The sequence below is a fragment of the Acinetobacter sp. BZX-2 genome, from assembly GCF_055179795.1.
Genome location: NZ_CM143686.1, coordinates 57672 through 288357 on the forward strand (window position 1 = coordinate 57672; position 230686 = coordinate 288357).

Consider the following 230686-nt stretch of genomic DNA (forward strand, 5'->3'; position numbering starts at 1 on the left):
ATTATTCTAAATCTTTATAATTTTAGACAGGATTTTGCTAAGAATAAATTCTATTTTCCTATAGAGATAACGAATATTCTTAGCAAAAAATAAGATAACACATCGGTTGTTTTCAGATGTTTAAATCCGTTTTTTAAACACCATTGAATTACGTTGATAATTATATAAAGCTTGGCGAGCTTCTGGTAAATCATCCACATTGGCCGTAATAAAGCCATGTTCTATGAACCAATGCGCAGTACGTGTGGTCAATACAAAGAGTTGTTGAATCTCCAGTTGTTGCGCTTTCTCTTCTAAGAAATTCAGAATTTGACTACCACGATTGGATTTACGATAACTTGGATGTACTGCGACACAAGCAATCTCTGCCGATTTAATCTCATTGCCCGTGACAGGAATTGGATATAAAGCAGCGCAAGCGAGAATCGTTCCGTCACGTTCAATCACAGCGAATTGATCGATTTCATTCTCCAAACGTTCACGTGAACGATAAACCAGAATGCCATCTTCTTCGAGCGGACGGAGTAGGTTAATGAGACCACCGACATCGCCAATATTCGCCATACGCACATCTTCATAATGTGCATCGGTAATCATGGTGCCATGCCCATCACGTGTGAACAATTCTTCGATCAACGCACCATCATAGGCATAAGACAGCAAATGTACGCGATGTACGCCTTTTAAAGAGGCTTCTTTGGCATTTTGTAAATGTAAGGCAATTTCAAAATTTGAATCTTGGTATTTTTCAATATGTTGGTCTAATTGCAATGGGGTAATTTCGCGTAACAATTGACCATATTCATCCATTAGACCTTGCTGATTACCCAAGAAAATCAGTTTATCGGCTTGAATATGGATTGCTGTTTTAGTGGCAACTTCTTCTGCAAGCAGGTTAAATACTTCGCCTGTGGTGGAATAACCTGTTGGCCCAAGCAAGACAATATTTTGACTGTCTAAATGTCGTTGAATCGCTTCGGTATCGATCGTACGAACTTCTCCAGTCAATTGAAAATCGACACCATCACGAATGCCATAGGGTTTTGCAGTGACAAAATTACCCGATACGACATCTATACGCGCACCAAACATCGGTGAATTTGCCAATCCCATCGATAGCAGTGCCTCGATTTGGAGACGGATCGAACCAACAGCATTCATGACACAGGGCAAAGACTCGCGAGTTGTGACACGACGATTAATATGGATTGGGCTTTGAATAGCTTTTTCTTTTAAATTCTCATTAATTTGTGGACGAGCGCCGTGAACCAATATCAAGCGAATGCCCAAAGAATGCAATAAAGCAATGTCATGGATAATATGTTGAAAATTTTCATGCTGTACAGCTTCACCACCAAACATGAGGACAAATGTTTTACCACGATGCGCATTGATATAAGGTGCAGAATGACGAAACCAATGCACATATTGTTGAGTTGTGCTTTGTGAAGTTTCTAAAATGTCAGTTTGCATGCCAATCTCAAAATTGATGATTTATGAAAGAGAGTTTAAACAAAAAATAGGGATGAAGAATAGAAAAAATAAAAAAAGCACTAGAACGTGGGAGAACTAGTGCAAAGAGGGTATTCGATTTTCAGTTTGTGTTATCGCAAAGTCACTTATAGACCAAGTACTTTTAGAATGACATAAGTGGTGGTATCGACCAGTACATATTGATTATCGGCTTTGTACCATTGTTGGTTTTTGCCTGGCTTACTCAGTTTTTTATTGTGCTGATAATTCACTTTATAGCCCGCACCACGATATTCATTTGGAAATTTATTGCCCGTATTCCAGTTATGATGCGGTTTGTTTTGAGTTGCAACACGCTTAACGTCAGCACCATGATTGTCAGGGTGTTGTTGAGTGTTTTTATGTTGCTGTGTTGGCGTCGCCTTGTCATGATGATTTGCATGATCTTGAGGCGCAGCTATAGCTGTCGAAGCAGCCATCATTACACTGATAGAAACCGCAAGTGCAGAAAATATTTTTTTCATCACATCACCTAAAACTTTATCTTGTTGTGTTTTGATAAGATCAATTTAATTGAAAATAATAGAGAAATGATGGAGGTTAAAATACAAATTGTTTTAACTTCAGATCATGAAGGTTTATTTTTAACTTAGATGTGTATGTAAAAAGCCCAATCGAAATTGGGCTTGAGTTTTTGAAGATAAATCGATTGATACAAGAATTGTCGCTATTCAATGAATCAACACTTAACCAATAATACGGATAATGCGGTTATTACGTTCATTGACCAAAACATAGTCACCATTTACTTTATACCATTGTTGATATCTACCTGGTTTTGGCAATTGGCGGTAGTTTTTATAATTGACATGGTAACGTGACGAGTTAAATTGGTTCGGTAAATATTGTCCAGAACGCCATTCACGGCTTGGGTTCACTCGATAGCTATATCGGTTGTTGTGGTCATAACGATCATTATTATTCCAACGATTGTCATGTTTATGATCCCAATGATTTTGCTGGTAGCGCTCATTGTCATTTCGATGATCATCATGCGCCATTGCAGATGTTGCAACAAGAGCACTTAAAGATAATGTAATTGCTGTTAATACTTTTTTCATTTGATTCACCTGAATTGAACTTTTGTCCTTTGATGAAATCAATTTACTCAACAATTTTAGATAAACGGTGAGGGGGATTTAGTTGAATTGTGAAATGTATGAAGACTTGATGAAGGAATGTAACGGTCTTTAAAATTCTCAAGATCAATGAAAAACCATGCCTAATAAAAAAAGCTCAAACTAAGTTTGAGCTTTTACGATTTCGGTCAATCAATGATTACATTCCGCGAATGCTCACAATATTATTACTGTCAGAATCGACTAAGATATAGTCGTTGTTGATTTTGTACCATTGTTGATTACGAGAAGGTTTGGGAAGATTACTGTCTTTATAATCGACTTTATAGCTATTGCCACGATAGTGCTGTGGCATCACATAACCTGTTTGCCAGCGATGTTGTTGTAAGCGTTTTACACCGCGTTCTTCTCGTTCACGACGCTGTTCTTGAATGTCGTCTTCGTCATCATTATCGCGGAACTGACGTCCACGATCACCACGATCATGTTTATTACCACGGTCACTACGGTCGAAGCCACGACCATTGTCAAAATGAGGGCCTGCACTGCTGATCTGAGTTGTCATCAGTGTTGATAAAGAGATTGCGATGATCGCTAAAATCTTTTTCATAAGAGCCCTCGCTTTTCGATGTGTAGATTTTTCACACCACTACTGTACTGCTTAATTGCAGAGAAACTGTGAAGAAAGTTCAGTTTTTCATTTAAAAATACAGACATAATAAGAACATATTTCTTTATTTGAATAAAGATCTATTCCAAAGACTTATATGATAAGGCATGATGCTGAATTATAAAATTGTGATTCAGTTCAAAAAAATGTAAGAAATTATAAAAACTATAAAAATAAGTCAGATCAATTATCCAACTTATTTTTAATTTTTGCTTTAAGTTTAGTGCCATTGATTGGACATATGTTTTAAGCAATTGATCGCTTTAACAACGTTTTCAGCAAGTTGAGCATCATCCAAAGCTTGAATCAGTTGATTTGAAAGTTGTAGTTGTTCAATGGAACGAATCATTTCAACTTTACGTTTTTGATCTTTCATGAAGAGTTCCTCAAAGTGATGATTTATCTTGGGTCTGACTATAGGCTGAATTTATAAATTTGAAAAACTGAATAAAATTGTTATTTTAATTGGTTTAAACGATTTATGGGGGTGGCATTTGAATAACATTAACTTCGTTATCGTTTAAATTTTTGCTATTCACAACATAAAGTGTGAATAGCAATTTGAGTCAATAAAATTAAAAATCTGCTTTCAAGACAATTCGATAACGGGCCTTGCCTGAATGTAAACGTTCTAAAGCATCATTAATTTGCGACATTGGATAAAGCTCAATTTGCGGGGCAATGTTTTTACGTGCAGCAAATTGCAAAAGCTGACGCAATGCAAAAGGTGAACCTGTTGGAGAGCCTGTGACAGATTTTGCTCCACTAATTAAATTCCCTGCTGGAATCGCCATCGGTTCAATAACCATGCCGAGCATATGGATTGAGCCATTTGGTGCTAGGGTATTGAGGTAAAGTTTCCAGTCTAAAGTGACGTTCACGGTACACAAGAGTAAATCAAACTTTCCACGTTGGGCTTTGAGTGCATTGGCATCACGGCTATTGACCACGTGATCAGCCCCCATGGCTTTCAACTCATCTGTTTTATCGAGACTCGAAGTAAATGCAGTGATTTCACAGCCCCATGCTTTGAGCAATTTGATCGCCATGTGACCTAAACCGCCAATACCAATCACACCAACATGGTGAACGGCTTGAATTTGATGTTTTAAAATCGGGTCAAAGACGGTTATGCCACCACACAATAATGGGCCAGCACTTTCTGGATCTAAATCTTCAGGAAGAGGGATAATCCACTGCCAACCTGCACGAACCTTATCTGCAAAGCCACCTGCATGTCCTACGATGGTCGCCTGTTTTTGCCCCGTACAAAGCACTTGTTGTCCACTGATACATGGGTCGCAGTATTGACAACTTTCAGCTGTCCAACCGATACCTACGCGTTGTCCGACTTTTAAGCCTTTGGCTTCAGAACCTAGCTGGGTAATTGTACCAATAATTTCATGTCCACCAATGACTGGAAAGACCGCATTGCCCCATTCATTATTGATCACAGAAACATCAGAGTGACATAGCCCACAATATTCGACTTTGACTTCGACTTGATGTGCTTGTAATTCACCTGCATCAAATTGATAGGGTACAAGTTCTGCACCTGCCTCTAAGGCAGCATAGGCTTGGATGGTATTTTCAGACATTTGAATCCTTCCTATTCTTTTCCAATTTAAAGTTTAACGAGATGAGCAATCATTTTCATGGTCATTGACCATACCAACCGCCTGCATAAAGGCGTAAATCGTGGTTGGGCCAACAAATTTAAAACCATTCTTTTTCAATGTTTTTGAAAGTTTTTGACTGATTTCAGTTTGGGCAGGTGCTTGTTTATAATCAGGGACATCATTGATTTGTACTTGTTTGTCGACAAAATCCCACAACCAATTTGCCATGTCGATGTTTTGAGTTTTCATATTTTGCCATGCGATGGCATTGTCACGAATTGCCGTTAGTTTTCCTATATGTCGAATTAAACCTGCATCTTTACATTTTTCAGCTAAGTCATCATCGCTCAACGCTGCAATGCTTTGAATAGGATGATTAAAGAAGTGTGCTCGATAGCTTTCACGTTTTTTTAATACAGTAATCCAAGAGAGACCTGCTTGTTGACCTTCTAAGCACAGCATTTCAAATAAGTGCTTTTCATCTCGGCTCGGCTTTCCCCATTCATGGTCATGGTATTCAATATAAAGCGGGTCATCTGAGCACCAACCACAGCGTTTATTTGACATGAATGATGCTCCTTTTTATTTAATCATTGATTAGATTTGAAAATGGGTCCATTGATCTGTTTGGGTATCCCAATAGGACAGTTCGGCTTGAGGCAAATCTGTAAATTTGATCCAAAAATCCTTTCCTGTTTTATCTGCAAATCCTGTACTGATCAAGAGGGCATCTTCAGTAATTTCCATGATCCAACCTTGATGAGTTTGTCCATTGAGCACAATTTTTTGCTGATTGCCTGATTCTGCAAACTTAACTAAACGCTCGATCAAAGCTTCTGACATGAAATATTCCTAAAATTTAACTTAATTCATCGTAAATATGGGTATGGATTGACTGCACCACGACCTTTACCACTTAAGTATAGTCCATAGTGCAAATGTGGGGCAGTGTGGCGTGCATTTCCTGTGTTACCTACATAGCCAATCAGCTGGCCTTTTTTCACATAATCGCCTTCTTGTAAACCACGTTTATGATCATTCAAATGCGCATAATAGTGATATGCACCACTTGGCCCAATCAGCCAAATCACTTTACCACCCAAGTTGTTATTTTTTAAACTGGCAATCACACCTTCAGTGGTACTGTACACTTTTGTACCTCGTGAAGCCATGATGTCTATGCCTTCATGTGGACGTCCTTGGCTACGCGAAGCACCCCATGTGTCTTTTAAATTTTGGGCTTTTACGCCATCTACAGGAATAGGCAATTGGTCAGGCAAGGGCATTGCCTTGAGCTGCAAAATGGTTCTTTGCGGTAAAGGTGTTGATTTTTTAGGTGTTGTTGTACATGCCGTTAAAAAAAATATAAATAAGCAAATCAAGCTGAAATGGATACTACGAGACACGGTGAATCCTTGTTTTATAAATTTTGCGCTTTGAATGAATGGAATTTTAGACATTTCCATTCTAGTTTGACTATGTCATATCTCTACCGCAGAGATCAATTTTTTCATTGCTGTTGGAATGCCCATTTGTGTAGCTTTTTGTGGCGTTAGCCATTCTCCACCGAGTTCAGCCTGTAGATATTCTGTTTGATCTGCTTCGACTTGGAAAATGTGCGCATTCAATATCCACGTAAAGTGAGTAAAACTATGTGAAATTTGAACAGGCTCAGCAGTGGAAACCAGTTTCAATCTTTGGCAAAGTTGACTAAATTCCGCATCATCTTCAATGATTGGTAAGCTCCATAAACCACCCCATAAGCCACTATTTGGACGTTGTTGCCATAACCATTGTTCATCGGATGGATCTGATAAGCGTGTATTTGAACGTAGTAACAAAACCTTCGCCGTTTTTACTGGAACAGGTTTTTTTGGTTTTTTATAAGGGAGTTCAGTTTCTAAACCTTGTTGATGCGCCAGACAATGTTGTTGCATTGGGCAGTATAAGCAGAGCGGCTTTTTCGGCGTACAGATGGTGGCTCCCAAGTCCATAATGGCTTGAGTATAGTCATGATTTCGCTCGACTGGGCAAAGACTTTCAGCCAGTTGCCACATTGCCCGTTCATGGATAGGTTTAGTCAGATCGTCTTCTATGGCAAAAAATCGTGCTAAAACCCGCTTTACATTGCCATCCATAATGACACCATATTGACGTAAACCCAACGACATCAACGCACCACCTGTCGAAGACCCTATACCAGGAAGTTCAATCCATTCTGCCAAAGTTTTTGGGAATTGACCTTGTTGGCTGACGATCGTTGCTGCCTTATGTAAGTTACGAGCGCGTGCGTAATAACCCAGCCCCGCCCAATAGGGTGCAACATCATCCCATGACGCTTTGCCTAAATCATGGACGGTAGGAAAGCGCTGCATAAAACGGTCAAAATATTGCAGTACCGTTTTAACCTGAGTTTGTTGCAACATAATTTCAGAGACCCATACTTTATATGGATCATCTGCGACCTGCCAAGGTAAGTCATGGCGGCCATGTTGATCGAACCACGTCAGTAGAGCATCCGAAAAAGAAAATTGCGACATATGGATTAACAGTTGCTGCGTATAAAACTGGGTGTTTAGTATAGCGAATCGCAGTGAGCTTTCGGGTGTATTTTAAAGTAAAAAAGACGCCGAAGCGTCTTTTTAGATAGATGTATAGGAATAGCTTAGTCTTCGCTAATCACACCCCAACGTTTATCCAGTTTAAGCGGTTCATTTTTATAACGTGGAATAATGTGCATGTGGAAATGCTCAGCGTGTTCATCACCAAATACATGACCATCATTAAATGCGATATGAAAACCTTCTGGTTGATGGCGAATTTTTAACTCATTGCGTGCAAGTTCTAGCAAGGTTGACAGGCTTTTGCGTTCTTTTTCAGTTAAATCAAAAAAAGAATCGGCATGGCGTAGAGGAATGATGACGGTATGCCCTTTAGACAACGGGTTAGGTTCAGGTAAAATTGCACCAAAATCATTTTTATCAATAATATCAAATTCGTCAAATTCACAATATGGGCATTTTTTTTCAGTCATTTTACATTCCTCTTTCAATATTATTTAAATCCATAGACTCAGTCATTGCATGATGCAATTAGGCGAGTACACGATCTAATAAACCATACATTGCTGCTAAACCTTTTTTCTCTGCTTCAGCGTTATAGCCTAAATCTACATTGTTGGCTTTGGCACGCTCGTCCGCAAGTGGGTTACTAAAGCCATGCTTAGCATCTTTTAGCACAATCACTTCATTTGTTATATGGGCATTGCTCATTTCTTGTTTAAATGATTCAACATCTGCTAAAGATACCATGCTGTCGAGTTCGCCATGCAGAACCAAGACTTCAGCTTTGAATGTATCTTGTTGAGCGACTTGCTGAGCAGATAAATTCGCATGGAAAGTCACAGCAGCTTTTAAGTCAGCACCTGAACGTGCTAAATCCAAAATAACTTTACCACCATAACAGAAACCGATTGCAGCAAGACGAGTCGCATCAACTTCAGGTTGTGCTGCCAACGTTGTTAAACCTGCATTGGCACGCGCAACGATGCTATTTTCCTGAAAAGTTTGCATCATCCATTCACTGGCTTGAGGTACTTGAGTGGTTGCTTTTTTATCACCATACATATCAATCGCTAGAGCAGCGAAACCGTGTTCAGCAAGTTCACGAGCACGTTGCTCCGTATATTCATTACGACCCCACCATTCAGGTGCCACGATGATGCCTGCAACAGGTTCTACAGATTCAGGTGCGGCAAAATAACCAATCAGTGTTGAACCATCAGCAGAAGTATAGGTTATTTCACGCGTTTTGATTGCAGCAACCATCTGTTCAATCCTTATATGAATGAGAATGAACTTGATTAAAGCATAAATAGATCAGATTCAAATGAATAATTTTTAAAAATGAGGATTGAAATGTGAGAATTTATGAATGTCCAAAAAGCAAAAAGAAGGATCTAAATCCTTCTTTAAGTATCGTTGTTTCAATGCACATTATGTGAGTTTAAGTTGACTAAACTTTCCCTCTGGAGATAAAGCCCACAATTGCCAAAATCACAGCAACAACTAAGAGGATCACCGCAAAGTCTTTAGACATACCTGCAACGCCACCGAAGCCAAACAAACTTGCAACCAGTGCAATCACTGCAAAGATAATCGCCCAACGAAACATGATTTAATCTCCATATTGTTTTTATCGAATTTCAGTATATGCATATTTTTTGAGCGGAAATGTGTTGTTATGTGGCCTAAGTGTGAATAAATCAATGATATGTAGTTGATCTGTTATGTTTTTAGGTTACTGATGTCACGGTGGACGTTCTTAAAACTGTTATAATCATTCAAATCTTTGATGAACAATTTTGAATGGTATGACTCAAAACTTACGTCCACAATTTTGGAAAGAATATTCTCTTGATGAAATGAATCAAGCGGAATGGGAAGCATTGTGTGATGGTTGCGGGTTGTGCTGCTTGGTTAAATTGGAAGATGACGAAACCAATGAAGTTGCTTATACCAAAGTGTCATGCAAATTATTAGATTGTAAAACGGCACGTTGTTCAGACTATCCAAATCGTTTAGCACACGTGCCTGATTGTATTCAGCTGACGCTTGAGAAATTACAAAATATCCATTGGTTACCATCAAGTTGCGCATACCGTCGTTTAAATGAGGGGAAGTCTTTACCGACTTGGCATTATCTCAACACGGGTTCGAGAGACAGCGTGATCCAAGCGCGAAAATCTGCGGCAGGGCGTTGTATTTCTGAAGTAGATGTCGATGAAGAAGAGATCGAAGATTATATTGTGCGTTGGGTAAGATAATATTGAATTCTTTTTATGAATCAGCATTTTCAACAATAAAAACAATACTTTCACAGTAATTTCTCTATTCACGTTCATACTAGGAGTATTGATAGATAAGCCTTGTTGTAGAAGGCTTTCAGGTTGCTTGAGTGAAATGAGTTTGGGAAATATACATATGACCACATCCAGAAAGCTTTTTTTAATTGTAGGGCTTTTATCTTGTCATTCTTCTGTTTGGGCGCAGCCGCTCAGCGAGCAACAAGTCAAGGACATTGTAGATCAGCAATTTAAACCTTTATTAGAGCAATATAAAATTCCTGGACTAGCGGTCGCAGTTACATTGAATGGCAAACATTATTTTGTCAATTACGGGCGAGCATCAAAGCAAAGCCAGCAAGCAGTCAGTAACAGTATCTTATTTGAACTTGGTTCAGTGAGTAAGACCTTTAATGCCACTTTGGCAGCCTATGCGCAGGCGCAAGGGCAGTTATCATTGTCTGATCATCCTGCTAAGTATTTCCCTAAATTAAAAAATACCGCAGTGAATAAAGCCACAATCCTGAATTTAGGTACGTATACCGCAGGTGGTTTTCCACTTCAATTTCCTGATGAGATTATCCAACAACAGGATATGATTGAATATTTCCAGACTTGGCAGCCAAAAACCAAAGTTGGCACTGCTCGCCAATATTCCAACCCAAGTATTGGTTTGATGGGCTATGTCACGGCACTCGCCATGAAAAAGCCATATGCAGAATTGCTTGAAAAAACGTTGTTTCCACAGCTTGGCCTGACGCAGAGTGCTATTCATGTGCCTGAGCGGCAGATGTCGCAATATGCATGGGGTTATAAAAATGACCAAGCGATCCGTGTTTCCGCAGGCATGTTTGATGCTGAAGCGTATGGGGTAAAAAGTAGCAGTTCCGATATGCTGAAATTTTTAGATGCTCAAATTTACTCACAAAAATTAAAACAACCAATGCGTACAGCGATTGAAAGTACACATGTGGGATATTTTAAAGTTGGTGTGATGATGCAAGGTTTAGGTTGGGAGCAATACGCTTATCCTGTTCAGTTAGAGACTTTATTGCAGGGAAACTCCAGTAAAATGGCTTTAGAAAGTCATCTCGTCACGCCAATCGAGCAGCCTAAAATAGCGCCAGCCGCAACGTTGTTTAATAAAACGGGTGCGACCAATGGTTTTGGTGCTTATGTAGCCTTTATTCCACAACAAAAAATTGGCATTGTGATGCTCGCTAATACAAACTTCCCAAATGCTGCACGAATCACCGCAAGCTACCGTGTCATAGAGCAGTTACTTCAAACAAATACTGCGCAATAGAATGTCGCATGATTACAGATTCAAATTGTAGATTTGAGTCAGACACAATAGACTAGGACAAAACAGCATAAAGCCAATAATGATGTCAGATACGCATATTCCTTTACCTGAACGTTTACGCCCTCGTGATTTGTCAGAAATCATCGGACAAGATCACTTGCTTGGTGAAAATGCACCGTTACGTCAAATGATCGATCAAGGTCATTTACCTTCAATTATTTTTTGGGGACCGCCAGGAGTTGGGAAAACTACAATCGCATTGCTTTTGGCACAAGCGGTAGATCGTCCTTTTGTGAGTTTATCTGCGCTAAATACCGGTGTTAAAGAGCTGCGTGAAATCATTGCTGAAAGTGGTGATTTGCTAACACCTGTAGTTTTTATTGATGAAATTCATCGCTTTAATAAGTCGCAGCAAGACGCTTTATTAAATGCTGTTGAAAAAGGCAAAATTACCTTAATTGGTGCGACCACAGAAAACCCATCTTTTGAAGTGAATAGTGCATTATTGTCACGTTGTCAGGTTTATACCTTACATGCACTGAGCAATGAAGCCATTCAAGATTTAATACTTCGTGCAATTCAACAAGATAAATTTTTAAAAGACCGTTATATTCAAATTGAAGAGTTTGATGCATTGGTGCAGTTTGCCGCTGGTGATGCACGTAAAGCGTTAAATTTAATTGATTTAATTGCCAGTACTTTTGAAGCAGATGTTGAAAATATTGTCACCAATGCGATTGTGGTTAAAGTTGCACAGCAGAATATTGCGCGTTATGACAAATCGGGCGAGCAACATTACGATCTTGTTTCTGCTTTTATCAAATCAATCCGTGGAAGTGATCCTGACGCGACTTTATATTGGATGGCGCGGATGTTAAAAGGCGGTGAAGATCCTGTCTTTATCGCCCGCCGTATGTTGATTGCAGCGTCAGAAGATATTGGAAATTCAAACCCAAATGCTTTGCTTCTCGCAGGTGAATGTTTCCGTTCGGTACAAGCGATTGGTATGCCTGAATGTCGAATTATTCTTGGGCAGTGTGCAGTCTATCTCGCAACCAGTGCTAAAAGTAACAGCACTTATTTGGCGATTAATAAAGCATTAGAACTGGCTGAAAGAACGGCAAATCTGCCAGTACCGTTACATTTACGCAATGCACCAACCAAGCTGATGAAAGAACAAGGTTACGGCGTAGATTATCTCTATCCGCATAATTACCCTGAGCATTTTGTACTTCAAGAATATTTACCACCTGAACTTAAAGGCACGAAATTATACGAGTCTGCACGTAATAAGCGTGAAGTTGAGGGGGAACGTTTACAGCAACGTCGTTGGCAACAAGAGCAGCAACAACAATAAAGTGAGGTTGATGCATAGCTTTGGCTAGGTTATGCATCAATTGAAAAATACATTTGCAATGATTCAGAATTGATTATGAAATTATCTTTTTTATCGCTCGTGATCGTTACGCTTCTTCCAACCCTAAGTTACGCAGAAATTTCCACTAAAATTACGACCAAACAACAAACTCAAAATGGTTCAGTGTCTCAATTAAAAGTGCTTTATCAACAAGATTTCACACGGCAAAAAAGCATTCCTCAAGGTTGGCGTATCCCTGGAAATAATGCAGGCAATGTCTATGTGGAAAATGGCGTCTTGAATATTGATGGTCGGGCAAATGCGATACAGACCACTTCAATTTTGTTACCACAGAATTTAGAAAAACAGCAAAATTATCGAATTGATTTAGAATTGAGTTTAGATCAACCTGTCAACCAATCACGTTGGGGTAGTGTGATTTATGATGTGACAGAGGCACAAGGTGTGATTCCAAGTCGTTATTATCAGTTTACATTGCGCGCAGATACAACAGCGAAAAATGGCACAGAGTTTGGTCGCCGTCAAACCAATGGTCAATGGGAGCTGTTTGAAACCAAAGCATTTTCTGAAAATATCAGACCGAATCAGTGGTATAAAGCCAGTATCGTAGTGTCAGGGCAACGCGTACAGCATTATTTAAATGACCAGCTGATGCAAGATGTTGAGTTGGAACAGCTTTCAGCCAAAGGTGGTATCGGTTTATCAGCAGCAGGTGTTATTTTAAAAGTTAAAAATATTCAAGTATCTGAACAATTAGCAGCCTTGCCTAATCTGCAAAATAAAGTCACTCAAGTTCAGGAAATTCAAAGTAATGTTGCTTTAGCACCGACGATTATCCAAAAGATTGAAAATAGTAGTTCACCATTAAATTCGGCCAATCAGTTGTATTATCAACTCGATGCTCAGCTCAATTTATTCAATCAAAATGGGCAAAATATAGGGACTTTGACGCAATACTTAGCACAGCCTCAGCGTAATACGATTCCCGTACTTGGAATTAAAGAGCCGAAAACACTAGAAGCTTTGAAATTATTGGCGAATACTCAAGATATCAGCGATATCACCTTATTGTCGAAAAGCGATGCTTTGCTTAAAACAGCACATCAAATGATACCTACAGTACGGACAGCTTTAGATTTAAGCGCTGAAAAATTAAAGGATAACCGTCAAAGTCTTACTGAAATTATACGCCGTAGTAATCAGGCCTATGCCCGAGTTGTGGTCTTACCACAGACTTTGGCCAATAAAGACAGTATCCGCTTTATTCAACAGCATTTAATGACGGTTTGGATGGACACTTCCGCGACGCAACCACAACAGGTAGCGCAAATTTTAACTGCGGGTGTCAATGGCGTTATTACAACGCAAAGTACATTATTCAGCAGCGTTTTAAAGCAATTTCCTAAAAATACTTTATTGCGTAAACCCTTCATTATTGGACATCGTGGTGTGCCAAGTCTTGAAGATGAAAATACTTTAGAAAGTGCGAAACATGCTGTAGCTTTAGGAGCAGATATTGTTGAAAATGATATTTATCTAACGAAAGATCAACAACTTGTGGTGATGCATGATGCAACTGTTGGTCGTACTACAACGTCAACAGGTAAAATTGAGGAGATGACACTTGCTCAAGTTCAACAACTCAAATCAAAGCATAAAGGATATAAAATTCCGACACTTGCAGAATATTTTTCAACGTTTAAAAATAATCCGAATTTTGTATTAATGATAGAAATGAAGAGTGCTGATCCACAGTTGGTACCAAAGATGCAGGATGAAATTAAAAAGTACCAAGTTGAAAATCAGGTAGTCACGACCTCTTTTAACATCGATCAAGTTGCTCGTGCCCAAACATTTTTGCCCCATATTCCACGGGGATTATTGGTAGGCACAATGCCGAAAAACCACAATAACTTGGTGAATGCCAAGCAAATTAATGCAGATGTGCAAAAGTATCATTCATCCTATAACCCCGCTTATCGTGCTGATTTAATTGAGTTGTTAGAAATAACAAAACATCGCGGTATTAGTTTTTGGCCGTGGGCATTGAATGATGAAACATTTAAAAAATTATATCTTGTAGGTAGTTATAGCATAACAACGAATTCTGCACAGCTTTATTCAGCTTATGTGGTTGATGTTCAAGTACCTCAAACGCTCAAGATTCAAGTGAATCAACCAGTACAAGTGACGGCACAATTAACCCAACAAGATCAAACTCAATCTCGCCAAGAAATTCGTGATTTTCTAGTTTTATCAGGCTCACCAAAGTATGAGTTTAAAAATGGTCAATTGCATTTTTTTGAAAAAGGCACAGCTTATGTTTTAGCAGGTTATAAATATCAGATTGATCCACAAAATTTTTACCAGATATTTTCAGCACCAATGAAAATAGTCGTAAAATAATGGTTCACTTTGATTTGCTAGACTGTATTCAAATATAAAGCGTAAAGAACTCATTTTGTAAAAAGCGAATACCTTGATTTGAAAATAAAAAAACCGAGCTATTCAGCTCGGTTTTTTAAAAATTTGCTATCTAAAATTAGATATCAGAAAGGTCTACACCAATACGCGTAGCCACTTCTTCATAAGCTTCAACAACACCACCTAAACCTTGACGGAAACGGTCTTTGTCGAGTTTTTTCTTAGTGTCTTTGTCCCATAAACGGCAACCGTCTGGAGAGAATTCATCACCAAGAACAATACGGTCATGGAATACACCAAATTCAAGTTTAAAATCAACAAGTAACATATTGCCTTCAGAGAATAAATCCTTCAGTACAACGTTTACTTTTTGAGTCAATTCTTTCATTTGCACTAATTGTTCAGCAGTCGCCCAACCTAAGGCAATCGCTTGAGATTCGTTGACCATTGGATCGCCCAAAGCGTCATCTTTGAAGAACAATTCAAAAGTTGGTGGAACAAGTTCTAAACCTTCTTCTACACCTAAACGACGGCATAATGAACCTGCAGCGTAGTTACGCATAACACATTCAACAGGAATCATTTTTAGTTTTTTAACTAAAACTTCAGTCGGTGAAAGCAATTCTTCAAAGTGAGTTTCAATACCAGCAGCAGCCAATTTTTCCATGATAAAGGCATTAAAACGGTTATTCACCTTACCTTTGCGATCTAGTTGCTCTATTTTTTCGCCATTAAATGCTGATGCATCATCACGGAAAACGAGAATTAGATGATCTGCGCTATCTGTTTCATAAACGGATTTCGCTTTACCAGTATAGAGCAAGGTTTGTTTTAACATGGGGGAACCTTTTGCAAGTAAAAATTGCCTAGAACGACTAGGCTGGCCAGTTTTGGTAAATCTGGGATAACAATTCTGCAGCTTTTTCTTTGTCTGCAAAACTATTGTCAGCATTGAGCAGAGCAAGCGTGTTGCTTGATCCTACTGAGTTGAGTTTTAAAATATAAGTTTGATTGTCGACCTTCAAAGTTGTTTCAAAACCACTTTTACTTTGACTATTGGCTTTAATATTTAAACTGCTCAGTGTGGCAAGTGCGTACTGCCAAATTGTAGCAGAATTTCCATCAATTTTAATCAATGGATTGCCGTTTCCATCAGTTAAAAGTTGCGGACGACCTACACTTTCGTTCGGCGCTGAGCTTTCATCTGTTGAGATATTCACTTGAGCACTTTCAGGACGCGGTACTTCGTAACGATTACCACGTTTATTTTCAAACTTAGGCGCATGTTGAATCGCTTGAGGGTCAACAATAGGTGCTGGATACAAAGGCGCAGCAGGTCTAACCATTGTACCTTCAGGATAATTAAGCGGCTCTACTGTGGTCGTATTTTTATAATCTAAAGAACCATTGCTGATCCCAAGTGAACTACAACCCGCCAAACTTAAAGCTGAAAGGGCAAGAGTTAAACCTAAACGTAATTGCATAATACTAAGCTCTTATTAAATGATACCCACTGCTTTAAGTTCTTCACGCAGTGGCGTACGGTATTGTTCTGCAAGTGGCGTTAATGGTAAGCGAATGCCTGTACCAATTAATTCCATTTCATGGAGTGCCCATTTGACTGGAATTGGGTTGGATTCACAAAATAGAATATTGTTTAATTTTGCAACTTGACTGTCTTTGGCTTGAGCAATATCAGTTTGGCCAGCCAAAGCAGCGGCACAAAGTTCGCTCATAATTTTTGGTGCAATATTGGCGGTTACAGAGATATTGCCTTGCGCGCCTAAAGCGATCAATTGGCATGCAGTTTCATCATCACCTGAATAAACCGCCATGTTTTTGCCTTTTAGGCCATCGATCAGTTCTTTACCACGTGGAACATCACCAGTCGCATCTTTAATACCCACAATATTTGGAATATCTGCTAGACGGATTGCTGTGTCGTTGTGCATATCTACACCAGTACGACCCGGTACATTGTAAAGAATGATTGGCAATTCTACGGCTTCAGCGACAGCTTTATAATGTTGAAATAAGCCTTCTTGTGTTGGTTTGTTATAGTAAGGCGTAACCAACAGTGCAGCATCTGCACCAAGTTGTTTTGCTTCTTTAGTGAGCTCAATCGCTTCGTGTGTTGAGTTTGCACCAGTACCAGCAATAATTGGAATACGTTTATTGGCTACACGGATAATTTCTTTAATGACTTGTGTGTGTTCTGCCAAAGTAAGTGTCGATGCTTCGCCAGTTGTTCCGACAGCAACAATACTATTAGTGCCTTGTTCTATGTGCCACTCAACGAGCTTCTCGAGACCCTTCCAATCTACGCTGCCATCTTCGAACATAGGGGTGACGATTGCGACAATTGAGCCTTGAATGATCTGTGCTTGCTGAGTCATTTTGAAAAAATATCCTATTTTTCCATCTACAGTTTACGTTGTGTAAAAATAATATGTAGGTGGTTGCAGTATTTTGATTTGAGCGAGAAACAATCATTTTAGAGATTGAGTAATGCTTATGCAAATTATGACTGATTCAGCGAGTGAGAACAATACGATTTATTCAAAGCTGGAGAAATCTTTATAAAAAGAAACAAATAGATTTTAACGCATTTGAATATGGCGTGATCCATTCCAATATTTTCTTACTGAATGAAGATTTAGAAAGGATTTTTAGGATCGAAAAGGCAGCTATGATTATGCTGTCTAAGTATGTCATAACGGCTTAATTCTTTTGATTATGTTAGCTGTATCAGTACTTGTAATTTTACTGTGATGCCATTCAAAACACTGAAAAGTGATTCAGTGCTTTGATTATGTGTAGGAGCTCGCAATTTTAGGCATTTTTATTGTATGTTGGGTCATATAGGATTTTTATTTTCAACATTAAGATCTTTATATAGGGTTCAATTTAAAAGGGAATCGGGGAAATGTTGCAATCTGAGCGTAGTGTTTTAATTGTTGTTGATGTACAAAATGGTTTTACATCAGGTGGAAATTTAGCAGTTGCAAATGCTGAGCAGATTATTCCAACCATTAACCAATTAGCACAGCATTTTGAAAATATTATCCTGACTCAAGATTGGCATCCTGCAAACCATATTTCTTTTGCTGAAAATCATCCCAATAAAAAACCATATGACACGATTCGATTAAATTACGGTACACAAATATTGTGGCCTTCGCATTGTGTGCAAGGTTCAAAAGATGCTGAATTTCACCCCGATTTAAATATTCCAACAGCGCAAATGATTATTCGTAAAGGCTTTCATTCTCAAATAGATAGCTATTCGGCATTTATGGAAGCGGATCATCAAACCACTACAGGTTTAGCGGGTTATCTCAAGGAACGTGGCATAGATACCGTCTTTATCGTTGGAATTGCAACAGATTTCTGTGTGGCTTGGACAGCGATGGATGCAGCAAAATTAGGCTTTAAAACTTTTGTGATTTCAGATGCGACTAAAGCCATTGATCTACAAGGTTCGTTACAACATGCATGGCAAGACATGCTCGCAGTTGGTGTGAAGCGAGTGGTTGCAAATCAAATTTTAAATGCGGTTGGTACTGAAAAATAGTGCTACGCGAGAAAAATAAGGTATTCACTTGATGCTTCTATTAACATAAGTCAGATCGACAATGCTCAAAATGTTTATCTAGGTAGCAATCATAATGTCTGCAATGTTACGGTTTAGTCAGTTCGTACAAAAAACGTTTGCCTTTTGGGTGGTATTTTTTGCTTTTATTGCATTGTGTTTTCCGCCTGCATTTGTTTGGATGAAAGCTTATATTCCATGGGTTTTGGGGATTATCATGCTTGGAATGGGCATGACTATGACCGTGGATGACTTTAAAGGTGTGCTGCAAAATCCGAAAGCTGTTGTGATAGGTGTGGTTGCCCAATTTGTGATTATGCCCGGGCTGGCTTATTTACTCTGTCAACTTTTTCAGTTACCTGCTGAAATTGCGATTGGTGTGATTCTCGTGGGATGTTGTCCTGGTGGAACAGCGTCCAATGTGATTGCTTATATGGCCAAAGCAAATACGGCTTTATCGGTTGCATGTACCACGGTTTCTACTTTTTTAGCACCGATTTTAACACCTGCTATTTTTTATGTGCTTGCCAGTCAATGGATCCCAATCGATGCTGGATCGATGTTTATCAACATTCTGAAAGTGGTTATTTTCCCGATCATCATTGGTGTTGTGCTCAGAAGTTTGTTTAAGCAAAAAACAGAACAGTATATTCAGATTATGCCGCTGATCTCAGTGATTGCCATCGTTGCGATTGTTGCTGCAATTATTGCAGCCAGTAAGGCTGCTATTCTGCAGTCGGGTCTGCTGATTCTCGTTGTAGTGATGCTTCACAATGGTTTAGGTTTTTTCTTAGGATATTGGGCAAGCCGATTATTTAATTTGTCTTATCCAGATGCCAAGGCGGTGTCGATAGAAGTTGGCATGCAAAACTCAGGTTTAGGTGTGACGTTAGCTGCCATTCATTTTTCAGTATCACCAATAACTGCCGTTCCAAGTGCAATTTTTAGTTTATGGCACAATATTTCTGGGCCAGCTTTGGCCACATATTGGGCAGCAAAAGCGGATAAAATGTCTAAAGATAAACAGTAAAATAGGTTATTTATCGAACCGATATTTTTTAGAGCGCTTAGGCGCTCTTTTTATTTCGGCATGATGGGTAAAAGCTGTAATTGTTGTAAGAACGCCTCTTCAGTCATTACTTTAAATCCATGTTGTTCAAGTAAAGCTGCTGTCACACCTTTTCCTGCAATTTTCTGATCTGAGAAAGTACCGTCATAGATCATTTGTGAACCACAAGACGGGCTATTGGCCTTGAGAATGACATGTGTGACTTGATGTTGTTGGGTAAGTTTTAAGGTTTTTTCTGCACCTAAAATAAATTCATTTGTTACATCAAGCCCTTGGCTATCCATGACCTTTGCCAGTCCTTGTAAAACTACAAAACCATCACCATTAATGATTTCAGCAGGCTGTCGTGGAATGGATAACCCTCCTGCAATTTCAGGGCAAATGACCACTGCCTGATGTGTATCAAGTGACTGCTTCAGTTTGAGCTGTAAGCTGTTTTTTGCATCATAACGGACATTTTGCCCAACAAGACAGGCGCTAATTAAGTACTTATTCATAGGGTTTGGAAACAAAGGCTGAATATTTTCAAATCATAAGCCCCTAGTTATATATTGGATCTTAAGGTGTTTTCTATGGCAATTTATGTGGATCGAGCAAAAGTTCCATTTAAGGGTAAACAGTGGTGCCATCTGATGGCAGATAGCCTTGAGGAGTTACATGCTTTTGCAAAAGCTGTGGGGATTGATTCGAGATTATTTCACCATTCGGCCTCTTATCCACATTATGATATTACCTTAGAAATGCGTATTTTAGTGATTGCTTATGGTGCTATCGATGCAGATCGCAGAACAATTATTATGTGTGGTAGAAAGTTGAAAATGCAGTTGATTGCATTAGAGCAAAATCAGTAAATAGTTTATTGATGCGAATAAGCTGTGCTTTATGATATATAAAACAACATATTTATAAATGATGTGTAGCAAATAATACTCTTGAATAGGGACAAAAAAATAAGATGACCAGACTCAGTATTAATGTGAATAAGATTGCGCTCATTCGAAATTCTAGAGGGACTAATTTCCCAAATTTAGAAGACTTTGTAGAAAATTTATTGAGGCTGGGTGTTAAAGGGATAACGATTCACCCAAGAACTGACCAACGTCATATTCGGTATGATGATGTTTATCAAATTTCTAAGATAATCAAACAGTATCCTGATGTAGAACTGAATATTGAAGGATATCCAGATCGGAAATTTATTGATCTCATTAAAGAAGTCGTACCTGAGCAATGCACTTTAGTCCCAGATTCACCGACACAGTTAACTTCAGATCACGGGTGGGATTTGAAAGATCCGACGTTTTTGCAATCTGTGATACAAGAGCTCAGAAATGTCCCTTCAAGATTGGCATTATTTATTGAGCCCAATAAAGAAGATGTGATTTTGGCAAAACAGCTTGGAGTTGATGCTGTTGAAATATATACAGAATACTATGCAAGTCGTACTCAACAAGATGAAATATATTTGGCGATCCAATCGATTTCAGAGGCTTGTATTGCTGCTGAAAATGCAGGATTGGTCGTTAATGCAGGTCATGATTTGAATTTAGATAACTTAGAAAGATTATTAAACCACTGCAATATCAGTGAAGTATCGATCGGGCATGCATTTACAGTGGAATGTATACACCACGGCATAAATGAAGTGATTCAGCGTTATCATGCCATGTGTGAAAAACGTGAGGCGACGATCCGCAATAGTGTTTAGGATCAGTATGAAATGAGCCAAAGTTTGAATGATTTAGTGGTTCGTCGTCTTACTGTTGAAGAGGATTGGGAAGTTCTTAAAGCTGTTCGCTTAGTATCCCTATTCGATTGTCCAGATGCTTTCTCAGCTACGTATGACACGGCTGAGAAATATTGTGAGTCACAATAGCATGGTCGTGCGTCACATAAGACGCAATATCAATATATTTTAGCAATTCAAGAGACTCGGGCGGTGGGTATATTGGTGCAACACTGAACGCTACACTTGAGTTTAATTTGGTCGCGCTGAGGGTGAATCCTGAGTTTCGTGGCAGTGGTGGTGCAGATTTTTTAATTTCTGCGATTAAAGACTAAGCAATTTCAAAAGGGCATTCTAGGATTGTATTGAGTGTGTCTCCAAATAATTCGCGAGCAGTGAGTCTTTATTTTCGATATGGTTTTATTTTTGTACCCGAATGGGAGTCTTTAGCGCTGAGTTCAGGTCAAAGAAATCAAAAAATGGAATGTTCGACATTATTTTATTTAGGATCGGATTCTGAATAGTGAGTCATGACCTCTCGTGTTTTTATACCTTAATTATTTGCTCTAGATACGAAAAACCCAGCGTGCTTTTTAATCGGCATCGCTGGGTTTATTTGTTGAGTACTAGTATAAGTGCTCTTAAAAATGTGTTTGAACAATAAAGTTGTAAACTTATAACTAAATAAAATCAATAGTTTAAGAATTTAATATATTCCAATTTTTACATTAAAGTCTTAAACTTGGTTTAAGACTTTATTTTTTGATTTAACAATATAGTTGTAAACTAACTTTTTTCCAAAAATTAAAAAATGACTTATGAAAGAAGCCTAATATACAAGCAAAAAACTGAGCATTACGTTCAGTTTTTTTAGAAGTCAGTCGTTTTTGGTGCCTTGGCTTATATCGCTATACTGGTACTTTTCTGCAAGATATTCAGAGCCCTAGCTCGTAAATTAGCTAATTCTGTAGCTGGAATCTTAGCCGAGATCAGTAATTCAAGCTGATGGTTTATATCATCATCAAGGTTTATTACTCTACTACTAATGAATCTAAATCCACCCTCCTGACGTATATCACATACAGAGGCGACAAAGTCAAAATCACGGTCAGGTTTCTCTGCATACATAAAACTATGATTGTTACCCTGATAGTAATATCGGCTAAACATCGTCCGCCTACCCCCTCGATTTACAGTGATAAGAGGGATATGACCACCACAATAACTGTATGTTGCATGAAATGGTATCCCATGTTTAAGGATATTTTGCCCATTTTTTTGTGGGTCATAACATGCCATATCACTGATACTGCACAGGTTTTCGGCTCCAATCACCTTGTCTTTTAGTAGTTTGCCATAAGCCTTACTACCAAATGTGGCTTTATAGACACAACGGAGAACATCATTTAAGTCCGTTGGGTAACTAAAAGTCTGAACTGGGCTAACGAGAAATTTATCTAAAAGAAAGCACCTGTTTTGCAGAAAATCTTGTTTATAAGTTTCCCTGTTGGCAGATGCTGGTATCAGACCTTCAGCTAGCCGTTCAATAAAAGCTTTGCGGTCTAAACCATGAAACTTTACTTTCGCATTGATACGTTTTAACAACTCATCATTTTCAGTATAGATTTGCATAAATCACCTAATTATTAATACGATTTAAGGCAATCAAATGTGATTGAATAACTCAGTTACATGTATTGCCCATAGATTTAATCTACTTAACAATTTAGAAGGCAGTTGCAGTTATCTTTACTGATTAGAATAATGGTAGCATATTCTCGAAAAAATCAAAATTTAAGCTTACGTATAGATTGTTTGATTGATGAAAGTATTCTTCAGCCGAAGTTCCTTTTACAAAGGCTTCGCTTTTGATGCCTATTCATATTGCCATCCTAAAATGAATCTTTAGTAATGTACGTGATATCTTGATACAAAATTTAAGGAAATATAGAAAAATAAAAAGAGTAAAGAAATATATATTTCACCATGTTTACATCTAAATTATTGAATTCTTTTACAGTATAATGGGCATACAACATGTCTCGTATATCTTCAATGCAGGATTTCCTTGACATATTTAAAGGAAACCGCTATTGTTAACTTAACAACGCCCACACGGTGTTTTGTAAGCTAGCAATAGTTTTTACGGATGCACTGTGTGGGCTTTTCAATTTCTAAAGATAAAAAAATTATTCTAACTTTTGATTTTACCAAACTTGTAAAATTAACTGATCGATATATGCCAGTAATATCAAATTGGCAGCAGCAGTCAAGATGGCGTGAATTTCATCGCCAATACCCCACTCTAATTGAGCATACTAAACCATATAAAGCTCCACCTGATTTGGTGAATAAGTTAATTCAGGAGGGGGTTGTAGTTCATGACCGAGAACAGACAGAACGGATCATTTATAGCCATAACTACTTTCGCCTTAAAGCATATTTTATACCTTTTATGGTTCATGGTTCCAGCGTATTTGTGCCTGGTACCACTTTTAGTGCAATTTATGAATTGTATCAGGCGGATCAAAAGATCCGGGACTTCCTGTTCCCAATCATTGCCGAGTTAGAAATCCGAATTCGGGCTGTTATTGATAATGAAGTTACCAGAACTACCAATGATCCTTTTTGGCATCTTAACCCAAGTAATTTCAAAGATTATGAGCAAGTAAAAACTGTTCTGAATAAAGCTGGTCAACGATTCAAGGCGGGTAAACAGGAATTTGCTCTGCACCACTTGAGTCGATACTACACTGCAAGATCATTTGATTATTGCAGGATTCCACCTTTTTGGGTTATTTCAGAAATATTCACTTTTGAGCAACTAAATTCAGTAGCGAAAGCATTAGACAAAACTAAATTTGCCGTTGGTAATGGCAACAATAAGTTACACGAATGCGCCATTAAATTTGGTTTTACAAGTTATGATTCACTCTTGACCAATCTTAAGTGCATCCAAGCTTTAAGGAATATTGCAGCACACCATTCACGTTTATGGAACAGAAACCTCCAAGCTCCAAATGCAGTCAATAAGAAAGTTACTATTAGCCCAATTCAGAACAATCGGTTATACAGCAATCTGATACTGTTACGAGTTATGTGTAAGAGTCAAAATATTCCTGATGGGATTGCACCATTCTTTTCAAACTTAATCAACGTTAATCCGACTTTGGCTGCTCAAATGGATTCAATGGGTTTCCCCCCACATTGGGAAACAGATCCACTTTGGAGTAGTACTTAAATGTATGCAGCTTTATTTCACAGAAAATATACTGGACCGCTTACATTTAGGGGATGTTCTCAATAGAGTATGTGGATATATTTCTTAAATGCTTGGTTATGACTGACCTGTAAAGTTATAAACTAATAATCAAGTGGAATAAATGAGTTAGAGTTTTTATATAATATCAATTTTTTTATTAAAGTCTTAAAATTAATTTAAGACTTTAATAAAATAGTTACTGAAGAATATTATTTTATTACAGTCCGATATTCTTGCTCACTTTCTCAAAAAGTCTCTGCTGTGTGAAGTTACGGAAAGATTTTTGTTCTTCAAGTAGCCTTTCCCATACTATTATGTCTGATTGTAGGCTAGCAAAAATCCAAGCGTTAGGGTCTAAATGGTCTTTTCGCATGATTGAAAAACCCATATGAATAGCAGCACAAATAAATGCCCCATTGGATACATACGCATCCTTGAATTGATTTAGCTGCCGATGATATCTTTCGACGCTATGTTTTAATCCATAACTACCCAAATGGTAACGAACAGACTTTAATTTTTTTAAATGCTGTAAGTACATACAACATCGTTGGCACTCATCGAGTGAATTTCTTAGTATCTCTCGACTTTCTTGAAAGTGCTGAATATATTCTGCTTTTGAATCATGGAAAGTGCGTCTTTTATAAAAAGATTCATGGTAAGTGTCAGCGTGACCAAAGCCATTCGCTGTTAATAAAGGTTCTTGCTCTAAAACTCTTGCAATATCAACAAGTGTAATTAAATAATTTGATGGGCCTGAATTTTGTTGAAGTTGAGCCATTGCCAAAGCCCATGGTTTATTCACTTCTTTGAAAGAAATTACATCAAGTGCATCAGTTTGCGTTTTTGCTTGTTCACTTTTAACAAGTTCTTTGGCACGTTTCTTTGCTCTTTGAACAGACAGTCCTGATGGGAAAACTAAGTTTTGCATAAGTGCTAACCTTATAGCTCGCCATTTTCATTGTGCAGTCCACATCACCCTTATGGCATACAATAAGGATAAGAAGATTCATCTCAAGACGAGAAATATACATTATCACAAGGGGATATTCGCCAACTCAACTAAAATTGAGCGGTGGACTGACCAGCATAGTATTGATGCTTGATACTAAATTAATAATCAAAAATGCAAATGTCAAAATGTTTTTGTGTGGAGTAAAAGAAAGAGCTTTTTAGACTCCTTCTAAAACATGCCAGATTTTCCTATAAATTTGGCCATTTTCCCCAAGAGCTTGATTCCAATCAGTATCGGTTAGATTTTTTAAACGATTGCGTAAAGCGGGTAATGACTCATTAGTATTAGTTTTGCAGTAGTCTGCTAAAGGCTTGGCAGCAGTACGAGGAATACCTAGTAAGCGCATGACAATTGCATCATCACTATTGACGCCATAAAATACTTGAGATGGTAAGTTGCTCAATTTTTTTAACTCATCTTCTGGAAGGTCACTAGCCGTAATAGCCAATAAAGCACCTAATCCCCAAGAGGTAGTTTGAGTGACTTTACCAAACAATTTTTGCCCACATCGAGTAATAGAATCTACAAATTCTTCATTTACTTTACTAAAATGGCTTTCAGCAATTTCAGGGATACTTTTACCATTCACCCAATCTTTGATAATTGAAGCTAATTTATCTGTTTCCTCATTACCTTGGCCAATTACTTCTTTAAAATTATCTCTTAATTCAGGAACGTGTAATAAAATTCCCATCATGTCCTTTAGTACTGGGCTTTGTTCAGAAAATAATGTTTCATGATTCCAGGAATTTTTATTGATGTCGCCTTTATGGGTAAAAACAGACCTAATCCCTTGTATAGAGAAACCTGTACTATCTACTAATTTAAGAGGTGCTCTCGGATCTGATAAGTATGTATCAGTATAGTGGCGAATACCCTGTAACAACTGGCGAGCAATATTACTATTCTCTAGTCGTAGCTTTTCAAAACCTAATGTACCCCGGAGCACTTGTTCAATTTGATCAATAAAACCTTCTGGTTTATTCATCTGCCGGTAGGTATGAGCTAAATATTGTAGAAAACTAGACCATTCTGGGTATTTGTAAACAATTCTGCCTAAATCATTAAGTTCATTATTAGCAGTGATTGCCATTTGAATTAATGCAGAGTTGAGATCCCCAGTATTATTATGGATAAAGTTTTTTAGTACTGTTGCACGTTCATCATCTTTTGCAGCTAGAGCAATAACACCTAATTGTCCTTGTGACACTCTACCAGCTCTACCAGCAATATTCCAAAAGTCTTCTGGCGGCATATTAATAGGAGCTTTAGTTTTAGATGGATATTGATGTGAGGCTAAAACAACTCCACTCACGGGGAAATTAATACCTTGAGCAATTGTCGTGGTCGCTACAAGATAATTTAATCTTTCGTTTTCAAATAACCATTCAATTAATTGGCGAACTTCTTCTGGTAATCCAGAATGGTGAATACCTATTCCATATTCTAATAAGTCAATAAGTGGAAAATCTGCACCCAATTCTAATAATAGATATTTTTGAACAAGGGCAATATCTTCATGAATAGTACTTAACTTAACTTCACCCTTTTTGATTTTTTTTGCTAAAGACCATACATTTGTTGGAGATGAATGCATAACAATAACAGGGCCACGTTTTTTTAGATAAGATGCGGTCATTGCGGCAACATGACCTTGATCGCTTGCTTTGCTATACGAATTAGCGACTTTATGATTACTAGGAAATGAAAAAGACTCATTTAGTGCAAGGGTATCTCTGCTAGTATGAATCATTTCGAAATTTAAGGAATAATCAAAGCTTCGTCTATTTAATTGTTGCCCCTGAACCGGTTTAACAACTCCAATAACACGATCATTGGGCTGCCAGTCTAGTCCAAGGCTTACATCTTCGGAATTACTACCACCTAACCAACGTGCAACTTCTTTGGCATTGTTAATAAATGGTGTTAACAATAAGAACTGAGCATACTTACTTTCATTATTAATAGTTGCTAATAACAACTCTAGTTTTAATCCTCGATAATCAGAATTAATGTTATGTGCTTCATCTACAACAACTAAAGTTAATGGACGACCTATCTTCTCTTCCCAGCCTTGCTTTAACATTAAGTCAAGTTTTTCTGGTGTCGTAACCAATACACGGAACTTCGCATCTTGTTGATTTTCTTTTAAAAGCTCAATCTCAATATTATCAAACTCTAGGGCGGGACTAAGCTGCTCAACAACAATATTAAGCGGGCTGAAATCTTTACGTAATTGACGGGTAACTTGGTTTACTAATGCTCTCGTAGGAGCAATATAAGCAACCCATCCTTCTTGATCATCAAATTGATTCAGTGCCTGCAATATTCGGAATTGAGCAATGAGAGTTTTACCACTCGAAGTAGGTAAACTAACGACTACTGCACGACGACTAGAACCTAACAAACCTTTTTCAGCAAGAGTACGTCTTTGAGGTGGAAGCACATCGAAAATAGCTTTATCACCTCTACCTCGATCTACTAAACTTTTAACAAACTTAGTTACTCTAGAGTTAACAGCACGAGTTACTGTCCAGATTGAATTATTAACCATTTGAGCGGCTGCAATTGAAAGCAAACGTATTAAGGGCTCTAATTCAATAAGTTGAGTGTGTTCACAAGCTTGGATTGCTCGATCAAAATGCATATCAAGTAGATGTTGAATTTGGTGGTTGCCTTCAACTACACCATCTGTCATAAACCGAGCAAAAACATCTGCCGCTTTGGACAAATGATAGAGCGCAATAAGCTCTAAGGCTGCCGCTTTAACTGATTGTTTATCAATACTTTCTAGATATTCTTTTTCAAAGCTTTCTTGAGATGTGCGTAATTTTGCAACTCTTTCTAATATCAGATCACGATCATTCCATCCCTTTTTACGAATTAGCCTTAACCAAATATCAATAATAGTAGCCCAAGTTCTTTTACCCCAATTGTTTGATTCGAGTTCTAATGCTGGCCATCCATTTTCATCATTGAGTGAGCGTAACCAACGAGCTGTATCTGCACCACGATCAGCAATAACGCCAAGTGTTGCGGTTCTTAAAAGGTGAATACCTGCCATTTGAGGATCAGATGGAATTTGCAATGCACGATATAACCTAAAGGCATCTTGAGCAGTTCTCTTTAATAACCGCTCTTTATCTTCATCCACTTCAAATCTAGAGCAAATGAGGTCTAAGACTGCTAATTCAAGAGAGCTTGCGGTTTGCTCAATGTGGTGGAAATCTACATCAATATTCGTAAATAAAATTTCTTTATTTAATTGCAGTTTATTCGCCAAATTTAAGGCAGATGCACGATGTTCTTGAACCGAGTCTAAGAGCCAGTGGTTCATGCTATACCTCCACTATTAACTCGTTTGACAAGATCCTCAATAGTAAATGGTAAATGCAGCGCAATTAAATGACATTGAGTTGGCGGTCTTAAAGTATTTCGTAATTTTTGTCCTCGACTAGCTAGGTCATTTGGATTTGGAGATGTATCACGAATTAATATTCCAAACAAAGTTATGGCTTTGAATTGTGAGCTAAAAAACGCTCCACACGCTTTGTTATATGCTTCTACAAAAATGCCTGATGTTTTAATACGTGGAAGCAACCATAGTAAAAGTTGACGTATTTTTGTAAGGTCATGCGCTAAGCCATCAAGCTGATGATATAAACCTGATCGTCCAGTAATAACTTGAGGAGGGAATTTAATCTCAGAGGAAGTTTTTACTTCGCCGAAAACTAATGAGAAATTACCATCTTTTTCTACAAAGCCAACAAGGTCTGCTCCAGCAGTCGAGGCGTGAACATTTCTTTTCTCTCTCTCCATATTCCAAGGAAAAATGATATTATGTTTCTTGATTAAATAAGCTTCTGCAAGAGCCTCACCCACAGCCCAATCTAGAGGCTCTACCTCTCCAATGGAAAGAAAGGACTCTAGACAATCGTTTGCCATTCCTGTCAGAGCTAAGCCTCTTAGATGATCTGCAAATTCTTCTTTTCCTTCAGTATCTTCTAACCGTTGTTTAACGTCATTTAAGAAAAAATCTACACACAGTTCTCCATCTAATAAACCAATGCCTTGCCATGAAACAGAAGTATCAGAATCTTCGTAATGTTGATGGAGAAAGTCGAGGTTCATTAATTAGATATTCCCGTTAAAAAGTGAATAACTCTTTATGAAGAAAGAATATTCGCAAGTATATTAAATATTTCTTGTTTCTTTTGGAAATTCAAATTTCCTATATTAATGATAATATCATTAAATTTATTTTCATTGTGATCATTTTTTAGCATGGGATCACCAGTACCAGTAATCAGCCAGTGCAGATTAACTTTACGACCATACTTATCAGTTAATTTTTCATGATTATGAGCCAACCTTAAAAAATCTGGCAGACTTTTTCCTTTTTTTACAGCATGTAAGGTACTAGCATTGGCATATCCGAGCCTTCTGGATAGTTCAGAATAATTAGTCCTCAAATGATCAATAACTAATGTGTTAAATCTCATTGAAATGGCATGGACCTGTTCAATGGAATGATTTTGTCTAGGCATCTTATGATATTATCATAAATTAAAAAGCATAAATATTCTTTAAATAGAAAGTAGTTGTATTTCTTGAAGGTTTAGACAGCATTGTAACTTTTACTTTCATTGTTTGAATTGATTTACCCAACAAAACAATTAGTATAAGTGTAAGAAATTTATAAACTTTTAAAGTAATCTTATGATGCTATACAGTGAACGTATTAATGGTTCAAAACCAAGGACAAAAGAAGATATCTGTCCATCAATGTGGAAGGGTATTGTAACTATTCTAGAGACATTAGAAAGTCAAAATTATTTTGCAGAAGCTTTCCCCGAAACATGTCCTGATTCAGGCGAAAACTGTGGAACGGATTCTCATAAACTTAATAATACTTTAAATGCATATTTGGAAATGGAATGGCCATTAGCCACGACTGAGCCTAAAGAGAACCATTGGGAAGAGGATAAACCATGGACACCTGATATATATAAGGTTTTTGATATACTTGAGTTCTTATATTTAAAAGTGTCAGAACCTGTCCAGTATCATTTCCATAAATTTTTTGGACATCATCATTTAGATTTTAAGCAAGAGACTGGTAGAGACAAATTTAAAGATGAGATTAATACTTTATTTAGAATAAGAGGTATGGTTTATGAAATGAATTCAGTAGGGCAAATAGAGAAAATTATTTCTGATGAAGCAAAGACACTAATACAACATGTGCTTTTAAGAAAGTCTAACGATCTTGAATTAAATCAGATGATTCTTGATGCGTGTAGTAAAATTAAGTCATATAACTTTAATGATAGATATCATGCTTTAGAAAAATTATGGGATGCTTGGGAGAGATTGAAGAACTTATTTGATCTTGATAAAAGAAAATCGATCGGGATCATACTTAGTTTTTTTGATGACAATCTTTCTTTTAAGTCATTAATTGAGCAAGAAATGAGAGAATTAACAGAGATTGGAAATACATATCGGATTCGTCACTCTGAACCTAAACAAGCAACATTACAGAGTCATGATCAAATTGATTATTTATTCCATAGATGTTTGGCAATGATTGATTTAATTATTTATAGCACACATAAGTAATTTTCTCTAATCCATATTAATGAAAAGGTTAAATGATAAAACATACTGTTGATGAGGCTGATATTATTGTAATTAATGCTATTAAATCCAGAGCATTAAAAAGATTCAGATACCAAAGTAGAGAAACTTTAATACGTGAGGCAAAAGAGGCTCTGATGACCAGCTATCGCTGGTCAGATGATCTGTGTGTTGATGTGGCAATTTCTGATAAGAAGTCTTTGAGTAGCATATTAAAAGTAAGTAGTAATAAAACGCACAGATTAGTGAATGGTATTACATCACCACGTTTTTGGGGCATATCAACATACCCATATTGTAAAATGGCGGCACTTGATATTATTTATTTTTTTACTTCAATTGAAGAGGCTAAAGAGGTTCTAAAGCATTGTATACCAGACTTTAAAGGATATTCAGAGGAAGAATTTAAAATGTGGCTTATGAACTTTTCTCCTCGAATTTTTCAAAAAGATTTAGTAGAAGCTTTATATGATGATGCAATTGAATCATCAAAATTTTTGTTCAAATTGAGACCGCCCAATGATTACAGTTTTTTATATAACTTAATAGCAATGGATGTGATAGCAATTGACTGTATGGGATGGAAAAGAGGTTTCAAAAGTATAAACTTGGCAAAAGCTGCTATGGTCTGGCGTCCAATTCATCGTGTACATAAGAGATAGTAATTAAATTTCTAAAACTGTTAATGTTCCCCCAAAAACAGCTCCCGTATCGATGAAGAAGCAGTTCTCATGCTGGATAGGTTCTTTAACTATGGTGTGACCAAAATAGATCTCGTCGACACCTGTCACAGTTTTATAGGCAGGATTATATTTACTAAATCGAACACGTCCTCGGTGCCACAGCGCAATTTGTATAGCTGACTGTTCACCTTTAATGAAGTAGTTATTTTTGAGAACCTCTCGTTTGAATTCCTCCCAGTCATTGATATGTATATCAGCATGCACAAAGCCATAAATTTTTTGGTTATGCTGGATTTCAAGAATGATTGGTAAATTACGGCATTGCTCAACAATGGTTTGTTGTTGATGAATTGGCAATTCATATAACCAAGCCCCACCATGATAAGAATGCATATCTTTCATTTCTGTATCAATGGTTGCTTCAATACACATTTGCTCATGATTGCCACGGATTGCTTTAAACCAAGGCTCATTAATAAGGTTCAGGCATTCAAGATTTTCTTGGCCACGATCTACCAAATCTCCTACGGAAACCAATAAATCATGCTGATAAATTATTACCTAAGTTAATTTCTTCCATATTTATAAACTGAGTGTAGGCTTCTCTGAAAAACCAAGGTATGAAATCTGGAGAATTGAATCAAAGAAAATCTTACTTATTTGGGACTGTGGCAGGTCTTTAATCCTTGAGTAAGCTGTAAGGTTCCAGTTGTTAGCGATAGCTCTTTCACCTTGACCTTCACATGATGAGATAACCATGTTCTGAGCATGATTTTTTGTAATTTTCCCTGACTGATATTGCTCTGTACTATTTGCAATAGCTCTATAAATAATATTGTAAATTTGTCCTACAGAGAAATTATTGACTAAGTTTTGGAAAACGGTAGTTGTTTTGGGGCCAGGAGAAAAGTCATAACGAACACTTTTCATCTTAAACATGAGATATTGCATACTTTCATAAAATGCTATCTTCTTCCAGAGCTCATAACAGAAATTTGGATTTTCTAAAAATTCATCTGAGCGAGGGTACATTAGTCGATGTAACATCATCTGGTAATCTCCATCCTTGGGTTGGATGTTGATCTGATAATTAATATAGTAAATATAATAACTTATATTGCCATCCTCTTCCTCTATAAACTGATCAAGATCATTTATAAGATAAGGAATAATAAGCTTTCTAGATAACAAGTGCTGTAAAAGTTCACTTGTGAAATCTAGGTACGGAGTAATGGTTATATCTTTTTGATTAATCTTTTCAATATATTCAGCTTCTTCATGTAGGCATTCTCGTAACAGGCTTGCTAAGTAAATTTTATCGGTTAAAGATAAATCTTCTTCTACTACGAAAGGTGTATCTTGTAATTGCTCTAGAAAAGTAATTTTTTTCTTATTCAAACTATCTTGTTTATGTTTTTTTTCTAGTTCTTTTAATTTTGATTTTTCTTTACATTTTGAGCAGTTACATAGCCTGCTTTGTAGGTGCTGACATTCTGGACAAATAATATCTTTTTGACTTAGCTGTTCGTATGAACTCTTTGAATTCAATTTTGTGATCATTGGAACATCACAAAATTCACATTTGATATTGAGCTTTACTAAAGGAAATACTGAAACAAGCTTAGAAGCAAGGATATCTATATTGTATTGTTCAATGAGCTCCTTTACTTTTACTCCAGTATAGTATTGATTGACCAATTCTGTAACTTCATCTTCAGTCAAATGCGATATAGCCGAATTAAGTTCACCAAAAATAAAATTTTCTTTATAAAACATCATAGTAGTCTATATCATTAAGCTTTTAATATTCTAATAGATACATATAATTTTTCAAAGTTTATAGAACTATAAATTGATTTATATCGCATTTTATACCTGTAAAACTTTCTAGCTGAGGCATTCACTTTTTTGCGCTGATATATGAAAAATAGAACACTCAGCTAGAAAACTAGGAATAATGTAGTGGAATAATCCTTTATTTCTCCCACCACGCTGAAAACTCATTTCTTTGACCATCTAGCCAAATTGGTTGCCCAATCTTAGGTGTATATATTGGCAACTTCGCTTTCTCACTGGTTTTAACTACACGTTTAAAAGGTTCATCCCAGGCATGTGGTGAAAGAGAAAACCGCCCAATATGCATTGGCATCATGGCTTTAGCCTTTAAATCTACTGCTGCCTGCACGGCCTCTTCTGGGTTCATAGGGTATCAAACCTGTCATTTTCATGGATTTTTGATAAAGGATAACCCCAGTATTCAAAATGTGAACCAATCCCAAGCGGTACAACGACATTTTTAACCTTGTCCTTAAGCTGGGTTACCGTCGCATAGTCTAGATGGTCATAGTGATCGTAGGAAATGAGTAGGTAGTCATTAGTCATTGAAACTTTAAGATTTAATTGAGAAAGATTCTTTTGGAGCTAGATAAAAAAGCAAGTTTTTATTGAAGACTAATTAATCGATTGTAAATTCGATTTGCCCAACTATCTAAATCCTCAATGGCAACTTGTTGTCCCTCATCAATACGTGGATGATTGAATCTAACCTGTTGAATTGCTATTTTTTTGATAAAACCAAGCGGCCAATTGAGTGTTTTTTGAACCACAAATTTACGAATTTTTTCATAATCTTCTTCCCAGCAATTCATATCTTTTATTCTTAATAATTGCGTCGAAAGACGTGTCGCATTATCGGATGTATCAACTTCAAGTAAAATGAAATGCTGACCTTGATGCAGAAAATGCACTTCAGCGATACAACGTGGATTATCATCTGCTTTTAGGTGTTTGGTAAATCCTTCTACTTCAGGCAAAACTTTTAAAGTTAGTGAATACTGTATCCCATGCTTCTCCTCAAGTTTATAAAGCATCTGTATAAAAGCAGAGAATCGGTCTAGATATAAATGGGCATCATCAGTTTGATCCTTTGCTCCCTCAAAATCCCCCGCTTTAACTGAACCACCAATTCCTGGTTCATCTGCATTCACATCGCCAATCAATTCATCAATATACTCTTGGGCATCATCCACGATAACAGCGTTTTTTGAACCAGTTTTATCTGCGACTTTCCCAGTTTCAAATGGATCATCAAAATCAAGCAAAGTGGTTGGACCATCTACAATTGTAGGCTTATTGCTAGGTGTTGCTTCTTCCTCATCATTAAGTTTGGGTTCTGCATGATTCGGTTTTGGTGGTATGGTACTGGTATTACCCGATTTTTTTGAGGCTTTAGAAAATTTATCGTGATGAAAATAAACAGGCTTATCAATATGGGTGGAGATCCCAGAAAAGCCAATGATTTCATCTATCTTAAATGTATTGGTTAACCTGTCATAGTAACCATGCGCCTCAATGTTTACGTCTGTTAAATTTGGTGGGATGAAACTAAAATTCCATGTTTTTACCGTATTATTAATGCTTTCAAAAGCTTGACACTGTTGAGCGATGCTTTCGTATGAAGCTCTTATGTTTTTATTTAGGAGTAAATATGCAAGAAATCGACGAAACCCAGGTTTATTGAAATGAGAAAGTGCAAGTGAACCCTCGCATGAGGGCAGAACATTAATTAGGTAATGATCCGTCTTATTCTGAATATCAAAGTCTTCTGCCAGCACATTCAACTCAAGTGCAGATCGAGTGAGGTAAGCATTCTGAAAGAAGAAAGCTCTGGCTAACTCAAGCTGTGGCAATTGAATATGGACTTGCTTAACGGTTTGAGCATCATTTGAAAACGTTGCTAGAGCATCAAATCCAAAAAAATGAAATTGTGATTTAGATTGAGCAAAAGACATCCACTCTGCGGGTAAAGGGCATCTAAATTTTAGGTGAAATCCAGACTTTCGATGCTCATTTTTAGTTGAGTTGATAATTCGACGTTTAGCCAACAAATGCATATGGGAAAAAGAGGTATAATATCCATTTTTAGTTTCTTCAGATTCTCCCCACAGATTAATAAACCAAGGTTTATTTTCATATTTAAATAGTCGTCCTATACTTGTAATCAATGTATCTAAAGGAAAGCTTTTAATATGCATAAATCTTCTTCTCACAAATCATATTTAGGAAAATTTGGGCTTCTTGAGTAATCCTTTCTTTACTTAATCCTGCAAGTCGCAATATCCGCCATTTATCTTTAGTACTGGATTCGGTATAACCAAGCCTGATCATGGCATGGGTAATTCTTCGTATTTGATAAGTCATTGTATCTTCAGAATAAGTTGAAAGAAATTTGGAGCTTAGAGGCAAGTGGTACAAATTTTTGGAAATGGAATTTCCTTTGGATAACTGATTGAGAAACCAACTTTTTGACATTCTTGGACAAGCTAAGTCATCATTTGACCGATATAAAACTTTGAATAATTCTTTGGTTATTGAAAAATCACGTATAGACCAATTTACTTTATTTTTTCGGGCTTGAGGTTGTGATAAATGTCTCGAATTAAATGTCAGTAGCCAATTTTGATCATTTCTATATAGCCACATATAAATTGCCGAACCTGGCTTAATGTTACGGCCAGCTTTTACACTATGACGTTGCACAATATCTTGCCATTTGTGTCTCATCTCCTCTATTTTTATAAGAGGAATATTTTCAGTAGAAATAGGTCGTTTTACAAAATATGGGTTTGCTGAAATAGAGCTGACATATTGCAGAATGTCTTTAGGTGTCATTTCAGGTACGAACGAAGACCAGACTATACAATGTTCTAAAAAACTAAAGGCTTTGCGATGCTTTCTAAAAATAGTTTTGAGCCATGAAGTATCCAGATCAGGATCAATCCCTAAATTCTTAGAGTTGAGATATACATATTTAAATTTATTAATCACTTGCTCATAAGTTTGTTGATGGCGAACCTGATTGCCCCTACGGAAATTCTTTGCATCAGCAATTTCCAGATAAAACCTAGTCCATTGTTCATAGCTTGGTGATGGTTGAGGTTCAAGTTGCAATAACTCTACAGCCATTTGCCCTAATATGAAGTTTTCCTTAAAGTAGGGAGTAGGCATGTCCTGAATTTGATTTGGTAATAAGGGTAAGAAAAGATGCCGATGCTGTTGTTGAATATAATCTTGAGACAGAAGTGAACAACCATGTTTTAGACAGATTGAAAGGTTAGGTACAAACCAAGCCTTATTCCAGAAATACTCCCCATACATTTCTCGTTGCTGTTGTATGCAAATTGGGCAGTAATGGAGTTTGGTGTTGTTAGGGACTCTGGAAGCATTCAGACCAAGCATAAGATGAATAGAACCAGATGCCTGCTGAGCCATTAAAGCGATTGCCTGTTGTCGATGGGATTCCTGAACAAAGGGTGCATATAAGCCAAACATAGTATGTTTGTAAATCAGGTCTAGTAAACTAAAACGACCAGTTCGCTGTAATAAATGTACGATAGTATTTAAATGACTGGGTAAGTCTAAGGTAGCAATGACTTTTCGATTTTGGAAAACCTCATCAAGTAGCTGTTTAGGACTTTGAATGCCATGCTGTAATCCAGCACGGGCGATGGTACTGTAAATCAGCTCATCAGGAAGCGGTGTTGGAAAATTCCACATGGCTATTATCCCAATACTATGACAACAATTCTGACATTTGCAGAATTAAACCGTGATGGTCTAATTGGGTATAAATACTTTCTGGGCTCGTTGGATTCATTGAAAAAATATGACGAAGATCGGTATTCTCCAGCTCACTCCATTGTTTTAAGTTGATCCGTTGGTTTCTCTTTTTAGTGGCTGGAACTTGAGACGTTGTATTGTCTGTCCCCATTGCCTGAACAATAGCAGCCAAGAGCTGCTGTCTAGATATTTCGGGTTTTAACGCTACAATTTGTTGAATAGCAAAGATGATGGAGTCTGATGGGAACTCATCTTTTAGTATCAGATATACACGACGTTGATCATCATTACTCAATTGTTTTAAGGCTCGGTCTTCTTCGGATTCGATGGCAGAAGCGGAGATTTTCTGAATAAGATGGATGATTTTCTTATCCATATCAGGTACAGCCAAATCTGAGAATTGAGCGATTCGTTCAGGTACACCTGAACGTAATGCACTGAGCATCGGATGGACAAGTTTCAGTTCATCCTCATAAACACGTTTCAGTAGCTCTACAGTAATCGTTTCTGCTCCTGTTGCGAGGGCACGTAACTGGGCCAAAATAAAAAGTTTCACTACAATATCGAGAATACCTTGGCTCAAATCAAACCAGATATCTCGAATCTCATTACTTAAGATAGGGTCTCTTTTCTGCAAGTACTGCAATTTCCAAAGCGTATTGGTAAATGCTATCCACTCAGGATTTTGACTCTTTTGATCAGGTAGGTATTGCGGGATTGGGTTCCAAAAGATAGACCCTAAACCAGCAGCACGTCGACTAGAACGTAGATCAAGATCAAAGATGTTTCTTGCTTTAGGTGTACCCACAAAAAGTACAGGAATACCAATGGTATTGCTCATGGTGACAAAGAAATTGAGCATTTTCTCTGAACCACCAGACTTTGCCCGACTCAAATGTTGAATTTCATCAATGACTAAAAGGCCTAAAGCAAACATATTGGCTGTTTGAGCCATGAGTGCAAGCATAGTTTCTACACCATGCTTTCTCATACCATACTTTTTCTCATAATTTGAACCAATGATTTTATCAATCGCTCGGAAAAAATTGAGACAGAGTTCTTTAAGTGAACCATCATGTGAGCAATCTATTTTTAAGTAGACGATCTGATGGCGATTTAATATTGGATGAAAAATGACTTGAGGATATGCCCCTAGTATTCTTCGTAAAGAGGTCGTCTTGCCACTACCTGAACAGCCAATGATAGCCATGCTATGGGCAGTTGACTCAGTTTCATCAAAGCGTTTGGCATCCAGGTCACCTGTTTGCAATCTTTCATAACCGTTTTGCAGGTGTTGTTGCAACTTTCCTGTATTTGGATTACGACCAACATATCCTCCACGAATCATGAGAGAAATTCGCTCACTCAATAACATATGTATTGCCAAAGGCTGGAAAAATGAACCTGTGATCTGGTGGATATTATGGGCTCGAATAACTCTTTTTTGCTTTAGATCATCAAGAGTAGGCGTTACTTTTGAGATAAGATTTTTTGTATCTTCAAAAGGTTCTTGAATGGGTGGTAGGGCCTCAATGAAAGGGTTATCTTTATAAGCATGAACACCAGTGTCCTGATATTCTGCATTTCTTATTATATGATTTGTCATGACTGATCATCCTCATCATCAAAAAGACCTGGAACGAACTGCGGATAGCTTGATTCATCTTGTTTTGGCTTAAATGAAATAATGGTTCCCTGATCTTTGGGGTGTTTATCAGTTTTTAAGGAAGTATTTGATAATTTTTCATTTTCACGAACAGACTTTTTATTCGATTTAATTTCAGATAAACGCTGGCGATTTGACACACCAGAGTTGGTCGCCATTTTTTTTGATTCAGCAATGGTGTCACGAATAAATTGATCCAACTCTCTACGGGCAGTTTTACTGTTATCTTTTTCAATTGCATGTAGATTCTTTTCTTGATCTTGTATCTCCCACACTTGCCAAAATGACATACCCGCAAATTGACGACTTTTGGTTGATAAAGAACATTCCCAATAGATCGTACTATCATGTTTTGGGAATAAATATATCTTATCTACACAGCTTGGATCGTAGGCCGCTTGGAGATCCTGTGGGCGAGCGACTTCTTTACTACGATGTAACCAGCCTTCTCTGAGTATCTCTGATCCAATGTAATACAGGCCCCATAAATTGACGCCAGAAGTGGAAATGGAAACTTTCTTGCGAGGTAGTATCATGATTCGTAAAGTATCTGGATCTACAGTACGAAGATGGCCTGTACGGTTTTGGATTCCCCAGTTCCATATATGTAATGGAATTGAGGGTAAGTCTGGAGGGAAATCTGCATCTCTGTCATAAGTATCCAATACATGATACTGATTACGATAAAGTATGGTCTTTATGATTATCCTGGCAAAGGCTGAAATAGGTACAACCGCCTCAAGACGGTAATCTTTTTCACCATGTTTTTGAATACGATTCCCTTTAACTACGCCAGGGGCATAAGGTTTGAATTCTGCCTGTAATGTTCCAAAATAGCGTTCAACAATACCTTTTGCATCCCCTCGATAAGCAGGTGCATTTTCAATACGAACATTATAACCATGGACTAAGCGTTCGACCTGATGACTCATCATTTCACCACGGTCAGCAAGAATGGCATCAGGTAAACCTAGGGTTGGCCATTGTTCTGGCTGGATATCAATTCCAAGCAATTTGCATAAACTGACTTTATCACTGCAAGCATTTACAATCGCCTGCATGGCAACAACATAGGATGGATTATGAAACCCGATATAGAACCCCACAACCATTCTGCTAAAAACGTCAACCACTACATATAGGATAGGACGACCTAGAATCTTACTCCGATCATCATCAGCAACTAAATAGATATCGGCAATAGTCGCATCAATTTCATAACGACTACCAGGTCCAATCGTATTCGCTGTAGCAGTTCCACTTAATGGCCGTACATCTTTTTGGAAACTCAAGACAGGAGTTCTGGCTTCTATTCTTTGTGGAAGTTCGTATTCACGTTTGTAGAAATGGTCAAACTGTCTACGTGTAGGAATATCAGCCTGTTTTATATGTGGGTAATGTTGAACAAAGAGTTCTTCAAATTGTCGATGAGCAGATGTGATATTAATTTTCTTGTCATTTAATAATTCAGATTCAACGATTAACCGAAAGAGTCTTTCAATTTCTGGCGTAATTTTAATACCAGTTCCATCGCCAAATTTACGCTTTGCTCCCGATTTTTTAGAACCTGCCAAGGTTCTTGGCTTACCTGGTGCACCAGCATTTCTATAATCTGGTAATAAGGCATTTGGAGTTTGGCCTCTCTGCCAATAGCGGCGTAGGTATTTGTATATCGTCGCCTTAGTTGCGATATTTGTCTGCTCTACTAAACGAACCCGTTTAGCTCTAATCTCTTCATTGAAACAGCCTGTGTCATATACGATTGGTTCAATAATTCGGTAAGCCTGAGCACGTTTTTCAAAAGCAACTGAGTTTACGGGTGGCTCTATAGACTTAAGATATTCAAAAGGGTCCGAACTTCTAAATAAGCGTTTTTCATCAATCCATTGTGAAAGTTGTTCTGCAAGAACTAAAGATGGAACTCCTTTGGCTTCCTCCATATGAATCCATATGATTTCACCAAATTGAAAGAATAAAATCCGATAGTGGCTTTCATCAAATTTAACGACCTCATTGATTTGCCACATAAGACACCTCTAAATCAAACACCAGGTCAGACCCTTTTAATTTCTGGAATGGCTGTTGGATATCAAATTTAATTAAACGATTTGCTATAAGTGTTCTTAAATATTGTAGGGTTGTTCCAGAGGTAGTTTTTTCCTGTGCATCTACTTCTGTACAGAGTTTAATGATAGAAATCCCTGGTTTTTTTGAAAAATAATAAGAAATTGTATGTAGGCTATCCCAGATATCAGGCTCTAAATGTTCAGTAATAAAAGGGCTCAACCATTCAAGATTTTTTCGGGCAGTTGTGGGAATATTTTGTTCCGTCACAATACTCCATGGGATTTCTTTAACCTCCCAGTATCGACGTTCAATTTCGAGTTTTTCAATTGTTCTTTCTTTGATGAGTTCTTTTAATGGCTTTACCTGAATAACGAATTGAGGTTTTTTCTTATCATTTGTATCAATCAGAAAATCGGAAGTCATGACCTGTTCCGAGCCTTGTATGCTGGGATGTCTCAAACCATGCTTTAAACAGATTTCTTTTGTGTCATCTATATTCAAAGGAAATTGTTCCCGAATGTCCTGAACAGAACTAGACCAATCTAAAATCAAAAAAACATACAGTTCCAAATTAGAAAGTAAATGATGAACTCTTTGTGTTTTATGAGAGTAGATACGATGAGAGACCCCACGAGAGGGTACATCCTGAATGGTCAGCCATGGTTGGTAATCTTTTCCCATACCTTGTCCACGACCATCTTTTATTCTTTTGCTAATTTGTTCTTGTGTGAAGAATCTCGGTGCTCTACTCATAGAAAAACCCAGCCTACTTTTTAATCAGTATAGCTGGGTTTATCTGGTTTACAACTTTAATGTCTAGTTTAGAACTATATTGTTACAGTTTAGAACTTTAATGTTTGGTTTAAAACTATATTGTCCAAACACAAAATGTCGACGGACAATAAAGTATCATACCAACCCTCTTCATAAGTTATTGATGTTTCTTTCATCCTAAAACAATAAAGTTTCATACTGTTTTTTGTTTTAGGATATTCAAGATGGGAAAGAAGACAATAAAGTTTCATACTAACTAAGATGTGGAAATCAGCTGAGCTTTTTCTGCATCGTAGTAAACGGTCTCAATAGAGCCATTTTTAATATGATCAATAATGTCATTAATGGTGTTAAGAGAAACTAAGAACCACTCTTTGGGTTTGACAGGGTTTCCAAATCTATCTTCGATGACAATATCGAGTTGCGCTGAATGTAAGGCTTTATGAATAAGCTTTTCTAATTTGTGAGGTACAATATTTTCAGGAAGTGAATAAGTTGCGACAAGTTCCACATCAGCAAGTAAATAAGTTGGGTCTTTTCTTGCTTCTGTAATACGTTTATTTACGCTACCAGTAGTTACCCCAATTTTATGCAGTACATGTTTATTTGCTTTAATAAAATCGTTATCAGACAGACTTCGTAATACGTATATAGAACCACTTTTGACTTCAATATCAGTATCTTGTTCTGATAAATTAGCTGAGCTGAACAGGGGACCTGTGTTTTTTGCAACTAAAATACGTCGACCAGCTTCGTCTGTATTCAATGCTTTTTTTAACGATCGCATTAACAAATTACTTTCAGTTCCATTTGAATAGATTGCTCTTAATCGTGCATCATTTTCGCCATTAGGTGCCTTAAAATATTCACCTATTTCTGCAACGTAGACAATTTGTCCATCTACAATAAACCAATCATGTAATTCGATACTTGCATCTTTACCAAATGGCTTTGTGATCCGTAGTCCATCTTCTAGCTCTTTAGAGATTTGATCAAATATCCCTTTGAATACATCAAAGTCTGCACATGCTTTTCGAGTCGCTGTTAGTTCATTTGCTTCACGTTCTTTTTGTGATCTAACATGTTGTAGTACCAGAATATTATCTTCACTTTCAACTTCAATCCCTAATTCAGAAAGTAAGTCATCATCCTCTAATTCAGATATATCAGAAGCTTCGGAGGTAGTACTATTTAACAGATTATGTTGATCAAAGTCTTCTAGAAGAGATATGGATTCAGGCAATTTTCTAAGCTGATTAAGCCTAACAGCATAAAGGCGTTCAAAAATATCAGTATCATTTGAGTTGGATGGAACTCTATGATTTTTTTCGTAGAATTGAACAATTTCTTCAAATCCAGAGATCAAACGCTCTTCTTTGGCCGTATAGGTCACCTGTTTTACTGGTGCTAAATCTATACCTAATTCTGATAGCAAATCATCATCAGAAATATTAGCCATAAAATTTACCTTGTTTAACCTAATAGTTCGAATTTATCGAGATGGATTACAACAGAACTCATTGCAGAGTTCTGTTTAATTTTGTCAAGACGAGATGCACATAATTTTTCAAAGATATCTGCATCATCATTAAGGCATGGAACTCGTTGATGAGTTTCATAGAAGACATTAATCTCCTCAAACCCAGAAATTAGACGCTCTTCTAACGGGGTTAAAACCTTAGTAGATTTTAACTCAAGTTCGATTTCTAGTTCATCTAGAATCTCTTCATCTGAAAGACGTTTCATTACTTATTGTCCACTATCAAATATCAGATTTCGCTTTTTCTTGTGCTTTGAATCTTGCAAAAGCTGCAACACCTTCTGCCATCCTTTTTTCCCAAGCATCTTGAGAATTTATATCTGGTAAACGACCACGTTCTTTTTTAAATTGTACTGCACGAATTGCTAAGTCCTTTGCCTCTTCAGGGCTTAGATTGATACGTTTAGCTGAAATATGAGCTTGGACTTGTCTTAGTGTTGCTTCATCCATTGCTTTAGACAGTACAGCATACGCTGATTCGAATGGATTGATGTGATCAATCAAATCTATATCTAAATCACGTACATTCATAAAACGTTTAACACCCTGAATAAATGCTATGTTCGATTCAGGTTTACCATCTGGATTTCCAGTTCCACTAGAGCCAGCGGTTGTGCCTCCAAGTGTTTGCTGGGCTTGTTCAAGCTCTTTTTTCGCCTGCTGAATTAAGTTGAATGCTGCAATGGCATGCTGACGTACAGCTTCTTGATCTTCAAGCTCTAATTCTGGATATTTTTCCTGAACAATTTTACCCAGTGCTAACTGCGTTAATTCTTCAGGTACGATATTTTCTTGGTCAAAGAGGCCACGTTCAATAGCAGATTTATTTTGAACAAAAGCCGTAATAATTTCGTTCAAATCTTCTTTACAAATACGATTAGCTTCTTCAGATTCTGGTTTTTTTAAGCCATTAATCTCGACATGGACTTGTCCTGTCTTACCATTAATCCCAACATTCGTTTTACCTTTCTGATAGCCATCTTCACCATAATCAAAGCCATTTAATGCACCCTGATCTTTAGGCGTGAACTCAAAACGAGGGGCGAGTACTTGTTCCATCAATAGGCTTGCAGCAATCGCTTTTAGCATGTCATTGACAGCTTCAACTACCAGTTTTTCTGAGGCATCTGGTTCAGCGATTAAATTGGTAAATTTAGCACGATATTTACCTTCGGCATCACGTGTAGCACGACCAATAATTTGCACAATCTCAGTCAAACTACTGCGGTAACCAATAGTAAGAGCATGTTCACACCAGATCCAGTCAAATCCTTCTTTAGCCATACCTAAGGCAATAATGATATCAACATGGTCACGATTAAAACGTTGCTTTGGATCTTTGAGTGCTGTTAATACTTTGGAACGCTTAGCTACATCACTATCATCTACAAGATCTGCAACTTTTAAAGTACTTTTGTTTCCAAATTCGGTTGTAATTTCGACTAAATGAAATCCTGTCTCATCATCTACCCCTTTCCACGTGCCTAGCTCATCCATGATATGTTCAACTTCAAGATGTTTACCAATTTTGGTACTTTCTTTGGAGTTGACGTTTGGGATATGGATAATTGTTTTTAGGCTAGGGTCTAATACTCTCATTACAGCATCTGTATATTTTCCTGTATAGAAGAAATAACCAATATCCAGTGCCTTTAAATAGCTATAACCATTTAATTGCTCATAGTAAGTATAGGTAACAGTCTCAAATTTATTTTCATCAGTTGGAGAAAGTACAGCCTCTGAATCTCCACGAAAATATGAACCTGTCATTGCTACAATATGAGCTTTATCACGCTCAATAAATTGGCTTAATTGATTACCCAATTTATTATCAGGATTGCTGCTTACATGGTGGAACTCATCAATTGCTATAAGTCGATTGTCAAAAATCTCGATTCCAAGTTCTTCTACTGCAAAACGAAATGTTGCATGTGTACAAACTAATACTTTGTCATCACTGGATAAGAACTCACCGACAGCCTTTACTTTTGATTTAGCAACTTTTTCATCGTCGGCATTTGGAGCATTGCACAAGTTCCAGTGGGGTTGTACTTTCCAATCTGCCCAGAAACCGTACTTAGTCAATTCTTCATCTGCGAAGCTACTGCCAATAGAACGTTCAGGAACAATAATTAAAGCCTGTTGAATACCTTGATTTGCTAACTTGTCTAGGGCAATGAACATCAAAGCACGTGACTTACCCGACGCTGGTGGAGACTTAATTAAAAGATATTGTTCACCACGTTTTTCAAAGGCACGTTCCTGCATTGGACGCATGCCTAGTTCATTCGCTTTGTTGGATGCGCCTGTGCAAGCAGTTTTGATAGAAACAGCAGGAACAGTCCGTTTATTTGTTGGATTTTCTGAAGTTGTCATGCTTATTTTTTCCCTACTCGTTTTGCAGTCATTTCGGTATACATTGAAAATAGTTTCTCAAGACGTTCCGTATCATTCTTAAAGCGACGGCCAATATAAATACGTTCTAGAACTTCATCATTTTGCTCATGAGCAGCACGTAAGTTTTCGGGCATTTTTTCTGGATCGTAAAGGTCTGCAATCGTTGCAGGGAAATGTGCTTCCCGTGCCAACAAAATATTTTCAGCACAATTAGTTAAATCTGCTTTATTTTTCTCTGTTAGCTTTGGGACAGGGAAAGTATTCCAGCCTAAGGTTGGTGTAAATCTAAAATCTGTTCTCATTCTAATACAAACGGTTCCGACCCAAATTTGCATAAGTCTTGAAGCAGTTATAGATAAATTCCATAAAGGTGCATCATAAGCGGCACAAGCTGTATTCAAAACAATTTCATTACTTTGAATTAATCCAACAGGTAAATATTCTCTGTTTTCAGAAGAAGTTACTGGAGCAATTATTGTATGTTTATTAGATGTATACATTTCTCTAAATTGATGAGACTTACTGGCCATTTCGTTAGCGCTCATATCAGGGCTAGCTAAACGCATTTGTTTTACCTTTTCTATCCTTTCGAAAATTGGAGCTATCTGTAAAGCTTCATTCAAATTTTCATCTTTAATCCACAAACAATATCTTTGTATCCCTCTAATAAATTCGGCAGATCCATAAACTTTTCTAATAAATTTGTTTTTTTGTTCTTTTGTTAAATTCAGATGATGTACTTCATCTGAAGTAAGCAATAAATTTCCACCATCAACAGGTTTATTACCAGAGGCCATAAAAGTTAATGATGATAGAGGCTTAGATTTTTTGGTAACAATAATATTTTCACCTGAAACAAGGTAAGCATTAATATTATTGACTTTTTTTTCAAAAATTTCGTTATCTTTATTAGTACTATACAATGATTTCAGACCACCGTGAGCCTTAGCTAAACCCACAATAATTACTGTAACCCCTGCATTGTGAGATGCTAAATTGGCCCATGTAAAACTTGTATATGCAAAATTAATATTAATATTATTTTCGAAGATTAATGGCCATAAAATACCAACTTGTTGTCCTTGGCAAATAGAATTTGTAGATACTAAAGCTGACTTGGACTTCTCATCTACGGCATTATACAAAGCAGCTTTAAAGAACCAACCAGAAACATAGTCTAGTAATTTCCAATTTTTGACTTTCCTAAAAAGATTTTCTAAGTCTGATTTTTGTTCATCAGTTTGCCAAGTAGAGCCAAGATAAGGAGGATTACCACAAATATAGGTCTCTCCACCTTCATTTTCAAAGTCAATTTCTGTCTGTTCTAGGGGTGTTTGAAATAAATCATCAGCAACAACTTTTACTGAGCTGCCTGCTGGAGGACAAATGCTTAACCAATCCAAACGTAAAGCATTACCACAAATAATCCAGTTCTCTTTAGAAAGTGGCAATACGGTTTGCAATGCTTCAATCTGGCCACAGTACTGAACATTAGACTGATATTCCGCAATCACAAGTGCTAATCGAGCAATTTCAGCTGGGAAACTATTAATTTCAATTCCTCGGAAGTTAGTCAGAGGAATATCTGTAGCACGTCCTTTCTCATTTCTTAATTCATTAATTTGAGCTTCAATTTTACGGAGCTGCTTATAAGCAATAACAAGAAAATTTCCAGAGCCGCATGCTGGATCAAATACACGTATACGTGCAATTCGTTTACGTAAATTTAAGAGTTTTAGAGGGCTTTTTTTAGCAGCTTCTAATTGTTCATTTAAATCATCAAGGAATAAAGGCTTTAAAACCTTTAAGATGTTGGGCACACTAGTATAGTGCATCCCCAATGAACCACGTTCATCATCATTGGTAACAGCTTGAATCATTGAGCCAAAAATATCAGGATTGATTTCTTGCCAATTTAACTTTCCAGCATGTAATAAATAAGTACGGGCAATCTTTGAAAATTTTGGTACTTCTGTACTACCAGAGAATAGGCCACCATTCACATAAGGGAATTTTCTCGCCCAAACAGGAAGCTTTTTTTCTTCACGTTGAGGATGATCCACATTCATCGCATGGAATAATGTACCAATGACTTCATGGGTGTTGCTTGAATCACGTTCAGACATTTGTTCTATTGTCTGAGTAAAAATTCCACTTGGTTGGAAAATTTCAGTATCTTCTGCAAAGAAGCAAAAGATTAAACGTGCCATGAAATGGTTCATATCTTGGCGACGTTCCTCAGTAGCCCAATCTGGATTTTCTTTTAGTAATTCGATGTAGAGTTTATTTAAACGCCCAGTTGCACGTACATCAATCGGGTTATCTTTAATTTCCCGAATAGTGGATATGCCAGCAAGTGGTAAGAAAAAACCAAAATGTTCTGCAAACTTGGAAAACTCAGAACTAATGGTTTCCCCAGAAATAAGGTCTTCAGCTTGTAAGCTGAGGCCATCAGTAGCCAGAATGAATTTGGCTTTTGCCTTCTCTGTAGCTTTACTTTCTCGTAATGCATTTAAAGTTTGAGTGACTGAGTCCTGATCACATACAGCTATGTGAATATAATTTCTTTGCAGAACCCCGTTCTCAATGTCTGAAGAATTACTTTGACCAACACGTAGTTTTTTTATTGTTGTTTCTTTATTACCAAAAGCTCTTAAAAAGTCATAAGCAAACTCTTGAGCATCGAACGGTTTTTCAGCAAGTTCGGAGACAGCTGCTTCAATTTCAACGGCATTCATAGGCTTTAAGTTATATGTGATTCATCTTTGGGAATATTTTAGCAAATAAAAGAATATACATCCTCTTCTTAGGGCAATATTTGTCTGAGGCTGTGACCATATTTTATATTTCTTAATATATGGCGATTCTACATAAATTTATGTAGAATCGCCATATAGATATGATATTATAAAACAATGACCTATACTGAATTTAATAGGCTTGTTCGGAAAGCAAATCTAACGTTGAAAGCTTTTGCTGAACTGCTAAAAATGAATCCAGCTTCTCTTAGTAACTATGCAAAAAAAGGAGAGGTGCCAATGCATCTAGCAATTATTGCAACACTTCTATCTGAAATGCATGAACAAGGTATTGATTATTCTTCTATTTTAGATAGAGTTGAAATTTCTACTAAAAAACCCCGTGGTTCAGCAAAAGCTGGGAAATTCGGAGGAGATAAAAAAATTGATCTTGAGCTAGGGGATGATTGAGAATGGATGATTCTATGAAACACTCTCTTCTACAAGATCCTACTAAGTATGGTATATCAGAAAATATGCTCATTCAGTTTTCTGAGAAAGAGCCATTGTATGTGCATTTATCATATTTAGATTTGTTTACGAATGAGATTGATAAGCGGCCAGATGCCGTTGTTGAAATTAATGGTAGAGCTGCCTTATATTTAGTATCAGAAAATATATTTACAATTGATGAGTTAAGGCAATTAAAAGAAATCTTAGCCTCTCGTGCTGATGCACGCTTTTTAGGTGTCTTGAGAGCTGGTGTTATTGATATTTATCCTTTAGGGATTTTTTCTGAAAATGATGATCAGCCTATAGTTAAAAAAATTGATTTATCAGAGAGTAGTATTAATCTTCATGATTTTTTAATAGGTAATTTAACTGATAAACTTTATAAAAAAAATAATCAACGTAAAGTTGAACAGAGCTGGCTTGAAAATTATTTATTTCGTCTTTTACAAACGACTGCTCGTAATTTAAGAGAAAATATATCTGCAAATAAACTAACAGATAATCAAATTTTATCGTTAGTTGGTCGAGCACTATTTACACGATTTCTAATTGACAGAAAAATAATAGTAGATTCTGATGTTGGTAATATTTCTAATAAAACATCTAAATTAAATAACTTATTTAATAGCGTTAGCTCTATATCTGATACTTTCGCATGGTTGGATAAAACATTTAATGGTAACTTGTTGCCTTTAGGTAATTTTTATTATAATTCAGAGGATTATAATGAATTTTTCTCACAGATTGGAGATGAGTCAGAACATATTTGTTTTGAGCTACAAGATATACTTTTAGCAACGATTAATAGACAAATGTCTTTAGATTGGGGGCGAATCCAATTTCAACACGTTCCTGCGGATATGTTAAGTCAAGTTTATGAGCACTTTGCTCATGCTTACCAAAATGAATTCGCTAGGAAAACGAGTATCCACTATACACCTAGTCACATCGCTAAAATATTAGTAGATTCAGCGTTTGATGGGTTAGAAATAGAAGACAAAAGCTCGGCTCAAATACTAGATCCTTCTGCTGGAGCAGGTGTTTTTTTAGTACTTGCGTTTAAACGTCTAGTATTAGAAAAATGGAAAATTACTGGGGAAAGACCTACACGTAATCAAATTAGAGGAATTTTAAACCACCAGTTGGTTGGTTTAGATATCAATTCAGAATCACTCAAATTTGCTGCACTAAGTTTATATCTCACAGCCTTAGAGCTAGACCCTAATCCTACGCCTTTATCTGAGCTTAAGTTTGACGGTTTGAATACTAAAACGCTTATAAATGTCTCTTTTGGAGAAGATCTACAAGAAACTTTAGGTAGTCTTTCTGAAAGACTACCAGTAGAACTGAATGAACGATTTGATATAGTAGTTGGTAACCCGCCTTGGACTAAGCAAAGAGGCCGAGGTGTTGGTAAGAAATTCAATGAATTAATTGAAAGAATAGCGATTTCAAGAGGCATCGATTCTAAAGTTGCATCTCAATTCAATGTTGGATGTGATCCAGATATTCCTTTTATCTGGAGAGCAATTGAATGGTGTAAGCCAAATGGGATGATTGCTTATGCATTACATGCCCAACATACACTATTTAATTATGGAAATAGTTTTATATTGCGTTCAGCTTTACTTGACTGTATTGAGCTTACTGGTATTTTTAATGGCAGTGCATTACGACAAGAAAAAGCTATCTGGGAAAATAATGATGCACCTTTCTGTTTTTTAATAGCTAAAAATAAAAGACCTTCTTCATTTAGTTCATTTTATTATTTGAGTCCATATGTAGAAAAATCACTAAATGAGCAAGGTGGATTCCGAATGGATCCTCATATGGCTATACCTGTTGAACAATCTCAAGTTCAGGCTAATCCTCATCTATTGAAAACTTTATTTAGAGGATCTTGGTTGGATCATGAAATTATTGAGAAAATTCGTACAAACAGTGAAATGATAACATTACAAGAGTTTTGTGATAAATGGAAACTTATCTGCGGTAGTGGTTTTCAGTTAGGTAGCCAAAAAGTAGATGCATCTCTTTTCAAGGGGAAGTATTTATTTGATTCTAAAGAAAAAAACAAACATCAATATATAATTAATACCAGTAGACTACATTATTTTTATCATGATCGAATATATGGGAACAGAAATCCACAATTATTTAAAGCCCCATTAGTTTTATTTCTTGAATCTCCTCCACCGTTTAGGAATCAACGAGGCGCACTGCTCTCGATAGAGGAAGTAATATATTCAGAATCTTATGTTGGGGTATCAACTGCTAAACATTCATCACCATTATTACTGGCTAAATATTTGCAGCTAATTTCATACAGTAATTTATTTCTTTATTATTTTCTTATGACTAGTGCGAAATTTGGTGTGGAAAGAGATGCAATACTTACAAAAGAAATATTCACTTTTCCTTTAATAGACTTTGGCTCTTTTAATGAGGAACAGCTTACTCTCATAGAAAGTTTGAGTGAAAAATTAATCAACAGAGAAGAACCTTGGAATGAAATAGACCAATTTATGGCATCAATTTATGGCCTTAACAAGAATGAAATGCAAGTAATTGAAGATAGTCTAAAGATGTCTTTACCATACGCAGAAAATAAAAAAGTTGCACAGAATAATCCTGAAAATGAAACTTTGGAATGTTTTCAGAATGAACTTTGTCGTGTGATTAGTCCATTTACAAAGAGATTAAATCTAAAGTTATGGACTTCTATTGAAAAAAATCTCAATGGAAATCAATCTGGTTGGAAGTTTATTAGAATAGGCTTCAGTGAAGCTAAAAACATAAAAAATAATTTAAGCCATAAGTTTTTATCAGAATTAGCAGATCAATTCTGGGTATCCCAAGTAAAAATTCATATCGATGAAACTGGTTGTGAACTGCTTATAGGACAGTTGGCACAAAATCGATATTGGACAAAAACAAAAGCTCGATTACTAGCTTTAGATATTCTAAACACTGATTTGGAAAGAGCATATAATTATTGCGAGGGAATTCAATAATGAGTATGTTTGCTAGTTTAGGTAAGAAACCAACAGATACTAATTACCCATTTCCTGCATGGCCAGCACATATTATTTTAGTGATCGAAGATGCTTTAAGGTTAGCTTCTAAATCAGCAGAGAGTTTATTGGGTGGTAAAGCTAAATTATTAGTTGCAACAGAAGAGCAAATAACAGCATCAATTCAAAATACTCTTCATGAAATATTAAGTGATGGAACCATTGTTGAAGGTTTTACGTCAGATATTTTTCAAAGTATTTCTAGAAATGAGTCTGTTGAAGACTATACAGGGGCATATTTAGACAAACAGCCTGACTTAACGTTTAAACTAGTAGGTCAATGTAAGCCACACCAAGGGCTTTACTGTGAATGTAAAATCTTAGATAAAACTCATCCTGTTAGAAATTATTTATATGATGGATTATCTCGTTTTGTTACAGGTAAATACGCATGGGCTATGCAACACGCTCATATGATAGGTTATGTAAGAGATCAAAATCTATCTCCATCAAAATTAACAACATATTTAACTCAGAATAATAAGCCTGAAGGAAAAACTCACAGTGACTGCTTACAGATACAAGGAGTGCCTGTAATTAGGCCAAATGATTTAGTTTTTACCAATCATGATAGAAAATTTAAGTTAATCAGATTATCAACTAAGCCCGATGCTACTCCTATAGCTATTAGGCATTTATGGTTGAATATATAAATATTAATTTAAATTTAACATTCTTTCTAATCTCTGTAACCATCCACTAAATTCCTCATCAGATTCAGTTAACTCTACTAAATGTTTGGGATGATTCAATGTATAAGGAATCCCTAGATCTTGTAGGCTTTCAACAGATGGCCATCGAAGAGAATTTTTAACAATCTTTTTGGCAATATCTTTAAAATTATGATTCCATTTATTGAGATCATGGATTTGTACAACTAATGTTGAGAGTGGTTTTGCGTTATCACTGGTATCAATTTCTAATATTGCATACCATTGATTATAGATAAATAATCTAACCTCAAGTAGGCATCGATTATTTCCGTCTAGTGTACGATGCAAACGAGAACGTCCAACTTTTTGCAGGTAGTGGAGTTTCTCTTCATATTTTATATGATGTTTTAGGGCAAGCAGTTTTATAAGAAGTTTAAAAGCATCAAAACGTTGCATATAGAGAGCGATTACGTCGCTGTCATCCTCTAATCCGTTAAATTCACCTTGGGGCCCATTTCCATTCATGGTTGGTTCACCTGTTCCAACACCAACTTCTTCATATTCAGTCACATCATGATGTCCACCTGATCCGCCTTTCGTTTTTTTCTTCACGACTTTTCTCGTTTCACTAGGATTCGAAAAACTTAAGGATGTTTGAGGGATCTCTATTTGTACTAATTTCGAATTTGAGTCACCTTCAATATCATCATCTACCGAAGAATCATCTCCCCCTTGATTAGAGCCAGAAGAGCCTCCTCCAGAGCCTGTTGATTTGCCTGATTTGAATTCAGGGCTTTCATAAAGAACGCTTGGAGGCAGAGAGGTCTTAATATTATGTAGATCGGTAACTTCAAAGACCAAATATTCATTGGTGGTAGAATCAAATCGACCAAGCATTTTGAGTGAGATATTTATTAGTTGCGGTGGCGTGAAGTGAAATTGCCATGATGTTTTTTCTTCAAATTGTTTAGCTTCTAATTTGAAGTAATGAGCAATACTTTCATAGGATTGCCTAGCATTTTCATCTAATAATATCCATGAGAGTAATCTGCGAATGCCCTCATTATTGAATTGACCTAAAGGAAATGTGCGGTGTGGTAGCACATGAATAACGGTCGTTGTCTGATCTATAGGATCAACAAAAAACTCTCTTGCTAAGATACCTTGATCAATACAGTTCCTAGCTAAATAGGCATTGTGAAAGAAAAGAACGCGTGCTAATTCAATCTGGGGTATACGGATATGCAGAAGATCTGGGTTTTGTTCGCTACCTCTATTAAAATCAAATTCAAAATAATACCCTCTATTCTTTGGATCAACTTTAACTTTCCAATCTTCGTTTGATTGAATATTGATATTAATTTTATACCCACCTTTACGACATTGACTGTCACTTGGATTCAGACATCGACCTCGTGCAAAAGCTGGTAAATTAGATAGCCGTGAGTGCTTGACGGATAGTTCAGAATCAGCATGGATTCCTAATTTAATATTCCAAGATTTTAAGTGATTAAATTTAAATATTTCACCTAAGAATGTAATTTTTGCATCTTCTGGGAAATTCTTAATTTTCATTAATTTAACCTTAAATATTGTAATGCCATATTTAGAAATTTTGTCGTTTCAGAGGTCATACGCTCGTCACTCAAACCTGCTTTGCGTAAAATTCTCCAACGAGGTAAGTCTTGGCTTTGCATTTTTATTTCAATAAAAACTTGAGTTAACCGTCTAATTTGGTAGCTACTAATATCTTCGTTATAGCGTTTCAAAAATGATTGAGTAATGGGTAAACGATATAAATTTTTTTCAATAGTCGAAACATGGGTGATTTGTGTAAGCCACCATTTTGCAGAGCGTCGAGGACTATCTACATCCCAAATGAGCTCATTGTAGAGCCGAATAAGTTGTCTTACATAAACAAGATCACGCTTACGCCAATCAACTTTAGCTCCCTGTGGAATAAAGCCCTGATGGAAGGTTTGATTTATTTTCAATAGCCAGTCTTTATCATTACGGTATAGCCAAGCATATAAGGCTTGATCTATAGAACGAGCGGGTTTAATACCTAATTCTTTGACCAGTTTTAGCCATTTTTCTCTATATTCAAAGTGGTTGGGGTGCACACATATATTTAAATTTTGACTATTATTGTCTTTCGAGTCTTCATTTAAATTTTTAACTTGTTCTAGAGTCGCTGAAAAAGTCCATTCTTTATTACTTAATGCTTCAATCACAACGAGATGTTCCAGATAACTAAAACTTTTTCGGTGTTTCCTGAAGATACTTCGTAACCAACTTGTTTCAGATTTTAAGCCGCCTAAATTGTATTGTCCTAAAAATTTGGAAGGCCATCGAGCAATGATTTTGTCTAAGATTTTGTCGTGACTAATGTGGTTTCGACCACGTATACAATGATTTTTTTGAGCAAGCTGATGGTAGAACCTTGTCCATTGCTCATAATGAGGTGACTCAGAAGGCGGAAGAGACAATAATTCTAATAATTTCTTTGTAATAAATAGGCTATCTGATGTCGCTTTCGACTGAATTTGCTCAGGGCACGTTTGGTATGTTGGTGTGATGAAATCATGTCGATGTAATGATCTTAGTTCAATGGTTGAGTCAATAAGTTCACCATGTATTGGACAACAAGCACCTTGTATTTGCCATAAGCGTGACCAATAAAGTTCACTATATAATTCTAACTGTTCTTTAAAACAGGCTGGGCAGTAGCGGAGTTTATGGATGGGTTTAAGTCGTGACGCATTAACACCCAGAGCAAGATGAATTGAGCCTTGGGATACTTCAGCCATCCATTGTAAACACTGTTGCCGTCTATCCTCAGGTACAAAGGGGGCATAGATAGGGAAGAGCGTATGTTGATATGCAATATCCTCTAGGCTTAACTGATTGCTAGGAAATTGGTTGATAATAGCGTTTAAGTGACAAGGGAGATCAACTGTAGCAATGACTTTACGGTTCTGAAAAATTTCATCCAATAATTGTTTTGGACTGCTTAAAGCAAGACGGATTCCAGCCCTAGCCACAGTACTGTAAATGAGTTCATTTTGATATGGCAGAGGGAAATTTAGCATCTAACTCACCTGCTCAAACCAGCGTTCCATATTAAAAATAAGCTGAGTATGTTCTTTAAGATGTTGATAGAAATTTTGTTTCTCATCTTTTTGTGAGAATTGGAATCGTAAATCCTCAGTATCTAAAGTATGCCATTGATCTTGTTTAACCCTTTTACTTTTATTTTTAGGCTTTGGTTTAGTCTGAATATTTTTGCCTATATCATTCAGCCATATCATGACAACTGGCATAAGTTCTTGCATTGAGAGATGGGGATGTTGCTGAAAGGCTCGTTTAATAGTTGGTACTAAAAGTTCAGATTTAAAGTCTAGCCCAAGTAAAAGGTGATGTAAGCGTATAGCCTCTTTATTACCATTGTATTCACTCAAATCATCATACTCAGTAGATTCAGTATGCTTATCTACAATCATTTGTAATTTAAGAATTTGCTGATCGACTTCAGGAATAATTAGATCAGAAAATTGTATAATTTTTTCTGGATCTTTAGATCTAAGAGCATTGACCATCGGGTGGATGGGCTTAAGTTCATCATGGTAAGTCTTTTTTAATAATTTAACGGTAATACGTTCTAGGCCAGAAGTAATGGCATTAATTTGTGCAAGTACAAATAATTTGACAGCAATATCAAGAATGCCTTGGCTAAGATCATAAAGACATTCACGAATCTCATCAGAGAGATGCATATCTGCTTTGTTTAACCACTGATATTTCCATAAAGCATCGGTAAAAGCATTCCATTCAGATTTATATATGCGATTATTTAACTCAAGGTTTGGTTCATTTTTTATAGGTTCCCATAATACAGATCCAAATCCAGCAGCCCTACGGTTACCACGAAGATCATTAAAAATATACCTTGCCTTTGGTGTACCTACCATGATGACGGGCAAGCTAATCACATTAACGAGTGTGACAAAGAAATTTAACATTTTATCAGCACCGCCAGAGTTTTTGATATTAAGGTGCTGTATTTCATCAATAATAAGCAAGCCAATTGCATGAAAATTTGCAATCTGACGCATTAAATTGAGTAACGTTTCAACACCATGACGCTTTAAAGCGTATTTAGCTTCATAGTTGGTATCAAGAGCAATATCAACGGCTCTAAAGAAATGTAAGCACAAGCTTTTTAAGGAACCGTCATGAGGACAGTCAATTTTTAAGTATACAATTTGGGTGAAGTTATACTTTTCGTGATAAATAACTTGTGGGTATACACTAAGAATATTATTGATCGTTGTGGTTTTACCGATTCCAGAACATCCGATAATACTCATACTTTGAGCTGTTGAACGAGCAGGCTCATACCTAAAAGCTGAAATATCACCTTTCATTGTTCGCTCATAACCATTCTGAATATGTTTGTTCAATTCTCCATTTGATATATTTCGACCGACATACCCTTGTCTTAACATAATTGAAAATTTTGTCCAAAGTTCAATATGTCGTTCAATTGGATGGAAAAAAATATTCAGTAATTGAGGAATAAGGTGTATACGCTGTGATGCTGGTAGAGATTGGTCTGTAATATCGAAATTTACTTTCCCTCTCAGTGCTTTAATAATATCAGGCGTATCCAGAATAGGAGGTAATGCTTCAATGAATGGATTGCCAGCATAATGCCCAATACTAGGTTGATATTCCTTAACAATGACTTTATTACTCATTCTATTCATCCTTATTCGTGAATAAAGTTATGGCTCATCATCTTCACTGAGTAAATCGTGGTATAGAGGGAAACGTAACTTTAAATCCTCATCAAGTTCGTCAGATGACTTCTTCCGCTTTGGCATAGGAATGACATTGCTCTGAGCATCTTGTGTGATTTCGGGCTTTATAACCCTTGTAGCAGTGTCATTAATACTGGAAGTCGTACCTTTCAATTTAGAACGTTCAAGCTCTTTTTCATGGCTTCGATTACTTCTGATTTCAGAGATTCGACTTTTCTGGCTTTGAGTAGACAATGGTGTTTCGCTACTAGCTTGTTGAATAATATCCATGATTTTTTGTTCTAGCTCAGATTGAGCTAAGTTGTTTTTTATGTCTTGTTTTTCAAAAGTTTTTTTCTGAACACTATTAATTTGCCAAACTTCCCAAAAACTATAGCCTCTAAATTCACGGGAATAGTCGGAAATCGTTGCCTCCCAATATTTCAGACTACTTTGTTCATAGAAAACATAAATTTTTTCTGCATTACTTGGATCATAGGCAGCATATAAAAACTTGGGTCGATTTATTGTATTTTGGCGGTGTAGCCAACCCTTTTCATATAATTCTGGGCAGGTATAAGTCACACCAAAAAGTTTCAAACCTCGATTCGACAAGGTTACCTTTTCTCTAGGCAATAATGCGACATAAACAGCCTGATCGGAAGCTGTTCGTAGTTTCCCCGTACGATGCTGTATTCCCCAGTTCCATAACGCCATTGGGACGGCTGGTAGGTCATGTGGTAAATCGATATCACGATCATAATTGTTGATTTGATGAAATTGGTTATATTTCAGAACTGATAAAAGAATAATTTTAGTGAATTCATCTAGATTAAGTGTTGCATCTAAACGGTAGTCCTTTCCACCTCGTTTCTTTGTGATCACATCTTGAACCACTCCTTTTGCAAAGGGTTTAAATTCAGCTTGTATTAATTTGAATCTGCTTTCAACAATTGGTTTTAGATCACCACGATAGGGGGGGGCATTCTCAAGCCTGATCGAAAAACTTTTTTCTAAATTTTCAACTTGATGACCAAATAACTCGGCTCGGTCAGCCAAAATCGCATCAGGCAAGCCGATACAAGGCCAGTTTTCATAAGTAATATCTATTCCATACTTTTTGCATAAAGCGACTTTATCTGTAAAAGCGCAATAAAGAGCTTGTATACTTGTTTTATAAGAAGCATTTTCTAAGCCAATATATAAGCCAGTAACCATACGACTAAAGACATCAATGACGAAGTAAATTGTTGGTCGGCCAATTATTCGGCTTCGATCAAGATTAGAAACTAAATAGATATCAGCAATCGTGGCATCTATTTCATACCGTGAACCAGGACCAAGAACTTGTGTATTTACAGTAGAATGGAGCTGGCGTAAGTCTTTAGAGTACTCAATGTCGTTTGATCGCTTCTGTAAACGAGTTACTTGATTGTATTCTCGGTGATAAAAATACTGAAATTGGCGTAGTGTAGGATATTCATTTTCAGGGATATCTGGGTAAAGTGTGCGATATAGCTTTTGAAATTCTCGATTGGCATATTTTAAAGAATGCTTCTTATTTGATAATAAATATTTGCTAATCGTGAGATGAAACAGACGTTCAATCTCTTGTGTAATAATAGCTCCAGTACCTTCTTTGTAGAGGCGTTTTCTTCCTAATTTTTGACTTGCAACTTTTTTGCTTCCTTTTGCACCAGAGTTTTGGTAGTTAGGGATTAAGGCATTTGGTGTCTGTCCTCTTTGCCAGTATTGTCTAAGCAAGCGGTATATTGTCTGTTTAGTAGATTTTTTATTATTTATAATTTCATTAATTAGTGAAGATCGGATACTGGGAATATAAAACTGTTCATTGTCCACTATAGCTTTGATTAAATTATAATTTTCATCTCTTTTTAGCTGAGAAATAGAATCTTTTTCGGGCTGGATGAGGGCAATTTCTTGGAATGGATCTTCAATTCGAAATACCTCAAAAGATTCAATGGCATGAAATAATTCCGTTTTGCTGATGATTTCAGGAAGTGCTTTCACATCATTGATATCAATCCAAATAATATGTTCAGATAAAATTTTGAGGATTCTGATCGAGAGATCCTGATACTGATATACATCATTGATTCGCAGCATAACGAACCTCCTCCCAAGTCGTTAGATTGCCTAATTGAATATTGGGTGGGACTAAATCTTTGTAATTTAATTTTAGGTCGAATTTAAAATAACGTTGAGCAAAAAGTACACGTAATTCTGATAGAGATGTACCTATCTCAAGGTCATAAGATGAATCAATTTTTTTTGCTAAGTTAATCAAGGATAAATTTGGATATTTATGGAACTGCTTTACATAGAATTCAATTTGATCATACAGATTGATGTGATCATTATCTCTAATGGCAGGATATAACCATTTAATGTTGTCAAAAACCACTTTAGGAATTTCTTGTTCAGTGATGATTTGCCAAGGGATTTCTTTGCTTTGCCAATAACGTCGTTCGATTTCTAGTTTCTCAATTGTACGGATATCTTCAAGATCTTTCTGGTATTTAGCTTGTATGCTAAATCGAGGATTCATAGCGTCGGAACTAAATACATAAAAATCTGTACTCATTATCTGCTTAATGCCTCTAACGGCAGGGTGTGGAATACAAGTTAAATGGGCGATTTCTTCAGTCTGTTCTATTCGGAGAGGGAATTGTTCTCGTATATCTTGAATCAGAGGATTCCATTCTAAAATTAAGAAAATAGCGAGCTCTAAGTCTGAGAGTAGATGATGTGTCCGCTTTGTTTTATGACCGTAAACTCGATGAGAGCGACCAAGTGATGATAGATCACGAACAGTCAACCACGGTTTATATGATGATAACTCACCATCACCTCGGCCATCTTTGATCCATTTTTGCTGTTGTTGGACTGAGAGCATAAAAAAACACCTATTGTGTTCATTTGAAATGAGCATAACAGGTGTTCATAAAACAAACAATCCAGTATGATACTTTTTTGTTTAGTATGACACTTTATTGTTTGGTGTGAGACTTTATTGTCTGCTTACACAAAAAAATCAATCTAAATAATTGATTATTCTACAGTTACTGATTTTGCCAAATTACGTGGCTGATCGACATCCGTACCACGTAAAACTGCGACATGATAAGAAAGTAATTGTACTGGAACACTGTAAACAATCGGTGCTAACCATTGATTTACACTTGGCACATGCACCACGTGTTGACGATCTTTATCGACAATACCGCTATTTTCATCTGCAAAAACAAAAAGTTCGCCGCCACGTGCTTGTACTTCTTCCATATTGGATTTGAGTTTATCCAACATGTCATCTTTAGGTGCAAGAATCACTACAGGCATGTCATTATCAACAAGTGCCAATGGCCCATGTTTCAGTTCACCTGCTGCATAACCTTCAGCATGAATGTAAGAAATCTCTTTTAGCTTTAATGCACCTTCAAGAGCAATCGGGAACTCAGTACCACGACCTAAGAATAAACAGTGCTGTTTTTCTTTAAATAATTCAGATAAGCGTAAGATTTCTTTATCATTTTGCAAGGTATCTAAAATTACTTTAGGGATATGCCATAAAGCAGATGTGATGTCAGTGATCCAATCAGCAGAAATACTTTGTTTGACTTGACCTAGTTTCAAGGTCAATAGCATTAAAGCAGTAAGTTGTGTAGTAAAGGCTTTGGTTGAAGCTACACCAATCTCAGGCCCAGCAAGGGTCAAAAGATGATGATTCGTTTCACGAACCATTGATGATGTTGCAACATTACAAATGGTCAGCGTACTAATATTAATATTTTTTGCTTCAGCACGTTTTTGTGTATCACGTAGTGCCGCCAAAGTATCGGCTGTTTCACCTGATTGTGAAATACATACGTATAGTGTATCTGCAACAATCACTGGCGAGCGATAACGAAACTCGCTGGCAATTTCAACTTGGCATGGCAGATCGATCAGCTGTTCAAACCAATATTTTGCAATCATTCCTGCATGGTAACTGGTACCACAAGCAAGGATTTGCACTTGTTTGACATTTTTAAAATCAATTTCAGCACTTTTCAAGAAATCATCACGTAGTGCATTTCCATTCAAGGCTTGTGAAATGGTTTGTTGAATGGCTTCAGGTTGCTCATAAATTTCTTTGAGCATGTAATGCTTATATTCGCCTTTAGAAGCATTACTAATAGCAGCATCTAACTCTTTGATCGGGTGCTCGACCAGTTGACCATTGGCAAAAACTTCAATGCTATTACGGGTTAAACGTGCAATTTCACCTTCTTCAAGGTAAATAAAACGATTAGTTACTGGCAATAAAGCCAATTGGTCAGAGCTGATAAAGTTTTCACCAATACCCACACCAATCACTAATGGAGAGCCTTCACGAACAGCAATCAGCTCATTTGGATGATCAGTATGCACAATACCTAAAGCATAAGCGCCTTTGAGTTGTGGAACGACTTGTTCAACTGCTTTTAATAAATCAGGTGTTGTTTTGAGTGCCTCATGTACAAGATGAGCCACAACTTCAGTATCTGTTTGAGAAGTAAATACATAACCTAAAGCTTCCAAATCATCTTTAAGTTCTTGATAGTTCTCAATAATTCCGTTATGTACGACTGCGACGTGACCGGATATATGCGGATGCGCATTATCTTCAGACGGTTTACCGTGCGTTGCCCAACGGGTATGTGCAATCCCTAATGAACCCAAAATATTGGACTCTGAAACAGCCTGCTCTAGATTTGCGACTTTACCGACGCGGCGTTCACGCAAAATTTGACCTTGATCAACCAATGCTACGCCTGCAGAGTCATAACCACGATACTCAAGGCGCTTTAAACCTTCAATTAAAATATTTGTAATGCTACGTTCAGCAACGCCACCAACAATACCACACATATTTATATCCTCTTATTTCTTGACCTTTTGGGGACGTTGATAATTTTCTTTAGAAATCTGTTTAGCACGTTCAAATGCTAGACTATTGTCAGCAACATCATGGGTAATCACAGAACCTGCACCAGTCGTTGCACCGTTGCCAATTTTGACAGGCGCAACCAATGAGTTATTGGTACCAATAAAAGCTTGATCACCAATAATCGTTTTGTGTTTATTGGCGCCATCATAGTTGCAGGTAATTGTACCTGCACCAATATTTGATTCAGCACCAATTTCAGCATCACCTAAGTAGCTAAAATGATTGGCTTTTGAGGCAAAACCGATACTTGTATTTTTGACTTCAACAAAGTTGCCAATGTGTACTTCATTGGCTAATTGCGCACCTGGACGTAAGCGAGCAAATGGGCCGATTTGTACGTTTTCACCGACGATTGTACTGTCAAAAATACTATAAGGTTGAACTTTTGTACCTGCTGCAATCGTTGTATTTTTAATGATACAACCTGCGCCAATTTCAACATTGTCACCAAAGCTACATACGCCTTCAATAATGACATTGATGTCAATGCGAACATCTTGTCCAATAGTCAATTGTCCACGTAAGTCAAAACGTGAAGGATCAATCAGGTGGACGCCTTGTTGCATCAACTGTTTGGCTTGATAATTTTGAAATTCACGTTCTAAAGCCGCGAGTTGAACTCGGTCATTGACACCTTCAACTTCAAAAGCCAATTCAGGTTGAATTGAAGCGATGTCCATACCATCAGCAAGTGCCATAGCGACGATATCTGTCAGATAATATTCACCTTGCGCATTGTCATTGCTAAGTTTTGGTAACCATTCATGCAATTTAGCATTGCTGACGCAGTAAATCCCTGTGTTGATTTCTTTAATTTGACGTTGTTCTTCAGAGGCATCTTTATGTTCAACAATGGCTTGGATTTTACCGTCTTTACGAACAATACGACCATAACCCGTTGAGTCTGCAAGGGTTAGTGTGACTAAGCCAATACCTGTTTTTGTTGAGGCATCCACTAAACGTTGTAAAGTGCTTTGTTGAACACATGGCACGTCACCTGAAAGAATCAATGAGATCCCATCTTGTGGTAACACAGGCAGAGTGACTTTGACTGCATGACCTGTACCGAGCTGTTCAGTTTGTTCTACCCATTTTACATTTTCAGTTGTAAAGGCATTTTGAACTAAATCGCCGCCGTGACCAAAGATGGTAATAATATTTTCTGCTTGTAATTGTTTTGCTGTTTCAATCACATGACCAAGTAGTGGACGTCCTGCTAAAGGTTGAAGAACCTTGGGTAAGCGAGAACGCATACGCGTTCCTTTACCAGCAGCAAGAATGATCACAGTCGTTGACATAACACACCCTACAGTTTGGCTTAAGCCATTTTAAAATATAAGTAAATTAATATGCAAATTGCTGCCCAAAATCCAGCAATAATATCGTCAAACATGATGCCAAAACCGCCATCGATTTTTTGATCGATGATACGAATAGGCCAAGGTTTCCACACATCAAATAAGCGGAACAATGCAAATCCAGCCAATACCCATATCCAGTTCATCTGTCCAAAATAGATCAAGGGTAAGAAGGTGATGGATTGTCCTGCAAATTCATCCCAAACAATGCGACCGTCATCATGGACATGAATAATGTCAGCAGTTTTGCCACAGATCCAAATACCGACCAATGACATGATTAAAATGGCTAATATGGAGCCATAAAATCCGATTGCAAGCCAAATCGGAATAAACAGAAGTGCAAATGCAGAACCAAAAGTACCTGGTGCTTTGGGTGCTAAACCCGAGCCAAATCCAACACCGCAGAACACAATAAAGCGTTCAGACCACGTCATATTTTTAAAGACTATAGGAGGTTTATGCAAAGTGTTGATACCCTTGAAGTTGAAGTGAATGATCTAAGCCATCTTTTTCAAATGTTAATTCGCATCGTTGCGTAATTTTACCGATGATTGTAGTTTTTACATGAGGTTGTAATTGCAAAAGTTTTTGGTAGTTTTGCATGCTTATTGTAAAGCATAACTCATAATCATCGCCACCAGCCAGCGCATATTTCCATTGTTCATGTTCAGACAATACTTTCAGGGCGTCATCTATAGGCAGTAATGTAAGATCTATACGTGCTCCAACATTGGATGCTTTGAGAATATGTCCTAAATCTTGAGCCAAACCATCTGAAACATCAATCATACTTGAAGCCAGACCTTTCAGCATCTCACCGAGTTCACAGCGAGGCGTTGGGTAGTCTAAGCGTTGTTGTAATGGATGTCCTAAATGTTGTAGTCCAAAAGCAGCATCACCTACAGTGCCGCTGACAACGATTAAATCATCCACTTGAGCACCTGATCGAGCAATCGCTTGACCAGTTTCAATCCAACCCAATGCAGTGACACTTAGGGTTAAATGAGGGCTTTGTGTAGTATCACCACCAATTAAACGTACCCCGAATTGATCGCAACAATCATATAAACCTTGGCTAAAATCTTTTAACCAGCCATGATCAATTTGGGGTAGGCTCAATGCCAAAAGAATGCTGTGTGGCGTTGCACCCATTGCAGCAATATCAGAGAGATTCACAGCAACAGATTTCCAGCCAATCGCATGTGCTGAAGTATTGGAAGGGAAATGTCGTCCTGCAACAAGTGTATCTGTACAGATCACCAGTTGATGCTGTGGAGGTGGGGTGAGCAGGGCTGAGTCATCTCCGACACCTAAATCAACATCTGTTTGTTGTTGACGGTTGAAATAGGTATCAATAATTGAAAACTCAGCCATGATCAAACAACTTATTTCGCTTGTTGTTTTTCTGCTTCACGAAGCTTAGATGCTAAACGGTCTAATACACCATTGATGTATTTATGACTGTCCGCGCCACCGAAATGCTTTGCAAGTTCGATCGCTTCATCAAGTACAACACGATAAGGAACTTCAAGATGATCTTTGAGTTCGTATGCGCCTAAACGCAATGTTGCAAGTTCTACACCATCCAATGCATCGATCTCACGATCAAGTACAGGGACAAGTAAAGCATCCAATGCTTCATGATTTGCAATCACTTGCGTGAGCAGCTCATGGTAATAGCCGAGATCCACTTTATGCATAGCATTTTCAGCACGAGTACGTGCTTCAATTTCATGCACTGGGTTGTGGCTCATTTGCCATTCATAAATCCCTTGTACAGCAAAACGACGTGCTTTGCGCTTAGCTGCATAAGTAGCTTGGAGTGTTTGCGACATGCTTTAAATTGCCTTTAACAGATTAACCATTTCAATCGCAGTAAGGGCAGCTTCACCGCCTTTATTACCTGCTTTTGTACCAGAACGTTCAATTGCTTGCTCAATACTATCCGTTGTCAATACACCATTAATTACAGGTAAGCCAGTATCTAAACCAACCACGCCTAAACCTTTGGCACATTCACCTGCAACGAAGTCGAAATGTGGCGTGCTACCACGAATCACTGCGCCAAGTGCGATGACAGCATCAAAATTACCTGATGCAGCTAATTTCTTAGCAACCACTGGGAGTTCCCATGCACCTGGTGCATGAACAACAGTGATATTATCGTCGCTTACACCATGACGATGCAATGTATCAATTGCACCTTCTAATAAGTGTTCAACAACAAAACTGTTAAAACGTCCAACTAAAATCGCGTAACGGCCTTCGCTCGCGAGATGTAATAAACCTTCAATTCGGCGAATCGCCATAGCAACCTCGATGATTTTACAAAAATTATTGATCGGCAGTGATGTATTCTACTACTTCTAAATTAAAACCTGATAACGCATTAAAGCGTAATGGTGAGCTGAGTAGCTTCATTTTCTCAACACCTAAATCACGCAAAATTTGAGCGCCTACACCAATGGTTTGATATTGTTGTGATAATGCTGCATTGGATTTGGTTGGCTTAGGTTTACCTAACGACTCTAAAGCAGGGCCTAAGTCAGATAAATGACGTTGTCCAATCCAAACTAAAACACCACGATCACTGTTGGCAATGGTTTTTAATGCTTTATCTAAATTCCAAGCCGCTCCGCCATCTTGTTTATTTAGCTTGAGTAAGTCACGTACAGGATTAAAGCCATGTACACGTACAGTGGTAACACCGTCTTTTGGTTCACCTTTAACAAAAGCTAAATGAATATCAGGATTTCCGATTTCTCGGTAGCGATAGAGCTCAAAAGTACCATATTCAGTATCGATGCTCTGTTGATCTAAACGTTCTATGGTTTGCTCATTGGTCATTCGATAGTGAATCAGGTCTGCAATAGTACCCATTTTCAAGCCATGCTTTTCAGCAAAAACTTCTAAATCAGGACGACGTGCCATGGTGCCATCATCATTGATAATTTCACAAATCACAGAAGCAGGTTCTAAACCTGCTAAACGAGATAAGTCACAACCTGCTTCGGTATGACCTGCACGGTGCAAAACCCCACCTGGCTGAGCCATAAGCGGGAAAATATGCCCTGGCTGCACAATATCGGAAGGTTTAGCGTGTGCTGCAACAGCAGTTTGAATGGTATGCGCACGTTCAGCTGCTGAAATACCTGTCGTAATACCATTCGCTGCTTCAATCGACAGTGTGAAATTAGTCGCGTGTTGTGCACCATTCGCATCGACCATTAAAGGTAGATTTAATTGTTGGCAACGGTCACGGCTGAGGGTTAGACAGACAAGACCACGTGCGTGTGTGATCATGAAGTTGATGTCTTCAGGGCGTACGTGAGTTGCAGCAATGACTAAATCGCCTTCATTTTCACGATCTTCATCATCCATCAGGATAACCATTTTTCCTGCACGGATATCTGCTACAAGCTCTTCAACTGTATTAAGCGGCATCAAGCTTCACCTTTTTGTTCTGTCGTGTGACATTTTCATTTAATTCATCGAGACATAGTTTAACGTGTTTTTACGTATTTTGCCTATGCTTATCATATTCCATTGCGCTACATAGTTATACACAAGCGATTAGCACGATGAAAAGAGAGGAAAAATTGATTTGAGTATCTTTCGCCTAAAGATTAAACGTTCATTCATTTGGGAAAGTTTTGGCTACTCTTATGTGAAAAGTATATAAATAAAAACAAGCCCTTACTTTCATTTAGAAAATAAGGGCGTTAATTTTTAAAAATTGACTTAAATCTCTGATACAGAATCAGAAATGACAGGATTTTTCTTCGCTTTTAAAATTTCGGTACGAATATTTTGAGCCAATTCGGCGCAATCATTGCTCATACCATTGATCATAAATGAATGACGGGTAAGTACATTGCTTGGATTTGGTAATGCAACCAGTTGATAACAATCATCAATATGTTTGAGTTGATCATTACTTAGATACAATGCCATTTCTTTAGCAATCAAATGATTGGCTAGACGTTCAGCTGCTTGTAAGGCATCGAGTTGCATTGCTTCAACAGCATTTGTAACGGCACAACGTGTTTGCAAAACAAAGCGTTTATCTTCACGGTAACGTTTATACAAGACTTCAGACAGCAATTGAAAAACGGAGCCAATCATCAAAATACATTGAGCAGCATCGGGTTTTTCAGCATCGATACTGATTAATGCACCGTTTTGACCAAATTCCTGATGAATGGTGAAATCTTTAGAACTTAATTTGAAATGTTGTGCACTGAGTTCAATACTTTTATTCAGGAAAATTTGGCAAAGTTTAAAATATGGGACTGAAACAGATTGATTGACCGTATTCATCAATTGTTTTGGATCATAATACTGAATATTCAGTGCCAATATGTCTTGATTATTTTCAAGTGGAGCAATCGTTGGTTTAGGTTCAGCTTTGACTTTGATTGGGTTTTGTTGAGCTTGAGCCATGGCAATACTACGATTGGCCTTTTCGGCTTCAAGCACTTCAGTGAGCTGTTGAATTTCATGCTTCAAGCGTGCTTCGTTATTGATACGCGCCAAATACTCACTACGTGTTGGACGAGCAATGGCACGATAAGCCAACCATAAAAATGCATGAATCAATAATGACACCAAAATCGCAAGCCATTGAGTTCGCAAAATTTCACCAATACTTGGCTTAATTAATGTGATTTCAATAGTTCCAACTTTCTTTTCATTTTGCAGTGCATCACGAACAAAGACTTCACCTTGACGGGTTTTCGCCATACCACTGGTTGCCAAGACTTGTTTTTGCGCATCTAAAATACGTATAGATGCCACACTTGGGTTGGTTGCATAACGATTTGCGAGAAGCGCCAATGAAACTGTATTGGCAGGTTCAAGTTCGGCAAGGCTGTCAGTGACCAATTGGCTGGTCATCAACTGACCTTGGCTTGCACGGTTTTCATTTAATTGATGTGTTGTTGCAACTACCAATAAAAAGGTATGAAATGCAAAACTTACAATGAGTAGGCTAGCAAATAGCCCTTGTCTTGGCGCATTCAACTTAAACTTCCAAAGAAAATTATAGGGATTATTAACAGCCCCACATCAATATCGATTATGATTCTCACAATAGTTGTAGCTCTGACTTGAGTCAATTTATGCGAGAAATCATTCTTATATCATTTTTAGGTCCTGACCAACCCAACCAGTTTACTCGATTAATGCAAGTATTGTCCGTACATTCTTTGCAAATATTAGATGTCGGGCAGGCCGTTATTCATAATCAATTGACTTTAGGTATTGTTGTTTCATCAAACGATCAAACAGCAACAGCTTTAGCCATGAAAGATATCCTTATTTTAGCACATGATATTGGTTTAACTGTTCGCTTTAAACCAATTTCAGCGACAGAATACGATCAATGGGTAAGTGAAGGTGGTAGAACACGTTATATCGTGACGGCTTTGGCGCCTGAGCTGACAGCAGCGCATTTACAAGCTGTGACCCATATCGTTTCAAGTCAAGGCTTTAACATTGAAACGGTGACGCGATTATCTGGTCGTCCTGAGCGTGATGGTGAGCAAGAAGGGCCGAAACGTTCATGTGTACAATTTGGTTTAAGCGGTCAAATGCTTGATGCACAAGCGATGCGTGCTGCATGTTTAAGATTGTCAGCAGAGTCAAGCATTGATGTTGCTGTACAAGAAGACAATGCTTACCGTCGTAATCGCCGTTTGGTTTGTTTCGATATGGATTCAACGCTGATAGAACAAGAAGTGATTGATGAGTTAGCAATTGAAGCAGGTGTAGGGGATAAGGTCGCTGAAATTACTGAATGTGCAATGCAAGGGGAGTTGGACTTCCAAGAAAGTTTCCGTGCTCGTGTAGCGTTGTTAAAAGGTTTAGATGCTTCAGTATTACCGAAGATTGCGGAGCGTTTGACCGTGACTGAGGGTGCAGAACGTTTAATTTTGACACTAAAATCACTCGGCTATAAAACCGCTATTCTTTCAGGTGGTTTCCAGTATTTTGCAGAATATTTGCAAAAGAAATTGGGAATCGATGAAGTGCATGCCAATGTCCTTGACGTTGAAGATGGTGTGGTTACAGGTGTGGTCAAAGGGCATATTGTTGATGGTGCACGTAAAGCATTATTACTGACTGAACTGGCTGAAAAAATGGGTATTTCTCTCGAACAGGCGATTGCTGTGGGCGATGGTGCAAATGACTTACCGATGCTTTCAATTGCTGGTCTAGGTGTGGCATTCCGTGCTAAACCTTTAGTCCGTCAGAATGCTAATCAGGCGATTTCAAGCGTTGGTTTGGATGGTGTGTTGTACTTACTCGGTGTACATGACAAAGACTTGAATAGAGCCTAAAGAGTAATTAACTTATTGCAATATCATGACAAAATAGCGGCTTTAATGCCGCTATTTTTATTCAAAAAAAGAATACGTGCTATTGCATAAAAGCTAAAGAAAACAGCTCGATAAAAATATGAGCCATCTAACTAAAAAAAGTTTTTTCGGATTGAAGATCGTGTGTATTTTTTTGTAATGACACTGCAAGAGTGATGGGAATTAGATTGTGAGCAAAAGCCTATTTTTAAAAAATGTAATGACAAATGAATGTTGCGACAAAGTGTGTCGTTTAGCTTGAAAACAGCTCTTTTCTTCTTATAAAAACCATACATAATGCAATGCATAAGCTTTTATAAGATTATTTAAGAAAAATTATAAAGCTTGTTGTGTTGTGAAACACCATTTAGACGGTATAGAGAGACATCATTTTGACGGAGGTTTTTATGGTATCAGCGACATTGGCAACACTCATTGGATTTGGTCTGATTGCTGCAGCGTTGGCTACTGTTTTCTTTTCCCCTTACCGTCATTGGTTAGGTTTCATGTTTGCGGGCATGATCTTCTGGGGAGCGCTAGAATCTATTCGCTATAGCGTACAGAACATTTTTGAAATTTCGATGGCATATAGCTACTTAACAGCTATTATGCTTGCGATGTCTGCTTTGATTGCACTGTTGCTACGTGAAGATAGCCGTGCGCAAAAAGCACTCGCAAACCGCCAATACATTGAACATACACCTGTGTATGAAGATGAGTAAGTAAAGTTATATTTTTTCAACAAGGATACTGACTTTAATTACACGAAAAAACTGAATTTAGACATTCAAAGGTATATCGAAATGATATACCTTTTTTTGACCTTATACTTTGTTCTGAAAGCCGTGTCTTAGAAATGACAAGTTATGCTACGATGAGCAAATTCAAATCTAATTTAAAAACAACAGGCTTAAATGTCATGAAACTTTCTTCAATTCCAGTTGTGAAGTTACCAATCGTAGATGCAAGCACGGATCCATTAGATCTTCTTGTATTAGGTTTAGCACTTCGTATGAAGCAACTGGCACGTACTAGTCCAAAATTTATCGAATTGACGCATGATCGTCAGTTCCGTATTCAGATTGGTACAGATTTAGGTGTAGCTCGCCAAATTATCGTCAACAATGGTCAAATTGATACGGTTTCTGGTGCTGAGGATAAAGCTGATTTTATTTTACAATTTGCTGATAGCGAGCAAGGCGTAAAAACATTGGTAAAAGGTGATCCGACTGCATTTATGACGGGTATGCAAAATGGCAGTATTAAAATGGAAGGTGATTTCAGTTTATTGGTTTGGTTTAACCAAGTTGCCAAACTTATTCCGCCGAAAGTGCCAAAACCAGTAAAAGACAAAATTAAATTGGCACGTCAATTCTTAAAAGAAAAGACTGGTCGCTAAGATTTAAGCAATAAAAAAGCCCATTATGGGCTTTTTTATTGCTTAAAAGCTGAAAAATGCTCAATGCATTATTCAACCTCTAAATTAAAGGTTACAGGTCCATCATTGACCAAATGAACTTTCATATCTGCGGCAAAAATACCTGTTTGTACATTTTCAAATTGTGACTTGGCATACTCAACCAATTGCCCATAAAGTGCTTTGGCTTCTGTGGGAGGCATTGCAGGACCAAAATCTGGACGTAAACCTTTTTGAGTTTGTGCCATCAAAGTAAATTGTGAAACCAATAAGATTCCACCAGCAGCTTGACTGACATTCCAACCCATTTTGCCATCGGTATCATCAAAGAATCGATATTTTAAAATCTTATCAATCAACTTTTTGCCTTTTTCTAAATTATCTTCTTTACCAAGCCCTAGAAAAACTAAAATCCCGTGTTGGATTTCACCTGTTGTTTCACCATCGACAACGACTTTGGCTTCAAGAACTCTTTGTAATAATGCGCGCATAGGAAAGACTAATATAAAAAAACAAAACCAGTTTACCAAACTCAGATTGTAGATTTCAGATTTAATAGTAGGAAAGAAAGCAAATAGGTGATCATTAAAGCCTTAAAAAGAATATGGTTTTATTTTTAAGATTACGTTATGCTAAATCGGTATTCAATTTTCAGAAAGACAGAGATGGATTTAAATCTAGTCTTGTAATAATAAAGTGATAATTATATTATCATTTTATGTTAATAATGCGATAGAAAAGGTTATGGAAAATAAAACTGCAAGATTGACAATTTTGATTGACCCTATAAAAAAAGAAGCTTTTGAAGAGTTATGTAGTCAGCAAGATTTAAAACCTTCTCAAGTCGTTCGACAGCTTATCCGTGAGTATTTAAATACACATGGTGTAGATTATGCAACGAAATTGAAAAGTGGCGTCCAGAATCCATCGAAAAAATGATGTAAAAAAGCCATCTATGAAAGATGGCTTTTTGGCTCATATCAAAACTTATGAGAAATCTAATTCTTTTTCAAAGATTTTCAACTCATGGCGAGCCATCGCAAGATTTGACTTTTGACGGTCTAATACAAGATAGAGAAACAATTCATTATTGCGGTCTAATGGACGCAATACATGATACTGCTTGCCCAGCGTAATCAGTACATCTTCAATATTATCTTTTAAATTTAAAGCATTCGCTACTTTACGTTTTGCGCGAATGACTTCTGTATTCCCCGCAGCTGCAAGTTCTAAATCTAATCCAGAACCTACCGCAGATAAAGATAAGCCACTTGTGCTATCAACCAGTGCGGCAGCAATTAATCCATCAATTTCAGTTAACGGGTTTAAGTCTAATTTAGCCATTGTTATTCTCCATACCAACATGAGTTATTGGGTAATACTATTAGTTTTAAAGTGAATAATATTACTTTTTATTTGAAATTGAATAGTAATTTAAAACAAATATAATTTCAATTAATATTAATATTAAGTTATTAAAAACAAATTTTATTATAATAATATGATAATGTTTTGTGCATAAAGTTACAGCGATATATTTATCTTCCATAATTGAAATCATTATTTTTTTGTTAAAATGATAAGAAAAAAGAATAAATGAAGCTGGATGTTATGCAACAATGGATTCAGTTATTTATAGTGAATGAAGAACATTCCGAACGGATAGGCTATGCAACCCATAATTCAATCTTTGCTTGATACCGATTTATATAAATTCACAATGTTACAAGTGGTATTACACAAGTTTCCGCAAACGCATAGTGTCTACCATTTCAGATGTCGCAATTTAGACGATACTGTGTATCCATTGACGGATATTTTGGATGATTTAAATGATCAACTTGATCAATTATGTACTTTAAAATTTCAAGAAGATGAATTGACCTATTTACGCAGCTTGCGTTTTATTAAAAGTGATTTTGTTGATTATTTAGAATTATTCCAATTAAAACGCCGTTTTATCAAAGCAGGAATAGATGCAGAAGGTCGTTTGGACATTTGGGTTGAAGGACCAATGGTTCAGGCGATGATGTTCGAGATTTTTGTACTGGCAATCGTCAATGAGCTTTATTTTCAACGCATTCGTTCAGATGCTGTTTTGATTGAAGGTGAGCGACGTCTAAAAGCGAAAGTTGCATTATTGAAGCAATATGAGCAGGACTTAAAACCAAACGATCCACCATTATTGGTCTCAGATTTTGGTACTCGACGCCGTTACAGCCTCGATTGGCAACGTCATGTGATTCAAACCTTTCACCAAGCTGCGCCTACAGTTTTCCGTGGTACCAGTAATGTTTTGTTGGCAAAAGAACTCAACATTTATCCAATCGGTACGATGGCACATGAGTTTTTGCAAGCCTTTCAAGCACTTGATGTACGTTTGCGTGATTTTCAAAAATCTGCATTAGAGACTTGGGTGCAAGAATACCGTGGTGATTTAGGTATTGCACTCACAGATGTGGTGGGAATGGACGCATTCTTGCGTGATTTTGATTTGTATTTCGCCAAACTCTTTGACGGCTTGCGCCATGACAGTGGTGATCCTTATGAATGGGGCGATAAGGCTTATCAGCATTATCGTAAACTCAAAATTGATACTAAAACCAAGATGCTGACTTTTAGTGATGGTTTAGATTTGGAGCGTGCTTGGAGCTTGTATCAATACTTTAAAGATCGTTTCCAAGTCAGTTTTGGAATTGGTACCAATTTAACCAATGATATGGGGCAAAAGCCGCTGAATATCGTGTTAAAACTGGTGGAATGTAATGGACAGTCTGTGGCGAAAATTTCAGATAGCCCAGGAAAAACCATGACGGATAATGACACATTCTTGGCTTATTTACGTCAGGTCTTTGAAATTACTGAACTTGCTGAATAACTGAAAATTCATAGCTGATTTTTTGCTAAAGGAAAGTAAAAAATCAGCATATGGGTAAAAAACACTGTGATAAGATCATTTTATACATGGTCTTAAATTAGAAAAATCGTATGACTGCAACTGACTTTAACTTTGGATTGCTCATAGAAGCGGAACAGATTGTGCCTTTTTTAGGGCATGAATTACTCAGAATCGTTGACCTGAGTCGTAGTTCAGTCTACGAACAATTGCATATTCCACATGCAGTACACCTGAAACCTCAATTTTTGGTGCGTCAGGAAGAGCAGGCTTCGGGTTTATTGCCCGATGAAGCAGGTTTGAATGCTTTGATCGAGTATTTAAATATTTCGCCAGATCATCATGTTGTGGTGTATGACGATGAAGGTGGCGCATGGGCAGGGCGTTTGATTTGGAATTTACATTGCCTTGGCTTTAAAAATGTCAGCTTGTTGAATGGCGGTATTCATGCATGGTTAGGTGCAGGCTATCCTACATCTTCTGAGGTTGAAGACCTTACAAAAGTTGAGCCCTTGGTTCAAGTAAATTTAGACAATATTGAACAGTATCGGATTGAATATTCACAACTATTAGAAAAAGTGAATCAGCAATCTATTCAACTTTGGGACTGCCGTACAGATGATGAATATACGGGTCAGCGTTTAGCAGCTAGACGCGGCGGTCACATTCCAAACGCCATTCATTTTGAATGGAGTAGTGCTATTAATCGTCAAAATCATTTAAAATTACATCCATTAGAGCGCACGCAACAACGTTTAGAACAATTAGGCTTTCAGCTGGATCAACCTGTAGTGGTATATTGTCAGTCACATCATCGCTCAGGACTGGCTTATATTGTAGGTCGATTATTGGGTTGGAATATCCAAGCCTATGATGGTGCGTGGAGCGAGTGGGGCAATCGCCTCGATAGTCCAATTATTACTGGAGAATCACCTGCGTGAGTCTTACATCGAAGTTAAAAAAACAAATTTTTATTCAAGCGCAAAAAGTTGTTCCACAGCAACAGCTGAGTCGTGTTGTTGGTAAGGTTGCAGCAAGTGAAAATCTCATTGTAAAAAATATCGCAATTCAAGCATTTAAAGCACAGTATGGGATTGATCTTTCGATCGCTGAGCAAGCTGATGCGCTTAAATATAAGTCATTTAATGAATTTTTTACTCGTGCATTAAAAGACGGTGTTCGTGAAATTGATACCAATCCAAACAGCATTGTTTCTCCAGCAGATGGTGCGATTTCTCAGCTAGGGAAAATTGAAAATGGTGATGTTTTCCAAGCCAAGGGTCAAAGCTTCTCAGTTGAAAAATTGATTGGTGATCCGCAATTAGCAGAGCCATTTAAAAATGGTCAATTTGCTACGGTTTATTTATCACCACGTGATTACCATCGTGTACATACCCCTTTTGCAGGAACGTTAACTGAAACGTTATATATTCCAGGTGAATTATTCTCCGTGAATCAAACCACTGCAGAAAATATTCCGGGTTTATTTGCACGTAATGAGCGTATGGTGTGCTTGTTTGATACTGAATTGGGCCGTATGGCGGTGGTTTTAGTTGGTGCAATGATTGTTGCAGGGATTGAAACTGTGGCAACAGGTAAAGTCAAACCAACAGGCCGTTTAGAGTTGAATCATCATGATTTAAAATTGGCAAAAGGCGATGAGCTAGGTCGTTTTTATCTCGGTTCAACAGCAGTTGTTTTATTTGAACAGGGTAAGATGGATTGGGATGCACAATTTAAAGCGAATTCTGTTGTGGTGATGGGCGAAGCTTTGGGTCATACCGTTTAATTTGCTTATTCTATGATGAGGTGTACTTTCTTTTGTAGGTAGAGAGTCACCTAGTCGAAAGCTTTATAGCATTCTAAAGAAGCACATGAATATAACAACAAAGTTTGAATTGCCTAATATTGTATTGAAAAAAATTAAATGAATTTGTGTAGGTGTTTTCTTACTTTGAAGGATGAGGAGCATTGCTCCGTAAGGTAAGCAAATCCTTTGTTGGGCGAGGGGTACGTCCTATACCCCCGCCCAACGGCGGTATCCATGCCACCACACGATAGAAACACCATGAATAATCAAATTTTAAAAGCCTAAATTTGAATAGTTTTTAGCAAACTAATGTAAGAATGCTATAGCATAAGTAGCAATTCAATGAGTCAGTTATACAAATTGGTTTTAATTTTAACGTCAATTCGGGATAAATTTTGATGTAAGTTGTTGAAAAGATAGATCAGGCGCAGCGGAGTCTTACCGTTTAAAGTCAGATGTAAGGATTAACCTTCGGTTCGACCTGAGAGGTACTACCTCGCAAGGCTTTCGGGAAAAGTAGGCAAAACCATTTGTCAGTCGCGAACTCGACAAATACTATCAATTACCAAATATATTGCAAAAACAGTATATTACAGATCTTGCGGAATATATTCCTCATGCCTCGAACAATGCGACTGACGTTGCCGCGTATCATATAGTTGGGAATATATCTTATCTCGAACTCAGGTTAATTTTAGAATAAATCAAAGCGTCATCGCATTCAAATAAGATAATTTTAAGGCTTGTGCATCGGCCAAAGCATTGTGTGGTTGTTGTGATGGGACATTCATATTGCTTTCTTGCATCCAAAGTTGCATTTTTAAGGGAGGTAGGCTTAAACACCTTCCAGCAGAAACAATTAAACTACGTGAAAACAGAGCAAAATCTTCTGGCCAATCGGCAATAATTTCAACAGTATCATATTGATTTAAGAATTCTTGTAGTTGTTTCTGAAATTGTTCTAAAGAAATAGGTATTTGATTTAAAATAGGAATGACATGCTCAGCGACCCAAGGAATAGGGTTTTGGTATGTTAAAACTTCATAGAAATATTGATTATTTTCATCAATCAAAGCCAAAGAAATCAGTTCCCCACCAAAGCCATTAAACTCACAGTCTAAAAACAATTTCATCGACTTATTCCATGTGGGAAATGATTAACCTGCAAAATCAAGACGTTCTTTAGGGAAAACAACTCTAAATGTGGAACCTTGATTTTCTTTGGAATCAATTTCTAAGTAAGCATTGTGTTGCATGAGCACATGTTTGACGATGGCAAGCCCTAAACCTGTTCCACCCGTTTGACGGCTACGTGCACTGTCTACACGATAAAAGCGTTCAGTGAGACGAGGGATATGTTTTGGGTCAATACCAATCCCTGTATCTTCAACAGTGAAATAGCCATGTTCACCATCATCATGCCAACCGATGGTCACCGTACCGCCTTTGGGGGTGTATTTGATCGCATTGGTGATTAAGTTACTAAAAGCACTGGCCAGTTCAGCATCTGAACCAATTAAATCACAATGACTGTCAATGTCTAAGTTTAAGGTGTGCCCATAATCGACATTGTAAGCTTGAGCATCATCAAACAATTGATTCATTAAACTTGGCATATCAATAATTTGGTTTTTAGCGATTTGTTTATTGCCTTCAAGCCGTGATAGCAACAATAGATCATTCACCAATGCATTCATGCGGCGTGTTTGTGACTGCATTTGTTCAAATGCACGCTTCCAACGTGGATTTAAATCTTCTTGATCGGTAAAAGTTTCGATATAACCGCTTAGGACGGTTAATGGTGTACGTAATTCATGTGAAATATTGTCAACAAAGTCTTTACGCATTTGTTCTAGGTTATGCATGCGTGTGACGTCATAAGCGACCACTAGGCGGCTTTCACTACCAAAACGAGTCAACTTAATTTGCACATAATGTTCTTCATAAACCGATGATTTGATTTTTATACCATCGGGTGATTGGTCAATATGATTAAAATATTCAATAAAACTAGGCTGACGAATAATGGTTAAAATGTTGCGACCACGATCCAGTGGTTGAATACCGAGAAGCTTCTCCGCAGCAGGGTTCCACCATTCGATTTGATGTAATTCATCTGTTAATACAACAGCCTCACCTAATGCAACTAAAGATGATTGCGCTCGATCAATTAAGCCAACCATCTCCGCTTGCACAACACGTTCTTGTCGTTGTGCCCGATACACATTAAAAAGTAATGCGCCCCAAATTCCCTCTAAATTGGGTGGTGAATCATAAGGTCGATTCGAAATCCAATCATTTACAAGGTATAAAGAGTGTAATTGAAAGATAAAAAAAACAGCAAATGCAATGGATATACAAATCCAAAAATACCCAATTCCTAAACCGATGAAGCCTCCAATAACCAATAAAAAGGCGAGTAAGCGTAAATCTTGTTTAGCAAAAGTCCATAAACTGCTGTAACGAAACTTTTGATGTTCGCGAGCGAGATCAGGGACAGGGTAGGGTTCATACATAAAAAATAATTTAACCTTGAGAAAGCGTTAGCCTAGTGCAACATCTGCACGCGTTGAAAAGCGATAACCTGTTCCACGTACAGTTTGAACATAACGGTCTGCAGCATAAGGTTCAAGCACTTTACGTAAGCGACGGATATGTACATCGATGGTACGGTCTTCGATATAGACGTTACCGCCCCAAACTTGGTCTAGAAGTTGGGCACGTGTATAAGCACGTTCAGGATGGGTCATAAAAAATGCCAATAATCGGTACTCTGTAGGCCCCATCTCTAAAATATTATTACCAAAGCTGACGCGTTGGCTGACAGGATCTAAAATTAAACCATTGGCATCAATAGTTTTCTCACCGCTCAGCGCATTGGCACGACGCAGTACCGCTTTGATGCGAGAAACCAATTCACGTGTAGAGAATGGTTTGGTCATGTAGTCATCTGCGCCCGCGTCAAGACCTTGTACTTTATGGTCTTCTTCACCACGAGCCGTGAGCATGATTACAGGAATTTCTGATAGATTTTCATCACGTTTTAGACGACGGCATAAATCTACACCACTGACACCGCCCGGCATCATCCAGTCTAATAAAATTAAAGAAGGTCTTTGATCGACAATCATTTGATGTGCTTGTTTTGCATCTTCAGCTTGTAAACACTGAAAACCTGCCATATCCAATGAGGTATGGATCATCTCTCGAATTGGAAGTTCGTCATCGACGATTAATATATAGTCATCTTTCACAACGCAATATCCTATGTATGAACGGTATACCGTTTTTTATTTATGACAGGCTTATTACAAAGATTAATTATGACAGTATCATTGCAAAAAAGGTATATGCACTCTTTTTTGCAAAAAAAATTGAAAAATAATAATAAATTCAAGGCATCAATTATAACCATTGAAGTCAAAAAAAATCTCAAGATGAGAGGCAGAACAGCGATTCACCTTCAAATCATCATATTTTGACCATTTGATGACCATGTTATTTTTGTGCAAAAGTATCGATCAGTGCAATAAACACCACTTCACACGCTGTGACGATTTCTTCTAATGACTGCTTAAATCCACCCATAACCCAACGCACAGCGATTTGAGTGACATAACCATTTAGACCCGTTGCAACCAGTGAAATTTCTCGTTCACTGCGGTCAATATGAGGCAACATTAGCATGACAAAGGCATGAATCATGCGGTCAAATCGGCCCATGGTTTCTTGTATGGTGGCATGATTATGCAGTTCTTGCACCAGCATCGCATCGACATAGATAATTCGAGCGACACGCGGGTCATCCTTAAGCAGTGTAAATAAAGCAGTGAGACCTGAATGGATCATATTTTTAGGTTCAGGTGCTGCTTGCATAACACCTTCCATCACTGTTTTTTGTAATTTCTCAATCAGCTGTAGAAAAATGGTCTGAAAAAGCTCTTCACTCTTTTTAAATGATTCATAAAAATAACGTTCAGTCAGCTTGGCTTCAGTACAAATATCTTTCACTGTCACCGAAAAGAAACCGTGGTTTCCATAGGCTTCAATTCCCGCTTCAATTAACTTTTCACGACGTGCAAGCTTCCTTTCAGTCAGCGACATGCCCTTAAATTGGCGTTCATTGGCTGTTTTTTTTATTGATTTTTTTTCAATGATTTGCTGCTCAGTCATAGACGTTAATTACTCGTATGATATGTAGATTGTCCTAAGGTGACTTTATTTTAGCAATAAATGCTCTTGAAACCTATTTTAGAGACTTTGTATAAAAAAACATCTGTTAAATGATAATATAATATTTGACAACAATCATTGTCAAAATTATATTGGAGGCCTGAGCTACACATCATGCAAGTTGTGTGCGGGTTTAAAAAAAGGATAGACAATGAAAAATTTTAAAAACAAAGTCGCTGCAATTACTGGTGCAGGCTCTGGTATGGGACAACAGTTGGCTGTTTTATTGGCAAAAGCAGGTTGTCATTTATCAATCAGTGATGTCAATGAAAAAGGTTTGTTACAGACTATTGAACTGGTTAAGCCGTATAACGTCCGTGTAACAAGCAAGAAAGTCAACGTTGCCAATGTCGAAGAAGTGAGAGCATGGGCTGCTGAAACGGAACAAAATCATGGTTCTGTGAATATGATTTTTAACAATGCTGGCGTGGCGTTGGGTTCTACTGTTGAGGGCGCAACCTATGAAGAACTTGAATGGATTATGAATATTAACTTTTGGGGCGTGGTTTACGGCACAAAAGAATTTCTGCCGTACATTAAAAAAACAGGTGATGGTCACATCATCAATATTTCAAGTTTGTTTGGTTTAACTGCGCAACCAACGCAGTCTGCTTATAATGCTACTAAATTTGCGGTACGTGGCTTTACTGAATCTTTACGCCAAGAATTAGACATGGAAAATTGTGGTGTATCAGCACTTTGTGTACATCCAGGTGGAATTCGTACCAATATTGCCAATGATGCACGTATGAGTGACAGCATTCGTTCATTGGGAATGAATCCAGATAAATCTGCAAAAGTATTCAATAAATTATTACGCATGCCTCCAGAAGAAGCGGCGCAGCAAATGCTTGATGCGGTACTGAAAGATAAACGTCGTTTATTGATTGGTAATGATGCGAAAACTTTAGATTTGATCCAACGTATTTTACCGACGGGCTATCAAAAGCTGACAGGTTTTGCGACAAAGTTTAGTAAGAAACTAGAACCAAAAGCTTAAATTTAGAAATTCTCAAGACCTGATTGATTAGTTATATTGTTCATTTAAAGCTGAATTGTATGAAGATTTTTTCAGGTCTTTTTTACGATTAAAAACCATTAAATCAAAACTTTAATGGTTTTTTTCTTCCATACAAATTGATAATACAGACCTTGCATGAGACATAGACTAAAAAATGTTAATGCAAGCGCATACCAAATACCTTGTAAGCCAAACCAGTGACTAAATAAATAAGCACAAGGAATTTCAATAATCACAATAGCTAAGATATTGAGAACCAAAGGAACATTTACCGTACCACTGGCTCGCATGATCGACGCAAAAATTGCACTGGCTCCGAAAAATAAAATCGACCACAGTACAATAAATAACAATTGTTGCCCTAATTCAATCACGGTCGGATCTGTAATGAACAATGCCATTAAATATTTTGAAGCTAAATAAGCCAAAAGAACTAAACCACCGGTAATCGCAATATTGCTTAATAAAGCTGTTTTGGTTACTTTGGCGAGAAGTTCAGGCTTACCTGCACCAATCGCCTGAGCTGCAAAAATAGAAGCTGCAATCGCAATAGAAAGTGCAGGAAATTGAATATAATTCAGGACTTGATTGACTGCGCCATAAGCCGCAGTTGCATGTGCCCCATATTGGTTGACCAAACCAATAACCACCAGCCCAGCAACTGAATTTGTGACCATTTGAATTCCTGTCGGAATACCTAATCTTAAAATAATTCGACTTAATTCAGGGTGATGACGAATATGCCCGATTAAATTCGCATCAAGTCTAAGCACGTGATTTTTCTTATTTAAATAAATATAAAGAAAAATCAAAACACCAATAAAACCTAAAGTACTCGCGATAGCGGGAGCAACAATCCCCATTTTAGGAAAACCCAAATACCCACCGATTAAAATAGGCGTGGTGATGACACCGATGATAATGGTTAAGCCTGATGCAATAAGCGGCGTAGTGCTGTCGCCAACGCCACGCAAAATAGACGTGTAAGTGATGTACATGAATAAGAAAGGACTGCCGAGTAACATCCATCTCACATAAGGTAAGGATAGATACATAATTTTCGGATCTATGCCTAAGTGTAATAAAATTTGCTTTGAGAAAAATGCACCGACAAGGGCAATGATTGTTCCGCCAATCAGCGTCATAAATAATAATGAGCCGACAATTGTGCGGACTTTTTCAACATTTTTTGCCCCCCAAGCTTGCCCGACCAATACGGTTGCACCTGAAGATAAACCAATTACAAATGCCAACAGCAGAAACAAGATTGGAAAAAAGACAGAAATAGCTGCAATCGCATTTACACCCAACATTTGCCCGACAAAAATTGTATTCACAGTACCCGACAGGTTTTGCAAGATATTGGTGACAATCAGCGGGCCTAGAAAGATTAAAAATGCTTTCCAAAACTGTGGGTGATCAATCAAACTTTGACGTGCTGGCATTTATATTTCTATTGTCCAATTTTTACGTTTATTGCTTTCACGACAGTAACATAGATCTCAAAAAATGCCTGAGTATTTGAGTAACTCAGGCGGGTTATTTTTGCAATCATTATGGTTTAGGATCGTTATTCAATTTGATTTAAAATTTCACAAGCTTGAAGCAAAGTTTCGTCTTTTTTAGCAAAGCAGAAACGAATTAAACGTAAATTTTCAGGGGCTTGTTGATAGAAAACTGAAACAGGGATCGCCACAATTTTATGTTCTTCGGCTAAAAACTTACACATTTCAACATCTTCTAAATCTGGGCGAATAAGGCTGTAGTCTACATTTTGAAAGAATGTGCCTTGTGATGGAATGAAACGAAACTTTGAATGTTGAATGCCTGAAATAAACAGGTCTCGTTTATTTTGATAGAACTCAGATAGCCCTGCGATATGTTTAGGATGTTGTTGCATATAAGTGGCTAAAGCCATTTGTACAGGTGTGACGCCACAAAAGTTGGCGAATTGATACACCTGACGAAAGACTTGCATTAACTGCGGTGAGGCAATGCAATACCCCGTTTTCCACCCTGTGACATGGAAGGTTTTCCCAAAAGAACCGACTACGAAACTACGATCCCTTAATTCTGGAAATGATAGCGCTGAATAATGTTGTGCGCCGTCATAAATAAGGTGTTCATAAACTTCATCGGACAATACAACAATATTTTTATCTTGAATCAGTTCAATCAAATTGAGCCAGTCTTGTTTTGACCAAATCGCTCCAGTTGGATTATGTGGTGTGTTTACAATCACCATACGGGTTTTATTGGTGATTGCAGATTTAACTTGATTCCAATCGACACAAAACTCAGGTGCATTTAGCGAGATATGAATGGCTTTAGCACCCACCAATTGTACACTCGGCGCATAGCTGTCATAACTTGGGTCGAAAATAATCACTTCATCATCTGCATGTACGATGGCTTGGATTGCAGAAAAGATAGCAATGGTTGCCCCCGCAGTGATGGTGATCTCTGTGATTGGGTCTAGTTTTAATTGATCTCGATTTAAAAAAAGCTGTGCCAATTGTTCTCTTAACGGAACTAAACCATCTCCAGCCGCATATTGGTTATAACCTGCTAACGTGGCATCACTTAAAGCTTGTAGTAAGTCAGGTGGAGCAGGAAAGTCTGGAAATCCCTGTGATAAATTTAATGCGTTTAAGCGTTGTGCCATTGCAGTCATGGTGCTGAAAATGGTGACGCCTTGTGCAGGAAGTTTAGAGTGGATTTCGATCATGACCAGACAAGTTCTATGAATATGTTAGAGGCAGTTTAACAGGTCGTTTTTAACAGCAAAATAGGATGAGGAGGGTAGTTTGTTGAAGAGGGAACAAGGTTCTATTTGGCTTTGTTATTTGTAATTAAAAGGTGGTGGAATGTATGTTTTATGGGTTTTGAAATATTTTATTACATAATAATTTTATGTGGACTCAGCTGATATGTGCATGGTTGTATGGTAAGTTGAGGCAATGATAAGCGGTTCACATTGACTTCGCATAAGAGATTTTATGTTAAATAAGAATAAGACTCTTCATAACTAATTGGTTTTACTATATAATAAATTATATTTTTTGATAATTAGTAATGAATTCAAAACTTCAGGAACATTCTAGAAAAGTATCTGCTCTTCTTGGCTTAGGCATTTTTTTATTACCTTTAATTTTTGTTTGGTTTACTTTACGTTCTGGATATTCAAAGCTTTCTAGAGTTATTAGTTTTGCTTGGTTAATATTATTAACTTTTTTAGCTATATCTACTGATGATAGTTCTGTAGATAATTCAAAAAATAACTCTTCAAATCAGATGATCTCTGTTAGTGAACCTATTGTTTCAGTAGATAAAGCATGCTCAATGCTAAACTTACCAGGTATGACTCAATGGCATGATTCTATGGGGAATGGAACCTATAGATGTATTTCTACTTATATTGATATTTCACCTGAATCTAAAAACACAGAATTGCCAAATAACCTTGCATACTATGTCCAAGGTACTAAAAACAATGTAACGGAATTGAAAATTGTTTTAAATGTTAATGACTCTACTTATAAGAAAAGGGCTGAATCAGAGTTTATTAAATTGTCTAATAATCTATATAACGAGATTACTAATCAAGAAATTCCAAAGCTTGTGAAGGCAGCTATTAAAAGTAAGAAAAATTATTCTATACAATCAGGTAGTTTGCTAATAAAAGTTGAAAGTGATAAATGGGAGAATGAAAATGGATATTCACAAACATTTATTATTACTGAATAGCCACCTATTTTGTACACACTTTTACCAAGTTAAAGTCTCCGTTTTTTTTCAGCACACATCATGTAAATATGGGTCTAAATTTAAAAAATTAATTATTGAAGGGATTATGAAAAAAATATTATTTACATTTTTATTAATTACGATTTCTAAACCTTTATTCGCAGAAGAATATGAAACAGAAATTCTTACTAGTACTAAAATTCCTGATAAGGATTTAATAAAAGAATCGACATATAGCCACATGTAAATTAAAGGCTACATTTCTTTAAATCCAATATCTAAAGCCTCAGAGATAGAAATACTCTGCTGACTTACAATATTTCTGACTTTCCTTTTTAGTACAGACCATGCTTGTTCAATTGGATTTAAATCAGGGCTATATGCAGGAAGATAGGCAATTCGTACATTATACGCTTCCGCAAGCTGTACTATCTCTTTGCCTTTATGAATAGAAGCATTGTCTAGAATCAAAAGATACTTTGACCTAGGTAAATTTTGAAATAAATAATCAAGCCATCCTGTGAATAACTTTCTGTCACATGAACCTTGAAAAACTATTGGTGACAAAAAACTGTATGGGGAATTTGATCTCACGGCACTGAGCATACTTATTCTTTTTCCATGACCACCTGATTTTAAATCTTGACAACGTTTCCCTTTAAATGACCAGCCATATTCTGCTGTCTCAGCACTGTTTATTCCAGATTCATCTACATACAGAATATTTTCCTGACCATATTCACTTTCCCATTGAGGGAGAATCCATTGAAATACCGTTCTGCTTATTTTGCAGGCTTGTCTGTAGAGGAAACTCTTTTTTTATGAGTCCAACCTAATTTATGAAGTGCAGCAAGCACGACATCATAAGTAATCGCATATCCAAACTGAATTTCAAATAAGGCAACTAAGTCTTTTGCCTGTGAAAACTTTGTATTTTCCACGAATACTTTGAATGCCTGCCAATCCTTAATGGATGATGGTCTACCAACATTGACAAGTTTAGGCTGAGCCAGTTGTCCAGTCTGCTGTTCAAGTAGAATCCAGTCATCCAATGTTGTTCGGGCGATGTTGAAAGTCGTGCAGGTATTTGATTTATGGTTGCTCTTTGTGTAGAACTCCATGACTTTCTGACGTAAGTCTTCTGAATATATTTTTGGCATGTAAAAACAGTTTAAAAGAATTTATCTATTGTAGCTCAAAAATATCTTTTTTCTATATCTTCCTAATATTGAGGATACTCTAATAGGTAAACAACTAGAATTCAGAGCTAGTGGGGGAAAAAACGTTCATAAAGTCCCTGTAAGCGCCTAAAAATACTATCTATTTAATTCAAAAAAAATGGATGCTAAAGTTGAAAAATTAGATGAAAAAAATAACATCTTAAAAATAATTGTACCCTACGATATTTATAAAGATGAAAGAGTTGAATTTGAAAATAGTAAAGCATTAGTCATATGCCCTTTAGTAAAAAGGGAAACAATAACAACCCTTAAATTTAATGGAAAATCAAATAATTACTACTCATACTTACATAGTGCGAAAGAATTATCTTCTGAGTTAATATACAGTGGATATTATATATTTGAAGAAAATAAAAACGAGAAAATACCAATATCACGCCAAGAAGGAAATAAGGTCGTCGATTTTAAAGAAATACCGTACTTTAGTACGATTTTTAATATTTTATGCAATGAACTACAAGGAACAATAGGATTAGAAAAGTTAAATAAAAAAAATAATGAAAAAATTTTTAATAATTACGGAAACATAGAAAGCCCTGCTCCATAGCGGATACAGGGTAGGAAAATAAACTATTTAAAATTGTTTCCGTGGATGCGCTTCACTCCTAAGCATTGAAGCAGTACGGGCTTTAAAAGTGTGGTGCTTTTTTGTTAAGGGTTAGCTTTACTTCAATGAGCTGTAAAGTCATTAGAAACGCAAATACAGCGTATGTGGTAATCAATAAGGCAATCATTAAAATTTCCCAAAATGTTCATTTATATGTAGCTTTAAAAAATGTGCTAATTTCAGAGGCGATAGATGAACTAGCTATGACATCCCCTAAAATGATAGCTATAGAAAATAGTTTATTAAGATTTGTAGATTTAGTATGAAGTTTTTCTAAAACTAACAATACACCTTAATACGAAATGCTAAAAACATCCTTCTTAGCATCAATATCCTGCTCGATTGATTAGACTCAATAAATAATAGGTGCAGCCTAAGAATACTATATTTTTCACGATAAATTTATTAACAAAAAAACAAATATAAAATGTATTAATAAATCAGTAAAAATAATAATATCGCAATTTCACACAACAACAATGGAAATGAAAAATGTCGAAAAAATATGGATTTAGTCGCTATTTGTTAGGACTAACGGTTTGTTATTTATCTATGAATACTATGGCGGATATCAACGTATATGGCCCTGGTGGGCCTGCACCTGCGATGCATGAAGCAGCAAAACAATTCCAAAAAAAGACAGGAATAGAGGTAAAAGTGACTGCGGGGCCAACGCCACAATGGGCTGAAAAAGCCAAAATAGATGCAGATCTTATCTATAGCGGTTCAGAAGCGATGATGTCTGATTTTGAGAAAACATTCTCCGAAAACATTGTTAAAGATTCTGTAGAACCTTTATATTTACGTCCTGCTGCGATTCTAGTCAGAAAGGGTAATCCTAAAAATATTAAAGGTTTTAAAGATTTAGCAAAACCAAATACCAAAGTACTCGTCACTCATGGTGCAGGGCAAGTGGGTATGTGGGAAGATATTGCAGGCAGAACAGGCAATATTCAATTAACCAAAGCATTTCGAAAAAATATTGTGATGCATGCACCCAATACTGGTGCGGCTAAAAAAGCTTGGGAAGAAAATAGCCAATACGATGCATGGTTAGTTTTTAATATCTGGGGAGTGAGTAATCCTGATATTGGGCAAATTGTTCCTATAGAGCCGCAATTGGTCATTTATCGAGATACAGGTGTTGCACTAACACAGCAAGGTTCAAAAAATGCAGAAGCGAAAAGCTTTATCGACTTTTTAAAGTCTCAACAAGGTCATGCGATTTTTAAAACATTTGGTTGGACAAAATAATCGATTGAAACTTGTTGTTAGAAATTCAAATTTAAAACGGCTTGGGGAATGACCCAAGCCGTTTTTATATAACCACAAAATTTATGTCTATAAAATAATTCATTTGTATTCGCAATAAATCGACGCTTTATAACATGAATAGTTCACAAAGCTGTACGATTTATAGACTGAAAGAATGTTGACTTGTCTTCTCATCCTGACTATAACTTAATGGATAAGAATTTTTAGTGATATTAAAAAATGGAAAATAAATCAATCACATATAAAACCCTATGGTTTTCAGCACTCATCCTCAGTTTAGGATTTATTATTTCTGCGGGTGTCATTGGATATGCACTTAAGCAGTTCGGTGGTGATAAAAATTCAATTATTGTCAAAGGATTAGCTGAAAAACCCATCCAAGCGGATCAAGCGCGTTGGGAAATCAATTTACGAACAAGTCAGGCTTCGGACACGATTTCGGCATCGTACCAATTACTTGATCAAGAAATAAAAGCATTACAAAACTTTTTTGTTGAGCATGGGTTTAAAGCAACAGAGATGAAATTAGGAAATAAAAGCTCTCAACCTTATTATCAAGACGTTGAAAATGAAGACGGAAAAATGACCCGTGAATTTAGAGGGTATAATGCGATGCAATCTTTAATCATTAATAGTCGTGATATTCAGAAAATTGAAAAAGCGGCAAAAGATGCTTATTTATTGGATGAAAAGGGGATTTCTATTGAGCAAGATCCACAATATTTAGTGTCGAATTTAGAAGAAATTAAAATGTCTTTGATTGCCAATGCAACTAAAAATGCCTATAGCCGAGCCAATGAGTTTGCAAAAGTAGGTAATGTTAAAGTGGGTGCTATGCGTTCTGCTAGCCAAGGCGCATTTTATATTTTGCCTGAAAGTGGCTCTGATGATGATAGCGATTATGGTGGTGCATATGACAAAGCAACCATTAATAAAATTGCTCGTGTGGTCGTAACAATTAACTATTCAATTGATTAGTAGGTAGGTTGTACTTGGTGAATAATATAGAAAATGGAAGCTATGCTTCCATTTTTAAACTGATCTCTAATATTTGATTTTCTTGGATTCTTTTAAGTGATGAGATATCTCTTATTGAAGATTTAAGCCAGTTTATTTTATTCTCAAATCACAAAATCAATCACAGCACGAATCACACCAAGCGTTAGACCAATAAAAGCACCGACCACCACACCATTGACACGAATCATGTGTAAATCACCACCGACCTCATTTTCAATCTTCGCAATCATTTCAGTCGAATCCCATTCATGGATACGCTGGCTGATAAAACGAATCACTTTTTCACTGTATTGATCACTTAGATCTACTGCAATACCACTCATTCGATCATTCAATAAATCACGAACAGATTGATTTTGAATTAAGTTTTCACCTACTTGCTGGATTGCAACACGTAGATTCATGGCAATACCTGAATCCGCTTTCATCAAATCAGACTTAATTGCATCACATAAAATAACCACAGCACCTGTGATAAAGTTCAACACAGAAGGGCTGTCTAAAAGCGCATTCTTGGTCTCATTTAAACGAATACTAGTTGTACTGTGATTATCGGAGAGTTCCATCATCACTTGATGGGCGGCTTCTTCAATTTTTTGGCGGATTGGATGCTCCTGATCAGCCAACATGGATTCAACTTTTTCAATCACAGAATCAATAGTACGTTGCTCAACATCGATTCCAATCCAACTTGCACCTTTAGCGAGACGAGAAACCCCAAGCTCTTTAAACAAGGTTTGAGTGAGTTCACGCGTTTTGTCTGGATGCGTCATCATCCATTCATGTGCTAAGTCTAAGCCACGCTGCAATACGTCTTGGTGGAAATCATTTTCCAAAACCGCACGCAACATTTCACTGGCGAGATTGTTGATTCTGGTATTGCGAACCCATTGCACACTGTTGTTTTGAATAAAGCGCCCAATCTGTTCTTGTCCCACAAATTCAAATATTTTAGGTACAGTTTGTTGAATAACGTCTACCACTTGACCATTATTGTGTGGATTAGCAAGCCACTGACCTACCGCCAAACTGAGATCGGTACTTTTTAAACTATTCTCTACAACTTGTGGAGATAGAAAATTTTCCTGAACAAATTTCCCCATAGATTCGGCAATACGCGCTTTATTTCGAGGGATGATTTCAGTGTGATCACGTAAAAACTTGGGAATTGGAATTTTCCCAAATGGGTTGCGAAATAGAACAGTAATCGCATACCAGTCTGCTAGGCCACCGACGACACCTGCCTCTGCACCGAGCATGAGGATATGAATGAACCATGCATATTCAGGCATCAGTTTGGCGGTGATGATGAGAATGATCCAAGCAACCACGGCAACGATTAAAGCGATGGTTGCAAAGCGTTTACTACGATCCAAGCTTGGGATACTGTGTTGTTCTATTTCGCCCATTCATATGCCTAAAAATAATTATTTAGAAGATGTTACCGCAACAGGTTGGGGTTGAAGCACTTGTCCTGTCGGACTAACACCGTATTTTTGTCCTAAAGATTGTAAAATCAGACGAGCGTCAAAGGCATCGTTAGGGGCGGATTTTTTATCTTTATAACATTCAATACTATAGGCCACTTGAATAGGATCAACGGTTACCACTTGCGGAATATCATAAAATGGGTCGTAGAATCCGCCTAAGCGTCGATATCCATAACCATAAGGTGGATACATCGGGGTTGGATAAACCACTGCTTTGCGTGGCGGTTGATTGCGATTACTTGGATCATCCAGCACTTTAAAAAATTGGAATCCATTCAATACTGCTGTTTGTGCAGATTTAAGTAGGGCAATTTCTTCAGCGGTTCCAAAACTCATATCACTTTTAGCACGAAAACTGACACGATAACTGTGGTCATTGAGTGGCACGGTTGAGTATTGTCCAAGCTGATCAAAGGTTCGAGGCTTACTTGGTGACATTGCACAACCCGTCATTGTGAGTACTGCCACCATAGTCAGACCGATGAGTGTTTTTTTCATATGTCGCTCCTTTCCACTCTTTCAGATGGACCAGTCATTTAATCTTCTATATTGCTTTAAAATGAGGGATTTATAATGAATTTCAAGAAGATTTTTGTTAATTCGTTCTATTGTAAAAGTAAAAAGGTGTGTAGCAGGTCTCGCGTTAAAAATCTGTAGAGATCTCCCAAATATCGTATTGAAAAACTCAGTAGACGAGTAGCACGAAGGATAAGCTGACAACAAAAGTGATTGATAAAATAAAAAATTGTTTTAAGTGGGTTTGTTGTTTTAAACAGTTTAATGCAAAAAAAATGGGAGCTTGTTCACTCCCATTTCTGCTATATCTTCAATGATTCAACCCACTTTTGTATTGACTCATGCGGTTTGAAAGCCAATATTTAAGTGATCAGTCATGATTATAATGATGATGCTGCCTTAATAATAAAGTCAGCGATTTCTTTTGGTCTAGAAGCAAGAGAAGCATGGCTTGCATCAAGTTCAATGATTTCTTTAGGATTCATTCTTGCAGACATGTTTCGTTGATTTTCAGGCGCAATCATACGATCTTGAGTTGAGATTTGGTACCAACATGGTTTGGTTTTCCACGCAGGTGTGGTGATGTTGTCGCCAAATGTGCTTGCAAGCGGTGCTTTTTGAGCAACTGCAAGTGCTATAGCTTCATCGGCACCCAAATCTTGGCAGAAACTTTCATGGTATTTGTCTGCAACAACCCATAAGTAACCGTCACTATCTGGTGCTAAATTCGCAGCAGCAACAGGTAAATGCTGTTGAGTAATCATGCCTGGGCTTTCACCTGTATCTGGTGCAAAAGCAGCGATATATACTAAGCCTGCGACTTTATCGTTATTCCCCGCTTCTGTAATCACAGCGCCACCATACGAGTGACCCACCAATAACACTGGACCTTCGATTTGATTAATCATTTTCTTCGTTCGTTCAACGTCATCCGCGAGAGATGTTAAAGGAACTTCAACCGCCTTAACTTGATAATTTTGCTTAACTAATAGTGGAATCACATGTTGCCAGTGAAGGGAATTACCCCAGAATCCGTGAACTAATACAATTGTAGGCTGAGCCATATTTTTTCTGTCCTTGTTGATATTGTTCACAAAGCATATCTGAGCAATTTTGTCTGATATATGATCTTTTTGTAAATTCACATGAATAATCCATCTATAACAAATAGACAATTCATGTGATTGATATTTATTAATTTTTCATCATCAAATTTTAATCAAAAACATTAAAATTAAGGTATTGAATATACATCAATTTGTGCATTAAAAATGACTATTTGGTTGTTTTAAAAATTCAATTTCTTCTGTGGTCGATTCACGCCCTAAAATAGTATTCCGATGAGGATATCGTCCGAAACGATCGATAATTACTTTGTGCTTTTTCTCAAAATCTAAGTTAATCGGATTAGCCAGTGCTTCAAATAATGTTAATGCTTGCTCATGAATGAGTTTAGATTCGCTATGCATAAATGGCATATATAAGAAAGAGCGCTGTTCAGGGCGTAAGTCTTTATCCATTTCTAAGCGAATCGCTTCCTGCGCCAAAGCAAGTGCCAAAGGATCTTGTGAAAAAGAAGCAATTTGATCTCGATAAATATTACGAGAAAACTGATCTAAAACAATAATTTCAGCAAGTCGACCTTGTGCATTTTCACGCCATGTCCAAAGCTCACATTGACGTGCTTGCTCAAGAGTATTTGCGAATTGCTGATGCAATTTTTGATCAAAGGCATCACTTTTAGCAAACCAAAAGGGTTGAGTTTCAGGATTAAACCAAAAATCGAGAACAGTTTGATAATTCATAATATTTACAATTGATTAGCAAGTTTTTTTCTATAAAAGCACAAATTTTAAATATCTTGTAGCATGTATTTGTGATAAAAAATGTCTGAAATAAGACGAATTATCAACTCAAAAGTATTCTAGATATACATGTATATCGATAATTCACGTTATACTGCGCGCATCAAAAATATTTTATTTTAAAAAGTTCTTTAAGATAAGCGAGTAAGTAATGAGTCAACCCGAAGTGATTTCCCAATCTATTTTACCAAGTTGGGTGGATTCTACCTTATTCAAGGGTATGTTACGTGGCATTGAGCGTGAAAGCTTGCGTATGCAAAGCAATGGTTTTTTATCTCAAGCAGATCATCCGCGTAGTTTGGGTTCAGCTTTAACACATCCGCATATTACAACAGATTATTCTGAAGCGTTGATGGAGTTTATTACGCCACCCAAAGAGAGTATTCCAGAGGCGTTAAATTTTTTAACAGATATTCACGCTGTGGTGCATGGTCGTTTAGAAAATGATGAAAAATTATGGCCGTTATCTATGCCATGTATGTTGGACGATCAAGAAGAAAATATCCGTTTAGCACAATATGGCAGTTCTAATATAGGTAAATTTAAAACCTTATATCGTCATGGTTTAGGGATCCGTTATGGTCGCCGTATGCAAACCATTTCAGGTGTGCATTATAATGTGTCTTTTCCAGATCATTTATTTGAACAATTACAGCAACATGAAACAGATGAAGCTTTAAAAAAATTAAGTTTACAAGACTATCGTAGTCATCGTTATTTAGGACTGGTTCGTAACTTTATTCGTTTGACTCCTTTGGTCATGTATTTGGTCGGTTCAAGTCCATCTGTTTGTAAATGTTTTATGACAGGGCGTGAGCATCAGTTATTACCTTTGATCAAGGGAACGTTATTTTTACCTTATGCAACAGCATTGCGTATGGGACGTTTTGGTTATCAAAACTCTGCGCAAAAACAACTCGGGATTCATTATAACAACCTAGAAGGCTATGTTGCTGAACTGCAAAAAGCAGTCAACACCCCTTATGCCCAGTTTAGCCATTTAGGTTTAAATGATGAGAATGCTGAACCGATTCAAATCAATGATCACGTATTACAAATTGAAAATGAATATTACAGCCTAGTCCGTCCTAAACAAGTGCCGCAAGCAGGTGAGACACCATCTCAAGCTTTGGCAAATCGTGGTATTGGCTATGTGGAATTACGTGCTGTAGATGTGAACCCATATAGTGCAATTGGGATTAATGAAGACACGGCAGGCTTCTTGGAAGTTTTAGCATTGTATTGCTTACTCAAAGACAGTCCTGAGCTTTTAGATGCTGAACAAGACGTGATTGAGTTAAATCAAGCTGAAGTGGTGAATCGTGGTCGTGCCCCAAATGCGAAAATTCGAGAAGAAGGGCAGGAATATCCATTAAATGAATGGATTCAACAACATGTCACAGCGATGCAACCTTTGGCCGATATTTTGAATCAAAGTTACGCGACTGATTTGTACGGTAAAGCACTACTTGAAATGCAAAAACGTATTGATGATGTAGATGAAACGCTGTCTGCGCAAGTCATTGAAGACACTATGCAACAAGGTGGAACATGGAACTTTGGTAGTTTTATGGCGAACCAACATCTTGATTTTTACGAACAACATGTATTAAGTGCTGAGACTTTAGCGTATTTTGAGCAACTTGCGCAGACTTCACTGCAAAACCAACAGCAACTTGAGCAAGAAAAAGATATTAGTTTTGACGAATATCTTGCTAAGTTTAGATAATCAAAGATAAAAATTTAGAGGAAATTCCATGCAATGGCGTAGTTATCGCTTCGTGAGAGGTTTTTTGTTTTTAGCAAGTGTAATTGGGATGGCATTTGCGCTGTATCTGGAGCATGTTCAGGGGCTTGAGCCGTGTCCGTTATGTGTTTTTCAACGGATTGGTTTAATTGGTCTAGGGACAGTTTCACTGATTGCATTCTTACATCATCCTAAAAGTAATGCGTTTAAACGAATTTATGCATTTTTAGGGTTCGTTGCGATTAGCTGGTCTGTCGGTGTGGCTGCACGTCATGTATGGTTGCAAAATCTACCCAAAGACCAAGTACCAAGTTGTGGGCCGGGTTTAGATTACTGGGTTGATACTTTGCCTTTGAAAGCAGTATTCGAAAATGTTTTAAAAGGTTCTGGTGAATGTGCAATGGTCGATTGGACGTTCTTGGGGCAGTCTTTACCTGTATGGTCATTCCTTTTCTTTACGGTACTTGCCTTGATTAGCCTTTGGCAATTATTTAGAAAATATCCAAAATAATCTGTTATTGTCAAAAAAGAGCCAGTATTCATTTAATGCTGATCAGCTAAAACTAATTTAGTAGTTACTCATCTAAGAATCTCCCCTAACCCTGAGCCATTTATGGCGCAAGGAAAAAGAGGGGAATTATTGAGAATTTAAAATAATTTTAGATTCTGGATACCCCCCTCCTTTATCAAAGGTGAGGAGTATGCTCCGCAAGGGGGAGGATTAAAACGGCTTAACATGATCAGCATTCAAAACCAAACATAAAGCCAGCTTGTGAAAAGCTATTAAGTTTCCACAATACCTCGCATACTCTCTAATTTAATCAAATATTTACGAATCTGTTCTTCGGCAATTTCATCATGGTGTGGATAAAACCATTTAGCAATCTGTTCGGCAACATCAGGATGATACTGAATATCAAAATGATTCAGTCCATAGAAAACAGCTTTATGTGATTCAGGTAATTTCAATTGGAAACGTGGATTAGGGTGTTCGCCTAAAGCACTCTTCACACTCACCAAGTAATCACCAATGACTTTTAAAGTACGATTCTTACGATTTTCAAATTCTAATGTACCTGCTATTAAGAAGGTATTGATATGCGACGGTAAAGGTGCTGGTTTACGATTATCATCGACTAAACCAATACGTGCATTATTATGTTCCCAATCATCATCACGGACACTACCAAAACGTAAATCTAGAATTCCGTTGCTGCGAATATTCACCACATGACTGATAATTTTAACAATTGGGAAGTTGCCAATTTTGTCCTGCATTGCAAAACCTAAACGTTCTAATACGGCACCATGATGTGGTGAGCCGATACACACCAGATTTTCGACCATGTGGAACCATTGTTGCATATTCTGCTTGCCGTAAAATAATGCACTACGAGAAACCAAGCCACCCATACTGTGACCAATCAAATCGATACTGGTAATGCGTGGGTTACGCCGAATTAAGTCTTCTAACAGATTAGACAAAGAGCGTCCGTTCGCAGAAATTCTTCGCCCCGTATTGTAATTAAAATACAACATGGTGTTGTTATCACGTTGTGCTAATAATTTTTCACCGATACCGCCATTCCCACGATTGGTCCAATCTAAATGATTCATGCACAGACCATGGGTAAAAATCACCACACGACCTGCTAAATCGCCTTGCTGTAATGCACCATAATGGTCATATAAAACAGGTGAAAGCGCCAACGGATTATGAGTTGCCAGTAAGTAATCGCCAAGTACACCATTTAAGGCACTGACGAGAAAGGTCATATGTGTGGTAAGTGGTTTTTCATGTAGATTTGGAAAACGTTCAATGGTTTTTCGTAAAATAGGTGCGAGTAAATGGCTACCATAGTTTTGTAATGCGTTATAACCGATCTTATAGAGTTTATCGACCACGGGACGTGATTGAAATCGCTTGGCTTTTTGCTTACTTAGACCAAAAATACTCAACAACATTTCACGTTGAATGGACAGAATAAAGTCTTGAACAACACCACTCAAAGGCGTACTTACCAATTGAGCTAAGCCTTCTAATACGTCTGCCTGACTAGGAGGCGAACGATCCCACTTACAATAGGTTTCGTGTAAAGGGGTTAAACTTGGCATTGTTATTTTCCTCATCCTGATTGATCCTTTGTCAAAGCTTTATTTTTTGACAAGATCAATGTATAAATTCCTAGTCAATCGGGCTTATGCTGTTCGTCCTGAACAATGTTTAAAATACTCTTGATTGTATTTAAGTTTTAATTTTTTTGTCTGACAATATGCTGTCATGTACAAATTAAAACAAAATGTGATTGATTTCACATAAATATAAATCAGTACTGACCATAAAAGCAAACTAAGCACATGAATATTATTTACTTACATGGTTTTAAAAGTAGCGCTTTATCGATAAAAGGGCAATTGCTAAATGACTATTGCCATTGTCATTTATCACATCATGTTTATTTACCCGATTTAAATATGCAACCGCAAGATGTTTTGGATAAAATTTCGAATTTAATTGAACAGCTTGACGATGTTGTATTGGTTGGGAGTAGTCTCGGTGGATTTTATGCGACACAGTTGGTCGCAAAGTATGGTATTCCTGCTGTTCTCATTAATCCTGCTATGCGACCATGGCAACTGTTTCGAGATTTGTTTGGAATTGAGCAAATTCCATATCAAGTCACTGAACAATGGACTTTAGATGATGCACAACTTGATCACTTAGAACGTATGGCAGTGCCGTTTGTGCAAGATGCAGACAAAATACTGGTATTACTCCAACAAGGTGATGAAGTTTTGGATTATCGTGAAGCGGAACAGTATTATAGTACCGCTCCACATACATCGTTGCTCATGACCGAAATGCATGGTAACCATGCCATGGAAGATTTTGCAGATAAAATACCGATGATTTTGGAGTTTTTATCCTACTCCGTAGAATATAAGGAAAAACATTAACGTGTCTCAATATACGGCTCAATCACTTGAAGTTTTATCGGGTTTAGATCCTGTTCGTCGGCGTCCAGGAATGTATACCGATACCACTCGCCCAAACCATTTGGCGCAAGAAGTTATTGATAATGCAGTCGATGAGGCACTTGCAGGGCATGCCAATAAAATCACGGTCACGGTCTATAAAGATGGATCCTTGTCTGTAGAAGACAATGGACGCGGTATGCCAGTCGATATTCACCCCGAATATGGACAAAGTGGTATCGAAATTATCCTGACTAAATTGCATGCAGGCGGTAAATTCAGCACAGATAACTACCAATTTTCAGGTGGTTTGCATGGTGTCGGGATTTCTGTGGTCAATGCATTGTCTGATCGGGTAGAAGTTGAAGTTCAACGTCAGGGTAATCTGTATAAGATGGCGTTTGAGCGTGGTGAACCCGTTGCTCCTTTAGAGGTTTTAGAAGGTAAAGCACCGAAACGTGCCTCAGGAACAACAGTACATTTTTGGCCAGAAGCAAAATATTTTGATTCACCTAAGTTTGCACTTAAAGCCTTAAAACATAACTTAAAAGCCAAGGCTGTTCTTGCGGCAGGCTTACAAATTAATTATATCGATCAAATTAATGATGAAAAAATAGAATGGCAGTTTGAGAATGGTCTTGTTGACTATTTGATGGATGAATTGGAAGACCGAGAAATTATTCCAGATCCTGCTTTTGTAGCCAGTGGTGACGCAGACCGTGCCAGTGCTGAATTTGCAATTTGTTGGAATGCAGATGGTGGTGAGCAGATCCAAGAAAGTTATGTCAACCTGATTCCAACTGCGCAAGGCGGTACGCATGTGAATGGATTGCGCTCAGGTGTAACAGATGCGTTGCGTGAGTTCTGCGAGTTACGTAACTTGTTGCCACGGAATATGAAATTATCTGCTGAAGATGTTTGGGATGGTGTTAATTATATCCTTTCTCTTAAATTCCAAGAACCTCAGTTTTCAGGACAAACCAAAGAGCGTCTTTCTAGCCGAGAAGCGGCCAATATTGTCTTAAATATTGCCAAAGATGCGTTTGCGCTATGGTTGAATCAAAACTCTGATGTGGCCATGCAACTGGCTGAATTGGCGATTGCGAAAGCAGGGCGTCGTTTAAAAGCAGCCAAAAAAGTTGAGCGTAAGAAAATTGTTTCAGGGCCTGCGCTACCCGGTAAATTAGCAGATTGTGTGGGGCATTCGCTTGATGAATCTGAATTATTTATTGTCGAAGGTGATTCTGCAGGCGGTTCTGCTAAACAGGCGCGAGATAAAAATTTCCAAGCGATTATGCCGATTCGTGGGAAAATTCTAAATACTTGGGAAGTCTCTTCTGACGAAGTTCTTGCTTCACAAGAAGTACATGATATTGCGATTGCGATTGGTGTAGACCCAGGTAGTGATGATCTTTCAGAGTTACGTTATGGCAAAGTGTGTATTCTTGCCGATGCCGATTCGGATGGTCTACACATTGCAACCTTGCTGTGTGCCTTGTTCGTTAAGCATTTCACAAACTTGGTAGAAGCAGGGCATTTATATGTTGCGATGCCGCCTTTGTTCCGTATTGATGATGGCAAGGATGTCTATTACGCACTCGATGAAGATGAGTTAGAGGCTATCTTAAAGAAAGTCAAAAGTAAAAATCCGCAAATCACACGATTTAAAGGTTTGGGTGAGATGAATGCAAGCCAATTGCGTGAAACGACGATGGATCCAAATACCCGCCGTTTAGTTCAACTCGATTTGGATGATAGCCATTTTACAGCAGGGCTTTTGGATAAATTACTTGCCAAGAAACGTTCAGCTGATCGTAAACATTGGTTAGAGCAGAAAGGTAATTTGGCGGATTTAGCCGTTTAAATTTTAAAGATTAATCAAAGCCCGCATCGTGTGGGCTTTTTTTTATGGGCTGAGGAATAGCTGAATAAAGCAATAAAGGTGCAAGCAATCGTTTATAAATGCACCAAATTATGACGAGTGAAGTTCTATTTTGTATGCAACGTTGTATACAAGATGCATATTAAAATCAGATAAATAGTTAAATATTAATATAAAACAATTGCTTATTTCATTGGCATGGAAATTGAATAACAAAGATATAAATAAGCATGCCTTAAAAAGGTTCGGAGAAAAACGATGTTCCAAAATAATATGATTTCAAAAGCACTACTTGCTACAACAATAATGGGAAGCATTGCATTAACTGCTTGTTCGAAACCTGCTGATAAAACGGAGTCCAAACCAACCAATGAAGCACAAGCGCCTGTTGCGAGTGGCGATACCATTAAAGTGGGTATTTTGCACTCGCTGTCGGGGACGATGGCTATTTCAGAAACTTCATTGAAAGACACTGCACTGATGGCTATTAACGAGATTAATGCCAAAGGCGGTGTAATGGGTAAAAAGTTAGAACCTGTAGTGGTCGACCCTGCGTCTGATTGGCCGTTATTTGCTGAAAAAACACGTCAGTTAATTACCCAAGATAAAGTTGCAGTGATTTTTGGATGTTGGACATCGGTCTCGCGTAAATCTGTGCTTCCAGTAGTTGAAGAGTTGAATGGTCTACTGTTTTATCCCGTGCAGTATGAAGGGCAAGAACAGTCTAAAAATATTTTCTACACAGGTGCAGCACCTAACCAACAAGCGATTCCTGCTGTGGAATACCTCATGAGTGATGAAGGTGGCAAGGCGCAACGTTTTGTATTACTTGGTACGGACTATGTCTACCCTCGAACCACTAATAAAATTCTGCGCGCTTTTTTAAAGTCTAAAGGGATTGCCGATGCAGATATTATGGAAGAGTACACCCCATTTGGTCATAGTAACTATCAAACCATTGTCGGCAATATCAAAAAATTCTCGGCTGGGAAAAAGACAGCTGTCATTTCAACAATTAATGGAGATTCAAACGTACCTTTCTATCGTGAGTTAGGTAATCAAGGTATTAAAGCGTCAGACATTCCTGTCATGGCTTTCTCGGTAGGTGAAGAAGAATTACGTGGTATTGATACCAAACCATTACTTGGACATCTTGCTTCATGGAATTATTTCATGTCAGTGAAAAATCCGGTCAATACTGAATTCGTGAATAAAATGAAGCAGTATGCTGTGGAATACAAACTGCCAAATGCCAATAAAATGGTGACGAATGACCCAATGGAAGCAACCTATGTGGGGATCAATATGTGGAAGCAAGCCGTAGAAAAAGCGGGTAGCACAGATGTTGATAAAGTTCGTGAAGCAATGGCAGGTCAAACCTTTAAAGCACCATCGGGTTATACCTTGACCATGGATGCAAGCAATCATCACTTACATAAACCTGTGATGATTGGGCAAATTCGAGGTGATGGTCAATTCGATGTGGTCTACAAAACACCACAACCGATCAAGGCTGAGTCTTGGAGCCCTTATATCCCTAAATAATAAATAAGCACTGCAAAGCCTGATGTACGCAACAGGCTTTGCAGCGGCAATGATTGCCTTTTTCAGCAAATTAAACAAAAAGGGGGCGTTACAGATGTTTCTTAAACTGAATTTTGCGGCACTTGTATTGATCATATTCCAAACTTTTTTCATGCAACAGATTTTTGCTGAATCTCCTCGTACAAATCAGCAATTGCCTGAGCAAACGGCAGCATTGGTCAATCTCAATGATGATGCGATTCAAAAATTTGTACGAGCAGATTTTGCACAACGTCGTGTCATGTTAAATCAGTGGCCAGCCAGTATTGAGGAACTCGATAAACTGGTTGCTTATGTAGAAAATGATGAATTGTATACAGATAGCTCGGGCAATACCTACATTATGAAAGGTGGCGACAAGCTGTTTAATTATCCTCAAAATCAAAATATTACCGATTGGCCAGCAGATCTGAATCAAGTCACTTTAGTCAATACACTTCGTAAGGCGTTGAGTTTTGGGCAGGCGAAAATAAAATTACAATCAGAGGATGCATCGCAACGTTTGGCTGCAATTGATATTTTAGAAAATAACTTAGATGAACTGGATATACTGGATATAAAAGTTGTCAATCAACTTTATCTCGATGAAAAAAATAATAAAGTAAAAGCCAAATTAGCGCAGTTAAAGGCTCGTATGGATTTTAACAGTCCCGATGTCTTAACAAAAATTCAAGCGGTTAAAGTTTTAAAAGAATCAAATCGTCCTGATGTTTTAGCCATGATTGAACAAGAATTACAACAACCACATTTGAATTCAGAATTAAAAGTCACTTTGGTCGATGCCAAAAGCAGTATTAAAACACGCTTACAAGCCAGTGAATGGGCAGGGCATGTATTTTCAGGGCTCAGTACAGCCAGTATTTTATTGCTCGCAGCATTGGGTTTAGCGATTACTTATGGGCTGCTTGGTGTGATTAACATGGCACATGGTGAGTTAATCATGATAGGGGCATATACCACCTATGTTGTGCAAGGGTTCTTTAAGACACATTTTAGTGGCTATGTTGATTGGTATTTGATTGCTGCAATCCCTGTTGCATTTTTAGTGAGTGCTTTGATTGGCATGCTGATAGAGCGGACTGTGATTCGTCCCTTATATGGTCGCCAACTGGAAACCTTATTGGCAACTTTTGGTGTCAGTCTGATTTTGATGCAATTGGTTCGGATGATTTTCGGTGCACAAAATGTTGAAGTTTCTAATATCTCATGGCTTTCAGGTGGAATTTCAATTACACCAAGCTTGATGCTGCCTTATAACCGTATCGCCATCATCGTCTTTACGATTGCTGTACTTTTGCTACTTATTTATCTACTCAATAAAACTCGTTTTGGATTATTCGTTCGAGCGGTAACACAAAATCGTCAAATGGCGCGTGCTGTCGGTATTCGTTCTGCACGCATTGACATGATGGCTTTTGGTTTGGGTTCTGGACTTGCAGGTTTAGCAGGTTGTGCTTTGGCTCAAGTGGGCAATGTCGGGCCTGATTTAGGACAGAATTATATTATCGATGCATTCCTTGTGGTGGTTGTAGGCGGCGTTGGTCAAGTATGGGGCGCAGTACTTGCTGCATTAGGTTTAGGAGTAAGTGGAACGATTCTTGAAATTGGAATGGGTGCGGTACTGGCTAAAATTATTCTCTTGGTTCTTGTGATTTTGTTTATTCAAAAACGTCCACAAGGTTTATTTGCCGTCAAAGGTCGTTTTGTGGAGTAAGCCTATGAAAATCACCTCATTACTTTCGGATAAACCCTATAGTGCAATGGCGATCGCAGCCTGTTTCGCTGTGATGTTGATCTTGCCTTGGTTTCACCTTTTACCACAGGATTCTGCGTTACATCTTTCAGCATATTGGGTCACATTGATTGGGAAAATCATGTGTTTAGCTTTGGTGGCCTTGGCTTTAGATTTAGTTTGGGGCTATGCAGGCATACTCAGTTTAGGGCATGGCTTATATTTTGCCTTGGGAGGATATGCCTTTGGTATGTATTTAATGCGTGAGTCGGCAGGTGACCAATTGCCAGATTTTATGCGCTTTTTAAGTTGGACTGAATTACCTTGGTATTGGGTTGGAACTGAGCACTTTATTTGGGCTTTGGCCTTAGTGGTGCTCGTTCCAGGCGTGATCGCTTTTATTTTCGGATTCTTTGCATTTCGTTCCAAAATTAAAGGGGTTTATTTTTCTATTATCACTCAAGCCATGACCTTTGCTGCAGCTTTATTGTTCTTTCGTAATGAAACGGGTTTTGGTGGGAACAATGGGTTTACGGGTTTTAAAACGATTTTAGGTCTAGATATTACCTCGGCTTCTATGCGAGCAACATTGTGCTTTTTAACGGCACTTGCCTTATTACTGTGCTTTATGGGTTTACGGAGTTTAATGAATCGACCTTATGGGCGCGTACTCGGAGCAATTCGTGACAGTGAAAATCGGTTGCAATATCTCGGTTATCGTACGCTATGGTACAAGTTATCGGCATGGGTTTTATCGGCTGTTATTGCGGGTATTGCAGGCGCGCTCTATGTACCACAAGCAGGGATTATCAATCCAAGTGAAATGAATCCTGTGAATTCAATTGAAATGGCGGTCTGGGTGGCGGCAGGCGGACGCGGTACTTTGATTGGTCCAATCTTAGGTGCAGGTTTAATTAATGCTGTTAAAACTTACTTTACTGTGGCTTATCCAGAAGCATGGTTGTTGATCCTTGGTGCATTGTTTATTGTCGTGACTATTTTCCTTCCTAAAGGTGTGATCGGATTATTTGAGCGTTTTAAAAAGGAGGATCACTAATGTCAGCACTACTTTCAGATTTGGGCTTGAACGCTCCACACGGTGGGCAAATTGGTGAAGGTTATGGTCGACCAAAAGCAGAGGGTGCTGATTTCAGTCACGGTATTGCGCTGTATTTAGAGAAAGTCAGTGTCTGGTTTGATTCTTTTCGAGCATTAAATGATTTGTCTCTTTATATCGAAGAAGGTGAATTACGCTGCATCATTGGTCCCAATGGCGCAGGAAAAACCACGTTGATGGATGTGATTACGGGTAAAACACGACCTACACAAGGCTCAGCTTTTTTCGGACAAAATTATGATTTAGCCAAAATGAGTACCGAACAAATTGCTGAAGCAGGAATCGGTCGTAAATTTCAAAAACCGACTGTATTTGAAAATTTTACAGTGATGGAAAATTTATTATTGGCTGCGCCAAAAGACAAAACGGTAAAAAAGAGCTTTTTCAGCAAACTTGCACCCGATGCACAATTGGCGTTGGATGAGTCCTTAGAACAAATTCGCTTACAGAAGTTTGTTCAAAAACCAGCAGGATTATTGTCACATGGTCAAAAGCAATGGCTTGAAATCGGCATGCTGTTGATGCAGCGCCCAAAGTTGATTTTATTGGATGAGCCTGTTGCGGGCATGACTGATGCAGAAACAGAGCGTACAGCTGAATTGTGTCTCGAGTTGAAAAAGAATCACACCTTAATCGTGGTTGAACACGATATGAGTTTTATTGATACCATCAGTGAAAAAGTAACAGTACTTGCTCAGGGTGCAATTCTTGCTGAAGGGACACTGGCAGAAGTCCAAGCCAATGAAGATGTGATAGAAAAATATTTAGGCCGTTAAGGGGAACAGCATGTTAGAAGTTAAAGACGTCAATCAGTTTTACGGTGGCAGTCACATTCTACGTGATGTGACATTAAATGCGCCTATAGGTGAATGTTCTGTGATTTTAGGGCGAAATGGAGTCGGCAAAACCACATTATTAAAATGTCTAATGGGCATCTTACCGATTAAATCAGGGCAAATTTTATTGGAGGGCAAAGACATTTCCAAAATGAGTCCTGAACAACGCGTACGTGAAGGTTTGGCTTATGTACCACAAGGCCGTGATATTTTTTCAACATTGACTGTCGAGGAAAATATTTTGATTGGTATGGCAAAATTTTCAGGTGCAAAAACCCGAAAAGTACCTGAGTATTTATACGAAATCTTCCCTGTCTTAGATGAAATGAAATATCGCCGTGGTGGTGACTTATCAGGCGGTCAACAACAGCAATTGGCAATTGCACGTGCTTTGGCCTCAGAGCCTAAGGTTTTGATTTTAGATGAACCGACTGAAGGTATTCAGCCATCTATTATTAAAGATATTGGTCGAGTGATTCGTAAATTGGCAGATGGGGGGGAAATGGCAATTGTATTGGTTGAGCAATTTTATGATTTTGCAGAAGAACTAGCAGATCATTATACCGTCATGGCACGTGGGCAAGTGGTTGCTCAAGGCCTTGGTTTAGAAATGCCGGAGAAGGGAATTAAGGATTTAGTGGCGATTTGATTTTAAATTCTTCTGAACCTCCCTTTACAAAAGGGAGGTATGTTTCAAATTCGATTATCGAATTTCCACTTTTTGATATATGCCATTTGCAGAAACATTGTGCCCAAAATACCCACAATCCGATAAGTTTTGCTTTTGGTTTACGGAAACAAAATTGCCGACTTGAGCATTAAAACCAAATGCCAAGTCAATAGCACATTCTTGGGTTGTAGTTTTCTGATGATGAAGTGGCATGGTGGTTTCAAACTGACCTAGATTAGGGCCATAGATAAGACTACGAATGCCCATATAAACACCATTAAATTCAATCTTATATTTTTGATTAAGCTTTTTAACGCTCATGTAGTTCCATGCACCATAGCCTGCATAATTTACATATTCGCCTGATAAATCAGTTTGTATTTTTGGTACAGCAAGTTGTTTCAAATTAAATTGACTGATTTTGGATTGAGCATTGATTTGAAACCAAGCCCTCGCCCATAAAGGTTTTGCTAATTTTGCATAAGTGAGACCGACATTATTATTGGCGATATCGACTTCTTTTTCTGAAATTTGAATACCACTTTCATCTTGTTGGCTTAGGCAAAATGCTGACCATGAGGCTTGATTCTGAAATGCCTCTAAAGCTTTTTTATAATTTTTTTGCTGATAAAATTTTTGACCAGATTGACGGTATTGTTTGATTTCGGCACAGCCTTGTTGTAATTCTTGTTCATACGAAAATTCAGCATGACTATGAGAAGCCAATAAAACCCCAGTTGTTAAAAATATTGTTTTGAGTAATGTTTTATTCATTTTGATCATCTCGAATTTTATATCAGTATTTAATCAAAATTCAGTTGCATCAAGACCAAATCACGCCATTGCCCAAACTTTTGCCCAACTTGTGGCATATAGCCTGTTTGTTTGAAACCAAGCTGGGTATGTAGATAAATTGATCCCGTATTTTCATAGTCAATTGCTGCAACCATCACATGAATATGATGTTGTTTGGCATGTTCAATCAATTTCAGCATGAGTGCCTTACCTAAACCTTGGCGAGCAAATTGCGGGTTTATATAAACAGAATGTTCGACTGTTTGCTTATAACCATTGATTTGTCTAAAGCTTGCGTAGTCTGCAAAACCAGCAATCGCTTGACTTGAAATTTCTTCAGCAACAACGATTGGAAATTGTTGTTGGGTTAAATCTACAAACCATTGTTGATAGTCTTCAAGTGTTTTGAGTTGACTATTCCATGTCGCTAAACCTGTTGATATTTCATGGTTATAAATCTGCATAATATGTTCTAAATCGGATACTTGGGCAGGTCTTAGTCTGAAATTCATGGAAGCGATCAAGTGAAGTTTGAAAGATTATTTTAAAAAGAATTATGTTTTAGAGCAATAAAAAAGCAAGGCAGAAGCCTTGCTTTTAAATGGGTAATTTAAATATCGCTTAGAAGTGATATTTAACTAGAGCACTTACGTTGTTCTCATCTTTATTTGGAACGCCGTATTTGTTATGCCATACAGAATGCTCAATACCTAAGTAAAGCTTAGTGCTTGGAGAAATGTGCTTACCAGCATTCCATTTCCATTGTGTTGTCCAGTTAAGCTCACTCTTATGTGCAACTTCATCTTTTTCAGCAGTAGACCAATCAAGGAAACCGTCTACAAGGAATTCTTCCGAAGCCAATTTGAACGGGATACCATAAGCAAACGTCATTTGATAGTCGTCTTCTTGAATATCATTGTTTGCACGGTAGAAATTCAATTGAGCATATTGGAAATATGGAATTGCTAAATCGACACCAACACCATACAGGTAGTTGTTCATGTCATCGCCACCTTCCCAAGTGGTTGCAATTAGCACATCTTTAATTGGACCCAATTCAAGTTTCTTACCAGAAACAGCACCTAAGCTTAGACGCGGTGAAACTTCAAAGTAAGTATCTGATTGACCATCACTATTGGTACGGTCAGCAAATGCAAAGAAATCACCATATTGAAGCTTTGCAGCATATTCAAAAGTAATTGTCGATTGTTTCTCATCTGGTGTTAATTCATAGTTTTCACCATAAAGCCCAGTAATACTAAAATCTTGCCAAACTGGTGTAGCTTGAGCCAAAGTTGCAGTAGAAGCGATTGCACAGATAGCAGCAATTTGTGTCAGTTTCATGAAAAATCTCCCCCCAAGAAAGCGCTTCAAGGATACAGATTCTTAAATAAAAATAAAGTGAAAATAAGATGAAAGATAAATAAATATGTAAAAGTTGAGATAGAGAAACTTTCTCATTTAGAATTTCTAAGGAAAAATTTATTTTAAGTAAAAATCGAAGAGGAAAGCACAGTGGATATGAATGCATTCTAAGTGAATTTTATAGGCAATATTATAGTGAAAATTAAACTAAAAAAATATATAAAAATCATAAAATTATATAACAAAGTAACAACTTGTGAATTTTCATATTCTTTTCATAAAAATTTCAAAAATACGCTTGCATATTTTTCAATATGGCCTGATATTGAATGTATAAGAACACGAATCTGCAGATAAAAGGGTGTTCATTTATTCAATTGAGGAGTGACACGTTCCAATTCATTGAAGATGACCAGCTGTGTAAACAGCAAGCTTAAAGCATGCTCAAAATTGAAATTCATTGATCATTTTGCGCAATAAATAAGATTCAGATTGTGAGGATAATATTTTATGAACATTGAAATCCGTACAGATAAAAATATACAAAATAGTGAACGTTTGATTACATATGTGAGAGAAGAGCTAAATCAGGAATTTCAACGTCATAGTGAACGTATTACTCAGTTTTCGGTTCATTTAAGTGATGAAAATGGGGACAAAGGCGGCGATGATGACATCCGCTGTATGGTTGAAGCAAAAGCTGCTGGATTAAAACCTGTTGTCGTTACGCATAAAGCAAAAAATATTGATTTAGCCTTACATGGTGCGATAGAGCGAGTAAAACGTAGTTTAGAACATGTATTTGAGAAAAAAGAGAATCCTCGAGGTGGTCAACCTGAAATCGTTGACGAGGAAGTTTAAGAAAAGAGCCCTGCGGGGCTTTTTTTGTAAATGTAGATTTTAGTAAGTGGTTACAAAAGGGTTTAACTTTGTCAGAAAATAACAATTAATGCTGTTTTGATCAAAAAATGAGGGGTAATTAATTTTTTTCAGTAATTTTGAAAATATTCGTCATAATGGGGGATATGAATATAATAGAGTGATCAATATGTTATCAGCACAGCAACAAGTTTTTGCTCAGGCTTTGGAAGATTTAGATATTGCTCAAGTTCGACGTTTACTTGCAGATGGATTTGACCCAAACTTTATAGAGCCTGAAAAAGGTCCAGCTGTTTCTATTTGGTCGGATGGATTATTTAAATGGTGGGAAAAAGTTTGTGATGCTTATGAAGCAGGACAACCACTCAGTGCTGAACAAAAAGTACAAGATTTACAGCCACATTTGGAAATCTTAGATGAATTAATAAAAGCAAAAGCAAACTTTTATTTGTGGGATGCTGAAGAGTGTTACGGTCCTTTATGGGATGCAGCAAGTGCGGCATGTACACCAGCCATTCAAAAACTATTAGACTATAAAGTTGATCCAAATACCAAAGATGAAGAAGGAAAAACTATCTTATCTTCGATTAGTGATTTATTCTTTGATTGTGAATTTGATCAAATAGATTGGTCACAGGCTTTACCTGAAGAGAAAGAATCTTTAGAGTTACTACGTAGTCGCGGTGCGAAGATGTCTAAAGAATTAGCATAAATTTTGAGTCAGATTATGGCAATTTTAAAAACAGTAACCCTAGCCCTTGTTTCAAGTCTAAGTGTTAGTGCAATGGCGGCAGAGTTTTCCTTTGATCGTCCTGGAGAAGGCTTTGGTACAGGGATTACACCTGTCGGGCAATTGGCATGGGAACAAGGTCTACCAAGTGCAGCTTATACCGAAACCAAGATCGATGGTGCAAAGGCAAAAACAGTTACACTCAATGGTGATCTGTTATTGCGTACTGGTTTGACGTCAAGTATGGAGTTACAACTGGGTTGGCAAGGTCCAGCTTGGACACAAACCAAGTACAAAGGCGATAAAGAAGATGACTCAGGTTTGGGTGATGTTTCTATCGGTATTAAAAAGGCCATTGATTTAGATGATGATAAATTATCTATGGCTATCTTGGCTCAAGCTTTGATTGCAACGGGTAATGAAGGTTTCACAGCAGAAGATGATATCTATAGTATTGGATCGGCTTTGGATTATAAATATAACGATTTAGTGAATACTGGAATCGTGATGAACTATGCTGTGCAAGATGGTGACTGGTCTATTACCGCCATTCCTTCAGTGGGTTATAAAATTGCAGGTAATCTGTCAGGATTTTCAGAGTTTATTTATCATAAAGCTGAGAGTCAGGATTATGAATATGGACTATCGTCTGGTTTGATCTATGCTTTAAATGATCGTACTCAGTTTGATGGTAGTATTGGTGTTGACTTAAGTGGTGACGATCGTAGCTATAAAGCAGGCTTTGGTGTTGCATTTTTATTCTAGTCCAATACAGCAGTAAAAATTAAAGTCACAAGATGAAGAAGAGTAGCTAAGCTGCTCTTTTTTATTGCTGAAGAGTTTTATTCTGAATAGCAAATATGTGTATAAAAACGATTTAATTGGTCTTATATTGTTATTCTAAGATAAAAATTGAGAAGAAATTGAGGGAGTTGATCTGATGTTGGACTTATTCATTGGCAATAAAAATTACTCAACGTGGTCTATGCGTCCTTGGCTGGTTTTAAAACATTTTGATATTCAATTCAAAGAGCATTTGATTGCGTTTGATGATTTTCAGCCAGATAGTCTTTTTAAAAAAACAATATTAACCATCAACCCAACAGGAAAAGTTCCAGCGTTGCGAGATGGCGAACTTTTGATTTGGGATTCATTGGCAATTTGTGAATATTTAGCAGAAAAGTTTCCAGAAAAACAACTATGGCCCAAGGATGTAGCGCAAAGGGCGCGTGCACGATGTATGAGTGCTGAAATGCATAGCAGTTTTACAGCGTTACGTAACGCATGTGGTATGAATCTTGATGCAGATTTGACGGAAGTAGGTGCTAAGCTTTGGTCGGAAAATCCGCAATTACAACAAGATGTAAAACGAATCGAAGCCTTATGGGCTGAACGGCCGAGTCAAAATGGTTTTTTGTGTGGTGATGAGTTTAGTATTGTTGATGCTTTTTTTGCACCAGTGGTCATGCGTTTTAAAGGTTATGGTATTCCTGTATCTGATCTGAATCAGCACTATATGCAAAGCATATTGAACCTAGCTGCAGTACAACAATGGATTGCCGAGGCGAAAGCAGAACATGTTTTTGTTGCATGTGAAGAGCCATACCGAACTCAACAGGATTAATGAGGCGTATAGGAATCTTGCAACTCTGTTAGTACAGCTCCGTATAAAGCTGGACTTGGTTTCTACCGAGTTGTTTTGCATGATATAAAGCTTGATCAGCGAGATGAATGACTTTGTTGATATTGGCTCCATATATAGAAATAGCGACACCAAAACTTGCAGTGAATTGAATGTTTTGGTGCTCAAGTGTTTCTAAAATTTCATTCTGAATGATTAAACGACAACGCTCGGCAATCTCTTGTGCAGCGGCCAATGAAGTATCAGGTAAAGCAATAATAAATTCTTCACCGCCATATCGGGCAACGATATCTGTATTTCGTGTTTGAGTACAAAGAAGATGTGCAACACGTTGCAGTACTTCATCGCCAAAATGATGACCATATTGATCATTAATTAGTTTAAAGTGATCAATATCCATTAAGATAATGGCATAATTCGACTGTTTTTTTTGAATATATTCCAGTTTTTCATTAAAAAAACGACGATTATATAAATTGGTGAGAGGATCTGTTTGGCTTAAGCTTTTAATAAGTGCTTCTCGATGACGCCATTGTGTCAGTAAGATCTCACATAAAATAAAGCATGAAATAAGTATAGGAATAATGAAATACAACATGCTCACAATCCAAAATAAATTGTGACGAGGTTTATGATCTAATAAGTTTTCACTGAATAAAGGCGCATATGGGATTATGTTGTGGTATGTACAATACATGAGTGTGCAGTACACCGTGATTGCTATAATGAGTTGAATATAAACAATCTTTCTATCGAATAGTATTAGGCCTAAACCAGAGATGGAGACAAATGCAAAAATAGTGGCGGGGCTGTAAATACCAACCAAAAAGCCATCAATAAGTAACACATTCACAAAAACAGCAAGAACAATATGAGGCAGGATGGTATTTGCCCATACTTCTTTTTGAAAAAAATAACAAAAAACAATCAGATGGGAAACAAGAATAGCAGCATAAATATTGAAATAAATTTGTGATTTCAGTAAAGGTAAATCAACCCATTGCCAAAGCATCGGATTTGTAATAATAAATAATTTCCAGCCAATCCATAGAAAATGCATACCTAAAGTAAGCATCAGGACAAGCATACATTTATGGACATTGCTCCAATTCATAATGATGTGTGAATTAAATTGATTTTGTAGCTTTTTGAGGAATTTATTCTTTTTTGTGTTGAAAAAAGCCATTTCTCTTCAATCCATTTAAAATTTGGAAAAACAATAAAAAAATTTATTTTCAATTGATTAAGTAAATTTAATTATAGTGATGGAATTATATACAGTTTGCTTTGATTGTGTATATAAAAGATAAGCTAAACAGAACAATGGTGTTGAAATCGCAGAGTATTATATTTTGAAAAATTTATCTAATTTATTGTAAATTAAATAAAAAATAGTGAACTTATTAGAATTTAAAGGGTTGGTATATTATTTTGTATGAGTATAGATTTATTAGATATTCAGCATAATTTGATATTGATCATTTAAGCTTGATCTTCAAAAAATATTTCAAAGCGGGAGGATTCCCTAAAATAAGTCATTCATATATAAACTTATTTTAGGGTAGAGCAGTATATTAAGACAAAAGGCGAGTATTTGAATAAAAACTAACGCCATTGGTTTTTGCGAGATATAAAGCTTGATCTGCCTGCTGAAGAACTTGATCGCTGATAGAATCTTTTACTGAAACAGATACACCGCAACTGGCTTTCAATGAAACATTTTTGCGGTTTGCTTTTAGTGCATTTTTATTGATTAATTTTGTGAGCCGATCAGCGATACCAACCGCTTGATCCTGTGTCACGTCTCCAAGAATAATAATAAATTCAGATTCACTATAACGGCCAACTAAATCCGTATCACGAATATGCTGTGTTAATTGCTGCGCCGTTGAAATCAAAGCTTTATCGGCAGTCTTTTGGTTATATTTTTCTTTTACTTGCTTGAGATTATCTATGCTTAATAAAATAATACCAAAATTTGCCTCAGGTTGCGGGTGCAATTCTTTGAGATAATTATTAATCGCAAATTGATTGTAAATACCCGTCACTGAGTCTATTTCTAAGTGATTAACGAGTTGATTTTTCCCCATTAATTTAGAAATAAACGACGTTTTCAATACTTGATTGAATAATGAGTGAATTCTACGGCGTCTGTTTGAATAAACCTTATTTCGCATCTTTTTCCCACCCGTACACTCGATTTTTATTGTGTTGCTGTACAAATGTAGCAATTAATTGATTGGGTTTCAAATTAAACTTTTTGTAAAATATTGATAGATATATTCATTATAGTCAAAATTGTGATGAGATTTTCAGTAAAAATGAATAATTAAAAGGGATTAGGAAGGCTAAATAATAGATTTAAAATATAATCATAATGGAAGTTGTTTATTATGTTTAATGTTGAGTTTTTAAATAATTGATTATTAATATAATTTTATTAAAAAATTAAATCTATTGTTAAAATAAAATGATGACTCACTATTTTAGTTAAGTTTTGATATATAAATAAATTTCGGTAAGGTGATATATAAATATATGATTTATATATCACAATTTTTAATTAAAATATTATAACGATCAGCTTCTTCGTTATTAATCACGATCAAGGTGATGGGCAAATTCAGCCAGATCTGCAAGTGAACGTTTTGCTTCATCAAACCAAGGGCTAAACATTTGGAAGTTGTGCCACATCCCCGTGTAAAGTTTGTAAACTACTTTAACATGTGCTGCTTTTGCTTTTTCTTCGAACCGTTGTGCATCTGATAAAAGAATTTCTTTTGAACCAATTTGGACTAAAGTCGGTGGAAGTCCTTCAAAATCACCAAAAATAGGCGATAGCGGAGCTAAAGAGCGATCTAAATGTTTAGGTACATAGTGTTCTATACCCGTTTCAAGTGCTTCTATGGATAATAATGCATCATGCTTTTGGTTATAACGCATGGATTCACCTGTGAGTGTCAAATCTAAAAAAGGTGACATCAAAATCAAACCACTTGGAAGTTGTTGCTTATTTTCTTCTTTTATTCTCAAAACTAATGCCAATGCTAAGTTTGCGCCACATGAATCACCTGAAATAATAATGTCTTTAGGTAAAATACCCTGATCTAAAAGTTGTTGATAGACATCATAAATAGCATCTCCTGCCTCAGGAAAACGATTTTCTGGTGCAAGTGGATAATCTAAATGTAAGACTTGCATTTGAGTTCTAGCCGCAACTTCAGATAAAAAAGCACGATGTGTATTTAAAGAACCCACAAAAAAAGCGCCGCCGTGGATATGTAAAATCATTTGTGTGGCGTGTGCCTGAGGTTTGATTTCTTCAGCACGAACGCCTGCAATTCGTAAATTGCGAATATGAACATCTTTACGTTGCGGAAAGATGCGAGAAAGTTGTTCTATGCTAAAACGCATGGTACTTGGTGAAAGATTAAATCGGCTTGGGTATTTAAAGCTCGCTTTCAGAATCGATTCTGTAAAATATTGTTTCAAGGCAGGATTAATCTTCATGTTTCTTCCATTTTTTTGAAATTTGATCATTATTTTTGTGGATTTACCAACAATTCTTACAAGGGTACACTATATAGTCACAGACAAAAATTGCTAATTGGCTGTGAGTTTTTAATACTATATAGTGTCATAAATGACTAGGGAAAACAAAACAATGAAAAAAATTGCTCTTGCACTAGGATTACTATCTGCAACAGTTTTCGCAAATGCTGCAGATCCATTAAATGGAACTGTGTGGAAAACAATTGACGATACAACGAAACAACCTAAAGCAGTTGTGAAATTCACAGAACAGAAAAATGGAACGCTGAATGCAACCATTCAAAATGTGTTAACACCTGGTGAAGAAAATGCTTGTGTTAAATGTGAAGGTCCTTACCACAATAAGTCTTTAAAAGGCGTAACTATTGTGACTGGATTGAAGAACGTTGGTGGTAAAAACTATGATAATGGTTCTATTCTAGATCCAAAAAATGGTAAGACTTATAAATTAAAAGCCGAGCTTGCTGGTAATCAGTTGAAATTACGTGGTTATATTGGTATTGCTGCGCTTGGTCGTAACCAAACTTGGGTTCGTGCCAACTAATCGAATTGCGTTTGAACAAAAACCCGATCGATTGATCGGGTTTTTGTTTTTAACCTGATTATTTTATTCACTAGTTTAAAGCTTTGATTTTATCTTCATCAAAACCAACTATAAATTGCCCCTCTTGATCGATCACAGGGCGTTTAATTAAGCTGCTGTGTGTGGTTAACGCTTTAATCAATTCTTCTTGGCTTGAAAGAGCGAGTTGTTGTTCTTGTTCGCTGAGTTTTTTCCAGGTTGTGCCTTTTTTATTTAAAAGAATATCTTGTGGAATCTGTTTTAACCAAACTTTGATTGTTTCCGCATCGATACCTTGTTTTTTATAGTCATGAAACTCATAACTCAAACCAAGTTCAGTCAATAGGTCAAAAGCCTTTTTCATTGAGTTGCAGTTTTTGATTCCATAAATTTTAAGCATATTTAAACCTAAGTATTTAATTGTCTGATTTGACTGAAAGAATAGCAAATTTGCCAATGAAAAATGTATGAGAATGGGTAGTATATTTTAACGAATGTAGCGATTGTCATAAAGCTTTCATATTTTAAGCTTAAATTTTAGATAAATGAGCACAGCAAAAGAAATAGCTAAATTGAAAATAGTTATTTTTATAAAATGGTGGCTTAAAAAAGAGAAAGCCCGCATCAAATCATCCTGATTATGCGGGTCTCAGTACAACGTCCAATGTCACATCCTTGGAAAACAAATATAAAAATATTTATTTTCTTTCATCCTACGGCGTCCTATCCTTTTGCTGTCATCCTGACAATGTCCCTGTGCCGTGAAGCTATAATGCGCTTATTTGCATGAAGAGAATATAAGATAACACGACAAGTTTTGTGAGATTTTAGCGCATATTGAGTTTACAAGTGTAAACTCAATAGCGTGATTTTTGAAATTTAAATCGTATAATCAATGATCACAGGGGCGTGGTCGCTATACCATTCATCCTTATAGACCCAAGCATTGACGGTACGTGCTTTCCAATCAGGTGAACACGCTTGATAGTCAATTCGCCAACCGACATTTTTCGCACGCGCTTGTCCACGATTTGACCACCAAGAGTACAATTCAGCTTCAGTGCGAACTTCGCGGAATGTATCTACATAACCTAAATCATCATAAATATGGTCTAACCATGCACGTTCATGTGGTAAGCAACCTGAAGATTTTTGATTCCCCGACCAGTTTTTAATATCAATGCGTTTATGCACAATGTTGTAGTCACCACAAACGATGATTGATTTATCTTCATCACGCCATTGTTTTAATATCTTGGTATATTCTTCCAAAAAGTGATCTTTACGTGCTTGGGCTTCATCACCAGATGAACCCGAAGGTAGATACAAAGAACAAATATGCACAGGCTTGTCTAAACCTAGATCAAATTCAGCCGTAATAAAGCGACCTTGTGAGTCTGCAAGTTCAAACCCTAGACCATTGTGCACAGATTTGAAGGGCAGGCGGCTATAAATTGCTGTACCTGCATAACCTGATTTTTCAGCAGGGAATAAATGGGTAAACCAACCTTCGGGTTTAAATTTATCTGTCCATTGCTCATGGGTAATACGACTTTCTTGTATGCAGATGACGTCCGCATCTGATTTTTCCATCCATTCAAGAAGTCCTTTAGTCACAGATGAACGCAGACCGTTTACGTTGATTGAGACGACTCTTAAAATTTTTTGATCACTTGGATAGCTACTCTTTGGTATCATGTGCAGTCATAACCTCAATGTATGAATTTTTGGAGCACCTCATGTCAACGCCAGCTCAGTTTAACCCGCAAGCTTTTATCGAACTCGCATTATCACGAGGTGTGCTTAAATTTGGTGAGTTTACTTTAAAATCAGGTCGTGTGAGTCCTTATTTTTTTAACGCAGGTTTACTCAACGATGGTGAAGCATTATCGCTTTTAGCTCAAGGTTATGCAGATAAACTCACACAATGTAACAATGTTGAAGTGATTTTTGGCCCTGCATATAAAGGGATTCCTTTTGTTGCAGCAACTGCTGTGGCCCTGTCACAAGTCCATGGCGTGAGTGTGCCTTGGGGCTTTAACCGTAAAGAAGCTAAAGATCATGGTGAAGGCGGTGTGTTGGTCGGTGCTTCGGTAGAAGGCAAAAAAGTGTGGATTATTGATGATGTGATTACTGCGGGAACGGCCATTCGTGAAGTGGTGACCATTCTTAAAAATGCAGGTGCAACGATTGCAGGAGTATTGGTGGCTTTAGATCGTCAAGAAAAAGGTCAAAGTCAGTATTCTGCTATTCAAGAAGTTCAAAAAGAATTAGAAATTCCTGTGCATGCGTTGATTACCATGAAAGATCTTATGAATTATTTAGATGCAAAAAATGAGAAAGAAGCGCTAGCAAAAATGGAAGCCTACCGCGTGAAATATGGTGTATAAATTATAAAATTAGATAAAATAAGGAGCACATGCTCCTTATTTTTATGGTTCATTTAAGAATGGATATCGACCGTCAATGTTAATTTTAGTGATCATTATCGCTGTTATCGCCCTTGGTATCGTTTTTGCCAAACATGTCGATCAACGGCGTTGGCAACGCTATCAATTTGAACGGGATATGTATTTTCGCCAGCACCCATTTCAGTGGAAGGGTTTAGAACAATTTGAATTGGTCTTAAACATCAATGCCAATACACAAAAAAAATTGATCAATGCACTGATGTTAAGAGCATCTGAAACAGGGTATTTAAGAAAAGCACGCGTACAACGTGAGCCTGAATGTGCAAATCAGCAATATTCAATTAAAGTGATGATCCAAGATTTAACCATTGGCCGTTTAGAAAAAAGATATGCTGAATTATTGGGTGGAAATTTACAACAAACGGATTTTGAAACAGGTCGCCCGATTGAATTAAACGCTGAAATTATTGTTTTTGAGAAAGATGATATTGATTTAGGTTGTCGAGTAAGACTTGATTTACCACGTGACCCACGCACTGCCGATCGATATATAATTGAAAATATTCAACAGAAAAAAAACCAATAAGATCAATATTGGTCTAAATGACTCGGCAATTGATATTTGTCTTTTGCGATATGTTTATGGTCAGCATAGGTATTGACCGTTCGATAATGTTCGAAATCTTCAACAACAAAATCTAATAAATAAGTTCGTGTAGGGAGTTTGGTCGCAAATAGTGCAAGCAATTGATTGTGTTGTCTTAATATTTTAATTTGGATAGGAAAATTTAAACTATTTTGAAACTGCAAATCCTTATAACCATAAACTACACTTGCATCACTGCCTAAAGGTGTAAATCGTTCATGTTCCTGATAAATATCAACAGAATGAGCATGTCTTTCGATAATTCTTAAACCTGTTTTCAATGCATTGATATAGAGCAAACAAGAGATTTGACAGATCCCACCGCCAATATCTTCAGTGACTTTGCCCTGAATTAAATTGCGTCCCATTTTATACTGGTTTCTCTGTGTGGGCGCTTTGACAAAATGCCAAAAAGAAAAGGTCTGATTGGGTTCAATCACTAAGCCGTGTAAGGCTTGAATGGTTAAGTCAATATTATGCGCTTTGTTGTCAAAATATTGATTGATCTTAATCTCTTGCTGCGTCGAGATTTGATATTGAGTTTGCCAAGACTGTTCATGCTTTAAAGCAAAATTGTGCTTAGAAAATAAATGCTCATGACAATACCTGCGCAGCAATTGATAAAGTAATTTCCACGATTTAGGTAAATATTGTTTCATATGCTTTCCTTTTTCTTATTTGAACGCATTATTGTTTTTCTAAAACTACGACTAAGTAAGAGGCATATTCTTTAAACAATGAACGACAAATCAAATGATCTAAATGCCTAAATACGGGACGTAAAGTGTTGGGAATACGATGAATTGGGAAAAATAAAAAGCCCTGACTTATGCTAATTTTCCATTGTGAACCCACTAATTTTTCAATATCCAACAGCGTCATTTGATTGGCTGCATGCCAATCTTTTTGCTGATGTTTAACGATTTTTCGGCGTTGAGCAGATGGAAAATCAAAAATAAGCTTTCCACCACGTTTAAGTTTTTGATGTGCCTGATTAAGGAATTTTTTCGTTGTTTCAATATCTTGATGCATGATGACGTGAAAGCTATAAATTATTTCTAAGACATTATTTTCAATCGGAATATCGGTCAAACTTCCTTCTAAAAGTATTTTATGCGGATATTTTTGTGCAGCCACTTTCAACATTTCAGGGCTGAAATCTACACCATAATGTGCGTAATCAAGTAAGCGTCCTGTTCCACAACCGATATCCATGCATTTTTCAGAAGGAACATCTTTTAATATTCGAGAAAGGAAGCTTCTTTCTTGCTGGTCTAAGTATCGTCCATAGCTATTGTTAAAACGGTTGTCATCGTAGTTTTGAGCAAGTTCATTGTAATAGGTTTTAATCTCGGATTGATGATTTGAATTAGACATAAAATTACTCATGTATTTGATATCTTCGGTTGTTTATTTTTTATAAAACTAATGTATGGTTTTTGCCAATATCTACAATATTGAAATCTTAGGTGTTTAGATAAAGTACAATACATATTCATTCTACAGTAGAAAATTTGTTCTGTAGTTCACATTTTGAGACTGGATGGTCTACGGTACTTTATATTTTGATGTCATTTGAATGTGTTTAGAAAGCTTGAGGACATTTTATATTGACTTCACTTTATTCCTAATCATCTAAATTTTCTTCAAAACAATCACATGTCTTACAGTTCAATACCATGCCCAACTTTTCTTTGCGTCCTTGTTCAGTGAGTACCCACGGACGGTTCTGCCAAGGTGGCGTGTGACGGACATGTTGTGTATGACCACAGGCCAGATCAGCAACCCAATGTTGTTCATCATCCAAATGAAAGCCAATAATTTTTTGTTGCATATCGTTATAACTTCTTCACAATAATTGCGAACAGTTTAGCGAAATTTAGAAAAAGAAAACCAGAATCTCCGCTATACTGCATGCAATCCAAAATTTTATAAGAGCATCAATATGCGCGTACTTGTTGTGATGGATCCCATCGAAAATGTAAACCTTAAAAAAGACTCGACTATGGCTATGCTTTGGGCAGCTTCACGCCGTGGACATGAGCTAGGCTATGCATTGCAACAAGACTTATATATCGATCAAGGCAAAGCTTTTGGTCTTATTTCACCGTTAAAAGTCTTTGAAGATTACAATCATTATTATGAGTTGGGTGAAAGAACCAAAGAATCACTCGCTTCTTATGATGTCATATTGATGCGTAAAGACCCACCATTCGATATGAATTTTGTCTATACCACTTATATTTTAGAACAAGCAGAACGTGAAGGTTCGTGGATTATTAACAAACCACAAAGCCTGCGTGACTGTAATGAAAAGCTTTTTGCGACACAATTTCCCGAATTACAAGTTCCAACACTGGTTACATCACAACAAAGTTTAATTCGTGAGTTTTTGAAAGAACATGGCGATGTGATTGTGAAACCTTTGGATGGTATGGGTGGAATGGGCATTTTCCGACTGTATCAAGATGGCGTGAATATCGGTTCGACCATTGAAATTTTAACTGAAAATGGTACGCAGCCAATCATGGCGCAACGCTATATTCCTGAAATTGTGGAAGGTGATAAACGTATTTTGATGGTCAATGGTGAGCCGATTGCTTATTGCTTAGCACGTATTCCTCAAAATGGGGAAGTGCGTGGTAATTTGGCTGCTGGTGGTTTAGGTGAAGCTCGTCCATTGACTGAGAATGATAAAGCGATTGCAGCAAAAGTTGGGCCATTCTTAAAAGAAAAAGGTTTAGTCTTTGTTGGCTTGGATGTGATTGGAAATTATGTGACTGAAATTAATGTGACCAGTCCAACTTGTATCCGTGAGATTGATGCACAATTTGGAACATCGATTGCAGATGATTTATTTGATGTTTTAGAAGCTGGTAAACCGATTTAATTTAAAACGCATCTTAAAATGATTTTTAAATTGTAAATTTCAACTAAAAGCATACAGCGTTTTGATCAAGCGCTGTATGCTTATCAACGTGTTAAATATGCGTGGAATATAAAAAATAACGAATAGTTAAACAATTTTTAGCAGATTAATGATAAAAGTAGTTTAAACTCTCAAATCAGTAGAAAAAAACAATCAAGCGCTTGGTGAAAAAAAGTAAATAAACTTTTCCCCTATAGCCGTTTGTGATTACAATTGGTTTTTTAAATATTCGTTAACATTTATTTTTGAATTGAAGAATTAGACCGTGACCAAACCTCAACAAAGCACACCAAAACACGTCATGATGATGGCAGCAGGAACAGGTGGACATGTATTCCCTGCGCTTGCAGTTGCAAAAGAATTGCAACAACAAGGCTGTCAGGTGTCTTGGTTGGCAACACCAACGGGCATGGAAAATCGATTATTACATCAACACGATATTCCAATTTACCAAATTGATATTCAAGGTGTTCGAGGTAACGGTATTATTCGAAAGCTGGGTGCGCCGTTTAAAATTTTAAGAGCGACACTGAGCGCAATGCGTTATATGAAACAACTCAAAGTCGATGCTGTTGCAGGCTTTGGTGGTTATGTTGCAGGGCCGGGTGGTTTAGCTGCACGCTTATTGGGCATTCCAGTGATTATCCATGAGCAAAATGCAGTGGCAGGGTTTACCAATACACAACTTTCTCGTGTAGCAAAAATAGTTTGTGAAGCATTTCCAAATACATTTCCTCAAAGCGAAAAAGTGGTAACGACGGGTAATCCAGTACGCGCAGAAATCACGGCAATTTACAATCCATCTTTTCGTTATAAAGAACGTGAAAATGCAGGTGAGCCGTTACATGTATTGATCGTTGGTGGTTCTTTGGGTGCGCAAGCGCTGAATGAGTGTGTGCCACAAGCGTTAAAACAGCTCAATGTACCATTAAAAGTATTTCATCAGTGTGGGCAAAACAAGCAAGAAACAACCCAAGCTTTATATACCGATGCACCTGAAACCTTACAGGTTGAAGTGCAACCATTTATTGAAAATATGGCACAAGCTTATAGCAATGCAGATTTAATTATTTGCCGTGCAGGTGCGTTAACCGTCACTGAAGTGGCAACAGCCGGCGTAGCTGCGATTTTTGTTCCCTTGCCAAGTGCTGTGGATGATCATCAGACTGCCAACGCAAAATTTTTAGAGAAAACAGGCGCAGCGAAAATTTGCCCGCAAAGTAGCATGACGCCAGAGTCGTTAAAAGATGTATTAACCCCGTTGATGAACCGTCAATTATTGATGGAAATGGCGGTAAAAGCTCGTCAACAAGCTCAACCAGACGCAACAGCGCGTGTGGTTGGTTTAATTCAAGATTTGTAAGTTAGAGTTGATTATGTCTCCAACAAGCCCAGCTGATAAAGCAAAAAGCCTGATTAAAATTCCTGAAATGCGTCGTATCAAACATATCCATTTTGTGGGTATTGGTGGCGCAGGGATGTGTGGTATTGCAGAAGTGTTGAAAAACCAAGGCTATAAAGTTTCGGGTTCAGACATTAAAGCATCTAAAACAACTGCAAAACTTGAAGAAAATGGGATTCGAGTCTTTATTGGACATGCTGCGGAAAACATCAAAGATGCAAACGTTTTAGTTGTTTCAACAGCGATTGACCCTGAAAACTTAGAAGTCAAAGCAGCCATTGAAAACCGTATTCCTGTAGTGCGTCGTGCGGAAATGCTCGGTGAGCTTATGCGCTACCGTCATGGGATCGCAGTTGCGGGTACGCATGGTAAAACCACCACAACAAGTTTAGTGACTTGTATGTTGGCTGAAGAAAATATGGATCCAACTTACGTGATTGGTGGGTTGTTGAATCGTACAGGTGTCAATGCTGCATTGGGTGCGAGTCGTTTTATTGTTGCAGAAGCCGATGAATCTGATGCGTCATTCTTATACTTAGAGCCTATGGCTGCGATTGTCACCAATATTGATGCAGATCATATGGATACCTATGGCGGCAGTTTCGATGTTTTGAAAGATACCTTTGTAAAATTCTTACAAAAAATGCCGTTTTATGGTCTAGCTGTCGTTTGTGGTGATGATGCAAATATTCGTGAAATCATGCCACGTATCGGTCGTCCAGTAGTGACTTACGGTTTTAATGAAGATAACGATATTCGTGCGGTAGATATTGACCAAACAGGCATGCAATCAAGCTTTACGGTATTACGTAAAGGTCGTGAACCACTACGTTTAACGATTAACCTCCCAGGCTTACATAATATTTTAAACGCATTGGCGGCGATTGGTATTGCGACAGATGAGGGTGTATCTGATGCTGCGATTGCACGTGCATTGGAAAGCTTTAGTGGTGTTGGACGCCGTTTCCAAGTTCAAGGTGAGTTTGAACTGGGTGAAGGGAATGTCAAGTTGGTGGATGATTATGGTCACCATCCAAAAGAAGTGGAAGCGACCATTAAAGCTGCACGTGCCAGCCACCCTGATCGTCGTTTAGTGATGCTGTTCCAGCCTCATCGTTATAGTCGTACACGTGATTGTTTTGATGATTTTGTAGATGTGTTGTCACAAGTTGATCAATTGTTATTGTTAGAGGTTTATGCTGCAGGTGAGAAACCGATTGTTGGTGCAGATAGCCGTTCATTAGCACGCAGTATTCGTTTGCGTGGAGAAGTTGAACCGATTCTAATTGATCCTGTAGAAGGCAATTTGCAGCACGTGATACAAAAAGTGTTACAAGCAAATGACTTGTTATTAACACAAGGTGCGGGTAACGTTGGAGCAATTTCGCTAGAATTAGCGCAGAACCAACTTTATTTAAAATAATGAATTCGGTTGAGCGCATAAATCATGCGCTTAATCTCGTAATTTGAATTGACTAACTTATAAGTTTAAGGATTTAAACGTGTCAAATGCTTCTAAATTCGGCAAGGTAGCGGTATTGCTTGGTGGTAAATCTGCTGAGCGTGAGGTGTCATTAGATAGTGGTAAAGCTGTACTAGAAGCATTATTACGTTCGGGTGTGAATGCTGAAGGCTTCGATCCGAAAGAGCGTAGTGTGACAGAACTTGTAAACTACGATCGTGCATTTATTGTTTTGCACGGTCGTGGTGGTGAAGACGGTCAAATTCAAGGCACGTTGGAATGGATGAATGTGCCTTATACAGGTACGGGTGTGCAAGGTTCTGCCATTGGTATGGACAAAGTCAAAACCAAGCAAATTTGGCAAGGTTCTGATTTACCGACAGCGCCGTATCGTATTATCAGTAAAGATTCAGATTTAAAAGAAGTGATCGACAGCCTTGGTTTACCTTTAATTATCAAACCTGTACATGAAGGCTCAAGTGTCGGTATGAGTAAGGTTGAAAAAGCTGAAGATCTGGCTGCGGCTATTGATAAAGCGACTGTGCATGATGCAGTTGTGATGGCTGAAAAATGGATTACAGGTCGTGAATATACGATTTCATTCTTGAATGGTTTGCCGTTGCCTGTGATTCGTTTACAACCACCAGCAGATGTTGCCTTCTATGATTATGAAGCGAAATATACTCGTAATGATGTGGAATATGGTATTCCATGTGGTTTGAGCGAGTCGGAAGAGAAGCGTCTACAAGAATTGTGTTTACGTGCTTTTCAGGCTGTAGGTGCAAGTGGTTGGGGCCGTATTGATGCAATGCTTGATGAGCAAGGTCAATTTTGGTTGTTAGAGGTGAATACTGTTCCAGGTATGACCAGTCATTCCCTCGTACCAAAAGCAGCGAAAGCAGTGGGTTATAGCTTTGATGAATTGTGTGTTGCTATTCTTGAGCAAACTTTAACGGAACAAGCACACTAAGTTTATGGCTCAACTTCCTGCTTCAATGCGCCGTAAACGCGCAGCGATTACATCGATCCATGATAAACCTCCTACACGTAAGGATAAGCTTCTGAACGTGGGGAGTTGGTTACTCATGTTGGTTGCTGTTGTTGTCTTGCTTGCAGGAATATACGGATTTTATAAAGTCGTTACCGATGCAAGAGTTGCAACCCTAGAAGTGGTTGGAACAAATTCAACGGCAGAAACCCAGTTTATGTCACAACATTTAGCACCTGTTGTGAAGGCGAATTATTTCACTTCGGATTTAGAACAAATCCGAGATAAAACACTTGAAGTATCATGGGTGGATCGTGTTGTAGTATCACGGGCATGGCCAAATGGTATTCGAGTGCGCGTTATGCCGCGTCATGCGATTGCCCGTTGGGGAACAGGGCGATTATTGAGTGATGCTGGAGATGTCTACACAGAAGTAACGGCGAAAAATCATTCAAATCTGCCATTGCTTCACGGACCGCTCAGCCAATCCAAAGTCATGATGCGTCGCTATAATGAAATTAATCAATTATTTCACCCAGTTAATATACGTTTAAAAGAGTTATATCTCACTGAACGAATGACGTGGTTTATGCAGTTTGATTCAGGTCTACGGGTTATTGTCGATCAAGATCAGACGATGAGTAAGCTTCAACGCTTAAGTCATTTAGCACAAACAGACCTCAAGCCGATTTGGTCAAATATTTCTGCAATTGATTTGCGTTACCGAAATGGTCTAGCAATTCAATGGAGAAATTCAGTTTCACCAAAAATTGTGAATGGTCAATTTGTTGTAACGAGTAATGACATAGGCGTTGCAGGTGGGATGACTGCGAAGCCATAATAGTTGGCTTGGAAAAAGAGGCATTAAGCCAAAACATAAACAATCAAGATAATGGTAGTGATGTGATGAATGAAGCTGTTCCCTCAGTTGTTGCAATTGACATTGGGACACATAAAGTTTCAGTACTGATTGGAAAAGTACATGCCCCTGATCATATTCAGGTCATTGGCATGGCTAGTGCACGCAATAAGGGAATGAATAAAGGCAAAATTGTTAGCCTTGATAAAGTTACAAATGCAATCAAACAAGCCGTTCAAGAAGCTGAAGACATGGCAGAATGTCGCATACATTCGGCATGGGTTTCAATTCCGAGTACTGAATTACAAAGCCATTATGCTATCGGGCGTACTCCAATTTCGAATGCTGAACATACGATTACGACAACGGAAGTGGTACGTGCTTTAGAGCTTGCAAAGGCCAGTCATATGACCGCTGACCATTATTTAGCAAGTGCTGTGCCTTTGGGTTTTGAGCTGGATGATTCATCTGAATGGGTGCAGAATCCAATTAACTTGTCTGCAAACAGTATGACTGCGCATTATCAATTGATGATGATGCCAATCAGCACGATGCAGAACTTAGATCGTGCCATGAAAGGTGCCAATATTTCTGTAGAGAAAATGGTGGTGTCATGTCTAGCGACGGCTGAAGCAAGTTTGCTGAAAGATGAAAAAGAGTATGGTGTTTGCCTTGTTGATATTGGTGCGGGTACGACCAATATTGCGGTATATATAGAAGGACATCTTGTTCTGGCGCATACGATTCAGCGTGGTGGTGAAAATGTAACACGTGATATTGCATCTGTGTTGCAAACTACAACAGAAGAAGCTGAACGAATTAAGCTTTTGCATGGTTGTGTTGATATTCACCAAGTCAAACCTGATCATATGATCCAGTTCGAGGCAATTGATGGCCCACAAACCATTAGCCGTATTGAGCTGTCTGAAATTATTATTGCACGCCATGAAGAGATTTTAAGCATGGTGCGTCATGAGCTAGAGCAACGTGGTGCATTACAAAGTTTGTATCATGGTGTTGTATTGACTGGTGATGTTTGTCAAATTGAAGGTATGGTGACCTTGGCTCGTCGTATACTGGGTGTTTCTGCGCATTTAGGCAATCCACCGTTACAAGTTGTTGCCGATGATCAGCACTTACCATCATTACGTCGTTCGATGTATGCTACAGCAGCGGGATTATTATTATTCAGTCAAAGTGATATGCAAGAGGCAGTTGAAGAACCAGAAGTTACAGGCCGTCGATCATTTGCTGATCGCGTTGTAAGTGGTTGGAATGCCTTAAATAACAAATTAAAGGGTATTTTTTAGGTGTAATTCTTTGGGGAATATTGTTAGGAAGTTGTAAGCTAGCCGTTCTACGCTTGACAAGCTCCGCAATGAACAGCATCCTAAAAGCAATTTTTATTATTGAAGATCAAGGCAGTATACGGGCTTAAAGTGACTGCCAAATATATTAGGAAATTTATAGGTCATGGCTTCATTTGAATTTTTAGACGATGAACAAACCGATAACAACGGTCAAGCCCGTTTTACAGTGTTTGGTGTTGGTGGTGGTGGTGGTAATGCCGTACAACACATGGTGCAATCTGATATTAAAGGTGTGAAATTTGTTTGTGCAAATACGGATAAGCAAGCGCTTGATCGTATGAATGCACCATTCAAAATGCAACTGGGTGAGCAAAGTACGCGCGGTTTGGGTGCGGGTGCAAATCCAGATGTTGGTCAAATTGCTGCTGAAGAAAGCCGTGAGCAAATTCGTCAACACCTTGAAGGTGCGGATATGGTATTTGTAACCGCAGGTATGGGCGGTGGTACAGGTACGGGTGCTGCGCCTGTTGTTGCTGAAATTGCTCAAGAAATGGGTATTCTTACTGTTGGTGTGGTAACCACACCATTTAACTTTGAAGGTCGTCGCCGTCAACGTTCGGCTGAAAAAGGCATTGAAGCTTTAGAGCAACATGTAGATTCTTTAATTATCATTCCAAATCAGCGTTTACTCAGTGTTTATGGTGACATCTCTATGCAAGATGCTTATCGTAAAGCGGATGATGTTTTATTGAACGCAGTACGAAGCATTTTTGATTTAGTGGTTCGTCCAGGTCATATTAACCTTGACTTCGCAGATTTAAAAACGGCAATGAGTACACGTGGTTATGCCATGATGGGTGAAGGGAAGAGCAGTGGTCCTGACCGTGCTGAAGAAGCTGCACGTTTGGCGATTCGCAGTCCTCTATTGGACAATGTCAACATTATGAACGCTAAAGGGGTGTTAATTAACATCACTGGTGGTGCTGATGTTACTTTGCGTGAAACAGAAGTGATTACAGATGTTGTGAACCAAATTGTTGACCTTGAAGAAGGTGAAGTGTTCTTTGGTACAGTATTTGACCCAGATGCACGTGATGAAATTCGTGTGACTGTGATTGCAACAGGTTTAACGCGTAATGCAACAGATGCAAATGATGCTAAACGTAGAACACATGTGACCAATACAAGTACACATTTCCAGCAAGCTGCGCAAAATACTGTTGTCGATGAGGATGATATTCCTGCGATCAATAAGCGCCAAGAAGGTGCAATTCCAACTGCTGCGCCAAGTGCTGGCGCACGTTCTACGCCAATGAGTATTCAAGATTATTTGAAAAATCAACAACGTAAATAATTGATAATTCTTAAAAAGAATAAATATCATCGAAAAAGGTAGTGAGATTCATTACCTTTTTTGTTTTTTATCAATGGCTAAATGTGCTAACGTATAGCAGATTTAAAAATGAAGACCTAACCAGCATGTTGAAACAACGTACCCTGAAGCGAGTCGTTAAAGCGAGTGGCATCGGACTACATAGCGGACAAAAAGTCATGATTAACTTTTTACCGCATGTGGCGGATGGGGGTATTGTTTTTCGTCGTATCGATTTAAATCCGCCTGTGGATATTCCAGCGGATGCAATGCTGATCCAAGAAGCATTTATGTGTTCAAATTTGGTCAATCAAGAAACCAAAGTAGGAACTATTGAGCATGTGACCAGTGCGATAGCAGGCTTGGGGATTGATAACCTTATTGTAGAAGTGTCTGCGTCAGAAATCCCGATCATGGATGGGAGTGCAGGGCCATTCATTTATCTACTCATGCAAGGTGAGTTGATTGAACAAGATGCTCCGAAGAAATTTATTCGTATTTTAAAGCCTGTTGAAGCGTTGATTGACGATAAACGAGCAATTTTCACCCCACATGACGGGTTTCAGATTAATTTCACCATCGATTTTGATCATCCTGCATTTGCTAAAGAATACCAGTCTGCAACCATTGATTTTTCTACAGAAACCTTTGTTTATGAAGTCAGTGGTGCGCGTACCTTTGGTTTTATGAAGGATTTGGATTATCTCAAAGCCAATAATTTAGCCTTAGGTGCAAGTTTAGATAATGCAGTGGGTTTGGATGATACTGGTGTAGTGAATGAGGAAGGACTGCGCTTTGCTGATGAGTTTGTAAGACATAAAATTTTAGATGCTGTAGGTGACTTATATTTATTAGGACACCAAATTATTGCAAAATTTGATGGTTACAAATCAGGGCATGCACTCAATAATCAACTTTTACGCAATGTGAAAAATGATCCAAGTAGCTATGAAATTGTAACATTTGATGACGAGAAGTTGTGTCCAATTCATTTTGTGAATGTGATATAAGTCATTGTCTTTTAGAGGCTATGTTATATTGTAACAAATTTAAATGTGATTAATATCTCATTTTTTGCAATCTAAATTATAAAAATAGCGATTTTGTTTACTTTTTATTGCTTGCCAAACGTAGCAAAGCTTGGCTAAGCTTAGGGTCGCTCACAAAACTAGCAGCATTTTGTAACATTTCAGAGGTTGCTGGTTCGATGCTTTTTACAGTTTTATTGGATTGCAGGTTTTTTTCGGTATTATTGTTTGGGGTGCGTAAACGTAGTTGTAGTTTTTGTAAGTCACGTAACTCGTTCATTTGTGATAATTGAGAAATATACTGTTTTTGAAGATAACCGAGTTGACTAATCATGGCTTGATTTTCACCGGTGATGGTCAAAATACCGTATTGATAACAGACAACTTGCCATACTTCAGGTTGAGGTAATAGCGGTTGAATTAATTTAGTAAGTTTTTGCCATTCGGTGACTTGCTTTGTAAGAAACGATAAGTTTCCTGTTTTTATGTGCTGTCTTGTTGGTTGAAAGACGTTTTTCGGTTCAGACATACATTGTTCCTACATGGTCATGTCTTATCTTAAGCGCTCATTTCGGTTGATATCAAGGATGAGATCACACAAGAAACTTGATTAAGAGCAGTTTAAGAGGTTTTTTATGCATACGCGACGTATTTTATTGGCTTTTACTTTGGCAGCTTCTGCTGCTTCGGTTGCATTCGCAGATTTGGTACAAGTAGATTCAAGTTATTCTCAAACACCTGATCGTTTAGAACAATTATCAAAAACATTATCTCAAGGCTCTTATAGCCACCCAGATGACCTTGATCTTCCTGCAAGTGCAAAAGTAAATATTACTTTGCGTAGTCAGGACAAACCAATTGAACTGAATAATGCAACGATTGCTAAAAAATACGGTTCAAGCACGACTTCAACTAATCGCTATTCAGCAAATGCTCCATATTCATGGTTAGTGACGCATCCGCTTCCAGACATGAAGCGCGTAAGCTCTGATTTTGGTGGTCGTACTATGGGTGGTCGTGCAGAACACCATTCAGGTTTAGATCTTTCAGCGCCGAGCGGTACGCCTATTTATGCCACTGGTCCGGGTATTGTAACCAAATCAGGTTGGGGTACAGGTTATGGTCAATATGTTGAAATTAACCACGGGAATGGCTATATCACGCGTTATGCGCATGCTTCACGTTTAATTGCACGTGTAGGTGATCAAGTGAAAGCAGGCGAGCATATCGCTAATGTCGGTTGTACTGGCCGTTGTACTGGCCCTCATTTACACTATGAAGTAGTAAAAGATGGTCAGCGTAAAAATCCAAGTTCATACTTGGCAATGTTGCCTTAAGTCCTTTTTGGTCATCTGGTGTACATAATACTGAACCTAAAACATCTGTCGCAATGAATTAGATTGAGTATTTACATTATCACCAAATAAAATTTTGTTTGTATAAAAAACCGCCTAAATTGGCGGTTTTTTGTTGTTTCATGTAACGTTTGGTCAATGACTATTTAGTTCCTAAATATTAGTGACAATCCACATTCAGCTGTAACGATAACTTAACAAGCCCAAAACATGATACATATAATATATAGAAAACAGTTCATGGAGTAAGTGGCAAATGGCGTATTATGGTGATAGCGACGCTCAAGAAACCCAAGAATGGCAAGATGCCTTTGATTCAGTGTTACAGCACATGGGAACTGAGCGTGCTGCTTTTTTATTAGAAAAATTATATCAACAAGCAATCTCAAAACATGTTCCTATTCAGCGTTTAAATACACCTTACTTAAACACGATTACGGTTGAAGAATCTCCTGCTATGCCAGGCGATCAAGATATGGAACGTCGTATTCGTGCATTGATTCGTTGGAATGCTTTAGCAATGGTACTCCGTGCCAATAAAACAGGTGATGACTTAGGTGGTCACTTGGCAAGTTTTGCGTCTTCAGCAACTTTATATGATGTAGGTTTTAACCATTTCTTCCGTGCCAACAGCGACAGCTTTGGCGGTGATATGATTTATTACCAAGGACACTGTGCGCCTGGTATTTATGCACGTTCGTATTTGGAAGGGCGTTTAACTGAAGATCAACTCAACAACTTCCGTCGTGAAGTGGGTGGTCAAGGGCTTTCGAGCTATCCACATCCGTATTTGATGCCTGATTATTGGCAGTTCCCAACGGTGTCGATGGGTCTTGGGCCAATTATGTCTATTTATCAGGCACATATTCAAAAGTACCTGACCAATCGTGGTTTGATTAAAGATGAAAATCGCAAAATTTGGGCTTATCTCGGTGATGGTGAGATGGATGAGCCAGAAAGTTTGGGTGCGATTTCTCTTGCAGGGCGTGAAAAGTTAGACAACCTGATTTGGGTCGTGAACTGTAACTTGCAGCGTTTGGATGGTCCAGTTCGTGGGAATGGTAAAATTATCCAAGAACTTGAATCATTGTTCCGTGGTGCAGGTTGGCGTGTGATTAAAGTGGTATGGGGACGTCATTGGGATCCATTATTGGATAAAGATACTTCTGGCGCTTTAAAAGCACGAATGGATGAAGCATTGGATGGTGATTTCCAGCGTTATCAAGTGAAGGGTGGTGCATATACACGTGAGCACTTCTTTGGAAAATATCCTGAAGCTGAAGAGTTAGTCAAAACTTTAAGTGATGAAGATATCGATAACTTGAACCGTGGTGGTCATGACCCATACAAAGTTTATGCTGCTTATGCTGCTGCAATGACCAGTAATGGTCAGCCTACAGTAATCTTGGCAAAAACAGTGAAAGGTTATGGTTTATCTGATGAAATTGAAGCGGTAAATAAAACACACCAAATCAAAAAAATGCATTTGGAGTCGTTAAAGTATTTCCGTAATCGTTTTAATCTTCCATTTACAGATGATGAATTAGAAGAGCTTCCTTTTTATCGCCCAAGTGAAAATTCACCTGAATTGAAATATTTAAAAGCACGCCGTGAAGCATTAGGTGGTTATTTACCTGCTCGTCGTAAAGACAGTGTGGCTTTAGACATTCCAGATTTATCAATTTTTGATAGCGTTCTCAAAGGTAGTGGTGGCAAAGAACAATCAACCACGATGGTGATGGTGCGTTTAATTGCTGCATTGTTAAAAGATAAAGCCATTAAAGACCGTGTTGTACCGATTGTTCCTGATGAAGCTCGAACTTTTGGTTTAGAAGGTATGTTCCGCCAGTTGGGTATTTATGCTGCGCATGGACAGAACTATACCCCTGAAGACCAAGAACAGTTGATGAACTATCGTGAAGCAAAAGATGGTCATATGCTGAATGAAGGGATCAATGAAGCAGGTGCGATGAGTGCTTGGGCAGCGTTGGGAACCAGTTATTCAACCAATAACTTGCCAATGATTCCAATGTATATGTATTACTCTATGTTTGGTTTCCAACGTATTGGTGATCTTGCATGGGCAGCAGGTGATGCACAGGCTCAAGGTTTCTTGTTTGGTGCAACAGCGGGTCGTACTACACTGAATGGTGAAGGTTTACAGCATCAGGATGGTCATTCTCATATCTTAGCTAATACCATTCCAAATTGTATTTCTTATGATCCTTGTTTTGGTTATGAGTTAGCTGTGATCATTCATGATGGCTTAGAACGCATGTATGTGAACCAAGAGCGTGTGTTCTATTACTTGACGCTAATGAATGAAAACTATGATCAGCCTGCTTTACCTCAAGATGCCGTTGAGGGAATTAAGCGTGGTATGTATCTATTTGAAAAAGATGACAAAGCGACTGTTCAGTTACTTGGTTCAGGTGTGATTTTGCGTGAAGTAATCAAAGCTGCACAGATTTTACGTGATGAATACCAAATCCACTCAAATGTTTGGAGTGTAACAAGCTTCAACGAATTGTCTCGTGATGGTATGGCGGTTGAAGAGTTTAATCGTTTGCATCCATTGGAAGATGGTAAAGAGTCGTGGGTATCTCAGCAATTACGCGATACAAATGGTATCGTGGTTTCTGCAACAGATCATATGCGTGCTTATAGTGAACAGATTCGTGCTTATCTTCCAGACAACCGTCCTTATGTGACTTTGGGTACAGATGGTTATGGTCGTTCAGATACGCGTGCAAACTTACGTAGCTATTTCGGTGTGGATGCAGCGCATATCGTTGTTGCAACATTGAAAAAGTTAGCAGACGAAGGTGAAGTTGATGCACGTTTAGTGAAAGATGCGATTTCTACATTTGAACTTGATGTTGATCGCCCTGTCGCGTGGTTGCCGCAAGCTCATCCATCTACACAAGAAGTTGCGGCTTATACTGAGGAGAAATAATCATGCAAATTAAGACTCCTGATATTGGTGTAGATAAAGCCACCGTTGCAGAAATTTTAGTGAAGGTTGGCGATACGATTGCGGTGGATGACAGTATCGTTTTACTTGAGTCGGATAAAGCCTCTGTTGAAGTACCGAGTACTTCAGCAGGCGTGGTGAAAAGTATTGCAGTTTCAGAAGGTGATGAGGTTTCAGAAGGTGCAGTGTTGATTGAAGTTGAGTCAGCTGATGCATCTACTTCTGCTCAACCCGCTGTAAAAGCTGAACCTGCTGTGGACGTTAAGCCAGAAGTAAAACCAGAGGTACAGGCTGCGGTTGCTGCATCTGTGCCAGCGACTTCGAGTTCAACTCAAATTGTAGACGTTAAAGTTCCAGATATTGGTGTTGAAAAAGCGTTAGTTGGTGAAATCTTAGTTAAAGTTGGCGATGAAATTGCAATTGATGACAGTATTGTTGTGGTTGAGTCAGACAAAGCGACAGTAGAAGTCCCAAGTGCGGTTGCGGGTACAGTTGAAAGTGTTGTCGTAAAAGAAGGCGATAGTGTTCAAGAAGGTGTGGTTTTAATTACAGTTAAAACGGCTGGTTCAGCGGCAACAGTTTCACCGACTACGACTCAAGTTGCATCAGCAGCAGTGGCTGAAACTACAAAAGCTGAGGCTCCAAAAGCCGTGCAAGCAACTCAGTCTGGGTCAGTTGAAATCGCTGTACCTGATTTGGGTGTAGACAAGGCCAATGTTTCTGAGATTTTAGTCAGTGTGGGCGACCGTGTTGAAAAAGATCAAAGCTTGGTTGTTGTTGAGTCTGATAAAGCTTCTGTAGAAGTACCAAGTACAGTGTCAGGTACAATCAAAGCCATTCATGTCGGTACTAATCAAGAAGTGAAACAAGGTATGCCATTGGTCACGATTGATGGTATTGCGGATGTACAGCCGTCTGAACAAGCTCAAAAGACAGTTGCTGCGCAACCTCCTGCTAAAGCTGAGCCAAAACCTGTAGCTCAGGCAGAAACAGTGGTTGAGCCAAAAGCGCATGTTGCACATTCTTCAGATAAGTTAAGCAAAGAACAGCAAGCTGAAAATGCCAAAGTTTATGCAGGCCCTGCTGTGCGTAAGCTTGCACGTGAGTTAGGTGTTTTGCTTGCACAGGTTGATTCTTCTGGTCCGCACCAACGTGTGATGAAAGAAGATGTGTTTGCCTATGTGAAATCACGCTTAACGGCACCACAAAAAGCAGCGCCAGCTGTTGCAGCGGCGGTTGCATCAGGTTTGCCTGCATTACCAGACTTCAGTGCATTTGGTGGTGGTGAAGTTGCGGCGATGACACGCTTACAGCAAGTATCTGTTCCACAGTTGTCTTTAAACAACTTTATCCCACAAGTGACTCAGTTTGATCTTGCGGATATTACGGAGCTAGAAGCTTGGCGTGGTGAGTTAAAAGGTAAGTTTAAGCAAGAAGGTATTAGCTTGACGATCCTTGCTTTTATTGCCAAAGCAGTTGCTTTCTTGTTGAAAGAAGAGCCATATTTTGCAGGTCATTTGGCCGATGATCAAAAAGGTGTTTTATTACGCAATGAAATCCATATGGGCATTGCAGTAGCAACACCAGATGGTTTAACAGTTCCTGTACTACGTAATCCAGACCAAAAATCAATTAAGCAAATTGCAATTGAACTGGGTGAGCTCAGTAAAAAAGCACGTGATAAGAAACTTTCTCCGAAAGACTTACAAGGTGCAAACTTTACGATCACAAGTTTAGGTTCAATTGGCGGCACGGCATTTACACCGTTGGTGAATTGGCCGCAAGTGGCGATTTTAGGTATTTCACCTGCAACCATGCAACCCGTTTGGAATGGTTCAGGTTTTGATCCTAAGTTAATGTTGCCATTGTCATTGTCTTATGACCATCGTGTGATTAATGGTGCGGATGCTGCTCGCTTTAGCAATAAATTGACCAAGCTTTTAGCGGATATTCGTAATATTTTGCTTTAAAAGAGTTTGTTTGAATTTAAAACCTCGCTTAGGCGTAATGTTGACCAGTTAAGTTTTTTAAATCCTCAATAGTTCCTCTCTTTTCCTTGCGCCATATATGGCTCAGGGTTAGGGGAGATTCTTAAATGAGTAATCACTAAATTACTCTTAACTGACTGGCATTATTGCTTCGGCGAGGTTTTTTTATTGCTCATATTTTAGAGCTAATGTTATAAAAAATCGTCTAAAGATCTGCTGCGATCATATAGGGTTAAAGCCGAATCTGGATTCAAATTCCAGATTTGTGGTGGTTGGCATGTAGGATGAATGGCTTGCCATTGTGTTGTTTTGAGTTGTTCAAATGCTTTAAAGCTTTTTAAAAATAGAGTCCAAAGATGCATGTAGTTGAGCTTTGGGTCAGTATTTAGTTGAGCATAACCATGGGTTTGCCCATCGAGCAGTTTAAAATCAAATCCAATTAAAACAATATTCTTGGGTTGAAATAGATGTGCAATAGATAAGGCTTGTAAACCACAATTATTTCCATATACATGCTCAGTTGTTTTAAAAAGCTGATCTTGATTGGCATGGTGAATGGGCTGCATATGCATGACTGATTCAGGATAATTCTGATTGTTTCCCAAGCCACAGCCTGTTATAAAATCGCCTTTAAATTGAGTCTCCAATTGTGTTTGATATTTGATCCACCAACTGTAATCACTGTGATGGGTAATTTGTGCATGTGGAAAAAGTTCAAAAGCTTGGTTGCAGCAAATCACAAAGTGTTTAGGATCACGTAATGCGGTTAAATTCATCATTTTTATAGATGGGCCACCACCAATGATGAAAATCGTGTCTATAAATTTATTGTTTTGAATATATTGGTAAAAATGAGAAGTCATAAATGAGACATTATAAAGTTGGAATGATTTTTTGATAAAAAGATGAAAAAATTTTCAATGCATTGTAGACTATAAGCACTTCATTGGGGAGTAGCCGCTATTCACGATTTTTGGATCAGTGAATAGGTGATGGTCAACATAATTGTTCAACAGAACATGGTCATCATAGCAAAGAACCAATTTAGCTGATTTACTTAGTCAGTTATTTTTTGTTGGCAAGACCTTTGATTTATCACTCCGCATTGGATAGATAACTATTCATATAGGCTAGCGGGAGGGATAAGTCATCGGTATATATTGCTAGCCAGAGACTAAGATATGTTACATGCTTTCCTCATCTCTTTAGTGGTTGTTGCCTTATCTGAAATGGGCGATAAAACCCAACTTCTTGCATTACTTCTTGCTGCAAAATTTAGAAAACCGATCCCGATTCTCTTTGCAATTTTATTGGCGACCATTGTCAATCATGGTGTGTCTGCTGTATTAGGTCAATGGATTACCACTGTTCTCAGTCCTACTGTTTTATTATGGATCGTTTCGCTCGGCTTTATTGCAATGGCAGGTTGGATGTTGATTCCAGATGAGTTGGATGATGAGTCTGAGAGCATCAATAAATGGCAGAAATATGGTGTGTTTGGGGCAACTTTCGTGTTGTTCTTCCTTGCTGAAATTGGGGATAAGACGCAAATCGCCACAGTTGCTTTAGCTGCTCGATTTGACAGTGTGGGTTGGGTGACGATCGGTACAACGCTTGGGATAATGTTGGTAAATGCACCTGCGGTATTTATTGGTAATAAATTGGCAGATAAATTACCGATTTCACTTATTCACAAAATTGGTGCAGCAATTTTCTTTATTATTGGTGTTGCAGCTTTGGTGCAACATTATTTTCTATAAAAACCAGTCTTACTTTTAACGTGTAACGAACCCAACTTGATGTTGGGTTTTTTATTGTTGGGTAAAATATTAATTTAAAAATCACGAAAATAATTATTAAACTTCGGTTGTATATTCATTGTCAGTTTGAATAAAACCTTATATGTTGTATGGGAATAATTAAAGATTAATTTTAAAAGGTTTTTTATGGCTTTAGATCGCACCACGTCACAAGTATTGTTTGATAATGGGACACATAAATGCATCAGTTTTACCAGTTTGGTTAAAGGGGAAGGTGTACAAGCCAATCAATTTTTAATTCTCAATAATGAGCGTGCGGCAGTTTTAGATCCAGGTGGGGATTTAACTTATGTACCATTAACTATGGAATTGAATAAATACACACGCCTACAAAATTTAGACTATGTGATGGCATCGCATCAAGACCCTGACATTATCACCTCTATGCCACGTTGGCTTGTATATACCGATGCAAAAGTAGTTGCTTCAAAATTATGGGCACGTTTTTTACCGCATTTAAACTCTGCTTTTATGAGTGATCGTATGAAAGGCGGCTGGTTAGAGCGATTAATTGAGTTGCCTGACCAAGGTGGTTCAATCCCTTTAGGCGAAACACGAATTATTGTGGTTCCTGCTCACTTTTTACATTCAGTAGGTAATTTTCAATTCTACGATCCAATTTCAAAGATCTTATTCTCGGGTGACATGGGGGCATCGATTGTGGATGATGCTTCTACGCCTATTGAGAATTTTGCATTGCATATTCCAACAATGCGTGGTTTTCATCAGCGCTATATGTGTAGCAATCGTATTATTCGCTTATGGGTCAAAATGGTTCGCCAAATGGATATTGAAATGATCGTGCCACAACATGGCAAACCATTTGTGGGTAAAGAGATGGTAAATCAGTTTTTGGATTGGATTGAAAATTTACAATGTGGCGTAGATTTGATGGATGAATCCGTGTTCACTTGCCCTGAATGAGTGCGATAAAATACTGCTTTAAATTCGACATATTTTTTTAATTGTACTCGACTAAAATCTACTGCAAATCTCCTGTATTTGGTTAAAATGGAGGAGGCTTTTGACTTCGAGAATTTTAAAAATATGTTGTCTCAAATTTCTGCACAGGATGCGTGCTTAACCTGCGGTGCATGTTGCGCCTTTTTTCGAGTTTCCTTTTATTGGGCTGAAGGGGAAGTCATGCCTCCTGATTATGTAGAGCCTTTAACAGCGGTTTACTCTTGTATGAAAGGGACCAATCAGCAACAACCCCGTTGTATTGCATTGGAAGGGACTGTTGGGCAACAGGTCAGTTGTAGTATGTATGAATCACGCAGTTCATCATGCAAAGAAGTACAAGCAGGCGATAGCCAATGCGCCAAAGCACGCCATGCACATGGGTTGATTCCTTTGATTGATGTGGAAATGATGCAGCCCAGTAATAATGAGAATTTTGATCAAGTTTGTTAATCAATCATCTGATTTTGAAAACGATAAATTGAGTATTAAAAGGCGAAGGACGGCTTTCGCTTTTTCGTTTTTATATCTTTGTACAATGATTTACGATTATTTCTACAATAAAAATGAAATTTACCTCTAAATTTGTTTATAATAGCGCACGGAAATTACCAGTGAGACTGTTATGTTGACCATCGTTCAAGAAGCGCTAACCTTCGATGATGTCTTATTACTCCCTGCCTACTCTACTATTCTCCCAAAAGATGTCTCTTTAAAGACACGCCTGACTCGTGGCATAAATTTGAATATCCCAATGGTTTCAGCAGCAATGGATACGGTGACTGAGTCACGTATGGCAATTGCGATGGCACAAAATGGTGGTATTGGTATTCTACATAAAAACATGGATATTTCTGCTCAAGCTGCGGAAGTTCGTCGTGTGAAAAAATTTGAAGCGGGTATGGTGAAAGATCCAATTACCGTGACACCTGAAACAACGATTCGTGAATTGATCGCAATCACGCAAGCCAACAACATCAGTGGCGTGCCAGTTGTGAAGGACGGTAAAGTTGTAGGGATCGTGACAGGTCGTGATACACGATTTGTGACTAGCTTAGAACAGCCTGTCAGCAATATCATGACTGGACAAGATCGTCTTGTTACAGTGCGTGAAAATGAATCTAAAGAACATATCCAAGCATTATTGCAAAAGCACCGTATTGAAAAAGTACTGGTGGTTGATGACCAAAATGCTTTAAAAGGTTTGATTACGGTCACTGATTTCCGTAAAGCAGAATCTTATCCAAACAGCTGTAAAGATGACTTGGGTCGTTTACGTGTGGGTGCTGCTGTCGGTACTGGCGCAGAAACACCAAGTCGTGTTGAAGCATTGGTTGAAGCAGGTGTCGATGCGATTGTTGTGGATACAGCACATGGTCACTCAGCAGGTGTGATTGAGCGTGTACGTTGGGTTAAAGCCAACTATCCACAAGTTCAAGTGATTGGCGGTAATATCGCAACAGGTGATGCTGCTTTAGCATTACTGGATGCTGGTGCAGATGCCGTAAAAGTCGGTATTGGTCCGGGTTCGATCTGTACAACACGTATCGTTGCAGGTATTGGTATGCCTCAGATCTCTGCAATTGACAGTGTTGCGAATGCGTTGAAAGACCAAATCCCTTTAATCGCAGATGGTGGTATCCGCTTCTCTGGTGATATGGCGAAGGCGATTGGTGCAGGTGCAAGCACGATTATGGTGGGTTCACTTATGGCAGGTACTGAAGAAGCGCCGGGCGAAGTTGAATTTTTCCAAGGTCGTTACTACAAAGCGTATCGCGGTATGGGTTCATTGGGTGCGATGGCAGGTGCAACAGGTTCTGCGGATCGTTATTTCCAAGACTCTAAAGCGGGTGCTGAGAAGCTCGTTCCAGAAGGGATTGAAGGTCGTGTACCTTACAAAGGTCCAATGGGCAATATCGTACATCAGATGATGGGTGGTTTACGTTCATCAATGGGTTATACAGGTTCTGCAACGATTGAAGATTTACGTCAAAATGCAAAATTTGTGAAAATCACTGCTGCGGGTATGCAAGAGTCGCATGTGCATGATGTAACGATTACAAAAGAAGCGCCAAACTATCGTGTAGGCTAATCTTTCGTAGTATTTTTATTGAAAAAAGCCGTCAATTTATGACGGTTTTTTTATTTTGGTGTAAAGTGGTGCAATTGAAAAATTGATTGTTATACAACACATAATAAGTGGGTAAAAAATGAGTTATTTTGGAACAGATGGTATTCGTGGACAATTTGGTCAGCTCCCAATTACCCCTGAATTTGCGCTTAAATTAGGCTTTGCTGCAGGAAAAGTATTAAAACAAATTAGTCCGAAATCTAAACCGATTGTGGTGTTGGGTAAAGATACTCGATTATCAGGTTATATTTTAGAGGCAGCTTTACAAGCAGGCTTAAATGCCGCGGGTGTTTATGTACACTTATTGGGTCCATTACCTACACCTGCGATCGCACATTTGACACGTGCATTGCATGCCAACTTAGGTATTGTAATTTCAGCATCGCATAATCCGTATTTTGATAATGGTATTAAATTCTTTTCAGATGAAGGAAAGAAACTGCCAGATTCAATTCAAGAAGCGATTAATAAAGAACTTGAAAAAGATATCGTTATTGAAGACAACGCAAACTTAGGCAAGAGTGTGCGTGTTAAAGATGCCAATGGTCGCTATATTGAGTTTTGCAAATCAACATTCCCATACCATTTTAACTTACGTCATTTAAAAATCGTGGTGGATTGTGCCAATGGTGCAGCTTATAGCGTAGGCCCTGCGGTGTTCCGTGAGTTAGGTGCTAAAGTCATTGCACTTTACAACGATCCAGATGGTTTAAACATCAATAAAGATTGTGGTTCTACCCATCCTGAATGCTTACAAAAGGCAGTGGTTGAGCATCAAGCCGATCTCGGTATTGCTTTTGATGGCGACGCTGACCGTGTGGTTTTGGTTGACCGTTATGGCAAGTTGGTCGATGGTGATCATATTCTTTATATTCTTGCGACTCAGGCAAGCACTAAACCAGCAGGAATTGTGGGTACAGTGATGAGTAATATGGCGCTTGAATTGGCACTTGAAAAGGCGGGTGTACCTTTTATACGTGCCAATGTTGGGGATCGTTATGTGCTTCAGAACCTAGAAGAAAATAATTGGGTGGTGGGCGGTGAACCATCAGGGCATATCTTAACTTTGGACAAGAGCACGACAGGTGATGCGATTATTGCCGCATTACAAGTGTTGACCGTGTTAGTTGAGCAAAATAAATCTTTAGATGAATTGGTTGCAGATTTCAAAGTTTTTCCAAATGTATTGGTCAATGTTCGACTTGAACAGATGATTGATCCGTTTGCGATTCCTGCGTTGGTGAATGAATTTAAGCAAGTTGAAGAAAAACTCAAAGGTCGTGGTCGTATCCTGATTCGTAAATCAGGTACTGAGCCTGTAATTCGTGTTATGGTTGAAGGTGATAATCTACAAGAAGTGACTGATTTAGCAAATCATTTAGCAGATTCTGTACGCCAACATGCCAATGCTTAGTCTTTAAAAAAGGTAAGGTTTATGAATAATGTGATTAAAGATTTGAGTGAGTTGAGACTGACTTATCAAAAGGGTGAACTGCATGAGGAACAGGTGGATGAACAGCCACATGAGCAATTTCTCAATTGGTTCAATCTTGCTTTAGAAGCAAAGTTACATGAACCTTATGCCATGTCATTGGCGACAGCAAATGCACAAGGTCGCCCGCATGTACGCACGGTTTTATTACGTGGAGCAACAGAAGCGGGTTATGACTTTTATACCAATTATGACAGTCAAAAGGGTTTGGATTTAGCTGAAAACCCTTATGCAGAATTATTGTTCTATTGGCCAGAGCTTGAGCGCCAAGTGCGTGTCGCTGGACATGTGGTGAAAATCTCTGAACAAGAATCAACAGATTATTATCATAAACGACCTCGTGACAGTCAGATTGCGGCACATATCAGCACACCACAAAGTGGTGTAATTGAAAGTCGTGAATTGTTGCAACAACGCTTTCAAACACTGCATGATCGAGTCGATGAGCAGCAAGCATTATCTAAGCCAGAGTTTTGGGGTGGTTATCGTTTAGAACCGAACTACTATGAATTTTGGCAAGGTCGTCCAAATCGCTTACATGACCGTTTGACTTATGAACGTGTTGACCATGTATGGAAACTACAACGTTTGATGCCATAAATGCAAAATATCCAAATAAAACAACGTCCATTTCTAACACGCCCTGAACAATTTCAGGGCGTGTCACCCTTTATTGCTGAAATTTTGGCACGTCGTGGTGTGCAGTCTGAGCAAGAGCTTGATTTAAAATTAAAATATTTACTTGCACCAAAAATGAAGGGTTTAGATCAAGCCATTCAAATCATTGACCAAGCGATTGATGAAAATAAAAAAATCGTCATCGTTGGGGATTATGATGCAGATGGCGCAACCAGTACGGCACTGATGATTTTGGCGCTGCGAGAAATGGGTGCCAATGTTCAATATTTAGTACCCGATCGTTTTAAGTATGGTTATGGGTTAACCCCGAAAATTGCCGATTTAGCTTTTGAAAGCTTTCAACCAGATTTATTGATTACTGTTGATAATGGTATTTCCAGTCATGCAGGTGTTGAGCAAGCGCAAGCGCATGGCATGCAAGTGATTATTACCGATCATCATTTAACCACAAAAGAAACGCCTAAAGCCGAAGCCGTGGTCAATCCAAATCAATTAGGTTGTGAGTTTCCAAGTAAAGCCTTGGCAGGGGTTGGGGTTGCTTTTTATTTATTGGCAAATTTAAGCAGTCATCGTGGAAAACTAGGTAAATTGACTGCAAAAATGCCGCAGTATTTAGATTTGGTGGCATTGGGAACCTATGCCGATGTTGCGAGTCTAGATTATAACAATCGGATTTTGGTTGATGCAGGGGTTAAACGCATTCAGCAAAACTTATGCCGTGTTGGTATTAGTGCATTATTGGACATTGCAGGGCGTGATCCCGCAGAACTGAAAGCTTCTGATTTAGGTTTTGTATTAGGCCCTCGGATCAATGCTGCTGGGCGTATGGAAACCATGGATATCGGGATTGAATGCTTATTAGCAACCGATATGCAAACAGCTTATGCATTGGCTCGACAATTGAATGATTTAAATCTAGAGCGTCGTCAAGTTGAATCTCAAATGAAACAAGAGGCACTGCTTGCACTTGATGGATTACAGCTTGATCAGGACAATTTACCTGCGGCATTGGTGATGTTTGAAGAACATTGGCATCAAGGGGTGATCGGGATTGTTGCAGGGCGTTTAAAAGAACAGTTTCATCGTCCAAGTATTATCTTTGCAGCAGACAAAGATGGTGTTCATATCAAAGGTTCGGCACGTTCAATCGATGGGATTCATATTCGAGACAGTATTGAAAAAGTCGCTGAGCAGTGTCAGCATTTGGTCAGTCATTTTGGTGGACATGCAGCAGCAGCAGGTTTAACCATTCAAAAACAACATTTTGAAGAATTTAAACAGATATTTACTCAACTGATTGCACAATCAGAAGATGAGTTGTTTCAAGCCACCTTATGGACAGATGGTGAGTTGCCAAGTCAGGCATTTCAAATCCAAACCGTTGATACCATTGAAGCTTTAGGGCCGTGGGGGCAAAAATTTCCTTCACCTGTGTTTGAAGGTCAATTTCAAATACTGGATTATCGTTGGTTAAAAGAGGTACATCTCAAATTAAAATTGGCTTTGGAGAATGGTCAATCTGTGGATGCGATTGCTTTCAATGCATTGAATAAATTTAATTTTGATCCTATGCAAAAGCATGTTCGTATTGTTTATGAGTTAGATAAAAATCAGTTTAATGGCAATGTGAGTTTGCAGTTAAGAATGCTGCATTTAGAGCATTAACAATGATCATTCACGATACTGAATTGAATAAAAAACCGCTCAAATTGAGCGGTTTTTTTATAGGGCTGTAAATTAGAAGCGGTAACCTGCACGTACACCATAGGTGTTGTAGTCATCACCGAAACCAACACGACCTTCAAGGCTGACTTGTTGATTTAAGAATTTCTTCGCAGAAATACCGAATTCATCACGTTCAGTTAAATCGTTGTTATAGTAATCTGCACCAACACTTAAGGTTTTGTCTAAATACAAGTCTGTACGTACTTTATATTCATCTAGATCACCAAAAGCGCCATAAGCTTCAAAGTTGGCATCGTATTGACCGACTTTGGTTACATATTTGGCACGTACTGTTGGGTCTGCACCATCGTCACCATTTTTTTCATCATAACCTGTGACACCTAAAGCAAGTAATAAACCAGGTGCGGGTAAATAACCGACTTCTGCGCCGTATGTTGTAACTTTAGCGTCGATCGAGGTGTCATCAACTTCAAGCTCATTACGCGCTACACGACCACTCACATAGAAATCGCTGTTAGGGATATAGTATTCAAGACCCGCGCCATATTGCGTATCTTTGATGCCGTCGTTATCAGCATACTCTACATTGGCTTTTACATTACTGGCACGATCAAGGAAAGCGGCTTCATTGAGTGGTGAATTACGAATCTGAACAGGGTTAAAGTAATAAGTACCATCTACACCGAAATTATGGGTTGCGTCATAATCGTCCCAATCAGCATAGGTATAAGAACCGCCCACTTCCGCTTGATACGCATGTGCTGCTGTACCTGTCATTGCGATAGTAGATAGAAGCGCTGATGCAATTGCTAACTTTTTCATGGATTCTTCCCCCAGTGGAAATGATTAGGCTAAAAAGTTTTTAAATCTTTTGTTACATCTTGAGTCTAGTTTGAATAGAAAACTCGTCAACATTAGCAACGTAACAGAATTGTAGTTATTGGAGGTTTGTGTAACTTTTTATATTTAAATATATGATAAATAATAAAAATATTCTATGTTTAATTTTATTAAAACTGTGTAGATAGTGTGGAGAATGATAGTAGTTAAGTGAATAGTAAATATATTTTGTAATAAAAAAGGCATTTTTAAGAAAAATGCCTTTTTAGAATTTATGCTATTGAAGTGTCAAAAAATTAGAAACGTAATGTTCCATTAACATTAAATGCTTGTACATCGTCACCAAAACCAATAGCACCGCCGACTGCAAACATATCATTTAAGAAGTATTTGCTACGAATAGAAAAATAATCTACATCGTCATCGCCATTGTCTTCAAAGTTATAAGCAGCACCTAAGCTAAAAGCTTTATTAAAATAATAATCTCCGCCAACAGTGATGTTATCTTCATCACCAAATACGCCATCTGCTTCTAAATTGATATATTGGTCAGCATTGCCTACGGGGAAGACGTATTTCGCTTTGAGTGCAACAGCATTATCTTCATCGTCTTCATCATCGCCGTTATAACCGTCTACACCAACAGCAAGCAATAAATTACTCATCGGCATGTAGCCGACTAAAGCACGATAATTGGTACGATCGTATTCATCTTTATTGTAGTCAGAACCATAAGAGAATTGTTCTTTCTCTTGGTATTTTTCATGATTCATTCCGATATCAGCATTAAAATAGAATTGTTCATAAAAATATTCTAAACCAACGACAAAATTATGATTTTGAAATTCATCTTTTTGGGTGCCAGTAGAGCCCATTTGATCTGCTATGGTATAACGGTCACTTTTAAGTTCGGTATAATCGTATGCGCCGTATACATTACTGGCATGCGTTAAATAAGCACCTTCATTTAAAGGGCCTTGTTTAGATTGCACAGGTGCGAAATAAAATGTGCCAAGCAGATTGAGTTGGTTGTCAGAATCTGTGTAGTCATCATCATGATTTGTATAGGTATAACCTGCATCGATTTGCGCAATGTAGGCAAAGCTTGAGCTGGTCATTGCTGTTAAGAGCAAAGCAAGAAAAGAACGTTTCATAGAATCCTCATGGAAGGGTTATTGTTGTCTATTGTTTAATGGTTTTTAAAAATAATGAGCCATTGTTCACAAAAAATACAGTTCGGTCAATTGTTTTGTTAAATAAAAATGCAATATCTCAACTTTTTCTGCACTGTGGTAGAATATTGCCGAATTAAAAGACGTCAAATGTGAGATTAAAACTCGTGGAAATTAATCCTTATTTAAACCAGCTAAAAGACTTAAATGACCGTGGTCTAACACTACGGGGGTATCTTTGACTACGATCTGAAGAAAGAGCGTTTAGAAGAGGTTCTCCGCGAGTTAGAAGACCCTGCCATTTGGAATGACCAAAGCCGCGCGCAGGCGATGGCCAAAGAAAAGGGTGAACTTGAAAATGTCATCAATGTGCTAGAAGGCTTAGCCAATCAACTTGAAGATGCCAAAGCAATGCTTGATTTGGCAGTCGAGGCTGATGATGAAAGCTTGTTGGCTGATGTGCAAGCTGAGCTTGATTCAAGTGAAGAAGAATTAGCAAAACTTGAATTCCGTCGTATGTTTAGTAATCCGATGGATCCAAATCCATGCTATGTCGAAATCCAAGCGGGTTCAGGTGGTACAGAAGCACAAGATTGGGCTTCAATGCTACTGCGTATGTATATGCGTTGGATTGAGCGTCATGGTTTCAAAGCTGAATTGATGGAAGAATCAGACGGTGATGTGGCAGGGATTAAATCGGCAACCATTCGTGTTGAAGGTGAATATGCTTATGGATGGTTGCGTACAGAATCAGGTGTACATCGTCTAGTTCGTAAGTCGCCGTTTGACTCAGGTAACCGTCGTCATACATCATTCTCAGCGGTATTTGTATCGCCTGAAGTCGATGACAATATTGAAATTGATATTAATCCTGCGGATGTACGTACCGATACTTATCGTGCGTCTGGTGCAGGTGGTCAGCATATTAACAAAACCGATTCAGCAGTGCGTTTAACGCATGCACCAACAGGTATTGTGGTGGCTTGTCAGAACCAGCGTTCACAACATGCGAACCGTGACCATGCTTGGAAGCAGTTACGTGCCAAACTCTATGAATTAGAGATGCAAAAACGTAATGATGCAGCTAAAGCACTTGAAGACACTAAGTCTGATATTGGGTGGGGCAGCCAAATCCGTTCCTATGTTTTGGATGACTCTCGTATCAAAGACTTACGTACCAGTGTAGAAAGTTCAAATACAGGTGCTGTATTGGACGGTGACTTAGATAAGTTTATTGAAGCAAGCTTAAAACAAGGCCTATAAGCCTTAAGTTTGTAAATTAAATACTTAACAAAAGCAAAGCTTTAACAGCTAGTTACATTAATATCTAAAATATTCGATATAATAATCGAAAAAATACGATATAGTGTATTCAAGATGCTGAACAGAGCTTTGCACTTTTATTGAATGTGTCTAAGATGGATATTGATTTAATTTTTAAAGCATTGGCAAATCCGACTCGACGACAAATATTGGAGTGGTTGAAAAATCCACAACAGTTTTTATCGGAAGAGCAATGCGGTGGCTTTAATCGTGGTGTCTGTGCAGGGAATATCGAAAAACTCGGTAATGTCTCTCAGTCAACGATGTCTAATCATTTATCTGTATTACAACAGGCAGGTTTAATTCAGGCAGAAAAATATGGTCAATGGTCATATTTTTCTCGCAATGAAGCTTTAATTCAGCAATATATTGAATATCTACACAACTCACTTTAAATCCTTTTCACTATTTAATATTTATAGAATGGAAAAGTGAGTCATGAGGTTAACATGGCTGAACTGATTTCTCCCCTGATTCTTGGCGATTTAAAACTTAAAAATCGCGTGGTGATGGCTCCTTTAACACGTAGTCGTGCAACCGATGATCGTGTACCAACAGCAATGATGGCTGAATACTATGCGCAGCGTGCCAGTGCAGGTTTAATCATTTCTGAAGCGACCGTTATCTCTGAAGAAGCCAATGGTTATTTAAATACACCGGGACTGTTTACCGATACACAAGTTGAGGGATGGAAAGAAGTCACTCAAGCAGTACATGAAAAACAGGGCCTAATCGTCGCGCAGTTATGGCATGTGGGTCGTGTTTCACACCCTGATTTACTCGATGGAGAAATACCTGTTTCGGCAAGTGCTGTGCAACAAGCTGGACATGTGAGTTTACTCCGTCCGAAACGTGAATATGTGGTACCTCGTCCATTAGAAGTTGCTGAAATTCACCAGATTATCCAACAATTTAAACAAGCTGCAATTAATGCCAAATCCGCTGGATTTGATGGCGTAGAATTGCATGCTGCCAATGGTTATTTGATCGATCAATTTTTACAAAGTTCAACCAATCAGCGTGAAGATGAGTACGGTGGTTCTGTAGAAAATCGTGCACGTTTCCTTCTTGAAGTGGTTGATGCTTTAATCGAGGTTTGGGGTGCAGGACGTGTTGGTGTCCATTTAGCACCACGTGGTGATGAGCATGATATGGGTGATGCTGATCCACGTGAAACCTTTGGTTATGCATTGGAAGAATTGGGCAAACGTAAAATTGCTTTCTTCTTTACTCGTGAATATTTGGCAGATGATAGCATCAGTGATTATATGAAAGCTCGCTCTGGTGGTGTGCCATATATTGCCAATATGCGTTTAAGCCGTGAAGAGGCGATTGACTTATTGGCTACGGGTCAAGCAGATGCAGTGTCTTTTGGTAAGGCTTATATTGCCAATCCTGATTTGTTTGAGCGTTTAGTTGCTGATGCACCTTTGAATGAATTGGTGTTTGAAAATATGATCGGTTCGCAGACTGCGGAAGGCTATATTGATTATCCAACTTTGGCAGAAATGTCTGAAAGTGAGCTATCTGCCTAAACTTACAGTTTTACTGTTTTATTGAATGTTTTGCTGTGATGTAAAAGCTGTATTTGTTTAAGAATGAATACAGCTTTATTTTTGATGGATTCATTTTAAAAATATTCACTAACAACATTATTCATTAACAACTGAATACGGCTCTGTTATATTTGCCGATTGAATTTATTTTGGGGCATTTTGCTTGGCTACTCCTTTTTGGTATAACGCAGCGCTTGCAATCGTCAAACCGTTGTATAAATGGCGAATAAAAAAGCGTGCACAGAATATGCAGCAATATCAACAAGAATGCCTAGAACGTTTTGGCCCATTTCAAACGCCTAAAAATATACAAACCATTTGGTTTCATTGTGTTTCTTTTGGTGAAACCAATGCAGCACAGCCGCTGATTGAGCATTATTTAAAATTAGGTCATCGTGTTCTCGTTACCAATACCACCAAGACTGGGCAAGCACGTTCCAAATCACTATTTCTCAAAGCACCTTATGAAGCATTGTTTCAAGCGGTCTATTTACCTGCGGATCAGCAGTATTTAATTGCGGATTTTTATCAAAAATATCAACCTAAATTATTGATATTGGTCGAAACTGAGCTTTGGCCAAATTTAATTGATCAAGCCAAACAGTTTAAGGTGCCGTGTATTTTGGTGAATGCACGTCTTTCGGAGAAATCAGCCAAAGGCTATGCAAAAGTACCGAGTTTGACACGTCCAATGTTGCAAAATTTAGATCGATTATTGGCGCAAGATTTGGCGACGCAGCAACGTTTTATTGACCTTGGAATTGAAAGTAGTCGTACAGAAGTGGTGGGTAGTATTAAGTTTGATATTGCAGCACCTGAGCAATTCATTCACAAAGCTGAACAGTTAAAACAAGATTGGAATTTAAATTCACGTAAAATCATCACCATTGCCAGTACGCATTCTCCTGAAGAAGAAAAGTTATTAACCAGCTTAAAACCTTATTTAGATCAGCATCCAGATTGGCTATGTATTGTCGTGCCACGTCACCCTGAACGTTTTGATGAAGTGTTTCATATTGCACAGCGTCTGAATTTAAATAGTCAAAGACGTAGTTTAAATCAATCGATTCAATCAGATACTCAAGTTTATTTGGCTGATAGTATGGGGGAAATGTGGCTTTGGTATGCGATTAGCCAAGCATGTTTTGTCGGTGGTTCGTTGAATGAACCGGGTGGTGGACATAATATTTTAGAACCGATGGTTTTGGATGTACCGACCATTATTGGCCCAAACTATTTTAACTTTCAAGTGATTGTTGATGAGTTTTTACAAGCGGATGCAGTAAGGGTTGGATTAACAACAGATGAGGTTGTTGAGTTATTGGTACGTTGTTTGGAAGATGCAAATTTTGCACAGCAGTTGAGTCAGCATGCAATAGAAGTTTTGAATCGTAATAAGGGTTCTTTGCAGAAGCATATTGCTGTGATTGATGGGTATTTATAATTTCGTATGTGATTTTATAAAATTGAATATAAAGCAATGAGAAATTTAATTGGTTTGCACGGCCACAATTTATATTGAAGTTTTTTAAGTTGTTTGTGTAGGCGGTGCCTTACTTTTCAGGGATGAAAAGTAACAAAAATCCTTTGTTGGACAAAGGGATATCCTTATCGCCCTTGTCCAACGGCGGCATCCATGTCGCCTAACGCGATAGCACGCTCATCAAAATTTCTAACTTCATTCGTCTATTTTATTATTGTACATAAAACAGGATTAGAAAATTTTCTTATGAATATCGTCTTGCTAGACCAACGTCAAACCTTATCCGAAATCTGGACGATTAGTGCCAAAAGACAAATTGAGCATTTAAAAACCCATGTAGATATTCAAGTTGGCGATACGCTTAGAGTTGGTATTCGTAATGGAAAACGTTATCTAACAGAAATTATTCACATTACAGAAAGCTCTATCCAAATTAGACCGATTCAAGAAGAAATCGTACCTCAAAAATTACCTGTAACTTTAGTTGTGGCATTGCCCCGACCAAAGGTTTTACGCCGTTTAATCATGGATGCTGTGACGTTGGGTGTGGATAAGTTGATCCTTATCCACAGTTATCGGGTTGATAAAAGTTATTGGCAAACGCCTTTTTTGCAACAGCTTGATCATTTTGTCACGTTAGGTTTAGAGCAAGCCGGCGATACAATCGCACCTAAAATTGAGCTATATAAACGCTTTAAACCATTTACTGAAGACATTCTTCCAACATTCATTACAACACAATCTCCAGCCTATGTGGCGCATCCTTATGCGGAACTAAGTATGCCTTTTGCGATTGATCATCCATGCACCGTGGTGATCGGGCCAGAAGGTGGTTTTATCCCTTATGAGATTGATTTACTTGTAAAAAACGGCTGCCAAGCTGTGAGCTTAGGCAACCGTATTATTCGTACTGAAACGGTGATTCCTTATGTGTTAGGAAGATTATTTAGCACGGGCTGATTCTTCTTCAGCATTTTCACCACGATAAATTTTAACTTCTTGTACGGGATAAGGAATTGACACATTATTTTCAGCAAAAGAATGAACAACCATTTCTTGAATTTTGCTAATCGATGCCGAAGTCGATGTTTCAGTGGTATTTACCCACCATTGCACTTTTAAATTGACTGAGAAATCAGCTAAAGCAGTGACATTCACGCTGAAACCCGGTTGGCTTAGAATGCTACTATCTTTGTCTAGTAGTTCTAAAATAATATTTTTCGCCTTTTGTACATCGTCTTCATAGCCTATGCCAACAATAAACTCACAACGACGACGTTGATAAGCCGTATTCACAGTCACAGCACTGGTATAAACCGTTGCATTTGGAATCACAATACGACGACCATCAGGTGAGCGTAGGAATGTTGCACGAATTTGAATATCTTCAACGGTGCCTTCCATATTATTGACAATGATGTCATCGCCAATTTTGAAGGGTTCACCTAATAGAATCAGTACACCTGAAAGCATATTTTGGAAAATATCTTTGAATGCAAAACCGATCGCGACTGAGCCGATACCTAAAGCACTCATCAACTGACCCGGAGTAAAACCAGGGATCGCGATGACCATTGCAATCAGAAAACCAAAGAAGATAATAAAACTACTACCGACACGGTTTAACACCAAAACCAAATTTTGGCGAGTATATGAGCGGTTTTCTAATGTTTTACGGACAAAGAATTTAAATACTTTAGACAGTAACCAAAAGATCAGTAAAACAACCAGAGCGATACAAAAATAAGGAACACGTTCCCAAAAACCATCCATAATTTTGTCGATGGTGGTATAAGCATCGTTATATTTTGCAGTGTGTTCAATGACTGTTTTGGCAGTTTTCTCACCTGCAGTATGGAGCAACTGAGTCGTATCTTGAGCGACTTCGCTTAATTTATTTGCTTCTTCAGCCACAGTAATGTCCAATGAAATGATCTGCGTATTTTGCCTGAAATTTTAAAGAAGTTAAGCTTTGATTACAGATTTTATGAGTTCAAGTGTAATAAGTTGAGATATAAAATAATCACATTCGCCCATGTAATCCGCATCGAGATGTAGATCAGATTGATAAAAAAAAGTGCAAAACGCGTATAAATATAAGCATTGAGAAGAATATTAAAAATTCTTAAGTTAGTGTGGTGTTATGAGTCAGTTTGACGTGTTCAGTAAGAAAATGTTTTTTTCTGAAAAAAGTCATAGGCACTTTGTTCTAGTCATTATAAGATCAAAAAAACTGCATAAATATTGAAAAAACGAATGTTTTTGCAAATGACTCAATATATTACGATAGCTAAAGTGAACTTTGCGTCTACGACCAAAGCACAATTGTTATACAAAATGCGCTATCGTAATACTGAGTACATGCAAGTAATAAAATCAAGAACGTAGGCATATATCTCGTGATGAGATGGCAAATCAAGGAAGTAGAACCATGAATGAAATTTATCCAGTTCCTGAACAATTTGTTAAAACAGCAAGAACCAATGAACAACAGTATTTTGAGCGTTACCAACAGTCAGTAGATGATCCAAATCAATTTTGGGCAGAAGCTGCAAAAAAGTTGGAGTGGATGAAACCATTCACTCAAGTCAAAAATACAAGCTATGACAAAGACAACTTTAAAATAGAATGGTTCGCAGATGGTGAGCTTAATGTCAGTGCTAACTGTTTAGATCGTCATTTAAAAGAACATCCACTCAAACCTGCAATCATTTGGGAAGGTGATCATCCATCCCGTCATAAGATCATTTCATTTGAAGAATTACATGATGAAGTCTGTCGTTTTGCCAATGTCTTGAAAAAGAATGGAATTGGGAAAGGTGACCGCGTTATTTTGTATATGCCAATGATTCCAGAAGCTGCAATTGCGATGTTGGCATGTACGCGTATAGGTGCTGCGCATTGTGTAGTTTTTGGCGGTTTCTCGCCAGACTCTTTGGCAAGTCGTATAGATGATAGCCAAGCGAAGTTGGTGATTACTACGGATCAAGGGATGCGTGGTGGAAAAACCATTCCACTCAAAGAAAATGTTGATGCGGCTTTAGCACTTGATGGAACGTCTTCTGTTGAGAAAATGATTGTGGTGCACCGTACAGGGCATCCAATTACGATGAAAGACGGTCGTGATTTGTGGTATCACATGGAAATCATGACAGTTACAGACATCTGCCCACCCGAAGCAATGAATGCAGAAGACCCATTATTCATTCTTTATACTTCAGGCTCTACAGGTAAGCCAAAAGGGGTGTTACATAGCACAGGCGGTTATTTAACGTATGTGAATACCACATTTCGTGAAGTATTTGATATTAAACAAGATGATGTATTTTGGTGTACGGCAGATGTAGGCTGGATTACAGGGCATTCCTATGTGCTGTATGGGCCATTATCAAATGGTACAACAACGGTGATGTCTGAAGGTATTCCACAGTACCCAACATGGGCACGTACAGGACATATTGTGGATAAACATAATGTGACCATTCTCTATACAGCACCAACAGCAATTCGCGCCATGATGCGAGAAGGCGATGCTTTTGTACGAGAAAGTGATCGCAGTAGTTTGCGTCTATTGGGTTCAGTGGGTGAGCCGATTAACCCTGAAGCGTGGAATTGGTACTATACCGTGGTGGGTGAAAGCCGTTGTCCGATTGTAGATACATGGTGGCAAACTGAAACTGGCGGTATTCTTATTTCTCCACTGCCAGGTGCAACACCTTTGAAACCAGGTTCGGCAACACGTCCATTTTTTGGTATTCAGCCTGCTTTAGTCGATGCTGATGGTCAAGAGTTGGAAGGTGCTGCGGAAGGAAATCTGATTATTAAAGATTCTTGGCCGGGACAAATGCGTACAATTTGGGGAGATCCTGAGCGGTTTATTGAAGCTTATTTTTCAACTTATCCGGGAACGTATTTTACAGGTGATGGTGCACGACGAGATAAGGATGGCTATTACTGGATCACAGGGCGTGTAGATGATGTCCTGAATGTTTCAGGGCACCGCTTAGGTACAGCTGAGATTGAAAGTGCCTTGGTTGCACACGAAAAAGTTGCTGAATCAGCTGTGGTGGGTATGCCGCATGAGATTAAAGGACAAGGTATCGCTGCCTATGTCACTTTACAAGCGGGAGAGGCTGAGACTGAAGAGTTACGTAAGGAATTAGTCGCTTGGGTTCGGAAGGTATTAGGCCCTGTTGCAACACCTGATGCAATTTATTGGGCACCTGCTTTACCGAAAACTCGTTCAGGGAAAATCATGCGTCGTATTTTAAGAAAGATTGCGGCAGCTGAATTGGATAGTTTAGGCGATACGTCTACATTGGCCGATCCAAGTGTGGTAGATCAACTGATTGCTGAGGTTAAAGCAAATAGTTAACCCAATAAATGGAATGATCTTGTTAAAACCCAATCAAATTTGATTGGGTTTTTTATTGGCTGAAAGTCCTTTAAATTTTAGTTATTACATTTTTAGGACAAGATAAAGTTCATAAATACTGCGAAATCGTACTGCCATTTTCATTAAATTTGACGTGTGCAATCGCTCCATTGACTAAGGATAATTGTGGAGGAACATGGCCGATATCCACATCATACAAAACAGGTATATCGAGATAACTTAAGACCGAATGAAGCGCATCAAAGGAATTTAATTGGGTGGAATCTATTATTTCAGTTGCCATATTTCTACCGATAAGTAATCCCGAAATATGATCAAACCAACCATGCATTTTAAGACTGAGTAAGGTTCTTGAAAGTTCACAAGCTTTTAATTCGGAACTTTCAAAATACAGAATGACACCATCATTTTCATGTTGTTGATAAAACTGGGGGAGATTAGCAAATTTAGTTCCTGCCAATCTCGAAATCGTTTCTAAACATCCACCAATTAAACGCCCTTTGAAATCTATAGGAGTGCTTTTACCATCTAGACGTTTCCATTGAGTAGCTGCTGTGAGATTCAAACCTGCTTTTGGATTTTCCTGCCAATCATTCTCTTGTTCCTGATAAAACGATGAAGATTGTTGAGTCAGCACCGTTTCTCTATCACTGGTGAGGACTTCCCATATTTTTTGCGTCATTGAGTCTAGTGGTTCAGCAGCGAGTTCCATTAAATTCGGCCCATGCAAAGTCGCCCAACCTGAAATGGTCGTCATGGGGACATGTAAGGTACTGAGGTCAGAAAATCCCGAAAACCATTTTGGCTCGAGTTTGGCGACTTCTTCAAAGTCAATCAGTTCGAGCAACTCCATAGCTAACTCGCCGCCCCAAGGTGGCATAATTGCCTTAACTTCTGGGTTAGTGAGGAAACACTTTAATTCTTCTGCACGTAATTTTTTATCGGCACTTTTATTTTTATATACAGCACGCAAGCAATTTCCTTCGATTACTCGGAAACCTTTTTGTTCAAGCATTTTGATCGCAAGATCTAAGCGAGGATGTAATGACGGTGGAACACCTGTGGATGGTGCAGTGATCGCAATTAAATCCCCTGCGACTAACTTGGATGGGAAACGTATTTGCATATTTTGTTTTAAACCTTTTTCGTTTTAATCCTTTTAAGGACTTCTTTGTAAAGGATGATTAAAGAGAATGGGTTAAGTAATTTTCCGTAATTAGTACAATAAAATGATAAAGTTAAGCGCTCTATTTAAAGCTTAAAATAAACCAGATAAAGGTGGAAAAACCAGCAATTTGATCATTTTCAAATAAAAAAAATCCTTCAAGCCGAGTCAAGAAGGAAAGTTTCTAAGCGTTTTAATTATTTATTGTTGTTTTACATTGCTGACGACTAATAATGACTAGGCAACCTGAGACTGTGGTGTTTTGACTTTGGCATGTAAACGATTTTCAGCAGCGTCTAAACTTGGTACTGCTGCAGAAGGAAGCACTTCATCTTGTTCAATCTGTTTGTTAATACCTAAGTTTTGATTGGCTTGTTCAGTTTTGGCTTTTACAACCTCAGCACGTTGTCCTTTAGCAGGTGCCCATTCTAAAATCGGTAAAGCACGTGCGACAGCTAAAGTAATACGGTCTTGAATATGTTCACTTTTAATGGTGTATTCAGGCGTGAAATCACGATCGGTTGCATAAACGCCAATCGGTAAGGTCTGTGCTTGGAAAAAGCTAAATAAAGGGCGCAATTGATGCTCTAGAACTAAGGCATGGCGGTCACTACCACCAGAGGCAGCAAGCAGTACAGGAACATCAACCAAAGCGGTTTGCTCAACAAAGTCAAAGAAATGCTTAAATAAGCCTGTAAATGAAGCACGGTAAACAGGTGTACCGACGATTAATGCATCTGCCGCTTCAACCGCAGCTAAATCGTCTTGCACACGTTGCGGAAGTTGATTGCGGTAAATCGCTCCTCCCAAAAGCTGTCCAATTTCACTGAATTTAATAAAATGCACATGAATCGGAGTGGCTTGACCCAGCTCATCAAGAATCGCTTGAACCAGACTTTCTGTCTTGGATGGATTATTTAACCCCCCTGAAACAGCAACGATATTCAAGGGTTTTTGTTGGGTGAAAATAGACATACTGGCAACCTAATCAAGTTAATCTCGGAATACCATTTATTAATCTACATCGCAGGATATGCTGTAAAATAAGCAAAAACAGATTGGTTATCAGTTTTTGATATAAATCAAAATTAGATGCAATAATTATCATATAAATCTTTTAAGTATTTGAAGCTAAAATATATTATAAAATTAAATAAGTAATTCATTTTTATATCTTTATTTTATATTTAAAAGTGATATTTAAATCATAAATTCGATAAATAGCTTAATTTTTTTAGGGAATTTTAATCAAAGCAAACAAATTATCCAAAAAATCGTTAATATTTACGTATCTTAAATAGCAATAGTGCGGTTAGAATGAAAGAACTGTGCTAGAGATCTCTCGCTTCGCTTATGAATATTTTAATCGTTGATGATCATCCACTGTTTCGCCATGCGTTAATTCAGGCGGTTCGTTATAGTTTGCCACAGGCTCAAATCAGTGAAACTGCGGCTGTAAATGAATTTTATGAACGCTTGGAAAATGGTCCAGAACCAGACCTTGTCTTGTTGGATTTAAATCTGCCGGGTGCGTCAGGTTTCTCTGCATTGGTACATGTTCGTGCGCAATATCCTTCGTTGCCCATTATTGTGGTTTCAGCGCATGAAGACGCTTCGATTATTCAGCGTGCGATTGCACATGGTGCGATGGGTTATATCCCTAAATCTGCACATCCGAGCCATATTGGTGAGGCGATTCGTCAAGTTTTAGAAGGTGATATTTGGTTACCACCCAATTTACCAACAGCCAATATGAATTTTGATCCACGGGCTGCAGATGAAACGGCTTTGGCAGAACGTATTCAGTCACTGACACCGCAACAGTTCCGTGTATTGATGATGGTTGCTGAAGGTTTACTGAATAAACAGATTGCATACGAGTTAGAAGTTTCCGAAGCGACCATCAAAGCACATGTCACTGCGATTTTCCGTAAACTCGGTGTGCAAAATCGTACTCAAGCGGTATTGGCGATCAATGCATTGAATATTGAAGAAAAGAAAGTTTAATTTTTAAATCTAGAAATTTAGTGACATAAAAAAAGACCTTCATTCAAAATGAAGGTCTTTTTTTATGATTCGCTTTTATTGAATGTTAAGCCAAACAGTCTTGTTTAGACACAAGATCAGGACAGCCTAATGGGTTTAATGCACATTTTAAGTCATCAATTTGGTCTTGGGTGACATAGCCTTTAGATTTTAAATAGTCCGCAACACGGTCATCACGAAGGCTTAAAAAAGCTGCATCATATACGCCTAAATCTACAAATAAAGCTGCTGTTTCTAAGCTATTAAAACGATCTAGGAACACATCATTACCATACATCAAAAAGATATGATCATAATCTGCTTGCGGATCTACATTTAAACGATGCGCTAAGGTTGTTGGCGATGTTTTGATGAAGAGTAAGTCAGATAGCTCATCAAACTGTGTCATGTCTAGGGTGTCTTGACTCGATTTTACTTTCCCTAACCATGCTTTAAACACCAGTACTGCGCCACCACGCAGTAACATGCTCCACATTTGATGACGTACTTCGTCGCTTAAGCAATCGCACTCATCTTCTAAGCGTTGCACAAACTGCTCTTCTTGTTGCGCTAACTTGTCAAAAAGCCCTAAACCTTGTGGATGAAATGCAGCAGGAGCAAATACATCAAATTTTAATTCTTCAAAAACCTGTAATGCTAAAGGAACAGCACTTTGATAAATAGTATTTAGCGCTTGGAGTTGTGCATCTTGTAATTTGGTTTGCTTGAAAATATCTTGCCAATCGATTGTAGGCAACATGGCGTTGGCACCATATTGACGATGGAATTGTTGAGTTTGATGAATTCCATGTGGAACAGCTTCTGAAATATTCATGGTTCAAATCCTATTAAAAAAATGGATGACGCATCAACACTGCATCCCTGCATATCAAAGCGTGGTTTTATGATGTTTCAATTCTTGAATTATTTAAGATGCAATATGAATACGACTAAAGTTGTATGTGTTGTTAAATTTTTATTTTTATTTTTATAAATCAATGTATTGTGAATTTGTAACTAAGTATACAGGTGTATAGTTACTATTTTGATCTTCTTTGCCATAGAAAACCCGCTTTTGAAATTTTTGGTCAATCAATCTCTTATATTCTGAGTGGTTTTTGAATGCTTTTGCATAGAGTTGGGAAAAAATTGCTATTTCACTTAAAAAAAACCTCCATAAACAGTTTTCATGGAGGTTCTAAATGTTTCAAAACATTCTATAAAGTTGATTGAGTTGTGAAGAACTCACTCGGCATTACTTAGAAATCTTCAACCCTGATAACCAAGCGCGTAATGACGCAGGTTTAAGTGGTTTTTTCAGTAAGACTACATTTAAGTCTTTAACACGTTGTGGCAATTCAGGATCTGAGTCAGCAGTGATCAGTGCCATAGGCACATTTTCTTGACGATGCTTGATCATAAAGTCTAAACCCGCTTTTCCATCGTTTAAGTGCTGATCAACCAGCCACACTTGAATATTTTCTTGCTGAATAATTTCAAAAGCTTGCTCAGGTTCAGTGGCTTTAAAGACTTGATAGCCCCATTTTGTCAGTAGGGTACTCATACCTTCCAAGATGGTTTCATCATTGTCCAAACACAAAATTTTATACGCTTTGGTTTTGAGCGGTACAGCTTGTACAGGAGCATTCACTATTTTAGGTGCTTCCACAATTGGAACTTCAATCATGAAACATGAACCTTTACCCAGTTCAGAATAAACATGAACAGGATAATCCAGTAAGCTGGTCATACGTTGAACAATGGCCAAACCCAGTCCAAGGCCTTGTTCACCCCAAGGCGAGGTATGTCCACAACGTTCAAATTCTTGGAACAATTTAATGCGTTGCTCTTCGGCAATACCTGGGCCTGTATCCCACACGCCGATACGGATGTAGTCTGGACGCGTTGCATGACGCAAAACCCCGACAATTACACGACCACGTGCGGTATAACGTAAGGCATTGCTGACGAAGTTTTGAATAATACGACGAATCCATTGAGGGTCTGTATCGATCCAAAATTGAGCATCATGCACATGTAATTGGATATCCCGTTGTGCTGCAATCGATTTAAATTGTAATTCCAAATCACTCAATAAATCGTGTAAAGGATATGCTTGACGTTTCGGCTGGATTGAACCGCCTTCTAAACGGGCAATATCCAATAGCGCAGAAAGCATACTCTCTGCACCATAGAGTGCTCGATCAAGTTGTTGTAGTGTTTTACGGTCTTCATCCGATTGGACACTTTGTTCTAAGGCGGTACTGAATAAGCGTGCAGCATGCATAGGCTGTAATAAATCATGACTTGCTGCAGCAATAAAGCGGCTTTTCGACATATTGGCTTTATCTGCCTGCTCACGCGCAAGTTGCTGTTCAGTTAAAGCATTAGCAAGCTGTTGAGTACGATCCGATACGCGTGCTTCAAGGACAGCTTCATTCTCACGGAATGCAGTAATATCAGCAAAAGTCGTAACAAAACCACCGCCTTCAATGGGGTTGCCGCGCATTTGAATCACTCGACCATCTTTACGGATCCGCTCAAACTCATGTGCGCTACCTGCTTTCATCCAGTGAATACGCTTACGGACGTGCTCTTCGACTGAGCCTGGACCACATTCACCACGTTCAGCGTTATAACGAATTAAGTCGGCAATTGGACAGCCGACATAGACTAAATCTTTTGGATAATCAAAAAGTCTTAAATATTGATTGTTCCATGCCACCAAACACATATTTTCATCAACCACACTGACCCCCTGAGTCATGTGGTCAATCATGGTCATAATCAGGTTTTGGTTAAAACGTTGCCATTGTGATGCTTGGTCGAGAATATTAGCGACTTGCCCTAAAGCCAAACCATTATTCACCATTGCAGTGGTGAGTAAGGTACGTGCAGACGCTGCGCCAATTGTTCCTGCCAAATATTGTTCTGTAAATCGCCACCACATGCCATTGGCACTGCTATTTTCATTCATAACCACATTATTCATGGTACAGAATTGACGAAATGCATGGTTGGTTGGCCCTTCACCTGTAATGCGTTTTGCCAGTGCAATCAGATCACCGACTTTTAGTTTGGCTACGTCATGATGTAAGTAATTAATATCTGTCGATGTACTTTGCGCAGGTAAGGGCTTGGTTTCATAGTAGAAGAAACTTTCAGCTTGGATTTGTTCTGCAATACTCGGTCGGTAAATTCGAGAAACCCAAATATAAAGCATAATATTTAAACCCAATGCCCATATCACGCCATGTGTAAGTGGGGCAAAAGATTCAAAACCTAATAAAGCCTCAGGTCTGAGCCATTCGATGCCAAGTGGGCCATACATCAAAAATTCATGGGCAAACTGGCTATATTCGATCGGTAAACTGCGCAAAATCGTCGGCAGTAACAGGGTGTAAGTCCAAACAATATAACCCACCACTAAACCTGCATAGACACCTTGACGGCTACCTCCACGCCAATATAAGCCTCCAATTAAAGCAGGTGAAAATTGTGCAACCGCACTGAATGCCAATAAACCAAAAGTTGATAACTGATCGATATCATTAAAGAAATGGAAGAATAAAAAGCCAAGTAACATCACGGCTAAAATACACACCCGACGTGTGAATTTCAGTACTTGAGGTAAGCGTTTGTCGTGACGTGATAACAGCCTAAATTTCCATAAAGCAGGCATGATCAAGTCATTACTGAGCATGATTGATAATGCGACCGAGGAAACCAGTAACATGCCTGTTGAGGCTGAGAAGCCTCCAAGAAATGCCAAAAGTGACAGCCAATTTTGGTCATAACTGATGGGTAATGATAAAACTGCAACGTCAGGAATAGTTAAATATTTGGGTGCAGCATGTAAAGCCCAGCTGGCAATTGGAATGATGGCAATAATGGTTAGAATGAGATAGGCTGCAAACCAGCGGCGTGCGCCACGAATATGCTTTTCATCACGTAATTCCACCACAGCGACATGGAACTGTCGTGGTAAACAAATAATCGCAAGTGCGGCTAAAAGTGTTTGAATCCAAAAGGTGTCTGGTACACCAAATAGTTGTACTTCATGGAATGTTTTTTGTACGTCGTGTGAAATTTGGATAATATTTTCAGGGTGATCAAAAATAAAGAAAAATGCGACACAGAGTAAGGCAAATAATTTAACAAAAGATTCGAAAGCCACAGCGAGCATTAAACCGCCATGCTGTTCTGTATTGGCAATTTGTCGTGTACCAAAGATCATCGCTAGTATGGCGAGTACAGCAGTTAATGCCAATACCCCGTTGGTTGTGGTCGATAGCACTTGGGTGTTGTGATCTAGCATGACCGATGCACTCAGTGCAATCGCACGGAGTTGCAAAGCGAGATAGGGAATAATTGCAATTACAGCAAGTATGGTCACTAAAGATGCCAGTGTTCCGCTTTTACCATAGCGAGCGGCAACAAAGTCGGCAATCGATGAAATCGCATGATGCTGACGTACTCGTCCTAAACGTCGCCAAATATCATAGCCAAGCCAAACGAATAACAGTGGTCCTAAATAGATTGGAAGAAAAATAATCCCTTCACGTACCGCAGCGCCAGTTGCTCCATAAAATGTCCAAGATGAGCAATAAACCCCCAATGTTAGACTAAAGAGAAGCATTCTTCCGCGTGTACCTAATCGACTTGCATGCTTTTCCCCAAAGAAGGCACAAACGAAGAGAATTAAGATGTAAAGGGCCAGAACCCCTATAATTAACCAACTATTCATAAGAACGAGCGTATAAAAATCTGGCTCTATCATAACGCATCAATCAACTGACTCATCCATTTTGATCAAAATTTAACGACCAAAGTCTAAGTTACGAGAACCCTACAACATTGTTACTTTTAGCCTTGTAAAAAATGATTAAAAAAGCAGCCGCGTTCTGGTCGCTTATACAAGGAGTATGGTTATGGATGAGAGACAGGTAGATGCGATTCTACGCAATCCAAAATTCAAAGAAATGGTTGCTAAGAAAAGTAAATTAAGCTGGACACTAACTGCAATAATGTTGTTTGTTTATGTTGGATTTATGCTTTTAGTTGGCTACAACAAAGAATTTTTATTAACAACAGTTTCTGCAGGTGGCGTGACCACTTGGGGGATTCCTTTAGGTTTAGGGATCATTGTTCTTTCTTTCGTTCTATGTGGTGTGTATTCATATATTGCCAATAATAATTTGGATCAATTGACTGAAGATGCAATGGCAGAAGTCGAAGCGATCGCACATGAAAAAGGACTGCACTAAGATGAAATGGAACTCTTTAAAAACTAAAGCAGCTCTAGCGTCTACTGCGCTATTTTCTACGCTTGCTCAAGCAAGTCCAGATTTGGGTGCAGCAGAGCAACAAGCAACCAACTGGCATGCGATTATCATGTTTGCCATCTTTGTTGGCTTAACATTATTTATCACCAAGTGGGCAGCAAAACAAACCACAAGTACGCAGGACTTCTATACTGCTGGTGGTGGTATTTCAGGTTTCCAAAATGGTTTAGCGATCGCGGGTGACTATATGTCAGCAGCATCGTTCCTCGGTATTTCTGCAATGGTGTTTAGCTCAGGCTTTGATGGCTTGCTTTATTCACTTGGTTTCATGGTCGGTTGGCCGATCGTATTGTTCTTGGTTGCTGAACGTTTACGTAACTTAGGTAAATATAACTTATCAGACGTGGTTTCATTCCGCTTGGAAGAAAAACCAGTACGTACACTTGCAGCAATCAGCTCACTAGTTGTAGTCGCTTTCTATCTGATTGCGCAGATGGTAGGTGCAGGTCAGTTAATCAAATTATTATTTGGTTTGAACTATAACATCGCTGTTGTGATTGTTGGTCTTTTGATGATGGCTTATGTCATCTTCGGTGGTATGTTAGCGACAACTTGGGTACAGATCATTAAAGCAGTGATGTTGCTTTCAGGTGCGACATTCATGGCGTTCATGGTGATGCATTCTGTAGGTTATAGCTTCTCTGAAATGTTTAGACAATCTATTGATGTCTTTGCAAAAGTACATGAGATTAGTATTGATGAAGCAAGCCACATCATGGGGCCAGGTAAATTAGCTGCTAATCCATTAGATGCATTATCTTTAGGTCTTGCATTGATGTTCGGTACAGCAGGTTTACCACATATTCTGATGCGTTTCTTTACTGTAAAAGATGCGAAAGAAGCACGTAAATCAGTTGTTGTTGCAACAGGTTTTATTGGTTATTTCTACTTATTAACTTTCATTATCGGTTTCGGTGCGATCCTTTTCGTATCAAACAACCCACAATTTATTGACGTTGCTAAAATGGCAGTCACTGGCAAGTTAGAACTTGTTGGTGGTAATAACATGGCTGCAGTTCACTTGTCTGATGCTGTTGGCGGTGATTTGTTCATGGGCTTCATTTCAGCAGTTGCATTCGCGACAATTCTTGCAGTTGTTGCAGGTTTGACATTGTCAGGTGCTTCAGCAATCTCTCATGACTTGTATGCAAACGTATTTAAGAAAGGTCAAACGACTCCTGAATCTGAATTACGTATGTCTAAGATTGCAACTTTAGGTTTAGCTATTTTTGCAATGATCTTAGGGATCTTGTTCGAAAAGCAAAACGTTGCATTCATGGTTGGTCTAGCGTTCTCTGTTGCTGCATGTGCCAACTTCCCAGTCCTTGTACTTTCAATGTTCTGGAAAGGTTTAACAACGCGTGGCGCAGTGATTGGCGGTCTAGCAGGTCTATTAACAGCAGTCACGTTAATTATCTTATCTAAAGCAGTTTGGGTAGATACATTAAAAATCTCTGATACACCAATTAACCCGTTCAATGGCCCTGCGATCTTCGCTATGCCGCTTGCATTCTTCTGTTGCTGGTTCTTCTCTGTGACGGATAAATCAGCACGTGCTGAAGCTGAGCGTAAAGCATTTGATGCACAATATGTTCGTTCACAAACAGGTATTGGTATCTCTGGTGCTTCAGATCACTAATTGAAATATCACAATATCAAACTCTAAAAGCACCTCTTCGGAGGTGTTTTTTTATGCATGTAGTTTTGTTATAGGCGTTGAATGGGTTCGTATAGAGGAAATCATGCGGAGATTCATAGATACTCGTGCACAGAGTTAGGTGGTTCATTATTTCTATCACAAACTACAATTAAAATGATTCATGTCGTTTGCCAAATGTGTTAGTTTCTTAAACGATAAAAACAAACAGAATCTAAAAATATGCGTCCAGTGATCGAATTTTGGCAAGGCTTTAAATTACTACCCTCAGCATGGTTGTTATTGGTGCAATTGTTGATCCTAATCTTATCTATCTATATCAACGACAGTCGAAGCTATCAAATTCTCACATGGCTATTAGGGGTCTTGGCATTATTAATTATTGCCAAAGTGATTCGCCAAACACCGACCTATACCGTATTGGGTTTAACCTTTGTGACGGGTGCTTTTTTCTTATCTTTTTTGATGTTAATCGGGTTTCATTCAATCACTTTACAGGTCTTTACGCATTGCTTTGAGGCAGCAGCTTATTTTTGTGCGGCTTATGGTTTGATTCGTTATATGTTTGCAGACCGTTATCTGACCAAAGATGAGTTGTTTGCAGCGGGCGCTGTTTTTACATTAATCTCATGGGGATTTGCTTTTTTATATAGCATTTGCCAACTGCTTGTTCCACAAAGTTTCCAAAATCCAAACCATGTTGCAGATTATCAAACATGGTTAGATCTTTTATTCCTGAGTTTTAGTTTGCAGTCTGCAACAGGGTTATCCGATTTGATGCCCATCGCACCTGCGGCACGAGTGATTGCGATGCTACAAATGTTTTGTGGCGTGATGTATTTTGCTTTGATTGTCTCGCGCATGGTTGCTCTGCAATATATAGACATTCGACCTAAACAGTAGTGTTGTGGTCTTGTTACATTTACTAAACTGCTGAAAATTGTCATTCAAATTATAATAGACCTCGAACCCAATCGCTGTTCTACAGGGTTCGTCTTTTTTCACACCTGTGAATGCCTTTTCGACTTTAAAAGTCTGTCCGTTGAATATAAAAACTGGGGGAAATATGCCTTCCAAAAAAGCAACTTGGTTTGCGAATGTCAATCCAAATGTTTTCTTAAGTACTGTTGGAATTATTGCGCTTTTTCTAGCAATTGTTATTTTTGCGCCGAATGCTTTTGAGCTGATCACTCAACAAATGAACCAATGGATTACCACGTCATTTAGTTGGTTCTATGTATTATCAGTCGCTGTGTTTTTGATTGTTCTCGTTGTGATTGCTGTATCCGATATGGGCAAGATCAAACTTGGGCCTGACCATAGTCAACCTGAATATAGCAATGCATCATGGTTTGCGATGCTCTTTACTGCGGGTATGGGAATCGGGTTAATGTTTTTTGGGGTTGCAGAACCCGTTATGCATTATGTCAATCCACCTACAGGTGACCCACAAACCATTCAATCTGCCCAACAAGCGATGCGGATTACCTTTTTTCACTGGGGGCTGCATGCTTGGGCAATCTATGCCATTGTCGGTTTGACTTTGGCTTATTTTACCTTTCGTTATCATTTGCCACTCAAAGTTCGTTCGGGTTTGTATCCGATTATCGGTCAACGGATTTATGGCCCTATCGGAGATGCTGTTGATACTTTTGCCACGATTGGTACAGTATTCGGTGTGGCCACGACTTTAGGCTTTGGTGTAACTCAAATTAATTCAGGCTTAAGTTATTTATTTGGCTGGGAAAATAGTATTTCTAGCCAAATTTTATTGATTATTTTTGTCAGTATTTTAGCATCGTTATCGGTTTTTCTGGGTTTGGATAAAGGGATTAAACGCCTTTCTGAGCTCAACTTGATTTTGGCATTGTTACTCCTGGGTTTTGTATTCTTAGCCAGTTCAAGTATTTATATTCTACAAGCCACTATTCAAAGTGCTGGGCAATATATTTCCAATCTTTTCACAATGACCTTCAACTTATATGCCTATCAATCAAATGGTTGGATTGGTGGCTGGACGATCATGTATTGGGCATGGTGGATTTCTTGGTCACCATTTGTTGGCATGTTTATCGCTCGAGTGTCGAAAGGACGCACGATTCGTGAGTTTATTGTTGGTGTGTTACTTATTCCTACAGGTTTTACTCTGATTTGGATGGGTTTCATGGGCAATGCTGCATTATTCAGTATTCTTGAGCAAGGGCAAGTCGGGCTGATCGACGCAGTACAAAAAGATTCATCTGTTGCATTATTTGAGTTTTTAACTCATCTGCCATTTGCAGGTATTTCTAGCCTAATTGCGACCGTTTTGGTGATGCTATTTTTTGTCACTTCTGCTGACTCAGGTGCTTTAGTTGCAGATTATTTAACGGCTAAAACTGAACATTCACCGATATGGCAACGTTTGTTTTGGACAGCGTTAATGGCTGTATTATCAATCATTCTTTTGATGGTTGGTGGTTTGGGCGCACTGCAATCTGCCACGATGATGAGTGCTTTGCCATTTACATTGATCATGTTGTTACTGTGTTGGGGATTACTCAAAGCTTTACGTTTAGATGTGACCAAAATGCAGGCTTTGCAAGAAGCAAGGATCACCCCGAGAGCTGTGCAAAACCCACGAAGTTGGCAACAGCGTTTAGGCCTAATCATGCACTATCCACATAGTTTGCTAGAAGTGCAGCACTATATTCAACATGATGTTATTCAAGCTTTTGAAAGTGTACGTTTTGAATTTAAACGCCGTGATTTGAATGTCATCATTAACCATGTAGAAGATGGTGTTCAGTTGAGTGTGGATCATCATGATGAGTTTAATTTTATTTACAAAGTGATTGCACGAAAAACGGTAGCGCCTAGTTTTATGATGAATGAGCAACATCAAGAGCATGATGATTTTTATCAAGCAGAAGTCTTTTTAAAAGAGGGCGGGCAGAATTATGATGTTATGGAATGGACACAGGAAGACTTGCTACAGGATATTATCGACCAATATGAACGCCATTTATATTTCTTAAATATCGTGAGAAATTAAATTTATTTTATAGCGCATTCAATCCTCAAAAGTATTGAGCCTTCTTCGCTTTTGGCGATTGAATGATTTGGGACAATATCCATCTACAAGCAATGTTCTTTCTACTTAACGATTTAATTACAGCAGTTCGGTCGAAAAATAAGATTGATCGAATATGTGAACATTACTTTTAAAAGTTCATATCTGAAATGTATTTTTAAGATAAGACACATAAAAGAAAAGACCCAACTGAATTCAGCTGGGTCTTTCTTATCAATCTATCCTAAATATAAAATTATTGATGATCTCAATAGGATTTTATATTGTTTAAAAAGATCGATAACAAATTTTTATTCAATTTCTAATGATTTAGAAACGGAATTTAGCATTTACGCCAACAGTTTGCGTATCACCAGCAAAATCAACAGCTTCGCCTTTGTTTGCTTGGTAGTTTGCATTTACATAGCTCGCACCTACAGCAATTGCAGGAGTGATGAAGTAGTTTACATTTGCACCCCAAGCTGAATCAGGTGTACCTTCGTAGCTAGAAGCAGCATAAGAAGCACCAACGCTTAGTTTAGGATTTAAATATAAATCTGTTTTCAATTGGTATGCAGTAGCATCACCATAGATAATGCCAGATTCAAAACCAACAGCCATGTTTGTGCCATCGATACCACCAACGTATTTAGTACGTGCAGTGATCGCATCTTGGTCTTCGCCAATCGTTGCAGCTTCAGCAGTTGCTTTAGCAACGCCGTTACCCATAACGTTGAATGCATCGATAGCAGCTTGGTCAGCAGCGCTTGTATAACCAACAGCAACTAAGAAGTTGTTTGTTGCTAAAGCACCAAACTCTAATGTATAACGATCGCCTTGATCATCAGAAGCATTGTCGTTTTTGCTGTCAAGAATAGTATGGCTATAAGAAGCACTAGCGTATACAGGTACGTATGGTGTAGGAAGGTAAGCTTCTGCTTTTGCACCGTAGTTATGTGCAATAACGTCGATACCATTTGAACCTAATTCACCGTAGTTATACGCTAAAGATACGTTAGATGCTTGGTTTAAGAACGCCGCTTCAGCCAATGGACCTTTTGAAGAGTCAACATCTTTGAAGTAGAAAGTACCTTGAAGACCACCAGTGAAGTCTTTGTCATTTACAGTCGTATCGATGTACTCTGATTGACCTTGAACTTCGAATTGGTATGCTTGAGCGCCGGTCATGGCTAATAATAGAGCAGTGGCTAAACCGAGTTTTTTCATAATCTTTTCCAAGAGGATAAATTGGTGAAACACACGGCATTGTATTGTAACAAGATATTAAGTCAATGATGTTTAAGGACATTGAGCACTTGAAAAATTCCAAGAAAAAGTGTGGTTGAAAAATAGACATTCAGATCATTTGAAGTCAACCTATAAAAAAATCAATCATAACAACCAAGTAAAATCGTTCTAAACTACATTTAGTTAAAAAATGATGACAAAAAATAAAATTTTAAGATTAGTTTTATTGTTTATTTTTTAGATATCAATCGGTATTAACAATTATAACTGTTATTTAATGATAATCATTCATGATATTTCTCTATATTTTAGGCACAATAAGTGAGTGATTGTATATAAAATGACAAAAATGATAATTAAATCTAAATAATTTAAAATATCGATAATTAATTCAGTATTTATTTGTTTAATCACCTTTACAAAGTTGGATATATTTCACATAATTGATCAAGAAGGTTCACTGGTATAAAGAGAATTTTCTCCGAGTTTCAAAGTTTATATGCTCAACTTTCCCCAAAGTTGAGCTTTTTTTTGCCTATAAAATGATCGTTTAACAGACAAATCAAGGTCTATTCATCATTCTTAATGGCATGTGTTGAATATATTTAGAATTTTTATAATGGTAATAATTATATGATTTTTATTATAAAAAAATCCCAGATTTTATTCAAATCTGGGATTCTTCGCCAAAATCTGAGGAAAATTCAGCTATTTTTGCTGATAAATAAAACTAAATTGCCCTAATTAAGTGCATTTTGCATCATTATGATGCAAAAGTAAATGTTTGATTACATATAATCTTAAAAAAATACAAAACATAGCGTTAATTTTTGTGAATAAGATAAGAATATAAGCATTTATTCATCAGAGCCGCTTATAGCAATGAAACGTAGAATCCAGCTATGTATATGCACCATACTCATGAGTCTGATGTTTTCAGGTTGTATGTATGATTCAAGATCTAGTCATGCAAGTCCGCTTTCTGAACGGCAACAGCAAATTCCTTCCTTATTTAATGAAGTGCATACGCAAGCGGTTTTTGTCACTTATGACGGTTCGCATTTTAAAAGCTATGGCAACGATTTAAGCAGGGCAAAAACGCAATATATTCCAGCATCGACATTTAAAATGCTGAATGCACTAATTGGCTTACAGCATCATAAGACAAGCGATACAGAAGTTTTTAAATGGGAAGGTGAAAAGCGTTTATTTCCGACATGGGAAAAAGACATGACCTTGGCTGAAGCGATGCAAGCTTCGGCAGTTCCTGTATATCAAGCGCTTGCAAGGCGCATTGGTTTAGATTTGATGCAAAAAGAAGTCAAAAGACTTGATTTTGGAAATGCTCAAATCGGAACGCAAGTTGACAACTTTTGGTTGGTTGGACCATTAAAGATTACACCTGAGCAAGAAGCACGATTTGCCTATCAATTGGCGACGAAGCAATTGGCTTTTGAGCCAGTCGTACAACAACAGGTGAAACAGATGTTGTATATCGAAAGCCGTGGTGAAACCAAACTTTATGCCAAAAGTGGTTGGGGAATGGACCTTGAACCGCAGGTCGGTTGGTATACAGGTTGGGTGGAACAGCCGAATGGAAAAGTGACTGCTTTTGCTTTGAATATGCAAATGCATCCAGACGATGATCCTGCTCAAAGAAAGCAACTGACATTGGATATATTAGATAAATTGGGATTGTTCTATTATTTAAGATAGTTTTAAAGTTAAAAAAAATGCCCAGTTTATTGGGGGTAACTGGGCATAAAAGGGTATACATTTTCAAATAGTGATATTTAATTCAATATCTCTGTTTGTTTTTCCATTCTATGCACATTCTATTTATATGTAAAATGTTAATTTCTTATGTCGGTTATCTAAAAAAACGATTCTAGATTTAAACTCTAAATAAGTGGATGAAAGCAGGCTTATTTTTTCAGTTTAGAGGGAAAATTTAGAAAAAATGTGATGGTTTAAATGTATATTTTTCATTCAATGGTTGGTTGGATAGTTAAGTTAATCGTCATTCTTTTTAATTCTGAAAATTTTAGTCTACATTGAACTAAATATCTTGTAAGATGAAGGCGATAAGTTTTTTATTGATCAAAAATAAAGCTTCCAATGGAATCGTGAAGATGGAGTCGCAATTACGTTCAGAACAGATTAGTGTACGCCTGCTCATTTTTATGTTCGTTATTATTTTATCTGTATTATTAATCGCAATTCCTCAAATTGTTCAAAGTTATCAAGAGTATGTGAAATTACATCGATCATTGGTCGATATTCAAAATTTACGTATATTCGCAGAAACCTCAAATAAAATATCACGTGAAAGAGCGCCATCCAATAAAGCGATGTCGAGTAACATAGACGAGCTGCCAAGCCGAATCAAAGAATTAAAAGCGTATCGGGCTGGTGTAAATCAACAGATTGATTTAACAGTACTTACTTTGCGACAAGCAGGTTTTCCTGAATTGGCAAAACAGGTCGATGTTCAACTCAGAAATGATTTAAATATTGCGCGTAAGCAAGTCGATATTTATATCGCCACACCAAAAGACGCACGTCAATCAACAGCAATGGATCATGCTATTCGCAGTATGTTTCGCGCTTGGGATAGTTGTAGAGCGATATTGCAACAACTGATTATTGACTCAAAACAAAAAAACAGTGAAGTGACGGACTATGCTTCTATTGTACTGATTTTAGCGGATTTACGAGACCAAGCTGGTCGTGTGGCATCCAATATTATGGCACCTTTGAGTTTTGTAGAACCTATTCCCGAATTTAACAAAATTCGTTCATTGCAAACGCAGGAACAGGTGAAGTATTTATGGCGATTGATGGATACTATCCAGCCAGAATCATTGAAAACAAAAAAATATCTTGAACTACATGAGCAAGTTAAACTTCGTTTTATTGATCAAGCACTTCCAATCATCAATCAACTTATACAACAAAGTGAGAATCAGCAAGCATATTCATTAAAAGCTAATCAAGTCACAGATGCTATGGTGGATAAATTTACTTCAATTGTCGATTTACAAGCTTATTTACTGGAAATGCATAGTTTAGAAGCTCAACGGCAAATGCAATCAGCACAACGCCAGTTTTTCCTTATTTTGCTGATTTCAATTTTATTGCTTACCGTTGCATTTTTTACCATGTTATATACGCGTAAAAAGTTATTTGAGCCTTTAATTCAGGCTCAACATATGATTGAAGAGTTATTTCAAATCTATGAGCGTGATCAGGCTGATGCTGTCACTTCGCAAAATAAAGAAGCGCATAATTTAACCGATGCGATTGATAAATTAAAAGAAATGCTGAAGCAAAGAGATATTCTGGAGTTTCAGCTAAAAAATATTGCCAATACAGACAGCTTGAGTGGTGTTTCTAATCGTTTGGGATTGGAGGCATTTCTAAAAAATGCACAAGCTAAGCCTGATCAATTTTCGAAACTGAGTTTAATTATTGTCGATATTGATAATTTTAAACGTGTGAATGATCAATTTGGACATATTTTAGGTGACTTGGTCATCGTTGAAATTGCCCAATGTTTAAAGGCTAATATTTCTCAAACAGATTTAATTGTACGTTTTGGTGGTGATGAGTTTTTAATTTTAATTGCCAATTCTGAACGGAACTGGATTTTACAAATTGCAGAAAGCATCTTGGCAGATGTTTCTCGATTACAGATTGCTTTACCTGCATCATCTGAAAAATTAAAAATTTCTGTCAGTATTGGGGTGGCTACAGGGGCTGAGAATTGGGAAGCGCTGTTTAGTCAGGCAGATGAATCTCTATTTAAAGCAAAAGCGCAGGGTAGAAATAAAGTTGTGGGATGATGTGTAATCTACTCACACCGACTCAGTGATTAAAATTTTTATATTGTTATAGGGTAAGAAAAATGAGTGAGTCTTGTATTTTTTGCAAAATTATAAAAAATGAATTACCGCACCACCTGATTGATAGTAATGATGATTTTATGGCATTCCTCACGATATTTCCCAATACTTTAGGCGCGACGGTGGTTATTCCGAAAAAGCATTATTCTAGTTATGCATTTGATTTGGATGATGATGTACTCAGTGATTTGATTTTGTATTCAAAGAAAATTGCGAAAAAGCTAGATAGCTTTTTTGAAGATGTTGGACGCACCGCAATGGTATTTGAAGGTTTTGGTGTAGATCATGTGCATGCCAAATTGTTTCCTATGCATGGTACTAAACACGTGCATGAAAACTGGCAAGCTGTGAATTCGAATGTCGATAAATATTTTGAGCAGTATGAAGGTTATATTTCTTCGCATGATTTTCAGCGAGCGGATGATGGAGAGTTGGCGAAGTTGGCTGAACGGATTAGAGGAGCTGAATAATTTGTCTTTCTGAGAACAGCTAGTGGTCTAGATAAAAATATGGTGTGAATTGTAAAAAAGATATTAAAAATTGAATACCTTTGCTTGAGGGAAAATAGATAGATCTATTTAATCGGGCTTTACAATTTGGCTTCAAATGAGGAATTTGTATTTGTTCTTTAAGGGTTGTATTTAAATTATCTGAAATCCTCATGGACTTGCTCACTTTGATCAGCTCGTTCAAGTTGAAATCCAGTTTCAAACTCATTCACTGCGTCTAACATAATGTCCCAAGGATTTTCGATAGGCATCAGCAACACACCACGACCAAAACTTTTAATCGCAACTTCAGTACCATTAAAACGAAAAGTTTTAGGCAATCTAACGGCTTGGCTGCGACCTGTTTGAAAAATTTTAGCGATTTCCATTTTCCTCTTTTGGTATGTATCTTTGATATACATCATAGCATTAAATAATTTTTAGAATGCAATTTGTTGTAAAGGTTGGGTGAGGCATTTTTTAGATGTTGACGATTTATTGAACGGAACTCTTAGTAACTGATGTTACACATTTAAAATGATAAGAGGGGTTGAATAATTTTAGGTTAATAAGGAGTAAGTAGTTTTACTCCTGAGTATTATTTTGTTTTCTCAATCAAATAATTGATGAAATTGGTACATGCTACCAACATAAATTTGGCATCGATATAACTTAAATTAGATTCTTCGAGCATGGCATGGCGGATGCCATCAGCATCTGATGTGTAACCATAAAGTTGACTTAAACTTTTCTTTAGAGCTTCATGTAGTCCATATTTATTTTCAATGATTTTTAAAGCTTGACCTAACGTAGCTTTCTCATCCTGAGTTACGATTTTGCAAATGGATTCTACAGCACTAATAGATTCTTTAATTGAGTTTCGATAGTCAGGATTTTGACGATCAGACATTAGTTTTAAAGCTTGATTAAGATGTTCTTGGACACCTGAGTATGGACTTGTATTTTCTAGAGCTTTCTCAATAGATTGAGTTTCTTGTTCAGATGTAATTGGCGTTATTTCATGGTTAATTAATCTATAAGCACTATTCTCACCTTCTAGAACAGTATTGATTGCTTTAATAAAAAATTCTTTATTTTTAGTAAAACTATAACTATAAGGAAAATTATCAATAGTTTCTTCAATTAAGCTATAAATCTCGTGCCATTCACATGAAAAAAAGTATTCTCTAATTTTTTTAATTGAGTCAGATGTAGAAAGAGGAATAGTATCATTCGGTCTTTTTAAAAGGTTGACCCAATACGCATTCAATAAGGAAGAAACATTGGAGTATTTTGTATATGAAAAATTTCTACCATGATCAACTCTTTTCCATAAATAGTCATTTAATACACTCCATAATAGATTTTTGAGAACATCATCTATACTTTCTTTTTGAATAATTTCCCGAACAGGTTTATATCCATATCTTTCTGAAAAGCGCATTTCTTCCCCAATAAATTTACTGTGCTATTTTTTACTTTTCTAATCTCCCCTAACCCCTCTTTGATAAAGAGGGGAACTATTGAGAATCTAAAATTATTTTAGATTCCTCCCCAACCCTCCTTTAAAAGGTGAGGAGTATGCTCCGCAAGGGGAGAATTAAATCGTATTACTTCAACAACGGCTTTAAAAACTTCGCCGTATGCGAAACTTTAGATTTCACGACATGCTCAGGTGTGCCTTCCGCAATAATCATCCCACCACCTGCACCACCTTCAGGGCCCAAATCAATGACCCAGTCAGCAGTCTTGATCACATCCAAATTATGCTCAATCACCACAATGGTATTGCCCTTATTGCGTAGCTCATGAAGAATATCCAAAAGTTTTGCAATATCGTGGAAATGCAAACCTGTAGTTGGTTCATCCAAAATGTACAGTGTTTTACTCGTATCACGTTTGGCCAATTCACGTGCCAATTTCACACGCTGCGCTTCACCACCTGATAGTGTCGTTGCAGACTGACCTAAACGAATATAGCCCAAACCGACTTGATTCAGTGTTTCTAGACGACGATGAATCACAGGGATCGCATCAAAGAAATGCATTGCATCTTCAACGGTCATATTCAGTACATCGGAAATATTCTTACCCTTATAACCCACTTCTAAAGTCTCACGGTTATAACGTTCACCATGACATGCATCGCATGGAACATACATATCGGGTAAAAAGTGCATCGCGACTTTGATCATGCCGTCACCTTCACAGGCTTCACAACGACCACCTTTCACGTTAAACGAGAAACGACCCGCAGCATAACCACGTGCTTTGGCTTCAGGTGTTTGCGCAAATAATTCACGAATCGGGGTAAATAAACCTGTATAGGTTGCTGGGTTAGAACGAGGTGTACGACCAATTGGGCTTTGGTCAATATCAACCACTTTATCAAGGAATTGCAGACCATCAATCGAGTCAAACTTTTCAGCAGTTAAAGTGGTTGCACCATTCAGCTGTGTTGCAGCCAAAGGCAATAAAGTACGGTTGATCAGTGTTGACTTTCCAGAACCCGAGACACCCGTAACACAGGTCATCACACCTAAAGGAATGACTAAATCTACATTTTGTAGGTTATGACCCGCAGCACCCATCAATTTAATTTGTTCTTCAGGCTTTGGCGGTTCAGTCCGTTTTTTCGGTACTTCAATTTTCAATTTGCCTGATAAATACTGACCGGTAAGTGATTCATTATTGGCAAGGATTTCATCATAAGTCCCTTCAGCAATGACATGACCACCATGAATACCCGCGCCCGGCCCAATATCAATAATATGGTCTGCTGCGCGAATCGCATCTTCATCATGCTCAACGACTAAAACGGTATTACCCAAGTCACGTAAACGAACTAAGGTATCAAGCAAGCGATCATTATCACGTTGATGCAGACCAATCGATGGTTCATCAAGGACATACATCACGCCCATTAAACCTGCACCAATTTGTGAAGCGAGACGGATACGTTGTGCTTCACCACCAGATAAGGTTTCTGCTGAACGAGAGAGACTTAAATAATTCAAACCAACAGAGACTAAGAAATGTAAACGCTCACGGATTTCTTTAAAAATCTTATCGGCGATTTCACCTTTTGCACCATCAAGATTTAAATCGTGATAATAACTTTCTGCATCACCAATCGACATTTTAGTAATTTGGGCAATGGTTTTGTCTTTCACTCGAACATGACGTGAAATTTCATTCAGACGTGATCCACCGCAGGCATCACATGCAGCATTGGATAAATACTGTGCTAGATCATCACGTACATAATTTGATTCTGTTTCACGATAACGACGTTCTAAATGTGGCAAAATCCCTTCAAAAGGTTGCACACGATTATGCTTACGACCACGTTCATCGATATAACTTAAATCAACTTTTTCTTTACCTGTACCGTATAGAAATTTCTTCTTGGTCTCTGCGTCCAATTCATTCCAAGGCGTATCTAAAGAAAAGCCGAAATGTTCAGCGACTTTTTGAATCATGCTGTAATAATACGGACGGTGTCTGTCCCAACCTCGGATTGCGCCTTGGCTGATAGAAACATCAGGACTTGGAATCAATTTTTCAGCACTAAAATGGCTACGTGTTCCTAAACCATCGCAGACAGGACATGCACCAAATGGGTTGTTGAATGAAAAAAGACGAGGCTCTAGCTCTGCAACTGCACGGTCACATTGAGGGCAAGAGTGTTTTGCTGAAAAAACACGCTCAGGATGCTCACCATTCATCCAAGATAAAACAGCAATATCACCCCCTAAGCGCAGTGCTGTTTCAAAAGATTCTGCAATACGATTGCCTAAATCATCACGCACTTTAAAACGATCGACCACCACTTCAATGGTGTGTTTTTTCTTTTTATCTAATTCCGGTGGCGTATCAATATCAATCACTTCGCCATCGACACGTGCACGAACAAAGCCCTGACTCTGTAATTGTTCAAATAAATTACTGTACTCACCTTTACGCTCACGTACCACAGGAGCAAGCAACATCAGCGCCGTTCCTTCTTCAAGCGCTTTAACCGCATCGACCATTTCAGAAACTGTTTGCGCCACCATCGGTAAATCATGTTCAGGGCAATATGGTGTCCCGACACGTGCATACAATAGACGCAAATAATCGTAAATTTCTGTAATGGTTCCCACCGTAGAACGTGGGTTATGGCTGGTTGATTTTTGCTCAATGGCAATCGCAGGACTTAAACCTTCAATTGAATCTACTTCAGGTTTTTCCATTTGTGAAAGGAACTGACGTGCATAAGCAGACAATGACTCTACATAGCGGCGTTGACCTTCGGCATATAAGGTATCGAAAGCCAATGAAGACTTTCCTGAGCCTGACAGTCCCGTAATTACCACAAACTTGTCGCGTGGAATATCGAGTGACACGTTTTTTAAATTATGGGTTCGTGCGCCTCGAATACGGATATGACTTTGGCTCATAAAACTTTCTCGAAATTATGCAAATTGAAGTGGTATATGATAGCGATTTAATTTTGTTCAAGCTGTAAAAAATAATTTTTTCGCGACAATTTGTGTCTCTTAAATGATGAAAAGCACATGAATTAAATGATCATTTATTATAACAATTTGTTAATTAAAGTTTTATTTAAAATTTAAACATTAATTTAAATAGCTTTTACTTGGGTATATTTTTCTTTTTTAAAAATTAAATAAAAACAAATATTTATACAATGAGAAATAGACAACATCAAACTATCTCGTTCGGATTGCTTTTGAGTTTTGGCAAATGATGATCAACATTCATTGCTTAATATATAGCTTTTAGCACTTTGTTGAGTTTTAGACATTTACATACAGTTTTTATCAATCTTATGACACATCTATTGACCTAAATTGAAAATCAAATACTTAAAAATAGGGATATACAACTTTTCAGTAATCATCAATAGTAAGTCTATTAGATTGAATTTGTTTTAGAAAGTCTAATTAAATTAAATGATTGTATTTGAATTTATGCAAATTGATTCATGGGCATGAAGTGGATTCATTCGCTCATTTAAATATGAATATTTGTATATCAAGTCATATCGTTGTGCGATTAGCAAATTTTAATGAATGGTTCAAGGCATCATTCATAAAAAAAAGAATAATCGTTAGACAATGTTGTTGTGATGCAGGGTGTTAGTTGTGTAAAATATGCGAATAAAATCACATTTGTGGGGTGGGAAATGGATATACGGAAAATCATTGTGGTGATTTGTTGTGCATTTTCTAGCTATGTGCTGGCTGATGAAACCTCACAAGTTGTATTTCAACAAATTCTAAAAATAAAACCTGAGCAACGCTATGAAGTTGCATTGGACAATGTTCAAGCGAGCGATCAAATTTGGACAGCAGTTTATTTGATTGGAAAGCAAAATTACCCAGGGCCGACTTCTAAAGTTGATTTTTTAATTGAAAATCAAGGTTTATTAAACAAAGCCAATGCCAGCGAGCATGTCATTGCCAAACAATTGGTTGCAGAAGATCTGCCTGAAACACACTATTATTCACTTAATCAATTTAAACAATTAAGACAATTTATTGAAAAAGAAACAGAACAAAAAATTGAAGATCCAATTTTGGAAGAAGAAGATACGATTCGTATTTATAGCCAAGTTAATGATTGGATTCCTGAGTACAACAGCTATGAAGAAACCAAAGTAAAAATAGCCATTCAAAATCCAATAGATTTTAATATTGTGGCGGCTTATGTCTTGGTGGGTAAAGGTGAAAAACCTGCGCAGTTGAATGAGTTAGATTTTAATCGAGTTCTGATTACAGACCATTCAAACTCAGTCAAACCGATGATTTCTGAAAGTACTTACCGTTCAGATATGAGTATGACACGTTCCAATTTAAAACTGATTTGGTTTTTGGGTATTGCATTGGTATTTGCTGGTTTTGCATTTATCTATCGCAATAAATTACGTCATCGTTTTTAATGATCATGGTCAAAATTGCAGTAAATTTCGCTTGAATTTGATTTTAATTTTTTAGACTTGGCGTAAACTCTGTTACTTCTACCAGTGCAGAGTTTTTTAATGCTGTCTTTATTTTTGAAATGTGTTTTAGGTGCTGCGGTTGTTTTACTGATTTCAATACTTTCAAAAAGTAAGGCATTTTACATCGCAGGTTTGGTGCCTTTATTTCCTACATTTGCTTTAATTGCTCATGTGATTGTTGCGCAAGAAAGAGGTGCTGAGGCTTTAAAACAAACGGCATTATTTGGTCTATGGTCTTTAATTCCTTATTTTATTTATTTGCTATTGGTGTATTTTTTAGCAACAAAACTCTCTATATGGTCATGTTTAGGCGTTGCAACAGTGTGTTGGGGTGTTGCAGCAGCAGGTTTGATTTATGGTTGGCAAATGTTTCAACATTAACGAATTAACGAATTAACGAATTAACGAATTAACGAATTAACGACGAATGTAATACCTTTATTGAAATCTATAAAAAAGCCCTTTGACAAGGGCGTATGCATTTAAAAGAAAAATTATGCAATAAATTGTTTTGGAGATTTCAAACTTTTAATCGCATTGATAATTTGATCCGCATGGTTACAGACAATCAGTTTGGCACGATGCTGAGGAGGTAAAAAACCTTCTTCTACGGCATGATCAAGTTGTGCAATCATATGGTCATAAAAACCATTGACGTTATACAGCATCATTGGTTTCTGATGCTGATTCAATTGCCCCCAAGTGGCAACTTCTAAAATCTCTTCAAAAGTGCCCAGACCACCTGGTAGCGCAACAAAAGCGCTCGCACGTTCCGCCATCATGGCTTTGCGCTCATGCATGGTTTGTACAATATGCAGTTCGGTCAATGTGTTATGCGCAATTTCATAGTCCAACATAAACTCTGGAATGACACCGACGACTTCGCCACCGTACTCAGTCACCGTATCTGCGACTTGTCCCATTAAGCCAATGCTCGCACCACCATAAACAATACCAAAACCTTGCTCAGCCAGACCTTGCGCGAGGTGAATTGCTTTTTCTTTATAAATGGGTTTATTGCCAAATCGTGAACCACAATAAAGCGCGATGAGGGTTTGTGTTGTTTTTTGATTTGCTTGGTTGAGTTCAAGAGATTCGTTCATCATTACAGGTAATACACTATTCATAAATTATTTTTTCAACTTAACTTATCATGTTCTTTTATTTGACACTACTCTAAGGCTGCTCTAAGACAACAATATGACAATAGCAGGTCATTACAGTTTAAATATGCAATTTTTTGTATCGTTTAAGCTTGCGTTTGGTCATATAAATCAACATAAAAAAGATGAATTTTTTATTTGAATTGCCTATACTGAACGCTTGTTTATCAACAAATGAATCAACATGGGTAGTGGTTGTAGTCGCTTAGAACGTGCTCAATTTTTCGACATAATAAAAGTACAAAATCTGCTGAAGTTCAACTTCACATCTTCTATTTTTAAAGCAAAATCAGAATTAAATGCAATGGAGTTAGATCAATGATACTCGAATGGATGTCTGATCCATCTGCATGGGTTGGTCTTGCGACTTTAGTCATTTTAGAAATTGTTTTAGGTATCGATAACCTCGTATTTATTGCCATTCTTGCGGAAAAATTACCGCCAGAACAGTGTAATAAAGCACGTATTATCGGGCTTCTCTTAGCATTGTGTATGCGGATGGTGTTATTGGCATCCATCGCATGGGTGATTACTCTCACGCAGCCGCTATTCTATATCGTTGACCATGCTTTTTCTGGGCGTGACCTAATCTTATTGTTCGGTGGGATATTCTTATTGTTCAAAGGGACAATGGAACTTCGTGAACAATTGGAAGGGCAAGGGCCGATCAAAGAAGAAAATCCCGTACATGCTGCGTTTTGGATGGTCATCGTTCAAATTGTGGTTTTAGATGCAGTTTTCTCTTTAGATAGTGTTATCACTGCTGTGGGTATGGTGAAACAACTTTCGGTGATGATGATTGCTGTAGTGATTGCTGTCGCTGTGATGTTATGGGCTTCTAAGCCGCTCATGGAGTTTGTGAATAAGCATCCAACCATTGTGATTTTATGCTTATGTTTCTTGATGATGATTGGTTTCTCTCTCATCGTAGAAGGCTTTGGTTATCATATTCCAAAAGGTTATTTGTACGCTGCAATTGGTTTCTCAGTCATGATTGAGTTCTTCAACCAAACTATGCGTAAAAACCAAGAAAAAACCGTGACAACAACAGATCTGCGCTTCCGTACAGCTTCTGCTGTGATGAGAATGTTAGGCGGGAAAAGCCTGAGCCCAACAGATAGTCAAAACCATAAACCAGACAATGTTCTGGCAACTCAAGCATTGGCAGATGAGATGTTTGATCCTGAAAATGGGGTTTATCATAGTGTCATGGTTCAGGGGGTTTTAGGTCTATCTGAGCGTCCTGTGAAGTCAGTTATGACGCCAAGACCTGAGTTGGAATGGATTGATTTAGATGATGATGCTGTTTCGATCAAAGCGCATTTAATGGCAATGACACACTCTCGCTTAATTGTCGCACGTGGTGAATTAGACAATATTGCGGGTGTCGTTCTAACCCATAAAGTTTTAAATGACTACATTGAAACGGGCATTCTCGATTTTGAAAAACATTTGCGTGAGCCTGTGATTGTGCATGAAAATGCGCAAGTACTTATGGTGATGGAGCAGCTTCGTCAAGCACCGCTGCAAATGGCGATTGTTTTAAATGAATATGGTTCAATTGAAGGGATTGCCACACCTATTGATGTATTGGAAGCGATTGCTGGTGAATTCCCTGATGAGGATGAACTTGAAGCAGCTGCAGAAAGTTTAGAAGATGGTTCACTTATTCTTGAAGGTTCAACCGATATTCGCCATGTTTCATTGTTGTTAGGGCGAGATTTGGTGGATGATTCTGAACAATATTCAACATTATCGGGCTATATTCTGTTTCACTTAGGTCATTTACCTGAAAATGGTCAAAAACTCCAAGCCGATGGTTATGAGTTTGAAGTGGTCACGATGGATGGTCATAAAATTGAAAAGGTACATATTGTCGAAATAAAAAAATTTGATGATAAAGAATAATTCTGACTGAATTAGCCTATCGAAACCTGTCAAATGACAGGTTTTTTATTGGTTTTAAAAAAATAAGTCTGATTTATTTTCAGACTTCATCTGACCGATATTGATTTCAATTTAGATAAAGAAATGTATCCCAGTTTAATGCGGTTCAATCAACAATTTTTATGCGATCTAAATGTGTAATACGTCTAAATATTGTGCCAAGAAATACAATTCAGTTACACAACTGCATTCATTAGATACAAATAAGGAGTGAAAAGGCTCTTTTGTGATTAATATTTAATCAAAATTGTTTCATAAGTTAACATTTCGTAATTTAGTTCTATTTTTGTATAGGCTTGTGCCAAAGATTAATTACTAGGAACCCCCATGCTGAAGTTTAAAAACAATATTGTTCATGGTGCAATTTTTGATATGGATGGCACAATGTTTGATACTGAACGATTGCGTTTTAAAACACTCAAGCAAGCATCGAAAGAGCTGATTGGGGTTGAGTTTTCAGATTCTTATCTCATGGCATGTTTGGGGCTAAGTGCAACGAGTGCACTTAAACTGGCACAACAAGAATATGCGGAGGATATTCCATATACCGAGATTCGAAAACGTGCAGATGCGCTTGAATTAGAAGCTGTACGTCAGTTTGGTGTGCCGATTAAAAAGGGTTTATTACAAGTTTTAGAACGGTTACGTAAGTCAGGGCTACGTATGGCGGTTGCGACATCTAGTCGCCGTGCTATTGCAGAAGAATATCTGATTAATGCCAATGTTTATAAGTTCTTTGATGTTTTGGTCTGTGGTGATGAGGTTGAGCAGGGAAAACCTCATCCCGAAATTTTTCTTCGTGCAGCAGAAAAAATAAATTTAGCAGCGCAAGATTGTCTGATGTTTGAAGACTCTGAAAATGGTATTCGTTCTGCACATGATGCAGGGGGTATTTGTGTACTATTCAAAGATATTAAAGCACCTAATGAAGCCATGCTGTCACATGCCGACTATTATTATACGTGTATGTATGATTATTTAGACGTGTTAGACACATATACAGCGCATTTAGATATGCCGAAAGTACCAGAAGCATTTCCACAAACTTTAAATCAACTGAGTGTGGGTATTCATGGTTTTGGTGCGATTGGTGGTGGTTATTTAGCGCAAATTCTTTCGCATTGGGACGGCTATACTCGCCCTAAAAAAATGTATGCTTCTACACGAAATACCCTATTTCGTTCAGCCGTCAATGCGTTTGGAAGTTATTGTATTCGTTATGGCCAATTGTCTTATGACGAACGCATTGAAAATATGAATATTATTGATGCTGAAAATATTCAACATATCCAAGAAATGTATACCGAGTCTGTTTTAGTTGCGATTTGTTTGCCTGAAAATGCGATTAAAACTGAAGCTACTATCATTGCTCAAGGATTATATGCACGTTATCTTGCTCAGGATATGCAAGTCACAAGTCCCTTAACTGTGCTGATTATTTTAAATAAGGTCGGTGCAAAACAGTTATTGCTCAAAGCTGTGCGTGAAGCTTTAACGACAATCACAGATTCTACGCTTGCCGATATTATTCTTGGGCAAAATTATTTTTGTGATACGGTTGTGAACCGAATGGTTTCAAAACTTACGGATCAAAATCTCTATCGTCAGTTGAATATTAAATATAATATTTTTAAACAATATCAAATAGATGATGATAGTAACCAAGTTGATGTGGAAGATGCGACTAAATTAAACTTTGCGCAACAACAACTAGCAAATATTTATATAGAAGATATGCGTCAAAATTTCCAGTCAGGGCATATTTTACAAAATATGGATTTGATTTTATTCAATGCTGAAATTGATATGCCCATTTATGTGGAAAATAATAGTCCATTGTTGCAAAAAATGCGTCAAATGGTGCTTGTGGATCAAATTAAAGATATTCAGACCATTAAAAGCCGACTTTGGAATGGTGTGCATGCGATGATGGCTTGGTACGCAAGTTTACTCGGTCATTCAACGATTGGTATTGCCATGGGAGATACACAAGTTCGGGCATTTGTTGAGAAATTGGTTGCGGAGGTCAAAATAGGGTTGTCTGAGCAAATGCCAACGCGCCGCTCGGAACTCGATCGTTTAGCACAAAGTTTTCTAGATTCATGTCAATTTGCCTATAAAGATCCATGTGAGCGTGTTGCTCGAGATCCTTTACGGAAACTGCAAGCACAAGAGCGAGTATTTGCATCACTGAGTTATAATATTGCACATCATTTAGCATTTGCTGCTTTACTCAAAGGTGCTGTATTAGGCTATGTTTATGCGATCCAGAATGACCGATCATTAGGTTTAGACATACAACAGCATTTAAAACAACAAATTAAGCTTTTACCGATACAAGACCGCGATCAGAAATATTTAATGGACATCATTTACGAGTCTATTGAACTCATTGACTCGGGGAAAATCAGTATTGCAGATTTTATGCTGCTGAATGACTTAGATTTAAATTAGATTAGGCTTAGATCCAAAGCGGATCAAAAAGTGAATCAAAAGAGGATAGACAACTTATCTATAGTGAATAGTTCAACAAGTGAATAGATCAAAGACTTGTGGTGATACAAGCTTGATGGGGATGTAGCATTGCTGAAAATAATTGAGGTAGAGCAAAGAAAAATGTCGAATATAGCTGAAGCATATTTTTGATTTTGCTAAGCTAAAGTTGATTAAATATGGGTTATGGATTTCGGATGTCAGATCAAACTTGCCCTTGTGGTTCAGCACAGTATTCAGAATGTTGTCAGCCATTACACTTAGGTAATGATAAAGCCCAAACAGCTGAACAATTGATGCGTTCCCGTTATAGTGCTTTCGCAAAGCATGAAATTGATTATATTGTGAAAACCACTGCAATTGGTCAGCAACGTGCTTTAGATATAAAAGCCATTGCAGATTGGAGCAAAGCCAATCAATGGTTAAAACTTGAAGTGGTTCAAGCCAATGAAAAAATGGATAAAAATCACGCTCAGGTTGAATTTAAAGCGCATTATAAAGATGCCAAACAAACCCAAATTCATCATGAGGTTTCATACTTTGTAAAACATAATGAAACGTGGTACTTCTTAGATCCTACGACAGATCAGCAGGTCACGATGAAGCAGCTTTGTATTTGCGGGTCTACCAAGAAATTTAAACAATGTTGTGCACGATACCTGTAGTTTTTTTCAAAAGATGCCTTAAAATAGCGCGCATCTTTTACCCATCAGTGGATGAAGGGAAATGTTACTCACCATTATTTATATTATCGCCATTACCGCAGAAGCCATGACAGGTGCGTTATCCGCAGGACGACGCAGTATGGACTGGTTTGGAGTGGTTTTGATCGCTTGTGTCACTGCATTAGGCGGTGGCTCAGTCCGTGATGTTTTATTAGGGCACTATCCACTTACTTGGGTTAAACATCCTGAATACTTGGTACTGACATGTTGTGCTGCATTTGTCACAATCTTGATTGCCAAATGGATGAAGCACTTGCATTCTATTTTCCTACTGCTTGATGCTTTAGGTTTAATTGGTTTTACGATCATTGGTTGCCAGATTGCCTTGCAAATGGGACATGGTTTTGTTGTTTCAGCCGTTGCAGGCGTTTTGACTGGGGTATCAGGCGGTATTTTGCGTGATATTTTATGTAATGACGTACCATTGGTTTTCCGCCGTGAGCTTTATGCTTCAATCTCTTTTGTTGCGGTAATTTTCTATTGGTTCTGTATCGATGTCGGTTTATCGTTAGAAATAACGGTTATTTCAACCTTAGTTTTTGGTTTCGCATTACGTTGTATCGCTATTTATTTTGGTTTAGAAATGCCTAAATTTATTTATAAAGATGATGACGGACACTCTGCGTCATCCAAAGATGAGACTTGATTTAGAATAATAAAATGCTTAGTTTTTAAATTCTCATTGAATCGATGATCTTGGTTTCAAGATCATCACAATAACCAAAAAAATCAGAAATCCTGTTGTGAAAGCAATATCAGTATTCCCACTTTCATCGTATACAGAGAAATCGTTATGGATTTAGTTTCACGAGTACAACGTTTACCCATTGGCAGATTTCACTATACTTTGCTTTGGGTGATTGGCTTGGGGTGGATGTTCGATGCGATGGATACGGGGCTTATCTCGTTTATTCTCACCAAAATGGCTGAAGAATGGCAGATGTCGCCGACTGAAAAAGGTTGGGTCGTTTCGATCGGCTTTGTTGGCATGGCGATAGGTGCAGTATGTTCTGGTGGGCTCGCTGATAAAATTGGTCGGCGAACTGTTTTTGCAATTACCTTAGTGACGTATAGTGTTGCGACCTCTTTATGTGCTTTTGCACCGAATTTAACATGGCTCTTGGTGTTCCGCTTTATTGTCGGCTTGGGCTTAGGTGGGCAACTTCCTGTCGCAGTGACATTGGTCAGTGAATATATTCCTGCACAGGTGCGTGGTCGCTTTATTGTACTTTTAGAAAGTTTTTGGGGGCTCGGCTGGTTAGTCGCGGCTTTAATTTCTTATTTTGTGATTCCCGATTATGGTTGGCATATCGCTTTTTTAATAGGTGGTTTACCCGCAATTTATGTGTTTATTATTTTAAAGAAAGTCCCTGAATCAATTCCCTATTTGATCAATCGTGGGCGTATTCAAGAAGCGCATGCTTTGGTACAAAACCTAGAACGTCAATGCGGTGTGGAAGTGATAGAAACAATTGAAGTCAAACCTGTTGCGGCAAAGCAGAGTGTTTCTTTTTCGCAGCTTTGGTCAAATCCATTTGCAAAACGAACGCTGATGTTATGGCTGATTTGGTTTGGAATCGTGTTTTCTTATTATGGAATTTTTACGTGGTTACCAAGCCTGTTGGTGAAACAAGGTTATACCATTGTGCAGTCATTTGAATATGTTTTGGGGATGATTTTGGCTCAACTGCCTGGTTATGTTGTTGCCGCTTGGTTGGTGGAAAAACTGGGGCGTAAAGCGACATTGACAGGTTTTATTGGGATGTGTGCTGTTTCCGCTTATTTTTTTGGGCAATCGACAACGGTCAATATGATTATGTTGTGGGGGTGTTTGATGTCGTTCTTTAATTTAGGCGCGTGGGGCGTTTTATATACCTATACACCTGAACAATACCCAACCAATATTCGTGCTTTTGGTTCAGGTTGGGCATCTGCGATTGGACGTATCGGTGGTATTGTTGCGCCTCTGGTAGTGACGCATATGATGGTGGCATCGAATGGTTTTAGTGCAGTATTTATGATGTTTACTGCGGTACTTTTCGCTGTAGCTGCGGTGATTTTAGTTTTGGGTGAGGAAACCAAAGGCAAAACTTTGGAAGAGATTGGGTTGTAGGACATTGTTTAAAATAATATAAAAGAAAAGTGTATAAATGAATGGGGGGAGGTGATCTATATCATCTATTATCCATTCGTTTAATTTTTTCTAAAGTTAAATATTAAGAAAACATGAATAATAAATATTTTTAGATAAATTTAGAAATATTAAGGAGAAAATAGTGAAAAGTAAGATAGGTATAAGCCTTTGCATTTTATATATTTTAGCGACTTTATTTTGTCTTTATATCGCTTTAGATCCAATGACAGATAACAAAGGAAATTTTGTTTTCTTACAGTTACCTATTGCTACTCAATTAGCAGCATTAGATTTTTTAGGATTAAAACCCATATTGGTGAAGCTGAATTGGGTTATGGCTTATGTTTTGATTATCCCGCTTACTTTATTTTTTCTATATTGTGTTGGTTGGATCATGAGCTATTGTATTCAGTCGGTAAAAGCTAGGTTTGTGAGATTAAATAAGTTTAGGAATATTTAGATTATTATCACTTTGAGGATAAATGGTTTTCGACTTAAAAAAGATAAACTTAAATAATAAGTTGCTCATTTCCTAAAAAATGGATAATTTTACGTCATTAGAAGCATCTAAAGACGTAAATTGTCGTTGAGGAACATAGTTACACTTGTGTAGTTAGACACTGCGACTTAGCATAAGAACTTAGATACATAAACATTTATTTAGAACGAATTTATTTAGGATAAAAGGTTGTTATGACAAGCCTTGCGCATCATGCGACAGAAAACCGTTCCGTAGCAGAATTTACCGAACAAGCTTACCTAAACTATGCCATGTACGTGATTATGGATCGTGCCTTGCCGCATATTAGTGATGGTTTAAAACCCGTACAACGCCGTATTGTATATGCAATGAGCGAATTGGGTTTAAAACCAAGTGGTAAGCCAAAAAAATCTGCACGTACCGTCGGTGATGTATTGGGTAAATACCATCCTCATGGTGACTCAGCATGTTATGAAGCGATGGTGTTGATGGCACAACCATTTAGTTATCGTTACCCATTTATTGAGGGACAAGGTAACTGGGGTTCACCTGACGATCCTAAATCATTCGCAGCAATGCGTTATACCGAAGCCAAGCTTTCACCTTATAGTGATTTATTGCTTGCAGAATTAGGTCAAGGGACATGTGACTGGCAAGATAACTTTGATGGTTCAATGAAAGAACCTGTGAATTTACCTGCACGTGTACCGAATATCCTATTAAATGGTACAACAGGTATTGCGGTCGGTATGGCAACGGACATTCCGCCGCACAATTTACGTGAAGTAATTAAAGGCACAATTGCCTTAATTCGCAATCCGAATTTAACAGATGAAAAAGTAGCAGAATATATTCCTGCACCAGACTTACCAACCAAGGCTGAAATTATTACGCCACCTGAAGAATTATTAAAAATTCAAATCGCAGGGCGTGGTAGTTACCGTACTCGTGCAATTTATAAGATTGAGAAAAACGAGATTGTGATTACTGAACTGCCTTATCAGGTTTCAGGTTCGAAAGTGATCACTCAAATTGCAGATCAAATGCAGGCAAAAAAATTGCCATTGGTCAGTGATTTACGAGATGAATCAGATCATAAAAATCCAACCCGTTTAGTGATTGTATTACGTTCAAACCGTATTGATGCTGAAGCGGTGATGAGTCATTTATTTGCAACCACGGATTTAGAATCAAGCTATCGTGTCAATATGAACATGATTGGTGCAGATGGACGTCCGCAAGTGAAATCGATTCGTCGTATTTTATTAGAATGGATTGAAATCCGTAAAAATACTGTGACTCGACGTTTGCAGTATCATCTCAATAAGATCGAAAAGCGTTTACACATTTTACAAGGTTTAATCATCGCATTTTTAAATATCGATGAAGTGATCAAAATCATTCGTGAGGAAGATCAACCTAAACCTGTGTTAATGACACGTTTTAATATCGATGAAATTCAAGCTGAAGCCATTTTGGAACTCAAGTTACGCCATTTGGCAAAACTTGAAGAAATGGAAATGCGTCGTGAACAAGAAGAATTAGAAGCAAGAGCTGCTGTGATTCGTGAACAATTGGCAAATCCAGAATCATTGAAATCTTTAATTATTGATGAATTAAAAGAAGATGCTAAAAAGTTTGGTGATGATCGTCGTTCGCCAATCGTGCAACGTTCAGAAGCCCAAGCGATCAGTGAACAAGATTTAATGCCTGCTGAAGCGGTGACCGTTGTACTTTCAGAAGCAGGTTGGATTCGTGCTGCAAAAGGCCACGACGTCGATGCTGAAAACCTGAATTTCCGAGCAGGGGATCAATACCTAAGCCATGCACAAGGTAAATCTAATCAGAAAGTTTATATATTGGATGAAAGTGGACGTAGCTACGCCTTAGCCATTAACAGCTTACCTTCAGCTCGAGGCTTAGGAGAACCGTTGAGTTCAAAACTTTCTCCAGCCAATGGTGTTGGCTTCTTACAAGTGATTATTGGCGAGAATAATCACGAAATTGTTGCAATAAGTTCCAAAGGATATGGTTTTAGGTCATCTGCGAAACAGTTAGATACAAATGCAAAAGCAGGTAAAACCTTCCTAACTGTGGCGGATGATGCCAAGGCTATGCCACTGTTAATGATTGAAAATCATACACATTTGGCTATACTCAGCTCGGCAGGACGCTTACTTTTAATTGATTTGGCAGAATTACCTGTTCTCAATAAAGGTAAAGGAAACAAGTTGATACAACTTGAAGGCAATGAGCAGATATTATCCATGACAACTGTAGATTTAAATGAAATAATTCAAGTGCTTGCAGGGAATCAACAATTAAAACTTAAGGGGGAAGACCTGCAAAAATACGTAGGTAAGCGTGCTTCAAAAGGGCAACTCTTACCACGTGGATATCAAAAAGCAAATAGACTGTTGGTTCAAAGATAAAACTAGCATCCAATGATCGAAATACGTTATATATGAGAGATATTCGTGAATATGGATGTAATATTGAGCAGAAATAAACTAAAAAATGATGCTCAGTATTGAAAAACAGTTTAAAACCAAGGATTACTGATTGGAGAATGTGGCATTATGGAAAAGATTTGGTTCGCTGAATACCAAAAAACTGGGATTCCAGAGACAGTAGAATTGCCGCCGGAAAATACCTCACTGATTGACATTTTTGAGCGTAATTTCCAGAAATTTGGTTCACGTGATGCCTTTATCTTTATGGATAAAGTGATGTCGTTCAGTGACCTTGAACTTGCAAGCCGCAAATTTGCTGCATATCTTCAAAGCCTTGGTTTAGCAAAAGGCTCTCGAGTTGCAGTGATGATGCCAAACGTTCTTCAATATCCTATTGTTGCTTTGGCGGTTTTCCGCGCAGGTTTGGTATTGGTTAATGTTAACCCACTTTATACCGCTCGTGAGTTAGAGCACCAATTGAATGACTCTGGTGCGGAAGCACTTGTTATCGTTGAAAACTTTGCAACTGTTTATCAAGCAATTTTGGGGAAAACACCAGTTAAGCACGTTGTTGTTGCTTCTGTTGGTGATATGCTAGGTACATTAAAAGGCACATTGGTTAACTTTGTTTTACGTAATGTTCGTAAACAAATCCCTGCATGGAATATTCCTGGGCATATCAAGTTCAATGCTGCATTATCTAAAGTAAATCCAAGTAATTATAAACGTCCAAGTATGACTTTAAGTGATACTGCTGTATTGCAATATACAGGTGGTACCACAGGCGTATCTAAGGGTGCTGAGCTTACACATCGCAACTTAGTTGCAAACTTATTGCAATGTGATGGTATTTTCCAAAGTAAATTTGGTGAAGGTGATGGTTCGAAAGATGATCGTATCTTCTGTGCATTACCGCTTTACCATATCTTTGCTTTCATGGTTTGCGCACTTTACGGTATGTACAAAGGTCAGGCGAACGTTTTGATTCCTAACCCACGTGATTTACCAGCAGTGATTAAAGAATTACGTAAATATCAGCCTGGTTTCTTCCCTGCTGTAAATACATTATTCAATGCGTTGGTACACAACGAAGAATTTAGACAGCTTGATTTTAGTAATCTTAAAATGGCAATGGGCGGTGGTATGGCTGTATTACCATCGACTGCTGATGCTTGGAAAAAGTTAACAGGTACAATCATTATCGAAGGTTATGGTTTATCTGAAACTTCTCCAGTTGCAACTGCAAACCCACCTGCTACAACTGAGTTCAGTGGTACGATTGGTGTTCCATTACCATTAACTGATGTTGCTATTTTGGATGACGATGGAAACCATTTGCCACAAGGTGAGCAAGGTGAAATCTCGATTCGTGGTCCTCAGGTCATGAAGGGTTACTGGAACCGTCCTGATGAAACTGCGAAAGTGATGACAGCAGATGGTTATTTCCGTACAGGTGACATCGGTATCATGGATGCTCGTGGTTACTTCAAAATCGTAGATCGTAAAAAAGACATGATTTTGGTATCTGGATTTAACGTATATCCTTCTGAAATCGAAGAAGTGATTGCAACACATCCTAAAGTTCTTGAAGTTGCAGCAATCGGTGTACCTGATGAAAAATCTGGTGAAGTTCCAAAACTATTTGTTGTGAAAAAAGATCAATCTTTAACAACTGAAGAAGTTCTTGAGTATGCTAAAGAAAACTTAACAGGCTATAAACGCCCACGTTATGTTGAGTTTATGGATGAATTGCCTAAATCAAACGTAGGTAAAATCTTACGTAAAGATTTACGTAAGTAATTGATCTAATTGAAATACAAAAAAGCGCCAAATGTAGCGCTTTTTTGTTGTTTCAGGGAAATTTTTTAGAAAGGAGTGTTTTTAGAACGAATATACCAACCATCGATATAAGGACGGCTATAACCAACAATCGCAGTAAAGGTCAACATCGTACCCATCTGGCGACCTAAGGCAGACGGAGGGATACTGCCATAGCTAAAATAAATATCAATCAGACAGTACACCGCAATAATGGCTAACCATAGATACAAATTCATGCGTTTTACCCCCACAGCGAGAAAAGCAACTGTAAGAATAGTGAATGTACCTAGTGTAGATTGCCAATTAAAGTTTGCACAAATGACGCAGAGCAAAAAAGCAATAATCGGTAGGGCAATTTTCAATATACGATCAATTTCGGCTTGCTGTTGGCGTTGCTTTTCCAAAGTTTCAAACAATGCTTTTTGATCTTGCTGCACGATAATGTCCTCTTTGCAGAATTTTGCAAAACTCTTTATTTAACAAAAATTATTCGCTGAATGCCATGCTATGATAACCCGCATTAATACTTCATGAGAACAGATCATGGCTGGGATAGATGGCATCATATATTTAATTCTAATTGCCTGCATACTTCCTTATGTTTTTACCATCATCGCCAAAGTTGTTGGCGGTTTTACGATTGCAGACAATCAGAATCCACGTGAATTCTTAGCCAAAACCACAGGCTTGGCAGCACGTGCCAATGCTGTGCAACAGAATAGTTTTGAAAGCTTACCATTGTTTATTGCCGCGATTCTCATGGCTGAATATATGGTGGTTTCACAGCATTTGATTATGATGTTAGGAATTGCATATATCGTGTTGCGTATTATTTACGCTATTTGTTATCTTGCCAATATTTCAACACTGCGTTCGATCATTTGGTTTTTATCGATGGCCTGTCCGATTCTTTTATTGTTATTGATTATTCGGATGATCTAAATCTTTTCTGATTCATGCTAGGTTCATTTTCATGAAGCAAAATGTATAATCGGCAACTGTTCACGCAATTTAGCGTTATAATCAACAAGATTTTAAATAAGACCTCACTTGAAAGAGTATTCTATGAGCTATAGTAATATCCCTGCTGGTAAAGATGCACCAAATGACATCTATGTAATTATCGAAATTCCTGCAAATGCAGCACCGATTAAATACGAAATTGATAAAGATTCTGATGCATTATTTGTAGACCGTTTTATGGGTACAGCAATGTTCTACCCAGCAAACTATGGTTATGTACCAAATACTTTATCTTTAGATGGTGACCCTTTAGACGTATTGGTTGTAACACCTTATCCAGTTGAGCCAGGTTCTGTAATCCGTTGCCGTCCAGTGGGTAAATTGAACATGGAAGATGACGGTGGTATAGATGCGAAATTGATTGCTGTTCCGCATGAAAAATTAACACCGCTTTATAAAGATGTTCAAGAATATACAGACCTTCCAGAATTATTGATCAAACAAGTTGAACACTTCTTTGCTCACTATAAAGATCTTGAAGCGGGTAAGTGGGTTAAATTAAGTGGTTGGGAAGGTTCTGAAGTTGCAAAACAAGAAGTACTAAGCTCAATCGAAGCTTACAACGCTGCAAACAAATAATTCGTATTGAATTATGGCTTGAATATTGAAATATTTAAGCCAATAAAAAAACCTGCACTAAATAGTGCAGGTTTTTTTATAACTAGACATTCAGGAGATTAAAATAATTTCACAGGAATATCTAAGAATAAACGCCATTCATTGGTGTCTGGCATATAAACGTTGTTATATGTTTGGTCTGCGCGTAGGTGTGAATAACGTGCACGGAAGCTTACATCTTTAGCAAAACCAGATTGAACTGTATATTTTACTTGGTTAAAGAATTCGCTTTCTTTAGCATTGTTATCAGTTACAACACCATTGCTCACTGCTTTAATATCCCAACCATAAACATACGCAGTCGTCCAATTTAAACCTGGAACACCGTAACCACCGAAGTCTAAGTTATATTGAACTTGCGCAGATTTTTCATGGTTACCAATGAAGTCAGACAGGTATGAGTTAGGAAGGTAGATCGACTGACCACCATCTGCATTCGCACCGTAGTCATAACCAGTATTACCCGTGTTTTGTTGGTAAGCCAACATCACAGTATGAGGACCTTGGTTATAAGTACCAGACAACGCCCAAATGTTGTTGCTACGATCTTCTACGTCAGCATCACCTTTTGTTGATGAATAAGTAGAAGCCGCTTTATCCCATTCAGTGTGGTAGCCACTGAAATCAAAAGTAAGTGAATTTTGATTTGCAAGTGGGTATTTATAGTTAGCATTTACATAATGACGTTCTAAAGCATTTTTAGAATCTAAACCATAATATGAAGTGCTTAACTGATCATCAAACTTATATTTTGCACCCCAAACAACTGCATCATCTAGTTTGTTTTGGTCAGTGGCAATTTGGTCTGAATATTGGTTTTTAGTAAATTTACCAGCAACTAATTCCAAGTTTTGAATTTCATGGCTTGTAACTAAAGTACCTGTGAAATATTCAGGAACTAGACGAGCTGTGTTGCTTGCAAGTACAGGTAAGTCTAGAACTTGTGTACCGTAACGTACAGTTGTATTTGAGAAACGCGCTTTAACGTTTGCACCACCACGTGCCCAATGATCATAAGGGTTACCCTCATTATCACGTGGAATCATATTGTTGCCTGAGTGATTGTTATCACCAATTTTAAAAGAACCGTCGCCAACTGCGCCAACACCGAAACCGACGATACCTTTGGTAAAGCCAGAATCAAGCGTTACGATTGCTGTTTGAGCAAATGAACTTTTGTCTCTATCTGGTGCAACATTTTTGTAATCACGGCTGATATAACCAGTACGGAATAAAATAGATCCTGTTGAGTCTTCTAAAAATCCTTTTGCTTCACTTTGTTCGCTAGCAAATGCTGGGGCAATAATGGCAGCATTAATTAATACCGCTAAAGTAAGTTTTGTAGCTTTAAGCATGTGTTTCCTCGTAAGCGAGAGAATATGGTAATCACTGACTGAATTTAGTGCAGATAATGGATGAATTGTATATTTAATCTATAAAAATGGAATCACTTTTGCTCAAAAATATTTCATTTTTGTAATATATTTATCCAATATAAAGTTATTAGTTTATGAGAAAAACTGCTTAAACAAAACTAAGCTTATGAAATTTAGAGAAATATAAAAAATATTGAATAAGCGGCTTAATTTGCATCCAAAAAATTTACCAACAATTAAAAAGCACAGTAAAATTTCACTTTATTTTTCTCCTGCTTTATTTATTTTCCATGCAATCAACTTTTCTCAAACTGTTATGGGCTGTGCCTGTAAGTGTACTTTCTTGTTCAGTGTTTGCTGAAGAATCAAAACAACCTGTTGCAAATGGGCTTATTTCGGGAAATATAGGCTTAGTTTCAAAGTATATTTATCATGGTGGTGTTGAAAATGATGATATCGCCATACAAGGTGGATTGGAGTATGCGCACAAAAGTGGCATTTCTATTGGGTATTGGGGTTCTACACTCAGTTATGATCCGTCAGATGAAGCACAAGATCATGGTTTTGAACATAATTTATACATTGCTTATGGGCAAGAAATTGCACAAGATTGGAGCTATAACTTAAAAGCGACTGCTTATATCTATCAAAATGGTGGAACCGTTTATGCAGATCAAGAGAATCAGCGTAAAACGACAGCTTTTGATGTACTTGGAGAAATAGCCTATAAAAATTTAACCTTAAGCGCATCGATCATATTGGCTGATGCTGCATCTGCCAATGCAGGAGATGTGTACTTTAGTGCAGCGTATAGCCATCCTTTGCCTCAAGATTTTAGCTTAATTGCGGTGTATGGTGCTTCGGCATATAACAGTAGCCATGACGATGATATCGTCCAAACCAAAAAGGATTTTGCTTTTAATGAAGCCCGAATCGGTGTGAGTAAAGTGATCGCTCAATCTGATGTTTCAGCTAGCTTGGATTATGTGCTTGGTGGTAAAGATCGTTTAGGCGAAGACTTTGAGAATAATGTGGTCTTTGCTCTAAGCTATAATTTTTAGTGGATAGATCTCTTTAAAAGTGCATTGTTTAAGAAAATGATGCACTTTTTTTATGCATTTTTAGAAAAGTATTGATCGACGATTAAAAAGTAAAATAAATCATCATTTAGCCTGCTATTTTTCTCTTGTTTTCTGATGGTTTTGGTTCTTTCTATTCCTATATGTATAAGCTTTCGTATAAATAAAAAATTACGCTTAAATTTGTTACTAACACAGTCGATATAAAAGTTATTGCTGTGTTGATGGTTGAAATTAGAATTTCGGCGGTGGTCAGATAAGTGGTTTAGATGAATATTAATTAAAAATAAATTAATAAAAACAGTTATTTATTTAATTTTATAAATCTTCTAATAACATGCGAATAAAAACTTGGCATAGCTATTGCTAAGCAATTAGCGAGTTTATCAAATTTTAGCAAAACAAATATACATCGTATGATGGGGGAACACTCAAGATGAAATTCTCAACTAAAGCATTCACATTCGCAGTTTTGTCAGTAGCAACAACAATGACGATGGCAGAAGATAATACACTTTCAAAATTAGGTTTAAGTTTTTCTGGTAGTGCTGCTGTAACCAGTGATTATCGTTATCGTGGAATCACACAAACAGGGAATGATCCAGCGGTACAAGCAGGTTTTACTTTGTCGCACAATTCAGGTTTATATGCTGGTCTTTGGGGTTCAAATGTAAACTTTGGATCGCCTGACCCACATTTAGAACTTGACCCTTTCATTGGTTATTCAACATCATTAGATGGTTTTGCGAGCAAGCCAATTTTAGATGTTGGGGTTTGGTATTATAGCTATCCAAGTGCAAGTGATCTTAATTGGGTTGAGTTGTACGGTAAATTAACCTTTAAAAATGCATTTGCAGAAGGTGATAGCATTTTAACCAATATTAATTATACAAATGACTATGCAGGTGCAGATGCGAATAGTTGGAATGTGAATATCGGTTATTCTGTACCGTTTGGTGCGACTGGTTTTGGTGGTGTTGCAAATGTTGGCTATACCGTTGTTACTGACGATGATAAATATGATTTCAATGGTGATGATAACTATGTTGACTGGAAAGCTGGTGTAACGTATACCTTTAAGTCAATTCCAACGGTAACAGCTGAGCTTGCTGCAATTGGTACCAATATTGATACCAAAGATATGACTGATTCAGCTAAGCGTGGTGTTGAAACAGGTGCAGTATTTACATTGACTAAAGCATTCTAATTTTAAAACCAGTGATAAAAGCAATGTGCTAAACAAAAGGTGACTTGATGTCACCTTTTGTATTTTTAAATGATCAACAACGATGGTGTTTTATTGCGTTGCTGAGAAGGCTTGAGAATATGTAACTTCACCTTGTGGAAACATACCTGTAAAAGAAAGTGCTTGAAAATATTCAGCAGGCACATCCGCTAAAGTTAGGTTTGGAATCACGTTAAAACCAAATTTGGAATAATATGCAGGATCACCCAAGACCACGCATCCAACGGCACCGAGTTGTTTGAGTTGTTGTAAGGAGTATTGCATTAAAGCTGAGCCGACACCTTGTTGTTGGTATTCGGGTGCAACCGAAATAGGCCCTAAACCATACCAATCTGATGCGCCTGAGGAAATTTCTACGGGTGAAATTGCAACATGACCTATGATCTGTTGTTCTCGTTCAGCAACAATTGAAAGTGTTAATTGTTGTGCCTTTCTAAGCGCATTGACAATAAATTGTTCAGTGTGATCTGTATGTTCCGCATTTTTAAAAGCAGATTCAGTGAGTTTGAAAATAGCATCAACATCTTGATCTTGTTCATTTCTTAAAATTAAATTAAGCATATTTATCCTGTTTAAATTCCAAAACCTAAGCTTGAGTTCCTCGATAAGATAAAGCTTCAGTGAGATGCGCACTTTGAATTTCATCACTTTGGGCTAAATCTGCAATCGTCCTCGCCACACGTAAAATACGATGATAAGCACGTGCAGAAAGATTTAAACGCTGTTGTGCCATTTCGAGCATCTTTTTTGAGGCTTCATCTAATACGACATGGACTTCTAGTTCTTTAGGCGACAGTCCATGATTTAATCCACCTTGTCTCTGAATTTGAAAATTAAAAGCTTGAATCACACGTGCTCTGACCGTTGCAGAATTCTCTACGGGCTGTTGATCTTGCAGTTCTTGGGCTTTTAAAGGCGGTACATCGATATGCAAATCAATACGATCCAATAAAGGGCCTGAAATTCGATTTTGATAACGCTTAATTGATTCTGCAGAGCATTGACAGCGACTGTCCTGATTAAATGCATAACCGCAAGGGCAGGGGTTCATTGCTGCAATCAATTGGAAATTGGCAGGAAAGGTAATTTGTCGTGATGCACGAGAAATCACGATTTCTTTAGATTCAAGTGGTTGTCGTAGGACTTCTAAAACTTTACGGTCAAATTCTGGCAATTCATCTAGGAATAATACGCCTAAATGTGCCAGCGTTATTTCCCCCGGTTTTGGATGTGAACCACTGTCATTTACAGTAATAGAATAGAGTGGCATTATAGAGAATCAACAGGTTATTACTCTATTTTTACACAATTAAGTTAGATTATTTACATTAATAGAGACGAGTGGCTTGCAAAACTACATTAATAAGCACGAGTGGTTGTAAGGCGGTTTTTATGAAAAAATTGAGTGATGAGTACTCTCCTGTTAGAAAAGCACAAACTGTTTATGGGAGTATTTCAGGCAATTATGCCTTTAGAGGTGAAAAAACCATTTGGTTTGAATCCACTCTTGAACGAGATTTCATATTCAAGCAAGAATTTAATAACAATGTGATTGATGTTGTAGGTCAACCTGTAGTTATTCCTTACATTACCGAATTAGGCAATGAATCTACCTATACACCTGACTTTTTGGTGCAGTTTTCAAGTTTGAATTGCGATGATTTTGAGGATTTCCCAGTACCAATGCTCATCGAAATTAAGCCTAAGAAAAAGCTTGTTGAGGACTGGGATAAGTTAAAACCAAAATTTAGAGCAGCGCACCGTTTTGCTGCTGATAAAGGATGGAAGTTTAAAATTATCAGTGAAACAAGACTATATGATCAATATTGGGAGAATATTAACTTTTTACGAAAGTTTAGACGCTCTCATGTAGATGCTGTTGATCAACAACTATTACTCGATACCCTACGACAGTTAGGTCAATCAACAATTAATCAATTACCTGCTCATATTTTTAAAGATAAAACCAATGTTTTAAAAGGGATTCACCAAGTTTGGGCGTTAGTGGCAAAGCGAATGATTGCTTGTGACTTATATTGTCCCCTGACGGCTGAAACAGCGATATGGATGAACCAAAATGATGCAATTGCGAGGAATATCTAAATGATTGAATCTAATGCTATCAGTATTGATCGTAGTCGTATCACACTTAAACTCAATGTGGTGGTCGGTTATGAGGGACAACCCTATAAAATTGTGAATGTTTTGAACGCAAATGATATTGTCATTTCTAGTCTGGATTCTGTGCGTAGCTTACAGGTTAATGCTAAAAGTTTGACGGTTTTTGATGGAGAAAATACGCTCACTGAAAATCTGAATAAGGGTGATCAGGATATCAGTAATGAAGCGTGGCAGATTGCTTTACAGCGTTATGAAATTATTAAACCACTGATTGAGTATTCCACGACTGAACTGGTCGAAAATAGGGCTAGTGAATATGATGTGAATCGTTCAACATTGTGGAAATGGCTTAAAGATTATCGGGAAAATAACTCTTTAATGGCGTTGATTCCAAAAAAACGAGGTTGGACGAATGACAAATCAAGGTTGTCGCTTCAAGTTAGCAATATCATTAAGCAAGCTATCAACGATGAATATTTGAATGCCAAGAAACCAAGTATTTCCAAAACAATTGAAATTGTAAAAGCAGAATGTTCTCGGCTTCAGCTTGAAGCACCGCATGAAAACTCTATTAGAAGAAGAATTGAGGCTTTAAATGATTATCAAGTAACAAAAGCACGTCTTGGATCAAAAGCTGCAATAGATAAATTTAAAGCTGCTGCGGGTTCATTTCCAAATGCCGACTATCCATTGGCATATGTTCAGATTGACCATACCCCTTTAGACATTGAAATCGTGGACGATGAGTTTAGAGAAGCGATTGGAAAACCTCACTTAACCTTGGCAATCGATGTTTTCAGTCGGATGATCGTAGGGTATTACTTATCACTAGAGGCACCTAGTACGACCTCAGTGGCGATGTGTATAGCATCCTGTATTTTGTCAAAAAAGCGCAAGTTGATCGAACTCGATATTGATGCTGAATGGCAAGTTGAAGGGATCATGGACTCTGTTCATACAGATAATGGGTCGGATTTTAGAACCAATCACATCAGTAAAGCTTGTCTAAAGTATGGGATTCATTGGGAATACCGACCAATTGGTGGTGCAAGGTTTGGCGGTCACATCGAGCGTATGCTTGGTATTGTCAATCTTGAAATGCATGTTTTGGATGGTACAACTTTTTCAAACGTGCAACAACGTGGAACATACGATTCAGCTAAACAAGCCTGTATGACATTAAAAGAGCTTGAATACTATATCGTTTATTGGATTACTAAAATCTACCATCAAAAGAAGCATTCAGCTTTAGGAACAGCCCCAATAGTTAAATGGGAAGAAGGTGTTTGGGGAACGAAGACGACTGCAGGAACAGGTTTGAAAGAACGTGTATCGGATGAGGATACTTTATTTATTGATTTTCTACCTGAATTTGAAGCAACCATTCAACGTACAGGTGTGCAAAAAGATAACTTATTCTATTTTGCCGACTGCTTAAGACAATGGGTTAATTCCATTGATCCAAAAGACAGTAATCGAAAACGGAAAAGAAAATTTTTATTCAAGCGTGATCCGAGAGATATTTCATTGATTTGGTTTTATGAACCATTTTCAAATACCTATTTTAAAGTACCCACTGCAAAGCGAGAGATTCCACCGATTAGTTTATTTGAATATAAACAGGTTCAGAACTATCTCAAGAATGAGCGTCAAGATGTTCAGAATCAAGATGAAATTTATAAGGCGATTTTGCATTTACGTGAGCAGCTTAATCAAGCTCGAAGCTTGACTCGAAAGCAACGTCGCTCAAACCAAAGAAAAAAGGAAAATGAAAAAGCAATTACTCAGCTATCCGAACAGAAACAGTCTAAAAAAGCTGTAATGTCCGAAAGTCTTCAGACAAGTGATGATTTGTGGAGTACTCCTTTAAGTGCATTTGAAGATTTAAGGTGATGCAATGGAAAAATATGAACATCTTGCAGAGCATGTACTTGAAATCATGCAATTAAGCGATAGTGAGCGGATTGAGACATTATTTACCGATCGATGGATTGGCTATAAAAAAGCCATGAGCATTATGAATACATTGACCGATATTTTGAATCGTCCTAGGAAACTAAGACCCGAATGTTTGTTGATTGTTGGTGACTCCAATATGGGAAAAACAACCATCATTCATGAGTTTGCCAAAAAGTATTATACGAAAACAGTAAGTGATGCAGACATGGACTTGCTCTCGGTAACTAAGCCAGTTTTGCCGATACTTGCCCCTGCAAAAGCCAATGTTAAAGAACTCTATATCAATATTCTAAATCATTTTTTTGTACCATTTCGTGCAAGTGATCCTGAAGCTAAATTGCGAAATCAAGCCGTACACTTGATGCGGAAGTATGAGACAAAAATGTTGATCATTGATGAAATTCATAATTGTTTGACAGGTTCAACCAAATTGCTTCCTGAAGTTATGAATACCCTTAAGAATCTCAGCAATGAATTGAGTCTGAATATCGTGGGGGTCGGTACTCGTGAAGCAATCACGATACTTCATACTGATCCGCAATATGCCAGTCGTTTTGACGTGGTGAATTTACCCAAATGGGAACTCAATCAAGATTTTTTAAGATTATTAGTGAGCTATGTTCGACTATTGCCGTTAAAAAAACAGTCTAATCTTGCATCCAAAGAGATTGCTACGTTGATTTTTGAAGTGTCAGGTGGAAATCTGGGGGATTTAAATCGATTATTGGTGGAGTGTGCTAAAGAAGCCATTTTACAAGGTGATGAAGAAATTACCTATGACATCGTACATAAGTTTAAATGGCTTAAACCTACGGAGGGTTTAAGAAATATTAGAAATATAAATCTCAGCCTGAGTTAATTTTGCTAAATCATTATAGGGAGGTAGAGATGAGTCAACCTGAACAATGTTGGTATATCAGAACTCCCATTCAGCAAGGGGAAGTATTTTCATCGTGGTTGATTCGTTCCGCCTTAGATGTAGGTTGCTCACCTATGGTTCTCATTGAGGCTTTATGGGGGAAATGGAGAGCTTTAACGATTGATTTAGACAAAGGAGTAGATGCAGAAAGGTTCGATGCTCTGTTATCTCATAGTATGGAGTCAAAACAGAATATACAGCAATCGATGTTGAGTAGCGTCGTTTCTCAGATACAGCCAAATTATGATCCAAATCAAAATATCCCTTGGGTTTTATCCTTGGGCACACGAAACCGCTCAAATACATCAGGTCGGCAAGTGTGTGTTGAATGCTTGAAAAGTCATGAAAATCCGCCTTATTTGCGTTTAATGTGGCGTATGGGGTGGCATTGTAGTTGTGTTGAGCATCAGTTAAGTTTAATTGACCATTGCCCTGAATGTGGTGTGACGATCCAACCATTTAAAGCCGATATGGAACATGGTTGTTTAGCGATCTGTACGACATGTGGTTTTGATTTAAGGCGTTGTGAGGAAAGCAAAAACATCAATTTAAATGCTTTAAACTTCCAAAATAAAGCAGAGCAAGTCTTAAAACAAAAATTTGGTTTTTATAATCAATCCTTAGTGACTTCTCAAGTATGGTTTGAAATTGCTCGAGCATGGCTTAGTGAGATCAGATTTTTGGTCAATACGCCCAATAAAAATGTGATTCAATTATTTGAAAGTTTTGACGTAAATTTACATCTTCCAAAACCAATTACTCCTTTGGCATTTGAATATCTGAATACTCAGGAGCGAATAGTTTTGCTTTCAATATTGGATCAGATTATGGATATTCCATGTAATTTACTAATACAGCGTTCAAAGGAATACGGAATTAGTCATGCAAACTTTTGGGATAAGCGTAAGAAGCTGCCTGTTCAGCTCCAACAGATGAAAGATTTAATGATTAAGCCTACAAGACATTATCCTGTCTCTCGTGCAGCAATAACTGTTACTAAGCCAAAATCCAAAGCAAGTGTACAGCGTCAATGGTTAAATTTATTAAGAAGAATAAACAATGGTAGAGTTCAGCAATTTGACTGAAAACATGATTGAGCATGACTGTCATGGATGTAACAAATCTGCTTCTAACATAAAAAAGCGATATAAAGGCAAAAAATATTGTTCGACTTGCTATGCCAGAATTTTCAAAAAAAGAATATGTCCAAGTTGTGGTGATTTTGCTCGGCTCCCTAGGGACGATGATCAAGCTGTTTGTAATGAATGTATTAAGAAACAGCCCTGTATTCGATGTAATCAGAGTAATAAACCAATTGGTAAGCTAACAGAGTATGGTGTGGTCTGTAATAGTTGTTCCGTTTATTTTAGACCAATAGAGCCTTGTGAGCGATGTGGTACACCATCACAAAAATTGACTCGAATTTCACGATTTAATGACGATCTACGGGTATGTCCCAAATGTTCGACAAGAGATTACGAAACTTGTCCACTGTGTCAGAAACATCGGTTATTGGAGTCTGACGCATCAGGACAAAAAGCCTGTAAAAAATGTAGAGATAATCCTCAGAAATCTTGTATCTCATGTCACCGTATGATTGCAGCAGGCTGTGCTGCTCTCTGTGATGATTGCTATTGGCATAAAAAATTATGGAATAAATTTGATCAAAATCAGAAAGTATTTGAGTCTAGTTACTTAAAACAGCAGTATGAGAATTATACAGATTGGCTAGAAAAGAAAGTTGGATCACATAAGGCTGCGTTATATATAAATAAACATGCTCATTTTTTTCTAAAAACAGAAATGCATTGGAATCAATCTGTACCTACACCAATACAGTTGTTATCAGTATTACGAAGCAGTGGGCTTAGAAAATTTGAATTGGTGATGCAATGGCTTGAAGAAGTGCATGAAATTCTAATAGATACCGATAATAAAAAAAGTTGTTCAGAACGAGATCAGATGGAAAAACTTGTACAAAGTATTATACAACCATCTTTGGCTTATGATGTTGTACTGGAATACAAGAATAAATTAGAAGAAAAAATCAAACGAGGTGATACCTCAATACGTTCAGCTAGGTTAGCAATAAAGCCTGCTGTTGCGTTGATGATTTCAATCGGGCAAGAAAGTACCCAATTACCAAATTTAGAGCATATCAAAGCGTATTTAGCTGACTATTCGGGTCAAGCTCCTGCCCTCACAGGATTCGTTAACTTTTTAAATGAGAATTACGGTACTTCCATTGATTATTTAAAGTTAAAAAAATCTAAATTTTTAAAAATTAAACGGAAACAAAAACTAGAAAACAAGATTGTTGCTCTAACTCAGACTGATTTAATTAGCAGCAAAGCTATCATCAGTTGGATCAGAAATGGTCTTAGATATTTCCATCAATTTTCTTACATTGACACTTTGAAGGTTAAAGCTGAAATGATTACGGAGGTAAATGATGGTTATATTATCAGATTTAAAGGATATTCATTTTGGTTGCCAAAAGTCGCTATTAGATAATGACTATTTCTCTGTACACGACAAATTTCATAGGGTCCTTGTCCTATCAGGCTTTTTCTTTCTTAAAATTGCTAGCACTTTCTTAAATTCTTCTTTTTTTCCAAAACCAATCAAACGTAGAATAGCCATTTGAACATAGTCCAAACCGTAGCGAAATAAACTTACTGAAAGTCGTCCATGCTTCTTTATTTTTATCGCTTTTTTCCGATCATGTTGCCATTCACCTGTTAAATAGCACCAACAGAAACCGATAGCTAGCACTGCTATCAATTTCTTGACTCGTCTAGGGTCTGTTAAACGAGTATTTTCAAGATTGAATCCACGTCCTTTGAGACAACTAAATAACGTTTCGATTTCCCAGCGTAATGCATAATCACGAATAGCAGAAGCATTAAACATAGGAGAAACAACAAGTAAAAGCTCTCCATCTTCTAATCGTAGCGCACTAATATACAGTTTCACTCGACCAACCCAAATACGTCGTTTACGACATTCAGTTTGACCAACTTGAAGATGGCGAAATAAATCACTAATTTTATGATTCTTGGCTAAGTGATTGGTCACAATAAAGTTTTTTTAACACGTATACAGAAGTTAATGTCATTTTCAATTAACCATGTAAACCATTTCTCACCGATAAATTCTCTGTCTGCAAACACATTCACAATACGATCTTTACCAAAAATGGAGATAAAGCGTTGAATCAAAGCAATACGCTCTTTTGTATCTGAATTTCCACGTTTATTGAGCAATGTCCAAACAATAGGTATCGCTATTCCACGATAGACGATGGCTAACATCAAGATATTAATATCTCGTTTTCCCCATTTCCAATTAGTTCTATCCAAAGTTAAATCGCTTTATCCAGAGCAGGTTTATCATTGGCTTTTGCCGCTTTTACAACACTGACAGCAGCATTAATATGCTCCTGTAAAAGTTTTGTTAAAGCATTTCCCGCTTTCTCACCATAAAATGGTTTAATTGCATTGCCAATATCTGCCTGATTTTGCATTAATCTATTGGCTGTGGCTGGAAATGCAGGGGAGTCGGTTGCGTAGGCTGTAACAGCAGCATAAGTCCATTCCATATGCTGAGCCCATAACATTCGCATGGCATCCTGTAAGGCATTGGTTTTTGAATTATTACAAGCTATGGTCGTATGCTTAGTCTCATTATGAGCAAAGGTACTGGTTGATATGAGTGGCGAACTCAATAATGCGGCGAATAAAACAGGTTGAATCAACCCAGCTAAAACTTGTTTTTGTTTTGATTGGAAGTCCATGTTCATCTCCTGAACTATATTTTTGATTTAGTGATTATCGTTGGTTTTTTTAATACAAAAGCGACATATATCATCTCCTCTTTGAATACACTTTTCATGAATAATCCGACTATCGGTTAATGTTGTTATTAAAGAAATATCAAATTGACATACTTGAGGGTGATTTTTAGCCAGATCGTGATACACACAATTCACGGCTTCAATAGCGTAATCACTTTTTGAATCTTCAACTAATTGGGCATCGTATGCGAGCGTATTCATAATATTGACCGTTTTAATCAAACGACCATGAAAATTCACATCTTCAACCTGATTTTGGAGGTTTTGAGCAACTTGAGTACCGATACGTCCAAGCCATTCAGATAATTCATCCTCACCTTTCTCTAATGAAATGGTTTCCAGTAAAAAATTTGAAAATAAAGAATATTGTTTAGGGAAGAGGTCAAACCCTTTTTTCGTGAGCTGATAGAACTGGCTTGGTCGACCGCCAGAAGACAGCATTTGCCCCTTTTGGATGAACCCTGATACCTCAAGCGCAGTAAGATGCTGCCTGACAGCAGTTCTCGTAATATTTAATGTTTCAGCGAGTTGATCCATGGTCATACCAGCCTTATGTGCTTGTAATGAATGCAACAATGTTTGCTGAGTTTTACCTAGAGTCTCAATCATTACTCACCTTGTGCCATGTAAAAGAGCAGATAAATGCGGAATATAAGGTTATTCTAGCATAAAAAAATAATTATAAAACATTTGACATATAAATATTTTAAAAGTTAAATAATAGAACAAAGTTCAAAATAGGACATAAAAAATGACAACTCTACATGCGTATGCAGAACACTCATCAACATCAAAAAATTTTTGGGCTGTTGTGGTGAGCAGTCAAATTGCGGGATTAATTATGGCTGTCGTTGTAATGGCTGTTTTTACTCTCTTTTTAGGAAAAGGTCCGATTTACCCCGTACAGGTAATTGGCTCCACAATTTTTGGTGAAAGTGCCTTACACGGTTTCCATTTAGGTGCTTTTATTGCAGGGCTGGTTCTCCATCAAACTGTTGCATTATTTTGGGGAATTGTATTTTTTATAGGTCGTTTTGTATTTGATGTTGAAACAGTTAAAGCATCTATTGGACTTGGTATAGCAATCGCAATCCTAAGTATGGTCGATACTTATATTTTCGTTCCAGTCGTGATGAATGCCCTGCATGGTACTGATATTTGGAATAGAGAAGTACCTATTTTTTGGAATTGGGCAGCACATATCGTTTTTGGTTTTTCTTTTGGGTTATTTCCTAAAATTAAAAAATCAGTGTTTTCTAAATAGGCTGTTAAGAACAGGTAGGAAAAAACATGGCTATTCAGTTTGTTGCTGTATCTAAATTGCCTACAGAATATGGCGAGTTTAACATTACTGCATTTCAGGATGCGGTAACAAGAGAAGAGCATATTGCCTTATCTGTAGGCACCTGCTTTGACAAGGACACCCCTGTGCTTATTCGGGTTCATTCAGAATGCTTAACTGGAGATTCCTTTGCATCGCTAAAGTGTGATTGTGGTCCGCAATTACATGCTGCGATGAAAATGCTTCAATCAGAGGGAGGCGGTATTATTTTATATCTAAAACAAGAGGGGCGAGGAATTGGATTAACCAACAAAATTCGAGCCTATGCCCTACAAGATCAAGGGCATGATACGGTTGATGCCAACCTTTTACTAGGGTTGCCAGCCGATGCCAGAAATTATGAAATCTGTAAAATTATACTCGACCATTTTAATGTCGGAAAAGTTAGGTTAATGACAAATAACCCTCAAAAAGTAGATGCATTAAGAACAATAGGTATTGATGTGGTTGAACGAGTTCCGCTGCTTGTTGGTGTTAATGTGCATAACTTAAATTACTTACAAACCAAGAAAGAGCGGATGCAGCATATCTATAGGTTAGAAAAAATTTAATAAAAAAACCCATAAATTTATGGGTTTTTTTATTAAATTTTTATCTAAATGGAGAGCCTATAAATAATTTTTAATATTTTTCAAATAAAATTTTTATTGTTGCAAATTTAAAAATAAATTTTTAAATCGATTTTTCCATTCATCAGGTGTTGCATATAAGTGTTTTATTGCAATCATTTTATGAATGAAATTATCACAGTAGAGTGCCCATTTTTTGATTCCTTTAGCACTTTCTAGCTCAATGCAGATTTTTTTGATTTGTTCGCTTGTTAACTTATGCTGTGTAAAGATAAGAAAAGCACAAAATGCTTCATGATTTTTATTTTTGTGTATATCGATGAGATAGGAAAAACCTTTTTGATCTTTTAAGTCTAGTTTTAAGAACAATAATTTTCGTCCTTTTTCATAATCAATCCATGAAGGGTGTTTGGGTTCAGGCACAAGTTTTTTGATTTGAAGTAAATTAATACTTGCTATCATTTCACCATGCTCATTAATTGCTGAAAGGTGTTCTAATTGGGAATCAGTTTCTGATGTAAGTTGTTGGAGAGATTGGACTATATACTGAATATCATAACGTTCATCTCTGCTAGGTGGTGTATCTGTCATTTCAGATTTTTTTATCTTGTTATTTTTATTGCCATAAGGTTCATCAGATGATGTCTCGACATCTTCTGATTTATCTGAATATGAATGATTGGGTGTGTCAACTTCAATTGGATCATTGATTGGTTCATTAAAAGAATACTTCAATATACCTTGTGTATTTCCAGTTTCCACATCAGAACGCTTACGGTATTCACCACTTGTTTTTGATGGTGGTTTTTGTGTATTGATATGCTCATTTTTATTTTGACTTTTTTCACGAGGTTGAGGATTTTTATCATCAGGCTTTGAAATTGTATTGGTCAGGTCTTTGTTGACATCAATGATGTGATCATTAATAGGATCAAACTTTTTCACTCTAGTGATAAAAAAACGTGTCTTATTATCATCGAGCCATATTCCTTCTGCTTCTAGAAAAAGCTTTGTAGGGTGTGGCGGAAATACAATTGGATATCGTGTTCCTGTGCTATGCTGAAGATGATTAAACTCAGTAATCTCCATACTTCTTTGGATTTTATCAACTATCATTTGCACATGCGGATTTAAGGCTAGATTGGCAAGAAAAATAATTGCTGTCTCACCAATATCTTCATAGGGCTTTCTGATTTTTACTTTATATTCAATATTATCATTCTCAATTTCTGTTGTATAAGATTCTAAAAAGCGATTAATGATGGATTGGCTTGAAGTTCTTAATAAGAGTCCACGAATATCTTTACGATTGACGAATAAGCTATCCAAAACATGAATTGAAGAAGTGATGACTTGAGTTCCATCATTAGCATGCATTAAGCAGTGATTCACTTTCCGATATGAATCACTGGTGTATTTAGTGAAAGGATATCCCTGAAGAACATAATCAACTTTGTTGGGGAGAAAATAGTTCTTCAATGGGATGTAGTAATCTGATGTATTGGGGATTCTATCTGTAAGTTTTATATTTTTAGGCTTTTTATTGGTGAAGTCGAAAGAAAATCGTTTTGTGACAAACTTTCCTGAAAATCTATAAGTTTGATTGGTCAGAACATTTCCATCCCAAATGCTACCATGTTGAACAGCATCAAGATCAAGTACTGGAACTAGGAATGTGGAACACCTATCTAAAAATAACCATTGGTCACTCTTTCTAATTTCTATTAATAACACTTCAACAAAAGGATTAGTTGAGTCGTTATCTTCGTTTCGGACAAGTCCACCATATCGATAAACTACTCGACTAATATTGTCATTCGGAAAGCAGTCAATAGTCGTTATTTTTTCATTATTAACAGGCATGTATTTTTACAAAAAGAAGAATTAAAGCATATAGATAATATACTTTTTATTCTTGCTCTAGTTTATTTGTGTAAACTCTGATTTATTTGTGGAACTGACAACCACCACCAACCAATGCGATTGCGGAAGCTGTATGGTGTGGGGAGCGAAAAGGACGTTGCCCAAACTGATGTTGCATATTGGCTATCGAATAAATACTGGCAACTTCTAAATTTTCCTGAGCATTCAATGACGGTAAAATACTGGGCAATCTTGAAGCTAAAAGCGTCTTACCTGTGCCGGGTGGGCCTTTAAATAGAATCGAATGACCACCTGCTGCGGCAATCTCCAAAGCACGTCTCGGGCGTAGTTGTCCTTTAACATCAACCAAATCAAATTTGTACTGCTGTGATGGCATGGTTTTTTGCACAATGGCGGCTTCAATCTTTTGTGAACTTAAGAAATGCTCACAGACTTGTTTTAAGTGGTTTGCTGCAAAAACTTGAAATTCAGGTAATTGAGCCGCTTCTTCCGCATTTTCCTTAGGGAGCATCAGTTGATGTTTTGCCATCTGGCATGCCATGGCAATGGTCAGCGTTCCTGTTGTAGGACGCAAGTGACCATCCAATGCAAGCTCACCAATAAACTCGAAATCATCTGTGACATTCTCAGGAAGTTGCCCTGTGGCGATCAGTATTCCCAAAGCAATGGGTAAATCTAATCGTGAGCCATCTTTGGGTAGATCTGCGGGAGCAAGATTGATGGTTAAGCGCTTGGTTGGAAATTGATAACCACTGTTGATAATCGCTGAACGGACACGATCTTTACTTTCACGAACAGCTGCTTCAGCGAGTCCAACAATTGTTAAAGAAGGTAGTCCTGCACTGACATGGACTTCTACTTCAATTAAGGGTGCATGTAGCCCAAGCAGGCCCCGAGTATAAATTTTTGCAAAAGACATTATTATTTTCCAATTTGCTTTATTTTTAATCGTTTTATTGTTCTTTTTGCACTAATAATGTGCAAATGTTGTTAGCTATTCTTTTGAATTAACACTTCAAGTGCTTTGACTTGCTGCTGTAACTCATTAAGACGCAAATTGGCATTATTTAGTGCAGTTTTTTGACGCTCAATTTCGTCTTTGGAAACGATATCCATTTTGGTTACAGTTTCATTGAGTAATGCACGTAAATTATGTTCTAAATCTTTTTTAGGTTGATCGACTTGTTCTAAAATTGCTTGTAATAATGTTTCAATCATGAGAAATCCGATAGTGTTATAGTCTGTGGCGAGTGTAACACCTCTTATTTTTTTTTGCTTTAGGAATAGTTATTTCAAGGGTCAAAAAACGATAAAGAACAATAAATACCATGCAGTACGCGCTAATTTAAATATAACAAAAGCATGTCGTTGTATTACTTTTTTTTAGATTTATAACAACCTAAAAAAAGTGTGAGAAGTCATTCAAAACAAAAAAATATGCATAATTTTTCAGTTTTTTGAGGCTCAAACTTCACCTATATGGATAGAATAGGTTATAAAGGCAATGCATGTTAATCCGATGAGCATCCCCAACCGCTAGGAAGATTGGCATGAAAATTGAACATAAAACCTTACTGGTGAAATAAGCCGAAGGAAAACAATATGAAACTCGTAACTGCAATCGTAAAACCGTTTAAATTAGATGACGTGCGTGAAGCATTGTCTGAAATTGGCGTTCAAGGGATCACCGTAACAGAAGTAAAAGGTTTTGGTCGTCAAAAAGGCCATACTGAACTGTACCGTGGTGCTGAATATGTTGTTGATTTCTTACCTAAAGTGAAAATTGAAATTGCAATTAGTGATGACATGGTGGATTCAGTGATTGAATCAATTACACGTGTTGCTAGCACTGGAAAAATTGGTGACGGAAAAATTTTCGTAACGAATTTAGAGCAAGTCATCCGTATTCGTACAGGTGAAACAGGTCCAGACGCTGTTTAATTTGGCACGAAGTTTGCTGGTTATGTATATCGATACATAATTTACAAAATTAGGTTGGGGGATACGAATGAAAAAAATGCTATTAGCGCTCAGCCTGTCTGGCGCACTTCTTGGTGGATCAGTTGCGTGGGCAGAAGAAACTGTAGCTGAGCCTACGACAACAGCAGTTGCTGCGAGTGATGCGTTAGCAACTGAAACAATCGCCGCTCCAGAGGCTACACCTGCACCGACTGCTGCAGTAGAAGAAGAAAAACCAAAAGCTGATACAGGTGATACGGCTTGGATCTTAGTGTCCACTGCACTTGTTTTACTCATGACGATTCCAGGTCTAGCATTATTTTACGGTGGTATGGTTCGTAAGAAGAACGTGCTTAGTACTATGGCGCATAGCTTTTCGGCAGCTGCTATCGTCAGTATTGTTTGGGTAGTGATCGGTTATTCACTGGCTTTCGGTGAGGGTAATGCCTTTATTGGTAGCTTAGACAAAGTCATGCTTTCAGGAATAACCACGGATGCTTTGAGTGGTACGATTCCTGAGATTCTATTTGTTATTTTCCAAATGACTTTTGCAATTATTACTGTGGCAATCATCAGTGGTTCTGTTGCAGACCGTATGAAGTTTAGTGCTTGGATTGCTTTCATCACCGTTTGGGTCATCGTAGTTTATGCTCCGATTGCACATTGGGTGTGGGGCGGTGGTTGGTTAATGAATGATGGTGCGCTTGATTTTGCTGGGGGTACAGTTGTTCATATCAACTCAGGTGTTGCAGGTTTAGTTGCTGCATATCTGTTAGGTAAACGTATGGGCCTAGGCAAAGAGTCTATGGCACCACATAACTTAGCACTTACAGTTCTTGGTGCAAGCCTTGTTTGGGTTGGCTGGTTTGGTTTCAATGGTGGTTCAGCTCTTGGTGCAAATGGATCAGCAGCATATGCATTGGTTACAACTCAAGTTGCAGCGGCAGCGGCAGCAATTTCTTGGTTAATTGTTGAGAAAGTTGTTCGAGGCAAAGGCTCTGTATTAGGTGCAGCATCTGGTGCAGTAGCAGGTTTGGTGGTCATTACTCCAGCAGCAGGTTTTGTTACTGTAGGCGGTGCGTTGATCATGGGCTTAATCGGTGGTGTGGTTTGTTTCTGGGGTATTTCAGGACTTAAACGTATTCTGAAAGCAGATGATTCTTTAGATGCTTTTGGTCTACATGGTGTGGGTGGTATTGTTGGTGCAATCTTAACGGCTGTCTTTGCAAGTGAATTCATCATGGGTGATAAAGCACCAACAGATATGATGCATCAATTGTGGGTACAAGTTGAAGGTGTATTGGCAACGATTGCATATTCAGCAGTTGCGACATTCATCCTACTCAAAATCATCGATGTTGTGATTGGAATCCGTGTTGAATCTGACGATGAGCGTATGGGTCTAGATTTGAGCCAACATGGTGAACGTATTGAGTAATACAATATTGTATAATTTAAAACAATAACTATATATTGTGTAAAACAGCCCGAATGGGCTGTTTTTTTTCCATATCTTGCGAAAGGCTCAACAAAAACCAGTTTTTTTGCTACACTAGCTGAAATCACGAATTTTGTTCAATTAAACCACTATGCATTGTCCATTTTGCAACGCCGCTGATAGTAAAGTTATCGATTCTCGCTTAGCAGCAGAAGGCTGCCAGATTCGTCGACGCCGTGAGTGTATTAATTGTGGTGAGCGTTTCACCACTTTTGAAAGTTATGAAGTGGTGATGCCACGTGTAACCAAATCAGATGGTAAAAATGAACCATTTGATGAAGCAAAACTACGTCGTTCTTTAATGCATGCTTTACAAAAAAGACCTGTGACTCAAGAGCAGATTGAAACTGTATTGAGTGATATTCAATTGCAAATCCGCCGTTTAGGTGAACGAGATGTTCGTTCAAGAACCATTGGTGAGATTGTCATGCAAGCTTTATTTGCTTTAGACCATGTTGCTTATGTGCGTTTTGCATCGGTTTATCAAGATTTCCAAGATGTAGAAGCATTCAGACATCAAATTGAGCAAATGCAACATCGTGAGCAAGACCATTAATTTATTTTTGCAAATTATTTATTAGGAATGCTATGTCTGAGTTAAGTCAGCATGTGGAGCTTGTAGAGTCTCATTCGGATCAATTTTGGATGCGTCAAGCAATTGCTGAAGCTGAGAAAGCGATTTATCGAACCCGTCCTAATCCTGCTGTGGGTTGCGTGATTGTGAAAGAGGGTGTGATTGTTGGGCGTGGTGCAACGGCTCCAGTCGGTGGTCCACACGCTGAAGTTTTTGCGATGCGAGAAGCTGGAGAACAAGCGCGTGGTGCAACAGCTTATGTCACGCTTGAACCTTGCGCACATTATGGGCGTACGCCACCTTGTGCAAAGGGATTGGTTGAAGCTGGAGTTGCAAAGGTCGTGATTGCCTGTGCAGATCCAAATCCTTTAGTTGCAGGCAAGGGTGTACAAATACTGCAAGACGCTGGTATTGAAGTGATTACAAATGTTTGTACGGCTGAAGCTGAAGTGCAAAATAAAGGCTTTTTAAAAGCCATGGCAACGGGCATGCCTTATGTGCGTTTAAAAGTTGCATCGAGTTTAGATGGTCGTACTGCAATGGCTTCGGGTGAGTCTAAATGGATCACGGGTACAGAAGCACGACAGGATGTGCAACATTGGCGAGCAATTTCAGGGGCTGTGATTACAGGTATTGATACCGTTTTGGCAGATGATCCTCAATTAAATGTACGTGCTTTGCCAAATATTGAGCTTGAAAATATTGTTCAGCCAAAACGCATTATTTTGGATCGTCAAGGACGTTTGCCTTTAACTGCACAGATTTTACAGCAACCTGAAACAGTGATGGTCATGGGACCATTTCGTCAGGAACTTGCGGATTTAGGCGTGGTACAATTAGCTGTGCAGTCTTTAAAAGATTTGCTTGCGACTTTAAAAGATTTTCAAATTTATGATGTGTTGGTTGAAGCAGGTGCAACATTATCGACTGCATTTTTGCAGGAAAGCTTAGTTGATGAAATGATCAACTATGTCGCACCCACTTTTTTAGGACAATCAGCACGTGCCATGTTCAATGCAAAATTTGAGTTTATGGCACAACAACTTCGTTTTAAGCTTATTGACGTCATCCAAATGGGTGATGATATCCGTTTAAGACTCATCCCTTCACAAGAGTCAGTATGAATTCAGAGTCACCATCATCGGTTTATCACAAGCGTCGCCATGCTGCACGTACAACAGATGAATATCTTTTTCATCAGCTTGTTCCTTATTTGGGAAACAAGCGTCGTTTGTTACATCTGATTCTTGAAGCACTTGAAATTACAGGGACATTAAATACAGGCAGTAAGCGTGCCCCCATTTTTGCAGATTTTTTTGCAGGAAGTGGTGTGGTTTCTCGCTTAGCGCGCCAAAATGGTTATCGCGTGATTGCCAATGATTGGGAGCCGTATAGCCATGCATTGAATCATGCCATTCTTGCATGTACAGATGCGCCTGCATTTAAAGAACTCGGTGGCTATCAAAAAGCCATCGATTACTTAAATCGTTTACCTGAAGTTAAGGGCTGGGTGACGCATAATCTTTGTCCACGCAATGATGAAATTTACGATCCTGCTCGTGATCGTTTGTTCTTCAAACGTCGTAACGGCATGCGTATCGATGCAATTCGTCAGCAAATTGCGACATGGCAAGCGCAGGGCGCAATCGATGATGTAGAAATGAGTGCCTTACTTGCACCATTGCTTTATTCAGCCAGTTTTGTCAGTAATACCAGTGGTGTATTTAAAAGTTTTCATCATGGTTGGGGTGGAAAAACCCAGACAGCTTTAGAGCGTATTGAGTCTTTATTATGGCTTACCCCGAGTCGTTTTAGTGAAGTGGGTGACAATAAGCAAAAGACACCAATGGCTGAAATGTGGTGTGTAGATTCACAGCATCTGGCCAATCAAATGAATGGCTTTGAGGTTGATGTGGCTTATTTAGACCCACCATACAATCAACATGCTTATAGTAGTAATTATCATGTACTCAACTCTTTAACGCTTTGGGATCAAGTTGATTTACCGACGCCTGATACTAAAGGTTTTAAAAGTGGAATTGATCGAGCGTGGCGAAAAGAGCGTCCAAGTCCATATAATTCATCCAAGCATGCGCAAGAAGCGTATGAGAAATTATTGGAAACTATCAATGCACGCTATATCTTGACTAGCTATTCAACAGATGGAAATATTGAAGCCAAAGACTTATTGGCTGCCAACCTAAAGCGGGGCAAAGTGACGTTACTGACTCAGGATGTGCCACGTTATCGAGTGAGTAAACAACGTCAATCTGAACGTGCACGTGTACTTGAATTTATTGTGATTACCGATACACATGCGAAATCTGGCCCTCCTTTACGTCAGTTATTAGGGCAGCTTTATCATTTCGCAGAATTGGGCGGCGTTGATACTTCTGGGGTCAGCACTCAGTTGGTGCTTTGGTAAAACCCTTTAAAAAAGACAATATGACACAATATACGAGATAGAGAATGGGTTTGAATTGCTCATTCATTGAGGCAGTAGGATAAAAATATGTTCACAGGCATTATTGAAAGTTTAGGAAAGGTAGAAAGTTTGCAAAGTGTCGGTGGCGACGTACGTTTACGTATTCATACCGATTTAGATATGTCTGATGTCCATTTGGGTGACTCGATCGCCACCAATGGTATTTGCCTCACTGTGATTGAATGGGGGGATCACTGGTATGCGGCCGATGTTTCTCGTGAAAGTTTAAATCGAACCACTTTAGAAAATTGGAAAGTGGGGCAGCCAGTGAATGTAGAAAAAGCCATGCTACCCACGACACGCTTTGGTGGACATATTGTGAGTGGCCATGTCGATGCTGTCGGTGAAATTACTGTTGTTCGTTCAGATGCTCGCTCAATTTATTATGAAGTGACAGCACCAGCCGAGATTGCTAAATATTTGGCTGAAAAAGGCTCTGTGACAGTCGATGGTATCAGCCTGACGATTAACCATTTACGTGGCAACATTCTCAGTCTGAACTTGATCCCACACACGGCTGAACGTACCAATATTGGTACATGGAAAGTTGGTTCTAAAGTCAATTTAGAAGTGGATGTATTGGCACGTTATATCGAGCGCTTATTGTTAGGTGATAAAGCATCTGAACAAAAAGCTGAATCAAAGTTGAGCATGGAGTTCTTGGCTGCCAATGGCTTTTTAAAGTAAAATATGCTCAGTCTATGAAGAAAAGCCTAATTTATTTAGGCTTTTTTATATTTATATCGTTAAATTAGACTAATATATTACAAATGCTTCATCGAAGAGAGTTGAGTATTGCTTGATTTTTTACTGCATTTAGAACAATTACTGCCCACGTTACTAGAAAATTATGGGCTTTGGATTTATGCGATTCTGTTTTTGATTATTTTTGCAGAAACAGGTTCTGTATTTATGTTTTTTTTACCTGGTGACAGTTTACTGATCGCTATTGGTGCTTTGTGCTCTACAGCTGAGTCTGTGCATTTACATTATATGGGGGTACTTTTATTTATTGCCTCTGTATTAGGCTATATCGTCAATTATTATACAGGTCGTGTTTTAGGTTTTAAGTTTTTCCATGCACACTCTCGTTGGTTTAAACCTGAATACATCAAGAAAACCAATCACTATTTCGTAAAGCATGGTGGAAAAACCATTCTTGTAGCACGATTTGTTCCTTTCGTGCGTTCTTTTGCTCCATTTGCAGCAGGCGCAGGGCATATGAAAATGCCTGTATTTATGTTGTATAACATCTTAGGCGGTTGGATTTGGATTGCCTTACTACTTGGAATGGGTTACGGGGCAGGTAACTTGCTGTCTTTATTGATTGCTTCGTTTTGATATTTTTTTATGAGCATGTTGTGTTGTGACGATGGTTTTACTATTTATGGTTAATAGATTCATTTAAAAAAGCCCTGATGGGCTTTTTTTGCTTAATGAACTAATTTTTGATAATGGTCAGTGAGGTTTGATCAAATTTAGACTTGGCTTTTTCAGCACAAGCGAGTGAAAACAGTCCTTTCTTTGATTCATGTGTCAGAAATACAGAAATTGATTGAAAATCAGCACGGCTAATCAATAAATCTTGTACCGATACTGTCCACTTTTCCCCTGAATGAAGTTGCGCAATTCGGTTTGAAATTTGGCTTAACAGATCCATTTTATTTATCCTGATTGATGCAATAGAAATTTTGTGATGAGCACAAAATTGATCACTTAAATTATTTTACCCGCATTACATGGACGGTTGCATTGCATCGTCTAGCAATATGACTATTTTGTGACATCAATATTGCATTAGCATGACAAATAAAAAATTTTCAGGACGAAACTGTGGAAGTTTTACTATTTCTCAGCTGAAAAATTTGAGTTGGAGAGAATGTACTCAATTTCTTCTTTGGCTGCCGTTTCTAATTTAGAGCGGAACGCTTTTACCGTTTGCTCAATCAGTGTTTCAGCTTCCAGTTCAAGTCTTAAACGAACACTTTCTAACTCAGAAGTAATTTGAGCTTCATCCACTCTAAATTGACCGCTAGCATAGTCAATTGCGGATATATCTGGATTTTTTGTATATTTTTGGCTGTATTCAGAAATTTCAACATCAATATGTTGTCGTAGATTTTGCAATGTAAGCTGTTGATCTTCAAATTGTTGAATTTCATCTTGCTGTAATTGTTGATTATAAGCATCTTGTTGTGCACGTTTTTCAGCTAGTGCTTTTTCCAATGCCAATTGTTTACGAATACGTGCTTCTTCAATGAGTTGGGCTTTTAAATCGGCATATGCTTGTTCAACTTGCAGTTGTGCAATTTGCATTTGACGTTGGTCATTATTGAGCCAATTTTGTATATCTGTTACAGGGCTTAAAAGGTCACAGATGCGATTGAGGTCATCGACAAAAGTTTGGCGCACAGCTTCAGGCGTATCCAACCAACGCTTTTTAAAATCTTGACCGACATTTAATGTCACCACGCATCTCCTTTGTTTTTAGATGTGAATATCAATAAATTAGAGTTTGAAGGTTTGAGGTGTAATGCCCATTCGTCGATACGCTTTGTACTTTTCACGACCAATTTGCTTTGCAGACTCATCATTTTCAACAATTTCTATAATGTGACTAAATTGTGTCACTTGTTCAAGGGGTTGATTGTTAAAATTAAACACAATCCATTCAACTGTACTTGATCCTGCTTGTGCTACGGGTAGTTGTGCTGAAATACAAATAGGAGCATGCGTTTGGTCAATGCCGTGAGCTAAAAAGCTTATTGGATCAAAGCTCCATAAACGGTCATCGAGTTGTTGCTGTAATTCAGGATCTGGGCAATGCAGCCAAATTTTAGCTGCATTTCGTAAAATTTTACGACATAAACGACAGGCACTTTCGACCTGCCGTTCAGGGCTTTTTTCAAACAGATAAAAGCTAATTTTAGCCATTTGATTGCGCACGTTGAGCAATAAATTGCATTAACAATGGAACTGGACGACCTGTTGCACCTTTATTTGCACCTGAGTTCCAAGCTGTGCCTGCAATATCTAAATGTGCCCAACGGTAATCACGTGTAAAACGCTGTAAGAAACATGCTGCTGTAACTGCACCAGCTTTTGGGCCACCAATATTGGCAATGTCTGCGAATGGTGTATCAAGTTGTTCTTGATAATCCTCATATACAGGCATACGCCATACACGGTCAAAAGAAGTATGACCTGCTGCAATAATTTCTTCAGCTAATTCATCATCTGGTGTGAATAATCCAGAAACAATTGAACCTAAGGCAATCACACATGCACCTGTTAAGGTTGCTACATCAATCACCAAGGCTGGATTGAAGCGTTTGATATAAGTCAAAGTATCGCACAGCACTAAACGGCCTTCTGCATCTGTATTTAAAATCTCAACAGTTTGCCCACTCATTGTTGTGACAATATCGCCCGGACGCGTTGCATGACCTGAAGGCATATTTTCTGCTGCAGCAATTGCACCCACAACGTGAATTGGCAATTTTGCTTCACAGAGTGCGCGGATCGTACCCAACACTGAGGCTGCGCCACACATATCGAATTTCATTTCGTCCATGCCTGCGCCTGGTTTTAATGAAATACCACCAGTATCAAAGGTAACGCCTTTACCGACAAGGACAATCGGTGCTTGATCTGTATTGGCTTGATATTCTAGTGTGACAATACGACCCGGGCGATCAGAACCTTTGCTTACTGCAAGGAAAGCATTCATACCCAAGTCAGCAAGTTGTTGCTCTTCAAGTACTGTAACTTTTAATAAGTCAGGGAATTCGGCAGCTAAGGCATGCGCTTGTTCAGCCAAATATTCTGGGAAACAAATATTGCCCGGACAGTTCCCAAGATCACGTGCTAAATTTTGTCCGTTTTGGACTGCTTCAACAAAGCTTAATTGCTCATTGGTCAATGTTGATTGATTTGCAATAAATTCAACACTTTCTAAACTAAATTCATTTTTCTTTGACTTAAACTCATCGTAACCATAAGCCACTTGAGTAATACTTAAAGCAAATAAATAATGTAACTCAACAGGAAGTGCAGAGATATCAATACTGATTTGTTTGGATTTTTTTTGTGAAGCTTTGATAATCGTTTGTGCGATTTTTGCTAATTTCGCTGCTTTTATTTCAGAAGCTTTATCGATACCCACCAAAGTACATTGCGTAATTTGAGTCAGTTTTCCGATAAGTGGTAAAGTCTCATTAAAACTTGCTTTGAACTCTGTTGCTTCAATTAATGAGTTTAAGTCATTGATTTTATATGTTTCTTGAGCTATTTGTGGGTTTTCAGAATCCACCAAAATAAACAACGATTGGCTAGACGTAGGCGTTGAAAACGATGGGTTTATTGTAAGTTTCATATGCTGTATTTGTACCTTTTAAACGTTTCAATTCATTAAACCATTGAACCACTTCCAATGATAGAATTTCAATGTGGTTTTATATTTTTAACTTCGGGTAAACTAGTACTACTTCACGATTTACTCTTATTTGGAAGATTAATTTGATTATTCGACGTTATCTCGTCAGGCAAGTGGTTTCAACTTCACTGGTTGTTGTTGCGCTATTAACACTCATTATGATGGGTGGACGTTTGATCAAGTATTTTGGCGTGGCAGCGCAAGGGCGTTTAGATGCCAGTATCCTGTTTAGTATCATTGGTTATCGCTTACCTGAATTTTTAACATTAATTCTTCCTCTAGGTTTTTTTATTGGGTTAATGCTGGTTTTTGGTCGTTTGTATGTCGACCATGAAATGGCTGTGTTCAATAGTAGTGGTTTGAGCCGTATTCAATTGGCTCGGTTGCTCATTCCACTGACCGTGATTTATTTATTTGTACAAACGATTTTGATGGTTTGGTTATCGCCTTGGGGACTGCGTCAGTACGAGCAACTGGTGTCAACGCAAGCAGTTCGTACGGGATTTGATCTGGTTCGACCCAAAGAGTTTATTTCCTCAGGCGCATATACCATCTATGCAGGCTCTTTATCCGAAGACCGTAAAAATTTAAAAGATATTTTCTTTTATCAGCGTGCTGAAAAAGAAGGTAAACCTGATGTCATGATTTTGGCAAAAGAAGCGACACGCGTTGAAATTGCCAATGAAACGGCTAGTATTGTCGATTTAATCCAAGGGCGCCGTTATGAAATTTATCCTGGTACGCCAAAGTATAGCCAAGCAGAGTTTCAATCTTATCGCTTGCGTTTAGAAAGTGATAAAGAGGCGAAATTTGAAAGTGGTGAAGTGGAAGCCTTACCGATTGGGAAACTGCTCGCAGTTAAAAATGATCCAGTGATTGAGAGTGAATTGGGATGGCGTATTTTTGTACCATTTTCAATGATTGTTGCACTCATGCTTGCAACAGCACTGTGTGAGGTGAGCCCTCGACAAGGTCGTTATTTAAAGCTATTTCCAGCCTTATTAATTTTTGCCAGCTTAATTGTGGCATTGATGGCGATTAAAACCCGAGTTAGTAAAGCAGAGATTGGGATGTGGGCTTATCCTGCAGTGCTTTTGGTCTATGCCATTGCCGCTGCTTTATTCTCTAGAAAGCAGAAATTAGCACCTAAGATTAAGAAGCAGATTCAGCGAGTGAGGTCATAATGTTAGCACGTAGAATTGTCGCCAAGCATGTGACGAAAACCACTGCACTTGCAATGTTAGGTGCAACAGCTGTGTTATCGGTCTTGCAAATTTTGTTTACTTACTTGGGTGAGTTAGGTGATTTAAAAGAAGGCTATACCGCTTGGAATGCGTTGCAATACGTCTTGTGGGGTGCACCACGCTATCTCTATGAGATTCTTCCTATTTCTGCATTAATTGGGGCTGTGCTTGGTTTAGGTTCAATGGCATCCAATAGTGAACTCATCGTGATGCGTGCATCAGGGATTAGTCTATGGCGAATTGTGGGTTGGGTGATGCGCTCAGCCATGCTTTTGGTTGTATTGTCTTTTGTACTGAGTGAGTTTGTGGTTCCTTATACCAATGAACATGCCAAAAGTATTAAAAGTCATCGCAGTGTGGCCGCTTTGGGTGAAGTCAAAGGCTATTGGACACGTGAAGGGCAACGTTTTATTTACATTGACTATGCCAATTCACAAGGGACATTAAAAGAAGTTCAAGTGATTGATTTCGACGAAAACTATCGTATGAAATCTTTATTAAACTCTGAACAAGGCAAGTTTGTCCAAGATGGGCAATGGAATTTACAGAACAGTACTCAAGTGAACTTGCTTGTGAATGGTCAGGCTCAGGTCGCAAAAACCAATCAACAGGATTTAGCACTGGCGTTACAACCGAAATATGTGCATATGGTGACGATTGATCCTGAAGATTTAGCACCTAGCCAGTTGATTAGTTTCATGAAATACATGCATGAATATAGTCAAGTTCCGAAAACCTATTTACTGGCTTTTTGGAAAAATGTTGGATCGCCATTTGCATTATTGGCTTTGGTGCTGATTGCGTGTTCATTTATTTTTGGACCATTACGTCAACAATCTATGGGTTTCCGTTTGGTGATCGCGCTGTTTGTTGGCCTTGGTTTTTATTATTTACAAGACTTCTTGGGTTATGCAAGTTTGGTTTATGCACCATCACCTGCATGGTTCGTATTTTTACCGATTGTACTCATGTTTGGTGCGGGAAGTTATTTGCTCTACAGAGCGCGCTAGTCGATTTTTAAATAGGTTAGGTTGAGATAAATCAGAAATTCAGATCATCAACATCAATGTTTGTCATGGTCTGAGCATAGAGTCTGCCGTAAAAAAACGGTAAGATAGCACGATTAATTTGTAAACAGAAAAGAGTGTAAATCATGACGGATGCAACTGCTGGCAAAATCCCTCACGTTCTTGTGATTATGGATGGTGTGGGTCATCGTGAAGCGGTCGAAGATAATGCGTTTTTAGCAGCAAAAACGCCAAATCTAACCATGATGCAAGAAAAGCATCCGCATAGTTTAATTTCTGGTTCTGGTGAAGATGTGGGCTTACCTGATGGGCAAATGGGGAATTCAGAAGTTGGTCACATGAACTTAGGCGCAGGCCGTGTGCTTTACCAAGATTTTACACGGATTACCAAAGACATCCGTACGGGTGATTTCTTTGAACATGAAGTCCTGATCGATGCTGTAGAAAAAGCCAAAGCTGCCAATGGTGCAGTGCATATCATGGGGCTATTGTCTGAAGGTGGTGTACATTCACATCAAGATCATATTGTTGCGATGTGTGAGCTTGCTCTAAAACGTGGTGCAAAAGTGTATTTACATGCATTTCTCGATGGTCGTGATACACCACCACGTAGCGCTCAACCATCACTAGAAAAATTAGATGCAGTTTTTGCACAATATCCAAATCAAGGTCGTATTGTGACGATGATCGGTCGTTATTTTGCAATGGATCGTGACAATCGTTGGGATCGTGTTGAACAAGCTTATCGCTTGATGACTGAAGGCGAAGCTTTCCGTGTGGTTGATTCAGCTGTTGAAGGTTTAGAACAAGCTTATGCAGCCAATGAAAATGATGAGTTTGTCAAAGCAACACGCATTGGCGATATCGTGAAAGTCTCTGATGGTGACAGTATTGTGTTTATGAATTTCCGTGCAGATCGCGCACGTGAAATTACCAAAGCTTTTGTTGAAAAAGATTTTGCAGGATTTGAACGTAAGGTTGTGCCAAATTTATCTAAATTTGTCATGTTGACACGTTATCAAGCCACGATTGATGCACCTGTGGCGTATATGCCTGAAGATTTGAAAAATTCAATTGGTGAATACTTATCATCATTAGGCAAGACCCAACTTCGTATTGCAGAAACAGAAAAGTATGCACATGTGACTTTCTTCTTTAGTGGTGGTCGTGAAGATGAATATCCGGGCGAAAAGCGTATTTTGATTCCATCACCTAAAGTTGCAACCTATGACTTACAACCTGAAATGAGTGCGCCTGAAGTGACAGACAAACTTGTTGATGCGGTTAATTCAGGTGAATATGACTTATTGGTCGTGAACTATGCCAATGGTGATATGGTTGGACACACAGGTGTATTTGATGCTGCTGTAAAAGCAGTAGAAGCTGTGGATACAAGCCTAGGCCGTCTTTATGAAGCTGTGATGGCAAAACATGGACATATGTTGATTACAGCAGATCATGGTAATGTTGAGCAAATGCAGGACTATGTGAGTGGTCAGGTGCATACTCAGCATACAACGGAACTTGTGCCTTTCATCTATGTTGGTCCAAGCTCAGCGACCATTGCGGAAGGCGGTGTTTTGGCAGATGTTGCACCGACAATTTTGAGTCTGATGAATCTTCCAGTGCCATCAGAGATGCAAGGACGTAATTTGATTACGTTGAACGCATAAGATAACAATACATAAGACATAAAATACAGGTGTGTGAATGGCTCAAGCTTGGAAATATATTGCTGTTTTAACAGGATTACTGACCAGTGGAAGCCATTCTATATGGGCAGCTGAACATACTGCCCCACCTGATTTTGATGGAGAAACTGAACAGGCGATTACAGAAGTACCGATTGAATCGATCGAGCAATTTGTGCAAATTTATGGAATCGTTAAGGATAACTATGTAGAAGAAAAACCTGATGATGTTTTGTTTTTACAAGCAACTAAGGGTTTAGTGAGTGGTTTAGATCGCTATTCACGTTATTTAACGGCTGAAGAATATAAACAGCTCATGCAATACACTGAAAGTGATCTTGCAACAGCAGATTTTGAATTGACATTCGATAATCATATTCATCAATGGAAAATTAAAAATTTACGTGATAATTCAGATTCAGCAAAGTTGGGTCTTAAAGATGGATTCACTATTTTTAAAATTGAAAATCAAGAGCTTAAAAATCTAAATGCTGAACAAGTCGATGATTTATTGCATGGATCCATTGGTTCGACCTTTCAATTACAACTGAATGAAAAAAGTCCGATATTAACGATCGTCAGAAATCGTAAGTTAGATGTCGCTGATATTGAAGCGATGATGTTGCACAATCAAGTTTTAGTCTTGAAAGTTAAAGTTTTTCAGCAAGATACCGCCAATGAAATTAAACGTTTAATTGAAGAATATAATTCGCAAAAAGTGAAGGCTGTTTTATTGGATTTGCGTAATAATCCGGGAGGATTATTGTCTGCAGCTGTTGAAATAGCTGACTTATTTTTAAATCAAGGTACGATTGTTTCCACCAAGAGCCGTTCGGAAGGTAATCAACAATTCCAAGCTTTACCAGGCAATGAATTTCCAAACATTAAACTGGGGGTTTTGATCAATGGTCGTTCCGCATCTGCTGCTGAGGTTTTTACTGCTGCAATGAAAGAACACCAGCGGGCTTGGGTGATTGGTGAAAAGAGTTACGGCAAAGGTGTTGTGCAAAAGCTATTTCCATTGCCCAATGGTGCAGCATTACAAATGACGGTTTCACATTATTATACGCCGAACGGCAATATGATCGATGGGCAGGGCATACGTCCTGATTTAGACCTGCCATGGACAATAGATTTAAAAGAAGAAACTTATTTAAATAATGTCTCAGATCAATTGCTGAAACATCGTTAATATGAAGTTTGTTGCTTAAGAAATAAGAAATGAGACTGAAAAACAAAAAAACTGAGCAACGGGCTCAGTTTTTTGTGCTTAAAATGATCAGAAAACGATTATTTTAATCATCATCTGTATCTAAACCAAATTTTTTCAAACGATAGCGTAGAGAACGGAAAGTCATTCCCAGTTTTTTTGCTGCCAAAGTTCGATTCCAATGCGTTTGGTTCAATGCAGAAAGAAGTACTTCTTTTTCCACTTTTTCCAAATATTCCTCTAAACCTTCTTCAGGAATTTTCTGGCCTTTCAGCGCTACATCGGTTTGTACTGCTGTTTTTACATCCGTTTCAATTGTTTCACTTTGGCTGACTCCACGAAGTGGAGCGGGTTGTAAGTGTTGAATATCCAATAGATCTTCATCACACATGGTGATGGCTTTTTCAATGATATTGCGCAGTTCACGAACGTTGCCTGAATAGTGCTGTTCTAACAGAAAAGCTTTGGCTTTTTCAGTGAGTTGTTTGGTTGGAATCTGCCATTCAGTACAAATGATCTGAATAAAATGTGCCGCTAAGATTAAAATGTCTTGGTCACGTGCTCTTAAAGGAGGCAGTACGATATCCATAACATGAATTCTAAAGAATAGGTCATGGCGGAATTTACCTTGTTCAACCAATACTTCAATATTTTGATGGCTGGCACTGATGATACGGAAGTCTACTTCGATCTCAGTATCGCTACCCAAAGGGCGAATTTTCTTTTCTTGAACAGCACGTAACAGCTTCGCTTGCATTGCTAAAGACAGCTCAGCAATTTCATCTAAGAATAATGTACCACCATTTGCAGCTTGGATCAGACCTTGTTTGTCTTGTGTAGCACCAGAAAAACAGCCTTTTTTATGCCCAAAAAGTTCACTTTCCATCAAGTCTTCTGAAATCGCACCACAGTTAATGGCAATAAAAGGACTATCACTGCGGTTACTGAGCTTATGAATCAAATTGGCAACAACTTCTTTGCCTGTACCTGATTCACCTGTAATGAATACAGGTGCTTGTGAGCGTGCAATCTTTTTAATGGACTCTCTTAGATTACGAATCACCTGAGAGTTACCAATGAGCATGGATTGTTCAATTGGAATTTCTGCAGCATTAGCATCCAATTGAGGGACATGCAAAGCTTTTTGTAAGAGCTGTTGTAAGTGTAATTGGTTAATCGGTTTGCTGACGAAATCAAAAGCCCCAGCTTTTAAAGAAGCAATCGCAATTTCCATGTTGCCATAGGCTGTTAAAACAGCAATCGGCGTTTTAGGATAATGTTGAGACACGTGTTTCACAAGATCTAAACCACTTCCATCTGGAAGGTTAAGATCTGTAATACAAGCATCATATTTATATTCGCTAAAGAAATATTTGGCTTGTTGTAAATGATGTGCCATATGGGTTTTGATGCCCATTCGAGAAAGACTCATCTGCATGAGCATGCATAAATCTTGCTCATCATCTACAAGTAAAACCAATGGCTGTCGTGTAGTCATATCCCCAAAAACCTAGTTTATTCCGTGAGTGGGCATTCGATTCGAAAACATGCCCCTTGTTGTTTTTGCTCTACGTAAATTAATTTCGCTTGATTCGCTTCACATATACTTTGTGATAGGTACAATCCTAAACCAGTTCCGTTGATTTCGGTACTAAAAAATGGCTGAAATAATTGAGAGAGGTCTTGTTTTGATACCCCTTTTCCGAAATCAATCACATCTATACAAATGTGATGCTCACTTTTAAATGCCCTAAGTAGAATATAATCTGCAAATTCATCATTGTGACGTAGCGCATTCCGAATCAGGTTGATAAGTACTTGTCTCAGTTGTAAGTCATCAAAAAACACAGAAAGATGAGCTTGCATGTCGAGTTGAATTTTTTGGCGCGCATCTTGTAAATCATTTAGTAATAAATCATTTAAAAAGTCTTGCAGAACAATTTTAGTCGCTGTGGTTTTTCTATTTTTTGCCATATCTAAGGTATCTTTAATGATACTGTTAATACGCACAGCTTGCTTTGAAATCATTTGATGAAGAATGGTTTGCTGCTGTCCACTACTGCCCATAATTAAATCGTTGGCTTGCACAATTGCAGCAAGAGGATTTCTAATTTCATGGGCAATACTGGCCGATAATTGTCCTAAAGCGGCAAGTTTTAATTGTTGAACCTTTTGATTGATTTTTTGTGCATCCTCTAAAACCAAAAGTGTCAGTGCTTGATTGGGCACAATTAATTTTTGTACACGAATATCAACCGTATACGCTGATTTATGTGATTCAAATTGAAAGCGTTCGCTATCTTTGACCATCGTATTTTCTAACAATTCAAACAAATCGGGTTGAAAACTAGAAAGCAGATATTGTTCATGGGCATAGAGCGGGGGAATACCTAACAGTAAGCAAGCGGCAGGGTTACTCACAATAATTTTATATTGCTCATCGAGCACCAAATAGCCGACTTCGATTTGTTCTAAAATATAGCGATTAATATTTTGTAGTTTAAACAATTCAATCGATTGATAGGTGTTTAAAGATTCAAGCAGTTGAAAGCGGTTAATGGCAACTTGTCCGATACCGTAAACCATAAAAAATAAGAAAGCGAGTAAAGCACTATTCCCAATATTGTTTAAATTTGAGAA

General features: G+C 37.9%; 203 protein-coding genes, 9 pseudogenes and 1 riboswitch (1 of these 213 running past the window's edge). Of the genes and pseudogenes, 108 read left to right on the forward strand and 104 right to left on the reverse strand.

Annotation, left to right across the window (positions count from 1 at the left end; genetic code table 11):
* Positions 1–120: 120 nt before the first annotated feature.
* The 13 genes from argA to ACY45D_RS00315 all read right to left on the reverse strand — a co-directional run bounded on the left by argA (position 121) and on the right by ACY45D_RS00315 (position 9074).
* On the reverse strand, positions 121–1473 hold the full coding sequence (gene argA, locus ACY45D_RS00255; protein WP_463107943.1) for an amino-acid N-acetyltransferase: 1353 nt from the start codon (positions 1471–1473) through the stop codon (positions 121–123).
* A gap of 146 nt (positions 1474–1619) precedes the next feature.
* Positions 1620–1997 carry an RcnB family protein gene (locus ACY45D_RS00260; RefSeq protein WP_463107944.1) on the reverse strand — a complete coding sequence of 126 codons (378 nt, stop codon included), beginning with the start codon at positions 1995–1997 and terminating at the stop codon, positions 1620–1622.
* A gap of 222 nt (positions 1998–2219) precedes the next feature.
* Entirely contained in the window at positions 2220–2594 is a 375-nt protein-coding gene (locus ACY45D_RS00265; RefSeq protein WP_463107945.1) for an RcnB family protein, read from the reverse strand.
* Between the two features lie 217 nt (positions 2595–2811).
* Positions 2812–3222, reverse strand: coding sequence for an RcnB family protein (locus ACY45D_RS00270; RefSeq protein WP_463107946.1), 411 nt, complete (start codon positions 3220–3222; stop codon positions 2812–2814).
* A 280-nt stretch (positions 3223–3502) separates the two neighbouring features.
* Positions 3503–3658 (reverse strand): hypothetical protein, encoded by a 156-nt coding sequence (locus ACY45D_RS00275; protein WP_167374972.1) that lies wholly within the window; start codon positions 3656–3658, stop codon positions 3503–3505.
* A 199-nt stretch (positions 3659–3857) separates the two neighbouring features.
* On the reverse strand, positions 3858–4880 hold the full coding sequence (gene ahr / locus ACY45D_RS00280; RefSeq protein WP_463107947.1) for an NADPH-dependent aldehyde reductase Ahr: 1023 nt from the start codon (positions 4878–4880) through the stop codon (positions 3858–3860).
* 33 nt (positions 4881–4913) lie between these two features.
* The gene (locus ACY45D_RS00285) at positions 4914–5468 is read right to left on the reverse strand and encodes a DNA-3-methyladenine glycosylase I (protein ID WP_463107948.1); all 555 of its coding nucleotides are present in this window, start codon (positions 5466–5468) and stop codon (positions 4914–4916) included.
* Between the two features lie 30 nt (positions 5469–5498).
* Positions 5499–5744, reverse strand: coding sequence for a hypothetical protein (locus tag ACY45D_RS00290; protein ID WP_463107949.1), 246 nt, complete (start codon positions 5742–5744; stop codon positions 5499–5501).
* A 26-nt stretch (positions 5745–5770) separates the two neighbouring features.
* Complete coding sequence (locus tag ACY45D_RS00295) at positions 5771–6307, reverse strand: M23 family metallopeptidase (RefSeq protein ID WP_463107950.1); 537 nt, start codon at positions 6305–6307, stop codon at positions 5771–5773.
* A gap of 75 nt (positions 6308–6382) precedes the next feature.
* Positions 6383–7441, reverse strand: coding sequence for an A/G-specific adenine glycosylase (gene mutY / locus ACY45D_RS00300; RefSeq protein ID WP_463107951.1), 1059 nt, complete (start codon positions 7439–7441; stop codon positions 6383–6385).
* A 125-nt stretch (positions 7442–7566) separates the two neighbouring features.
* Complete coding sequence (locus ACY45D_RS00305; protein ID WP_463107952.1) at positions 7567–7935, reverse strand: HIT family protein; 369 nt, start codon at positions 7933–7935, stop codon at positions 7567–7569.
* Positions 7936–7993: 58 nt separating this feature from the next.
* On the reverse strand, positions 7994–8728 hold the full coding sequence (locus tag ACY45D_RS00310; protein ID WP_463107953.1) for a dienelactone hydrolase family protein: 735 nt from the start codon (positions 8726–8728) through the stop codon (positions 7994–7996).
* Between the two features lie 187 nt (positions 8729–8915).
* On the reverse strand, positions 8916–9074 hold the full coding sequence (locus ACY45D_RS00315) for a DUF1328 domain-containing protein (RefSeq protein WP_004825834.1): 159 nt from the start codon (positions 9072–9074) through the stop codon (positions 8916–8918).
* Between the two features lie 199 nt (positions 9075–9273).
* Here ACY45D_RS00315 and ACY45D_RS00320 point away from each other — a divergent pair, with 199 nt between their 5' ends.
* The 4 genes from ACY45D_RS00320 (at position 9274) to ACY45D_RS00335 (ending at position 14834) form a co-directional block, all read left to right on the forward strand.
* Positions 9274–9726, forward strand: coding sequence for a YcgN family cysteine cluster protein (locus tag ACY45D_RS00320; RefSeq protein WP_463107954.1), 453 nt, complete (start codon positions 9274–9276; stop codon positions 9724–9726).
* Positions 9727–9862: 136 nt separating this feature from the next.
* On the forward strand, positions 9863–11050 hold the full coding sequence (gene ampC, locus ACY45D_RS00325; RefSeq protein ID WP_463107955.1) for a class C beta-lactamase: 1188 nt from the start codon (positions 9863–9865) through the stop codon (positions 11048–11050).
* Positions 11051–11132: 82 nt separating this feature from the next.
* Complete coding sequence (locus ACY45D_RS00330; protein WP_463109386.1) at positions 11133–12407, forward strand: replication-associated recombination protein A; 1275 nt, start codon at positions 11133–11135, stop codon at positions 12405–12407.
* Positions 12408–12482: 75 nt separating this feature from the next.
* Positions 12483–14834 (forward strand): glycerophosphodiester phosphodiesterase family protein, encoded by a 2352-nt coding sequence (locus ACY45D_RS00335; RefSeq protein ID WP_463107956.1) that lies wholly within the window; start codon positions 12483–12485, stop codon positions 14832–14834.
* 136 nt (positions 14835–14970) lie between these two features.
* Here ACY45D_RS00335 and purC read toward each other — a convergent pair whose 3' ends face one another.
* The 3 genes from purC to dapA are packed head-to-tail and all read right to left on the reverse strand — an operon-like array spanning position 14971 to position 17248.
* The gene (gene purC / locus ACY45D_RS00340) at positions 14971–15690 is read right to left on the reverse strand and encodes a phosphoribosylaminoimidazolesuccinocarboxamide synthase (protein WP_463107957.1); all 720 of its coding nucleotides are present in this window, start codon (positions 15688–15690) and stop codon (positions 14971–14973) included.
* Between the two features lie 37 nt (positions 15691–15727).
* Entirely contained in the window at positions 15728–16336 is a 609-nt protein-coding gene (locus ACY45D_RS00345; protein WP_463107958.1) for a lipoprotein-34 precursor (NlpB), read from the reverse strand.
* A gap of 15 nt (positions 16337–16351) precedes the next feature.
* A complete protein-coding gene (gene dapA, locus ACY45D_RS00350) occupies positions 16352–17248 on the reverse strand; it encodes a 4-hydroxy-tetrahydrodipicolinate synthase (protein ID WP_463107959.1) in 897 nt (298 codons plus the stop codon).
* 530 nt (positions 17249–17778) lie between these two features.
* Between dapA and pncA the strand changes: the two genes are divergently transcribed.
* Both pncA and ACY45D_RS00360 read left to right on the forward strand, forming a co-directional pair.
* On the forward strand, positions 17779–18426 hold the full coding sequence (gene pncA, locus ACY45D_RS00355) for a bifunctional nicotinamidase/pyrazinamidase (protein ID WP_463107960.1): 648 nt from the start codon (positions 17779–17781) through the stop codon (positions 18424–18426).
* Between the two features lie 94 nt (positions 18427–18520).
* Positions 18521–19474 (forward strand): bile acid:sodium symporter family protein, encoded by a 954-nt coding sequence (locus ACY45D_RS00360; protein WP_463107961.1) that lies wholly within the window; start codon positions 18521–18523, stop codon positions 19472–19474.
* Positions 19475–19524: 50 nt separating this feature from the next.
* On the opposite strand, the gene ACY45D_RS00365 is transcribed toward ACY45D_RS00360, so the two are convergent.
* Positions 19525–20010, reverse strand: a complete 486-nt coding sequence (locus tag ACY45D_RS00365; RefSeq protein ID WP_463107962.1) for a 2-thiouracil desulfurase family protein — start codon at positions 20008–20010, stop codon at positions 19525–19527.
* 75 nt (positions 20011–20085) lie between these two features.
* On the opposite strand from ACY45D_RS00365, the gene ACY45D_RS00370 reads away from it, so the two are divergent.
* From ACY45D_RS00370 to ACY45D_RS00380, 3 genes and pseudogenes are all read left to right on the forward strand, one after another.
* The gene (locus tag ACY45D_RS00370; protein ID WP_463107963.1) at positions 20086–20364 is read left to right on the forward strand and encodes a DUF4031 domain-containing protein; all 279 of its coding nucleotides are present in this window, start codon (positions 20086–20088) and stop codon (positions 20362–20364) included.
* Between the two features lie 104 nt (positions 20365–20468).
* Positions 20469–21221, forward strand: coding sequence for a pyridoxine 5'-phosphate synthase (locus ACY45D_RS00375; RefSeq protein WP_463107964.1), 753 nt, complete (start codon positions 20469–20471; stop codon positions 21219–21221).
* A 12-nt stretch (positions 21222–21233) separates the two neighbouring features.
* Positions 21234–21763, forward strand: a pseudogene (locus ACY45D_RS00380) (GNAT family N-acetyltransferase).
* Between the two features lie 376 nt (positions 21764–22139).
* Here the strand turns inward: ACY45D_RS00380 and ACY45D_RS00385 are convergent.
* Positions 22140–22871 (reverse strand): hypothetical protein, encoded by a 732-nt coding sequence (locus tag ACY45D_RS00385; RefSeq protein ID WP_463107965.1) that lies wholly within the window; start codon positions 22869–22871, stop codon positions 22140–22142.
* Positions 22872–23397: 526 nt separating this feature from the next.
* Here ACY45D_RS00385 and ACY45D_RS00390 point away from each other — a divergent pair.
* Positions 23398–24480 (forward strand): Abi family protein, encoded by a 1083-nt coding sequence (locus tag ACY45D_RS00390; RefSeq protein ID WP_463107966.1) that lies wholly within the window; start codon positions 23398–23400, stop codon positions 24478–24480.
* A gap of 238 nt (positions 24481–24718) precedes the next feature.
* Here the strand turns inward: ACY45D_RS00390 and ACY45D_RS00395 are convergent, their stop codons facing one another.
* The 4 genes from ACY45D_RS00395 to ACY45D_RS00410 form a co-directional block, all read right to left on the reverse strand.
* On the reverse strand, positions 24719–25432 hold the full coding sequence (locus tag ACY45D_RS00395) for a hypothetical protein (protein ID WP_463107967.1): 714 nt from the start codon (positions 25430–25432) through the stop codon (positions 24719–24721).
* A 241-nt stretch (positions 25433–25673) separates the two neighbouring features.
* A complete protein-coding gene (locus ACY45D_RS00400) occupies positions 25674–28853 on the reverse strand; it encodes a DEAD/DEAH box helicase (RefSeq protein ID WP_463107968.1) in 3180 nt (1059 codons plus the stop codon).
* Positions 28850–29647, reverse strand: coding sequence for a hypothetical protein (locus ACY45D_RS00405; RefSeq protein ID WP_463107969.1), 798 nt, complete (start codon positions 29645–29647; stop codon positions 28850–28852). Before ACY45D_RS00405 ends, ACY45D_RS00400 begins: the two co-directional genes overlap by 4 nt.
* A gap of 35 nt (positions 29648–29682) precedes the next feature.
* Positions 29683–30063, reverse strand: a complete 381-nt coding sequence (locus ACY45D_RS00410) for a hypothetical protein (protein ID WP_463107970.1) — start codon at positions 30061–30063, stop codon at positions 29683–29685.
* 172 nt (positions 30064–30235) lie between these two features.
* Here ACY45D_RS00410 and ACY45D_RS00415 point away from each other — a divergent pair, with 172 nt between their 5' ends.
* Both ACY45D_RS00415 and ACY45D_RS00420 read left to right on the forward strand, forming a co-directional pair.
* Complete coding sequence (locus tag ACY45D_RS00415; protein WP_463107971.1) at positions 30236–31138, forward strand: AbiJ-NTD4 domain-containing protein; 903 nt, start codon at positions 30236–30238, stop codon at positions 31136–31138.
* Positions 31139–31170: 32 nt separating this feature from the next.
* The gene (locus ACY45D_RS00420; RefSeq protein ID WP_463107972.1) at positions 31171–31818 is read left to right on the forward strand and encodes a hypothetical protein; all 648 of its coding nucleotides are present in this window, start codon (positions 31171–31173) and stop codon (positions 31816–31818) included.
* A gap of 3 nt (positions 31819–31821) precedes the next feature.
* Here the strand turns inward: ACY45D_RS00420 and ACY45D_RS00425 are convergent, their stop codons facing one another.
* The 12 genes and pseudogenes from ACY45D_RS00425 to ACY45D_RS00480 all read right to left on the reverse strand — a co-directional run bounded on the left by ACY45D_RS00425 (position 31822) and on the right by ACY45D_RS00480 (position 48640).
* Positions 31822–32376: a metallophosphoesterase gene (locus ACY45D_RS00425; RefSeq protein WP_463107973.1), complete on the reverse strand. Its 555-nt coding sequence runs from the start codon at positions 32374–32376 to the stop codon at positions 31822–31824.
* 45 nt (positions 32377–32421) lie between these two features.
* Entirely contained in the window at positions 32422–33618 is a 1197-nt protein-coding gene (locus ACY45D_RS00430; protein WP_463107974.1) for a hypothetical protein, read from the reverse strand.
* Positions 33619–33814: 196 nt separating this feature from the next.
* Positions 33815–34042 carry an MBL fold metallo-hydrolase gene (locus tag ACY45D_RS00435; RefSeq protein ID WP_463107975.1) on the reverse strand — a complete coding sequence of 76 codons (228 nt, stop codon included), beginning with the start codon at positions 34040–34042 and terminating at the stop codon, positions 33815–33817.
* A 238-nt stretch (positions 34043–34280) separates the two neighbouring features.
* Positions 34281–35873, reverse strand: a complete 1593-nt coding sequence (locus ACY45D_RS00440) for a Tn7-like element transposition protein TnsE (protein ID WP_463107976.1) — start codon at positions 35871–35873, stop codon at positions 34281–34283.
* On the reverse strand, positions 35863–37395 hold the full coding sequence (locus ACY45D_RS00445) for a TnsD family Tn7-like transposition protein (protein ID WP_463107977.1): 1533 nt from the start codon (positions 37393–37395) through the stop codon (positions 35863–35865). The genes ACY45D_RS00440 and ACY45D_RS00445 overlap by 11 nt, the downstream gene beginning before the upstream one ends.
* Before the next feature lie 826 nt (positions 37396–38221).
* Positions 38222–39064 (reverse strand): annotated as a pseudogene (locus ACY45D_RS00450) (ATP-binding protein); the annotation flags it as partial.
* Positions 39061–41151, reverse strand: a complete 2091-nt coding sequence (locus ACY45D_RS00455) for an integrase catalytic domain-containing protein (protein WP_463107978.1) — start codon at positions 41149–41151, stop codon at positions 39061–39063. The pseudogene ACY45D_RS00450 and the gene ACY45D_RS00455, both read right to left, overlap by 4 nt.
* Positions 41135–41944, reverse strand: a complete 810-nt coding sequence (locus ACY45D_RS00460) for a TnsA endonuclease N-terminal domain-containing protein (RefSeq protein WP_463107979.1) — start codon at positions 41942–41944, stop codon at positions 41135–41137. Before ACY45D_RS00460 ends, ACY45D_RS00455 begins: the two co-directional genes overlap by 17 nt.
* A 277-nt stretch (positions 41945–42221) precedes the next feature.
* Complete coding sequence (locus ACY45D_RS00465; protein WP_463107980.1) at positions 42222–43424, reverse strand: GIY-YIG nuclease family protein; 1203 nt, start codon at positions 43422–43424, stop codon at positions 42222–42224.
* A gap of 14 nt (positions 43425–43438) precedes the next feature.
* On the reverse strand, positions 43439–43711 hold the full coding sequence (locus tag ACY45D_RS00470) for a hypothetical protein (RefSeq protein ID WP_463107981.1): 273 nt from the start codon (positions 43709–43711) through the stop codon (positions 43439–43441).
* A gap of 16 nt (positions 43712–43727) precedes the next feature.
* Positions 43728–45881: a DEAD/DEAH box helicase gene (locus ACY45D_RS00475; RefSeq protein ID WP_463107982.1), complete on the reverse strand. Its 2154-nt coding sequence runs from the start codon at positions 45879–45881 to the stop codon at positions 43728–43730.
* A gap of 2 nt (positions 45882–45883) precedes the next feature.
* A complete protein-coding gene (locus ACY45D_RS00480) occupies positions 45884–48640 on the reverse strand; it encodes a class I SAM-dependent DNA methyltransferase (protein ID WP_463107983.1) in 2757 nt (918 codons plus the stop codon).
* Positions 48641–48817: 177 nt separating this feature from the next.
* Between ACY45D_RS00480 and ACY45D_RS00485 the strand changes: the two genes are divergently transcribed.
* From ACY45D_RS00485 to ACY45D_RS00495, 3 genes are read left to right on the forward strand one after another with little or no spacing between them, the layout of a single operon-like run.
* Positions 48818–49111, forward strand: coding sequence for a DNA-binding protein (locus ACY45D_RS00485; RefSeq protein ID WP_104794644.1), 294 nt, complete (start codon positions 48818–48820; stop codon positions 49109–49111).
* Between the two features lie 2 nt (positions 49112–49113).
* Positions 49114–52167 carry an HsdM family class I SAM-dependent methyltransferase gene (locus tag ACY45D_RS00490; RefSeq protein ID WP_463107984.1) on the forward strand — a complete coding sequence of 1018 codons (3054 nt, stop codon included), beginning with the start codon at positions 49114–49116 and terminating at the stop codon, positions 52165–52167.
* On the forward strand, positions 52167–52880 hold the full coding sequence (locus ACY45D_RS00495; protein WP_104794646.1) for a hypothetical protein: 714 nt from the start codon (positions 52167–52169) through the stop codon (positions 52878–52880). Before ACY45D_RS00490 ends, ACY45D_RS00495 begins: the two co-directional genes overlap by 1 nt.
* Positions 52881–52883: 3 nt before the next feature.
* On the opposite strand, the gene ACY45D_RS00500 is transcribed toward ACY45D_RS00495, so the two are convergent.
* The 13 genes from ACY45D_RS00500 to ACY45D_RS00560 all read right to left on the reverse strand — a co-directional run bounded on the left by ACY45D_RS00500 (position 52884) and on the right by ACY45D_RS00560 (position 69055).
* The gene (locus tag ACY45D_RS00500; protein ID WP_104794647.1) at positions 52884–54455 is read right to left on the reverse strand and encodes a Tn7-like element transposition protein TnsE; all 1572 of its coding nucleotides are present in this window, start codon (positions 54453–54455) and stop codon (positions 52884–52886) included.
* Positions 54455–55972 carry a TnsD family Tn7-like transposition protein gene (locus ACY45D_RS00505; protein ID WP_278595803.1) on the reverse strand — a complete coding sequence of 506 codons (1518 nt, stop codon included), beginning with the start codon at positions 55970–55972 and terminating at the stop codon, positions 54455–54457. The genes ACY45D_RS00500 and ACY45D_RS00505 overlap by 1 nt, the downstream gene beginning before the upstream one ends.
* A complete protein-coding gene (locus ACY45D_RS00510) occupies positions 55973–57640 on the reverse strand; it encodes an AAA family ATPase (protein ID WP_463107985.1) in 1668 nt (555 codons plus the stop codon).
* Between the two features lie 27 nt (positions 57641–57667).
* Positions 57668–59809 (reverse strand): Mu transposase C-terminal domain-containing protein, encoded by a 2142-nt coding sequence (locus ACY45D_RS00515; protein WP_463107986.1) that lies wholly within the window; start codon positions 59807–59809, stop codon positions 57668–57670.
* Positions 59793–60599, reverse strand: a complete 807-nt coding sequence (locus tag ACY45D_RS00520) for a heteromeric transposase endonuclease subunit TnsA (RefSeq protein ID WP_004965069.1) — start codon at positions 60597–60599, stop codon at positions 59793–59795. Before ACY45D_RS00520 ends, ACY45D_RS00515 begins: the two co-directional genes overlap by 17 nt.
* Positions 60600–60754: 155 nt before the next feature.
* Entirely contained in the window at positions 60755–62593 is a 1839-nt protein-coding gene (glmS, locus tag ACY45D_RS00525) for a glutamine--fructose-6-phosphate transaminase (isomerizing) (protein WP_463107987.1), read from the reverse strand.
* A 12-nt stretch (positions 62594–62605) separates the two neighbouring features.
* Positions 62606–63970, reverse strand: a complete 1365-nt coding sequence (gene glmU / locus ACY45D_RS00530; RefSeq protein ID WP_463107988.1) for a bifunctional UDP-N-acetylglucosamine diphosphorylase/glucosamine-1-phosphate N-acetyltransferase GlmU — start codon at positions 63968–63970, stop codon at positions 62606–62608.
* Positions 63971–63990: 20 nt separating this feature from the next.
* Positions 63991–64467 (reverse strand): phosphatidylglycerophosphatase A family protein, encoded by a 477-nt coding sequence (locus ACY45D_RS00535; protein WP_463109387.1) that lies wholly within the window; start codon positions 64465–64467, stop codon positions 63991–63993.
* Positions 64468–64489: 22 nt separating this feature from the next.
* The gene (gene thiL, locus ACY45D_RS00540) at positions 64490–65407 is read right to left on the reverse strand and encodes a thiamine-phosphate kinase (protein WP_463107989.1); all 918 of its coding nucleotides are present in this window, start codon (positions 65405–65407) and stop codon (positions 64490–64492) included.
* Positions 65408–65418: 11 nt separating this feature from the next.
* Positions 65419–65868: a transcription antitermination factor NusB gene (gene nusB, locus ACY45D_RS00545; RefSeq protein ID WP_120385194.1), complete on the reverse strand. Its 450-nt coding sequence runs from the start codon at positions 65866–65868 to the stop codon at positions 65419–65421.
* Positions 65869–65871: 3 nt separating this feature from the next.
* The gene (gene ribH / locus ACY45D_RS00550; protein ID WP_010112227.1) at positions 65872–66342 is read right to left on the reverse strand and encodes a 6,7-dimethyl-8-ribityllumazine synthase; all 471 of its coding nucleotides are present in this window, start codon (positions 66340–66342) and stop codon (positions 65872–65874) included.
* A gap of 25 nt (positions 66343–66367) precedes the next feature.
* The gene (gene ribBA, locus ACY45D_RS00555; protein ID WP_463107990.1) at positions 66368–67477 is read right to left on the reverse strand and encodes a bifunctional 3,4-dihydroxy-2-butanone-4-phosphate synthase/GTP cyclohydrolase II; all 1110 of its coding nucleotides are present in this window, start codon (positions 67475–67477) and stop codon (positions 66368–66370) included.
* 297 nt (positions 67478–67774) lie between these two features.
* Positions 67775–69055, reverse strand: coding sequence for a hypothetical protein (locus ACY45D_RS00560; RefSeq protein ID WP_463107991.1), 1281 nt, complete (start codon positions 69053–69055; stop codon positions 67775–67777).
* Positions 69056–69153: 98 nt separating this feature from the next.
* On the opposite strand from ACY45D_RS00560, the gene serB reads away from it, so the two are divergent.
* The 3 genes from serB (at position 69154) to ACY45D_RS00575 (ending at position 71791) form a co-directional block, all read left to right on the forward strand.
* Positions 69154–70374 (forward strand): phosphoserine phosphatase SerB, encoded by a 1221-nt coding sequence (serB, locus tag ACY45D_RS00565; protein ID WP_463107992.1) that lies wholly within the window; start codon positions 69154–69156, stop codon positions 70372–70374.
* 425 nt (positions 70375–70799) lie between these two features.
* Positions 70800–71114: a ciprofloxacin tolerance protein AciT gene (gene aciT / locus ACY45D_RS00570; protein ID WP_120385190.1), complete on the forward strand. Its 315-nt coding sequence runs from the start codon at positions 70800–70802 to the stop codon at positions 71112–71114.
* 197 nt (positions 71115–71311) lie between these two features.
* Complete coding sequence (locus ACY45D_RS00575) at positions 71312–71791, forward strand: SCP-2 sterol transfer family protein (RefSeq protein WP_463109388.1); 480 nt, start codon at positions 71312–71314, stop codon at positions 71789–71791.
* A 68-nt stretch (positions 71792–71859) separates the two neighbouring features.
* On the opposite strand, the gene dtd is transcribed toward ACY45D_RS00575, so the two are convergent.
* The gene (dtd, locus tag ACY45D_RS00580; RefSeq protein ID WP_463107993.1) at positions 71860–72300 is read right to left on the reverse strand and encodes a D-aminoacyl-tRNA deacylase; all 441 of its coding nucleotides are present in this window, start codon (positions 72298–72300) and stop codon (positions 71860–71862) included.
* A 253-nt stretch (positions 72301–72553) separates the two neighbouring features.
* On the opposite strand from dtd, the gene ACY45D_RS00585 reads away from it, so the two are divergent.
* On the forward strand, positions 72554–72748 hold the full coding sequence (locus tag ACY45D_RS00585) for a CopG family transcriptional regulator (RefSeq protein ID WP_463107994.1): 195 nt from the start codon (positions 72554–72556) through the stop codon (positions 72746–72748).
* A gap of 48 nt (positions 72749–72796) precedes the next feature.
* Here the strand turns inward: ACY45D_RS00585 and ACY45D_RS00590 are convergent, their stop codons facing one another.
* Positions 72797–73153, reverse strand: coding sequence for a roadblock/LC7 domain-containing protein (locus ACY45D_RS00590; protein ID WP_120385187.1), 357 nt, complete (start codon positions 73151–73153; stop codon positions 72797–72799).
* A gap of 325 nt (positions 73154–73478) precedes the next feature.
* Between ACY45D_RS00590 and pncB the strand changes: the two genes are divergently transcribed.
* The 3 genes from pncB to asd all read left to right on the forward strand — a co-directional run bounded on the left by pncB (position 73479) and on the right by asd (position 76494).
* Positions 73479–74687, forward strand: coding sequence for a nicotinate phosphoribosyltransferase (gene pncB, locus ACY45D_RS00595; protein ID WP_463107995.1), 1209 nt, complete (start codon positions 73479–73481; stop codon positions 74685–74687).
* Positions 74688–74797: 110 nt separating this feature from the next.
* Positions 74798–75646 carry a sulfurtransferase gene (locus tag ACY45D_RS00600; protein ID WP_463107996.1) on the forward strand — a complete coding sequence of 283 codons (849 nt, stop codon included), beginning with the start codon at positions 74798–74800 and terminating at the stop codon, positions 75644–75646.
* Complete coding sequence (gene asd, locus ACY45D_RS00605) at positions 75643–76494, forward strand: archaetidylserine decarboxylase (RefSeq protein ID WP_463107997.1); 852 nt, start codon at positions 75643–75645, stop codon at positions 76492–76494. The genes ACY45D_RS00600 and asd overlap by 4 nt, the downstream gene beginning before the upstream one ends.
* A gap of 725 nt (positions 76495–77219) precedes the next feature.
* Here asd and ACY45D_RS00610 read toward each other — a convergent pair.
* The 4 genes from ACY45D_RS00610 to ACY45D_RS00625 form a co-directional block, all read right to left on the reverse strand.
* Positions 77220–77648: a 3'-5' exonuclease family protein gene (locus tag ACY45D_RS00610; RefSeq protein WP_463107998.1), complete on the reverse strand. Its 429-nt coding sequence runs from the start codon at positions 77646–77648 to the stop codon at positions 77220–77222.
* Positions 77649–77672: 24 nt separating this feature from the next.
* Positions 77673–79031, reverse strand: coding sequence for a phosphate regulon sensor histidine kinase PhoR (phoR, locus tag ACY45D_RS00615; RefSeq protein WP_463107999.1), 1359 nt, complete (start codon positions 79029–79031; stop codon positions 77673–77675).
* A 27-nt stretch (positions 79032–79058) separates the two neighbouring features.
* Positions 79059–79769, reverse strand: coding sequence for a phosphate regulon transcriptional regulator PhoB (gene phoB, locus ACY45D_RS00620; RefSeq protein ID WP_463108000.1), 711 nt, complete (start codon positions 79767–79769; stop codon positions 79059–79061).
* Between the two features lie 244 nt (positions 79770–80013).
* Positions 80014–80688, reverse strand: a complete 675-nt coding sequence (locus ACY45D_RS00625; RefSeq protein WP_463108001.1) for a TetR/AcrR family transcriptional regulator — start codon at positions 80686–80688, stop codon at positions 80014–80016.
* A 211-nt stretch (positions 80689–80899) separates the two neighbouring features.
* Here ACY45D_RS00625 and ACY45D_RS00630 point away from each other — a divergent pair, with 211 nt between their 5' ends.
* Positions 80900–81748, forward strand: coding sequence for an SDR family NAD(P)-dependent oxidoreductase (locus ACY45D_RS00630; RefSeq protein ID WP_463108002.1), 849 nt, complete (start codon positions 80900–80902; stop codon positions 81746–81748).
* 98 nt (positions 81749–81846) lie between these two features.
* On the opposite strand, the gene ACY45D_RS00635 is transcribed toward ACY45D_RS00630, so the two are convergent.
* On the reverse strand, positions 81847–83214 hold the full coding sequence (locus ACY45D_RS00635) for an MATE family efflux transporter (protein ID WP_463108003.1): 1368 nt from the start codon (positions 83212–83214) through the stop codon (positions 81847–81849).
* A gap of 125 nt (positions 83215–83339) precedes the next feature.
* Positions 83340–84497, reverse strand: a complete 1158-nt coding sequence (locus tag ACY45D_RS00640; protein ID WP_463108004.1) for a methionine aminotransferase — start codon at positions 84495–84497, stop codon at positions 83340–83342.
* 347 nt (positions 84498–84844) lie between these two features.
* Between ACY45D_RS00640 and ACY45D_RS00645 the strand changes: the two genes are divergently transcribed.
* Complete coding sequence (locus ACY45D_RS00645) at positions 84845–85516, forward strand: hypothetical protein (RefSeq protein ID WP_463108005.1); 672 nt, start codon at positions 84845–84847, stop codon at positions 85514–85516.
* A gap of 255 nt (positions 85517–85771) precedes the next feature.
* On the opposite strand, the gene ACY45D_RS00650 is transcribed toward ACY45D_RS00645, so the two are convergent.
* Both ACY45D_RS00650 and ACY45D_RS00655 read right to left on the reverse strand, forming a co-directional pair.
* On the reverse strand, positions 85772–86302 hold the full coding sequence (locus ACY45D_RS00650; protein WP_463109389.1) for an IS630 family transposase: 531 nt from the start codon (positions 86300–86302) through the stop codon (positions 85772–85774).
* Positions 86299–86676: an IS630 transposase-related protein gene (locus ACY45D_RS00655; protein WP_463106851.1), complete on the reverse strand. Its 378-nt coding sequence runs from the start codon at positions 86674–86676 to the stop codon at positions 86299–86301. Before ACY45D_RS00655 ends, ACY45D_RS00650 begins: the two co-directional genes overlap by 4 nt.
* A 178-nt stretch (positions 86677–86854) precedes the next feature.
* On the opposite strand from ACY45D_RS00655, the gene ACY45D_RS00660 reads away from it, so the two are divergent.
* From ACY45D_RS00660 to ACY45D_RS00670, 3 genes are all read left to right on the forward strand, one after another.
* Positions 86855–87304: a hypothetical protein gene (locus tag ACY45D_RS00660; RefSeq protein WP_463108006.1), complete on the forward strand. Its 450-nt coding sequence runs from the start codon at positions 86855–86857 to the stop codon at positions 87302–87304.
* A gap of 552 nt (positions 87305–87856) precedes the next feature.
* Positions 87857–88618, forward strand: coding sequence for a substrate-binding domain-containing protein (locus tag ACY45D_RS00665; RefSeq protein ID WP_463108007.1), 762 nt, complete (start codon positions 87857–87859; stop codon positions 88616–88618).
* Between the two features lie 240 nt (positions 88619–88858).
* Positions 88859–89617, forward strand: coding sequence for an SIMPL domain-containing protein (locus ACY45D_RS00670; RefSeq protein WP_463108008.1), 759 nt, complete (start codon positions 88859–88861; stop codon positions 89615–89617).
* Between the two features lie 143 nt (positions 89618–89760).
* On the opposite strand, the gene ACY45D_RS00675 is transcribed toward ACY45D_RS00670, so the two are convergent.
* The 4 genes from ACY45D_RS00675 to ACY45D_RS00690 all read right to left on the reverse strand — a co-directional run bounded on the left by ACY45D_RS00675 (position 89761) and on the right by ACY45D_RS00690 (position 93470).
* Positions 89761–91068: a DUF445 domain-containing protein gene (locus ACY45D_RS00675; protein WP_463108009.1), complete on the reverse strand. Its 1308-nt coding sequence runs from the start codon at positions 91066–91068 to the stop codon at positions 89761–89763.
* 18 nt (positions 91069–91086) lie between these two features.
* Positions 91087–91647 (reverse strand): CC0125/CC1285 family lipoprotein, encoded by a 561-nt coding sequence (locus ACY45D_RS00680; protein WP_463108010.1) that lies wholly within the window; start codon positions 91645–91647, stop codon positions 91087–91089.
* A 398-nt stretch (positions 91648–92045) separates the two neighbouring features.
* On the reverse strand, positions 92046–92729 hold the full coding sequence (locus ACY45D_RS00685; protein WP_463108011.1) for an alpha/beta hydrolase: 684 nt from the start codon (positions 92727–92729) through the stop codon (positions 92046–92048).
* A 201-nt stretch (positions 92730–92930) separates the two neighbouring features.
* Positions 92931–93470, reverse strand: a complete 540-nt coding sequence (locus tag ACY45D_RS00690) for a DUF924 family protein (RefSeq protein WP_463108012.1) — start codon at positions 93468–93470, stop codon at positions 92931–92933.
* Positions 93471–93681: 211 nt separating this feature from the next.
* Here ACY45D_RS00690 and gshA point away from each other — a divergent pair, with 211 nt between their 5' ends.
* Entirely contained in the window at positions 93682–95259 is a 1578-nt protein-coding gene (gene gshA / locus ACY45D_RS00695; RefSeq protein WP_463108013.1) for a glutamate--cysteine ligase, read from the forward strand.
* 28 nt (positions 95260–95287) lie between these two features.
* On the forward strand, positions 95288–95788 hold the full coding sequence (locus tag ACY45D_RS00700; protein ID WP_463108014.1) for a disulfide bond formation protein B: 501 nt from the start codon (positions 95288–95290) through the stop codon (positions 95786–95788).
* Positions 95789–96060: 272 nt separating this feature from the next.
* On the opposite strand, the gene ACY45D_RS00705 is transcribed toward ACY45D_RS00700, so the two are convergent.
* On the reverse strand, positions 96061–97392 hold the full coding sequence (locus ACY45D_RS00705) for a PGAP1-like alpha/beta domain-containing protein (RefSeq protein WP_463108015.1): 1332 nt from the start codon (positions 97390–97392) through the stop codon (positions 96061–96063).
* 243 nt (positions 97393–97635) lie between these two features.
* On the opposite strand from ACY45D_RS00705, the gene ACY45D_RS00710 reads away from it, so the two are divergent.
* From ACY45D_RS00710 to urtE, 7 genes are all read left to right on the forward strand, one after another.
* The gene (locus ACY45D_RS00710) at positions 97636–98235 is read left to right on the forward strand and encodes a YqiA/YcfP family alpha/beta fold hydrolase (protein WP_463108016.1); all 600 of its coding nucleotides are present in this window, start codon (positions 97636–97638) and stop codon (positions 98233–98235) included.
* A gap of 1 nt (position 98236) precedes the next feature.
* On the forward strand, positions 98237–100117 hold the full coding sequence (parE, locus tag ACY45D_RS00715) for a DNA topoisomerase IV subunit B (protein ID WP_463108017.1): 1881 nt from the start codon (positions 98237–98239) through the stop codon (positions 100115–100117).
* Positions 100118–100408: 291 nt separating this feature from the next.
* A complete protein-coding gene (gene urtA, locus ACY45D_RS00720) occupies positions 100409–101680 on the forward strand; it encodes an urea ABC transporter substrate-binding protein (RefSeq protein WP_463109390.1) in 1272 nt (423 codons plus the stop codon).
* Positions 101681–101774: 94 nt separating this feature from the next.
* A complete protein-coding gene (gene urtB / locus ACY45D_RS00725; protein WP_463108018.1) occupies positions 101775–103433 on the forward strand; it encodes an urea ABC transporter permease subunit UrtB in 1659 nt (552 codons plus the stop codon).
* A gap of 4 nt (positions 103434–103437) precedes the next feature.
* The gene (gene urtC, locus ACY45D_RS00730) at positions 103438–104508 is read left to right on the forward strand and encodes an urea ABC transporter permease subunit UrtC (protein ID WP_463108019.1); all 1071 of its coding nucleotides are present in this window, start codon (positions 103438–103440) and stop codon (positions 104506–104508) included.
* A complete protein-coding gene (gene urtD / locus ACY45D_RS00735) occupies positions 104508–105344 on the forward strand; it encodes an urea ABC transporter ATP-binding protein UrtD (RefSeq protein WP_463108020.1) in 837 nt (278 codons plus the stop codon). Before urtC ends, urtD begins: the two co-directional genes overlap by 1 nt.
* A 10-nt stretch (positions 105345–105354) precedes the next feature.
* Positions 105355–106053, forward strand: a complete 699-nt coding sequence (gene urtE / locus ACY45D_RS00740) for an urea ABC transporter ATP-binding subunit UrtE (protein WP_463108021.1) — start codon at positions 105355–105357, stop codon at positions 106051–106053.
* Between the two features lie 54 nt (positions 106054–106107).
* On the opposite strand, the gene ACY45D_RS00745 is transcribed toward urtE, so the two are convergent.
* The 3 genes from ACY45D_RS00745 to ACY45D_RS00755 form a co-directional block, all read right to left on the reverse strand.
* Positions 106108–106848 carry a hypothetical protein gene (locus ACY45D_RS00745; protein ID WP_463108022.1) on the reverse strand — a complete coding sequence of 247 codons (741 nt, stop codon included), beginning with the start codon at positions 106846–106848 and terminating at the stop codon, positions 106108–106110.
* A 29-nt stretch (positions 106849–106877) separates the two neighbouring features.
* Positions 106878–107381 (reverse strand): N-acetyltransferase family protein, encoded by a 504-nt coding sequence (locus ACY45D_RS00750; protein ID WP_463108023.1) that lies wholly within the window; start codon positions 107379–107381, stop codon positions 106878–106880.
* Positions 107382–107490: 109 nt separating this feature from the next.
* Positions 107491–108213 (reverse strand): outer membrane protein OmpK, encoded by a 723-nt coding sequence (locus ACY45D_RS00755; RefSeq protein WP_463108024.1) that lies wholly within the window; start codon positions 108211–108213, stop codon positions 107491–107493.
* Between the two features lie 531 nt (positions 108214–108744).
* Between ACY45D_RS00755 and ACY45D_RS00760 the strand changes: the two genes are divergently transcribed.
* From ACY45D_RS00760 to ACY45D_RS00775, 4 genes are all read left to right on the forward strand, one after another.
* Positions 108745–109095 (forward strand): HPF/RaiA family ribosome-associated protein, encoded by a 351-nt coding sequence (locus tag ACY45D_RS00760; RefSeq protein WP_120383496.1) that lies wholly within the window; start codon positions 108745–108747, stop codon positions 109093–109095.
* Between the two features lie 187 nt (positions 109096–109282).
* Positions 109283–109825, forward strand: coding sequence for an ankyrin repeat domain-containing protein (locus ACY45D_RS00765; RefSeq protein ID WP_463108025.1), 543 nt, complete (start codon positions 109283–109285; stop codon positions 109823–109825).
* 15 nt (positions 109826–109840) lie between these two features.
* Positions 109841–110608, forward strand: a complete 768-nt coding sequence (locus ACY45D_RS00770; RefSeq protein WP_463108026.1) for a transporter — start codon at positions 109841–109843, stop codon at positions 110606–110608.
* 175 nt (positions 110609–110783) lie between these two features.
* Positions 110784–111467, forward strand: coding sequence for a glutathione S-transferase family protein (locus ACY45D_RS00775; protein ID WP_463108027.1), 684 nt, complete (start codon positions 110784–110786; stop codon positions 111465–111467).
* 28 nt (positions 111468–111495) lie between these two features.
* Here ACY45D_RS00775 and ACY45D_RS00780 read toward each other — a convergent pair whose 3' ends face one another.
* The 3 genes from ACY45D_RS00780 to ACY45D_RS00790 all read right to left on the reverse strand — a co-directional run bounded on the left by ACY45D_RS00780 (position 111496) and on the right by ACY45D_RS00790 (position 114995).
* The gene (locus ACY45D_RS00780) at positions 111496–112083 is read right to left on the reverse strand and encodes a GGDEF domain-containing protein (RefSeq protein ID WP_463108028.1); all 588 of its coding nucleotides are present in this window, start codon (positions 112081–112083) and stop codon (positions 111496–111498) included.
* Between the two features lie 976 nt (positions 112084–113059).
* Positions 113060–113662 (reverse strand): GGDEF domain-containing protein, encoded by a 603-nt coding sequence (locus ACY45D_RS00785; protein WP_463108029.1) that lies wholly within the window; start codon positions 113660–113662, stop codon positions 113060–113062.
* Positions 113663–114080: 418 nt separating this feature from the next.
* On the reverse strand, positions 114081–114995 hold the full coding sequence (locus ACY45D_RS00790; protein WP_463108030.1) for an alpha/beta hydrolase: 915 nt from the start codon (positions 114993–114995) through the stop codon (positions 114081–114083).
* A gap of 154 nt (positions 114996–115149) precedes the next feature.
* Between ACY45D_RS00790 and ACY45D_RS00795 the strand changes: the two genes are divergently transcribed.
* Entirely contained in the window at positions 115150–115581 is a 432-nt protein-coding gene (locus ACY45D_RS00795) for a DUF2147 domain-containing protein (protein WP_010112304.1), read from the forward strand.
* Between the two features lie 70 nt (positions 115582–115651).
* Here ACY45D_RS00795 and ACY45D_RS00800 read toward each other — a convergent pair whose 3' ends face one another.
* Together ACY45D_RS00800 and ACY45D_RS00805 are read right to left on the reverse strand one after the other, a co-directional pair.
* Positions 115652–115999 carry a Spx/MgsR family RNA polymerase-binding regulatory protein gene (locus tag ACY45D_RS00800; protein ID WP_463108031.1) on the reverse strand — a complete coding sequence of 116 codons (348 nt, stop codon included), beginning with the start codon at positions 115997–115999 and terminating at the stop codon, positions 115652–115654.
* A gap of 479 nt (positions 116000–116478) precedes the next feature.
* Positions 116479–117297, reverse strand: a complete 819-nt coding sequence (locus ACY45D_RS00805; protein WP_463108032.1) for an exodeoxyribonuclease III — start codon at positions 117295–117297, stop codon at positions 116479–116481.
* A 41-nt stretch (positions 117298–117338) separates the two neighbouring features.
* Here ACY45D_RS00805 and pyrE point away from each other — a divergent pair, with 41 nt between their 5' ends.
* Together pyrE and ACY45D_RS00815 are read left to right on the forward strand one after the other, a co-directional pair.
* On the forward strand, positions 117339–117989 hold the full coding sequence (gene pyrE / locus ACY45D_RS00810) for an orotate phosphoribosyltransferase (protein ID WP_463108033.1): 651 nt from the start codon (positions 117339–117341) through the stop codon (positions 117987–117989).
* Between the two features lie 76 nt (positions 117990–118065).
* The gene (locus tag ACY45D_RS00815; protein ID WP_463108034.1) at positions 118066–118596 is read left to right on the forward strand and encodes a hypothetical protein; all 531 of its coding nucleotides are present in this window, start codon (positions 118066–118068) and stop codon (positions 118594–118596) included.
* A gap of 2 nt (positions 118597–118598) precedes the next feature.
* Here the strand turns inward: ACY45D_RS00815 and ACY45D_RS00820 are convergent, their stop codons facing one another.
* From ACY45D_RS00820 to ACY45D_RS00830, 3 genes are all read right to left on the reverse strand, one after another.
* The gene (locus ACY45D_RS00820; protein WP_463108035.1) at positions 118599–119315 is read right to left on the reverse strand and encodes a VanW family protein; all 717 of its coding nucleotides are present in this window, start codon (positions 119313–119315) and stop codon (positions 118599–118601) included.
* 28 nt (positions 119316–119343) lie between these two features.
* The gene (locus ACY45D_RS00825) at positions 119344–120033 is read right to left on the reverse strand and encodes a class I SAM-dependent methyltransferase (protein ID WP_463108036.1); all 690 of its coding nucleotides are present in this window, start codon (positions 120031–120033) and stop codon (positions 119344–119346) included.
* 250 nt (positions 120034–120283) lie between these two features.
* Positions 120284–120490 (reverse strand): DUF3565 domain-containing protein, encoded by a 207-nt coding sequence (locus ACY45D_RS00830; protein WP_463108037.1) that lies wholly within the window; start codon positions 120488–120490, stop codon positions 120284–120286.
* A gap of 111 nt (positions 120491–120601) precedes the next feature.
* Here ACY45D_RS00830 and gshB point away from each other — a divergent pair, with 111 nt between their 5' ends.
* From gshB to lpxC, 8 genes are all read left to right on the forward strand, one after another.
* Complete coding sequence (gene gshB, locus ACY45D_RS00835) at positions 120602–121546, forward strand: glutathione synthase (RefSeq protein WP_463108038.1); 945 nt, start codon at positions 120602–120604, stop codon at positions 121544–121546.
* Between the two features lie 304 nt (positions 121547–121850).
* Complete coding sequence (murG, locus tag ACY45D_RS00840) at positions 121851–122948, forward strand: undecaprenyldiphospho-muramoylpentapeptide beta-N-acetylglucosaminyltransferase (protein WP_463108039.1); 1098 nt, start codon at positions 121851–121853, stop codon at positions 122946–122948.
* 13 nt (positions 122949–122961) lie between these two features.
* Positions 122962–124410: a UDP-N-acetylmuramate--L-alanine ligase gene (murC, locus tag ACY45D_RS00845; protein WP_463108040.1), complete on the forward strand. Its 1449-nt coding sequence runs from the start codon at positions 122962–122964 to the stop codon at positions 124408–124410.
* Between the two features lie 79 nt (positions 124411–124489).
* Positions 124490–125419, forward strand: a complete 930-nt coding sequence (locus ACY45D_RS00850) for a D-alanine--D-alanine ligase (RefSeq protein ID WP_463108041.1) — start codon at positions 124490–124492, stop codon at positions 125417–125419.
* 4 nt (positions 125420–125423) lie between these two features.
* Complete coding sequence (locus ACY45D_RS00855; protein ID WP_463108042.1) at positions 125424–126278, forward strand: cell division protein FtsQ/DivIB; 855 nt, start codon at positions 125424–125426, stop codon at positions 126276–126278.
* Positions 126279–126343: 65 nt separating this feature from the next.
* On the forward strand, positions 126344–127606 hold the full coding sequence (gene ftsA / locus ACY45D_RS00860) for a cell division protein FtsA (protein ID WP_463108043.1): 1263 nt from the start codon (positions 126344–126346) through the stop codon (positions 127604–127606).
* 163 nt (positions 127607–127769) lie between these two features.
* Positions 127770–128960, forward strand: coding sequence for a cell division protein FtsZ (ftsZ, locus tag ACY45D_RS00865; protein ID WP_463108044.1), 1191 nt, complete (start codon positions 127770–127772; stop codon positions 128958–128960).
* A 125-nt stretch (positions 128961–129085) separates the two neighbouring features.
* A complete protein-coding gene (gene lpxC / locus ACY45D_RS00870; RefSeq protein ID WP_463108045.1) occupies positions 129086–129988 on the forward strand; it encodes a UDP-3-O-acyl-N-acetylglucosamine deacetylase in 903 nt (300 codons plus the stop codon).
* A 97-nt stretch (positions 129989–130085) separates the two neighbouring features.
* Here lpxC and ACY45D_RS00875 read toward each other — a convergent pair whose 3' ends face one another.
* Positions 130086–130535 carry a DUF721 domain-containing protein gene (locus ACY45D_RS00875; RefSeq protein ID WP_463108046.1) on the reverse strand — a complete coding sequence of 150 codons (450 nt, stop codon included), beginning with the start codon at positions 130533–130535 and terminating at the stop codon, positions 130086–130088.
* A gap of 106 nt (positions 130536–130641) precedes the next feature.
* Between ACY45D_RS00875 and ACY45D_RS00880 the strand changes: the two genes are divergently transcribed.
* The 4 genes and pseudogenes from ACY45D_RS00880 to ACY45D_RS00895 form a co-directional block, all read left to right on the forward strand.
* Positions 130642–131343: a M23 family metallopeptidase gene (locus tag ACY45D_RS00880; protein ID WP_463108047.1), complete on the forward strand. Its 702-nt coding sequence runs from the start codon at positions 130642–130644 to the stop codon at positions 131341–131343.
* Positions 131344–131617: 274 nt separating this feature from the next.
* On the forward strand, positions 131618–134317 hold the full coding sequence (gene aceE / locus ACY45D_RS00885; RefSeq protein ID WP_463108048.1) for a pyruvate dehydrogenase (acetyl-transferring), homodimeric type: 2700 nt from the start codon (positions 131618–131620) through the stop codon (positions 134315–134317).
* 2 nt (positions 134318–134319) lie between these two features.
* Positions 134320–134545 (forward strand): annotated as a pseudogene (locus ACY45D_RS00890) (biotin/lipoyl-containing protein); the annotation flags it as partial.
* 98 nt (positions 134546–134643) lie between these two features.
* Positions 134644–136305, forward strand: a pseudogene (locus tag ACY45D_RS00895) (2-oxo acid dehydrogenase subunit E2); the annotation flags it as partial.
* A 209-nt stretch (positions 136306–136514) separates the two neighbouring features.
* On the opposite strand, the gene ACY45D_RS00900 reads toward ACY45D_RS00895, so the two are convergent.
* The gene (locus ACY45D_RS00900; protein ID WP_463108049.1) at positions 136515–137186 is read right to left on the reverse strand and encodes a methyltransferase type 11; all 672 of its coding nucleotides are present in this window, start codon (positions 137184–137186) and stop codon (positions 136515–136517) included.
* Positions 137187–137259: 73 nt separating this feature from the next.
* Positions 137260–137416: riboswitch (yybP-ykoY riboswitch) on the forward strand.
* An 88-nt stretch (positions 137417–137504) separates the two neighbouring features.
* On the opposite strand from ACY45D_RS00900, the gene ACY45D_RS00905 reads away from it, so the two are divergent.
* The 7 genes from ACY45D_RS00905 to recJ all read left to right on the forward strand — a co-directional run bounded on the left by ACY45D_RS00905 (position 137505) and on the right by recJ (position 145030).
* Positions 137505–138083: a TMEM165/GDT1 family protein gene (locus ACY45D_RS00905; protein ID WP_463108050.1), complete on the forward strand. Its 579-nt coding sequence runs from the start codon at positions 137505–137507 to the stop codon at positions 138081–138083.
* Positions 138084–138269: 186 nt separating this feature from the next.
* Positions 138270–139067 (forward strand): oxygen-binding di-iron domain-containing protein, encoded by a 798-nt coding sequence (locus ACY45D_RS00910; protein ID WP_463108051.1) that lies wholly within the window; start codon positions 138270–138272, stop codon positions 139065–139067.
* A 123-nt stretch (positions 139068–139190) separates the two neighbouring features.
* Positions 139191–139556: a YkgJ family cysteine cluster protein gene (locus ACY45D_RS00915; protein ID WP_463108052.1), complete on the forward strand. Its 366-nt coding sequence runs from the start codon at positions 139191–139193 to the stop codon at positions 139554–139556.
* A gap of 172 nt (positions 139557–139728) precedes the next feature.
* The gene (guaB, locus tag ACY45D_RS00920) at positions 139729–141195 is read left to right on the forward strand and encodes an IMP dehydrogenase (protein WP_463108053.1); all 1467 of its coding nucleotides are present in this window, start codon (positions 139729–139731) and stop codon (positions 141193–141195) included.
* Positions 141196–141313: 118 nt separating this feature from the next.
* Entirely contained in the window at positions 141314–142648 is a 1335-nt protein-coding gene (gene glmM / locus ACY45D_RS00925; protein WP_463108054.1) for a phosphoglucosamine mutase, read from the forward strand.
* Between the two features lie 21 nt (positions 142649–142669).
* Positions 142670–143326, forward strand: coding sequence for a pyridoxamine 5'-phosphate oxidase (pdxH, locus tag ACY45D_RS00930; protein WP_463108055.1), 657 nt, complete (start codon positions 142670–142672; stop codon positions 143324–143326).
* Positions 143327–145030: a single-stranded-DNA-specific exonuclease RecJ gene (gene recJ / locus ACY45D_RS00935; RefSeq protein WP_463108056.1), complete on the forward strand. Its 1704-nt coding sequence runs from the start codon at positions 143327–143329 to the stop codon at positions 145028–145030.
* A gap of 72 nt (positions 145031–145102) precedes the next feature.
* On the opposite strand, the gene ACY45D_RS00940 is transcribed toward recJ, so the two are convergent.
* Together ACY45D_RS00940 and ACY45D_RS00945 are read right to left on the reverse strand one after the other, a co-directional pair.
* Entirely contained in the window at positions 145103–145873 is a 771-nt protein-coding gene (locus ACY45D_RS00940) for a putative porin (protein WP_463108057.1), read from the reverse strand.
* A 314-nt stretch (positions 145874–146187) separates the two neighbouring features.
* Positions 146188–147045, reverse strand: coding sequence for a putative porin (locus tag ACY45D_RS00945; RefSeq protein WP_463108058.1), 858 nt, complete (start codon positions 147043–147045; stop codon positions 146188–146190).
* Positions 147046–147230: 185 nt separating this feature from the next.
* Here ACY45D_RS00945 and prfB point away from each other — a divergent pair.
* The 5 genes from prfB (at position 147231) to ACY45D_RS00970 (ending at position 152385) form a co-directional block, all read left to right on the forward strand.
* Positions 147231–148326 (forward strand): peptide chain release factor 2 gene (gene prfB / locus ACY45D_RS00950; RefSeq protein ID WP_138920256.1). Its coding sequence is split into 2 segments (ribosomal slippage): positions 147231–147302 and positions 147304–148326, totalling 1095 coding nucleotides; the frame shifts between segments, so codons are not numbered across the junction.
* Positions 148327–148481: 155 nt separating this feature from the next.
* The gene (locus tag ACY45D_RS00955) at positions 148482–148781 is read left to right on the forward strand and encodes an ArsR/SmtB family transcription factor (RefSeq protein ID WP_463108059.1); all 300 of its coding nucleotides are present in this window, start codon (positions 148482–148484) and stop codon (positions 148779–148781) included.
* Positions 148782–148835: 54 nt separating this feature from the next.
* Positions 148836–149921 (forward strand): alkene reductase, encoded by a 1086-nt coding sequence (locus tag ACY45D_RS00960; protein WP_463108060.1) that lies wholly within the window; start codon positions 148836–148838, stop codon positions 149919–149921.
* Positions 149922–150105: 184 nt separating this feature from the next.
* Positions 150106–151386, forward strand: coding sequence for a 3-deoxy-D-manno-octulosonic acid transferase (locus ACY45D_RS00965; protein WP_463108061.1), 1281 nt, complete (start codon positions 150106–150108; stop codon positions 151384–151386).
* A 285-nt stretch (positions 151387–151671) separates the two neighbouring features.
* Positions 151672–152385 carry a 16S rRNA (uracil(1498)-N(3))-methyltransferase gene (locus ACY45D_RS00970; protein ID WP_463108062.1) on the forward strand — a complete coding sequence of 238 codons (714 nt, stop codon included), beginning with the start codon at positions 151672–151674 and terminating at the stop codon, positions 152383–152385.
* Here the strand turns inward: ACY45D_RS00970 and ACY45D_RS00975 are convergent.
* Positions 152368–153339 (reverse strand): mechanosensitive ion channel family protein, encoded by a 972-nt coding sequence (locus tag ACY45D_RS00975; protein WP_463108063.1) that lies wholly within the window; start codon positions 153337–153339, stop codon positions 152368–152370. The genes ACY45D_RS00970 and ACY45D_RS00975 overlap by 18 nt on opposite strands.
* A gap of 517 nt (positions 153340–153856) precedes the next feature.
* Between ACY45D_RS00975 and acs the strand changes: the two genes are divergently transcribed.
* Positions 153857–155800, forward strand: coding sequence for an acetate--CoA ligase (gene acs / locus ACY45D_RS00980; protein ID WP_463108064.1), 1944 nt, complete (start codon positions 153857–153859; stop codon positions 155798–155800).
* Between the two features lie 109 nt (positions 155801–155909).
* Here the strand turns inward: acs and ACY45D_RS00985 are convergent, their stop codons facing one another.
* Entirely contained in the window at positions 155910–156947 is a 1038-nt protein-coding gene (locus tag ACY45D_RS00985) for a S66 family peptidase (protein WP_463108065.1), read from the reverse strand.
* A 276-nt stretch (positions 156948–157223) separates the two neighbouring features.
* Complete coding sequence (msuE, locus tag ACY45D_RS00990) at positions 157224–157961, reverse strand: FMN reductase (protein ID WP_463108066.1); 738 nt, start codon at positions 157959–157961, stop codon at positions 157224–157226.
* Between the two features lie 378 nt (positions 157962–158339).
* Here msuE and ACY45D_RS00995 point away from each other — a divergent pair, with 378 nt between their 5' ends.
* On the forward strand, positions 158340–158993 hold the full coding sequence (locus tag ACY45D_RS00995) for a response regulator (protein ID WP_463108067.1): 654 nt from the start codon (positions 158340–158342) through the stop codon (positions 158991–158993).
* Between the two features lie 85 nt (positions 158994–159078).
* Here the strand turns inward: ACY45D_RS00995 and ACY45D_RS01000 are convergent, their stop codons facing one another.
* Both ACY45D_RS01000 and ACY45D_RS01005 read right to left on the reverse strand, forming a co-directional pair.
* Entirely contained in the window at positions 159079–159846 is a 768-nt protein-coding gene (locus ACY45D_RS01000; protein ID WP_463108068.1) for a hypothetical protein, read from the reverse strand.
* A gap of 420 nt (positions 159847–160266) precedes the next feature.
* A complete protein-coding gene (locus ACY45D_RS01005) occupies positions 160267–163758 on the reverse strand; it encodes a hybrid sensor histidine kinase/response regulator (RefSeq protein WP_463108069.1) in 3492 nt (1163 codons plus the stop codon).
* Between the two features lie 184 nt (positions 163759–163942).
* On the opposite strand from ACY45D_RS01005, the gene ACY45D_RS01010 reads away from it, so the two are divergent.
* The 4 genes from ACY45D_RS01010 (at position 163943) to ACY45D_RS01025 (ending at position 169047) form a co-directional block, all read left to right on the forward strand.
* Positions 163943–164278: a DUF485 domain-containing protein gene (locus tag ACY45D_RS01010; RefSeq protein WP_463108070.1), complete on the forward strand. Its 336-nt coding sequence runs from the start codon at positions 163943–163945 to the stop codon at positions 164276–164278.
* A 1-nt stretch (position 164279) separates the two neighbouring features.
* Positions 164280–165995, forward strand: coding sequence for a cation acetate symporter (locus ACY45D_RS01015; RefSeq protein ID WP_463108071.1), 1716 nt, complete (start codon positions 164280–164282; stop codon positions 165993–165995).
* 240 nt (positions 165996–166235) lie between these two features.
* Complete coding sequence (locus ACY45D_RS01020; RefSeq protein ID WP_463108072.1) at positions 166236–166916, forward strand: ion channel; 681 nt, start codon at positions 166236–166238, stop codon at positions 166914–166916.
* Positions 166917–167079: 163 nt separating this feature from the next.
* A complete protein-coding gene (locus ACY45D_RS01025) occupies positions 167080–169047 on the forward strand; it encodes a BCCT family transporter (RefSeq protein ID WP_463108073.1) in 1968 nt (655 codons plus the stop codon).
* Between the two features lie 348 nt (positions 169048–169395).
* Here the strand turns inward: ACY45D_RS01025 and omp33-36 are convergent, their stop codons facing one another.
* Complete coding sequence (omp33-36, locus tag ACY45D_RS01030) at positions 169396–170292, reverse strand: porin Omp33-36 (RefSeq protein ID WP_463108074.1); 897 nt, start codon at positions 170290–170292, stop codon at positions 169396–169398.
* Positions 170293–171258: 966 nt separating this feature from the next.
* Between omp33-36 and blaOXA the strand changes: the two genes are divergently transcribed.
* From blaOXA to ACY45D_RS01045, 3 genes are all read left to right on the forward strand, one after another.
* On the forward strand, positions 171259–172029 hold the full coding sequence (gene blaOXA, locus ACY45D_RS01035) for a class D beta-lactamase (RefSeq protein ID WP_463109391.1): 771 nt from the start codon (positions 171259–171261) through the stop codon (positions 172027–172029).
* Positions 172030–172445: 416 nt separating this feature from the next.
* Positions 172446–174158, forward strand: coding sequence for a GGDEF domain-containing protein (locus tag ACY45D_RS01040; protein ID WP_463108075.1), 1713 nt, complete (start codon positions 172446–172448; stop codon positions 174156–174158).
* Between the two features lie 62 nt (positions 174159–174220).
* Complete coding sequence (locus ACY45D_RS01045) at positions 174221–174688, forward strand: HIT family protein (protein ID WP_463108076.1); 468 nt, start codon at positions 174221–174223, stop codon at positions 174686–174688.
* 176 nt (positions 174689–174864) lie between these two features.
* On the opposite strand, the gene ACY45D_RS01050 is transcribed toward ACY45D_RS01045, so the two are convergent.
* The 3 genes from ACY45D_RS01050 to uvrA form a co-directional block, all read right to left on the reverse strand.
* Complete coding sequence (locus ACY45D_RS01050; RefSeq protein WP_463108077.1) at positions 174865–175095, reverse strand: antitoxin; 231 nt, start codon at positions 175093–175095, stop codon at positions 174865–174867.
* Between the two features lie 209 nt (positions 175096–175304).
* On the reverse strand, positions 175305–176150 hold the full coding sequence (locus ACY45D_RS01055; protein WP_463108078.1) for an AbiJ-NTD4 domain-containing protein: 846 nt from the start codon (positions 176148–176150) through the stop codon (positions 175305–175307).
* 166 nt (positions 176151–176316) lie between these two features.
* Entirely contained in the window at positions 176317–179148 is a 2832-nt protein-coding gene (gene uvrA, locus ACY45D_RS01060; RefSeq protein ID WP_463108079.1) for an excinuclease ABC subunit UvrA, read from the reverse strand.
* Between the two features lie 749 nt (positions 179149–179897).
* Between uvrA and ACY45D_RS01065 the strand changes: the two genes are divergently transcribed.
* Both ACY45D_RS01065 and ACY45D_RS01070 read left to right on the forward strand, forming a co-directional pair.
* A complete protein-coding gene (locus ACY45D_RS01065) occupies positions 179898–180653 on the forward strand; it encodes a hypothetical protein (protein WP_463108080.1) in 756 nt (251 codons plus the stop codon).
* Between the two features lie 99 nt (positions 180654–180752).
* A complete protein-coding gene (locus ACY45D_RS01070; RefSeq protein WP_463108081.1) occupies positions 180753–181094 on the forward strand; it encodes a GlpM family protein in 342 nt (113 codons plus the stop codon).
* A 113-nt stretch (positions 181095–181207) separates the two neighbouring features.
* On the opposite strand, the gene ACY45D_RS01075 is transcribed toward ACY45D_RS01070, so the two are convergent.
* A complete protein-coding gene (locus tag ACY45D_RS01075; protein WP_463108082.1) occupies positions 181208–181840 on the reverse strand; it encodes an LOG family protein in 633 nt (210 codons plus the stop codon).
* A 354-nt stretch (positions 181841–182194) separates the two neighbouring features.
* Between ACY45D_RS01075 and ACY45D_RS01080 the strand changes: the two genes are divergently transcribed.
* The 8 genes from ACY45D_RS01080 (at position 182195) to ACY45D_RS01115 (ending at position 193909) form a co-directional block, all read left to right on the forward strand.
* Positions 182195–183784 (forward strand): TerC family protein, encoded by a 1590-nt coding sequence (locus tag ACY45D_RS01080; RefSeq protein WP_463108083.1) that lies wholly within the window; start codon positions 182195–182197, stop codon positions 183782–183784.
* 366 nt (positions 183785–184150) lie between these two features.
* Complete coding sequence (gene mtlD, locus ACY45D_RS01085; RefSeq protein ID WP_463108084.1) at positions 184151–186277, forward strand: bifunctional mannitol-1-phosphate dehydrogenase/phosphatase; 2127 nt, start codon at positions 184151–184153, stop codon at positions 186275–186277.
* 236 nt (positions 186278–186513) lie between these two features.
* The gene (locus ACY45D_RS01090; protein ID WP_463108085.1) at positions 186514–186981 is read left to right on the forward strand and encodes a YchJ family protein; all 468 of its coding nucleotides are present in this window, start codon (positions 186514–186516) and stop codon (positions 186979–186981) included.
* Positions 186982–187042: 61 nt separating this feature from the next.
* Positions 187043–187687, forward strand: coding sequence for a trimeric intracellular cation channel family protein (locus ACY45D_RS01095; protein WP_463108086.1), 645 nt, complete (start codon positions 187043–187045; stop codon positions 187685–187687).
* A 147-nt stretch (positions 187688–187834) separates the two neighbouring features.
* Complete coding sequence (gene niaP / locus ACY45D_RS01100; protein WP_463108087.1) at positions 187835–189154, forward strand: niacin transporter NiaP; 1320 nt, start codon at positions 187835–187837, stop codon at positions 189152–189154.
* 163 nt (positions 189155–189317) lie between these two features.
* Positions 189318–189635, forward strand: a complete 318-nt coding sequence (locus ACY45D_RS01105) for a hypothetical protein (RefSeq protein WP_463108088.1) — start codon at positions 189318–189320, stop codon at positions 189633–189635.
* 233 nt (positions 189636–189868) lie between these two features.
* A complete protein-coding gene (gene parC, locus ACY45D_RS01110) occupies positions 189869–192088 on the forward strand; it encodes a DNA topoisomerase IV subunit A (protein ID WP_463108089.1) in 2220 nt (739 codons plus the stop codon).
* A 147-nt stretch (positions 192089–192235) separates the two neighbouring features.
* Positions 192236–193909 carry a long-chain-fatty-acid--CoA ligase gene (locus tag ACY45D_RS01115; RefSeq protein ID WP_463108090.1) on the forward strand — a complete coding sequence of 558 codons (1674 nt, stop codon included), beginning with the start codon at positions 192236–192238 and terminating at the stop codon, positions 193907–193909.
* 65 nt (positions 193910–193974) lie between these two features.
* Here the strand turns inward: ACY45D_RS01115 and ACY45D_RS01120 are convergent, their stop codons facing one another.
* Positions 193975–194370: a hypothetical protein gene (locus tag ACY45D_RS01120; RefSeq protein WP_463109392.1), complete on the reverse strand. Its 396-nt coding sequence runs from the start codon at positions 194368–194370 to the stop codon at positions 193975–193977.
* 103 nt (positions 194371–194473) lie between these two features.
* Between ACY45D_RS01120 and ACY45D_RS01125 the strand changes: the two genes are divergently transcribed.
* Both ACY45D_RS01125 and ppa read left to right on the forward strand, forming a co-directional pair.
* Positions 194474–194872 carry an MAPEG family protein gene (locus ACY45D_RS01125; RefSeq protein ID WP_463108091.1) on the forward strand — a complete coding sequence of 133 codons (399 nt, stop codon included), beginning with the start codon at positions 194474–194476 and terminating at the stop codon, positions 194870–194872.
* A gap of 123 nt (positions 194873–194995) precedes the next feature.
* Complete coding sequence (gene ppa / locus ACY45D_RS01130) at positions 194996–195532, forward strand: inorganic diphosphatase (protein ID WP_463108092.1); 537 nt, start codon at positions 194996–194998, stop codon at positions 195530–195532.
* 98 nt (positions 195533–195630) lie between these two features.
* On the opposite strand, the gene ACY45D_RS01135 is transcribed toward ppa, so the two are convergent.
* On the reverse strand, positions 195631–196926 hold the full coding sequence (locus tag ACY45D_RS01135; RefSeq protein WP_463108093.1) for an OprD family outer membrane porin: 1296 nt from the start codon (positions 196924–196926) through the stop codon (positions 195631–195633).
* Between the two features lie 311 nt (positions 196927–197237).
* On the opposite strand from ACY45D_RS01135, the gene ACY45D_RS01140 reads away from it, so the two are divergent.
* Together ACY45D_RS01140 and ACY45D_RS01145 are read left to right on the forward strand one after the other, a co-directional pair.
* Positions 197238–198008 carry a TorF family putative porin gene (locus ACY45D_RS01140; protein ID WP_463108094.1) on the forward strand — a complete coding sequence of 257 codons (771 nt, stop codon included), beginning with the start codon at positions 197238–197240 and terminating at the stop codon, positions 198006–198008.
* A 454-nt stretch (positions 198009–198462) separates the two neighbouring features.
* Positions 198463–199233: a TorF family putative porin gene (locus ACY45D_RS01145; RefSeq protein ID WP_463108095.1), complete on the forward strand. Its 771-nt coding sequence runs from the start codon at positions 198463–198465 to the stop codon at positions 199231–199233.
* 90 nt (positions 199234–199323) lie between these two features.
* On the opposite strand, the gene ACY45D_RS01150 is transcribed toward ACY45D_RS01145, so the two are convergent.
* Both ACY45D_RS01150 and ACY45D_RS01155 read right to left on the reverse strand, forming a co-directional pair.
* On the reverse strand, positions 199324–199833 hold the full coding sequence (locus tag ACY45D_RS01150) for a GNAT family N-acetyltransferase (RefSeq protein WP_463108096.1): 510 nt from the start codon (positions 199831–199833) through the stop codon (positions 199324–199326).
* 25 nt (positions 199834–199858) lie between these two features.
* Positions 199859–200512: pseudogene (locus tag ACY45D_RS01155) on the reverse strand (ATP-binding protein); the annotation flags it as partial.
* Positions 200513–200664: 152 nt separating this feature from the next.
* Here ACY45D_RS01155 and ACY45D_RS01160 point away from each other — a divergent pair.
* From ACY45D_RS01160 to ACY45D_RS01180, 5 genes are read left to right on the forward strand one after another with little or no spacing between them, the layout of a single operon-like run.
* The gene (locus ACY45D_RS01160; protein ID WP_463108097.1) at positions 200665–201375 is read left to right on the forward strand and encodes a TnsA endonuclease N-terminal domain-containing protein; all 711 of its coding nucleotides are present in this window, start codon (positions 200665–200667) and stop codon (positions 201373–201375) included.
* Positions 201376–203286, forward strand: a complete 1911-nt coding sequence (locus tag ACY45D_RS01165) for a Mu transposase C-terminal domain-containing protein (RefSeq protein WP_463108098.1) — start codon at positions 201376–201378, stop codon at positions 203284–203286.
* 4 nt (positions 203287–203290) lie between these two features.
* Positions 203291–204211 (forward strand): TniB family NTP-binding protein, encoded by a 921-nt coding sequence (locus ACY45D_RS01170; RefSeq protein WP_463108099.1) that lies wholly within the window; start codon positions 203291–203293, stop codon positions 204209–204211.
* A 29-nt stretch (positions 204212–204240) separates the two neighbouring features.
* The gene (locus tag ACY45D_RS01175) at positions 204241–205356 is read left to right on the forward strand and encodes a TniQ family protein (RefSeq protein ID WP_463108100.1); all 1116 of its coding nucleotides are present in this window, start codon (positions 204241–204243) and stop codon (positions 205354–205356) included.
* On the forward strand, positions 205349–206785 hold the full coding sequence (locus ACY45D_RS01180; RefSeq protein ID WP_463109393.1) for a transposase: 1437 nt from the start codon (positions 205349–205351) through the stop codon (positions 206783–206785). The genes ACY45D_RS01175 and ACY45D_RS01180 overlap by 8 nt, the downstream gene beginning before the upstream one ends.
* Positions 206786–206812: 27 nt before the next feature.
* Here the strand turns inward: ACY45D_RS01180 and ACY45D_RS01185 are convergent.
* The 3 genes and pseudogenes from ACY45D_RS01185 to ACY45D_RS01195 all read right to left on the reverse strand — a co-directional run.
* Positions 206813–207639 (reverse strand): annotated as a pseudogene (locus tag ACY45D_RS01185) (IS4-like element ISAba33 family transposase); the annotation flags it as partial.
* Positions 207636–208067 (reverse strand): hypothetical protein, encoded by a 432-nt coding sequence (locus tag ACY45D_RS01190; protein WP_463108101.1) that lies wholly within the window; start codon positions 208065–208067, stop codon positions 207636–207638. The pseudogene ACY45D_RS01185 and the gene ACY45D_RS01190, both read right to left, overlap by 4 nt.
* A 27-nt stretch (positions 208068–208094) precedes the next feature.
* Positions 208095–208736, reverse strand: a complete 642-nt coding sequence (locus tag ACY45D_RS01195; RefSeq protein WP_463108102.1) for a helix-turn-helix transcriptional regulator — start codon at positions 208734–208736, stop codon at positions 208095–208097.
* A 142-nt stretch (positions 208737–208878) separates the two neighbouring features.
* Here ACY45D_RS01195 and ACY45D_RS01200 point away from each other — a divergent pair, with 142 nt between their 5' ends.
* Both ACY45D_RS01200 and ribA read left to right on the forward strand, forming a co-directional pair.
* On the forward strand, positions 208879–209391 hold the full coding sequence (locus tag ACY45D_RS01200) for a hypothetical protein (protein WP_463108103.1): 513 nt from the start codon (positions 208879–208881) through the stop codon (positions 209389–209391).
* Between the two features lie 26 nt (positions 209392–209417).
* Positions 209418–210020, forward strand: a complete 603-nt coding sequence (ribA, locus tag ACY45D_RS01205) for a GTP cyclohydrolase II (protein ID WP_463108104.1) — start codon at positions 209418–209420, stop codon at positions 210018–210020.
* A gap of 93 nt (positions 210021–210113) precedes the next feature.
* Here the strand turns inward: ribA and ACY45D_RS01210 are convergent, their stop codons facing one another.
* From ACY45D_RS01210 to ACY45D_RS01220, 3 genes and pseudogenes are all read right to left on the reverse strand, one after another.
* Complete coding sequence (locus ACY45D_RS01210; RefSeq protein ID WP_463108105.1) at positions 210114–211901, reverse strand: hypothetical protein; 1788 nt, start codon at positions 211899–211901, stop codon at positions 210114–210116.
* 100 nt (positions 211902–212001) lie between these two features.
* Positions 212002–212841, reverse strand: a pseudogene (locus ACY45D_RS01215) (YifB family Mg chelatase-like AAA ATPase); the annotation flags it as partial.
* Between the two features lie 71 nt (positions 212842–212912).
* Positions 212913–213140: an accessory factor UbiK family protein gene (locus ACY45D_RS01220; protein ID WP_463108106.1), complete on the reverse strand. Its 228-nt coding sequence runs from the start codon at positions 213138–213140 to the stop codon at positions 212913–212915.
* 384 nt (positions 213141–213524) lie between these two features.
* Here ACY45D_RS01220 and glnK point away from each other — a divergent pair, with 384 nt between their 5' ends.
* The 7 genes from glnK to ACY45D_RS01255 all read left to right on the forward strand — a co-directional run bounded on the left by glnK (position 213525) and on the right by ACY45D_RS01255 (position 219779).
* A complete protein-coding gene (gene glnK / locus ACY45D_RS01225; RefSeq protein ID WP_004868205.1) occupies positions 213525–213863 on the forward strand; it encodes a P-II family nitrogen regulator in 339 nt (112 codons plus the stop codon).
* 67 nt (positions 213864–213930) lie between these two features.
* Positions 213931–215319, forward strand: a complete 1389-nt coding sequence (locus tag ACY45D_RS01230; RefSeq protein WP_463108107.1) for an ammonium transporter — start codon at positions 213931–213933, stop codon at positions 215317–215319.
* 151 nt (positions 215320–215470) lie between these two features.
* A complete protein-coding gene (gene nrdR / locus ACY45D_RS01235; protein ID WP_089605218.1) occupies positions 215471–215935 on the forward strand; it encodes a transcriptional regulator NrdR in 465 nt (154 codons plus the stop codon).
* Positions 215936–215967: 32 nt separating this feature from the next.
* A complete protein-coding gene (ribD, locus tag ACY45D_RS01240; RefSeq protein ID WP_463108108.1) occupies positions 215968–217077 on the forward strand; it encodes a bifunctional diaminohydroxyphosphoribosylaminopyrimidine deaminase/5-amino-6-(5-phosphoribosylamino)uracil reductase RibD in 1110 nt (369 codons plus the stop codon).
* Entirely contained in the window at positions 217074–218378 is a 1305-nt protein-coding gene (locus ACY45D_RS01245; RefSeq protein WP_463108109.1) for a DNA adenine methylase, read from the forward strand. The genes ribD and ACY45D_RS01245 overlap by 4 nt, the downstream gene beginning before the upstream one ends.
* A gap of 87 nt (positions 218379–218465) precedes the next feature.
* Positions 218466–219125: a riboflavin synthase gene (locus tag ACY45D_RS01250; protein WP_463108110.1), complete on the forward strand. Its 660-nt coding sequence runs from the start codon at positions 218466–218468 to the stop codon at positions 219123–219125.
* A gap of 108 nt (positions 219126–219233) precedes the next feature.
* A complete protein-coding gene (locus ACY45D_RS01255; RefSeq protein WP_463108111.1) occupies positions 219234–219779 on the forward strand; it encodes a VTT domain-containing protein in 546 nt (181 codons plus the stop codon).
* A gap of 100 nt (positions 219780–219879) precedes the next feature.
* On the opposite strand, the gene ACY45D_RS01260 is transcribed toward ACY45D_RS01255, so the two are convergent.
* From ACY45D_RS01260 to ACY45D_RS01275, 4 genes are all read right to left on the reverse strand, one after another.
* Positions 219880–220098 (reverse strand): hypothetical protein, encoded by a 219-nt coding sequence (locus ACY45D_RS01260; RefSeq protein ID WP_463108112.1) that lies wholly within the window; start codon positions 220096–220098, stop codon positions 219880–219882.
* Positions 220099–220283: 185 nt separating this feature from the next.
* Entirely contained in the window at positions 220284–220907 is a 624-nt protein-coding gene (gene blhA, locus ACY45D_RS01265) for a cell division protein BlhA (RefSeq protein ID WP_463109394.1), read from the reverse strand.
* Between the two features lie 39 nt (positions 220908–220946).
* Positions 220947–221372: a DNA polymerase III subunit chi gene (locus tag ACY45D_RS01270; protein WP_463108113.1), complete on the reverse strand. Its 426-nt coding sequence runs from the start codon at positions 221370–221372 to the stop codon at positions 220947–220949.
* On the reverse strand, positions 221365–222813 hold the full coding sequence (locus tag ACY45D_RS01275) for a leucyl aminopeptidase (RefSeq protein WP_463108114.1): 1449 nt from the start codon (positions 222811–222813) through the stop codon (positions 221365–221367). Before ACY45D_RS01275 ends, ACY45D_RS01270 begins: the two co-directional genes overlap by 8 nt.
* Positions 222814–222956: 143 nt before the next feature.
* On the opposite strand from ACY45D_RS01275, the gene lptF reads away from it, so the two are divergent.
* From lptF to ACY45D_RS01295, 4 genes are all read left to right on the forward strand, one after another.
* Entirely contained in the window at positions 222957–224057 is a 1101-nt protein-coding gene (gene lptF / locus ACY45D_RS01280) for an LPS export ABC transporter permease LptF (protein WP_463108115.1), read from the forward strand.
* Entirely contained in the window at positions 224057–225127 is a 1071-nt protein-coding gene (lptG, locus tag ACY45D_RS01285) for an LPS export ABC transporter permease LptG (protein WP_463108116.1), read from the forward strand. The genes lptF and lptG overlap by 1 nt, the downstream gene beginning before the upstream one ends.
* Before the next feature lie 143 nt (positions 225128–225270).
* Entirely contained in the window at positions 225271–226818 is a 1548-nt protein-coding gene (gpmI, locus tag ACY45D_RS01290; protein ID WP_463108117.1) for a 2,3-bisphosphoglycerate-independent phosphoglycerate mutase, read from the forward strand.
* A gap of 37 nt (positions 226819–226855) precedes the next feature.
* Positions 226856–228028 (forward strand): S41 family peptidase, encoded by a 1173-nt coding sequence (locus ACY45D_RS01295; RefSeq protein WP_463108118.1) that lies wholly within the window; start codon positions 226856–226858, stop codon positions 228026–228028.
* A 103-nt stretch (positions 228029–228131) separates the two neighbouring features.
* On the opposite strand, the pseudogene ACY45D_RS01300 reads toward ACY45D_RS01295, so the two are convergent.
* From ACY45D_RS01300 to ACY45D_RS01310, 3 genes and pseudogenes are all read right to left on the reverse strand, one after another.
* Positions 228132–228308: pseudogene (locus ACY45D_RS01300) on the reverse strand (helix-turn-helix domain-containing protein); the annotation flags it as partial.
* Between the two features lie 72 nt (positions 228309–228380).
* Positions 228381–229544, reverse strand: a pseudogene (locus ACY45D_RS01305) (sigma-54-dependent transcriptional regulator); the annotation flags it as partial.
* A gap of 17 nt (positions 229545–229561) precedes the next feature.
* Positions 229562–230686 carry the 3' portion of a sensor histidine kinase gene (locus tag ACY45D_RS01310; protein ID WP_463108119.1) on the reverse strand. The gene runs 444 nt beyond the window's last position, so only the last 1125 of its 1569 coding nucleotides appear in the window; the start codon falls outside the window, past its right edge — the gene reads right to left on this strand; its stop codon occupies positions 229562–229564.

Excerpts from the sequence above, each read along its gene's own strand:
- argA (WP_463107943.1), bottom strand. The coding sequence starts at position 1,473 with ATGCAAACTGACATTTTAGAAACTTCACAAAGCACAACTCAACAATAT.
- ACY45D_RS00260 (WP_463107944.1), bottom strand. The coding sequence starts at position 1,997 with ATGAAAAAAATATTTTCTGCACTTGCGGTTTCTATCAGTGTAATGATG.
- ACY45D_RS00265 (WP_463107945.1), bottom strand. The coding sequence starts at position 2,594 with ATGAAAAAAGTATTAACAGCAATTACATTATCTTTAAGTGCTCTTGTT.
- ACY45D_RS00270 (WP_463107946.1), bottom strand. The coding sequence starts at position 3,222 with ATGAAAAAGATTTTAGCGATCATCGCAATCTCTTTATCAACACTGATG.
- ACY45D_RS00275 (WP_167374972.1), bottom strand. The coding sequence starts at position 3,658 with ATGAAAGATCAAAAACGTAAAGTTGAAATGATTCGTTCCATTGAACAA.
- ahr (WP_463107947.1), bottom strand. The coding sequence starts at position 4,880 with ATGTCTGAAAATACCATCCAAGCCTATGCTGCCTTAGAGGCAGGTGCA.
- ACY45D_RS00285 (WP_463107948.1), bottom strand. The coding sequence starts at position 5,468 with ATGTCAAATAAACGCTGTGGTTGGTGCTCAGATGACCCGCTTTATATT.
- ACY45D_RS00290 (WP_463107949.1), bottom strand. The coding sequence starts at position 5,744 with ATGTCAGAAGCTTTGATCGAGCGTTTAGTTAAGTTTGCAGAATCAGGC.
- mutY (WP_463107951.1), bottom strand. The coding sequence starts at position 7,441 with ATGTCGCAATTTTCTTTTTCGGATGCTCTACTGACGTGGTTCGATCAA.
- ACY45D_RS00305 (WP_463107952.1), bottom strand. The coding sequence starts at position 7,935 with ATGACTGAAAAAAAATGCCCATATTGTGAATTTGACGAATTTGATATT.
- ACY45D_RS00310 (WP_463107953.1), bottom strand. The coding sequence starts at position 8,728 with ATGGTTGCTGCAATCAAAACGCGTGAAATAACCTATACTTCTGCTGAT.
- ACY45D_RS00315 (WP_004825834.1), bottom strand. The coding sequence starts at position 9,074 with ATGTTTCGTTGGGCGATTATCTTTGCAGTGATTGCACTGGTTGCAAGT.
- ACY45D_RS00320 (WP_463107954.1), top strand. The coding sequence starts at position 9,274 with ATGACTCAAAACTTACGTCCACAATTTTGGAAAGAATATTCTCTTGAT.
- ampC (WP_463107955.1), top strand. The coding sequence starts at position 9,863 with ATGAGTTTGGGAAATATACATATGACCACATCCAGAAAGCTTTTTTTA.
- ACY45D_RS00330 (WP_463109386.1), top strand. The coding sequence starts at position 11,133 with ATGTCAGATACGCATATTCCTTTACCTGAACGTTTACGCCCTCGTGAT.
- ACY45D_RS00335 (WP_463107956.1), top strand. The coding sequence starts at position 12,483 with ATGAAATTATCTTTTTTATCGCTCGTGATCGTTACGCTTCTTCCAACC.
- purC (WP_463107957.1), bottom strand. The coding sequence starts at position 15,690 with ATGTTAAAACAAACCTTGCTCTATACTGGTAAAGCGAAATCCGTTTAT.
- ACY45D_RS00345 (WP_463107958.1), bottom strand. The coding sequence starts at position 16,336 with ATGCAATTACGTTTAGGTTTAACTCTTGCCCTTTCAGCTTTAAGTTTG.
- dapA (WP_463107959.1), bottom strand. The coding sequence starts at position 17,248 with ATGACTCAGCAAGCACAGATCATTCAAGGCTCAATTGTCGCAATCGTC.
- pncA (WP_463107960.1), top strand. The coding sequence starts at position 17,779 with ATGTTGCAATCTGAGCGTAGTGTTTTAATTGTTGTTGATGTACAAAAT.
- ACY45D_RS00360 (WP_463107961.1), top strand. The coding sequence starts at position 18,521 with ATGTCTGCAATGTTACGGTTTAGTCAGTTCGTACAAAAAACGTTTGCC.
- ACY45D_RS00365 (WP_463107962.1), bottom strand. The coding sequence starts at position 20,010 with ATGAATAAGTACTTAATTAGCGCCTGTCTTGTTGGGCAAAATGTCCGT.
- ACY45D_RS00370 (WP_463107963.1), top strand. The coding sequence starts at position 20,086 with ATGGCAATTTATGTGGATCGAGCAAAAGTTCCATTTAAGGGTAAACAG.
- ACY45D_RS00375 (WP_463107964.1), top strand. The coding sequence starts at position 20,469 with ATGACCAGACTCAGTATTAATGTGAATAAGATTGCGCTCATTCGAAAT.
- ACY45D_RS00385 (WP_463107965.1), bottom strand. The coding sequence starts at position 22,871 with ATGCAAATCTATACTGAAAATGATGAGTTGTTAAAACGTATCAATGCG.
- ACY45D_RS00395 (WP_463107967.1), bottom strand. The coding sequence starts at position 25,432 with ATGCAAAACTTAGTTTTCCCATCAGGACTGTCTGTTCAAAGAGCAAAG.
- ACY45D_RS00400 (WP_463107968.1), bottom strand. The coding sequence starts at position 28,853 with ATGAACCACTGGCTCTTAGACTCGGTTCAAGAACATCGTGCATCTGCC.
- ACY45D_RS00405 (WP_463107969.1), bottom strand. The coding sequence starts at position 29,647 with ATGAACCTCGACTTTCTCCATCAACATTACGAAGATTCTGATACTTCT.
- ACY45D_RS00410 (WP_463107970.1), bottom strand. The coding sequence starts at position 30,063 with ATGCCTAGACAAAATCATTCCATTGAACAGGTCCATGCCATTTCAATG.
- ACY45D_RS00415 (WP_463107971.1), top strand. The coding sequence starts at position 30,236 with ATGATGCTATACAGTGAACGTATTAATGGTTCAAAACCAAGGACAAAA.
- ACY45D_RS00420 (WP_463107972.1), top strand. The coding sequence starts at position 31,171 with ATGATAAAACATACTGTTGATGAGGCTGATATTATTGTAATTAATGCT.
- ACY45D_RS00430 (WP_463107974.1), bottom strand. The coding sequence starts at position 33,618 with ATGATGTTTTATAAAGAAAATTTTATTTTTGGTGAACTTAATTCGGCT.
- ACY45D_RS00435 (WP_463107975.1), bottom strand. The coding sequence starts at position 34,042 with ATGAACCCAGAAGAGGCCGTGCAGGCAGCAGTAGATTTAAAGGCTAAA.
- ACY45D_RS00440 (WP_463107976.1), bottom strand. The coding sequence starts at position 35,873 with ATGCATATTAAAAGCTTTCCTTTAGATACATTGATTACAAGTATAGGA.
- ACY45D_RS00445 (WP_463107977.1), bottom strand. The coding sequence starts at position 37,395 with ATGTGGAATTTTCCAACACCGCTTCCTGATGAGCTGATTTACAGTACC.
- ACY45D_RS00455 (WP_463107978.1), bottom strand. The coding sequence starts at position 41,151 with ATGTGGCAAATCAATGAGGTCGTTAAATTTGATGAAAGCCACTATCGG.
- ACY45D_RS00460 (WP_463107979.1), bottom strand. The coding sequence starts at position 41,944 with ATGAGTAGAGCACCGAGATTCTTCACACAAGAACAAATTAGCAAAAGA.
- ACY45D_RS00465 (WP_463107980.1), bottom strand. The coding sequence starts at position 43,424 with ATGGCTAATATTTCTGATGATGATTTGCTATCAGAATTAGGTATAGAT.
- ACY45D_RS00470 (WP_463107981.1), bottom strand. The coding sequence starts at position 43,711 with ATGAAACGTCTTTCAGATGAAGAGATTCTAGATGAACTAGAAATCGAA.
- ACY45D_RS00475 (WP_463107982.1), bottom strand. The coding sequence starts at position 45,881 with ATGACAACTTCAGAAAATCCAACAAATAAACGGACTGTTCCTGCTGTT.
- ACY45D_RS00480 (WP_463107983.1), bottom strand. The coding sequence starts at position 48,640 with ATGAATGCCGTTGAAATTGAAGCAGCTGTCTCCGAACTTGCTGAAAAA.
- ACY45D_RS00485 (WP_104794644.1), top strand. The coding sequence starts at position 48,818 with ATGACCTATACTGAATTTAATAGGCTTGTTCGGAAAGCAAATCTAACG.
- ACY45D_RS00490 (WP_463107984.1), top strand. The coding sequence starts at position 49,114 with ATGGATGATTCTATGAAACACTCTCTTCTACAAGATCCTACTAAGTAT.
- ACY45D_RS00495 (WP_104794646.1), top strand. The coding sequence starts at position 52,167 with ATGAGTATGTTTGCTAGTTTAGGTAAGAAACCAACAGATACTAATTAC.
- ACY45D_RS00500 (WP_104794647.1), bottom strand. The coding sequence starts at position 54,455 with ATGAAAATTAAGAATTTCCCAGAAGATGCAAAAATTACATTCTTAGGT.
- ACY45D_RS00505 (WP_278595803.1), bottom strand. The coding sequence starts at position 55,972 with ATGCTAAATTTCCCTCTGCCATATCAAAATGAACTCATTTACAGTACT.
- ACY45D_RS00510 (WP_463107985.1), bottom strand. The coding sequence starts at position 57,640 with ATGAGTAATAAAGTCATTGTTAAGGAATATCAACCTAGTATTGGGCAT.
- ACY45D_RS00515 (WP_463107986.1), bottom strand. The coding sequence starts at position 59,809 with ATGCTGCGAATCAATGATGTATATCAGTATCAGGATCTCTCGATCAGA.
- ACY45D_RS00520 (WP_004965069.1), bottom strand. The coding sequence starts at position 60,599 with ATGCTCTCAGTCCAACAACAGCAAAAATGGATCAAAGATGGCCGAGGT.
- glmS (WP_463107987.1), bottom strand. The coding sequence starts at position 62,593 with ATGTGTGGTATTGTTGGTGGCGTTGCTGAACGTAGCATTACAAATATT.
- glmU (WP_463107988.1), bottom strand. The coding sequence starts at position 63,970 with ATGTCAACGACTGTGATCATTCTTGCTGCTGGTAAAGGAACGCGTATG.
- ACY45D_RS00535 (WP_463109387.1), bottom strand. The coding sequence starts at position 64,467 with ATGACGTGGTCTGAACGCTTTATTGTGTTCTGCGGTGTTGGATTTGGC.
- thiL (WP_463107989.1), bottom strand. The coding sequence starts at position 65,407 with ATGGCTGAGTTTTCAATTATTGATACCTATTTCAACCGTCAACAACAA.
- nusB (WP_120385194.1), bottom strand. The coding sequence starts at position 65,868 with ATGTCGCAAACACTCCAAGCTACTTATGCAGCTAAGCGCAAAGCACGT.
- ribH (WP_010112227.1), bottom strand. The coding sequence starts at position 66,342 with ATGGCGATTCGCCGAATTGAAGGTTTATTACATCTCGCGAGCGAAGGC.
- ribBA (WP_463107990.1), bottom strand. The coding sequence starts at position 67,477 with ATGCCGCTTAATACAGTTGAAGAGCTTGTAGCAGATATCCGTGCAGGA.
- serB (WP_463107992.1), top strand. The coding sequence starts at position 69,154 with ATGCGAGAAATCATTCTTATATCATTTTTAGGTCCTGACCAACCCAAC.
- aciT (WP_120385190.1), top strand. The coding sequence starts at position 70,800 with ATGGTATCAGCGACATTGGCAACACTCATTGGATTTGGTCTGATTGCT.
- ACY45D_RS00575 (WP_463109388.1), top strand. The coding sequence starts at position 71,312 with ATGAAACTTTCTTCAATTCCAGTTGTGAAGTTACCAATCGTAGATGCA.
- dtd (WP_463107993.1), bottom strand. The coding sequence starts at position 72,300 with ATGCGCGCATTATTACAAAGAGTTCTTGAAGCCAAAGTCGTTGTCGAT.
- ACY45D_RS00585 (WP_463107994.1), top strand. The coding sequence starts at position 72,554 with ATGGAAAATAAAACTGCAAGATTGACAATTTTGATTGACCCTATAAAA.
- ACY45D_RS00590 (WP_120385187.1), bottom strand. The coding sequence starts at position 73,153 with ATGGCTAAATTAGACTTAAACCCGTTAACTGAAATTGATGGATTAATT.
- pncB (WP_463107995.1), top strand. The coding sequence starts at position 73,479 with ATGCAACCCATAATTCAATCTTTGCTTGATACCGATTTATATAAATTC.
- ACY45D_RS00600 (WP_463107996.1), top strand. The coding sequence starts at position 74,798 with ATGACTGCAACTGACTTTAACTTTGGATTGCTCATAGAAGCGGAACAG.
- ACY45D_RS00610 (WP_463107998.1), bottom strand. The coding sequence starts at position 77,648 with ATGAAATTGTTTTTAGACTGTGAGTTTAATGGCTTTGGTGGGGAACTG.
- phoR (WP_463107999.1), bottom strand. The coding sequence starts at position 79,031 with ATGTATGAACCCTACCCTGTCCCTGATCTCGCTCGCGAACATCAAAAG.
- ACY45D_RS00625 (WP_463108001.1), bottom strand. The coding sequence starts at position 80,688 with ATGACTGAGCAGCAAATCATTGAAAAAAAATCAATAAAAAAAACAGCC.
- ACY45D_RS00630 (WP_463108002.1), top strand. The coding sequence starts at position 80,900 with ATGAAAAATTTTAAAAACAAAGTCGCTGCAATTACTGGTGCAGGCTCT.
- ACY45D_RS00635 (WP_463108003.1), bottom strand. The coding sequence starts at position 83,214 with ATGCCAGCACGTCAAAGTTTGATTGATCACCCACAGTTTTGGAAAGCA.
- ACY45D_RS00640 (WP_463108004.1), bottom strand. The coding sequence starts at position 84,497 with ATGATCGAAATCCACTCTAAACTTCCTGCACAAGGCGTCACCATTTTC.
- ACY45D_RS00645 (WP_463108005.1), top strand. The coding sequence starts at position 84,845 with ATGAATTCAAAACTTCAGGAACATTCTAGAAAAGTATCTGCTCTTCTT.
- ACY45D_RS00655 (WP_463106851.1), bottom strand. The coding sequence starts at position 86,676 with ATGCCAAAAATATATTCAGAAGACTTACGTCAGAAAGTCATGGAGTTC.
- ACY45D_RS00660 (WP_463108006.1), top strand. The coding sequence starts at position 86,855 with ATGGATGCTAAAGTTGAAAAATTAGATGAAAAAAATAACATCTTAAAA.
- ACY45D_RS00665 (WP_463108007.1), top strand. The coding sequence starts at position 87,857 with ATGTCGAAAAAATATGGATTTAGTCGCTATTTGTTAGGACTAACGGTT.
- ACY45D_RS00670 (WP_463108008.1), top strand. The coding sequence starts at position 88,859 with ATGGAAAATAAATCAATCACATATAAAACCCTATGGTTTTCAGCACTC.
- ACY45D_RS00675 (WP_463108009.1), bottom strand. The coding sequence starts at position 91,068 with ATGGGCGAAATAGAACAACACAGTATCCCAAGCTTGGATCGTAGTAAA.
- ACY45D_RS00680 (WP_463108010.1), bottom strand. The coding sequence starts at position 91,647 with ATGAAAAAAACACTCATCGGTCTGACTATGGTGGCAGTACTCACAATG.
- ACY45D_RS00685 (WP_463108011.1), bottom strand. The coding sequence starts at position 92,729 with ATGGCTCAGCCTACAATTGTATTAGTTCACGGATTCTGGGGTAATTCC.
- ACY45D_RS00690 (WP_463108012.1), bottom strand. The coding sequence starts at position 93,470 with ATGAATTATCAAACTGTTCTCGATTTTTGGTTTAATCCTGAAACTCAA.
- gshA (WP_463108013.1), top strand. The coding sequence starts at position 93,682 with ATGAGTCAACCCGAAGTGATTTCCCAATCTATTTTACCAAGTTGGGTG.
- ACY45D_RS00700 (WP_463108014.1), top strand. The coding sequence starts at position 95,288 with ATGCAATGGCGTAGTTATCGCTTCGTGAGAGGTTTTTTGTTTTTAGCA.
- ACY45D_RS00705 (WP_463108015.1), bottom strand. The coding sequence starts at position 97,392 with ATGCCAAGTTTAACCCCTTTACACGAAACCTATTGTAAGTGGGATCGT.
- ACY45D_RS00710 (WP_463108016.1), top strand. The coding sequence starts at position 97,636 with ATGAATATTATTTACTTACATGGTTTTAAAAGTAGCGCTTTATCGATA.
- urtA (WP_463109390.1), top strand. The coding sequence starts at position 100,409 with ATGATTTCAAAAGCACTACTTGCTACAACAATAATGGGAAGCATTGCA.
- urtB (WP_463108018.1), top strand. The coding sequence starts at position 101,775 with ATGTTTCTTAAACTGAATTTTGCGGCACTTGTATTGATCATATTCCAA.
- urtC (WP_463108019.1), top strand. The coding sequence starts at position 103,438 with ATGAAAATCACCTCATTACTTTCGGATAAACCCTATAGTGCAATGGCG.
- urtD (WP_463108020.1), top strand. The coding sequence starts at position 104,508 with ATGTCAGCACTACTTTCAGATTTGGGCTTGAACGCTCCACACGGTGGG.
- urtE (WP_463108021.1), top strand. The coding sequence starts at position 105,355 with ATGTTAGAAGTTAAAGACGTCAATCAGTTTTACGGTGGCAGTCACATT.
- ACY45D_RS00745 (WP_463108022.1), bottom strand. The coding sequence starts at position 106,848 with ATGAATAAAACATTACTCAAAACAATATTTTTAACAACTGGGGTTTTA.
- ACY45D_RS00750 (WP_463108023.1), bottom strand. The coding sequence starts at position 107,381 with ATGAATTTCAGACTAAGACCTGCCCAAGTATCCGATTTAGAACATATT.
- ACY45D_RS00755 (WP_463108024.1), bottom strand. The coding sequence starts at position 108,213 with ATGAAACTGACACAAATTGCTGCTATCTGTGCAATCGCTTCTACTGCA.
- ACY45D_RS00760 (WP_120383496.1), top strand. The coding sequence starts at position 108,745 with ATGAACATTGAAATCCGTACAGATAAAAATATACAAAATAGTGAACGT.
- ACY45D_RS00765 (WP_463108025.1), top strand. The coding sequence starts at position 109,283 with ATGTTATCAGCACAGCAACAAGTTTTTGCTCAGGCTTTGGAAGATTTA.
- ACY45D_RS00770 (WP_463108026.1), top strand. The coding sequence starts at position 109,841 with ATGGCAATTTTAAAAACAGTAACCCTAGCCCTTGTTTCAAGTCTAAGT.
- ACY45D_RS00775 (WP_463108027.1), top strand. The coding sequence starts at position 110,784 with ATGTTGGACTTATTCATTGGCAATAAAAATTACTCAACGTGGTCTATG.
- ACY45D_RS00780 (WP_463108028.1), bottom strand. The coding sequence starts at position 112,083 with ATGTTGTATTTCATTATTCCTATACTTATTTCATGCTTTATTTTATGT.
- ACY45D_RS00785 (WP_463108029.1), bottom strand. The coding sequence starts at position 113,662 with ATGCGAAATAAGGTTTATTCAAACAGACGCCGTAGAATTCACTCATTA.
- ACY45D_RS00790 (WP_463108030.1), bottom strand. The coding sequence starts at position 114,995 with ATGAAGATTAATCCTGCCTTGAAACAATATTTTACAGAATCGATTCTG.
- ACY45D_RS00795 (WP_010112304.1), top strand. The coding sequence starts at position 115,150 with ATGAAAAAAATTGCTCTTGCACTAGGATTACTATCTGCAACAGTTTTC.
- ACY45D_RS00800 (WP_463108031.1), bottom strand. The coding sequence starts at position 115,999 with ATGCTTAAAATTTATGGAATCAAAAACTGCAACTCAATGAAAAAGGCT.
- ACY45D_RS00805 (WP_463108032.1), bottom strand. The coding sequence starts at position 117,297 with ATGATACCAAAGAGTAGCTATCCAAGTGATCAAAAAATTTTAAGAGTC.
- pyrE (WP_463108033.1), top strand. The coding sequence starts at position 117,339 with ATGTCAACGCCAGCTCAGTTTAACCCGCAAGCTTTTATCGAACTCGCA.
- ACY45D_RS00815 (WP_463108034.1), top strand. The coding sequence starts at position 118,066 with ATGTTAATTTTAGTGATCATTATCGCTGTTATCGCCCTTGGTATCGTT.
- ACY45D_RS00820 (WP_463108035.1), bottom strand. The coding sequence starts at position 119,315 with ATGAAACAATATTTACCTAAATCGTGGAAATTACTTTATCAATTGCTG.
- ACY45D_RS00825 (WP_463108036.1), bottom strand. The coding sequence starts at position 120,033 with ATGTCTAATTCAAATCATCAATCCGAGATTAAAACCTATTACAATGAA.
- ACY45D_RS00830 (WP_463108037.1), bottom strand. The coding sequence starts at position 120,490 with ATGCAACAAAAAATTATTGGCTTTCATTTGGATGATGAACAACATTGG.
- gshB (WP_463108038.1), top strand. The coding sequence starts at position 120,602 with ATGCGCGTACTTGTTGTGATGGATCCCATCGAAAATGTAAACCTTAAA.
- murC (WP_463108040.1), top strand. The coding sequence starts at position 122,962 with ATGTCTCCAACAAGCCCAGCTGATAAAGCAAAAAGCCTGATTAAAATT.
- ACY45D_RS00855 (WP_463108042.1), top strand. The coding sequence starts at position 125,424 with ATGGCTCAACTTCCTGCTTCAATGCGCCGTAAACGCGCAGCGATTACA.
- ftsA (WP_463108043.1), top strand. The coding sequence starts at position 126,344 with ATGAATGAAGCTGTTCCCTCAGTTGTTGCAATTGACATTGGGACACAT.
- ftsZ (WP_463108044.1), top strand. The coding sequence starts at position 127,770 with ATGGCTTCATTTGAATTTTTAGACGATGAACAAACCGATAACAACGGT.
- lpxC (WP_463108045.1), top strand. The coding sequence starts at position 129,086 with ATGTTGAAACAACGTACCCTGAAGCGAGTCGTTAAAGCGAGTGGCATC.
- ACY45D_RS00875 (WP_463108046.1), bottom strand. The coding sequence starts at position 130,535 with ATGTCTGAACCGAAAAACGTCTTTCAACCAACAAGACAGCACATAAAA.
- ACY45D_RS00880 (WP_463108047.1), top strand. The coding sequence starts at position 130,642 with ATGCATACGCGACGTATTTTATTGGCTTTTACTTTGGCAGCTTCTGCT.
- aceE (WP_463108048.1), top strand. The coding sequence starts at position 131,618 with ATGGCGTATTATGGTGATAGCGACGCTCAAGAAACCCAAGAATGGCAA.
- ACY45D_RS00900 (WP_463108049.1), bottom strand. The coding sequence starts at position 137,186 with ATGACTTCTCATTTTTACCAATATATTCAAAACAATAAATTTATAGAC.
- ACY45D_RS00905 (WP_463108050.1), top strand. The coding sequence starts at position 137,505 with ATGTTACATGCTTTCCTCATCTCTTTAGTGGTTGTTGCCTTATCTGAA.
- ACY45D_RS00910 (WP_463108051.1), top strand. The coding sequence starts at position 138,270 with ATGGCTTTAGATCGCACCACGTCACAAGTATTGTTTGATAATGGGACA.
- ACY45D_RS00915 (WP_463108052.1), top strand. The coding sequence starts at position 139,191 with ATGTTGTCTCAAATTTCTGCACAGGATGCGTGCTTAACCTGCGGTGCA.
- guaB (WP_463108053.1), top strand. The coding sequence starts at position 139,729 with ATGTTGACCATCGTTCAAGAAGCGCTAACCTTCGATGATGTCTTATTA.
- glmM (WP_463108054.1), top strand. The coding sequence starts at position 141,314 with ATGAGTTATTTTGGAACAGATGGTATTCGTGGACAATTTGGTCAGCTC.
- pdxH (WP_463108055.1), top strand. The coding sequence starts at position 142,670 with ATGAATAATGTGATTAAAGATTTGAGTGAGTTGAGACTGACTTATCAA.
- recJ (WP_463108056.1), top strand. The coding sequence starts at position 143,327 with ATGCAAAATATCCAAATAAAACAACGTCCATTTCTAACACGCCCTGAA.
- ACY45D_RS00940 (WP_463108057.1), bottom strand. The coding sequence starts at position 145,873 with ATGAAAAAGTTAGCAATTGCATCAGCGCTTCTATCTACTATCGCAATG.
- ACY45D_RS00945 (WP_463108058.1), bottom strand. The coding sequence starts at position 147,045 with ATGAAACGTTCTTTTCTTGCTTTGCTCTTAACAGCAATGACCAGCTCA.
- ACY45D_RS00955 (WP_463108059.1), top strand. The coding sequence starts at position 148,482 with ATGGATATTGATTTAATTTTTAAAGCATTGGCAAATCCGACTCGACGA.
- ACY45D_RS00960 (WP_463108060.1), top strand. The coding sequence starts at position 148,836 with ATGGCTGAACTGATTTCTCCCCTGATTCTTGGCGATTTAAAACTTAAA.
- ACY45D_RS00970 (WP_463108062.1), top strand. The coding sequence starts at position 151,672 with ATGAATATCGTCTTGCTAGACCAACGTCAAACCTTATCCGAAATCTGG.
- acs (WP_463108064.1), top strand. The coding sequence starts at position 153,857 with ATGAATGAAATTTATCCAGTTCCTGAACAATTTGTTAAAACAGCAAGA.
- ACY45D_RS00985 (WP_463108065.1), bottom strand. The coding sequence starts at position 156,947 with ATGCAAATACGTTTCCCATCCAAGTTAGTCGCAGGGGATTTAATTGCG.
- msuE (WP_463108066.1), bottom strand. The coding sequence starts at position 157,961 with ATGTCTATTTTCACCCAACAAAAACCCTTGAATATCGTTGCTGTTTCA.
- ACY45D_RS00995 (WP_463108067.1), top strand. The coding sequence starts at position 158,340 with ATGAATATTTTAATCGTTGATGATCATCCACTGTTTCGCCATGCGTTA.
- ACY45D_RS01000 (WP_463108068.1), bottom strand. The coding sequence starts at position 159,846 with ATGAATATTTCAGAAGCTGTTCCACATGGAATTCATCAAACTCAACAA.
- ACY45D_RS01005 (WP_463108069.1), bottom strand. The coding sequence starts at position 163,758 with ATGAATAGTTGGTTAATTATAGGGGTTCTGGCCCTTTACATCTTAATT.
- ACY45D_RS01010 (WP_463108070.1), top strand. The coding sequence starts at position 163,943 with ATGGATGAGAGACAGGTAGATGCGATTCTACGCAATCCAAAATTCAAA.
- ACY45D_RS01015 (WP_463108071.1), top strand. The coding sequence starts at position 164,280 with ATGAAATGGAACTCTTTAAAAACTAAAGCAGCTCTAGCGTCTACTGCG.
- ACY45D_RS01020 (WP_463108072.1), top strand. The coding sequence starts at position 166,236 with ATGCGTCCAGTGATCGAATTTTGGCAAGGCTTTAAATTACTACCCTCA.
- ACY45D_RS01025 (WP_463108073.1), top strand. The coding sequence starts at position 167,080 with ATGCCTTCCAAAAAAGCAACTTGGTTTGCGAATGTCAATCCAAATGTT.
- omp33-36 (WP_463108074.1), bottom strand. The coding sequence starts at position 170,292 with ATGAAAAAACTCGGTTTAGCCACTGCTCTATTATTAGCCATGACCGGC.
- blaOXA (WP_463109391.1), top strand. The coding sequence starts at position 171,259 with ATGTATGATTCAAGATCTAGTCATGCAAGTCCGCTTTCTGAACGGCAA.
- ACY45D_RS01040 (WP_463108075.1), top strand. The coding sequence starts at position 172,446 with ATGGAGTCGCAATTACGTTCAGAACAGATTAGTGTACGCCTGCTCATT.
- ACY45D_RS01045 (WP_463108076.1), top strand. The coding sequence starts at position 174,221 with ATGAGTGAGTCTTGTATTTTTTGCAAAATTATAAAAAATGAATTACCG.
- ACY45D_RS01050 (WP_463108077.1), bottom strand. The coding sequence starts at position 175,095 with ATGGAAATCGCTAAAATTTTTCAAACAGGTCGCAGCCAAGCCGTTAGA.
- ACY45D_RS01055 (WP_463108078.1), bottom strand. The coding sequence starts at position 176,150 with ATGCGCTTTTCAGAAAGATATGGATATAAACCTGTTCGGGAAATTATT.
- uvrA (WP_463108079.1), bottom strand. The coding sequence starts at position 179,148 with ATGAGCCAAAGTCATATCCGTATTCGAGGCGCACGAACCCATAATTTA.
- ACY45D_RS01065 (WP_463108080.1), top strand. The coding sequence starts at position 179,898 with ATGGATATACGGAAAATCATTGTGGTGATTTGTTGTGCATTTTCTAGC.
- ACY45D_RS01070 (WP_463108081.1), top strand. The coding sequence starts at position 180,753 with ATGCTGTCTTTATTTTTGAAATGTGTTTTAGGTGCTGCGGTTGTTTTA.
- ACY45D_RS01075 (WP_463108082.1), bottom strand. The coding sequence starts at position 181,840 with ATGAATAGTGTATTACCTGTAATGATGAACGAATCTCTTGAACTCAAC.
- ACY45D_RS01080 (WP_463108083.1), top strand. The coding sequence starts at position 182,195 with ATGATACTCGAATGGATGTCTGATCCATCTGCATGGGTTGGTCTTGCG.
- mtlD (WP_463108084.1), top strand. The coding sequence starts at position 184,151 with ATGCTGAAGTTTAAAAACAATATTGTTCATGGTGCAATTTTTGATATG.
- ACY45D_RS01090 (WP_463108085.1), top strand. The coding sequence starts at position 186,514 with ATGTCAGATCAAACTTGCCCTTGTGGTTCAGCACAGTATTCAGAATGT.
- ACY45D_RS01095 (WP_463108086.1), top strand. The coding sequence starts at position 187,043 with ATGTTACTCACCATTATTTATATTATCGCCATTACCGCAGAAGCCATG.
- niaP (WP_463108087.1), top strand. The coding sequence starts at position 187,835 with ATGGATTTAGTTTCACGAGTACAACGTTTACCCATTGGCAGATTTCAC.
- parC (WP_463108089.1), top strand. The coding sequence starts at position 189,869 with ATGACAAGCCTTGCGCATCATGCGACAGAAAACCGTTCCGTAGCAGAA.
- ACY45D_RS01115 (WP_463108090.1), top strand. The coding sequence starts at position 192,236 with ATGGAAAAGATTTGGTTCGCTGAATACCAAAAAACTGGGATTCCAGAG.
- ACY45D_RS01125 (WP_463108091.1), top strand. The coding sequence starts at position 194,474 with ATGGCTGGGATAGATGGCATCATATATTTAATTCTAATTGCCTGCATA.
- ppa (WP_463108092.1), top strand. The coding sequence starts at position 194,996 with ATGAGCTATAGTAATATCCCTGCTGGTAAAGATGCACCAAATGACATC.
- ACY45D_RS01135 (WP_463108093.1), bottom strand. The coding sequence starts at position 196,926 with ATGCTTAAAGCTACAAAACTTACTTTAGCGGTATTAATTAATGCTGCC.
- ACY45D_RS01140 (WP_463108094.1), top strand. The coding sequence starts at position 197,238 with ATGCAATCAACTTTTCTCAAACTGTTATGGGCTGTGCCTGTAAGTGTA.
- ACY45D_RS01145 (WP_463108095.1), top strand. The coding sequence starts at position 198,463 with ATGAAATTCTCAACTAAAGCATTCACATTCGCAGTTTTGTCAGTAGCA.
- ACY45D_RS01150 (WP_463108096.1), bottom strand. The coding sequence starts at position 199,833 with ATGCTTAATTTAATTTTAAGAAATGAACAAGATCAAGATGTTGATGCT.
- ACY45D_RS01160 (WP_463108097.1), top strand. The coding sequence starts at position 200,665 with ATGAAAAAATTGAGTGATGAGTACTCTCCTGTTAGAAAAGCACAAACT.
- ACY45D_RS01165 (WP_463108098.1), top strand. The coding sequence starts at position 201,376 with ATGATTGAATCTAATGCTATCAGTATTGATCGTAGTCGTATCACACTT.
- ACY45D_RS01170 (WP_463108099.1), top strand. The coding sequence starts at position 203,291 with ATGGAAAAATATGAACATCTTGCAGAGCATGTACTTGAAATCATGCAA.
- ACY45D_RS01175 (WP_463108100.1), top strand. The coding sequence starts at position 204,241 with ATGAGTCAACCTGAACAATGTTGGTATATCAGAACTCCCATTCAGCAA.
- ACY45D_RS01190 (WP_463108101.1), bottom strand. The coding sequence starts at position 208,067 with ATGGACTTCCAATCAAAACAAAAACAAGTTTTAGCTGGGTTGATTCAA.
- ACY45D_RS01195 (WP_463108102.1), bottom strand. The coding sequence starts at position 208,736 with ATGATTGAGACTCTAGGTAAAACTCAGCAAACATTGTTGCATTCATTA.
- ACY45D_RS01200 (WP_463108103.1), top strand. The coding sequence starts at position 208,879 with ATGACAACTCTACATGCGTATGCAGAACACTCATCAACATCAAAAAAT.
- ribA (WP_463108104.1), top strand. The coding sequence starts at position 209,418 with ATGGCTATTCAGTTTGTTGCTGTATCTAAATTGCCTACAGAATATGGC.
- ACY45D_RS01210 (WP_463108105.1), bottom strand. The coding sequence starts at position 211,901 with ATGCCTGTTAATAATGAAAAAATAACGACTATTGACTGCTTTCCGAAT.
- ACY45D_RS01220 (WP_463108106.1), bottom strand. The coding sequence starts at position 213,140 with ATGATTGAAACATTATTACAAGCAATTTTAGAACAAGTCGATCAACCT.
- glnK (WP_004868205.1), top strand. The coding sequence starts at position 213,525 with ATGAAACTCGTAACTGCAATCGTAAAACCGTTTAAATTAGATGACGTG.
- ACY45D_RS01230 (WP_463108107.1), top strand. The coding sequence starts at position 213,931 with ATGAAAAAAATGCTATTAGCGCTCAGCCTGTCTGGCGCACTTCTTGGT.
- nrdR (WP_089605218.1), top strand. The coding sequence starts at position 215,471 with ATGCATTGTCCATTTTGCAACGCCGCTGATAGTAAAGTTATCGATTCT.
- ribD (WP_463108108.1), top strand. The coding sequence starts at position 215,968 with ATGTCTGAGTTAAGTCAGCATGTGGAGCTTGTAGAGTCTCATTCGGAT.
- ACY45D_RS01245 (WP_463108109.1), top strand. The coding sequence starts at position 217,074 with ATGAATTCAGAGTCACCATCATCGGTTTATCACAAGCGTCGCCATGCT.
- ACY45D_RS01250 (WP_463108110.1), top strand. The coding sequence starts at position 218,466 with ATGTTCACAGGCATTATTGAAAGTTTAGGAAAGGTAGAAAGTTTGCAA.
- ACY45D_RS01260 (WP_463108112.1), bottom strand. The coding sequence starts at position 220,098 with ATGGATCTGTTAAGCCAAATTTCAAACCGAATTGCGCAACTTCATTCA.
- ACY45D_RS01270 (WP_463108113.1), bottom strand. The coding sequence starts at position 221,372 with ATGGCTAAAATTAGCTTTTATCTGTTTGAAAAAAGCCCTGAACGGCAG.
- ACY45D_RS01275 (WP_463108114.1), bottom strand. The coding sequence starts at position 222,813 with ATGAAACTTACAATAAACCCATCGTTTTCAACGCCTACGTCTAGCCAA.
- lptG (WP_463108116.1), top strand. The coding sequence starts at position 224,057 with ATGTTAGCACGTAGAATTGTCGCCAAGCATGTGACGAAAACCACTGCA.
- gpmI (WP_463108117.1), top strand. The coding sequence starts at position 225,271 with ATGACGGATGCAACTGCTGGCAAAATCCCTCACGTTCTTGTGATTATG.
- ACY45D_RS01295 (WP_463108118.1), top strand. The coding sequence starts at position 226,856 with ATGGCTCAAGCTTGGAAATATATTGCTGTTTTAACAGGATTACTGACC.